A 230,686-nucleotide genomic window follows, 5' to 3' on the forward strand; every position below is an offset into this window, starting at 1 on the left:
TAGGTGTTAACATGAATAGTACGATAGCTGCACACGTCTCCCATAATGAGTTCATCACATCGCCCGGTCCTCCCAGATATATGGATAGAATGGACGAACCCAGCAGCATGCCCAGTGCAACCGCCGCACGTTTGCCTTCTCGAAGCATACCCGCCAGCATCCCGGCAAAAGCAAGCAGGCTCATCTGATACACCGCTGACATGTCAGCCAGACTCAGAATCAAGCCAGTAATGACCCCAACTGAGGCTCCGAGGGGGGCTCCGCCCACCAGCGCAAAGATTAATATGAGATAACGGGAGAGCATATGCTCGACGGATAAAGACTGAATGGTCCACCCTACGGCTCCCGTCATAACGGAAGCGAGCAATATGATCAGGCAGAGGATCTCCTCGTTCTTTAGGCTGAACTTTTTTTTGCGGTAAGTGAAGATCGGTATGGCTTGTATAAAAACAAGGGTGAGCACGAAACTTAATACGGAATCCATGGTGAGCATCAGCATGGCGTACCAGCTGAAGGATGGCCCAATCACCACCGCGAATAATTTGACCATAAACGTAGTCGTAAACACCATCGTCGGTGCATAAGATAATTCAGCACGATCATAAGATTCCAGTCCACGGAAGAGCAGATAAAAGATGGCGATCTCCGATGCAACAATGAGTGGTACTGGAAACGGTGCAAAGAGACTACCTGCGAGTAGAGCGGCGCCTACTGGAATGATGTAATCCCTGCGCATGAATGCAATTACAGCGAAGTAGGCAATGGCAAAGGGAGATAACTCATTCAGAATCATAGCCTTTCCGAGCAGGAACCCCATAAACGTAAGCAGCAGTACCCATTTGCGGGAAGCAATCATTTGGACAGCCTTGCGGGAGCCAAGCCATTGTTTCAGACGTACCGACAGCTCCTCCCGAGCTTCCGTACCTCCTTTACCTGCTTTCATTCCCGGAAATTGAATGACATTCCACTTTTCCATCATCCTCAAGGCACCCCATTCGATTAATTTGAATTTTCGTGTTTCGTTCTCGATGGTTCTGATTATAGATAGATTAGAAGACGTAGTTTGTCAGAATAGGTGAGCAGCGTTCAAAAAGTTTACGACAAAAGAAACAAGCTTGGCGCGGTGGAGTGAAACCCCCGGCCTTATTGTGGTTTCATTCCTTCTCCTACTTGATTCCGACAATCGGAATGTCTGATTTTGAACCGGAGATGGTTTGGTCTCGCCATCATTTGAGCAGGATAACTGTGGAATGCCACGGAAACCTGTCGGTAAAAAATGGTAGACGACAAATGTTCTTATGGTTTCCTTTTGCCGTGCAGAAAAACTGGGGATATGGAGCTTCGCTTTACAAAAAAAGCTATTCAACTACTTATCTGTGAAAGAAACGCAAAAAAACCGTTAGCCCATGGCTAACGGTTTTACTTATATGTTTAGATCAGGTTGTGACAGATTACACACGCTTGGCCCCACGGCCTCCGCGTTTGCCTTCTGTGTTCTTCTTAAGCGAAGAAATCCGCTCTTCACTATCTTTCAGGAAGCGTGACATTTTATCCTCAAATGAAGGTTTGCCTGCTGCGGGCTTGAAAGAACGGCCTCCGCGGTCACCACGGTTAAATCCACCGCCGCCACCACCACCACGACCTTGGCCACCACTTGGGCCTCCGCCGCTGAATCGTTCGCGATCTCCTCCACTGCGTTCCGGTCTAGGAGCTCTCGGGGGTCTAGATTGGGTTTGTTGCTCAACCGGTTTGTCAACAGCTTGCTTAATGGAAAGTCCGATCTTGCCATCCTTGTCAACGTTGATAACCTTCACTGTAACGAGGTCATTCAGCTTCAGGTGGTCGTTGACATCTTTGACGTAATTGTCGGCGATTTCCGAGATGTGAACGAGACCCGTGACACCTCCTGACAGATCCACAAATGCTCCAAAATGCGTGATTCCTGTCACCTTGCCCTCTAACTTGGTGCCCACTTCAATTGCCATAGAATAAAATGATCCTCCCTTAAAAATATACAACCCGATTTTTTGAATGCCAAAATCAATGCTGCGCTAATGTAATTATACCTTATGCCATAAACCAAGGTCAACTGAACACTACCCCATCAGAGAGCCTATTTTTTCCGGTTTAACGGCTTCAGACACACGGATAACAAACCTAGCTCGGTAATAGACCGAATTCCATCAGTTCCCTGACTCTTCAACCTGGATCGGCGTTTCCTCAGGAAGATAATATCCTTTTTTCCGTGCCAGCTGTCCTATGTATTCAGGGTCATTCAACCGGCTGACTTCGTACTTCAACTGTTCCAGCTTCTTCAACGTATCTTCCTTTGAAGCTTGCTGAGTGGCCAGATGAGAACTCTTGTCCGAAATTTGTGCAGTCTGCACAAGGAATGTATATCCTGCCCATATTACAAATACAATCATAAACGTCATCCAAAGCATGAGGCGCCTTTTTGCACCGGCAGATTTTCCTTGGTTAGTTGGAGCCTTTGATCTGCCCACAGGTGTTTTACCCATTACGGACCTCCTTAAAACCAGCGTTTCCACATCGCTGCAATTCTTGTACCCACACGGATCATGAAGCGTGGCGTTACCCTATGTTTCAGGAGCGGCCTAAACATCCAGCGGAACAACTTGCCGAAAGGTACCAAACACTGTAGCACCAGCCTGCCCAGGAATAATAGTATCGCAATTACAAAACCGAATAATACGCGAATTAACTTATAAATTCCTTTAGCCGGCATAACGATCAGGATGTTAAGGATATGTCCACACCAATGAATCAGCGTTCTTGCGAGTTTAATTAACATTACCACAAAACGCTGGGTTGTAACACTTAAAAGCCAAAAATAGAAGCAAACCCCTATAATCAGCCCCAAAAAGACATAAAACCGCAACTGTCCGTGGTTTCCGGCGTATAGCATCCGAAAAACGAACAGCGCGGAAGCAACCCAGTACAACAGATCGAGCGTGTGTATACTCCATCTCGGAAACCGCAGCTGTCCGGACAGTACCCGGTAACTGTCGTAGGCCATTCCCATCACGACCCCCGAGGTGAGCATCCACATCAATGTGATCCATTGAGTATCCGGACTCATCGGAACATCTTGCCAAACAGGCCTTTACCATTTTTGGACTGGGAACCGGGGTCCAGATATTGGAGCGAACTGACTGTGCCTTCAATGGATAACAGACCTTCCTCCAGGCTCAGGTTTTTGATATGTAAATTGTGCCCCCGGATGGTCAGATGCCCAAGTTCAGTCTGCAGCAAAAATTCCTCACTGTCGAAGCTCTCCACGTTGGAGACACCCGTCAGATCTAGCAGTTTCCGATTCTGCATGCTCAGATGATGCTGTTTGGCCTTACCGTGCTCAACCATGGCATGTACCCCTCCTTCTTACACCTAGCTTATGGGTGTGGAGGTTGGAATAGAACCAGCGTTGTTGAACAAATAACCCGGCATCCAGTAAAAAACAAAAACGCCCTTCCCTGTTACAGGAGGACGTTTCGATTCAACTTGCATTGAATGAATATTTAATACCAGATGTACTGTTACCAGTTCATTCCGTTATCCTTGGCGATCGGCTCTTCCTTCACCAAGGTGTAGAGGCTGCTCGCCTCATCCTTCTTGGTACTCTCGGCAATTCGTTCCACCCTCACAGTGACCAGTTTCTGACCGAACTGAACCGTCAGCTCATCGCCCACTTTGACAGCGGCGCTGGGCTTAGCTTCACGTCCGTTCACCAGAACACGTCCCTGTTCAGAGACGTCCTTGGCCACAGTGCGGCGTTTGATTAGCCGGGAGACCTTCAGGAATTTATCAAGACGCATTATTTTACGGCTTCTTTAAGTTTGTTGCCTGCTTTGAATGCAGGAACAGTGGACTCAGGAATCACGATTTCATTCCCTGTTTGTGGGTTACGTCCGGTACGACCGGAACGTTTGCGGGTCTCAAAAGTGCCAAAGCCGATCAATTGTACTTTGTCTCCGCTGGCAAGTGCATCTGTAATTTCTCCCAAAAAGCCGTTCAATACGGACTCAACGTCTTTTTTAGTCAAACCACTTTTGGTTGAAATGTTGTTAATCAGATCTGTTTTGTTCATTTTTAAAAGCCTCCCAAATTGAAAAAAAAGTATCTGCGATCCTGAGCAATAGGTTATTGCCGCTGGTTTCGCGTTAGGTTACTACACATGTATTCTGGCTTGGTATCTGAAATCCTGCCTTAGTCCGCGACTTTTTTTAGCTTTTTGTCGATGGTCCGCAGGGAACAGTCTAAGACCAGTACCCGAAACCATCCGTAGCTAAACACCAACCCCAGTCAACACAGATGAACACATGTTCGTATATCATAACACACTGCATAACATGATGGAATAAGGTTTATCGGTATTTTCCAGAAAATTGAACCCGTTATAATCCTGCCTTCTTCGCATCCTGCCAGTATTGCTCCATCTCTTCTACATTGCTGTCTGCTGGTGTTCTTCCCTGTTCGCGAAGACGCTCTTCGATATACTGGAACCGCCCAACGAACTTGCGGTTGGTCGCAGCGAGTGCCTCTTCCGGGTCCGTATCGATGAATCTTGCAACGTTTGCGGCTGCGAATAATAAATCACCCAGTTCGAGCTTCCGTTCTTCCGCAGACTGCCCTTGTTGCACCGCTTCTTTCAACTCCGCCAGTTCTTCCTCGATCTTGGCAAACACGCCTTCAACATCATCCCAGTCAAAGCCTACTTTGGCTGCTTTCTTCTGCAACTTGTATCCCTTCATCAATGCAGGCAAGTCACGCGGTATACCATCCAGCACGGAAACCTTCTGCTGATCCTGGCCTTTGCGCTTCTTCTCCTCTGCCTTCATCTGTTCCCAGTTCTGAAGAGCTTCATTCGCATCTTCTGCCTGATTATCGCCAAAAACATGTGGATGGCGGAAGATCAGCTTATCATTCAAACCTTCGATGACATCATACACATTAAATGTGCCCACTTCTTCTTCCATCTGGGAGTGCAATAAAATCTGCAGCAGCAAATCACCCAGCTCTTCTTTCATATGGTCGGGGTCATCCTCATCGATCGTCTCAATGACCTCATAGGTCTCTTCAATCAGGTTTTTGCGAATGGATTGATGCGTCTGCTCCTGATCCCATGGACAGCCGCCCGGACTGCGAAGAATATTAACGATCTCATGCAAACGCGCAAAGGAACGACGACGCAGGGCATCATCGGTGTTCTTCGGTACATAGATCAGTGACAGATTGCCGTACCCTTCGATCCGGTCCAGTTCGTGCAATGGAATCTTGTGAATGACCTCCTGGCCCTGTACACCCAACGCGTGACCAACAAATACCGGATAATCATCCGGGTAAACCTCCATCAGGCATAGCTTCACATCCGAAGCAGTGAACACATCATAGACTTGTCCGATCAACGTATGTAGCTGTGGTTGTACCAGTTCTGTGTTCAGGCTGCTGGCATCCAGAAGTTGAAACCCTTCGATTGGATCGAATCCAAGTCGTATAAAAGCTTCATCTAGGAAGCTCTCCCCGCCCATCACACGCAGTGAAATACCCATCTGCGGACAACGCTCTTTGAGTAGGCGCACACTTGCTTCTGCCACCATGGGATGACCCGGAACGGCATACACAATCTCAGTTCCAGCCTCACCCTTGCGAGCGGCTTCTATCAGTTGATTTGCGATCTCATCATATACTTCGGGGAAGGAGGACTTCGCCTCGTAGATTGCATCAAATGATGTCATCTCCAGCCCCTCTTGCTTCAGATCATTCAATACGGGATGATCCAGGGTACGTACATACAGCGTAGCTGCATGTTTCATTTTTTTGATAATACCTACGGTCAGTTGGTCTGCATCTCCAGATCCAAGACCCACTACGGTTAAAGCTGCACTCATTACGTAAACCTCCATCCGGACTATCCTGTCCAGGCTCACTGATTCATCATGCCTGAAGAGGACTAATTACACGTATTATACCAGAATCATTCGATATCCTATAATTGCATATTAGCTGTGCCGGGTGTGGAAGCACCGTGAGCATGGAGCTAGCGCAGCACACGCAGTCTGCGCAGCAGCTTGGCAAGGCGAGGCCCCAACTTGGGCACAGCCGCCAGCTCCGCGGCGGTCAGTAGCCCTGTCCGGGCCGCCGCCAGCAAGAACACGGCCGAGCCTGCGGCAATGCCCAGCAGGCTCACGCCCATCGCGGCAAGCCTGCGGTCGGCCGCGACACCCATGCCGCCGAGCACGGCTTCGGCGGCCCAGGCCGTGCCTACCGCCGCCAGACTCATGGCGGCGATCACCAGCGCCGGCTTCGCCAGGACGGCGCCAGGGGCAGGGCGCAGGGCGACAAGTCGCGCCAGCAGCGCCACATTCAGGCCAGCCGCCAGCATGTAGGCGACTGCGCCTGCCAGGGCCGCGCCGCTGATGCCCAGCGCCGGCACAAGCATGACGTTCAGCAGCGCCTTGACGCCTGCGGCGGCCAGCATGCTGAACGCGGGTGCGCGCACGGCGCCGAGGCCTTGCAGCAGCGCCGCCGCAATAATGCTGACGGTGCTGCCCGCAGCCGTCAGCGCCATGTACCGCAGTGCTTCGGTGCCTGCGGCATCTCCGTACAGCATGCGGTTAATCGGCTCCGCCAGCACCGCGAGACCCGCGGATGCCGCCAGGCCGATCAACCAGAACCAGCGCAGCGCGAGGCCTGCTTGCTGCCGGACGGCTTCTGGCCCGCCCTTTAACCGGGCTTCCGCCATCGCCGGAATAAACAGCACAGATAGTGACGTGGCAAGCATCGTCACCAGTTGAACCAGCGGCAATCCACGGTTGTAGATGCCGAAGGAAACCATCGTCTGGAGCTCATCCAGCCCTTCTCCCCGCAGCAATCGGGGCACGGTGAAGGTATCGACCAGATTCATCAGTGGCACAGCCAGCGACCCGAGACAGACCGGGATGGCATACATGAGCAGCGTCCTGATCCATTCCCCGTTGGATCGTGACCGTTCTCCCAGAGCGGGATTAATAGCACTCACCGTTTTCTTATGCGACGTAACTGGGCTATGCTCATGCCTGTCTGCTCCAACCTCTCCCCCGTTACTGCTCCATTCCGAATCCAATTGTTCGGTGACTGCTTCCCTGCCTTTCCGCCGATGATGGACCATGTACCCTAACATGGTTAACAGCCCAACCATTCCACCAGCAACGGAGCCCATCATGGCACCAGCAGCAATAGTCTCAAGCGAAGCGTCCCGTCTCATCAACCACAGAAGCAGAACAATCATGACGGTGACACGTATCGTCTGCTCCACCACTTGTGATACCGCTGTTGGAACCATCTGTTGTAATCCCTGAAAATATCCACGCAGCCCTGTCATCACCGGTACGAACAACAACGCCCATGAAGCTGCACGAATCGATGGAACCACATGGCGGTTGCCAATCATGTCAGCGATCAGCGGCGCACCTGCATACATCAAGAGCGCCATTATAATTCCAATTCCCCCGAGCAGTAGGGAAGATAGTCGAATAATTCTTCTGCTCTCGTCTGGTCTTCCGAGTGCGTTCTGTTCTGCTACGAATTTGGATACAGCCAGCGGCAGTCCTGCAGCAGCAAGCGTGATAATGAGCATATATAACGGATACACCGTATTGTAGATGCCAAATACACCGTCTCCCCCCAGATTCTGCAGCGGAATCTTCTGAAAAGCACCAATGATTTTAGAGATAATGGCAGCAAGCCCAAGTATAAATGCACCCTGTAGCAGCCTTGAGCCTGTAGACGGCTGTTTCATAATTCCCTCCTGCGTAATCCTTTTAAGCATACCTTGCTATTATAACTGCCTGAAGGCACGCAGACTAACCCTCCCCAGCACAATTATCCGGATCTACTTCTCTTTGTCCCTTTAAAATGCAAAAACTCCCGTATGCCCAAATCAGGGCACCAGGAGTCGATTTGCTGTCTATTGTTCCATTTGCTTGCCAAGGAAACCAGCAGCTGTCTCGGACATCTTCACTTCCATCTGAGACATCTTCACCGATTCATCCTTATTGAACAGGATAACCGTTCCGATGGGGTCACCACCTGAAATAATCGGCGCAATAACAAAAGAGGATAACGTCTCGTCATGATCTTTGCTAAGTTCATAAGAACCATTGTTTGTTTCCAGAATGGTCTTTCTGTTTTCCATACATCCCTCTAACAGTTGACCTACCTGCTTGTCCAAATATTCTTTCTTGGAGCCGCCTGCCACCGTGATAATGGTATCCCGGTCAGAAATCATCGTTACATGTCCTGTACTCTCATACAGGGATTCTGCATATTCTTTGGCAAAATCACCAAGTTCGCTAATTGGCGAATATTTTTTAAGGATAACTTCTCCATCACGGTCCACGAAAATTTCCAGTGGATCACCTTCACGAATACGTAACGTACGGCGGATTTCTTTTGGAATGACCACACGACCAAGGTCATCTATACGGCGGACAATACCAGTAGCTTTCATTTCACATGTTGCCCCACTTTCTCGAGAAGATTTTTCAACTACTGTTCCTTAATGGGTAGAGGAAAGTCCCAGAACGTTTAGTGTGATATCTTGACCATAGTATTCATCTGTTCCCATTTCCTTATACATTCTTCGGAGAATATAGTTGTGTAACTTTCGAAGAAGGCGACCATGTACCCATACGGCTTGAATAGATACAAGAAGAAGCAAGAAGGAGGTCCTAAGTCCTCCCCTTGCTTCTCTGTATGGTTGTCCATATTTACGTAGTACAAGGCATTCATTCGGGCGAGTTTAACCGTGAACGTATGCTAACACAGCAATTTTACCAGCTTACTTGCTGCTTGTACCTTCATCTGTAGTTGCATCTTTGTCTGTTCCAGTCGTACCTTGGTCATTCTTGGTATCCGTACCGGTGGAGTCATCCGTTTTTGGTTCGGTTGTTTTCTCTCCTTCAGTTCCTGTACCCGTAGTACCTTCAGTTGTGCCTTCAGTCGTACCTTCTTCAGCTTTTTCTGTTTTTGGCAGTTTAACTTCTTTTACGATTTTGTCCAATTCATTTTGCATGAACGTATCGATTTCAGCTGCAGCCAATTGGCTCTTCAGACTTTCTTTTTGTTCAGCCGTCAATTTGGCAAAGTCAGCTTCTGTACGAGCTTCCACTTTCATGACGTGGTAACCGTACTCTGTCTCTACTGGATCACTGATTTTGTTCAGTGGCAACGTTTTTGCAGCTTCCTTAAATGCTTCTACCCAGCTACCTACAGGTGTATTTTCATACAGTCCACCCTTTTCAGCAGAACCTGGATCTTCGGAATATTTTTTTGCAATTTCAGCAAAATCAGCTCCGCCATCCAACTTGGTTTTTACTTCTTTTGCAATTTTAAGTGCATCTTCTTTTTTACGCTCTTTTTGCGTTTTTGGATCTGTGAAGTTAATCAGCACGTGACGAACGGAAGCCGTTGTGAACTGATCTTTGTTTTTCTCAAACTCAGCCTTAATTGCATCGTCCGTAACGCCTGTTTCTTTATCTTTGATTACTGTCATGATCCGAGTCATGTAGTCTTTAATGTTGTCGTCAGTCAGGTTCTGAGCTTTGAGCATTTCTGTCCATTGATCTGCCTGAACAGAAGCTTTCATTTTATCGAATTGCTCAGTTGCCGCTTTTGTACCGGCTGTTTTAGCATCTTCAGTTGCTTTGCCACTCAGATATTCATAGGCAACTTCCTGTTTCACCAAATACTCCTTGAAATCGTCCATATCCATCATTTGTGCATACTCCGGATAGAGGAATTTCATGACACGTTGCTCCATGTCGAATTCATTGGCTGTAATAGTACCACCATCATACGTAGCGACTACAGCACTTGTATCCGTCGATTCAGGTGTTTTTGCTTCTTCCTTCTTGCCACATGCAGCAAGCAGTGATAAGGATAGTACTGCGACCATGCTCACAGACAGTACTTTTCCTACTTTTTTATACTTTGGTAACATCCTTTAGTTCCCCCTTTGATTTAAAAGCAGTTTTCATGGACTCCAGAATTTTCTCTACCAGCTCCATCAGTTGCTTATCCCCAAGCCCCTTGCCTTTAGCGTGAATCAGCATATGGGGTCCTTGTTCAAATTGTACACGTCTTTCGAACTGATTTCCAATGTGCGCGATTTTTGAGAGTTCAAAGGCATGTTCACGCCCTTCATAGAACTTCACGGTAATGTCCTCACCACGTTGGGAAATGGACTCAATACCGTAGATTTTGCCGTATACTTTCATCCGCGCAACAGCCAGCAAGTTAATGACGGCTTCCGGAAGATCACCGAATCGGTCAACCAATTCGTCTTCCAACTCCATCGCATCGTCGAAGGATGCAATGACCGCCACTTTTTTGTAGATCTCAATCTTTTGAATACTGTCATAGATATAATCGGATGGCAAGTAGGCATCGATACTGAGATCCAGCGTTGTGTTCCACTGGTCGGAAGGTACCGGCTCCTCGCCAAGCATCGTAACTTTGCGTTTGTTGATCTCCTCCGCAAGCATCTGGGAATACAGATCAAACCCGACGGAAGCGATGAAACCATGCTGCTCCGCTCCTAGCAGATTTCCCGCACCACGAATTGACAAGTCACGCATGGCGATTTTGAATCCTGAACCCAGTTCGGTGAATTCTTTGATTGATTGCAGACGTTTCTCAGCAACTTCAGTAAGGACTTTATCCCGTTGGTACGTAAAATAGGCATACGCAATACGGTTGGAACGACCCACACGTCCGCGCAGCTGATACAGCTGGGAGAGTCCCATTTTATCCGCATCATGTACGATCAGTGTATTTACGTTCGGAATATCTACCCCGGTCTCGATGATACTTGTGCTCACAAGCACGTCATATTCACCATCCAGGAAGTCCAGAATCGTTTTCTCCAGCTCTGTTTCCGACATCTGACCATGTCCCACACCAACTTTGGCTTCAGGCACAAGTTCAGAAATTTCGGCAGCCATCTCCTGAATTCCCTGAACACGGTTGTAGAGGTAATACACTTGCCCACCACGGGCAAGCTCACGCTCAATGGCTTCACGTACAAGCGCCTGGCTGTGTTCAACCACATAGGTCTGCACCGGGAAACGATTCTCTGGTGGAGTCTCGATAACGGACAGATCACGCACGCCCAGCATGGACATATGAAGCGTACGCGGAATCGGCGTTGCCGTCAGTGTCAGCACGTCCACATTGGTTTTCAGCTTCTTCAGTTTTTCCTTATGGGTTACACCGAAGCGCTGTTCTTCATCAACAATGAGCAGTCCCAGGTCCTTGAACACCAGATCCTGCGACAGCAATCGATGCGTCCCGATGACAATATCCACTGTGCCTGCCTTGATGCCTTTGGCTGTTTCATTCTGCTCTTTACGGGAGCGGAACCGGCTAAGCACATGAATGTTGAACGGATAACCGGAGAAGCGCTCACGGAACGTCTCAAAATGCTGCTGTGCCAAAATGGTTGTTGGCACGAGGACAGCCACCTGTTTGCCTTCAATAGCTGCTTTAAATGCAGCCCGAATAGCCACCTCGGTTTTGCCGTAACCAACATCCCCACACAATAAACGATCCATTGGACGGTTTTGTTCCATGTCCTTTTTGATTTCTTCAATCGCACGCACCTGATCACGTGTCTCATCGTAAGGGAACATGTCCTCAAACTCCTGCTGCTCCGCAGAATCCTTGTCGAATCCAAACCCTTTGGAGGTCTGACGCTCTGCATACAGCTTAATTAGATCATCAGCAATATCCTGTACAGATGTGCGGACTTTATTTTTAACCCGTGTCCACTCATTGCCGCCCAGCTTGTATATTTTCGGTTCTTTCTCTTCGGAACCAACATATTTTTGAATCAGATCGATCTGCTCAATAGGTACAGACAGTTTGTCTCCACCCGCATAGAGAATATGCATGTAGTCCTTATGAATACCGCCAACCTCGAGGGTGCCGATCCCCAGGTACTTACCAATCCCGTGGTTCTGGTGAACGACATAATCGCCCACTTTTAGCTCGCTATAGGATTTGATCCGTTCAGCATTATCTACATTCCGAATCGGTTTGCGTACTTTACGCTGTTTTTGCGAGAACATCTCGCCCTCGGTCACAACAGCCAAATGGATGGACGGCATTTCAAATCCCGTTTGCAAATTACCGATCATCATCTCTGGCTCTGGAATATCATAGTCCATCAGTACCCGGCGCATCCGCTCGAGTCGCTCCTCACCGTTCGCCAGCATGAGCACTTTGACTCCGGCCTTCTGCCAACGCTCCATCTCTGCCTTCAGTACGTTCATCTGTCCATGGAAATCCTGCATGCCACGACTGATGAAGTTCAGAATGTTTTGTGGTTGAGTGTGTGGAACTTGACGCAAAAAGATCGACATAAACAGCGTCTGGAATGGACGCTCATACAAGAGTTCATCACCGTCTGCGGATAATGGAAGATCCGGAAGTGTTTTTCCGTTTTGCATCAAATGCAGGTTCCACTCTGATTCATCACGGTCCAGCTGTTTTGATGTCTCCGATAGTCTGGCAGGCTCATCAAGAACCAGCAGGGTATCTTCCGGCATATAGTCGTAGATCGTTTTGTTCTCCGGATAGAGCGGAGAAATATATTTATACATTTCGGAGAAATACACGTGCTCTCTCAAAAGCTCGATCTCCCGGTGAATTTCTTCACGAAGACGCAGCTTCGCCTGCCGGTCCGTCATTTTCTCCAGCTGTTGCTCCAGCAAAAGAGCAGCCGCATCGGCAGCCTTTTCCATACGTTCACGATCTGCAATTAACTCCTTGCATGGCAGAACCGTAATTTCTTCAATCCGTTCAATCGAACGCTGATCCGCTGGATCAAATGTCCGAATGGAGTCGATCTCATCATCAAATAACTCCACCCGATATGCGATCGATGAAGTAACCGGATAGAAGTCGATGATACCTCCGCGCACACTCATCTCACCACGAGATTCCACGCGTTCCACACGCTCATATCCGAGCTTTACCATCTCCAGCAGGAAGGAGTCCAGTTGAAGTGTGTTGCCCTGTTTAATCAAAATTCGAGCATTGGCCATCACTTCCGGAAGCGGAACATAACGTCTTACCCCGGAAAAAGGAATAACAACAACGCCCCTGAATCCCTGGGCGCAGCGGACCAACACATCAATACGCTGACCCAATGTTTCCGGGCTGGAAACAGCAGCTTCCGCAGCGACAAGTTCGTTGGCAGGATAGATCAACACCTGATCAGGTGAAAGCGCTTCCTGTAAATCTTCTGCAATTTTTTGAGCTGAAAACATATTATGTGTTACTACGAGCAATGGTCGGTTCATTTCCTGATGCAGAGCAGCCAGCATAATCTGACGCGCCGAGCCGGATAAACCCGAAACCAATTGTTCCTTCATGCCGGACTTGATTCCGGCTGTAATGGACCCGAAGTCCGGATCTTTGGAAAAAGCCTGTATAAGTGCTTGTAACAAAAGGGGCACCTCTCTTATAACTTACTTGATTATCTCACGCATACGCGTAGCATCACTATTAAAATGGATACAAATTCCTTTTTGTCCTGTTTCATCATATCGGATTACTCGCAACATTGCCACATCTGTTGATGCGGCTGAGCCTGATTTCGAGATAGCGATGGCTTTCATGCCAACTGAAAAGAAGCCTCAGCAGGCTGCCAAGGCTATAAAAGGTGGAGCGTTATTACGCAACCACCCTCAACTGTCATTCGATCCTGTACAGGCGATGTCTACTGAAGCGGACTCGCGAGCAGGCTAAGCTCTGGATTGTGCTCCAGGGCTTCCTTACAGTAATCACATGTAATCCGAACGGTAATGTCACCACCGGAATTATACGCTATTATATCCCTCCGCTCGTCGGGGGTCAAGAAATGAAAGCCGAGCTCTACTTCCGTTATCCGGGCAGAATCGATTCGTCCAATAAAGGTACGGCAATGCCTACATACGTAATTCACTGACATGTTTATGCCTCCTGAACATGGTTTATACATCCAGTATGTCCAGTATGGCTGAATCGAACCCGTCTTGTATGATCATTTTACCAGTATGCCTTACAAAATTAACCGTTAAACTTCGCCATTGTTTGTTCAAACGTATGAGTCAAGCTATGCTCCAGGGCATCACACGTTTGCTCAATGGTCTGATCAAGGGCTTCTTTTTCTTTCTTCATAAATGTCGACAGTACATAATCAACAATGGCATGTCCTGGTTCAGGCCGGGATATTCCCATGCGCACCCGGTTAAACTGCTGTGTACCGGTATGCTGAATAATGGACTTGATTCCATTATGTCCGCCTGCACTACCTTGGTAACGCAATCTGACTTTGCCAATCTCTGTATCCATGTCGTCGTACACAACAATCAGATCTTCAAGACTAACTTTATAAAAATCCATATATGCTCGAACCGATTCACCAGACAAGTTCATATAGGTCATTGGTTTGATCAGTACGGTTTTCACACCGCCAATATTACCTTCTCCAATCAGCGCTTTACATTTATTCTGTGTAATGGAGATATTATGACGATCAGCCAACCGATCCAGTGCCATAAAACCGATATTATGACGGGTTTTGGCATAGTTCGAGCCTGGATTTCCAAGTCCGACAATCCACTTCATCTTGTTCCCTCCTTCGGATTAGCCTGAGGTGAGGCATAGACTTCGAATCTTATATTTCATATAATATCAAGAAAGTAAAGATCGATTTACTGTAGTGTTCACAGTTAATATTTTATCGACCCAGGAAGGTGAGCGGGTTTTGCGCGAAGACAATGGACAACTGACTCAACATAGCGATTTTATCTATCATCTCGAATATCACGTACCTGTACAGGTATACGACCGCGACACCCATATTGAGATTGGTCTAATCACACGTTTCGATAATCAATTCGTCGAAATTGCCGACACGCTTTTTCATCGGCGTCGTTTCCGATTTATCTCCCGCCCGGGGTATTAGCTGACCAGCGTCTGTTTCGCTTTTAATAAAACGGCACGCCGACAGGGGTTACATTTTCCATTGAACCGGAAAACGTAACCCCTCTACTACTTTATGCAGACATCCTTATTCAATTTCAAACAGCTTGCTGATTGACAATTCCTCATGAACCCGGATAATCGCTTCTCCGAGCAAAGGCGCTACAGACAACACTTTGAGTTTGCTTGTCGGATTAGCATGCGTAATTGGAATGGTATCCGTTACGATGACTTCCTTCAATGGTGCATTCTCCAAACGTTCCATCGCAGGTCCGGACAATACCGGGTGAGTACAGCACGCGTATACTTCTTTTACGCCGCCTTCCATCAGAGCATTCGCTCCCAGTACAATCGTTCCCGCCGTGTCAATAATGTCATCGATCAGAATAGCTGTTTTACCCTCGATGTTACCGATAATGTTCATCACTTCGCTCACATTTGGCTCAGGACGGCGTTTATCGATAATCGCCAGGGGTGCATTCAGGAAATCAGCCAGTTTACGTGCGCGCACTACGCCACCGTGGTCAGGCGACACAACAACCGGATTTTCGATCTGTTTCGACCGGAAATATTGAGCCAGAATTGGCACGCCAAGCAAATGGTCAACCGGAATGTCGAAGAATCCCTGAATCTGCATTGCATGCAAGTCCATCGCGATAACACGGGTTGCACCCGCTTTTTCAATCAGGTTGGCAACCAGTTTCGCTGTAATCGGGTCACGCGAACGTGCCTTGCGATCCTGTCTTGCATAGCCATAGTAAGGAATAACGACGTTAATCGTCTTGGCAGATGCCCGTTTGAGTGCATCAATCATAACGAGCATTTCCATCAGGTTATCATTAACCGGCAAGCAAGTGGACTGCACGATATAAACGTGACAACCCCGAACACTCTCGGAGAGTTTCACTTGAATCTCGCCATCACTAAAGCTGGTTGTGTGAGATTCACCCATAGGGATCCCGATATAATCAGCAATTTGATGGGCAAGCTTGGGGTTAGAATTGCAAGTAAATATTTTTAATTTCGAATCAAAATAAGTCATAAAATAAAAACCCTCCGTGCTGGTTCATTGGAATCAATAAGCGTCTGCGACATGTCGGCACCTCCCCGATCTTCGGGAGGCAATCTTGTTATCAAAACCCCTTATTGGGGTTTGGCATTTTGTTTCTTGGCTTTGGCACGTCCGCGAATCTTCTCCGCATAACCAGGTTTATTCTCCTGACGTGGACGAGCAATGGCCAGATCATTCTCGGGAACGGAATGGGTAACGGTGGAGCCAGCAACCACATAAGCGCCTTTTCCTACCGTAATCGGTGCAATCAGATTGACGTTGCTGCCTACAAAAGCATCATCTTCAATTGTTGTCACAGCTTTATTATAACCATCATAATTGACAGTTATTGCCCCGCATCCAACATTTACGTTTTTCCCTACTTTGGCATCTCCAATATAGCTGAGATGAGATACTTTGGATCCTTCATCAATTGTAGCATTTTTCACTTCAACAAAGTCACCAATTTTTACGTTGCGACCCAGTTTGGTCCCTGGACGCAAATTAGCAAATGGACCTACCGTTGCATCAGAACCAACCTCGGCATTGGATACTACCGAATGTTTAATCGTAACTCCGTCCTGAATAACGCTGTCTTCCACATCTGCCTGAGGACCAATATGACATGCTTCACCAATGGAAGTTGTGCCTTTGAGGATTGTCCCCGGATACAAAACTGTATCTGATCCAATCGTAACATCCGCTCCGATATATGTCGATGACGGATCAATGATTGTAACACCGTTCAACATATGGCGTACGGCAAGACGTTCACGCATGAAGGCTTCGGCTTGCGAAAGTGCAAGTCGGTCATTAACCCCGATGGATTCTGCGATGTCATCCGACATGTAAGCTTCAACCACTTCTCCATCATTGCGGAAAATGCCAACCACGTCTGTGAGATAATACTCTCCCTGAGCGTTCTGGTTCGTCACTTTTTCCAGGGCAGCGAACAATTTTGCATTATCGAAACAGTATGTGCCCGTGTTAATCTCATTCACAGCATCTTCCTGCTCCGTGCAATCCTTTTGTTCCACAATCCGTTGTACAGACCCATCTTCTCCGCGAATAACGCGGCCATAACCTTTGGGATTGTCCAACTGAGCCGTAAGAACTGTCGCTGCTGCTCCGCTACTCTCATGGAGCTTCATCAGACCTTCCAACGTCTCACTGGTCACAAGCGGTGTATCTCCACAGACCACAATTGTAGAGCCTGTCTCGCCGCCAAGCAAAGATTTAACCTGCTTCACTGCATGACCTGTACCCAGTTGTTCTGCCTGGAGTGCATACTCTGCTCTGGAACCCAAAAATGACTGCACCGCTTCGGCACCATGACCGACTACAACTACACTGCGTTCAACGCCTGCGCTGAGTGCTGCATCCAGCACATGTCCAACCATAGGTTTACCGCATACGGGATGCAGTACTTTGTACAATTTTGATTTCATTCGTTTTCCTTGCCCTGCGGCAAGAACAATTGCCATTCGTTTCAAAATTAACGACCTCCTGTTCTGAAAATCCCATTGAAATGCATTGCTGATCTATATCCAATGAGTATCGTTCAGCCGGCTTCAAGCCGGTCCTGTTCATCGCCTGCTGTCTCTGTAATCACACGTAACAACGCGGACACCAACGAATCGTGACCTATATGTATACGCCGTGTACCTGTGAGCTTAACCGAATCCCAATGATTCCTAAGATGCCGCCCTGCCACCAAGCGCACGATGCGCTTTTTGTTCTCTGCTAATAAACTCAATACTGAATATATCTTATTCCGGTCAAAAAGAAAAGAGAGCCATAAGACATGGCTCTCTTTTCCTTCGAACCCCAATAATGTTCTCAGGCACCTTCTTCAATGACTTCTTCCTCAGTTGCCGCACGATCGTATTCAGTCAAAACTGCTGCCTGAATCTTCTCACGCGTACCGGAAGAGATCGGGTGGGCGATATCACGGAACTCTCCATCAGGAGTACGCTTGCTCGGCATAGCAACAAACATTCCGTTGTTACCATCAATGACACGAATGTCATGAACGACGAATTCGTTATCGATGGTAATGGATGCGATAGCCTTCATTCTCCCCTCCGAGTTAACACGGCGGAGTCTGACATCCGTAATTTGCATGTGTGTGTTCACCACCTTTTTCCATCAGAACTTGGTGTATAATTCCACACAGCATATACGAACTCCTTCTTTTTATAACCACAAAAATTTCCTAATTTCAGGAATTTTTTTATTTAATACACAATTCGACAACGTTAGTGCCAGGTCGATGGAAAAGACCTTTTAACGACATAACATTCGTCATCTTTCTACAGGTCAAAATAGTTGCCAGGCTTGACGGAAATCTGTCTGCTCTTGGCATCAACCGCTGTCAGTTTCGCCAGAGATACGTAATCTGTTAGCAGGCGTTCTTCTGAATCTACAGAACCAGATTCCACCAGTACCCCTACCCCGGCAACTGTAGCATTAAACTCGGCCAAAAGATCGATCATTCCTTGCACCGTACCCCCGGCCTTCATGAAGTCATCCACAATAAGTACTCTGGAATGCTCACGCATCGCCCTACGAGAGAGGGACATGGTATGCAGACTTTTGTGGGACCCGGATACATAATTGATACTTACGGCCGATCCTTCTGTAGCCTGATGGTCCCTGCGTACGAGCACGACAGGCAGGTTGAGCTGGGCTCCGGTCGCATAAGCCAGTGGAATTCCTTTGGTTTCTACCGTCATAACCACATCAATATTCATATTGCCAAAGGCCGTTGCAAAAATCTTGCCGGCTTCATTCATCAATGCGGGCTGACCAAGCAAGTCGGACATGTACAGGTATTCTCCAGGCAAGATCCGATCAGGTTGCGCGAGCTGGGTCGAGAGCCGCTCCGCAAATGCCAGTGCCAGTTCTCGGGATACCTTCGGAATCCATCTTACTCCCCCGGCTGCTCCAGCCAGTGTATGCAGTTCTCCTGACCCACCTTCTTCGAACACTTCTTTGATAATCGCCAAATCTTCACTAATTGAAGACTTTGCGGCACCATAACGTTCGGCAAATGTGGTCAACGGAATAACCGTATGCGGTCTGGACAATAAGTATTGCGTCATTTCAACCAGCCTTGCGCTTCGTTTTAACTTCTTCACAGAGATCCATCCTCACGATCACGGAAACATCCAAATCCGAATAATTATTTAAGAATATAACACCTTTATACGTGTTTGTACATTATAAAAGCGAATTTTACGTCAACATACGCACAGCGTACACTTCTTTACAGAACCCACGCAGACCATTGTATATCCGGGCAACCTTGGATTCTTTGGAAACCAGACCAAATACCGTTGGACCGCTACCAGACATTAACACGCCGTCTGCACCCAATCTAATCATGGCATCCTTCAGATGCTGAACTTCCGGATACAGCTTCAACGTTACATCTTCAAGCACATTTCCCATCTGGTCACAGACTTCCGTAAATGATTGATTGCGAATAGCCTGCTCCATTTTAGCTGCACTCGGATGACGAACAATCTTGTCACTGCGGAACCTTCCGTACACATCGGCTGTAGACACATTAATCGGAGGCTTGGCCAGAATTACCCAGCATTGCGGCGGATTAGGAATGGGAGTTAACTTCTCACCACGGCCTGTAGCGAGTGCAGTCCCTCCTGTGATACAGAATGGAACATCCGACCCGAGTTCAGCTCCAAGCTCCTGCAGTTCGTGATCCGGTATATTTAACCGCCACAGACGGTTCAATCCACGCAGCGCTGCTGCTGCATCACTACTGCCCCCGGCAAGTCCAGCTGCAACTGGAATCTTTTTATCCAGATGAATATGGACGCCCGTACGCACGTTATAGCGTTCCTTAATGAGTCTGGCTGCCTGGAAAGCCAGATTCTTCTCGTCGAGCGGGATATAACCCGCCTGACTGGAGATGAAAATAGTATCTCGCGGCAGCTCCGACATTTCCAGTCGATCAGCCAGATCGACCATGGTCATGATCATTTCAACTTCATGGAATCCATCGCTTCTTTTATGTAAAACGTCCAGCATCAAATTAATTTTAGCAGGCGCTTTTTCGTAAATTTTCAAGGCGTTCACCCGTCCTCACCTTTTCCCTAAGACAACTTAACATATTATATCAAAATGGGGCTGTCAAGTCATTTGTATTCCGCATCTAAGGGGAAAAAGCGGGGTTATTCCTGACGGATTTCCCCGCTTTTCAGTCTGCTTGAACCGGATTAAGATTTGCGCGCAGCCTGCTCAGCAAGTTGAATGGCTCTTTTCACCATGTTTCCTGCATCCTTGGCTTTAATTCCGCCCCAACCTTCCTGTTGGACCGTGTCATAGAAGCCCAGGTCTTTCGCGAGCTCATTCTTCAGATCCTCTGACATGACACTTCTTCTTCTGCGACTCATGAACCATCCTCCTCCAAAGTATCCTACATAATGTGATGAGTTCGTTCACGTTTTGGACATCTTGCCACCAGGCCATATTCAGTTTCCTGCATTGCTTAAGAAACTGTCCCTTCACCTGTCCATATAGTATGCCGCGACCGTTCCTCGCTCATTCCTGCGTATGTATGGGTTACCTTAGAAGATAAATTGGTGATTTTGTAGAACATAAAAAAGCGATCCACCCGTGGGGCGAATCGCCTGTAAATCGATACTTACGTCTCCATATAGGAGCTATGCGTCTGGCTGCCCGGGTCATAAACCATGACTTCCACCGACTCCGTAAGTATATCCGCATAACTATAAGATACTCGCTTGAAGGTTTCTTGCTCCTCATCAAGCTTAACAATAAAAACAGAAGGGTACGTTTCTTCCAATACACCCGTACGCTCAATGGTCTTACGGCGGCCACCATTAGCCCGCAACATAATTTTCTGACCAATATGTGCATCGAGATTGCGTTTGATATCCAACAGCGTGTTTTTAGCCATTGTCGACGACCACCTCTTTTCTTGTCCATTATACCGGATTTTACAGTCATTGTCAAATCAAAACTAATTATTATATCAGTATCAAAAAGTTGTTGTCAATGAATTTTTTTGCAAACAAAAAAAGCCCCAAATTGGGACTTTAAATGGCCTACATCAGACTGCCGACGGGTTCACTTTTAGCGTAGATAAATCATTCAGCCCAGGCAGACCTACCCGGTAACTCCCCCGTGTCTCGACACCACCCACACCCTGGCTACCACTGATGGTATTGTGCAGAACATCACTCATGTTGACCGTATCGCGCACAGAGGTAAAGGAGGCCTTGGCTGCCACATAGACCGGATCAAGTGCATGAATGAGAATTCTGCCTGGGGAACTGGCAAAGTTCGCTCCAGCGCGCAGCAGTGCCTCAAAATGGGACTGACAGGCCCCTGCCACAATAGTGAGTGCGTCCAGATGGCGTTCATATTGTCTGGCCACCTGAATGGCCGACACAAAATTTTGCGAGTTCTTGTAGCTACCAAGACTATATAAGTCATAGGGCTGACGTGTCTTTAGCACCCCATCATGACCCGTAATAACTACGATATCCGGACGTACTTTGGGTAATAAGCGGTATAAGGTATCTGCCATTGCCGATTCATGGACATACTGTCCCTCTGCGGGCACACGAAGTTGCTCATAGAGATCCATACTTTTTTTCAAATAGTTCGGATCTCCATCCAGATGAAGCACCTTTCCAGGCATTTCAAAATAAGCCGGTTCCTGCTGAGCAGACCAATCCTGTACCAGACCTTCACGATTCCGCTCAGCCTGTTCCATACGATTCTGCTGCAGACGGGACAGGGTCTGATGTGCTTTAATATGCGCCTGTCTGGTCTTGGCGCTTTGTGGTTCGTAGGGAACCTGTATCAAATCGTCCACCGGGGAATCGGCAATCAGCCGGAACTCAGTCCCTTTAATGACCGCAGCATCCAACTGGAGGCCTTCCACCCGAAAAGTCACATCGCCGCCGTATGACTTCCGAACGACCAAGTCTCCGATATTCATCAACGTAATCACCTCTACCCCATCGTATGGGCAAAGACCCGGTTTGGTTCATTCAAATTTTACAGCGCTGCACGTACCCCTGCTTCCCACATTACGGTGCTGAGTGTGGCATACTCTTGCAGACTCAACGTCTCTCCACGTCGGGACGGTTGAATACCTGCCTGCTCCAGCAGAATGTCTGCCTGTTCCCGGTTCTCCTTTGTGAAGAAACGTGCCTTCAAATTGTTTGAGATTGTTTTTCTCCGCTGGGCAAAAGAAGCCTGTACCACTTCGAAGTAGTGTGCTTCATCCGGAATCTCCACTGGCGGCTGCTCACGCACTTTCAGCTTAATGACAGCTGATTCCACATTAGGTTGCGGAATGAAGACTGTAGGAGGCACAATACACACAAGCTCCGGCATACTGTAGTACTGAACTGCAATGCTAAGACTGCCATAGTCTTTTGATCCAGGTGCAGCAGCCATGCGTTCAGCCACTTCTTTTTGGATCATGACAACAATGCTGTCTACCGGCAGCTTCTCTTCCAGCAGTTTCATCATGATTGGAGTCGTTACATAATAAGGCAGGTTAGCCACGACAGTGACTTTGTCCACGGATGCAAAATCCGTATTAAACAACTCAGCCAGATCAAGCTTCAACACATCCCCATGATGAACACGCACATTCGAATAAGGCTGCATCACTTCTCCCAGGATTGGGATCAAGCGCTGATCAATCTCTACGGCTGTGACAGGACCGGCTACCCGAGCCAGTCGCTCCGTAAGGGCTCCAATACCCGGCCCGATCTCCAGTGCGCCCTTGGACTCATCTAGGTCGGCTGCATTAACGATTTTGTTCAGTATATTTTGATCGATCAGAAAGTTCTGACCCAGACTTTTCTTAAATGAGAATCCGTGTCTTTGAATAATCTCTTTCGTTCGCTTTGGCGTTGCAATTTCTATCGTCTCTTCCATGTCCTTCATATGCTCACAATCCTTCACGTTCAATTTGCGCTAATGCTGTAGAGAATTCTTCCCGTGTAATCTGAAATACACTGAGACGTTTGTGGAACTGTTTACCGTTACAATAACCGATGCCCAGCAGATTGCCCATCTCCATGCGACGTGCAGCAGCCTGCGGATGCACGATAAGTCCTGCCGCGATCAGGTCCTCCCAATCGATCAGGCTCGGAGCACCTTCGTATGAAGTATGTACGCGCGCCAGAGCATGACGGATCGCCTCGGGTGAGGCATTCTCCACCCCAATGTCCCCTTTGCGCGTTGCATCGGCTTCCGGAATGAAGGCATGTTTGCAGCCAGGCACCTTGTTCGCAATAATTTTACGAATGCGTTCGCCAGCATGATCCGGATCTGTCAGTACAATGACTCCCCGTCTCTCCTGAGCAAGCGCAATCCGCTTCAGAATGCGTTGGTTGATGGCTGATCCACCTGTTTCTATGGTATCGGCTTCCACGGCCCGACGGATAGCTACCGTATCGTCACGGCCTTCCACCACAATGACTTCTTTTATCATGTTCCATTTCTTCCTTTCTAACGCAAAAAGAAGAGGAATATCCTCTTCTCTGCCAAACGGCGGGGGAGACTGAATTCAGACTCCTCCGCCGCATATTCCGCATGAATCATTCATGCAACTATTTTATAGCATTTCCATTTCAAAGTAAAACGATTTTAGTTCGCTTCCGGCTTCACCGGACCGATCACGTAGACCGTCTTGCCTTTCTTACGTCCAAAATTCAGGGCATGCTTCACACTGTCATAATATACATCAATTTTGTTGCCTTTAATGGCACCACCTGTATCTTCCGCACGACGGAATCCCAGACCTTCGATATATACCCACCAGCCAATTGGAATGACTTTGGGATCAACCGCAATGGTGCGTCCTTCCGTTACACGAGTACCGGAAGCTGTTTTAGTTCCAATGCCCGGCTCTTCGGAAGAGTAGGCAGTCATGGATACATTTTTAAGTACTTTGGAGTATTTAAAAGAAGTCCCGGATACGGTAATCACTTTGCTGCCCGAGGCAGATGTTTTCTTCGAGTTCGTTGTCGTAGCCTTTTTGGTTGTTGACGTTTGAGCCGATACGGTCTGAATCTCAGGTTCTTTCACGACCGGTTTTGCTTTGGTGCCGACAGCGATCACTTTATCTACGCGATTATTCGCGACAGATTTGCCGACCATTTTTTTGGAGACCAATTCTCCATCCTGAAATACCTTTTCGATATGCTGTACAATTGTGCCTTCTTTGCCGTTCACAACGACACGGTTATCCCCTTTGTACAAGCTAGGGTCAGCCGTTTTAATGACTTTGTAAGCGATCGGTTGCTCTACTTCCACTGTACGCTTTGTTACGCGCACTACACGGATCTTCATCTCCGCTTTGATCGCAGTTCCAAGGGCCGGATACACTTTATCATTACTTTCAACTTGAATACCTGATTTTTGGATTGCATCTTCTACCGATGAATCGGTTGTATACAGAGTCTTGGTGTCTCCGTCTGCCGTAATGTTAACTGGAACGGCCCGCTCAATAACGATTCGGTCTCCATCTGTAATCGCCCCATTCATGGACATGGATACCTTATCGTGAGGGCTGACTGTGATCGACTGCTCCTCCAGCATTTCCTGAAGCATTCCTGTACGAGTCTCTACCACCTGAGCTTTGCCATCAATAACCAGTGAAATTTGTTTCCCGGCCTGACCATAAACGACTAACAAGATCATGATTGTAAGCGCAATTGAGAAAATCGCGATCAATGCCATTTGACGCATGTTCTCATGCTTCCACCGCAACGCGAAAGACTTACTGGATGATCGTGACTCATGGGTCTCTTCTGGTTGGAATGTGCCCACTTCTCCGTCCTCCTTCATAGCCTCGCCGTCTAAAGTAATGCATGATGTCTTTGACGTGACTATACCAAATTTTCTACAGAACACAGATCGGACCAACATAATCCGGTTCTGCACCATGAATCAATCTTCGCAACATGATGTCATCCTCCTGAATACCTACCGTATGATGACAATATTTCTTTTATTCAAAAACAAAAAAGCCAAAGAAAGAGTGTAAGAGGAACTCTTTCGTGGCTTCCGAATGATTTTGAATATCGGAAATTCATGCACGAGGTTGCCTCTCTTTTTCCGCTTGCGAGGTTAGCTGTCGGGTTCGGGCGAAAGAGAGCCGCCCTATCTTGGGTCACCCGCTCATGGCGGACGCCCTTGAATTCACCCCGAGACCCAAAGAAGAAATCAAATACGGCTTCGCAGTTCCCTTCGCTGCTTTTGGGTCAGCGAACGTTGCGCATCGGCCAAATACACCGATGTTTAAGCCCTATTGGTTCCCCCGCTCTCCGTTAACGGAGACTCAGCGAGACTGATTCATGAAAGTAATGTTGTTTCATCGGAAAGTGTCCCTTTGTTCATCCCCCGAACATCTGTCCATTTTTCCGCACAACAATTCACTGAAAAGATGATATCCTGTTTTGATGCATGTTGTAAAGCGTTGATCAAGTACGTTTTTCTGAATATTTGGTTAAAATATTGTAATATTCTTGATTTATTTGGATCAAAGGGCAAATTAACTCCGCTTACCTGCCTTTTTCACCTCATTTACTCGTTTTTTTAACGAATTCCAAATCGTTCCATGGCATTTTTGGTTGTTATTGCAGCAATTTCCTCCACCGAAATGCCTTTAATTTCCGCAGCTGCCTCTGCAACCAGACGTACATGCGCTGTCTCATTTCGCTTTCCACGATAAGGGTGAGGTGTCAAATACGGAGCATCTGTTTCAATGAAAAATCGGTCCATAGGAACCTTCTCCAACACCTCTTTGGGCTGCTTTGCATTTTTGAATGTGATCGGTCCTCCGAAGGAAAGATGAAAGCCCATATCGAGACAACTTTTTGCTGTTTCCCAGCTGCCCGAGAACGAGTGCATCACACCACCAACTTCACCCGCTTTCTCTTCACGCAAAATTCTTATGATATCCTCATGTGCATCCCGATTATGGATGACAATCGGCATGTTCACTTCACGCGCCAAAGCAATTTGTTGTCGTAATACGCGATGCTGTATTTCTTTTGGTGAAGTATCCCAGTGATAATCCAATCCAATCTCACCGATCGCAACCACTTTTTCATGCTTGCATAAAGATGCAACCCACTCCAAATCGCCCTCCTGCATTGTGATCGCATCTACGGGATGCCACCCTACAGCTGCATATATAAAGTCATATGTTTCAGCGAGTTTCATTGTGGTTGGAATCGTCTCCCGGTTAAAGCCAATGTTGATCATGCGACCAACTCCTGCATCCACAGCACGCTGAATCATGTCCTCGCGGTCCTCGTCGAATTGTGGTGCATCCAGATGTGTATGTGTGTCGAACAGCATCATGTCTGTATCTCCCTTCATGTCGAAATAACGACTATCTTCTTTTTCAAAATTCAATTTGTATAATTCAATGACTCATACATAAAACATTTTGGGTATCTGTGTATTACATCATTACGTTTGTTTCTTCACAACTACAATATATAGAAGATATACGGATATTCTGATCTATATATTGCTAATTGTGCTCATTCTGCCTGCTTGCATTTACAAAATTATGTCGATCTACATATACTCCCCATTAAAGCAGATTACTGTATCATGAAAAATAGCTCTTTTAGAAAGTGTTTTGATATCGAAATTCTTCATCGGATTATACCCACACGATTACAAGAAATAGGGGCGTATATGTGACGGTAATTTGTGAATAATCGCATCCACCTTGTTTTGCGGGTAATACAAATGATGTTTCCCTCGGTGAAGCCCACTGATGGAACGGACAATGTCAGATACTTCTGACAACTCACGTAAATTGTCCTGCCGATCCAGAAGAAGAATCTGCTTATCTGTGGATTCATCCGGACGAAACACATCATACGGATTATCCGAAGGAAAATCAATTTCAAGATCATATTCGGGATCGAGGCCAGCCTGTACAAAAGCTTCCCGAATCTCTTCCATCATTGTCAAGTCGACCTGTTCAAGCTCTACATACTTATATAACTTGCGATCCATAAAACGTTCGCATAACTCACTCAGAACAGTATCGTCCTCCTTGCGCCACTGCGTAAATGCCGTCTGAATTAATGCTTCATCCAACTGCAAATATTCATCCACGGATAATTCTCCTTCAAATAGTTGAGGGAGTGGATCAATCATGAAGCGGAATTGAAAACCATTTTGTAGGAGTGTTTTCGCTCGCTTGAATATTTGCCGCAATATAATTTCAGAACTACGAGTTACCGGATGGAAGTAAATCTGCCAATACATCTGATACCGAGACATTAGGTAATCCTCCACAGCATGCATGCCTGACTCCTTGACTACAATCCGCCCATGATAAGGACGCAGCATCCGAAGGATACGATCAAGGTCAATCGTGCCGTAATTTACACCTGTAAAATAGGCATCCCTGAGCAAATAATCCATTCGGTCTGCATCAAGCGGACTGGTCACCAAGTTCACCACAATCGGCTTTTCATACGTTTTTTGAATGACAGACGCTACTTTCTCAGGAAAATCAGGAGCATACCGTCTTAAGATCGCCCCTACTTCGGTATCACCTGTAATAATGCGACAAGTCCAATCTTCGTGATTCATGTCAAAAGCTTCCTCGATGGAGTGAGAGAATGGCCCATGCCCGAGATCATGAAGTAGAGCTGCACACAGAGCTACAATCTTTTCTTCCTTCGGCCAATCCGAATAATGACTTCTTTCAAATTGAGAGATGATCTTGCGTGTGATCTCATAAACACCTAGTGAATGTGAGAACCGACTATGCTCTGCTCCGTGAAAGGTAAGGTAAGAAGTACCCAGCTGACGAATCCGGCGTAAACGCTGAAATTCCGGGGTGTTAATTAACTGCCATATAACCGGATCTTGCACGTGGATATAATTATGTACCGGATCTTTGAATACTTTCTCTTCCGTTAAACGTTGTTCCATGTCGACTCACTCCTTTAATTTCTTTTATATTAACGCTTTGAGCTCTGCGATTCACCTAAGATTCGACAACATATGACGAACTTTGTCGAATGAAGTAGTTTTGTCGTTTTCCAAATCGACAAAGCTGACATTGAGGTTTAAATGCGAAAAACGGCTTCCAATCCCTTACCACCAGTAACCTTGTGAAAAACAGCCTTAATTTTAAGCTAATTTTAAGGTTGACTGATTTGGGAATCGTTGGTATGATGAGTATCATAAAACATAAAATAATGTCGAATAATGACAAAGATAGTTAGCTGAGAGGAGCACTGATTATAATGATGAAATCAACAGGTATTGTAAGAAAAGTGGACGAACTGGGACGGGTAGTTATTCCAATTGAATTGCGCCGTACGCTCGGTATTGGTGAAAAAGATGCACTGGAAATCTACGTTGACGGCGAGCGCATCATGTTGAAAAAATACGAGCCTGCTTGTATCTTCTGTGGTAATGCAGAGAACGTTACTTACTTCAAAGGTAAAATTGTTTGTAACGAATGTATTTCCGAAATCCCTGCACCTGTGACAAAATAAGAAAAACCAGGTATACTGGACTTATCTAAATTGTTATTTCTAACCTTTTTAATATTCCTTAATGACCTTCCCGGTGTGAACCCCACCGCGGAAGGTATTTTTTTGCCATGTTATGGGTTCCATTACCCAAAATGATTCTGTCACACGCGAACTGGGAGAGAACGATGAAATTTGTTCGGAATTTTTTTTAGCCACTCTGCTCTTTTTAATATTCCACTAAGGTTGGATATAAGCTTCTTTTCAGGTTATGTTCCCCACAACAGAAGGTATTTGGTTAGATTACTACTCGATTAATGCATTATATACATCCCGCTTCGCCAGACCGCGATCGGTAGCCGTTTTTTTCATTGCATCTTTGCGGTTATGTCCTTCACCCTCATAATGGCTGACATGATCCGCGAGTGACATGAGCTGCCACCATGCTTCGCGCTCAGCCTTACGCTCCTCTTCCTTAATGCCTTCTACTAGCAAGCAGTACTCGCCAAGAGGCGGATGTTCTTCAAGCCAGTCTATGCATTCCCTCACAGTGCCCCTTGCAAATTCCTCATGACGCTTGGTTAGTTCACGTGCCAGGACAATCGAGCGATCACCCAGAATTTCTTCGAGGTGAACTAATGTTTTCCGAATACGGTGAGGCGATTCATAAAATAACAAAGTCCCGTTGGATTCGTCAAAAGCCTCCAGCACTTTTCGCATGTCCTTTTTCTCCCGCGGCAAAAAACCGCCGAATGTAAAACGCTCCGTCGGTAATCCGGACACGATCAGAGCAGACAACGCAGCATTGGGCCCCGGGATGGGAATGACCGTTATTCCGGCTTCCAGTGCAAGCTGTACAAGGTCAGAACCAGGGTCCGAAATGGCTGGCAAACCGGCATCGCTGACGAGTGCCAAATTTTTTCCTTCTATTATATAGCGTATCAGTTCAGGTCCACTCGCCCCCTTATTATGCTCATGATAACTAAACAGCATCGAAGGTGTAATTTCAAAATGGGTAAGCAGCTTTCGGGTCTGGCGTGTATCTTCTGCTGCAATGATGTCACAACTCTGCAATGTCTTGATGGCACGGAAGGTCATATCCTCCAGATTACCAATGGGTGTTCCAACCAGATAGAGCTTGCCTGATCCTTCAGGCTGCTCCGCATAGCTTTTTTGAATATGCAAAGTCATCTAAAGCCCTCCTTTCGTAGTACGCTCAGCATGTTGCTGACCATAGTAAATATCCATAATTTCTTCGCAGTAATTCCCCTCTTCATTGTAGACAATGAGTGGAGGAAGCATCCTTACTTCTGGTTTACCATCTTTCATTCCTTCAATTAACACCATGTTGGCTTCCAGATGAGCACGGGGATGTACCATCCGAATCCGTTTTGGTTCCAGCTTATATTCGCGCATGAGCGAGATAATCTCTGCAAGGCGCTGCGGACGATGTACCATCGATACTTTGCCGCCATTACGTACAAGTCGACTGCAAGCTTGTATCACTTCTTCCAGGGTACATCCGATCTCATGACGTGCCATTGCCTGATGTGTGTTCATCTTGAGATCACTGCCATTCAGAGGCATGTATGGAGGATTAACCGTTATTGCATCGTATACAGCATGTCCTGTTTCTTTCACCAGTTCTCGCAAATCACCTTCACGAATCATAATCGACTCATCCAATGCATTTAATTGCACACTGCGACGCGCCATATCAGCCAAACGTGGCTGAATCTCGATCCCTTCCAGACTAGCCTGCGTACGCGTTGTAAGCAAAATGGGAACCACCCCGTTACCCGTACACAAATCAAGTACACGACCCCGTTTAGGTACGGAAGCAAACCGGGCTAATAATACGGCATCCATCGAAAAACTAAACACTTCATCACTTTGAATGATTCTCAGATCATGAGAGAGCAGATCATCAATCCGCTCTGACTCATGTAACACAACTTCATTTGCTTTCATATGTTACGCTCATCCTCCGGTACTCTATATCTCATGTTCGTTTAGTTTAGGTTTATAACCTTGAAAAAAAACCGTAGGGGATCCCTACGGTCACTTCATTTATTCAAAAAAGACAGGCAGAACAGACAATCGCCTTCCGTCCGCAAATGTCCATAATAGACGTTGCAGATATGGAAGCCTTCGTGATACAACCGAGCCAGATTATCATACCCTTCACCCACAACATCCTCGCCTGTAGCCGGACCTGCTGGTCTTGCTACAGGAGCGAGTGCTGAGGAGATCGGCAGATCTGCCGGAGCCTCACGTTTGAGCAGTTTGCGTAACTGCTCATTCTCGATGGTAAGCCGCTGATTATCCTCAAGCAGCTCCTTCACAATCATTTTTAACTCTCCTAAATCACCGTGCAACTGACCCAGTTGGGTTTCCATTTCATGAATGTGCGTAAACAGATTTTTCTTTTCCAAGTTTCCACCCCGAAGCAACCTTTATGGTTTACTTGATAACGACGTCATCCAGCGGAAGTTCTTTGACTTTACTGATGTCGAACAGTTGAACATGGACTGTGCGGCTACCGGCATTAATTCCGACAACTTTTCCTTCACCCAATGAGGTGACGACCAATTTGCCTACAGCTGGCAGTTCTTCTCTCACACTTTCATAGTTATCATGCTCAAATTTCAGACAGCACATGAGTCTTCCGCACAACCCTGAAATTTTCGTCGGATTCAGTGACAGGCTCTGATCTTTAGCCATCTTGATTGATACCGGCTCAAAGTCTCCCAGCCAGGAAGAACAACACAACACACGGCCGCAAGGTCCGATTCCGCCAAGCATCTTGGCTTCATCACGTACACCAATCTGTCTCAGCTCGATTCGTGTCCGGAATATGCTTGCCAGATCCTTGACCAGCTCCCGGAAATCAACTCTTCCTTCAGCTGTAAAATAAAATATAATTTTATTGCGATCAAACGTAAATTCCACATCGACCAGCTTCATTTTGAGGCCATGGTCTTTGATTTTATTTAAACAAGTACCGAATGCTTCTTTGGCTGCACGCTTGTTCTCATCAACCACACGGGCATCTGTATCGCCCGCAACGCGGATGACTTTCTTCAGCGGCAACACCACATCGGACTCGCCCACTTCCTTCTTACCTACGACAACCTTACCGTACTCAACCCCCCGCGCTGTCTCCACGATAACGCAGTTTTCTTTCTCAATGGGAAGGTCCAGGGGATCGAAGTAATAAATTTTGCCCGCTTTTTTGAAACGGACACCCACTACACTGTACAAAAAATTAACCCCCTTGTAAGCCAACCCCACTTCGTCTGAAGCCCCGTCTTCTTAGGGAACCGGCCGAAGTTATAACCGTTTGCATATGATTGGAGCTAACTTTGCCCTCTCCCAGTCTTATGCCAAACCGATCAAAAATTGCTCCAGACAAAGCTGGCCATTGACGTTGAAACGCAATTTTTTTCTGCATGCTGCGGCCATATCCATATAGGAGACCCACTGCTCTGTGCTGCGGGTATGTGCCAACTGAGATAACATGTCTAACTGATCTATAAAAACGATATGTTCATGCCTATCGTACTGAACATACAGCATGTCCCTAAACCATAGATGGAACAAACTGAGTAACATGTCCAGGTGTTCAGAGAGTCCGGTTTTAAAAAGCTTCTGCTGTGCAGAGATCAATGATGTACTTCCTCTACCCAGGGACTCCTTCCCTAATTGTAACATTACGTTTCTAATTTCTGCAAACCAATTCTGCTGGAGAATTTCTCTACATGCTTCCAATCCTGACGCTAAATGGACGGCAGAGCGAGCCAGATTGGCAGGGTGCCCTTCCTCAATTAGTGATTGAAGCATCTCTTCCGGATTCAGTGCGCTGAACGGCACCAATTGGGAGCGTGAGCGGATCGTTGGCAACATGGCCTGTCCATTATCTGTAATCAGGATGCCGACTGCTGGTACCTGCGGTTCCTCCAGAAATTTGAGCAAACTATTTGCTGCCTGCACCGTCATTTTCTCAGCTTGTTCTATAATATATACTTTGGGATGGCCTGCCTCGGATCGGTATGAAAAGATACGCTGCAGATCCCGAATTTGATCTATTTTAATGTTGTTTCCATCTGGTGCAAGCATGGTTAGATCCGGATGGTTACCATGATCCACCTTACGACATTCAAGACACTGCCCACAAGCGTCATCTTCAAGCTCTGTACAGAATATTGCCTTCGCAAAGGTAATTGCCGTCTTCCGTTGCCCGCTACCAGCTGGACCACTAAACAAATACGCATGGCTTATTGCCTTACGTCTCAAACTGCTTTGTAACATTTGCTTGGCCGCTTGTTGACCCATAATTTGTTGAAAGGACATACTTCCTCCTCAGAAGCTTAAATTAATAAGCATCCCCCGAATTTCGCCTACTTGTTGTAATAGAGAGATTTTTCCTTCTTCTGTATCCAGCAGTTCATCAGCCATGGATAACAGAGCGGAGTCAATTTCATCAATCAGCTTATACCGCTTACCTCTGCCACGACGATCCCAACCCCTTGTCTCTTTCATGGATACACCGCGACGAACGGTCTCTTCCAGGAACCTTTTAACAAGTTGCTTATACGCCTTCAGTTCACGAATCGTCATGGAACGTGCCAAGCGATCTCCCTGAAGCTGGATTTCACTAAACCGGCGATTCAGTTCAGCTTGTGAGGCCCGTTCCCCCTGGTGATTCATCATATCAGAGAAATTTTTGGATTGAACCGGTTTGGAACCTGAATCAGTAGAACTGATCCCGCTCTGAATCGGTCTGAATCCAGGATTGATTTTCATGGATACGCCCGCCTTCTATCATAGTTAGCCAATCGCCCATCAGCACAGTGCGCATTGCGCCTGTGCGTGAGAATGAGGCTTTTATATATGCTGATCACACTCTATATATAATGGTAGATACACATCACCATCAAGGACTTGTTCTTTGTAGTCAACCTCTTTCCGAAATGAGCCATTCCCCCAGCTGGGAAATGCTCATCCGGAAAGAGTATGCTAATTCTTCTCATCAAGAAAGGCATTCCGTAAGTGACACGCACGAACTCTGTTAACTCTTCTTGCATACATCGTTTCCAACATGCTATCGATCATGAAGGACCCTCATGAGATCCATGCAATAGGTTTAATTAGAAATGTTCGAAGCGATCTACCGGGAGAACAAATACAGTAGCTCCGCCTACTTGAACTTCAACAGGTAGCGGCAGGTAAGAGTCGGTTGTTCCACTCATCGGTGTGACCGGAGTCACGAGCTGTTCACGAACCTTACAGCTGCTGCGAATGACGTTCATTACGGATTCGACTTGACCATCATCGACACCGATCATAAACGTCGTGTTGCCTGCCTTCAAAAATCCGCCCGTACTGGCAAGCTTCGTCGCCCGAAAGTTTGCTTTGACCAATGCGCTGGATAATCGGTTGCTGTCTTTATCCTGTATAATCGCAACAATCAGTTTCATCCTGCATAACCTCCTTTAGAATAAGCACCTTTATCAAATGCCCTGTCTATATATTAGACAATTACTCGTCAAAATCCTTCAAAATCCCTGTCTCCAGCGACAAAATCATTGCTGCCAAGACATCCTCCTGCTTCATGGAAGCATCGATAACTCTGATCCGGTCCGGGAACTGCTCTTTTAATAGGAAGTAACCCTCTCGCACTTTACGGTGAAACTCCAGATTTTCCAGATCCAGACGGTTCACTTCGCGGCCATCATGAGCATCGATCCGGGCAAGCCCCACTTCAGGCTCAATGTCCAGATATAAGGTCACATCCGGCATGAGATCACCAATCGCAAAACGGTTAATGGCCCATACATTCTCTATCCCGAGTCCACGGGCGTAGCCTTGATAGACCAGACTGCTATCGACAAATCGGTCACAGATGACTGCTTTTCCAGCTCTCAGCGCAGGCTCTACTTTCTCCGCCAGATGCTGGCTGCGTGCAGCTGCATACAATAGCGCTTCGGTTCGAGCATCCATTGCCGTATGAAGAGGGTCCAGAATAATTGAACGTATTTTCTCCGCAATCTCAATTCCACCAGGCTCTCGCGTAACTACGTAAGGTATACCCCGTTCTTCAAAATAAGAACCTATTCTACCGATCATCGTTGTTTTACCGGAACCCTCTCCCCCTTCCAGCGTAATGAATTTACCTCTGCCCTGCATATGCTTCCCTGCTTTCTATGTCGATAATTGCATCTATTGCTGCTGTAATTGAATATGCTTAGACCCTCTTGCTACAAGATATGATATCCCCCGCCCAGAGGTGTATAGCTACAGCTATATCGGTACGTATTAATAACACCAAAATCATACAAGCTTGTTTCTTTCTATCATACTATAGGTCAGCGGTTACTCCAACATGAACAACAAAGTAAAGCGTTCAACCGTAGATAATCCATACCCATAATGGAAGCATAATTGATCCGGCAATAGCACTGACAATCATGGAAACTGAACTGAGGGCTACCGCATTCTCTCCATATTCAAAAGACCTTGCCATGCCGAGGGCATGAGATGCTGAACCCAGTCCAATTCCATAGGCATGTTTACTGCGGACCTTGGCCCATTTCAAGAGCATCGGCCCCAATAATATCCCTGAGAATCCTGCAATCATCACAAACAGCGATGTGAATGAGGCATTCCCTCCAACCTGATTAGCCAGTTGAATAGCCACAGGAGTTGTCACTGATTTTGGCAATAAAGCGATGACCATTTCTTGAGGATAGCCAAGCAGAATGGCAATTAAAGCACCTGTAGAGACACCTGTAATACTGCCTCCGATTGTTCCACCCACAATTGGAATGATATTTTGCTTCAGCACATGCAGATGTCTGGACAAGGGAAAAGCGAGAGATACAACTGCCGGACCCAAGAGCTCCTGTATCCATTTGCCACCCAACATGTATGTATCCAGCTTTATACCTGAAATCACCAAGATCAGGATTAGTATGGCAGTCGTTGTGAGTACAGGCATAAGTATCGGCCATTTTAATCTTTTATATAGACGAGTGGCTGGAATATATACAGCGATGGTTAGCGCGATCATTCCAATTCCGAGGATGAATGCTGACAATTGATCGCCTCCTTTTTACCTGAATGAGACGATCTCCATGTCATAAGCCATTCACTTAATTTGGCAGATATCAGACATGTGATTAATGTGCTAACGATCAAACCAATAACCAATAACAATGTGTTAGCTCGAAAAAAATCAAAGTGATTAATAATGCCCACAGTTGGCGGGATGAACAACAATTGCAGATGAGATTGAAGCCACGTCGACCCTTCTTCTCCCCAGCTCATTTTGATCCATCCCAGTTGAATGGTGACAAACAATACCAGCATGCCCACAATACTGCCTGTTAACGGCAGATGTAATACAGCTTGAATCAAGTTTCCAATCCAATAAAAACCGTACATCAACAAAACTTGCAGGACTATTCCTGTATATTTTTTTAGCGGAATACCCAAAGTGTTCCCTTCTTTCTTATGTCTATCTGTATCAGTTGAACTAGAGCGTGTCTTCATACCTGCCGAAAGCCGGAACGTAACTGAACGTGTCTGGAGCAGAGCATGGAGCGGGAGCGCTAACGACCCTGTGACGTCTTATTCAGCGATTTGAAGTGCCCTTAGCAATCTAAGGAATCTGAAACACGCTATATTGGAATAACCAGCCGTTTACAGCGTGTTTGTTAGGTCAATTTGGTTAATAACGTGTCTCAGGTTCCTTACAAAATAAAAGGAGTACTGAAAGCTAAATAAGACGTCCTCGGTTCCTTAGAAAATCGTCTGGACAATTCGCCAGGATCAGCAATCCTTGACTTCAAGCTGTTGGACCCTTACATCCTTCAACGTATTGCATGCCTGAGTTTGAAGACACACCCTCGCAACTAGATTAATGACCAAGAGACCCTCACATGTGTAGGGTCCGGTATCGCTATCCGTATTGGTCATATTGCCTACCTATTGGTGAGTGCAATTCAGAGCTTCATGTGTTCCCTTCATTCCTTCATAACCTTCAATACCTGTAGAGATGCAGCTGATACCCCATGAAACTTTGCACCCTCATCCCGCAGGAGTTGTATACGAGCCACCATCGATGTACTAATACGTTCACCCGGATATACAAGCGGAATCCCTGGAGGGTATGGAATAACCATCTCGGCTGATCGACAACCCGCGCTTTCTTCTATCGGGACATTGATCGTATCCATCTCTACAATCGGTTGCAGTGTAAAGGAGATTGGTTCCGAGTAGTGAGTTTTATCTTGTAAATTGTTCCACGTGGAAATATAATGCGCCGAACCTTTCGCAAGCTGATGAGATGACTCTGCATTAGATTGGACCTGCTCATGCCCATTGGCAGAGCTGATATGGTGTAAAGCCTGCAACAGGTACTGAGCATCTTGCACCGTTGAGCCCAGGCTGAAGAGCAAGACGACGTACCGTTCGTCGCTCATCTCAGGCACACAGCCGCATGCTTCTAGCTGCTGCTGTAGCCCATAACCGCTCAGCACCCCTGTGCCGTCATAGATGACGGCCTTGAATGGGTCCTGAGCGGTATACCCCGCGGCAGATGGCATTGCCGCCGCGGTCAGGCCCTCCCGTGTCTGCTGCGCAGCGGACACGGACATGCCAGCCGGCTTCGCTGTTCCGGCTGGCGGTTCTGGCTGCAGCGGCTGTGCAGGCTGCAGCGGCTGTGCAGGCTGCAGCAACTGAAAGCGCGGCAGCTCAGCGAGGCCGCGCTTAAAGGCATTCACGGCGGTGAGCCCCGCCGTGAATGTGTTCGCGCCCTGCACATGCAGCAGGCGGCGCGCCAGATCAAGCGAAGCCATCACCGGGTATGATGGGCTTGAGCTTTGCACCATGGTCAGGCGCTGCCTTAACAGGGACCGGTTTAACCGTGGTCCCTGAATGTGCAGCATGGCACCCATGGTGAAAGCCGTCAGCATCTTATGTGTCGACTGCACGACACCGTCTGCTCCGCATGACAGTGCAGAGACAGGCAGCTCCGGATGCTGCCCATAATGCGCGCCATGGGCTTCATCCACGAGCAATGGCATGCCAGCGGCGTGGCATACCTCGGCTATGGGCGTCAGATCCGCGCCCATGCCGTAATAATTGGGCAAAGTGACTAATACACCCTTTGCCTCAGGATAGGACTGGACAGCAGCCTGAACCGTCTCTACCGACGGCATGACCGCAAGTCCAGACACAGGATCGACCCACGACTCCAGAAATACAGCTCTTGCTCCCGCCAGCATCAACCCGTGAATAACGGATTTGTGCACATTCCGTTGCACCAGTACAATACTTTTCGGCTCATCACACATGGTGAGCAGTAAGGACAGATTACCTGCTGTACTGCCTCCCACAAGGAAGAAACTCTCCTCAGCACCAAAACAATCTGCCGCAAGCTCCTGTGCTTCCTGGATCACACCTTCCGGATGATGCAAATCGTCGGTGCCCGTAATCTCCGTAACATCCATCTCCATCATCTCCAGAAATGAACGATCTGGTACCAATCCTATTTCCGAATGAGCCCCTTCGTCACCAAAATGTTTCCCACTCTCCGGATCAGCCCCATGTTCATCCACCGAACTGAAACGCTCCACCTTCTGGCTAACATTCTTTCCTCCATCATTCTGAATCTCACCGTTGTGCTGGTGTTCCTCATTAACGATATCCTTAGCTGGAGGTTGCCCTGCTTCTGCTTGTTCTACCAAATGTCGATAAGCTTGTCCATTCTTATGCCCAGGCACATGAAAAGAACGCTGCTTCGAATCGCGATACGCGAGCAACGCTTCATATAAAGGGGCTCTACTTGATTTATTTTTATGATCCATGAAATAACCATCCTGTACATATATAATGTGCGCCCTATGCGCTTCAAAATGCTTCCTAATCCAAGGAACGCACTTCTTCCCAATCTCCACACGCTCTACTGCAAATGATCTATACCATTATATCAGCATACGCCTTCCCAAGATGGCAAACAAGACAATCACTCCTCTTAAAAACAGAAAGAGGCCCCTTGGGCCTCTATACACATCAGCATCATTGCAATGCGATGTTTAGCTTCTACTTCTATAGCAACAGTTATTATGCGTTCTTTTGTACCCAAATCTGTTTCATTTGATTGATAAAATAATTGTACTTGGCATCCTGCGCATCGGTATGAACCATTTCTGCTTCACAAGTGTCACATATGAATTCAGATACAATAAAAATGCCTTCTCTTTTTCTTTGCTCGCAGATAATACATGTGTGTTCGGCATGTTCTTCCATGAACCATCCCACCTTGTTTTACGTTTACTATCAGTATTGCACAGTTTCTATTATTTTAAACATTTTCATAGTGCTTTCTTTCTATAAAATATATATTCGCCCACCCCCTCGTGGGTGTCTGTACCGAAAAATACATTCATTTTCCCTACAAGAACATTCACCTGCTTATGTATATACATTTATCCTACATTCCATCGCATTTACCTCTACATCACGTATCCCTTGGCCTGACTCAAACTTATATTTAATTTCCTTAAAAAAACTTGGAATCCCAGCCGATATATAATACATGATAACGATATCAAAGCCTGACAGTCCGTGTATTCGGGAGTATACTGAGATAAGGTCCGTCGAATCTCAATATCTTGTACAATCGTCATGGCGTGAGATACAAGGTTCATATATACATACATGCATGATTCAATCCATTTTACTCGTGTAAGAAAAACGAATACCTACCCCACACAAACGTGAATCCGAAGGAGGATATATAATCGTATGATCGCCGAACCGGAGAATAAAGCAACATTTTATCAATACCGGCTTCTGAAAAAAAAGGCTATCGCCCGCAGTGTCATTTACAGCTATCTGTGTCTGCCGGTCATCATGCTCTTATTCAATCTACTCGCATTCTCCTGGACTGGCCTCTTCTTTTTTGTACTGGCAGGTCCAATCACCATCTGGATTCATTATGTCATCGCCAGAACGATATTACTTCTGGTCCGTACCTCTTACGCCAAACGCTGGCGTTGGAATATGCGTATGCCCTGGTTAGGTTATATCCCTGATCAGCATTTTAGCTTCCGTATGTTTGTCCGGGTACACCTTAACATGAGCTGGATTGGACTATGTATCATTACAGTATGTTTGATCTGGTCGCCATTGTCCTTCACCCTCTCGCTGATCTTCTGGCATTTGTGGTTGCTGGGTCCTCGCTTGTATGTTGTAATGGTTCTCTCCCGTGAGCGCAAAGACGGACTCATCAAATTGAATGAACAAGATGTCTCATATTATCTGCAATAACGCTCCCTCATTTATGCAATACTCAATGAACCTCACTTACCTGTAATACATAACCGCTGAGCCCTTCGAATAATTAATTTGTTACAAAAACATAATCGTGTATCGTTCAGTTGACTCAGCCTCACATGCTCAAATAAAGGTTATCCACAGTGGATAACCTTTATTTATTGTTCCCTTCTCATCCATTATCCACAGCATGGGTATAGTAAAATGAGTTATCCCCACTCGAGGCTCCGTTCTTCTCCTCTTTTCCTCCCGCTGCTCCATATCCTCATAACCCCAGATATCTCGTAGATCTTACACCTTTGAGCGATCTTTTGCCTCAGTCTCAGCTCTATCAGCCTTCTAGCTGCTTCCCATCAGCCACTCATTACCTCAATACCTTTATACACTTATATCCTCCCCCTCTACTTTTGGCACTCTACACTCCCCTATGCTTCAAGCACACATAGCACCTATTCATGTACGAAAGAAACTGTTCATTTCTTCTGAACCTGTATGACCTCTGATCCACCATACGTGATAGGTTCTCCCATCATTACTAAAGCCACTTCGCTAAATAACAAAAAGCCCCCGATCAAGTACACGGGAGCTTTACTATATTATAAGGAACATCACAGCGTTAATTAATCATACCAAACCATACCTGAACCAGCTCAATCATCTTCAGCCAATGATTTAACTGTTGCTTGAGTAGCATCATTTCTAGGAACCATTAGTGTAAAGGAACCATCATGTACTGCTAAATGCACAGTATGTCCTTCCTTTGCAAATACACGCAAGGTACTGGATTCATTGGATGTACCCTTGGCTTGCTTCTCTGTCCAACCCCAGCTTTTAATCTCGTCTAGATATACCTCAGGCAAGCTAGTACTCTCACTAATACCAGACAGCGTATATCGAACATAATCCATATCCGAATTATTTTCAGACTGGTCAGATTTATTCGCTACTTTCGGCACCGGAAAACTCTTCTCGTTCACCGCACCTTCATATGAAGTCCATACAGATCCTGAAGCTTCACCGCATCCTGCCAGAACAACAGTCAGACAAAGCAACAGAAATGATTGTAGTCCAAGTCTCCGCCAACTTAACACACACACCCTCCTTTTCACAGCTGCACATTCCAGCTCTGTGGTCAGGTACTTTTAGCATATTTAACATAGTCCTATTATACTGGTTTTGCCGCTGTTATCCGTAACAAAAATGTTACCTTCCAATATCGATCATGTCAGAGCTTCTGCTCAACGTATCTAATCCTTATAAACAAATAAAAACCACCACCGAATAACATCGGCAGTGGTTCTTTGCTTGGCGGCGTCCTACTCTCCCAGGACCCTGCGGTCCAAGTACCATCGGCGCTAGAGGGCTTAACGGTCGTGTTCGGGATGGGTACGTGTGGAACCCCTCCGCCATCGCCACCAAACGCGATTTATCGAAGCATAGCTTCTTAAAATCAGATATGGAACTGAAAATCATACACACGTTCTGTGATGTACCAATTTTCATTTCAGAGATCATTCTCTGAAAACTAGATTCGAAACGAAACATGCGAATTACAACTTGCTATTGGATAAGCCCTCGACCGATTAGTACTGGTCAGCTCCATGCATTGCTGCACTTCCACCCCCAGCCTATCTACCTCGTCGTCTTCAAGGGGTCTTACATACTGGGAAATCTCATCTTGAGGGGGGCTTCACGCTTAGATGCTTTCAGCGTTTATCCCGTCCGTACATAGCTACCCAGCGGTGCTCCTGGCGGAACAACTGGTACACCAGCGGTACGTCCATCCCGGTCCTCTCGTACTAAGGACAGCTCCTCTCAAATTTCCTACGCCCACGACAGATAGGGACCGAACTGTCTCACGACGTTCTGAACCCAGCTCGCGTACCGCTTTAATGGGCGAACAGCCCAACCCTTGGGACCTACTTCAGCCCCAGGATGCGATGAGCCGACATCGAGGTGCCAAACCTCCCCGTCGATGTGGACTCTTGGGGGAGATAAGCCTGTTATCCCCAGGGTAGCTTTTATCCGTTGAGCGATGGCCCTTCCATGCGGTACCACCGGATCACTAAGCCCGACTTTCGTCCCTGCTCGACTTGTAGGTCTCGCAGTCAAGCTCCCTTATGCCTTTGCACTCTTCGAATGATTTCCAACCATTCTGAGGGAACCTTTGGGCGCCTCCGTTACTCTTTAGGAGGCGACCGCCCCAGTCAAACTGCCCACCTGACACTGTCCCCGCACCGGATTACGGTACTAGGTTAGAACCTAGATACGATCAGGGTGGTATCCCAACGTTGCCTCCACGCAAGCTGGCGCTCACGTTTCAAAGGCTCCCACCTATCCTGTACAGATCGTACCCAAATTCAATATCAAGCTGCAGTAAAGCTCCATGGGGTCTTTCCGTCTTGTCGCGGGTAACCTGCATCTTCACAGGTATTAAAATTTCACCGGATCTCTCGTTGAGACAGCGCCCAAGTCGTTACGCCATTCGTGCGGGTCAGAATTTACCTGACAAGGAATTTCGCTACCTTAGGACCGTTATAGTTACGGCCGCCGTTTACTGGGGCTTCGGTTCACAGCTTCGGATTGCTCCTAACCACTCCCCTTAACCTTCCAGCACCGGGCAGGCGTCAGCCCGTATACTTCGCCTTACGGCTTCGCACAGACCTGTGTTTTTGCTAAACAGTCGCTTGGGCCTTTTCACTGCGGCCCCCTCGTGCTATTCACACTACCGGGGCACCCCTTCTCCCGAAGTTACGGGGTCATTTTGCCGAGTTCCTTAACGAGAGTTCTTCCGCGCGCCTTAGAATACTCTTCTCGCCTACCTGTGTCGGTTTGCGGTACGGGCACCATCACCTGGCTAGAGGCTTTTCTTGGCAGTGTGAGATCATGACCTTCGCTACTACAATTTTCGCTCCCCATCACAGCTCAGCCTTACAATGTGCGGATTTGCCTACACATCAGCCTTACTGCTTAGACGGACATCCATCAGTCCGCGTCACTACCCTACTGCGTCCCCCCATTGCTCATAACGGCTTACGGTGGTACAGGAATTTCGACCTGTTGTCCTTCGACTACGCCTTTCGGCCTCGCCTTAGGTCCCGACTTACCCTGAGCGGACGAGCCTTCCTCAGGAACCCTTAGGCTTTCGGCGGATCAGATTCTCACTGATCTTTTCGTTACTCATACCGGCATTCTCACTTGTATAATGTCCAGCGCTCCTTACGGTACACCTTCAACCCTTATACAACGCTCCCCTACCCCTGATGCAAAGCATCAAGCCATAGCTTCGGTGGTGTGTTTAGCCCCGTTACATTTTCGGCGCAGAGTCACTCGACCAGTGAGCTATTACGCACTCTTTCAATGGTGGCTGCTTCTAAGCCAACATCCTGGTTGTCTGTGCAACTCCACATCCTTTTCCACTTAACACACACTTGGGGACCTTAGCTGATGGTCTGGGCTGTTTCCCTTTTGACAATGGATCTTAGCACTCACTGTCTGACTCCCGGAAGTAAGTCTATGGCATTCGGAGTTTGACTGAGCTTGGTAACCCTTGCGGGCCCCGCACCCAATCAGTGCTCTACCTCCACGACTCTGTTTTCCGAGGCTAGCCCTAAAGCTATTTCGGGGAGAACCAGCTATCTCCGAGTTCGATTGGAATTTCTCCGCTACCCCCACCTCATCCCCGCATTTTTCAACATGCGTGGGTTCGGGCCTCCAGTGCGTGTTACCGCACCTTCACCCTGGACAGGGGTAGATCACCCGGTTTCGGGTCTACGTCCACGTACTCAGTCGCCCTATTCAGACTCGCTTTCGCTGCGGCTCCGGCTCTTCACCTTAACCTTGCACGGGAACGTAACTCGCCGGTTCATTCTACAAAAGGCACGCCATCACCCCTAAAACGGGCTCTGACTTTTTGTAAGCACACGGTTTCAGGTTCTATTTCACTCCCCTTCCGGGGTGCTTTTCACCTTTCCCTCACGGTACTGCTTCACTATCGGTCGCTAGGAAGTATTTAGCCTTGGCAGATGGTCCTGCCGGATTCATACGGGGTTTCACGTGCCCCGCACTACTCGGGATCCGTCTCGGAGGGAACAGACTTTCAACTACAGGGCTTTTACCTTCTTTGGCGGGCCTTTCCAGACCTCTTCGCTTAACCGGTTCCTTTGTAACTCCATGTGAGACGTCCCACAACCCCAAAGAGCAAGCTCTCTGGTTTGGGCTTCTCCGCGTTCGCTCGCCGCTACTGACGGAATCACTATTGTTTTCTCTTCCTCAGGGTACTTAGATGTTTCAGTTCCCCTGGTATGCCTCACACTAACCTATGTATTCAGTTAGGTGTAACTGGAAATTACCCCAGCTGGGTTTCCCCATTCGGACACCCCCGGATCAAAGCTTGCTTACAGCTCCCCGAGGCAGTTTCGTTGTTCGCCACGTCCTTCATCGGCTCCTAGCGCCTAGGCATCCTCCGTGTGCTCTTAGTAGCTTAACCATTTTGTTCCGGTTTCGGTCGCTCGCTTCCCTTGGTTTGGACTGCGTCCAAATCCAAAAGTCGCTCTCACCCGATACCATCACAAAAGCAATTTGACTACCGTTTTTATTAAAACTTGTTTAACACAAGTTCAGCTAAAAAGGAATGTTCTAATTCGCGTTTGTTTCGTTTCGATATCTAGTTTTCAAAGAACAAGCTCCATGCAAAAGCAAGCTGTTTGAGAGTTTGAGCTCTCAAAACTGAGCAACGAGTGAGTGTTTTGCAGCTAAGCTGCATATTTGAATGTTTCCACTCGGGAAACGATTCTCCATAGAAAGGAGGTGATCCAGCCGCACCTTCCGATACGGCTACCTTGTTACGACTTCACCCCAATCATCTATCCCACCTTCGGCGGCTGGCTCCTTGCGGTTACCCCACCGACTTCGGGTGTTATAAACTCTCGTGGTGTGACGGGCGGTGTGTACAAGACCCGGGAACGTATTCACCGCGGCATGCTGATCCGCGATTACTAGCAATTCCGACTTCATGCAGGCGAGTTGCAGCCTGCAATCCGAACTGAGACCGGCTTTGTTGGGATTGGCTCCATCTCGCGATTTCGCAGCCCGTTGTACCGGCCATTGTAGTACGTGTGTAGCCCAGGTCATAAGGGGCATGATGATTTGACGTCATCCCCACCTTCCTCCGGTTTGTCACCGGCAGTCTATCTAGAGTGCCCATCCGAAATGCTGGCAACTAAATATAAGGGTTGCGCTCGTTGCGGGACTTAACCCAACATCTCACGACACGAGCTGACGACAACCATGCACCACCTGTCTCCTCTGTCCCGAAGGAAAGATACATCTCTGCACCGATCAGAGGGATGTCAAGACCTGGTAAGGTTCTTCGCGTTGCTTCGAATTAAACCACATACTCCACTGCTTGTGCGGGTCCCCGTCAATTCCTTTGAGTTTCAGTCTTGCGACCGTACTCCCCAGGCGGAGTGCTTAATGTGTTAACTTCGGCACCAAGGGTATCGAAACCCCTAACACCTAGCACTCATCGTTTACGGCGTGGACTACCAGGGTATCTAATCCTGTTTGCTCCCCACGCTTTCGCGCCTCAGCGTCAGTTACAGCCCAGAGAGTCGCCTTCGCCACTGGTGTTCCTCCACATATCTACGCATTTCACCGCTACACGTGGAATTCCACTCTCCTCTTCTGCACTCAAGTCACCCAGTTTCCAGTGCGATCCGGGGTTGAGCCCCGGGATTAAACACCAGACTTAAATGACCGCCTGCGCGCGCTTTACGCCCAATAATTCCGGACAACGCTTGCCCCCTACGTATTACCGCGGCTGCTGGCACGTAGTTAGCCGGGGCTTTCTTCTCAGGTACCGTCACCTTGAGAGCAGTTACTCTCCCAAGCGTTCTTCCCTGGCAACAGAGCTTTACGATCCGAAAACCTTCATCACTCACGCGGCATTGCTCCGTCAGGCTTTCGCCCATTGCGGAAGATTCCCTACTGCTGCCTCCCGTAGGAGTCTGGGCCGTGTCTCAGTCCCAGTGTGGCCGATCACCCTCTCAGGTCGGCTACGCATCGTCGCCTTGGTGAGCCGTTACCTCACCAACTAGCTAATGCGCCGCAGGCCCATCCCCAAGTGACAGATTGCTCCGTCTTTCCAGTTTCCTTCAGGCGAAGAAAACAACTATTCGGTATTAGCTACCGTTTCCGGTAGTTGTCCCAAACTTGAGGGCAGGTTGCCTACGTGTTACTCACCCGTCCGCCGCTAAGTATCAAGGAAGCAAGCTTCCTATCAACTCCGCTCGACTTGCATGTATTAGGCATGCCGCCAGCGTTCGTCCTGAGCCAGGATCAAACTCTCCAATAAAGTATTGAAAAGAGCGATAAGCTCATTTTGAATCTGACGAGATTAAAAATCTCATTTGTGCTCCAGTCGATCCAAGCCAAGGCTTGTCTCAAACTTTCGCGTTCATTCTGCAAGCAGAATGTTTACTCACTCGTTGTTCAGTTTTCAAAGATCAAACTTATTTTTTTACCGAATGTCGTTCTCTTCAGCAACTTTTATATCTTATCACATCCGAACCAACTTTGCAAGCTCTTTTTTTAAGTTTCTTTCGAAGCTTATTTCATTCGCTTGCCGCACCGTGTAAACTGTGTTTTCTTGGCCGGAATTAGAATATACCATGTACAGATATTGAATGCAAGTCTTTTTTTGAGTAATTATATAATCTTTCTGTTTTTTCTACACTTGCACATTTATCTCACGTAAAAAGCCTCTCTATAAAAGAAAGGCCCTCTCATCATGTTGCTTTAATATCTATTGTTATCCGATAACCTCTTCGATGTGAAGCTGCCGTTGCTGCATCAGGTTAATGATGGTTCCTTCTACTGACACCATAGGCCGTGTAGGATGATCTCGATCAGAGAATACGATCTCTCCAATTTGGTTATTGCTGAGTTTTACTCGGATGCCATTATGGATCTGGGTCGACCGTTGAACAAATACTCTTACAATTGCAGGATCCAATTTCCCAAATGCCTCACTTTGGATCTGTTCTAGGACTAGGTATGGTGATTGTGCCTTGCGGTAGATCTTCTCCAGCGTCATGGCGTGGAAAATATCAGCGATAGCTACAATCTTGGCATAAATATGAATCTGCGTCCCACTAAGCTGCAACGGATAGCCTGATCCATCCACTTTTTCATGATGCTGCAAAGCTGCAAGTCTGGCTCCCTCATTAATGGCCTTTGCCTGTTTAAGAATCTGATAACCATATTTCGTATGCTGACGAATCTCTTCCTGCTCTGTAGCCGTCAACGTGGATGGTTTATGGAGAATCTGCGGATCTACCTTGTTGTTACCAATATCATGGAACAAGCCTGCAAAAGCCACTTGCATCCAATCCTTGGAGGGGAGATCGATCCATTGAGCCAGTTGATAGGATGTGATCGCACTCAGTACGGCATGGTGATATACATAATCATGTTCTTGCATTACTCGTGGACTGAAGGTAAGCACATTATATTGTTTGAGATGTGCAAACACTGCCTCCAACTGTGTACGTAACTCATAGACCGGTAATTCAGCCGCCAGAGAGGACAGGAAAGCATTTTTGGTTAGTGCAACCATCTTCTCATACTCATCCTGCAAAGACGTTACTACAGGAGCTGTGGTGACGTTCCCTGTCTTCCCAGCCCGTTCACCATTGTTGTCATTGGCAGAACTTCCTGCGGACACAGATGCACCTTTGGTTACTGTACTACTCGACACCATTCTTTCTTGTTCAATATCTACCTGTTGAATCATAAAGGCTCTGAGCACTTCCATATCCTTGGGTAAAATGACTTTTCCCTTCTGAAGCAGAACGTTGCCGCGAAGTGTTTGCACATCACTCCCAAGTTTGAGTCCTGGTTTGACTTCTGACAGGGTGATTAATCCCATGTGTATTCCCCTCACTCTTCGTTCTTCTATGTTAATACAAACAAGACCATAGTCCCGGTTTTTCATGATATTTCCCATTATATTACTCAGGAATCAGGCTGTACATCCCAGATTCGGAAGAATAAAAGAAGAGATTCCTTTATACAAACAAAAGGGCCCCCGGTGGGAGCCCTCGCAATCTTCTTCCAATCTCAAAGAGATCAGTCTTTATAAAATTCTATTTTATGCTTCCGAACCGGAATCGTCGTCGCCCTCAACTTCATTAACCTCAGCGTCAGAAACGGTGCCTTCTTCCAAGCTTACTACCGTAGCTTGGGGCTCCTCGCCTTCCAAGCCTTCAAGCGACTCATCGTCTGGTTCCTCTTCATTTTTGTCAATTCGGCTGACTGTAGCTACTGAATCCTCGTCACGAATATGAATCAGCTTCACACCCTGCGTGTATCGACCCATAGTGGATATGCCTTCCATGCTCATCCGGATCAACGTACCGCTAGACGTGATAATCATCAGATCCTCTTCGGTTTTAACCATTTTGAGGCTGACTACTGAGCCGTTCTTCTCTGTGACATTAATAGTCTTGATCCCTTTACCGCCACGAGTCTGCATCCGATAATCATTGACAGGTGTACGTTTACCATAACCTTTGGCTGTAACGATCAGAACATCAAGCTCTTTATCAACTACATCCATACCGATAACAGCATCCTGTTCATCCAATGTAATCCCTTTGACCCCGGTTGCGCTACGTCCCATGGAACGTACGTTACCTTCCGAGAATCGAATAGACATTCCGTGAGCTGTACCCATGATGATCTCTTGCAATCCATCGGTCAGCTTAACATCGATCAGAACGTCATCATCACGTAAGGAAATACCGATCAAGCCGCCTTTGCGAATATTGGTGTAATCCTCAAGTGGCGTCTTCTTCACAACCCCTTGGCGGGTAGCAAAGAACAAGTATCTGTCACTTTCGAATTCCTGGACCGGAATTACGGCATTGACCGATTCGCCCTGCTCGATCTGGATCAGGTTGATAATCGGCGTTCCCCGTGCGGTACGTCCAAGCTCTGGAATCTCGTAAGCTTTGAGACGGTACACTTTACCTTTGTCAGTGAAGAACATGAGGTAATTGTGAGAGTTGGTCACAAACAGATGCTCGACAAAGTCGGTATCTTTCGTATCCATACCCACGACCCCACGTCCACCACGTTTCTGGCTGCGGTATGTGGATACCGGCAGACGTTTCACGTAGCCTGTATGAGTAATCGTAATGATAACCTCTTCACGTGGAATCAGGTCCTCATCCAGAATACTCTCTTCACCTACAGTGATCTCCGTACGACGATCATCGCTGAAGCGGTCGCGGATCTCTTGCAGCTCCGTACTGATAATCTCAAGCACCAGATGCTCATTGGCCAGAATTTCGCGATACTCTCTGATTTTGACCATCAGTTCGTTATATTCATTTTCAATACGTTCGCGTTCCAGACCTGTGAGTCGTTGCAAACGCATATCGAGAATAGCTTGAGCCTGATCATGACTGAGTGAGAAGCGCTCAATCAAACCTTCTCTTGCTGCATCCGCATTACTGGATGAACGAATCAACGTAATAATCTCGTCGATATGATCCAGCGCAATACGTAAACCTTCTAGAATGTGTGCACGAGCTTCAGCCTTTTTCAGTTCAAACTGCGTACGTCTGCGAATAACCTCAATCTGATGCTGCAGGTAGTGATACAACACTTCACGCAAGTTCAGAATTTTAGGTTCTTTATTAACAATCGCAAGCATGTTAATCCCGAAAGTAGATTGCATCGATGTATGTTTGTACAGGTTGTTCAGGACAACCCCCGGATTCACGTCTCTGCGAAGCTCAATTACAACCCGCATACCATTACGGTCAGACTCATCACGAAGGTCAGTAATACCATCAATCTTTTTATCACGTACCAACTCGGCGATTTTCTCAACGAGTCTCGCCTTGTTTACCTGATAAGGCAGCTCCGTAACGATAATTCGTGCCTTGTTGTTGTTCTCTTCGATGTTGGTTTTGGCCCGCATCGTTACTGAACCACGTCCGGTCTGATACGCCTGGCGAATGCCTGAACGGCCCAAAATGTAGCCGGACGTAGGGAAGTCTGGTCCCTGAATGTAATCCATGAGTTCCATGGATGTAATGTCCGGATTTTGAATCATGGCCTGTACACCATCAATGACCTCACCCAGATTATGAGGAGGAATATTGGTGGCCATACCTACCGCGATCCCGCCGACCCCATTGACAAGCAAGTTAGGAAAACGAGCAGGCAGAACGATTGGCTCATGTTCTTCACCGTCATAGTTCGGCTGGAAATCAATCGTATCCTTGTTGATATCTCTGAGCATTTCCATAGCAATCTTGGACAAACGTGCTTCGGTGTAACGCATGGCTGCTGCCATATCACCATCGACCGATCCAAAGTTACCATGTCCATCTACATGCATATAACGCAGGGAGAAATCCTGTGCCATCCGTACCATCGTCTCGTAAACAGCAGAGTCACCGTGTGGGTGATACTTACCGATAACTTCGCCGACGATTCTGGCTGATTTTTTATGTGGTTTATCGGGTGTCATGCCGAGCTCTGACATCGCGTACAGAATACGCCGGTGAACCGGCTTCAATCCATCACGCACGTCAGGTAAGGCACGGCTAACGATGATGCTCATCGCATAATCCATAAACGATTCACGCATCTCAACGCCTATATCCCGATCTGTAATCTGAGAGTTCATTTCTTCCGCCATGCTGGACCTCCTTCTTGTCCTTCAACAAACGTTCCATTTCGTCATGCAAAAAAGTTGATTATATGTGAAAAGCCTAACAAGGCTAAAACCGCGCAAGAACGCTACTCTTTATTATATTACTTTCACAAAAGTTACACAATTAAACGTCCGCTGGGCAATAGCCTTTCTTCCGGGAACTTCTGCGTGTCTGGGGATACGCCCTGCCTTCCTCCCCAATTGCACATACAATGCTAGAAAAACGGCATATGTACTGTGCCTACCGAGGCTAAAGCCATTCCCGTCCTACGATCAAACTGCAAATTGTGCAGCTCATCGCACAAAACGCCATATTTCTCTATTATACCACTGAAATCGTCTCTTGTCCTTTGATTTCTCCGTGTCTGGTCCCTCTTTAGAACTGAACAAAACATGAAAGGACTGATGAATCTTGGGTATCCAACGCGTCTCCAGCAAATGGGCCAAAACAGCCGTGTTACAACGCAGTCGCATTGTGAATGAATATATCCCAGTGACCCGAAAATATAGCCGTCAAACTCTGGAACAAATGACTGAATTATTTGAGTCCAACTATATCAAACCGGACCGTGGCACTTACGGTAATGGTGTTATGCGGGTGAGAACAACCCGTTTATACGAACCTGTTGTTAATTCCGAAGATTCCACCACAGATGCAGAGGTTCCGGAAGAAACCAATGATCGAAACTTGCCTGATGAACCCGAAGCAAGTGCTGTTATCTCCAGAGCTACCTATCTCACAACAACATATCATCTCCAATACGGTACAGAGGAGAGATCATTTCATTCCCTGGACGAACTCGAACGAGCACTGAATGATCGCATTCAGGAACGTGAATATATCATTCAACAGGGAATCTCGCTGATGAAGCATGAAGATTTGCCTTTTGACTTGCGTGTGTTAACTCAGAAAAATCTGCAACACAACTGGGAAACAACAGGTGTTCTGGGACGTGTTGCTGCGCCGGGCAAAATCATCACCAACATTCATGGCGGTGGGCGATTGGCCACGTTTGAAGAACTCGTACTCCCCCATCTTCACCAGGATGGCTTCAAAAAACTTCGTACTGAGCTGTACCGCTTAGGTATTCATACCGCTGTGCAATTGCAAACATCATTTCCAAGACTCAAAGAGATTGGTATTGATATTGCGCTAGACGAAGCAGGGCGTCCCTGGATTCTTGAAGTCAACACACTGCCAGGCATTTATGCCTTTGGCTTATTACCGGACAAGGAGGCGTACCGGAAGATCAAACGTTATGCGATTGCGTACGGTCGTTTGCCCTCCAAAAAGGGTAAGAGCTCCCGGCCATCCCCTAAAGCACAGGCTTCATCTGCCAAAAAACGTGTACGCAGATAACAAAGGGATACGGAAATCTAAGTATACGCCTTCCCTGTTCCATACCTTTCCTAATATAAAAAAGGCGCCCTCTCAGGCGCCTCTTCAAATATGTTAAATGTCGAGGTTTTTCACGTATTTTGCATTTTCCTGGATAAAGTCACGACGTGGTTCAACGTTATCCCCCATCAGGGTGTCAAACATGGTATCAGCAAGTATGGCATCATTGATCGATACTTGCATCATGGTCCGACTCTCCGGATCCATCGTCGTTTCCCACAATTGTCCGGCATTCATCTCACCAAGACCTTTGTAACGCTGAACGTTGAATTTTGCATTTTCGCCGAGCGTTGCAATAATTTCATCGCGCTCTCTCTCGGAACCGGCATAACGAATCACTTTGTTACGCTCAATCTTGAACAATGGCGGTTGTGCAATATATACATAACCTGCCTCAATGATTTTACGCATGTACCGATACAGGAATGTCAGCAACAGTGTTCGGATATGAGCACCATCGACATCGGCATCGGTCATCAAAATGATTTTGTGATAACGGGCTTTGGCGATATCGAAGTCATCACCAATACCTGTACCCATCGCCGTAATAATTGCTCTAATCTCGGCATTACCCAAGATCCGGTCAAGACGAGCTTTTTCCACGTTCAAAATCTTACCACGCAGCGGCAAAATCGCTTGGAAATGACGATCCCGGCCTTGTTTCGCTGATCCGCCTGCAGAGTCACCTTCGACGATGTACAATTCGCTGATTGAAGCATCCTTGGATGAACAGTCTGCCAGTTTACCTGGAAGTGAGCTTACTTCGAGTGCACCTTTACGACGTGTCAGTTCACGGGCTTTACGGGCAGCTTCACGCGCACGTGCTGCTTGCAGACCTTTTTCCAAAATGCGACGGGATACGGAAGGATTCTCTTCCAGGAACTCCTGCAGCTTCTCGGCAAACAAGGATTCGACAATACCACGCACTTCGCTGTTGCCCAGCTTGGTCTTTGTCTGTCCTTCAAATTGCGGTTCCGGAATCTTGACCGAAATAATGGCCGTCAAACCTTCACGCACGTCATCTCCGGAAAGGTTCCCCGTGCTGTCCTTGATTACACCCGCCTTACGAGCATAGTCATTGATGATCCGTGTAAGGGCACTCTTGAAACCTGATTCGTGCGTTCCGCCCTCATGCGTGTTGATATTGTTCGCGAAGGAATAGATATTCTCGGTGTAGTTGTCATTGTATTGCAGGGCAACTTCCACCTGAATGTTATCTCTGGAACCTTCGACGTAAATTGGATTCTCATGCAGGACTTCGCGCTTCTGGTTCAGGTAGGAGACGTATTCGATAATGCCGCCTTCGTACATGAACGAGTTGGTTGCACCGGTACGCTCATCCGTCAATGTAAGACCGATGCCCTTGTTCAGGAATGCCAGCTCACGAATCCGGGCAAGCAAGATGTCATATTCGAACACTCTTGTTTCCGTGAAAATTTCAGGATCTGGATGGAATCTAACTGTTGTTCCCGTTTCTTCGGTTGTACCGATCACTTTCAGGTCATACTGTGGAGCTCCACGGCGATATTCCTGTTGATAGATATGTCCCTCACGTTTAACCGTTACAACCACTTTTTCAGAGAGTGCATTCACAACGGACACACCAACACCATGCAAACCACCGGATACTTTATATCCGCCGCCGCCAAATTTCCCCCCTGCATGTAGGACAGTCATAACTACCTCAAGTGCAGGACGTTTCATTTTGGCATGTTCGCCGACAGGAATACCCCGTCCGTTATCGACTACAGTCACGCTATTGTCTTCATGGATACTGACCTCAATGTGGTCGCAGTAACCTGCAAGCGCTTCGTCAATACTGTTGTCCACTACTTCCCAGACCAGATGATGCAGGCCCTTGGAACTGGTGGAACCGATATACATGCCCGGACGCTTCCGTACGGCTTCCAATCCTTCAAGGACCTGAATTTCATTCGCATCATATGACGGTTGATTCATAGACATGCCTTTCACCTACTTCTATAGATTCAATATCGTAAATATGCGTTAACTAATAATTGTTTGCTGAAATAGACAACGCCCTTCATTTCAGCAGCTATTCAAATTTAAAGACAAGCAGCAAAAGAGACATCTTTTATGCCACACAACGCTAGAGATCCGGAAAAATGTGAGCCCGCTTTTTCAGCGTGGCTGAGGAAATAGGCGAGTAGTACACAATGTTTTTGGTCACCACAATGGACTTGGCTTCCTCTTCGCCGATGTGTTCCACTGTTTTTTCCTGCTCGGCATGCGTGACATACTGCTTGGAGATCTTTGAGGATTTTTCAATCGATATATCAAAAATAGCGACCAATTCGGAAGAACGGATGATCTTCTCACCGCCCAGATGAATGTACATAAGCCCCTCACTCCTTAGCGTTCAACCTGTCCGGCATGAACGTGATAAATACTGGCATCTTTGAGCTTGTCAACGTTCAGGCTCTCGATCCCCGTAGCCGTAATAAAGGTTTGCACCTTGCTCTGGAACGTTTCGATCAGCTGCGTCTGGCGAAAAGGGTCCAGCTCGGACAGAACATCATCCAGCAACAGAACTGGATATTCTCCGATTTCTTCATGAATCAGTTCAATTTCCGCAAGTTTAAGGGACAACGCCGTTGTGCGCTGCTGCCCCTGCGAGCCATATGTTTGTACTTCCCGATCGTTAATGAAAAAGGACAGGTCATCCCGATGCGGCCCACTAAGGGTTGTGCCTCGGCGAATCTCCTGCTCTTTCATTTGTGATAATTTTATCATAAATTGGTCCATTAAGACAGCTTCATCTTCCTCAGCGGCTTCGCTGAAGGAAGGAAGGTAGGCCAGCCGCAAGACTTCTCCGCCTCCGGTGATCCCCTGATGAATCGTTTCTGCCCACTTTTGCAGTTTCTTTATGAATTGTTTCCTTTTTTTGACGATTTTAACACCATGCTCGACCAGTTGTTCGTTCCACACCTCAAGCATGGTCTGGGCCGATGCCCCTTTTCCCCATAACTGCTTAAGCAAATTGTTTCGTTGGACGAGCACTTTTTGGTATTGCTGCAGGTGATACAGGTAACCTGGTGCAACCTGTCCAATCTCCATGTCAAGAAACCGGCGGCGGACCCCCGGTGTGCCTTTTACAATCTCCAGATCCTCCGGTGCAAACATCACAACATTGAGCGCTCCGACAAAATCACTTAACTTGCGCTGCTCCAGGCCGTTAATTTTTGCTTTTTTGCCTTGTTGCGACAAAGATAGTTCAAGCTTGACCGATCCGTACTTTTTGTCGACCTCTGCTGCAAGTCTGGCACGTTCCTCACCGAAACGGATTAACTCCTTGTCACGGGATGTACGGTGGCTCTTGGTGAGTGCAAGTACAAAAATCGCCTCTGCAAGATTGGTCTTGCCTTGGGCATTTTGCCCGATCAACAAGTTTACGGGACCAAAAGAATCCAGTCTCAGATGTTCATAATTGCGGAAATTCTGCAGATCAATGCTGTTCACAAACACGCGGTAACCTCCCTTTTATCCCGTCCGTCAGGAGGCAGCAGGATCGAACTGGTCTTCTTATTCTGCAGCAACTTCGAATGTGCCTTCTCCGTCCACTTCAACGATATCCCCAGGGTATAACTTACGTCCCCGGCGTTCCTCAGGCTCTTTATTCACACGTACAAGACCTTCCTGAAGCAAAGCTTTGGCCATACCTCCAGTTGGGATGCAATCAGCCAGTTTCAAAAATTGATCAAGCTTAATATATTCCGTACGAATCGTAACTTGGTTCACTATGATCTTCCTTTCGTTAGTTGGTCGTCCGATATGGCAATATCACGTAAAGGCTGTGACTGTCATCCAGCGGTTTCAAGATAATTGGACTCATGACTCCTGTAAAAGCAATCATCAGCTGCTCACTTTCAACAACTTTCAGCACATCCAGCATGTATTTGGAGTTGAACGAGATTTTTAACGGATCTCCTGTAAACTCGGCAGGTTCGATTTCTTCTCTTACTTTACCTAGCTCAGAAGAGCTTGAAGAAATTTCAACGGATCCCGAATCCATCGTTTGCATACGCACGATGTTTGTTTTCTCTTCACGCGACAGCAAATAAGCCCGGTCAATGGATTCACTTAATTTTTTTGTATCTAAAACGAGTTCTGTTTTGTATGACGTTGGAATAATTCTAGAAGTATCCGGATATGTTCCGTCCAAAATACGGGAGTAGAACAATACACGGTCGATTTTGAACAGGACCTGGTTATCTGCAACAACGATATCCACAAGGGTATTTTGATCCGGAACAATTTTGCTGAGCTCGTTCAGCGTTTTACCGGAAATGACCACGTTGTTGAAGCGGATACCTTCTGCATTATCCAGCATTGCTGATCGAGTAGCAAGACGGTGACGGTCTGTTGCCACAAATTTCAATTCGTTGTCACCCAAACTCCAGAGTACACCTGTCAGGATTGGAGTAGTCTCGTGTGTGGAAATGGAGAAGACCGTTTGTTTGATCATATTTTTCAGCAAATCTCCTGGAATGGAGACCGTTTGGTTTTCTTCGATGCTTGGCAGTACCGGGAATTCTTCCGGATCAAGACCTACCAGTTGAATTTCGGTAGCACCTGCGGAGATAAAGGTGTTGAAGTTCTCTTTGACTTCCATGTGCACTTCCTGTGATGGCAGCTTCTTGATGATCTCCACAAAAAACTTGGCTGGTAAAACTACACTGCCGGGTTGATCTACCTGAACTACGCTTTTATCTCCATCTTCAAGCGGGATGAAGGATTGAATGGATATATCGGTGTCACTTGCTGTCAACGTTACACCTTGATGATTCACGTCGAATTTGATACCGCTCAGAATCGGAATCGTCGTACGGCTTGAGATCGCTTTGGATACTTGCTGTATGGAATCGTTTAAGTAGTTTTTCATTATGCTGATTTTCATGGTTTCACTCCTAGCTGATTTTTTGGTGTTGGGGTGTTAAAAGGTGTTTTTCAAAGGCCGAAGGCTAAGCTCCGAAATGGCTATTTTGGAGATGATATCTTTAAGATCTTTTTAGTAATAATAGTAATAGGGGCACTGAATATGTGGATAAGTGGGTATAAACCCGTACACCCAAGCCTATCCACATGTGTATACGTTGTGCATAGGCTTGGGACTTGTTCAGGTTGGATTCTTTATTTTTTCGGTTAAGTTGTTGATAACTTTATAGAGATCCTGATCGTTTTTAATCGCTTGGGAGATTTTTTCGTGAGCATGTATGACAGTGGTGTGATCTCGTCCTCCGAATGCTTCCCCAATTTTGGGCAGGGAAAAGTCTGTCAGTTCACGAGAGAGATACATGGCAATCTGTCTTGGAAAAGCAACTGCCTTGGTCCGTTTCCGTGCTTTGAAATCTTCAAGCTTAAGGCTATAATACTCGCCGACCTTTTGTTGGATGTCATGAATAGTGATCATTTTGGGACGACTGGAAGGAATAATATCCTTCAGTGCTTCAGCTGCCAGATGAGTGGTTACATCTTGATTAGTCAGTGAAGAGTAAGCAACGACCCGAATCAGGGCACCTTCCAGTTCACGGATGTTGGTGTCAATCTGGTTGGCAATGTACATCATCGCTTCATTCGGAATATCCAAGTTTTCCGCACGTGCCTTTTTACGCAAAATTGCAATCCTCGTCTCCAAATCTGGAGGCTGGATATCCGTAATTAACCCCCATTCAAAGCGAGAACGAAGCCGTTCTTCCAGTGTTGGAATTTCCTTCGGTGGTCTGTCGCTGGAGATGATAATCTGCTTCCGTTCCTCATGCAGCGCATTAAACGTATGGAAAAATTCCTCTTGTGTTGATTCTTTTCCCGCCAAGAACTGAATATCATCAATGAGCAAAATGTCGACGCTCCGGTATTTGTTACGGAAGCTCTCCCCGCGGTTGTCACGGATTGAGTTAATGAATTCGTTGGTGAATTTCTCAGACGACAAATAAACGACTTTGCTGCCCGGATCATGCTCCAGAACGTAATGTCCGATCGCATGCATCAAGTGAGTTTTACCGAGACCTACCCCTCCATACAGAAAGAGAGGATTGTAAGCTTTGGCGGGCGCTTCAGCGACCGCCAGCGATGCGGCATGGGCAAAACGGTTGCCCGGTCCGATGACAAATGTATCGAACGTATATTTCGGATTCAGCATGCTGAGTACCGCTTCTTCCTGTACAACTTTAGGTGTTGGTGCCGGCAGTTGCGGGTCCGGTTCAGCAGGTTTGTTCTCTTCGATGACAAATTTCACATCGACTTGCTTGCCAAGCAGCTCGTATACCGTCGAGCCAACCAATTTGGTGTAACGGCTCTCCAGCCATTCGACGGCAAACGTGGTTGGTGCGGAAATGACGATTGAACGGTCATTCAGCTTGGTGGCTTTGGTTGCTTTGAACCAGGTGTCAAAGCTGGGTTTGCTGAGTTTGTTTTGTATGATTGATAAAATTTGCTGCCATAAATCAGAAGTATGGCTGTCCACAGACTGTCACTCCTTTTACATGTTCCAAGTGTGGCTTAAGCCATGATGCAGTGTCGAAATACGAGATATATTGTTGAATTTATCCCCAAACTCCCACAGGTCGAAAACAAAAAAAGTATGAACAACGGAAAATTGTTCACAACTTTATCCACAGGCTGTTGATAATATTATGGGTCAGATCACATATTCACATCCAAAAGTAATACAATCATAGCAAAAGAAACCCCGCATTTCAACGTATCGCGTGATTTTATCCACAAATTCAATAACTTGTGTATAATTTTTAGTCACAACACAATATATTGTTTATAAACTGTTTAACTTTCGACAGAATGACCCAAAAACCAAAAATGTTTTATACACAGGTTATCCGTCAAATGATGCCAAATTGTGTGTAAAAGTATTCTTGGTTTGTGAATAACCTGTCTGTGGATAACCGTGAAGTGAAAATGAAGCATGATTGAGATCGGAAAAAGAGTGACCTCTCACCTCTCGTGTTTTTCTTGCCAATGGGGCGATGGTGAAAGCAACGAAATCAGTGTCTGGATGGGAGACGGAGAGGGGAGTAAACTCATATTTTAATTGAACAAGATCAGTGGTATATTTTCTGAGCAGAGGGTAATGCTGTGATGGCAATGTATAAGAATAATGGACATAGATGACTTCATTTTGAGACATATGTAATGAGATTATCAGGATCAAGAGGTAAGCTGATGCTCGAATATGGAGGTTGAAGTGTATGAATGTATAATATGAATTCAAAGGATAGATTATGCGTGTATAGCAAAAGAGGGTGTCCTCTAAAACCGATTTTTGGTTTTAGAGGACACCCTCTTTTTTTGGTGCAGAGACGAAGTATGGATTGATGATTTAGAGACGGGGAAGGGACATCTTACGCTGGAATTCAGCGATATCTGCGTATTCCTCTTCCAGTTTGCGAGAGATTCGAATAAAGATGGGTAGCAGCTCTTGGTAGAGTACAGCATTCTCTTTGACAGGGGTATGCCGATGCGTTGTACCGACCATGGAAGAAACGGCATGAAGCGATTGGATCCGCCCTGTAGCGTATAAACCAAGCACGACGGCACCCAGACAGGAACTTTCGAAGCTCTCGGGTACAACCACTTCCTGATTGAAGATATCAGACATCATCTGGCGCCAGAGAGGAGAACGCGCAAACCCACCTGTGGCTTGAATGGAGGTAGGTTGCCCAATCTGTTCTTCCATGGCGAGCAGTACCGTATATAGGTTGAAAATAACCCCTTCCAGGACAGCACGGATCATATGCTCTTTTTGGTGATGGAGTGTTAAGCCAAAAAAGGAACCACGGGCATCCGGATTCCACAAAGGGGCACGTTCGCCCGAAAGGTACGGATGAAACAGAAGTCCTTCCGATCCCGGCCGGACACGTTCGGCAATTTTGGTCAGCACATCATAGGAATTGATGCCAAGTCGTTTGGCTGTCTCCACTTCAGACGCGGCGAATTCATCCCGCACCCAACGAAACAGCATGCCACCGTTATTCACAGGTCCACCAATGACCCAAAGATTCTCTGTGAGGGAATAACAGAAGGTTCGACCTTTGGGATCGGTAACCGGACGGTCCACGACAGTGCGAATGGCCCCGCTGGTTCCGATGGTTGCTGCGACAACACCAGGTTCAATGGCGTTTACGCCGAGATTGGATAAAACCCCATCACTTGCGCCAATAACAAAGGGCGTAGAGGAGGAGAGAGCCATTTTTTCAGCCGATTCGTGATTCATTCCTTCTAATATATGTGTTGTAGGTACAAGCTTCGAGAGATGGTCGGGTGTAATGCCTGCAACCTCAAGGGCCTCTGCGTCCCAGTCCAGTTGTTCCAGATTGAGCAAGCCTGTGCAGGAAGCGATGGAATGGTCGACAACATATTGTCCGAATAGACGGAAGAACAAATATTCTTTAATCGAAATAAATTTGGCTGTGCGCTCAAAAAGTTCAGGTTCATCGTGGCGCAGCCACATTAATTTGGTCAGTGGTGACATGGGATGGATCGGTGTACCTGTGCGCAGATAGATGCGATGGCCCAATCCATTCTCTTGCAGCTGGGCAGACCAAGCTGCACTTCGATTATCCGCCCAGGTGATGCAACGGGTTAAGGGTTTGTTATCCTGTCCCATGGCAATGACACTATGCATAGCCGAGCTGCAGGATACAAACAGGATCTGCTCGGCAGCAACACCACTCTGATCCATGACTCCTCGCACAGAGCGGAGGGCCGCTTGCACAATCTCTTCAGGGTCCTGCTCGGCAACATCGGGTGCAGGGGTGTACAAAGGATATTCCTGTGTTGAGGTACTGACGACAGAGCCTTGCTCGGTAAATAAGACGGATTTGGTACTGGTGGTACCAATATCGATCCCAATCATGTAGTTGTTCATGTATTTAATCCTTCTTTCTCCAGAAAGCGATGAGATTTTAATTTCTTTCTACTATATATAGACCATTTATACCACTGTACTCAGGAGCAAAATAAAGATCAGTCCCACCACGGATAATAGTGTTTCCATAACGGTCCACGTTTTCAATGTCTGGGAAACGCTCATATTAAAGAATTCTTTGATCATCCAGAATCCTGCATCGTTTACATGAGACAAGATGAGTGACCCTGCACCTGTGGCGAGTACAACCAGCTCAATATTGGCCCCTGGTGTGAGTGCAAGCACTGGAGCGACGATACCGGCGGCTGTTGTCATGGCTACGGTTGCTGAACCGGTAGCTACACGAATGAGCCCAGCGACAAGCCAGGCAAACAGGATCACGTTGATGTTGGCATGGGTAGCGACTTCAGCAATGGCGTTACCTACGCCACTATTGATCAATACCTGTTTGAAGGCACCGCCTCCGCCAATAATGAGAATGATGGTCGCCGTAGGCGCCAGACATTCACTGGTGAAGCGAGAAATATCGTGCTTGGTGAACCCACGTGCAAAGCCGAGTGAAAAGAGGGCAAATACAACTGAAATGAGCAGAGCAATGATCTCATGACCGATAAATTCACTGAAAACGGTGAAACCGCTCGTGGCATTTGGGTCAATGATGCTTGCAATGGAACCAATAAGCATCAAAATAACCGGCAGCAATATGGTAAACAGGGTAATACCAAACCCAGGCATGTTGCTGTTTGTTTTGGTTGCGAATTGTTCAGCCAGTTCTGCTGGCGGTTCGGTGTGTATTCTTTTACCAATAAATTTACCAAACAAAGGACCTGCAATAATCGCTGTAGGAATACCAACAATAAGAGAGTACAAAATGGTTTTACCCAAATCGGCACTGAAGGCTTCAATCGCAATCATTGGCGCTGGATGGGGTGGAACCAAACCGTGTACAGTCGACAGACCCGCCAAAATGGGAATACCAATCTGCAGCAAAGACATGTTGGTTTTACGTGCAACGGTGAAAATGATGGGGATCATCAAAATCACGCCGACTTCGAAGAAAACAGGAATACCAACGATAAATCCAACAATCATCATGGCCCAGTGCACACGTTTCACACCGAACCGATCAACCAATGTAGTTGCAATGCGCTCGGCACCGCCTGATTCGGCCATCATCTTACCAAGCATTGTACCGAGAGCAATAACAATTGCGATGGTTCCAAGTGTGCCGCCAAGTCCCCCGGTAATGGAAGAGATCACATCGGCAGGTTTCATGCCTGTAAGCAAACCGAGCATTAATGCGGACAACAGCAGGGTGATAAAGGGATTCCATTTATACTTGGAGATCAAAACGATCAGAAAAACGATCGCAATTAACGTCCAAACCAATAATGTTGCGTTGTGGGATAGTCCAAAAAGAGTGCTCATGATGTTATGTGCTCCTTTATTTCTGATATAGAACGCTTACAAGTGAAATTATCGTCAACAATTAAATGTGTACCAATATCGCAGAAGGTGTTGGCGAAAAATGTAGTTTTATCATGCCCAAATTTGAAACAAAATCGCATTTTGTATACTTGTCGACAAGTTAAGCCGCAATCATTCACGACGGATATGATTGCAAACGCCTTGCATCGATTAAGAATCAAAGCTTTCGTGCAGCGTTTTGCCAGAATCTTGGAAATACGTGCGGACTCCAGCCTGAATGAGTACCTTGTCACCTGATTCAAGTGCTTCAACGAGCAAAAGGTGTTTCTCAATTACAGCGCTTACTTTCTGCTCGCCTTGAACAAATACTCTGCGCGTTGTAAGCAGCATAACGGTCATCACAACATATCGAATACTCTTCCATAGATGTGAAATACGGGAATGCTGAGCAGCTTCAATGATGGTCTCGTGGAAAACGAGATCCTGATAGGCGAATTCGACTGCGTCCTGATGCCGTCCAGCGAGTTGCATTTTGTCGATTACGTTACGCAACTGGATGATTAATGATTCTGGGACATCACCAGCAAGTCGCTGCTGCACAAAACTTTCAATCAGGAAACGGACATCATACAATTCTTCGACATCCTTGATTCGTAGTCCAATGACAACGACCCCCATACGTTCAAGTCGAATAAGCCCTTCATTGGACAATGTCCGTAACGCTTCACGGACAGGTGAACGACTGCTGTCAAAATCAGCCGCAATTCGATTTTCCGACAAAATCTCTCCAGGTCGAAGGGTACCGCTGATGATCCGCAGCCTTAATTCGCAGGCAATGGCTTCACCACGGGATGCCCCTTGAAGCCAGGAAGAAGGAAATAACATATGGCTAACGCTCCTATTAATAAGTAATCAGTTCATTACTGATCATAGCATAACTATTTTGCGGACTGGACATTCAGTTCAATCCATAGTCTGTAGCTACAAGCTAACGGCTAATGTTTTTTTCAAAGGACTACTTGTATACAAGATGTGATTTTTATCCTACACCTTTCTCAAAAGCTTGTAAACCTTAATTGAAGCGGATACAACCGGATTAGAATTTGACGATATTCATAGCCTATAATCATTATCCACATGTGAATAACTTCAAACAGGATGTAATGAAGGAAATAACAGGTATTGGAGGGTGTGGATAACTATAAAAAATAAAATAGGGTGATCTGATCAGGGTCTGGGGATAACTTTCAGGCCTCTCTTCGGGGCTTGAAAATGGTATTGAAGTGGACGAACTGTGGTCATTACTTTGGGGGGGATGAAGAGTGTATATAAAAGAGGGAGAAGCCTTGCGCCATGCAGTTGACTTTTCCAGGGGATCATGGTTAAATATATAAAGGTGTTTTCTGTGAAGATGAAAGTGATTCATCACATAAGTATTTCCTTGTGAGGAGGTGCAATACATTGAGACCTACATTCAAACCGAACGTTAGCAAACGTAAAAAAGTTCATGGTTTCCGGAAAAGAATGAGCACGAGCAACGGCCGTAAAATTTTGGCCGCACGTCGCCTTAAAGGCCGTAAAAACCTAAGTGCTTAATGCATTGAAGACCACCGAGGTGGTCTTTTTTTTCTTAATTAGCTCAAATCAGACTGGATGCTGCTACAGATCAGGTCTGAATGGTCTGCGAAAAAGTGCCGAACACACACGATGTATGTTGAGTGAGTTTTCCATTTTTCGAAAACTTACCTTATATAATGATGAATCGTTGATAGGTTTAAATGGCCAATCAACATTCATCCCGGATGAATGCGGATCAGTTCAAGTAGCTGATTAACAATCATCCCAAATGAGCTGTCGCCAAGACGGTTTACCGTCATTCAAGAAAGCCTATACTAAATCAGTAATGAGGCCTCCGTCAATAACAATGGTGGAGAACAGCAAGGAGAAGCGCCGTGTATAAAAGACTGCGTCTACGAAACCGGGCGGACTTTAGCCGCGTATACCGGTATGGGAAATCGTTTGCCAATCATCAATTCGTGGTGTATGGTTGTCGCCGTAAAGATACGGAACAATTTCGGGTCGGTGTATCATGCAGCAAGAAAATCGGAAACGCTGTCGTACGCAACCGGATGAGACGCATGATCAAGGAAATTGTTCGTCATCATGAGCATGAGATCGTCACGCAGATGGATCTGATTTTTATTGTCAGAAAAGGTGCACTGGACATGCCCTATAAGGAAATGGAGAAAAGCCTGCTACATGCGATGCGAAAGGGCTCTCTTTTGAAGTCGAGCAAACGGTAAGCTTCGGTTTATTTGTCCTCCTAATTATGGTATGATTTTACGATGGAATGGATTGGTTAAGAGAGGGGTTATGAAGTGTCGCGATTGAAGACATCAAAGGGGAAGTGGATTCTCCTCATTGCAGTCATTGCAATGGTCACTGTACTCGCCGGATGTACTCCACAAGGAGCCGGGGTTACTACGGAAGATCTGAAGAATAGTGATTCTTTTTGGCAAGCTAATGTTATTTACTGGTTCTCACTGGCGCTCGATACTTTCGCCAACTGGTTCAACGGTGAATATGGACTGGCCGTCCTCGTGATGGTGCTTATTGTACGGACATTGATTTTACCACTAACAATGAAACAAGTCCGTAGCTCCAAAGCTATGCAGGCGATTCAGCCGCAGCTGAAGGAGATTCAAGCCAAGTTTAAAGATACACCTGAGAAAGTTCAGCAAGAAACGATGAAGTTGTTCCAGGAGAACAAAGTTAATCCGATGGCCGGTTGTCTGCCACTTATCATTCAGATGCCGATTTACATCGCACTTTATAACTCAATTTACGGAAACTCCAGTCTGAGAACGCATGATTTCTTGTGGCTCCAGCTCGGATCACCCGATCACCTGTTTATTTTGCCAGTGCTGGCCGCTATTACAACATTCATTCAAACATGGATGATGATGCGTATGAACCCTGCACAGCAAGTGGGTCCGATGCAGTTTATGCTGTGGGTGTACCCGATTTTGATCTTCGTGATGTCTTACCAGTTCCCGTCAGCACTTCCGCTGTACTGGTTCTACAGTAACATCTACACGATCGTGCAAAACTATTTCCTTTACCGGAATAATGATAAAATCGTGGCTGAGGTCAACGTGAAGCAGAATAGCTCTTCCAAAAATGGAGCTAAACGCAAAAACGGTGGCAAAGCTACCGTCTCTGGAAAAGGGTCGAAAGGGGCCAAAAAATCGAAATGACCAAAGTCATTACGTCAGGAAAAACCGTTGAAGATGCTGTAAACCAAGGATTGACCGAGCTTGGCGTAAGTCGGGACAAGGTCGAGATACAAGTGTTAGAGCAGCCGTCAAAAGGATTCCTGGGTTTGTTCGGGGTGAGGGCGGCTAAAGTTGAAGTGAAATTATTGCCTGTACCGGAAGTTGTTCCACAGCCGATCAAACCAGCTGCATACAAATCTGAAGTAGATGCATTACTCGAGGATGTTGCAGCTAAAAATCCCTATGAAGAAGCGGCTGCTTTCTTGAAAGAGGTCGCAGCAGGTATGGGACTGGATGTTGAAGTGCATATCAAAAAACAGCGGGATGGACATATCTTCAATATTGCTGGTGAAGATCTGGGCATGATTATTGGCAGACGTGGACAGACGCTGGATGCGCTTCAGTATCTAACGAACATTGTAGCGAACCGATATTCGGAAAGCTTCGTTCGAATTGTGCTCGACGCGGAGAATTTCCGTCAACGTCGGCGGAAGACGCTGGAGGATCTGGCTGAACGGTTGGCTGGACAAGCTATCCGTACCGGCAAGGAAGTTGTACTGGAACCAATGCCTCCGCTCGAAAGAAAAGTCATCCATGCAAAACTGCAAAATCACCCGCAGATTAAGACGTTAAGTAAGGGCGAGGAGCCTAATCGGCGTGTGGTTATTACGACGAAATAACACGAAATTGAAGACGCAATGGCTTCCTGCCCGGTGCAGAAGCCATTGCTTTTTTCGTACAGAAGCAATTTGATAAGGTGCGTAGAACAAGTAAAGAGTGAACTTAATACGATAAGTGACATGTCATAAGATATATCATTAATAGATTTGAAAATGGATATGGCGTCCCCCGAGGGACGGCAATTTTAAAATAGAGCAAGGAGAGATAACCATGATCAGTGATACGATCACAGCGATATCAACGGCTGTCGGAGAGGCGGGTATCGCCGTGATCCGGGTCAGCGGCCCGGAAGCAGTGTCGGAGACGGAAAAGATTTTTCGCAGCAAAACCCCTTTAACTCAGGCAGCTTCTCATACGGTTCATTATGGTCATATCATAGATCCGGCTAATGGGGAGAAGATCGAGGAAGTATTGGTTACGGTAATGCGAGCACCACGCTCGTTCACAACAGAAGATGTCGTGGAGATCAGTGCGCATGGCGGTGTGGTGTCCGTAAAACGGGTCATGGACCTCCTGTTGCAGCTCGATATTCGTCTGGCTGAACCCGGTGAGTTCACGAAGCGTGCTTTCCTTAATGGGCGGATTGACCTGTCTCAGGCGGAAGGAGTCATGGATCTTATTCGTTCTAAATCGGACCGGGCTTTCTCGGTTGCGTTGAAACAGGTTGAAGGCAAACTGTCTTCCAAGTTGCGTGATCTACGATATACATTGGTGGAAACACTGGCTCATATTGAAGTGAATATCGATTATCCCGAGCATGATGTGGAGTCGTTAACGTCTGATTTTATTAAAGAAAAGTCCAGTCAGGTTATGACTGAAATTGATAAATTGCTGACTACAGCAGAACAAGGTAAGATCCTGCGAGAAGGTATCACGACGGCTATCGTTGGACGACCTAACGTAGGTAAATCCTCATTGATGAATACACTTGCGCAAGACAACCGGGCCATCGTCACGGACATTCCAGGAACAACTCGTGATGTGATCGAGGAGTTCATTACGATTAATAATATTCCACTGAAATTGCTGGATACAGCAGGAATACGGGAAACAATGGACGTTGTAGAGAAGATCGGGGTAGAACGCTCTCGTTCTGCAGTAAGTGAAGCCGATCTGATCTTAATGGTTGTGAGTGCCGCGGAGCCACTTCATCCCGATGAGATTGAATTATTGGAACAAATCCGCGGTAGACAATCGATAATCATTATGAATAAAATGGACTTAACGCCACAGGTAGAACGTGACGTGTTGCTTCGTTACATTCCAGAAGAACGACTTGTGCCGATGTCGGTGAAAGATGATCTGGGTGTGGATCGACTGGAAGATGCCATCTCTACGCTATTCTTCAGTGGTAAACTGGAGTCCGCAGATCTGACCTATGTCAGTAATGTGCGTCATATTGCTTTGCTCAAAAAAGCGAAGCAGTCCCTGGTTGATGCCTATGAAGCAGCAGAGCAGTTCATTCCGATCGATATGATTCAGATTGATGTTCGTTTGGCGTGGGAGCATTTGGGCGAGATTGTTGGAGATACAGCACATGATGCATTAATTGATCAGATTTTCTCCCAGTTCTGTCTAGGAAAGTAAAAAAAATATACTGCCAATTGACTTAAATCGTAGTGTATGATGGAAAGGTACAATTTCTGCCTGTTGTCAAAGGATGGAATGATGTTGTAGCCATTACGTGTTGGTTTTATATAGATAGGAATGCAAGTTCCGATGAACGGTTAGAAGTAGTTTCATTATTGTAGAACATGATCCGTCTGTGTGAGTTACACCAAATGCAGCGGAATAAGGAGGTAAACGGGAATGGCTTTTGATGGCGGCAGTTATGATGTAATCGTCGTTGGTGCAGGACATGCTGGTGTTGAATCCGCGCTGGCCGCAGCTCGTATGGGGTCCAAAACACTAATGATTACGATTAATCTGGATATGGTGGCCTTTATGCCTTGTAACCCATCTATTGGGGGACCGGCCAAAGGACATGTTGTACGCGAGATTGATGCACTTGGTGGAGAAATGGGACGGAATATCGATAAAACCTTTATTCAGATGCGGATGCTTAACACGGGTAAAGGGCCTGCTGTTCACGCGCTTCGTGCCCAGGCAGATAAATTCTCCTACCAGCATAAAATGAAGGAAACGATGGAGAATGAACGTAATCTGACAATGCGTCAGGGTATGGTTGATCGACTGATCGTTGAAGACGGAAAATGTGTAGGCGTTGTGACTCAGACCGGAACAGAGTATCGGGCTAAAGCGGTCGTTCTGACAACAGGCACATACTTGCGCGGTAAAGTAATTATGGGCGAGTTGATGTATGAGAGTGGACCGAACAATCAACAACCCTCTCTTAAATTGTCAGAGAATCTGCGTGAACTGGGCTTTGATCTGGTTCGTTTCAAAACGGGTACACCACCACGTGTGCATAAGGATACGATTGATTTTAGCAAAACCGAAATTCAGCCTGGTGATGACAAGCCGAAGTTCTTTTCCTATGAAACAGAATCTTCCGATAATGAGCAACTGCCTTGCTGGTTGACGTATACATCTGTGGAAACACATCAGATTATTAATGATAATCTGCATCGTGCTCCGATGTTCTCGGGTCTTATTGAAGGAACCGGACCACGTTATTGCCCTTCCATTGAGGATAAAATTGTTCGTTTCAGCGACAAGCCGAAACATCAGATATTCCTTGAGCCGGAAGGCAAGAACACATCCGAGTATTACGTACAGGGGTTGTCTACGAGTATGCCAGAAGACGTCCAACTGGCTATGCTGCGTTCCATTCCAGGTATGGAAAAAGTGGAAATGATGCGTAATGGTTATGCGATTGAATACGATGCGATGGTGCCTACACAATTGTGGCCTTCACTGGAAACTAAACGTCTACCAGGTCTGTTTACGGCGGGTCAGATTAATGGTACCTCCGGTTATGAAGAAGCAGCAGGACAAGGTGTTATGGCTGGAATCAACGCTGCACTCAAAGTACAGGGGAAAGAGCCGGTAATACTGGATCGTTCCCAAGGTTATATTGGCGTGCTGATTGATGATCTGGTAACAAAGGGTACAAATGAACCGTATCGTCTGTTGACTTCACGCGCTGAATATCGTCTGTTGCTTCGCCATGATAATGCAGATATGCGTTTGACGGAAATCGGACATGACATTGGCCTGATCCCTGAAGAGCGTTATGCGAAATTCCTGGATAAAAAGGCGAAAGTCGAGCAGGAAGTTGCACGTCTGAAAGTGGCTAAAGCTCGCCCGGTTGAAGTGAATGCCAAGCTGGAAGAGTACGGATCTACACCTATTCAGGATGGCAGTACGTTGCTTACCTTGCTGCGTCGCCCGGAGCTGGGGTATGAACTGATTGAACAGCTCTCACCATCTGAGGTAGAACTGACAGCAGATATGAAAGAACAAGTTGAAATACAAATTAAATATGCGGGTTATATTGAGAAACAATTGATCCACGTGGAACGTTTGCAAAAGATGGAGAAAAAGAAAATTCCGGACACCATCGTATATGATGAGATTCATGGTCTTGCTATGGAAGCCAAACAGAAGCTCGCTACGATTCGTCCAATCTCGATTGGTCAGGCTTCTCGTATTGCTGGAGTTACTCCTGCCGACATCTCCATTCTGCTGGTCTACCTGGAGCATTATAACCGTGTAACCGCAGCAAGGGGACAATAATGGACGATATTCAACAGCAATTGCAGCGGCGCTTAAAGAAACATGGATTAGAGCTGGGCGAACTCCAGTTGGAGCAATTCGAACTGTATTATCAGGAGCTGGTATCCTGGAATGAAAAGATGAATCTGACGGGCATAACGGATCGGGAGCAAGTGTATACAAAACATTTTTATGATTCGGTATCGCTGGCTTTTTATACTGACATGACCAAAGTGAATAAGCTTGCTGACATTGGATCAGGAGCGGGTTTCCCGGGATTGCCACTGAAGATCTGTTTCCCGCATATTAAGCTTACAATCATTGATTCACTAAATAAACGTATTGGCTTTCTACAGCATGTGGTAGATATCCTTGGGCTGACAGACGTGGAGTTGGTCCATGGACGTGCTGAAGAGATTGGACGTAAAGAAGGGTATCGTGACAGCTACGATCTCGTTACGGCGCGTGCAGTAGCCAAGCTGGCTGTGCTGAATGAATTCTGTCTTCCGTTTGTTCGTAAAAGTGGAATATTTGCTGCCATGAAGGGCGGAGACCCGCGTGAAGAAATGAAGGAAGCGGAGTTCAGCTTCAATCAGCTGAAAGGACGGGTTAAGGCCGTTCATCCCTTCCAGCTGCCGGTTGAAGAATCAGAGCGTCATATCATTTTGATTCAGAAATTTGATAAAACACCATATAAGTATCCGCGCAAACCAGGCACTCCAATGAAGACTCCGCTGATATAGTTGCGTGATGGTTTTGAAATCAGTCAAAACAAAATAGAATTTTAGGCATAGATAAAGAGGATGTTTCACGTGAAACATTCTCTTTTTTTTGTTTTCTGAAATGGAGGACTGGATCAACATTACAGATACTCCGTATTACATATCTCTTAAAGAACCTGTAATGATGAATTTCACGCACAGTAGCTCATGAACAATTACATTAATTGAATGTGTGCAAGTCGTCATATTTCCAATATTCATAAAGAAAAAGCAGGAAAATTAGCAGAGTTTAAAGAATAGGTAAACATAGGATTATGATAGAAAAGATGATAGAATAGAAGTATCCGATCCTGGGTCACAGCGATCATAGATTATATGTATAGATAGATGGATATGCGTTCGATGTTGCATGACAGAAAGCGTTATGAAAGGCAAAACTTATTCCAAGAACGATGCATGTGAAAGGTCGCTTATTGAATAAGAAGCACCTGCAAAGACTGTGGGAGCTATTACGAAACTAGGTGGTAATCTGCGGAATGAAAGAACAATTTTCGAAGTTGTTTGGTTTGGCGGAGCGCAATAACGGAGATGAGATCAAACAGATTCCGGTTAATGAAATTGTGAGCAGCCCATATCAACCCCGTACTATTTTTGATGATGATAAAATTGATGAGTTGTTGCAGACGATCAAAACACATGGCGTAATTCAGCCTATTGTCGTTCGCGTGCGAAATGGATCATATGAGATTATTGCCGGGGAACGTCGCTGGCGTGCAGTTCGAAAACTGGGTTTGGATACGATTCCGGCTATTGTGCGTGAATTCAACGACTCTCAGGCCGCATCCATTGCACTGATTGAGAACTTGCAGCGTGAAGGGTTGACCTCCATTGAAGAAGCAGTTGCTTATCAGAAATTGATAGATTTGCATCAACTGACACAGGAGAGCCTTGCACAACGATTAGGTAAAAGCCAGTCTACCATCGCGAACAAAATTCGGTTGTTAAATCTTCCGGATGGAATCAAGATGGCACTGATGGAACGTAAAATTTCTGAACGGCATGCAAGAGCATTACTTTCTCTGGATACGGAAGAACTGCAGATGAAGTTGCTCGGTGAGATTATCGAAAAAGAATTGAATGTGAAACAGACAGAGGCACGTGTTGCCTTCTACAAGGAATCTTCCAAGATTAAAAAATCTAGACGTGTTTCCTTTACCAAGGATGTAAGGCTTGCACTTAATACGATTCGCCAATCCATTGATATGGTAACTGGCTCTGGTCTGGACATCAAAACAAAAGAAGCAGACCATGAGGATCATTATGAGATCGTTATCCATATTCCAAAACGCAAATAATTGAAGCTTATGGCGGCAATGGGCCGCTTTTTATGTCTATAAAGCAAGTTAGGTCTGACATGTTTAAAGAACGGTCGGTATATTGATGGAACGGTAGTTGTTGTTTGTGTGGACGATAGCCGCCTGCTTTTTGTTAACAATATCTCACAACCTACAGAAAAGACTCCTATTTTATTTGAGGTGAAGTAATTGTCTAAGATTATGGCCGTAGCAAATCAAAAGGGCGGTGTGGGGAAAACGACGACATCTGTTAACTTGGGTGCAGGACTGGCTTCACTCGGGAAAAGAGTATTGCTTGTCGATATTGACCCTCAGGGGAATACAACCAGCGGAGTCGGAATCAATAAAGCAGATGTGGCTAATTGTATATATGATGTCATTATTAATGAGGTTCCTCCTCAAGAAGCGATTGTGGAGACTCAGATTGAAGGCCTTCATATCATACCTGCAACGATTCAGCTTGCCGGAGCCGAGATCGAATTGGTGTCCACGATATCACGGGAAGTTCGCCTGAAAAAATCACTCGCCATGGTGAAAAAAAACTATGATTACATACTGATCGATTGTCCACCATCCCTTGGTATGTTAACGATCAATTCGTTGACTGCTTCCGATTCGGTGATCATTCCGATTCAGTGTGAGTATTATGCACTTGAAGGATTAAGTCAGTTGCTCAATACGGTTCGTCTGGTACAGAAACATCTGAATACATCCCTGCAGATTGAAGGGGTATTGCTGACGATGTTTGATGCAAGGACCAATCTCGGGATTCAGGTTATTGAAGAAGTGAAAAAGTATTTTCAACAAAAAGTATATCAAACGATTATTCCGCGTAACGTACGGCTTAGTGAAGCACCATCTCATGGTCAATCCATTATCACGTATGACCCTCGTTCAAGAGGGGCGGAAGTGTATTTAGAGCTCGCAAAGGAAGTGATTTCTTATGAGTAAGCGGCTTGGAAAAGGTCTTGATGCCCTCATTCCTTCGCTTTCAATTAATGACGATGATAAAGTCGTAGAAATCCCGATTAGTCAACTGCGGGCTAACCCCTATCAACCACGTAAAGTGTTTGATGAGGGCGCAATACATGAACTGGCTGAGTCCATTCGTCAGCATGGTGTCATACAACCCATTATTGTTCGTCCTGTATTACGAGGTTATGAGATTATCGCCGGAGAACGACGGTTCAGAGCTTCGCAATATTGTGGTAATGCCACGGTACCGGCTGTAGTCCGCAACTTCAGTGATCAGCAGGTAATGGAGATTGCGTTGATCGAGAACCTGCAACGGGAGAATCTGAACGCCATGGAAGTTGCAGTTGCTTATCAGGGGTTAATGGATCAATTCGCGTTGACTCAGGAAGAGTTGTCTGTAAAAGTAGGTAAATCACGTTCTCACATTGCTAACTTCTTGCGTCTGTTATCATTACCCGAAGAAGTAAAAGACCATGTTTCACGTGGAACATTATCTATGGGACATGCACGTGCGATCGTGGGTGTGAAAGACGAGGTTGTAGTGAAGCAACTTGCCAAACAAACCATTGATCAGCAATGGAGTGTACGTGAGTTGGAGGAAGCTGTTCAACAATTGGATCGCTCCAAAACAGGTGAGGCTAAAGCCAAATCGAAGTTAAAAAAGAAAGATCCATTCATTGATACATTGGAAGAATCTCTTCGTGAACGTTTCAAAACCACAGTGAAAATCAAGCACAATAAAGATAAAGGTAAAATTGAGCTCAACTACTACAGTCAACAGGATCTGGAACGGCTATTGGAATTGTTACAATAACAGTCGGGTCTATGATTCATTAACAACATGCGGGGCTTACTCATGTCATGACATATCGCCTCTGTACCATGGAGAAACGATATGTCATTCTTTGTTTATAGGGTTATTGTGCAATATGTGTAGGCGAATTATTAATTTATAGGACAGAGGTGGTTGTGAGGTGGAGGGAGTTATCTATCTAGATCATGCAGCAACATCTTGGCCCAAACCACCTGCTGTCGGTGATGCGATGTTGAGTGCATTGGAGATTGCCGGAGCTAATCCTGGCAGAGGAAGTCACCGGATGGCTGTTCAGGCAAGTCGTGTATTGTTCGAGGCGAGAAAATCCATATCCAACATTTTTGGAATCAAAAATGCGAATGATATTGCATTCGGATCAAATACGACTGAAGCGCTAAATCTAGCTATTCAAGGCTCGCTCAGAGAGGGCGACCATGTGATTGCCACCATGGCTGAACATAACTCAGTCAGACGACCACTGGAGTACATGCGAAGACTCCGAAATGTAGAGATTGATTATGTACCTGTTAATGCTGCGGGAGCTATTGATCTGATGCAAATGGAACGTATGTTTCGTTCGAATACCAGATTGGTGGTATGTACACATAGTTCCAATCTGCTTGGCAGTATTCTTCCTATTGGAGAAATTTCGCTCCTGTGTCGTAAACATGGGGCGATCTTATTGGTAGATGCGGCTCAGAGTGCTGGGGTTATGCCTGTGAATGTACAACAATTGGGCATTGATATGTTGGCTTTTCCAGGGCATAAGGGACTGCTTGGTCCTCAGGGTACAGGGGGCTTGTACATTGCTCCAGAGCTCGATATAGAGCCTTTACTTCATGGAGGAACAGGAAGTCAGTCAGAAGCTCTGGAGCAGCCAAAGGTGCGTCCTGATCGGTATGAAGCGGGGACGCCGAATACAGTCGGGATCGCAGGGCTGAATGCGGGTGTGAAACATGTACTTGAGATGACCCCCGCGGTCATCTACCAACATGAGTGGGAACTGACCCAACATATAATGGATGGGCTGTCATCCGTTAAGGGTATACGAATGCTTGGTCCAGAGATTGGACAGCCACGCACTGGATTAGTATCTTTTACTGTAGATGGGTATGATTCAGCACAACTCGCCTTCCGTTTAGATCGGAATTATGGGATTGCGGTTCGCTCCGGTTTTCATTGCACACCGCTTGCACACGAATCTGCTGGTACAACCGCTACCGGAGCAGTAAGGGCCAGTGTGGGATACAATTCAACTAGAGAACATGTGGAAGCACTCGTTGAGGCAGTGTTGGAATTGACTGGAGCAGACTAGATTAGAGTTAAAATGATGAACTCATTTGATACAGGGTTGCTTGATTAAGCTTATGGATATCGGGTTGATTTATAATGAATGATAATATTACAGGACAGACGTTAATCTGATCAAAAATATAGAGGGGTAGTTGCAATTACATGGCTGAATTAAACGAGCTGATTCTGGAACAGCTGTTGTGGATTATTGGCGGAATGGCATTACTTACGGTGATCTTGCTGATTGTGAGTATTGTTCAAGGGGCAAAGTTACGAAAGTTTAAACGTAAATATGAAGCCATGATGGCTGGCAGTGGAGTAGAGGACCTGGAATCGTTGCTGGTTAATCTGAAAATTCAGATGGACAGCATTGAGGATGAACACAAACTGCAAACGAATCAGCTGCAAGTTGTCATGCAAAAGCTGACCCGCATTCAAGGTAAAGTTGGCGTGAAAAGGTACAATGCATATGGAGAGCGTGGTAGTGATCTGAGCTTCTCAATGGCCATGATTAACGATAGCCAAGATGGCATGATTCTTACGGGGATATATAACCGTGACGGTTCTTACGTATATGCCAAACCTCTTAAAGGGGGAGAGTCCACGTATACTCTGTCCCCAGAGGAAAAGGAAGCTATTACTCTGGCACAGCAAGCAGAGTAGAACGTGTATGCCATTCCCGAATGGCCGAGTATAGACTGCTGGAAATAATCTCGGACATGCGCATAACAAGACTGAGCCGTGTGTTCTGTAGAACAAAGTATTCCATAAAGCCGCCGACGTTAACGATACCTGTCAGATGGATATCGCCGACCGGCGGTAATTCTTTATTTACCCCCGCACCCGGCTTGAGTGGACCATTCACAACTTGAATGCATCCCACACTGGATGATTGTCCGAGACATGCGTCAATGCCAATCACATAAGGGTTATGGTGTGTTTTCTGTATGTTGTGGAGTGTATCTTGCAGGTTCATCGCATGGACAGGTTCATCCAAGGTACCATATAGATGGAATAAAGGGCTGTCCCACTTGGAAAGGGCTGATCCGACCAGAGGACCAAGGCAGTCGCCTGTTGAGCGATCTGTGCCGATGCAGACAATCACTACATTTTGCAGAGAATGGGCTTTATAGAGATGGAACATTAAACGATGGGTAATGGCCGAGTGAATACCTGGATCGGTATGGGGGATTTTCAAACTGGTCATGTCTTGTGATGAAAAGGAACGCGAAGTAGGATTCATAGGATCTATCCTTTCCCTTGGAATAGTAGTAACAGTATATGGAAAGGTAGAGCGTTTTATACTTCACGAGGACAAGCTTTTTCTCTAGGGTTGGACGTATGGCGAAAGGAGCCGGACATGGACGAATGGATTAACGATTGGATGCTGATTGCGTTTGATTCAACCCAGCAGGCACTGCGTGCTGAAATGCTGCTGGAGTTTGCCGAGATAGAGATTGATTTGTTCCCTACACCAAAAGAAATTACAGCAGGGTGTGCGCTATGTATTCAGTTTCCAAAAGAGGATCTGGAGCGAGTGCAAAAGATCATTCGTAACGAGTTCGTAGAGATCCGAGGCCTCTATTTCAAAACAGAAGACAGCTATGATAACATACCGATGTAGAGGAGGGATGATGAATGTTGTCATTTCAGTTTGCTCAAGGGGAAGAGACCAGTGCTGCTGGTGCTGTAAATGAAGCCCTTCGTTGGACGGATAAAGTCTGGAACAAAATTGCAGATCCTGATATATGGCTTAACATCATGTTCAGCTCAATCCGGATTATCATTATTTTTATCATCACCCGTATTGTCATTAAGGTCGTATATCGAATTATAGATCGTTCCATGGAACGCAAGCAGGAAGGCAAGATTCGCGTGAATCCGCGCAGATTCGTAACCGTAGGGGAACTGTTGAAAAATGCGACCTCCATAACATGTAATTTCATTATGATTCTGCTACTGTTATCTGAGATCAATATCCAAGTTGGACCGCTACTCGCGAGTGCCGGTGTGCTCGGGCTTGCCATTGGTTTTGGTGCACAGGGTCTGGTCAAGGATGTTATTACCGGTTTCTTCATTATATTGGAGGACCAGTTTGCTGTGGGGGATGTTATTCAGACGGGAACCTACAAGGGAACGGTTGAAGTGATTGGACTTAGAACAACGAAACTGGTCAGCTGGCAAGGTGAGGTGCACATTATCCCAAACGGGGCGATTGCAAGTGTAACGAACTACTCCATGTCGAATTCGCTGGCTGTAGTGGATATTCCGATGAAGGCGGACTTAAGTCTCGATGAGTCGGTACATCTGGTGAAGAAGTCTTTGGTTGGAATTGAAGAGCGTGACCTAAATATTGTGAAGGTGCCGGATGTGCTCGGTATTCAGTCGATGTCTACATCAGAGTATGTGGTGCGAATTGTGGCTGAATGTATGCCTAACTCTCGTGCTTCGGTGGAACGTCAGATTCAGGGCGATGTGAAAAAAACGCTGGAGTATCATGAGATGAGCAATCAAGCCGTATTGGAACAGGCAATAGCTTTGGAGAAAGATGAGGGGGATGGCACAGGTGGAGCGTAAAAGTTTCCAGCTTGGGGATATCGTGCAGATGAAGAAGCAGCATCCCTGTGGCAGCAATGAGATGGAGATCATTCGTATGGGTATGGATATTCGGATTAAGTGTGTCGGATGTAAACACAGCGTGTTGATTCCAAGAGCGAAATTCGAGAAAAACATGAAGAAGGTACTGCGTTCAGCTGAAGATTCCACTGAATCCTGATCTTGCAATAATTCGGTATGCAGTATGCATAATAACGTTTACATGCAGGCTCCGTAGGAGTGTTGCGTTCTGTAAATGATCATGCTATAATCAATATTGCTGCGGAAAGGTACCCAAGAGGCCCAAGGGGGCTGACTCGAAATCAGTTAGGCGTGTCACAGCGTGCGTGGGTTCGAATCCCACCCTTTCCGCCACTTCAATTGAAACTTACTCAATACACATTGAGTTTAATAAAAACAGACTAAGAAGACTTTCCATTAGGAAAGTCTTTTTTGGTATAACGTTTTATTGAATATGTATTGAAATGTATCCATATCAGATGCATCATTAATGACTCGAACGAAAAACAAAGAGCCCCGAAGGGCTCTTTATCCGGCGGTGCATTTGTTTGTTAGGAAACAATCGGTCGTAACAATCAGACACTTGGTGTACTGCACGTAGCAATACGCGTGCTTCAGACGAAGGGCCTTACTACACATAACCACTTGCTTCTTTAATTACGTGATGAATCTCCAACAGCGAATGATCGGCTTCGTTGTCCAACGGAACCACACCTCTCTCGTGCACCGCCTGATTGTATTATGTGCTTTATTCCGTTTTATATACATGGATCGTAAAAAAGTATTGCGATTAATGGACGCGGGCTTTGGTCAGCTTCTTCCACTTGCGATTATGATTGCTTGTTTCGGGAAAAGCTTCACCTTTTTGCAGCGTTACCCGCTTTGGGTTCTGAATTTCCGTGACAAAGCTTTTTTCCCCAACTTCCGTGTACTCTCCATCGTTTGGGGCTTTGTCTCCTGGTTCAAACTCGGTTTTTTCACCCATGATAAAACCTCCTCTGCAGATTATGTTACTTTGTTGCTTCTGTAGTGTGCTCCATAGCCGGGCTGATCATGTGCCAATATGTACAGGGAACGTTTGCTTGCACTTTGACTCGGTATTTGTTATATTAATATAGTTCGAGTTTGTGCTCGTTCCTTGCTCTCAACCTAGATTGAGGGCCAGAGTCCATAAGGAGGTGAAAATTATGCGCAAATATGAAGTGATGTACATTATTCGTCCTGACATTGAGCAAGAAGTTGTTCAAGCTACAGTCGATAAATTCCAAGGCATCATCTCCAACGGCGGTGGTGAAGTTACAGCTCACGACGTTATGGGTAAACGCCGTCTTGCGTATGAGATTAAGAAATTCCGTGATGGTTTTTATGTTCTGGTACATTTCACTGCTGAACCAGCAGTTGTAACTGAACTTGAGCGTCTCATGAAGATTTCTGACGAAGTAATTCGTTATCTCATTACCAACGACGTTAAGTCTGCTTAAGACTACTCGTGATTAACGCACCAATACGCTCTGAAGGAGGGGATTACATTGTTGAACCGTGTCATTCTGATCGGACGGTTAACCCGGGATCCTGAGTTGCGTTACACTCCAGCAGGAGTGGCAGTTACGCAATTTACTTTGGCAGTGGACAGACCGTTTACAAGCCAAGGGGGAGAAAAGGAAGCCGATTTCATTCCGGTCGTAACCTGGAGACAGCTTGCCGAGACCTGTGCGAACTACTTGCGCAAAGGACGCCTGGCTGCAGTCGAAGGACGCATTCAAGTACGGAACTACGAGAATAACGAAGGAAAACGTGTATACGTGACCGAAGTCATTGCCGATAATGTCCGTTTCTTGGAGTCAGCTAACCGTGATAATAGCGGTGGCGGCGGTGGGCAACCAATGCGTGAAGAGCCTTCTTATGGAGGCGGCGGACGCGCGAACAATAACAATAATTCGCGTAGCAACAATCAGGATCCTTTTTCCGATGACGGAAAACCGATTGATATATCGGATGATGATTTGCCATTTTAACATGAACTGATACTCTTAGGAGATATGGGTTACATGATAGGAAAGGACTGAAAAGCATGGGCTTCAAGCAAAGAGAAGGCGGAGACAACGATAAAAGACCGGCACGTCGTGGCGGCCGTAATAAACGTCGTAAAGTGTGCTTCTTCACAGCTAACAAAATTACTCACATCGATTATAAAGATACGGACTTGCTTCGTAAATTTATCAGCGAACGTGGAAAAATTTTGCCACGCCGTGTAACAGGTACTAGCGCTAAATATCAACGCATGCTGACGATTGCAATCAAACGCTCCCGTCAAATCGCATTATTGCCATACACAACTGAGTAGTTATTACTCAGCTTGCATACGAAGCAGTCGGCTTATAGCCGGCTGCTTTTTTGTATATATCAATAGAATTATTAGAAATAACAGATCCACTCAAACAAATGGAACAATCCAATACTGTGGTGATAGAAGCATTCAAGGCTCAAATGAATTATAATAGAGTCTAATCTACTGAAAAGGTTCAGACAGCAAGAATAGCTGTTTATTTCAGAATAAACACCAGGAGTGGATATGAATACATCAAAACGTAAAGGCAAACAGAGAAAAAAGAGAAGTCTAAAAACCTGGATTATAGCTACTCTTTTACTTTCCATTATATATGTGTGGTTACAGCAAAAAGGTGATATAGATAATATGTGGCCCGGGACACCGATCCAAGATGCTGTACCAATTACAGGTCTACACCCTGTAGTGGCAGAAAATGAAGAGTTATTGGTACGTAAGGCAACGAGACGTGGAATAGAGATTGTTATCACCCATGGTTACCGAAGTTCCGAGGAGCAAGATGCACTATTCAATCAAGGACGCTCAAGTGCAGGCAATATCGTTACTAATGCGCGTGGTGGTGAGTCATATCATAACTACGGATTAGCAATTGATTTTGCATTGAGGACGCCTGAGGGTGATGTGGTGTGGGATATGGAACGTGATGATAACGGCAATGGCAAGGCAGACTGGATGGAAGTTGTGGATCTCGCCAAAGAGTTAGGTTTCACTTGGGGTGGAGACTGGGCAAACTTCCCTGATTATCCTCACTTGCAGATGGATTTTGATTTGAGTATTAATGAGTTAAAACGTGGTAAAAGACCTCCTGACTCTCAGTAAAAGGTGTTATATATACATTTAAATGAATAATTATTAGATAAGCTCTGCATTTTGCAGGGCTTTTTTCTTTCTTTTGTAAAATAAATGATAAAAGATGACAATTTGGTCTTTACATTAGCAAATAAATAAAACTATACTAGATTAACTAGATTTTTTACTCTGATCGCACATATTATTTCAATTGTAAGCATAACGGCTCCGGTTCAATAAAATTCAGCTATAAATCGAGATATAATCATCACGCATATATATAACATTTACCTCACGCAAAATTAAGAATGTCTACTTAAATCAAAGCATACACATATAACTGATGTTACTACTATGTTATGTATATGTTATTTTGACTAATTGCCTATGTATACCTCACAGTCAAAAACAAGATAACACCTCTCAAATTCCCTTCTATATGCCTTTATAGTATTACTAATATCCAAATCTGTAGTATAAAAAACATTTATACCAAAAATCTCAAAATAAGCATTGACGTTAGCTAAAATTACACGTATGATTACATTAATTATTTTGATATATAATTCCGCTAGGAATTATCAACATTAATTGACCAATGGTCTAAATATAAGTCTCTTAAACTTGTTTCTCCTAACAATTTGGTATTTTGTATAAGCTATTGTTCGTTATCTTCAAGAACTTGGAAATATACAGTGGATGCATTTCTACACACGAATACAATCTACGGAAATTATGGGGTTAGGGTGATTGATTTGAATACAGAGCTATTGGAAGTCAGAAATCTAACAACATCATTCAGAATTGAAGATGACTATTATGCAGCAGTGGATCACGTTAACCTTACGGTGAAGAAAAATGAAGTGTTGGCGATTGTAGGTGAATCCGGGTCAGGTAAAAGTGCTTTTGCATTCTCTCTTATGGGTTTGCATAACAAAGCAAAGATCGAAGGCCAGATTCTCTATAAAGGACAAGATATTGCCAACATCTCCCCAAGCAAATTAAACAAACTACGCGGCAAAGAAATGGGCATGATTTTTCAGGACCCATTGTCCGCACTAAATCCTCTAATGATTATTGGTGAACAGATTGAAGAGATTCTCACACTTCATCAGTCCAAGCTGTCTTCCAGAGAGAAGAGAGAAAAGGTCATTCACTTATTGAATCAGGTAGGGATTCCACGTCCCGAACAAATATACAAGCAGTATCCCCACGAACTATCTGGTGGTATGAGACAGAGAATTGTTATTGCCATTGCGATTGCCAACAAACCGGAACTACTCATAGCCGATGAACCAACGACGGCGCTTGACGTTACGATTCAACTACAGATTCTGGAGCTAATCCGTGATCTGAAGAATGAAATTAACGCAGGTATTATTCTGATTACACATGATCTGGGTGTCGTAGCTGAGATGGCTGATCGCGTTGCAGTTATGTATGCAGGCGAAATTGTTGAAGTCGCAGATATCTTCACATTGATGAACGATGCGAAGCATCCATATACCCGCTCACTGTTGAACTCTATTCCCACACTGTCTGAAGAAAGATCCAAATTACATGTCATCCAAGGCATCGTACCATCACTCAAAAATCTTCCTCGCAAAGGGTGCAGATTCAAAGCCCGAATTCCATGGATTAGTGAATCGGCTCATGAAGAGAACCCGCAGATGCATGAAATTGCACCAGGTCACTTTGTAAGGTGTACCTGTTACCAGCACTTTCATTTCCCTGACCAAAGCTGAGGAGGAATAACATAATGGCATTACTCGAAGTAGAAGGGCTCAAGATACACTTTCCGATTCGCGGTGGATTGCTTAAACGGGAAATTGGCAGTGTAAAGGCTGTTGATGATGTTAGCTTCTCCATTGAAGAAGGACAGACCTATGGTCTGGTTGGCGAATCAGGTTCAGGTAAGACAACAACAGGCAGAGCCATTATTGGGCTAAACCATGTCACTGACGGCAAGATTCTGTTTAACGGCAAAAATCTGGCTACGGAGCGACGTAAGAACAGGCAGCTTCAGCGGGATGTACAAATGATTTTTCAAGACCCTTATTCATCACTGAATCCAAAGAAGCGGGTTATCGATATTATCGCTGAGCCGTTTCGTAACTATGAGCGTCTGACAGCTACCGAGGAGAAAAGACAAGTAAGAGAATTACTTGAAAAGGTTGGCCTGAGTCCGGAATCAATCTACAAATATCCGCATGAATTCTCCGGCGGACAGCGTCAACGGATTGGCATTGCACGGGCTATTGCACTGAAGCCGAAGCTAATTATCGCGGATGAACCTGTATCTGCACTCGATGTATCGGTACAGGCTCAGGTACTCAACTTCATGCAGGAAATTCAAAAAGAATTAAATCTGACCTATCTGTTCATCAGTCACGATCTGGGCATCATCCGTCATATGTGTGATCAGATTGGAATTATGTATAAAGGTCGATATGTGGAACAGGGCACAACAAATGATATTTTTGAGAATCCACAACACATCTATACCAAACGTCTCATTGCAGCCATTCCGGATATGGACCCAACCAAACGAGAGGAAATGGTAGCCTTCCGTCAACAGGTCAAATCCGAGTATGAACATTCATACCGAAATTTCTTTGATGAGGAAGGGCTTGCATACTCGCTCAAATCCATTTCCGATACTCACCGAGTAGCTCTACCTCAGAAAGGTTGAAGGCCATATGTGGAAAACGATAGTACGCAGAATTATCATAATGATCCCTCAGATCTTTTTACTTAGTCTTTTGGTCTTTCTGATGGCCAAGGCCATGCCGGGCGATGCACTAACCGGATTGCTTGATCCAAGCGTTGATCCCAAAGCATTGGAAGCGCAGCGAGAGAGACTAGGATTGAATAATCCCTGGTACGTGCAGTATTGGGACTGGATCAAGAACGCCATTCAAGGTGATTTTGGACAATCCTTCCGTTTCAAAATGCCGGTTACGGACCTGATCGGTCAGCGTGTAGCAAACACATTCTGGCTCGCACTGGCGACACTTGTACTGACTTACCTGATCGCTATTCCACTGGGTATCATCAGTGGTCGTTACAACGATACCTGGTCTGATCGGTTGATCACGGGATACACCTATCTGGGGTTTGCCGCACCATTGTTCATCTTCGCACTGGTTATGGTATGGATCTTCGGATTCCACTTCGGCTGGTTCCCGACAGGAGGTAGCGTTGCGCCAGGACTTACACCAGGAACATTCAGCTACGTAATGAGTAAGTTCTATCATCTATTATTGCCGGCACTATCCATGGCACTGATTACAACGGTATCTACGGTTCAATATTTACGTAGTGAAATCATTGATATCAAGCATAAGGAATTCGTTATTACTGCCAGAGCCAAAGGTGCCTCGGAATCCCGGATCTACAACAGGCATATCTTGAGGAATTCACTATTACCTATCGCCGCGTTCTTTGGATATGAGATCACAGGACTTATCGGAGGTACGGTATTCATCGAAAGTATATTCAGTTATCCAGGTATGGGGCAGTTGTTCCTGAGTTCCATCTCATTGCGTGACTTCAGCGTTGTGACTGCACTCGTATTGTTGTATGGCGTAGCTTCCATTCTCGGGGCATTGCTGTCTGACATAATTCTAGGAATTGTAGATCCACGTATACGGATCAAGTAAGAACTTGAAGATTTCGGGGTGAAAACAAGATGAGCAAGGCCAACGAGGTAGTTGTAACTTCACAAAAGGTTGATAAAAGCCCCTCCAGCTTGAGTATTTTATGGAGGGAGCTTGTCAGAGATAAGGTGGCACTAATCTCGCTCATTTTCTTGGGCTTGGTCATGTTGCTGGTATATGGCACGTCTCTCATTCTGAATCAGGATGATATCGTACGCGTGGATCTGTTTGCCTTATATGAACCACCATCCGCGAAATATTGGCTTGGAACGGACTATGGAGGTCGTGATGTATTTGGCCAACTGGTCATCGGTACACGTAACTCCCTGACCATTGGAATTATCGTAACGTTAATGACTGGCTTCATAGGTATCTTAATTGGCCTTTTATCCGGTTATTTCGGTGGAATGATAGACAACCTGTTTATGCGTGTTGTTGATTTCTTCATGATCCTTCCAATGTTGATGATTGTTATCGCGTTTGTTACGGCAGTACCGAAATACAATATCATCTCGTTCTCTCTAATCATGACGGCATTTCTCTGGATGGGTATCGCCAGATTGATTCGCTCCAAAGCATTACAGGAACGGGAACTGGATTATGTAAAAGCTTCAAAAACATTGGGCTCTTCTCATCTGAAGATTATGCTCTCACAGGTTCTTCCGAATCTGAGTTCCATTATCATCGTAACGATGACATTGAATCTCGCTGCCAACATTGGCCTCGAATCAGGGTTATCTTTCCTGGGATTTGGTTTTCCCGAAAGTACACCTAGTCTTGGAACACTCGTAAGTTATGCACGTAATCCGCAAACCCTGGAATCCAGATGGTGGATATGGCTACCCGCATCGGTACTGATTCTGGTATTGATGTTGAGTATAAATAATGTCGGTCAAGCCCTAAAGCGTGCGACTGATGCAAGACAAAGAAGAGGTTAAAAAAGGGAGGAAAGGTTCATGAAAAAGGGATTATTTTCACGGGGACTATTTTTCACGATGATGTTGGTCTTTGTATTGGTGCTCGCGGCGTGCTCTGAGAAAGAAGCAGCTACTCCAGCTCCAGCTTCCAACACAGAAGAGGGAAAAACGGAGGAAAAACCTGCTAATGAAGAGGGCGTTTACTCCATTGAAGACTTCAACAATGTCAAAACGAATGAGGGTACTGCGATCGAGGGTGGATCGATTACATTCGGACTTGTATCGGATACTGCTTTTGAAGGTACACTGAACTACAACTTCTATTCCGGTAACCCGGATGTTCAGGTACTGCAATGGTTCGATGAGCCATTACTTACATGGGACAAAGACTATGTGTACACCAATGATGGTGCAGCAACGTATGAAACTTCTGAAGATGGCAAAACGTTCACACTGACCATTCGTGACAACGTAAACTGGCATGATGGCAAGCCGGTAACGGCTGAAGATCTGCAATTTGCTTATGAAGTTATTGGTAACAAAGCGTATGATGGTCCACGTTATGACTCCAACTTTACTAGCATAGTAGGTATGGAAGAATTCCATGCTGGAAAAGCAAAAACAATCTCTGGTATTAAAGTGCTGAGCGACAAACAAATCAGCATTACGTATAAAGAATCTACTCCGTCCCTGCTGACAGGTGGCGTATGGACGTATCCACTGGCTAAACATATCTTCGGTGATATGGATGTAGCAAAAATGTCTTCTTCCAAAGAAGTGCGTGAAAAACCAATTGGTTTTGGTCCATTTAAAGTGGATGTTATCACTCCAGGTGAGTCTGTAACTTATGTTAAAAACGAAGACTACTGGCGTGGGGCTCCGAAACTGGACAAAGTGACTCTGAAAGTTATCAACCCGACAACGGTTGTTCAAGAACTGAAATCTGGCGGAGTAGACCTCGTGGATGCATTCCCGACAGATCAATACAAAGATAATGCTAACCTATCCAATGTAGAATTCCTGGGCGCAATCGATCGTGCTTATACGTACATCGGTTTCAAACTGGGTACGTGGGATGAAGAGAACGGAAAAGTTGTAAGCAATGCAGAAGCAAAAATGGGCGATAAAAAATTACGTAAAGCAATGTGGATGGCTGTAGATAACGATCAAGTTGGTAAACGTTTCTATAATGGCCTGCGTTGGAACGCAACAACCTTGATTCCACCGTCTCACCCAGAATTCCATGATTCCAACAATCCGGGTGTAACATATGATCCAGAAGCAGCAAAAGCATTGCTCGACGAAGCTGGTTATAAACTGGATGGTGAATTCCGTACGAATCCGGATGGAACACCACTCGAAATCAACTTTGTATCCATGACTGGTGGCGACACAGCTGAACCATTGGCTCGTTATTATGTTCAATCATGGGCAGCTATTGGTTTGAAAGTAAACCTGGAAATGGTTGAGTTCAACAGCTTCTATGACCGTGTAGGTAACACAGGTAAAGATGATCCAAACATTGATGTGTATCAAGCCGCATGGGGCGTTGGTATTGACGTAGATCCATCTGGTCTGTATGGCCGCGATGCACTCTACAACTTCTCCAGATTCTCCAGCGAAGAGAATGACAAATTGCTGGCACAAGGTATCTCTGCTGAAGCATTCGATGTAGACAAGCGTAAAGAGATCTACAATCAATGGCAACAATACATGGTAGATGAAGTTCCTGTATTCCCTACACTGTATCGTGCAGTTGTAGCGCCAGTTAACAAACGTGTAATGAACTATGCGATTGGTGATGGAACAGGCGTTTACCTGAGCGACCTGCAAGTTAATGCAGACAAAGCAGTTGTAGCTGAGTAATACATTCTTAAATTAGCAGCTGTAAGGATTGGGGTCCTTTAAGAAGTCGGTTGTTAGATTATTAATGAAGAATTCTCCTGGGAAAATGAATAATAAGTGTCTTTAAAAACATGGATTCTGTACACTCTGGCATGGGTGTAGGGGGTTCATGTTTTTTTTGTAACCAAAAAATAAAAAAAATTTAACTTTTTTTCAAAAAAGTGCAGACAAACTGCCTGTTTACTTCGTCTATATAGGTAAGAGGTGATCATCTTATGAAAAAATGGTGGAAACGGGCAGGTATGCTGCTGGCTCTCTTGCTTATTATATATTTGGGTGTGAAACCGGACATGCTGGTAGGCAAACCGGGAATTAAAGCTGAATCTGCGGTATTAATGGATATGAACTCTGAACAGATCTTAATGGATTTTAACGGCTCCGAAGAGATTGCTCCCGCAGGCGTCAGTAAGTTGATGACAGAACTGTTAGTAATGGAGGCCGTGATCAATGGTGATATAGGTTGGAACGATCTTGTTAATGTGAGTCTGTATGCCAGCTCGGTGGGGGGCAGTCAATTGACCTTGAAACAGGGAGAGCAATTCACCGTTCAGGAGTTGTTTCAGGTGGTAGCTGTCTATTCAGCAAATGATGCAGCGGTTGCTCTTGCAGAACATATTAGTGGTACAGAGCAAAATTTTGTGCAACAGATGAATCAGAAAGCAACTCAGATTGGGCTGTCTGAGGATACACAATTCACGAATTCAACGGGCCTCAGTGAAAAGCTGCTTGGTCCTAACCGTCCGATGGATATACAAGGGCAGACCTTAATGACGGCTATAGATGCATGCAAGCTTGCGCGATATCTGCTGAATAACCATCCCGAGATTTTAAGAATTTCCAGTCAAATGCAAGTATCAATGCACCAAAAAGGGATGTACATGAGTAACACGAACTGGATGTTGTCCTCTATTGGTGGGCCGTATGCTTACGATGGGAATGACGGATTAAAGACCGGGTATGATGAAGATTCCGGATATCATTTTGTGGGGACAGCTGAACGTGATGGCAAAAGGCTGATATCAGTTGTATTTGGAACAGATACTCGCGAAGGGCGTTTTGTGGAAACTAGGAAGTTGTTCAACTATGGGTTTTCGGGCTCAAAATAAAAGGGCGTACATAGGCATCATCAAGGATACCTTCAGGCGCCATTGATCCACGTGTCAAACAAACCGAGTCAGACCAGATTATTGAAGCATTACGCAAGCGTTAGTACGTTAGCTAAGATATGAGGGCTGTCCGCAGGTTCGACTGAACATGTGGTAGCTCTATTTTATCGGATCAGAGGTAAATTGAGCCATATATCCATATTATTAAATTGACATATGGATTTCTTTTGTTTTAAAATGACCAGTGAGTCATTATTATTCAATTCAGTTTAATATATATGTATCAAACCAACTGTACGATACTAAATTTACGATCTGATCAGGAGGTAACATGTGATGCAAAAACAAATGAAATGGCCGCTAATCCTGTTTGCCATAGGGGTATTTATGGCGGCGCTGGATAATGGGATCATCACCTCTTCACTGACCACCTTAAATGCATCATTTGGTGTGTCGCCAACATGGGGAGCATGGACGATTACGCTTTACACGCTTGGGCTTGCGGTGAGTGTACCTATTGCGGGCAAACTGTCGGACCGTTATGGTCGCAAGAAACTATTTTTGATTGAAGTGGCGCTGTTTGGGATCGGGTCCCTGCTCGTCGCGCTGAGCACATCGTTTACCTTTTTCCTGATTGCTCGTGTCATTCAAGCTTTGGGCGGTGGTGGGATTTTTATCATTGCCAGCTCATACGTATTAAGCAAGTTCCCGGCGGAGCGTCAGGGTACAGCTTTGGGTCTGCTCGGAGGGATGAATGGTGTTGCCGCTATTTTGGGACCCAATGTTGGTGCTTTTATACTGGATCTGACTGGCAACTGGCATTGGTTATTCCTGATCAATGTACCTATCGCCATACTGCTGTTCATTGCAGGTATTCGATTTATTCAGGAAGAGCAGGAACTGAGTCGTGCAGCAGTGGACTGGAGCGGTATTGCTGTCCTGACGTTGGGTGTACTCAGTTTAATGTATAGCTTCAGCAATCTGGACGGTGTGAACATGCTTCAAAGCCTGGGATCACCGATGTTCTACGGCTTTTTCTTGGCAGGTGTAATCATTCTGGTGCTCTTTTACTTTATGGAAAAAAGGCTGGAGGGGTCTGAACGTGAGCCTGTTGTATCGACACAGCTTCTGGGCATTGCGTCCTTTCGCTGGACGCTGTTGATTGCCTTTTTCTCCGGAGCCATTCTGGCCTCGGTGATCTTTATTCCCGGATTTGTTGAACAATATCTCGGCGTATCCAATACAGCTTCCGGGTACTGGTTTACTCCACTCGCGCTGGCATCCGGCATCGGTGCAGGTGGAGGTGGATACCTCGTTGACCGCAAAGGGCCAATCTGGACGTTATCGGTTGCGGGGCTGCTATCTGCGATTGGATTCCTGCTGTTCCCGCTATGGGTGGAGCATATCTGGCAATTTGTCATCGCAAGTACACTCGTAGGTATCGGTTTCGGCATGATGCTTGGTGCGCCAGTTAACGTACTTGTCACAGAACAGGCGGGGGAGAACAACAAAGGCATCGCGGTAGCGACCAGCTCGTTATTCCGCCAGATGGCGATGGCTATTGCACCTACGATTTTCGCCGGATTCCTGGCACGTTCTTTCATTAATCTGGGGTCCAACATTCAGGCAGGATTCGCTGACAAAGGAATTCAGGTGCCGCCGGAGATGCTGGAACAATATGCCTCGGGTGGGGCATCAGGGAGTGATGTATCCAGTCTGACAGAGGGCCTGTCCCAGATTCCTGATGAAGGCATCCGTGATGTGTTGCTCCAGGCAGTGCATCAAACGACAGGGCAGGGTTATAATGGCCTTTTCTGGTCTGCGGTGGTATTCAGTGTGCTTACGCTGGTAGCTGCGCTTATAACGGGACGTCTGCGTCAAAAAGAGAAGAGCCAACATGTGGAAAGTGTATCCACAAACGGATAGGATTGCGTGTGAAAATGAAGAGAACAGTGTACCTTTTGTAGCTAAAAAGGAGTCGCTGTTCTTTTCAATTTAACCGGATTGTAACTTTTCTTGCTCTCGCAATGATTACAATAGAACGAGCGTAAGCGGTGTCTTGATTCCAGAGAGAGAAAACTTCAGAGAACACCGAGTCACAAGGCATCCCAGACGTTTAATTGGTATTATGGATTATCATTTTGACAGTGAAGAAGGAATCAATGGATGAAAAGCAGAACTAAAGATAAGAAGAAGAAAAGAAGAAAAGGCCTATATATAACGCTCGTTTCACTTGTTGTTTTGTTAATTGGAGGTTATTTGTTCCGTCAGCAACTGGCTGTAGCGGCATTTGATCTGTTTCTCGCCGGTTCGGTAGAAGATCAGTTATCCCGTTCTTATGTACCGCAGGAAGGCAACAACACGCCTGATCCGACGGTATACCGTAAGGAACCTTTCTCCGTATTACTGCTCGGTTCGGACAAACGCGCCTATGAGAAAACGCGTGGACGTTCGGATACCGTCATCTATGCTGTAGTACGTCCGAAGGAATCCCGTGTGCTGTTGGTATCCATTCCACGTGATACGTATGTGCAGATTGTAGGACGGGATGCCAACAAGGACGGCGAAGATGATTATGATAAGCTGGCGCATGCCTATGCTTTTGGTGGGGAGAATATGTCCATCAATACCGTGGAGAAATTCCTTGATGCTGATGTGGGTTATTATGCAACGATCAACTTCGACGGAATCAAAAAAGTGGTTGATGCGCTTGGTGGTGTAAAACTGCCAATCGATGAGGACATTGTGAACAAGAATCCGGATCATGTGCAATTCACGATTGAAGGTGGTAAGCCGATCTATGACGGGCAGGAAGCACTGTATTATGTAAGATACCGTGAGGATAGCGATTTTAATCGTACCAAGCGGCAGCAGATTTTCCTGAACGCGATGGCGAATGAGATGCTGAATTTGAATCAAATCGCCAAAATTCCGGAATTGATTCAGATCATGGGAGACAGCTTCCAGACGGATATGCGAGCTTCTTTCATTATTGATCTGGCTAAACAAGTGCTTACTCAGGAGAAACCGCAGATTTCAAGCTTCACCATCCTGGGTGAGGGGATGAAAAAAGACGGTATCTATTATGGTCAGGCTGACGAGAAAGATGTCCAATATGCCAAAGAGCTGATTAACAACTGGATGGATCAATCGACCCCAGCCGGTGAAGTAATGATCCCTGACCGGCAAAAGATTGAATAACCAATTCCATACCAATGATGTGTTTTAGACCACAATCAGCAGTACGTTTATTCGCGGGCTGCTGTTTTTTTTCTTTGTATTGAGAACTATTATCCTTTTGGAACATCCTGCGTTCTGATCCGTATAATATAAGTTGAGCGAGATAAGTTGAACGAAGAAATTCACAAGGAGGATACACAAGGGTATGAACATCGCATTTTTTTTGCTACCCAAACAAGAGGTTACGTGCGTGACGTCGGATTCTACGCTGCGGCAAACGTTGGAACGGATGGAATATCATCGCTTTACGGCGGTACCCATTTTGAATAAAGAGGGCAAATATATTGGTACGGTTACCGAAGGCGACTTACTGTGGTATATGAAGAATGCCGAGGGAAAGATTTCATTTGAAAACGCTTCAAAGTTCTTGCTCAAGGACGTTCCACTTCGCTTGGATATTAAACCCGTATCCATTGACGCCAACATGGAGGACCTGATTAATCTGGCTAAAGTTCAGAACTTTGTTCCTGTGGTCGATGATATGGATCGGTTCATTGGTATTGTCAGACGGAGTCAGATAATTGAGTACTGCGAGGGCATTGTAGCCAAAGAATCGATCAAGGCTAAGTAAAGCTGTTACGAATTTAAACATTATTGTGTCATTAGGGATAATCACAGCCGTCCGGTATCATGTTAAACTTAAGAAGTCCTGAATCAGGGGCGCATTCGAAGTTTTTTACAAATATATAGGTCGATAGGATGTACGGAGGACTCCGCATAAGTACCTGACATCAGTTTCGGAGAACTTCTCCGTTTTTTGGGGTAATTTTGCGGGCCCTCTTTTTATGCTATAATCGAGAATAAAGCTTTTTCGGGGGAGAGTGACTTTCGCCAATATGCCTAAAGAACTGGATGTAGCCAAACGCGCTAAAGTGATTGAATGGCTGAAAACCGAAGTGCTTGATCAGGTATCCCGATTATTCAAGGCGTTATGGGAAGGCAGTACAACTCGAATCGGGGACAGTCTTGCCAGTTTGATTATGAGTAGTTACATATTGGGCCGCAGGCTCGGTATTCCTTTCAAGGATCTGGATGCACTGCTAGTTGAGAAGTTGAAAAAGCATAAACAGGAAGGTCACCAGCTTGAAGACTGGTACCAGGATATTTCCGCGCTAGAAGATCATATGCGTAAGAGGTGAATTTGTTGAAATTTAGCTTTAAATCAGCTGTTTGGAGCGCAGTCTATCTGCTCTTGCTACTTTCGCTGTTAACTCCTTTATCGGTACTTGCCATATTTTTTATGATGATTCCGGGAGTTATTTTGTATGCTTCATTATCTTTAAAATCATTTATATGGCATCTCGTGCCCGTAGCCGTTATTTTGGTCGTATTCCACCCCATCTATCTGTTACTATTGCTCATCTTTACCCTGCCTGCAATCGTTATGGGTCACGCGTATAAAACACGCAAATCGGCCCTGTTCGCCCTGATGGCGGGAAGTGGCATGATGTTGGCAGAATACTTGTTGTTGCTCTTGGTCGGCAGTGTCATTTTCCAATTCGACCTGTCCAGTTATATTGAAGATGTGGTCAAATTGACCATCGAACCGTTAACCAATACATCGAATCAGATGATCAACGGTTTTGCATGGACACCTGAGATGACAGAGGATGTTGCCAAACAAACACAGCTTATGATTCCGTTTGCTCTCGTTGTCACATCGATGGTAATGGCCTTCATTACACACGCCATTGCTCGTCCGATTCTGAATGTGATGGGTGTGGTGGTATCGAAGCTTCCACCAGCGAGAGAGTGGCGTATGCCGCGTGCGTTGATCTGGTATTATTTCCTTGCACTATTGATCGAAGTGATCTCCAGACAAAGTGATGGAACATACTGGACCATGATTGCCATGAATCTGTCGCCGTTAATCAATCTGGGCTTCATGATTCAAGCGATCGGTTTCTTCTTCTTTCTCTCACATACAAAGAAATGGAATCCGGTTATACCATATTTCCTGGCGGCTGCGGTCTTCTTCATTGGTCCGCTTCGAATTATCGGAATTATCGATCTGGCGTTCCCGCTTCGTGAGGCAATATCGAAATCAAAACGATAGGGTGATGAGTCATGCCTAAATTTCTGAAGAAACGCTGGCACGGCTACTATACCGTATGGGCGTTCATACTGCTGCTGTTGCTCGTTATGTTCGTTACCATTTATAACTGGACGCTTGGTTTGATTAGTCTGATACTGGCTTCGGCGCTGGGAATCGTCATGATTAAGGCGGAGCTCGCGTTCCGCCGTGAGCTTAACGACTACATTAATGGCCTATCTATTCGGATCAAACGGATGGAGGGGGAAGCGGTCAGCATGCTTCCATTCGGAATTGTGCTGTACAGCGAAGATCGTACGGTAGAGTGGCATAACCGCTTTGTCGCGGAGATGTTCCAGGAGAAGACAATGGTGGGTAATCCGCTACTTAATTTGTTTCCCAAACTTCCTCAGCCTAAAGAGAAGAAGGATGGGACGAAGGAACATTCATCCAAGGAGTTCCATGACGAATTCCAGTTGGATGATCGGCATTATGGAGTTATTCATAACCCGCAGGAGCGGTATGTATATGTATACGAGATTACGGAGTTAGCCATTCTTCGTGATAAATATGAAAATGAACGCCTTGCATTGGGAATTCTCGTTCTGGATAATCTGGACGAGGCTGCCCAAGGCATGGACGATCAACAGCGTACAGCACTGATTGCCCGAGTGACCAGCGAAATTACGTCTTGGGCCAAGCGGTACGAAGTGTACCTGCGCCGTCTGTCTTCTGATCGTTATCTGTTGATGCTGAATCATAAGTCTTTGCAGGAACTGGAGCAGAGCCGATTTGTCATTTTGGATGAAGTTCGGGAGATGACTGCTGACCTCAAAGTGCCAATGACACTCAGTGTTGGACTGGCGTTTGGATCGGATAGCATCAGCGAGATGGGAGAACTGGCACAGTCCAGTCTGGACATGGCACTTGGACGTGGTGGTGATCAGGCTGCCGTGAAGTCCGGACAACGCCTGTCTTTCTATGGCGGTAAGTCTAATGCAGTGGAGAAACGGACACGGGTAAGAGCCCGCGTTATTGCGCACGCGCTGCGTGATCTGATGCAGGAGAGCGATCGGGTGCTCATCATGGGGCACAAAATTCCGGATATGGACGCGATCGGCGCATCCATCGGAGTGTGGAAAGCGGCCAGTCTGTACAATGTGGAAGCCCGAATTGTTCTGGATGGAATTAATCCATCGATTGAACGCATGATGGAGCAAGTGAACAAGGACGAGAAGTTGTCCAAAGCATTTGTATCACCGGAACAGGCAACCCAGATGATGACCGAGCATACGTTGCTGGTGGTGGTGGATACGCATAAGGCCTCCATGACCATGGAGCCAAAACTGGTACAGTCTGCTACCCGTGTCGTCGTTGTGGATCACCATCGTCGGGGCGAAGAGTTCATCAATGACGCAGTGTTGATCTATCTGGAGCCTTATGCGTCCTCTGCTGCCGAATTGGTAACCGAACTATTGCAATACATTCATGATAAGGTACAATTCACTCCGCTAGAAGCTACGGCTCTACTTGCCGGGATTACGGTGGATACGAAGCATTTTGCACTGCACACGGGGTCCAGAACGTTCGAAGCGGCAGGCTTCTTGCGCCGTAGCGGTGCGGACACCATTATGATCCAGCGGTTGATGAAAGAGGATCTGTCAGAATATATTGCTAAGGCAGAAATCATAAAGCATGCTAAAATGGTATATGGAAACATTGCGCTGGCGGTCACGGACCCTGGCAGCAAGATTTCACAGATGATGATCGCCCAGGTGGCGGACACATTGTTGAACATGACCGACGTGGTCGCTTCATTTGTGATTAGTGAGCGTCCGGATGGACTGATTGGCATTAGCGCGAGATCGCTGGGGCGCATGAATGTTCAGGTTGTCATGGAACGACTGGGCGGTGGCGGACATTTGACGAATGCTGCCGTGCAGCTTGAAGGAACGCTTGGAGAGGCAGAAAAACGGCTGACGAACGTACTGGCTGAAATCGAAAAGGAAGAGGGGCTGTTCGAATGAAAGTCATTTTTATAAAAGATATGAAGGGTCAAGGCAAGAAAGGGCAAGTGAAAGAAGTATCTGAGGGTTACGCACAGAACTTCCTATTGCCACGGGGAATCGCACGTCTGGCAACGGACGGCAACATGAAGACACTGGACAACCAGAAGGCGGCTGAAGAAAGACTCAAACAGGAAGAGAAAGCGGAAGCGGAAGCACTTGCGAAAAAGCTTGAAGCAGAAGTGACTGAACTGAAAGCCAAGTCCGGCGAAGGTGGTCGTCTGTTTGGTGCCATTACCAGCAAACAGATCGCAGAAGCTTTGTCTAAAAAGGGTCTGAAAGTAGACAAACGCAAAATTGAGCTGGACGAGCCTATTCGTACACTCGGCGTAACACAAGTAACTGTCAAGGTTCACCCTGAAGTGAAGGCAACCTTGAAGGTACAGGTAACGGAAGAGTAAGATGGGCGGAGAAATGTTATTCGACCGGATTCCCCCGCAGAACCTGGAAGCCGAACAGGCCGTGCTGGGTGCAATCCTGTTGCAGGGCGAGGCCCTGATTACAGCGATGGAACGGGTGCAAACCGAGGATTTCTATGATAAACCCCATCAATTAATCTTTGAAGCGATGATCCAGCTTGGTGAGGGAAATCAACCGATTGACCTCGTGACACTGACTTCGCTTCTGAAGGATAAAGGTGAGTTGGAGGACATCGGGGGCGTTAGTTATCTAGCTAAGCTAGCCCATGGTGTACCTACAGCCGCGAACGTAGACTATTACGCTCAGATTATCGAAGAGAAATCGATGCTGCGTCGCCTGATTCGTACGGCAACACAGATCGTGAGCGAAGGATATACAGGCGGAGAAGATGTTGCAGCGATGCTCGGAGAAGCTGAACGTCGCATTCTGGAGATCTCCAACCGTCGCTCTAGTAGTGGTTTTATAGCCATACAGGACGTACTGATGGAAGTATTCGATCGTGTGGAAACACTTCATCAGAATAAGGGTACAACAACAGGTATTCCGTCCGGGTTCATCGATCTGGACAAGATGACTGCCGGATTCCAGCGCAGTGACTTGATCATTGTGGCGGCCCGTCCTTCCGTAGGTAAGACGGCCTTTGCCCTGAATATCGCTCAGAACGTTGCCATTCGGGCACAGGAGACGGTAGCCATCTTCAGTCTGGAGATGTCAGCCGCCCAGCTGGTGCAACGTATGATCTGTGCGGAAGCCAACCTGGATGCCAGCGTGATGCGTATGGGTGATTTCAAGGGTGATGAAGACTGGCAGAAGCTGACGATGGGTATTGCAGCTTTGTCAGAAGCCAACATCTTCATAGATGATACGCCAGGGATTACCGTAGCGGATATTCGTGCCAAATGCCGTCGCTTGAAGAAGGAGAAAGGCCTTGGCATGATCCTGATCGACTATCTTCAATTGATTAGTGGACGTGGTAAAGCAGGGGAGAACCGTCAACAAGAGGTATCCGAGATCTCACGTACACTGAAACAGATTGGCCGGGAACTGGAAGTTCCGGTTATTGCTTTGTCCCAGCTGAGCCGGGGTGTAGAGCAACGTCAGGACAAACGTCCGATGATGAGTGACTTGCGGGAATCGGGTTCGATCGAGCAAGATGCCGACATCGTAGCGTTCCTGTACCGGGATGACTACTATAACCAGGAGACCGAGAAGAAAAATATTATCGAGATCATTATCGCTAAACAGCGTAACGGTCCGGTAGGTACGGTTGAACTGGTCTTCCTGAAAAACTTTAATAAATTCGTCAATTACGAGAGGGCGCACAATGACGCCTTCGCGATGTAATGGGCAGGTGCTGACGGCTTCGATCAAGAAGCCAGAATCGTCTGTCCCGAAGATCAACCATTAGAGCAACTGAACTCAAACATATGTGATAAATACCAGATATAGATTCACATTAAAATGGGTATCCCTGAACCGGTGATAGCAGTCAAGCAAGATTGGACTGAAGTCTCCGGTTTTTTGTGTTGAAATAAGGGGTAAATCCCGAACATTACAGTTGTACTATATATAATTGTTCGCCATTTGATTTGACTTTGAAAAAGGGTACTGGTACACTAATACTGCTGCGTTAAAGCAGCGCAAACCTTCCCTTGAATGTAACGGAAGGACATTTTTACTGTCCGTTAGCACGCTTCTCAGTCGGTTTATTGCGTAACATGCCTGCCGGGATAGAGGACGGACAGACCAATACAAAGGTGCGCAAGGCACCCACGGAGGAATGTTAACTATGTCAACGGTAGTTGTAGTGGGAACGCAATGGGGAGACGAAGGAAAAGGTAAAATCACGGATTATTTGGCGGAGAGCGCTGATGTGGTGGCTCGTTATCAAGGTGGTAACAATGCGGGTCATACAATTCTGATTGATAACAAAAAATATAAACTGACGATGATTCCATCAGGGATTTTCTACACGGATAAAGCGTGTGTGATTGGTAACGGAATGGTTATCAACCCGAAGGCACTCATCGAAGAAATTAACTATATTCATGACAATGATTTTACAACGAAGAACCTGTCCATCAGTGAGCGCGCACATATCATCCTGCCATATCACATGGTACTGGATGCACTCGAAGAAGAGAGCAAAGGTCCGAACAAAATCGGTACGACTGGCAAAGGAATTGGCCCATGTTACATGGACAAATCAGCTCGTATTGGTATTCGGATGGTTGACCTGCTGGATGCTGAAGATTTCGAACTGAAACTGCGTCATCTGGTCAAAGAAAAAAACCGTGTCATCGAGCAAGTCTACGGCGGCCAGCCGGTTGATGTGGAAGAGATTCTGCAAGATTACCTCGGATATGCTGAAATTCTGCGTCCTTACGTACGTGATACATCCGTTGTTCTGAACGAATATATTGATGAGGACAAAAAGGTATTGTTTGAAGGCGCACAAGGCGTTATGTTGGACCTTGATCAAGGAACTTATCCATTTGTTACATCATCCAATCCGTCCGCAGGTGGCGTATGTATCGGTTCTGGCGTAGGCCCGGCTCGTATTCAGCAAGTCATTGGGGTAGCGAAAGCTTACACAACGCGTGTAGGAGATGGCCCATTCCCTACGGAATTGCATGATGCAATCGGCGACCAAATCCGTGAGACTGGACATGAGTACGGTACTGTAACTGGACGTCCACGTCGTGTAGGTTGGTTCGATAGTGTTGTTGTTCGCCACGCGCGTCGTGTCAGTGGAATCACAGGTCTGTCCCTGAACTCTCTGGATGTAATGACAGGTCTGGAAACCGTAAAAATCTGCACAGGATACAAATTCCGCGGCGAGGTCATCACACATTATCCGGCAAGTCTCAAAATGCTGGCAGAATGTGAAGCCGTATATGAAGAGATGCCCGGCTGGAGCGAAGATATCACTGGAGCGAAGAAACTTGAAGACCTGCCAGTGAACACACAGAATTATGTAAAACGTGTTTCCGAACTGACAGGCATTCCAATTGCCATCTTCTCCGTTGGTCGTAACCGTGAGCAAACGAATCAAGTTCTTCCAATCTACGAGTAATCGAAGAAATAGAGAGATTGTTTCTTGAATTATAAAATAGAATCCTCTGCCGACTTAGGCATGTTAAGCCTCCAGTTGTTGCTTTTATAGCGATGACTGGAGGTTTTTTGTATGTTTTTCGGATATAATCCCGAGATTTCCGTCAATACTGGTTAACAGTAGAGTTACAGACCCCGACATGCGCATGTTAAACGGGTGGGATAATCGGAGGGAGAGAACGGAATGAAGTTGCTTGTGTGGTTTGTTAAAATCTTGCTAACCGTGTTGCTGGTCAGTTCACTGACACTGCTCACGACCGGATTAATTGTACAGTCATATGCGAAGTCGCTACTCGCAAGTTTCAATATTCAGTGGGAAGGTCAACCCATGGGGTTAACCGCCATGTTCCAAGGTGCCTTGGGCGGTAAAACCAGCGAGGGGAATAAATCAGGAAATGGGACGACAGATCAGCCGACAGGAGCGGACGAAGAGCATGTTCCGGAAGATGCTGTTTCAGTTATGGGGAATGGGACGGAGAGCGGTCAATCTGGCGTAGATGCAGGCAATAATGCGTCCCAAGGAAGTGGCTCAACCGAGGGCACAGGGGAAGGTTCAGGTACAGATACGACCGTAGGATCAAACTCAGGCACAAGTGCAGGCAATGGGACGGATACGGGCACGGGTAATGACTCAGGAACAGCACAGGGTAGTGGTTCAGCTTCGGGGAACGGAACCGGAGGAACCAGCGGCGATGCTTCTTCAGGTAATGATGCCATTGTTGTATCACCGGATGACATTACAGGAACGAAGGACAAGCTGCCAGCAGAGGAGAAAGAAAAAATCTTCAGCCTGCTCATGAACAAACTGCCGCAGAAAGAAATGCAACAGATCTCGGGAGCCATGGAAGGTGGCCTGACGGAACAGGAACTGCGTGAAATTGAACAGGTGATCTCGAAGTACCTGACCAGTGAAGAGTACGACAACCTGATGGAAGTACTGCAAGCAGAATAAGATAGGCAGGGAAAGCAGGCAGGCTATTAGACTATTGGAGATGATCCAATGGTTCATGATTCCGTTTACGTAATCCCTTATCAGAGTTGATCTGGTGAGGGATTTTTTTTGTATTTTTATGAAAAATAAAGCATATTTCACTGGGTCTTAGAACCTAGTCTTAAATTGCGAACCAAAGTACAGCGTACCACTGATGTTGAGGCATAAAGGGTGATGCCCTAACCGTATCATCTTATGGATAATTCAGGAAAACCAAGCAGGGCGCGGCTTTGCGGTGTGACGTCTAGAGTTGAAATGACTATAAAACCTGTGTTAAAGTATACGGGTGTGATAAAAGGTTAAAATTTTGACACTTTTAAGAGCGCAGCTAAAGTCCTGATTTTGCGGACACCCAAATATATTATTCAACTAGCATGGGAAAGACACGATGGGTGATGTCTTGACAGAAATGCGAACTGAGAAGTGCTGAAAAGGAGAGAATCATGAAAGGTTTCAGAGGCATACGCCAACCGGGCAAAGACCGGGTACACGAACAATCCGGGGAACACCGGACGGCCGAAGACAAAAACAACATGAGCATGTCCACCTTCAGTGTGAATAAGAAGCGCGTTCTGGCCTCGCGCAAATGGATCATTGCAGCAGCATGCGGTGTATTCATCGCAGCATCGATCGGATTCGCAGGCAAACAATATGTTACTGCAAACACCGTCTCTTACTATAAAGTAATGGTTAAAGGTAGCGAGATTGGTACCATTGCAGATGAAGCACAATTACAACAACTGTTTACAGACAAAACCGAGGAATATCAAAATAAATATCCGGATGCAGAAATGGTGCTGAACACAGAGGGCATCACGACCGAGACGGTAAAAGCGTACAAACCTGAAGTGAACAGCGATGAAACGTTGGATAAACTGGGTAACTTGCTGACAGCCTACGCCCAAGGTGTGGAGCTCAAGGTAGACGGTGAAGTCATTGGCATTGTGAAGGACCAGGCAACAGCAGATGCAATCCTGGAACAAGTGCAGAACAAATACATATCGGCATCGGCGGTGCGAAGTTCGCTGAAGACGAAGTCGGTATCGGCTAATTCCTCGAAGAAAGACGAGGGACCGAGTACAACCCTGAAGTCGGTAGGCATCAAGGAAGATGTGGCGACGGATGTGGTGAAGGCTGATCCAAACAAAATATGGGATGTGTCCGAGGCGGTTAAAGCATTAACCGTTGGTAAAGACGCGCCTGTAACTTATGTGGTTCGTGAGGGAGATACGATCTCTTCGATCGCTTCCAAGTATGAAATTACACAAAGTGAGATTCGCCAGCATAATCCAGGCATCAAGGAAACGTCCCTGCAAATTGGAGATGAACTGACCCTGACCGTGCCTAAACCAGCAGTTACCGTTAAATCGGTTGAGCAGGTGGTTGAGCAGATTGAGATCAAACCGCAAGTGGAAGTGCGTAAAAGTGCTGACTTGAAAGCAGGCACAACGAAAGTCGTGCGTCCAGGACAAAGCGGGCTGAAAAGCATGCAATACCGTATAACGAAAGAAAATGGTGAAGTGGTTCAGGAAGAGTGGCTCGGTCAGGAAGTGATCAAAGTCGCCGTAACTGAAGTGGTCCTAAGCGGAACGAAAGTCGTTGGTGAGGGTACAGGTGAGTTTGCTTGGCCGGTATCGAATGCAACGATGAGCAGCAGCTTCGGACAGCGTTGGGGTCGTCAACATAAAGGTGTCGATCTGGTAGGTAACCGCGATGTGAAAGCGTCTGATGAGGGTGTGATTACTTTTGCAGGGCAGAAGAGTGGTTATGGCAATGTCATCATTATTAACCATCGTAACGGATACGAAACATTGTACGGACATTTGAACAGTATTGGTGTGAAGGTTGGTCAAGTCGTTGAAAAAGGCGAAAGTATCGGCGTTATGGGCAACACAGGCCGCTCGACCGGAACGCATTTGCATTTTGAGATTATCAAGAATGGAACGGTGGAAAATCCGTTAACGTACTTGAACTAATAGAGCTAAAGTGAGAGCAAGGTTGGCTATGATGCTGGCCTTGTTTTTTGCTGCTGTAAAATATTTTCAGATGAAAGACCTTCCAAGCCTCCGATCGGGATGTGACGGTGCTTCAGGTATGTTAAACTATAGAGTATAAACAACAAACTAGAGAAACAAATCAAACAGGCTTGGTACAAGCTAAACATAGAAGAGAGATATAGATGCTAACGCGGATTAAGTAGGATATAGGGGTGAAATTAGCCGATGCAGGGGAAGATTTTGGTGGTGGACGATGAACAGCCCATCGCGGACATTCTGAAGTTTAATTTGGAAAAAGAGGGGTACGAGGTCATCTGTGCATTCGATGGCATTCGTGCAGTTGAACTGGCGTTATCCGAGAAACCGGACCTGATGCTGCTGGATCTGATGCTCCCGGGTAAAGACGGTATGGATGTATGTCGTGAGGTGCGTGCTCATCTGGAGATGCCGATCATTATGCTTACCGCCAAGGATGGCGAGATCGACAAGGTGCTCGGGCTGGAACTGGGTGCGGATGATTACGTGACGAAGCCATTCAGTACGCGTGAGCTGCTTGCACGGGTGAAGGCACAGATGCGCAGACGGCAAAAGCTTGCGATTACAGCAGGTGCTTCCGAAGATGAAGAAAAGCAGGTCATGCGGCTGTTTGATCTGGCCTTTGATATGGACATGTATACAGCTTATAAAGGCGGGGAACCACTCGATCTGACCCACCGCGAATATGAACTTCTCTATTATATGGCGAAGCATTCCGGCAAGGTCATGACACGGGAACATCTGCTGCAGGCGGTATGGGGATATGAATATTTCGGCGATGTACGTACCGTGGATGTCACGATCCGTCGCCTGCGTGAGAAGATTGAGGAGAATCCGAGCAAACCGGAAACGATTCTGACTCGCCGCGGGCTCGGTTATCTCGTGCGCAGTGCCAAAAGCGTGGGGATATAATGGGCCGATTCGCGCGATTCTCGTTCTTCCGAACGATTCAGGCGAAATTGATTATTATCTATGTACTGCTGATTTTGATTGCGATGCAATTGATCGGCGTTTATTTTGTGAGCGCGATGAAGAACTCCCTGACGAGCAACTTTACAGAGGATTTACAGGCGCGTGCGGAGATGCTGTCGGTTCTCGTGGGTGAGACGATGGCGGGTGGAGAAGCAGAGGCTGGCGAGGACAAAACGGAAAATCTGCGTGTGCTGGTGAACAATCTGTTCAACATTAACGGTGCCGAGATTCAGGTGCTGGATGCCAGCGGCAAGGTACTCACGACCTCGCTAAGTTCACATTCGGACTATGTGGGGCGCAAAAATACCCAGACCGTCGTCAGCCGTGCGCTGCAAGGTATTCGGGACAATGAGGAATATATCGTGGACGAGGATAATGTTCGCAAAAAGGTCGTCGCCAAGCCGGTTCTGTCCGGCGGCAAGATCATTGGCGCGGTCTACATCGCGGCATCCATGAACGAGCTGTACTCCACGATGGAGGGAATCAACAAAATCTTTATCTCCGGCATTCTGATTGCCTTGGTGTTAACGGCGGTGCTTGGCGTCATTCTGTCCCATACGATCACGCAGCCAATTAAGGAAGTGACGCGGAGAGCGACAGCGGTCGCAGAAGGTAACTTTGATCAACAGACACCTGTATTTGGCACGGATGAGATTGGTCAGCTCAGTCGGGCTTTTAACTATATGACCAGCAGACTTCGGGATGCACTCTCCCAGAACGAAGAGGAGAAGGAGAAGCTGACCTCCATTCTGACCAATATGAGTGATGGTGTAGTAGCCACGGATGAGTACGGCAAAGTCATTCTGGTGAACCGCCGTGCCAGCAGCATTCTGGGTATGCGTCCTGCGGATATCGAAGGAAGGCATTTCGCCATATTGCTCGGTATTGATCCGGAGGATGCAGAAGCTCTCGCGAGTGGTTTTACAGGTTCAACGCTGCTGCAGATTGCACCTGCCGGACAAGAAGAGCCTGTGGTCATTCGCATGACGTTCACACCGGTTCATCGACGTGAGTTGGGGATCACAGGAACCATTGCCGTACTTCAGGATGTCACCGAGCAGGAAGAGCTTGAGGCATCCCGGCGTGAATTCGTGGCCAATGTATCCCATGAGCTGCGGACACCTCTGACTACGATCAAGAGTTACGCGGAAGCGCTGGATGACGGTGCATTGGAAGATCCACAGCTTGCCGGACGTTTCGTCGGTGTTATTCAGAACGAGACGGAGCGAATGATCAGGCTGGTTACGGATCTGCTGCATTTATCGCGGCTTGATTCCAAAGAGGCCATGCTACGTAAACAGCCAACCGACATTCTGGAAATGCTGGAGGAAGTGACGGATCGATTCTCGTTCCAGATGCATCAGAAGGATATTCAGCCTGTGCTGTCTGTAGAGAATGATATTCCGGCTGTTCCGCTGGATCGCGACCAGATTGATCAGGTACTGGATAATGTCGTGTCCAATGCGCTGAAATATACATTGGAAGGCGGCACCATTACGATTGCGGCTAGACGCAGTGATGAACATGCACTTGCCATCTCGGTATCGGATACCGGAATGGGTATCCCACAGCGCGATTTGGATCGCATTTTTGAGCGGTTTTATCGGGTGGACAAGGCTCGTTCCCGCAGTATGGGAGGCACAGGGCTAGGACTGTCCATTGCCCGGGAAATTGTGAAGGCACATGATGGCAGCATCTCTCTGGAGTCTGAGGTAGACGTGGGCACGACAGTAACGTTCACGTTGCCGATGCGCGAGGAAGGGGGTGAGCACCGTGAAGGAACGGATTAAATCCTTGGTGCTCGCTACCCTTGTCGTAGCCAGTCTGGTGCAGAGTTATTTCCTGATCTATCGTCTGCCCGGAGGCGGGGATTCTATTGTGACGTCAGAGACGAACTATGTGAAGACGGAAAATATGGGTCAGGAACGTAACATTGAAGAATTGATCTTCCCTGATCAGATGATTATTCATCTGGGCGAGGATAAACATACGGTGTTTTACCCTGGCAATACGTTCTATCAGTTGATCTATTCACGTTTACAGGGGCGGGCGTTCGATGATTTTCAGCGCCGCAGTGTGCAATCGGTGAACTGGGATCAGATTCGCAAGGAGAACCCCGGGTTTGAGCTATCGTTTAAGGAAGGTATCCCCGTAGCGTTGTTACAGCGGGTGATGAGGCTCGGGACGGATTCCTTGTTCCAAGGGGAGACGATTAACCGAATCTCGATCTATACGGCTAAAAATGAAACGAAGGCCCATGCGCTGTTCTTCAGCGCCAAGGGAGACGTGGTATACGAAGCAACTCAGGCGGACTTAACGGTACAGGACGTGCAGCAGCATGTTGACTTCGGTACGAACTGGACGCCATATACGTTGATGGAAGGCGGGTATTATATCCCGGCGGAAGCTTTGGAGACGATTGAAGCGGATGTGCCAACAGGCCAGTACACCGTTGAGCAGATGCAGCGCAGCTTGTTCTTTGACCCAAGCATGACCCGGAACATACGGGAAAAAGACGGGTCGGAGATCTACACGGACAGCAAACGTAGTCTGCAGGTGAAGCAAGAGCAGCGCTGGATTAGCTACACTGACCCAGCCGCACCGCCTGCGGGACAGATTGATCCCGCGAAGGATGCGCTGTCCGCGGTTGATTTTGTGAACCAGCATGGCGGCTGGAAAGGCCGATCGCGCATGATGCTGGAGACCGCTGACAGCAAGACGCAGCTTGAATTCCAGCAGTATTACGGCAGCTATCCAATTATGGATTCCATGCAATTCCGCTTCGGCACGATTAGCATGGAGATGCAGCAGGAGACGGTGTCCAGCTATGAGCGATCGCTCGAATACCTGAACGAAGGCGCAGAGACGAAGAAGTCGGTCAAATTGCCAGGTGGGGAGAAGCTCCAGGCTCTGATTAAAAAGGTAGCCGGTGAGAATCGCCAGGTCGTGGACGTGTACCCTGCGTATCGTCCTTCTACGATTGAGGACGGACTGAAGCTGATCCCGGTATGGGTTATCCGATTCGGAAATGGTGAGGAGACTACCGTATCTTGATGGGTTATAGTCATTGAACCAAAGAGTAGCTGTACTTTATCACTACGCGTGCAGAGGGCTAACGGCTAACGAATCTGACACGTCTTAAATGCCGAATTAGCCTAGAACGCAAAATCTAACGAGCCTCAGCGACGTTATTCCGCTAGAAAACGGGTGAAAACCGGCAGAAAGCCTATAAATGCTAGAAATAACTTCTCTCAGGTTCGTTAGATTACAAACTTGCGGAAAATGGAGCATATAAGGCGCGTGGAGTTCGTTAGAGAGCAGCGCTTATGTGGATAGAGATCAATTTTCCAAGAGTTATTGAAAGTATTTCAGCCAGTTAACTGAAGGAGGTGAATGTTTTGGATTGGGGACGGGCGAAAAATGTGTTGATCTATGCCTTTCTGCTGCTCAATCTGGTGCTGGGATACCAGATCTGGATGGATGCGCGGGAGACGGCCGGAGCCAATCTGGACTTCACCTCACTGGCAGACAATACACAGCAGGCGATGGAAGAGAAGGGCATTCAGGTGCTGGCTCCGATTCCGAATGAAACGCCGAAGCTGCCGAAGTTGTCCTATGAATTCATTGAAGAGGACAAGGCTGGCGTGGATATGGAACTGGAACAGCCTGTAGATAGCAAGTTGATCTTCTCGCAGAGTGAGCTGGAGGATGCGTTGCAACGCGAGATTCCACAGATCGGCACTTATCGGCTGGATCAGCTGATGGCCGAGGATGGGGCTTTTGTACTTCACCCACTGGTGGATGGCAAATGGCCGCTCTTCAATGTGAGTCTGGAGTTATTCTATAGCGACCAGAAAATTACGGGTTACCGTCTGACTCCGGTGCGGATTACGACCGCAGAGGAGAGCGATCAGCAGGTGCTTCCGGCGTCGAAGGCGCTGGGAACGCTGATCGAGAACTTTTTGCCGAATGATGCGATTGTCAAAGATATTCAGCTGGGCTACTATGGCCAGTTGTTCAATTCAGATATGCAAGTAGCGATGCCGGCATGGCGGTTCGTGCTGGAAAGTGGCGAAGTGTTGTACGTGCAGGGCATCAGTGGGGATGTATTCAGTCCCAAGACAGACAAACCAGGGGAGTAATGCGTTATGGGGATATATTTTACCGTGTTATCCAGCGGTTCGACAGGCAATGCCACGGTCATACAGCATGGGGGTACCTCTCTCATGATTGACGCGGGTCTTAGCGCGAAGCGATTGGATGCACTGTTTCAGGAACGGGAGATTTCTGGGGCAGAACTGGACGGGATTCTGGTCACACATGAACATTCCGATCACATTAAAGGACTAGGCGCGATGTCTCGGAAATATAATTTACCAATCTACGCGAATTTGAATACGTGGGCGGCGCTGGAGAAGTCAGTTGGGGCGATTCCAGAGGAAAACCGGAGGGTATTTGAGACGGGAGAACAGCATGATTTTGGGTCACTGCGTGTGGAATCCTTCGGGATCTCGCATGATGCGGCTGAGCCGGTAGGGTACACGTTCGATGATGGTACGGAGAAGCTATCTGTTGCAACGGATCTCGGATACATGAGCGACAAGGTTCGCGATGCGATCTCCGATTCTGACGTACTGGTGCTGGAGGCGAATCATGATGTCGAATTGCTGCGTATGGGGCGTTATCCGTGGAACACCAAGCGCCGAATTTTGAGCGACATTGGGCATTTGTCGAACGAAGCAGCAGGGGCGGCGCTTAGTGAACTGATGAACGGACGCATCAAGCGCACGTATCTGGCACATCTTAGCCGGGATCATAATATGATGGACTTGGCGAAAATGTCGGTGCGTGACGCGATGGAGAGCCGTGGATGCTTTTATCGGGATCATGAGTTCAAACTCTGTGATACGTATTACGACCGTCCTACGCCATGGGATAGGGTGGGTGAGCCATAAAGCTGTCGAGCTCGGCGGCTTTGCGTTCTACTTCCTCACGGGTCAAAATGCCTTTATCAATAAGCAGTTCAATGATGGTACTTAGGGCAAGGGTATTGCGATAGTGTTCATCCTTGAGATCGGCCAGCTTGGCCGCCATATGAACTTCATCCATGGCTGTAAGTGTACGCGTGCGATCCATATATATCCTCCTCTATGAAGCTTCGAATTGTCTTTTACTATTATTGTAGTCAGGCTTGATGGAAAACATTCCTCTTTTTGCCGCTAACATTTGTGTAATGAGACGTGTATGCTGAACCTGTGACTATGCAGGGGTGAAAAAGTTCTTCAAATTTGCCAAAATGGCGCTTAGCGGACCGGATTTTGTGGTGATAGATACTATGGACCTTTATTGTTAAGCGCGTTATAGCGGAAATTTGCTTTAATTTTCGTAAATATGCAACTTTTTGTGATTTGACGTGTTTAGTATATGAGGAGCATTGTGATTTTGGCTGTTTTGCGTGTGAAATGGCATGTCATAGAATGCGAGAGCATGATTGATAGAGTCACTGACAGAATGGCGTGTCCGTTCTGTTGTACATAGACGCTGTATCTTGATTTGATGCCGGGATGCAGCGATATGCAAGACCATTTTATAAAAATGCAAAAAAGCATGGGAAAGCGAGAGGTTATTTACGGTACGCACGTAACGAAAGACACAGAACGAGGCTGGAGAAGCGTAGCGTTCGCCTTTATGAACAAATTTTACCTAGGAAAAAGAAATAAAAAAATTTGTGAGTAACAGCGATCGGAAGCTCGGCTGTGGCTGGAGTGGGGTAACGTAAGAACACCATCGTTGAACCATGCGACAACTTAGGCGGCAGTCAGGGTCTTGATGCGTGACAACGAAGGGGAGAGGATCACGATGGGATTGTTTGGAGACGATTTTTATTCAACCAAAGTATCAAGACGCGCCGAACCTGAACAGAAAGGCAAACTTCAGATCATCCGCCCTGGAGGCAGAGCACGTGGACGTGACCGCTGGAGCAATCCGCGCAGATCGCGTACGGGAATCAGTTCCACAGTGAAGGTAGCTGTGATTAGCTCGGTGATCAGCTCCATCGTGACCGTCATGCTGTTTAGCTTCATTACACAGCCCGCTTCGTTACCGTTGGCTAATGCTACGGGTAATGGTGGTGGAGGCGGTGCACAGACAGCGCAGGCAGCTGATCCATACGACCGGATTATCCAAGCAGCAGCCCATGTTCGTCCTTCCGTGGTAAGCATTGTGAACCATAAAACGGGTAGCAGTCTGTCGATGGAAGATTCGGCGCTGGGCTCAGGGGTCATTTTCAAGAAGGAAGATGGCAAGGCCTACATCATGACCAACCACCACGTAGTGGAGGGTGCGAGTGATCTGGAGATTGTGACCGTAGATGGGGAGACACATAAAGCGAAGCTGGTCGGTAAGGACCGTGTGAGCGACATTGCTGTACTATCCGCAGAAGACAAAGGGCTGGGTGCAGTGGCGGAGATCGGTGATTCCAGCAAACTTCAGCGCGGTCAAACGGTGCTGGCGATCGGGAACCCGCTCGGTCTGGGCGGTACGCTGACATCAGGTATTGTCAGTTACACGGATCGTATTCTGCCTGTATCGATTAATCAGGACGGGGTGTACGACTGGGAACAAAACGTAATTCAGACGGATGCGGCGATTAATGAAGGTAATAGCGGCGGTGCTTTGGTCGACTTGAACGGCAAAGTGGTTGGCATCAACACGATGAAGATCTCGGATACGGGTGTTGAAGGTCTCGGCTTCGCGATTCCGATGAACGAAGTGATGAAAACGGTAGATTCCCTGCTACTGAACGGCAAAGTATCTCGTCCATACCTGGGCGTGTACACGGTTGATCTGAGCAACCCTTATGCACCACTGGATGACGAGCAGCGTAAAGATCTGAAGCTGCCATCTCACGTGGACAGCGGTGTGGTTGTGCTGGAAGCATCCGGTCCGGCATCTGATGCGGGCATGAAGCTGAATGATGTCATTACGGAATTTGATGGGCAAAAAATTACCTCCACGCTGGATCTGCGGAAGTATCTGTACGATCAGAAGAAGATTGGGGATACGATTGAAGTGACCTTCTACCGGGATGGCAAAGCTGAGAAAGTATCCGTGAAGCTGACGGATAAACCGGAGTAAGGGAAGTTCAGCGAGCGAGCCTATACTGTTGCGTGGATTGAAATAGGGAATGCTAGAAGAGTGATCAGATCAACTGACCACTCTTTTTTAGTTGTTATGGGTGGACGTGCTCGTTCGACAGTAAATGAGTAGATCAACCATTTTATATTCTCATGATCAGTTAGACCCGGAGCCAAAGGAGCAGATACATAAGACTAGGGCTGTGGTAAACTGTTGTCAATATGTTGGAGACGGTCGCTGATGCAATAACATCTGTTTGTCGATCATATTTTTATTTCAGAATGGAAGGGGTATTTTTGATGAAACATTTGAAGAAAAAGATGCTTGGGGGAACGAGCTTGGCGCTGTCACTGTTTGTGCTGTCGGCCTGTGGATCTGAGGTAGCTACGACAGGAGCATCCGTGGATACGAGTGCTCTGCAAGAGAAGATTGCAGGGCTTGAGAAGAAACTGGTGGAGCAGGGAGCCAAGAGCGTTGAGCAGGAGCAAAAAATCGCAGCACTTGAGACCAAGTTGAATGAGCTGAGTACAAATGTGATTGCAGGTGGGGCTGGTGGTCAAACACCTGTAGCATCCGGAAACAATGGATCGGCCGGGAAAGGTGACGGGGTGCTTATTACGTTTGCCCAGTACGAGAAGCTTGAGGTTGGCATGTCGGTAGAAGATGTCATTGAGATTCTTGGCGGCGAAGGTGAAGCGCTGAGTGAAGCGGAGAATATGGTGGTGTACAACTATAAAGGCACAGCCGGCAATGGTGCCAATGCTGTTATTGCTTTTCAAGGCGGGAAACTGTTGACGAAGGCGCAGTCGGGATTGAAGTGAAATTAGTATTTGGACATGAAGAGTCTGAATCTTTGGAATAAAGCGTACTGCAGGGTTAAGGGAAGTTAAATGGGGCCAATCAGAAAATTCTGGTTGGTTTTTTTGTTGTTTTTATAAAGTTTGTGAGTAACGGAAAAGTTATTAGAAGTAGATTTTTTGAATAAATAACTTGACATTCGCAGTTAGTTGTAACTATAATGATTACATTATATAAGTTGTAACTGTAGTAGTTACATATAATGATTTGAAGGGGGATTAAGTCGAAGCAATTGTACAACCAGACTATAGGACGGAATAAATAATCAACGAATTGGCTGCTAGATGCATTGTTATGGATGAACGGCGGCGACTTAAAGAGAAGGAGATCAATTAAATGTTTATTAAAAAATCATCAATGGGCGTTATGCTCGCTCTATGTTTCATGTTAATTCTGAGTGCTTGTGCGGGTACAGCAAGTAAAACCGAAAATGCGGAACACTCAAATGCTGCTAGTGCTGGAAATACAAAGAGCGAGGAAACAAACACACCAGCGGTGGAGCTGAAAGTGACCACCTATAATCCTGGGGAAAACAGCATTTTTGGCGTTTCATCAAACCTGATTGAAGGTCCAACTGAAATCGTGCTCGTTGATGCGCAGTTCCAAAAGAATGATGCCGAGCAATTGGTCAAAATGATTAAAGATTCGGGTAAAAAACTGACCACCGTATATATCAGCCACAAGGACCCGGACTATTACTTCGGTCTATCGGTAATTCGTGAGGCGTTCCCTGATGCAAAAATCGTTGCGACTCCAGCAACGGTGGAAGGAATCAAGGAAACAATTCAAGTGAAGAATGACTATTGGAATCCGATTCTGAAAGAAAATGCACCAACTGCACAGATTGTTCCGGACGTCCTTGACGGTGCTCAATTGACCGTAGATGGAGAAACCGTAGAGATTATCGGTCTAGATGGTTCCGATCCGTCCCATACGTTCCTGTGGATTCCTTCCATTAAAACTGTTCTGGGTGGCGTTCCTGTCTACGAAAATTCGCACGTTTGGATTGCAGATAACCAAACGCCAGAGAGCCGTGACTACTGGCGCCAATTGCTAGACCAAATTATTGCATTGAATCCAGAGCGAGTGATTCCAGGTCATTACCTGGGTACCAGTGCCGGGGATATATCGAGTGTTACGTTCACCCGTGATTATATTGCTAAATTTGAAGCAGAGGCAGAGACAGCCAAAGATTCTAAAGAACTGATTGCAGCCATGGAAAAAGCATATCCGGACTTTACGAATACAGGCGATCTGGAGACGAGCGCTCAGGTAATTAAAGGCGAAATTTCTTGGCCTTAAGTATAACGATGGACTTCTAGAAACGGTATAAGTAAAAGCCAAACATCCTTATCCTGTTAAGTGGGAGGGATGTTTTTGCTGTCATTAGGCGTGTAGGGGTTTCTTTTCGGCGGCAGGTGTGATAGAACTGAGAAGTGGCTATCCTGTAATGGGATACGCGGTTGTGAATCGGGAACATAGCTGGTTACAGAAAGGATGCTTAACGGATGTACGTTGTATGCAAAGAACACGTGGACATTGCCATCGACATGTTTGTCGATGAGTATGAGGACGCTCCAGATATCGTTGATCTGAAGGAGACGGAATTTGCCGACTGGGACCCGCCTGCGAAATGCGCCGAGTGCGAACAGCACGCGGAATTCCTCGTCGTTTAGCGTACTGTAGGACTTAGATGGCCGGAGACGTGACTTAAGGTGGCGCTTCGGGCTGACTTTCCATCCGGTATGAACATCACAGCAAGAAGCCAAGGAGAGCGTGATGAGCGCTCTTTTTGTGTTTATGGGGGAATTGGTATTGGTGGTTAGGCAGTGTGGAGTTGGGCGGGGGTCGTAGGGTTAACGTGGGAGTAGGCGAGAGTAAGGGAAGATTGAGGTAGGTGTAGGTGCCGAGTTCCGAGTTGGGAGTGGGCTAGGTTGTAGTAAAGGTGCAAGTTGTAGGTAATAGAAATGGAAGTGGATCGGCTACACTTAGTTGGACAGAAAAAATAAGGGCTTGTAGAATAAAACTATCATGTTTAAGGAGCGGATCTCTACAATGCCTAAACCACAACGACGCACATTCACAACCGAGTTCAAAAAACAAATGGTGCAACTCTTTGAAAACGGCAAATCCAGAGCTGCAATTGTGGAGGAATACGACCTCACTGCTTCGGCTCTAGACCGCTGGATCAAACAATCGCAGGCAACGGGCTCTTTCAAAGAGAAAGACAACCGTTCACCTGAAGAAAACGAATTAATGGCTATGCGTAAAGAACTCCAACGTTTACGGATGGAGAACGATATTTTAAAGCAAGCCGCGCTGATCATGGGACGAAAGTAACTATCATCCAGAATAACCGTGATAAATACTCAGTATCAGCAATGTGTAACGTCCTCGAAATCGCCAAAAGCACCTTCTATCATGAAGCGAAGGAAAAGCCAAATGAAGATGAGCTCACGGAAGCTATTGTGGAGATATTCCACAAAAATCGAAAAGTCTATGGTACACGAAAGATAAAAGCCAAGCTTCAGGAACGAGGACTCATCGTATCTAGACGTCGCATTGGTCGAATCATGCAAGAGCAGAGTCTCGTCTCCACGTACACCGTTGCGCAATTTAAGCCTCATAAAACGGCCTATAATGAGGAGGAAACAGTGAATGAACTGGGTCGGGAGTTTAATCAGACGGAAGCAAAGCGCTTCGTGGTCAGCGATCTCACGTATGTGAAGGTCGGTCATCGGTGGCATTACATTTGTGTGCTCATGGACCTGTTCAATCGAGAAATTATTGGCCACAGTGCAGGTCCACATAAGGACGCTGCTCTGGTTTCGCGTGCCTTTGCAACGGTAGAAGGCGACTTGAGCCAAATCCAGTGGTTTCATACAGATCGTGGGAGTGAGTTTAAGAACCACGCGATGGACCAGCTTCTAGGCACGTTTGGTATTGGTCGATCACTCAGCAAGAAAGGATGTCCCTACGATAACGCTGTGGCCGAAGCCACCTACAAGGTCATGAAAACGGAGTTTATTTACCAAATGGAATTCCGAAACCTCCGTCATTTGGAATTGGAATTATACGACTACGTTAACTGGTTTAACAGGCACAGAGTTCATGGATCACTGGGGTATTTGACGCCTGTTCAGTATCGCCAAGAAGCCCTTAAAAAAGTTGTCTGATTTAATGTTGACAATCCAAAGCCGCTGAGGCATGGGGGAAAGTGCCGTTGGGTAACAGCGATGTGGGTAGTGACGTGGGTGTAGACTGGCCGAGTAGCTCTAACGAACTCGAGACGCCTTATATGAGGCAAACACCGCCTGGTTGAAATCTAACGAATCGTAGACACGTTATATTGCTGAAATGGCCTCGAAAGTGGTGGGGAGTGCTCGTTTGATGCGAAATAGCGTGTTTCAGATTCGTTAGATTTTAAAAGAGCCGAAATGGGGCTGATTAAGGTGTGTGGAATTCGTTAGAATTTGGAGAAATGTTTAGTATAGGTATAATACAGTTGGAACGAACGATGCGATGAAGCATCTTACTTATAGAATATCTGGCAAGACAATTTAGGAGGAATGAATTTCATGTTTATTCAGATTATTGGCGTAGGCAAATTGAAGGAAAAGTATTTAACGCTGGGCATTCAGGAATATGCCAAGCGGCTCGCCCCGTACATCAAGTTTCAGATGATCGAGGTCGCAGACGAAAAGGCGCCCGATACCCTGAGCGAAGCTGAGGTTCGGGCGGTAAAAGAGCGCGAGGGCGAACGCATCCTCGCGCATGTGAAGAGCGAGGCGCATGTGGTCGCGCTCGCATTGGATGGCCAGCTCTGGAGTTCCGAGGAGCTGGCATTGGAGATCGACAAGCTCGGCACGTATGGGACGAGCCATGTCGTGTTTGTCATCGGAGGAAGCCACGGGCTCTCCGATGAGGTGTTGCGCCGCGCGAAGCAGCGCTTAAGCTTCGGGCGCATGACCCTGCCGCATCAGCTTATGCGGCTGGTGTTGGTGGAGCAGATTTATCGCGCGGTGAAGATAAATCGGAATGAACCGTATCACAAATAGTGGTAAAGCAGAATACAGCATTAACTATTGAAACAGAGTGGATAAAAAAAGCGTTATTTTCAAGAAAACTATAATAAAGAAGAAAAAAATTTTAGAGCGATGAGGGGAGTTCAACTCTCCTCGTCTCCATTTGAAGAACCCTTTCAAATAAGGGCAGTCTTTATTGTACCTGTAGGGACAGTAATTTAAGAAGTGCTTGGAACACTGTGATTAAATGAGCGAACTTGTTAAAAGAAGGTAATTGGTGGAAGGCTGTTGAATTATACAATAACATTTTAGTTTTCCCATTAGTGCAGGAAGAGCCGACATAATATAAATTAACACATCGGATAACTTGATATTAATTTATATAGTGTAAGGTTATAAAAAACTTAAACAACCATATTTTTAAAGGGATGGGGAGTATGATTCAGACATTAGTTAATCAACTATGGGATGAGTTGCAAGGAAATAATCCAAATAAGCTATTGGATAAGTACCATAAGTATTTTGATGATTACAAAGACATGTTTAAAGAGTATGATATACCTCCTAACACTACTTATTTTAGAGGGCGAGTGGGACAGAAAAGCTTAGATGTGAGTATTGATGATTTCGATACAACTATTCAGGTTTCATTTAACATGAGTGAAATCAGTGCAGTTCCACCGCTTTTTGCAAGTGGGGGGAGATTTAATCGGGCAGGATATTCGTACCTCTATTTGTCTAGTAATATTGAAACCTGCATTGCAGAGCTAAGGGCAGAAGTTGGACAAGTTTGCAGTGTTGGTGAGTTTAAAAATGTCGAGTTGTTGAGAATGTTAGATTTATCATCTGATTCTGAAGACGAGAGTTACAACTTTTTTAAGCAATTAATGTTGTTACCCGTAAATAGTCAAAATAAAAACCATTATTTTTTAACACAGTTCATATCCGATATTATTAGAGAAATGGGCTACAATGGGATATTGTACAATAGCTCGTTATCTGAAGGTTTAAATTTAGTGGCTTTTGATTCAAAACAATTTCAGTTTGTCTTATATAGTGATAAAATGTGCAAAGCAAAACGGATACAATATGATATTGAATACGTTGAAGAGGGCTATAGCAAGTACAAAAGATATCAGGATAATCTTAATGGATATAATCAAAAAGCTGAGGAGACTAAAGAACAAGAAATTGAATATATAAATAAAAAAGCAGATGCAATGTTGTTTTTGTCACTGAGGGAAGCTGTAGCTCAAGCCAGGGAGTCAAAAGTGAGTAAAGATGAGATTTACAAAGAGTTCGAAGAGAAATGCAAAAAATCTTCTATGTATTTTAAAACAAGAATAAATAGAATGGTAGCAAGATATTTAATCCATAATGATGATTTAGATGGCTCCATTAAATTTTATATAAACTCATTGAGAGACGTAAAAAAGGGTGTTAATTGCACTACTGTGTTCAAGATGATGCTAGAAGATGCACCCGGATTAAAATCTAATCGAGATTTTTGCATTCAATTAATTGAGAGCAAGTGTAATGAAAATTATTTGTTTGAGTTAATCCTTGATTTTGATTATCTCGAAAAAAAAATCATTTAAAGTAAAAGTTTGTACTATATCGGTAGATTTTAATAGGAAGTGAAAAATCATGAACAGCATTCACAGTTGTATTTCTGAAGTAATTAGGGAGCTAACTTATTTATATAAGAGAACCTACAACAATGAGTGGAAATCAGATTATATACTAAATGATGTATACGATTTAGTTATTTCTCTTTGGAATGCAGAAATAATTGAAGATAGTTCAGTAGCAATGAGGTTGCTTAAATTTTATTATGATAATAAGAAGTACTGTTTCCTCGAACCTGCAGACTATACTAACTACCAAAGCATTGAAAGTACAGCTAGTAGTCAGAAAGATGAATTGATTCAGGAATTACAAAAAGTTAAGTCTCAAAAAGGAATTTTGTAAATTGCAGCCACCAATAGGGTGGCTCTCTAGACAGTGATATATATAAATAATCGAAACAAGAAAAATACTATGGCTAACATTGAATTCTCAATTAATAGAAGTTGAAGTTATCGGAAATTAAGTTGAGAAAGGAAGTTGATTAATTGGGTTATCAGCGTTATAAGCTTGAGAATAATTTAACTAAGACTCAAAAGAAAAAACTATTGTCCGAGTATATTGTTTTTTATAGGGGTTTCATTGAGGAACATGGTCTTGATGTGCTTAATGTAAAAATCCCACGAGAGGTATTTGCAAGTATCTTAGATGATATTGGAGCTCTACTGAACGAACATGCGATTAGATTATCCTCCGAAGAGGGAGAAGTTAAAAAATTCTTGGAAGCCAATCCCTTACCCAGTAATATGGAAAAACTAATACCAGATGAATTTAGAACATTTTCACTTCTTTTAAATGCCCTAAAACAGTGGGTTTCAACTGAGTCGGCAGCAACAGATAAATATTTGCTAGGAGGAAAAGCGAGACAAATATGCCAAGAAGCAGTGGATAGGTGTTTGGTTACTGGAGATGAACTTGGTGAAAATGCTGAGTTACATCATCCACTGAGAGATGGAAGACCACCTATATTATTGAGCAAAGTAGGTCATGACTTAATTGAGCAGAATTATCAGAAAAATGATAATGAATTTATCAATGAGTGCGATGTAGTGTGGAATAAAGTAAAGCAGATTAGAAATCAACAAAACCAATCATGGATACAGCTACGTGAAGGAAGCAATGCAATAATCTCTAAAGCTAGTACAGCACGTCCTAACGCTAAGTCTTTTGCAAATAAAGTAATAAGAGAAGTGGGTATTTCGGCAGAAGAAATTATTGAAATGTTAGATGTAAGAGGTTTATAAGTGAATTTGTAATAATCAGATCTTTTAGGCTCATAATAGGGGAGCTTATGAGCCTTTATCAAGTACCCAAATGTTAAGATATAGTTTTCAAGCCTGTTAAAATAGTATCTTCATAATTAGTAGTAACTCGTGGATTACCCTCTAAATACTTATTGAACCTTACATCTGATATATACCCTATGCTTCGATAGTAGTAGTTAATATCTTTAATTCTAAATTGATTATCACGTCTAATTCCTCCCTCAAGTCTATCGCGCGATGTATTGTAGTTGGTAATGAAATTATTAAGAATCGAGGTGAAAATTGTAGCAACTTGAATGTTCGCACAATCTAGAGCAATATATCTTATAGATTTTTTATATGTATCAAAATCGATAGCTCCTCTACCATCAAAAATCCCAGTTATGAAGCATCGTATAACCTCTTCAGAACTAGTTTTTAAAACTTCCTCTGTTAAAGAAGCTAATTCTTCAACGTTAATTTTCTCTTTTTTTGGAAAAAGTGTTACAAATCCTGAATGTCTTCCTGTAAATTTATTAACTTTTAAAGTAAACCCATTAATATTTATATAACTTCCGTCGACATAGTAGGTCTTGTTATTAAGTACATTTGCTATTGCGTTAACAGATGTGTAATGACTTCTAAGTTCCGCTTCTGTGAGATATTCGTAATTATATCTGACTGGCGAAACCCAGCATTCAGTATTACTAATACTTACGGTTTCATTGGCAGCTATAATCCCACCGAGAAAGTATGCACTTTCATTTGTTAGATAAGGTGTTCCTAAGTTAATTGGCAATGAGTGCATCTTTAAATTAGCCATTTTTCACTCTCCTTATATAAAAACATGCTATATAGCCGATCCATTGTGATAGGAGCCCCAAATCAGGGGCATTTCAACAAGCTATCTATATTTATTTTACCAGAAGAGGTTGGAATATAAAATTGTTTGTTGTTAGTTGGTTCATAATAATATCTATTCTCTTATTCATACTAATTACCACTTAATCATTGTAACTTTGATAAAAAAAGGGCTATAATGATTATGAATGTGGCTAAGGTTTGGGAGGTCTATAATGGGACTCGAAGCTGAAAAATGGTGCAGTCTTGAAGAGATTGCTGAGTATCTGGGCGTGACAAAAGATACGATAAGAAATTGGATAAAAAAAGCACACGTGCCTGCGCATAAAATTGGACGGCAGTGGAAGTTTAAAATTTCAGAAGTAGATAATTGGGTCAAGAGTGGAAAGAGCGCATTAGATTAAAGTCACAATACGTTGGCTGTGTTTACTTAGGAGGAAATTGCTAAATGTCTGAGACTTTATCAAATTTAGAAAGTAATGTCCTATTGCTTAATGAGGACTGCATAGATGGAATGAGTAATCTTGATGCTGGTTCAGTTGATTTAATACTGACTGACCCACCTTATAATTTAGGTCTATTTATGAAAGATAGAGATACAAACCTTAAAAAAATGAGGGATAACTTCTTTGGCGCAGCTGGCTGGGATGATTTGGGTTTTTCTGACTGGGAAGACTCAATGAATAGGTTTTTTGCTGAATCGACCAGGTTGTTAAAAACAGGTGGGGCTATGATTGTCTTTATGTCGATAATTAAAGTGGAGACTTTGATAAAATTAGCTGAACAAAATGGTTTGTATTACAAAACTACAGGGATATGGCACAAACATAATCCTATGCCAAGAAATATGAATTTACATTTTGTGAACTCAACAGAAGCTTGGGTGTATTTCACATATAAGAAAAAAACGGGTACTTTTAATAATAACGGTAAAGCTGTCCATGACTTTTTTGAAACGTCAGTTACTCCTGGAACAGAGAGAAAATTTGGTAAACATCCGACTCAAAAACCTGAGCAGTTATTGCAACAATTTATTTACCTCCTATCTAATGAAGGAGAGACTGTATTAGACCCATTTATGGGTAGCGGAAGTACTGGTGTAGTTGCAAAAAGAAATCGTAGAAAGTTCATTGGTATTGAATTAAATAAAGAGTATTTTCAAAATGCAGCTGAACGAATTAAGGAGACAGGTGTTTATGAAACCTAAAGTAATTGATTTATTTGCTGGTGTAGGTGGGATGTCTCTAGGATTTGAATTGGCTGGGTGTGAAGTGGTCTTGGCGAATGAGTATGATAAGTCCATTGCGTCCGCTTATGTTGAAAACAGGAAAGAATCTAATATGCTTGTTGAAGATATTACAGATTTACCACTAACAAATACATTTGGAAAGTATAAAGGAACGATTGATATAGTTATAGGTGGTCCCCCATGTCAGGGATTTTCCCAAAAAGGTCAGAGGAAAACAATTAATGATGAACGTAATTTTTTGTTTAAATACTTTTTTAATGTTGTGAGCTTGGTTCGTCCTAAGTACTTTGTAATGGAGAATGTTCCTAACCTACTCACTTCAGAAAATAGTTTTTTTAAAAATGAAATTATTGAGCTGTTTGGAAGCATTGATTATTCGTTGACATCAGGTGTTCTAAATGCAGCAGATTATGGAGTTCCGCAGAGCAGAAGGAGAGCTGTAATAATTGGGAAGTTGAATGGAGTAGCACCTAAGCTTCCAGAACCCGTAGGTTATACTGTGTCAATATGGGACGCGATAAGTGACTTGGCTTATTTGAAATCAGGAGAAGGTTCTGAAAAACAAGAATATAAGTGTGCTCCCGAAAGCAATTATCAGTCAATGCTTAGATCAGGAAGTAAGATTCTAACTAATCATGTGGCTACAAATCATTCATCTCTTGCTTTGGAAAGATTGAATTTAATTCCACCTAACAGTGGTAAGGAAGTATTGCCACAAGAACATTTGACTAAATCTATTTATAGTGGAACATGGACAAGGATGAGAAAAGAAGATGTATCAGTTACAATCACAACTAGATTTGACACCCCATCTTCCGGTAAATTTACACATCCATTCCTGAATAGAGCAATTACAGTTAGAGAAGCAGCAAGGATACAGTCGTTCCCAGATACTTTTAAGTTCACTGGGACTAAAGGTTCGCAAATGAAGCAAGTTGGTAATGCAGTACCGCCACTTTTAGCAAAATCAATTGCAGAAGTAATATTAAATGATATGAGAAAAAAGCAGGAGGATTATATAAATGACAACTCCAGAGAGTTTACAAGAGCATAGAGACATCGATTTAAAATTAGGAATTAAATCTTCTTTATCAGAGGTAAGGGAAACTATATCCCTTACCTTTCTTTTGTGGAGAAGTTCGGGAAGAGTAGCAGATCTTCAATACTCCCAATCAAATGGAGATGACTTACAGATAAAAGATGAAATTGCCGAGCTGTTAAAAGGGTTACTTCGTTCTACATATACTTCAATTGGTGTTTCGGATGATGATTTTATAAGTAAAATTAATGAAAATCAACTTTTTAAGTCGCAGATAGAAGCTTTAATTGTTGCATTTGAATTAATATGGAGATTAGCGAAAGTAAGTTTTGTAGAACAACGGTCATTTAGTGCAGAGCGTAGAGGCGGTATTAGATACGAAAAACAGCTTACTTTTACCAAAAATATGGACTTGATTGACCTTTTGGTTGCAGAAAATCAGGATACATATATGCCTATCCTTTTGAAGTGGGCTACTGGCTTCGAAATTGAAATTGAGGATGCAGCTGAAGAAAAACTAATCAAGATTTTTATGTTGCTTTCTGAAGAAGCAATTTATAAATTAACTGCAGCTGGTACAGATGTGATTTTTAACCTTAATGGTGTATACAAAAAGCTTGTAGAAGGAAATGATACAGTTGATATAAATGGGGAGCTTGAATCAAAGGGCTCATTAAGGATATTAAAGTCTGCATTGTCTGAAGGATTGAATGATTTTCTAAGTTACAGACCAGGAATTGTAAGGCTAAAGGATAACAGAGAATTAGATGAATTGTCAGAATACCAGAGACGTGTTTCAGCTTACCTTAGTTTATGTAACTTCAAAGTAATTGTAAGAGATAATGAGTTCATGGTGGACACAACACCAGTTGATGAACATACCCCTTTGGAAGCCACGTATAATAGAATTTTGTTTGGGGCTCCTGGTACTGGTAAAAGCTATACGCTGGAGACTGAAAAAGCTCAGTTCGGAGATAATTATGAGCGAGTTACCTTTCATCCGAATTACTCATACGGTCAGTTTGTTGGTACCTATAAACCAGTTCCGATGGACCGAGAGATTACATATAAGTTTGTTCCAGGTCCATTCACTAGAACGCTTGTTAAAGCTATCAAAAACGGTACACCGCAGCTTCTGATTATTGAAGAAATTAATAGGGCTAACGTTGCTGCAGTATTCGGTGATGTTTTTCAATTGTTAGATAGACGAGATGGGGTTAGCCAATATCCTATTGAGACTAGCGAAGATATGCGTACCTTTTTAGCATCTGAACTTGAATCTAATTTTCTTTCTTGTACCGATGAAACGGAAAAGAAAAGGATGCTAGATAAATATCGCAAAATTGTAATTCCAAGTAATATGTATATTTGGGCAACCATGAATAGTGCGGACCAAGGAGTATTTCCAATGGACACTGCATTCAAGAGAAGATGGGAGTTTGAATACATTGGCATAGACGATGGAAGCGATGAGATAGAAACTTACATTGTTACACTTCCAAATGGTAAACAAGTTTCGTGGAATACTTTACGAAAAGAGATTAACTCCATTCTCTTAAAATCATGTAAAGTCAATGAAGACAAACTATTAGGTCCCTTCTTTTTAGGGTTATCTGCATTGGCAAATGGTGAAAAATTCAATGAGATGTTCAAGAGTAAGCTATTAATGTATTTATTTGAAGATGCAGCAAAGCAATACAGAAAAGTAGTCTTTAGTGGATGCGATGCTAGTACCTATTCTAATGTGTGCATAGCTTATGATAATATTGGCGACGAGATTTTTAGTTTAAATTTACAAGACGAGCGGCAACAAGAATCTGAGGAAGATGAAAATGCATAGGTGATAGTGATGAGGTCAGCTTTTTTTAAAGAACTTAGAAGATACTCCGGTGAAGAAATAGCTTCTCTCTTGCAAATGACGGAAGAGGAAGCGATATCTCTAATAAGGAAATTAAAATCGCTCGGTATTGTTAAAGAAAAGTCGAAGAAGGCATTGAAGGATAATGAGTATGTGAAAGATATTGACACCGAAATACTATACGTGGAATTGAATTCCCGTAATAGCCACTTTGTTTTCGACTTTGTTGGAGTAATTAACATAGGACAGTATATCATCAAATGTTATCCCAAATATATTTCCGAAGTTAAAACACCATTGGATGAAATGAAGCAAATTTTACAAGTATTAAGAAGATACAATTCTAGGGAGCAGTTACTAATGTCAGCAACTGGAGATGATGAGAGTGCTGACTTTAACTTATTGGCTGCTATTCTCTTTTTTGTTGATGATTATTCCGAAAATGGAACTTATGCAAACCCAATTGATATTAATGAGCTAAATGGAGAGGGGGAAATCAATTGGGATAAAACTATCGGAGAAGTGTACCCGATATTGCGAGAAAGTAGAGCATATTACACAGAGCTCTACACGCACGGTTCTTTTGATGATGACTTTGACTATTTTAAACAGTTGCATGAATGCATCATTACTAAATGTTTTTTAAAGCTAAAAGAACTTGGTTTGTCAGAACTATTTGATATAGAAGAAGCTATACTTTATGATGGGGAACTATCAGATTTTGGTGACGAAGAATATGTTTTATATCGCTTATCAAGAGAGCTTGCAGTTCAATTTCAAAATCGGAAACAGATTGTCCTTAAAACCATGTATAATTATATTTTTAAGGGGAAGTTGCGCGAAGAAGAAAATGGACTTAGTTTATTTGGAACAAACAGTTTTAATTTTGTATGGGAAAAAGTTTGTTCAGATGTTTTCAATAATCAATTATCTACTAAGCTTAAATATCTATCATTACCACAACCACTTGCAGAACAATATTCAAGCGAAAAGGATTATACCCTTCTAGAATTGATTGAAAAGCCCAAATGGAACCTTATAGAAGGCGGAAGGTTGTTGAAATCTCATCGGGTAGAAGAAACGTTGATTCCAGATATAATTAGCCTGTTCCCAAAAGATGATGGAGTTTGTTTCGGTATATTTGATGCCAAGTATTATAATATTCGCTTAGATGAACGAAGAGTAGACGGACAGCCAGGTATCGGAGATATTACAAAACAGTACTTATATCAGCTTTCATACAATAATTTTATTAATGCGCATAACTTTACACATATACAAAATGCATTTTTAATGCCAACCGAAAAAGATACAGGTGAATACGTAGGTACTGCCGAAATGAGTATGCTGAGTAACTTATCTATGCCTGCACTCTGTGATATATCGGTATTAAAGTTGCCTGCTCAGAAAATGTTTAGATGGTATTTATCTGGAAGAAAGATTGACATTGGTTCTGTTTTTCCATTTTTATAGATAGGAGTGTTTCTTCATTATTAGAAGACCTTTTATCTTGAAAATAATTAAAGAAGAAGTTGTTAGTTTACTGGGACATTTTCCGAATGAACTGTTATTATTGAACGGGATGAGATGGGTATGTCTAAAAGAACAGCAGATGCTTACCAATAAATGACGAGTGGGGAACCTTATCATTATGACCACTGCTCCTCGCTCCACCCTAAATCCACTACCATAGAAGGTTGTGGATTTTTGCGTATTAAAGTCTTTTAGCTATTGATAAAAGCTATAACCAGCCATGTTTTTTTCATATAACAGGCATTCCTTTTGACCATGCTATACTCATTAGAATAAAAAATTAGAAGGAGAAATACTTATGATACCATTTCGTAATGATCATGTAGGCAGCTTTCTACGCCCTGCAATCTTAAGTCAGGCACGTGAACAATATAAATCAGGCAACATCACATATGAAGAATTAAGAGTTGTAGAAGATCAAGAGATTATTCGAATTATTGAAAAGCAAAAGGAAAATGGCGTATTGGCAGTTACGGATGGTGAATTCCGTAGAAGCTGGTGGCATTTTGATTTTCTGGGTGGCTTGGATGGCGTAGAGTTGTATGAGCAAATAGACGGACCGAAATTCCATAATATGCAAACTCGCAAGGGTGGGATTCGTGTTGTTGGTAAAGTTGATTTCTCGAGTCATCCCTTTGTTAAGGATTTTGAGTTTTTGAAAAAGCATGCAGGTGACGCTGTGGCGAAACAGACGATTCCAAGTCCTAACATGCTTCTATACCGATTGGAAAATGACGCTAATATCTATACGGACCGAGAGCAATTCCTTCAGGATACGATTGCGGCGTATCAAAAAGCAATTCAAGCTTTCTATGATGCGGGATGCCGATACCTGCAATTAGATGATACGGCTTGGGCGGACCTATTCTCCGAAGCTGGTCATGATAAGCTGCGTGCCAAAGGTCTGGAACCGGCGGAAGAGTTGAAAACGATGCAGCGCATGATTAATGAATCCTTGTCTCATAAACCGGCAGATTTAGTGGTGACGATGCACATTTGTCGTGGTAACTATAAATCGAATTATTTCTCAACGGGTGGTTATGATTACGCTTCTGAAGTTATCTTTGGAGGCTTAAACGTAGACGGATTATTCTTAGAATTTGATGATGAGCGCTCAGGTGGTTTCGAGCCATTAAAATATGTGAATCGAAAAGATTTGAAAATCGTGCTTGGTTTACTCACATCAAAAACAGGCGAGTTAGAGGATAAAGAACACATTAAAGCTCGGATTGCAGAGGCGGCAACCTATGTACCACTTGAGCAACTATGTTTGAGTCCACAATGTGGTTTTTCATCTACAGAAGAAGGCAATATTTTAACGGAAGAACAACAATGGCGTAAACTTCGTTATGTGAAGGAAATTGCAGAAGAAGTTTGGAATTAATCCATTTAAATAACGGAGGGGATGTAAAATGACAATTCAAGCAGACCAAGAGACAATTATCGTTGAAGCGTTCATTAATGGTCAAAATATAAAATCCCTTTCGCAGGTAGCAAAAGAGAATCCGACAAACCCAACTGAGATCGTAGGTTATTTCCCTGTCACTACGAAAGAACAAGCGGTTGAAGCGATTGAAGCGGCGGCAGGGGCTTTTAAAACATGGAAGCAGACCCCCATTGATGAACGCATTATGATGATGCGCAAGGCGATCGAGAAGATTAGAGCAGCTGAGAATGAAATTGTGCATTTGCTGTCCAGAGAGCATGGCAAGCCCCTGTATGATGCACACGGTGAAATTTATGTTTCGTTAATGTGGATGGAATTTGCTTGTAATGAAGCCAAATCGGCTCTACAGGAAGAGATCAAAGAGCATGAGAATGGTAAAACGATTCTTTCCTATGATCCAATTGGTGTGGTGGCAGCGATTAGTCCATGGAACTATCCTATTGCTTTATCTACCATTAAAATTGCTCCTGCCTTACTTGCGGGCAACACGATTGTGCTTAAACCAAGTCCATATGCGCCACTGGCGGCAGCGAAAGTGGCAGAGATTATTGCGAGTGAGTTCCCGGCTGGTGTAATCAATGTCGTTCATGGTGATGCGGATGTGGGCGTTGAACTGACTAGTAATCCTTTGGTTACTAAAATCGCCTTTACAGGTGGAACTGCGACAGCTAAGCATATTATTAAAGCGGCTTCGGAAACGATTAAAGATATGACGCTTGAGCTTGGTGGTAATGATGCGGCTATCTTCTTGGAAAGTTTTGATGTTCATGATGAGCGAGCCATGCGCCGGATTGTCATTTCTAATTTCTTGACTGCAGGCCAGATCTGTATGATCGCCAAACGTGTGTATGTACACCGTTCTATTTATGATGAGTTTGTGGAAAAATATATAGAGGCGGCAAATCGCTGGATTCGAATTGGTGATCCATTTGATTCAAATACGACGGTAGGCCCGGTTAATAACCTGAAGCAGAAGAATTACGTGCTTGGTTTGGTTGAAGATGCGCAAAAGCGCGGGGCTAAGGTCATCCCTCTCGGGCAAATTCTTGATCAGAAGCTGTTTGACCAAGGTTACTTCTTACAACCTACGCTTGTTTTGGGTTGCGATGTTCATGATCCGATTGTCGTAGAGGAACAGTTTGGTCCTACAGTTCCGATTCTGCCATTTGACGATGAAGAGCAGGTTATTCATCTACACAATGAGAGCATATATGGATTGACGAGTTCTGTGTGGGGCAAAGAAGAGGATGCCATCTCCGTCGCACGTCAACTCGAAGCTGGAACGACCATGATCAATACAGCTGCTGTTCAGGGTCTTGACGTTCGGTTCCCTTTCGGTGGCTTTAAGCAATCGGGCATTGGCCGTGAATACGGCGCGGAAGGTATCCGCACGTATACAGAAAAACATGTCATCAACGTTCCGAAGACACTGGATCTTCCTTATATACCAGAATAAATCTTATAGCACACAACTTTGACATCGTACGAGGAATGTACATGTGAAATAAATGTAGGCTATTTCAAAGGGCTAAAGAGTGAGATGAAATCTGGTGACAATCAAAATAATAAGAAATAAAGAAGCCACTCCATTTTTTTGGAGTGGCTTTGTATTCAGCTATTTTACGGTGAACGGCGGCTATCTTCTACCTAGTGTCTCCCAAATTCCATGGAGCCAGGCGTCGAACTCAGCATCTTTGTCGCCCTCGTAAGTATCATAGAGATCAAGACGTGTCTTTTGCAGTTTTTCCTTAAATTCCTCAAATGTATGACCTTCAGGAAGGCTTTTTTTGATCCGCAGCAAAATTTTGTTAGTACCTTTAAACAGCTCGCCTTTGTTTTTGGCAGGCATTTGTACATCTTCATCCAACTGTTTCAGCTTGTGATATGCGGCTTCACGCACCTGGAACACTTGATCATTTTTCAAAACATGCTGAAGTAACTTCATGGTAGGGGCTGTATCCCAGTTTCCCAATTCGTTCACCGCATTCAGTCTGTCTCTCCAGCTTGACGTCCGGTTAGCTGCTCGTTTGAGCTCTTCAAAGTTCTCCGGTAGTTCGTTCACTGCTCCAACTTCATGGTTGTTCGTCAAAATTCAATCTCCTTAATCATCGCCATCTTGGCAGAATGATGAATGTTATTAAACACTATTATAGCACGAACCTGACTAAACTACTCCTATGAAGCCGATTGGTTAGCCTTTTCCTTTAACGAAGTCTACCATGAACACCCAACCAATCAGTCCACATAAGACAAAACCAAACGCATGCAGAGCTCCGTAAATGGGAATGAAATCGCGTATGGTTAATGAGTACATATTTTTCAGTAACGGATAGAAGATGGAAATGACAACCACCGTGTAAAAGGCTAGGCAAGAAAGGCCTAAAAAGATGGTTGCCTTAATATCCAAAGCGTTTTTCCTCAAGTAAGTAAGGAGATAAGCGGTGTAAACCACAATATTACAGGCGAACAAAGCGACACCAATGTATTCAATCGGCTTGGAGAAAATCATACCAATAGCAATCAAGATTGGTCCGATGATATCGATGGCAACAACCCAGGGATACCAACTTTTCTTCGTCATGATGCGTCCCAGTGCACCAATAAAAATCGGAACGATCGCAGATGAGAAATGAAAGTGGAGCGAGCTTAACGCGTGCGTTGCAGGATTAGCTTGAAAGAGGGTTAATTGATATTGATATAAGGTAAACCAAATGCCCCCGATAAAAAAATAAACGAGCCCTGCACCAATCGCTATTTCCGCTGCTTTTCCTTTAGCGATCACAATAGTGGTCAAGCCATAGATGCCAAGCAGCAGTGTGAACAGTAGCCACCCAAGGGACAGAATTCCTGGAATTACCGTACTTTCTAACCCCCACATCTTACTACTCATTACCGACGCAAGGGTAAGAAGCGCAGCGGGAAATTGAAGCCACTTCATAGCGGCATACATCATTCGTTGATATGTATTCTTCGCGTCATGGTCCAAAAGTAAAATTACAAGAGGCACAATAACGAAAGCCGCAAACAGCAGAAATTTTTCAACAAGTTCGAATTGAAAGTAATCTAGATAAAATATCAGAATGGTTATGATTCCACCGGGAAACACTGGTGCTAATAATGATTTCATTCGTTGCTTCAAGGAACTATTCATGGGGTTTCCTTTCCAACTACGTTTATCGTAATAACTGTCTGTATCCAGTTGTGTAGCATTCTTTAGTATAGATCGGCAATTCTTCTTTAAGTAGTCTAACACATTTATTTGTCAATATATGCAAATAAGCTTATCTTACTGCGAGAAGGATCGATATGGACTGCACAAACATCACCTGATAACACCGAAGATTTTTATAGACTTTCGCCTCTAGATTGATACGGAACCATATCCTAAGAGATGTAAAGTAGAGGATCATGTTATTAAGGATGAAGGTTTGATGTTAAATATAAAATGGTTGTAAATTTTTCGCATAAATACATTTTGATAGAATGAGTATAGGTATATAATAATTTTTTTTGTAACTGTACACCTTATCTTATTATTCTAAATACGATGAAAGAATGATATTAAACAGGAGGATGAATGATATGCACTTAAGAATAAAACATCTAGAAAAAGCTATATTTATAATAATTTTTATGTTTGTAGTTTTCACATATTTCAATTTTATTTCTACTGAAAAAATGATATATATTGGAAATGTTATTGAAAAGAAGTTGGGATTACACTTCGAGGCAGATGTTGAAAAAGTAAGATCTTTTATCATGGCAATTTCTTCAGGTATATTAGGAAGTGCTATTGTTGCAATGATATTTTATATAAATGAATACAATTCAGATAAAAGAGAGCAAATACTAAAAATTGTTCGTGAAAACAATAAGTTACAGAAAATATATACAGAAATCCCCTTTCTTGAACATGAAGGGGAATATTATAAGCTAGAACGACTTTATTATAGAGAATACTTAAATAATAAAAGGAAAAGAAATTTCAATGAAGCAATAGACAATGTTGTAAAAGATGTACCTAAGAAAAAGAAACGAGAATTCAGACAGTACAACAATAAGATTAAAGAAATAGAATCATTTAAGTATCGAGCTAAACTTAAGCAAGTACTAGAGAATCATCCTGAAATTAGAAAAAGACGATTTAGCGAAGATGTTCTTGAAGTTGAACAAAAACTCAAAGACATACTTGTTAAGTACGATATGTATATAGACAAAATGATGGAATCTATTGATACATTAAAAAGATATGATTATGAGGAGTTGAAATTATGTGTCGAAGAATATAAAAGCATTTTTAACTATAGTATAGTTAAAAAAAGAAAAATTTTAAGATTTTTAAGTCCAGAGATAAAAAGAATATATCCTTATGATTTAAATGAAAAGGTTTCATCAGAAATAATTGCGAAAAGAATATATAAAATACATAAAAGACTTGTCGAGAAAATTGGCTCTCATATGCAAAACATTGAAGACATCAATAAAAGTGGAGATAGAAGTGACGCATTAGGATTATTTCTTTTGTTCCAAAATGAAATTTATGGACTAGGTGTAAAGAGCATTTCGACAGTTAATTCAAAAAATGAAGCTACTTCAGAAATGAAAATTCATTATGCTTATAATATATTAAACATGTGCGTTGATAATTTACAATGGATTTTGTTTGCTGAGTTAACCAATAGACATGAATTCCGATCTCAAGAATATTATGTGAGAAAAGGGTATTCGGTAGAATATGGGACTTTAATGAAAACAATAGAAATGGATGGAAAAACGGCGTATGGTGATATCTATAGAAAATAAATATAGAAGGACTACTGATAGGTGCTAATTCAATAGCATCTAGCATCGATAATTCAAGCCTTGTAAGCTGATATTAAACGAATCGGAGAGGGTTAAACCTCGCTACACGTCAGTAATCTATCAGCCTCCTTGGAAAACAAAAAAAGAGCCGCACATCATGCGGCTCTCGATCTAATTTTAACGCCCGCCCGTATTGGAAGCCCAGACAGGAATCCAACTGTTCGGATAATTGCTATTGGTCAGGGTTGTGTTATAGAGAACTAAATTACCATCACTTTGCATGACCAGTGTGTCACCCGTTGTGTTAGCCGGTAAGCTGCTCCCGTGATGACCTGGAATCCATGAGGTGGTATTGGGAGACCAAGCAGCTACCTGTACAGAAGTATCAATCATCAAAACTTTATCCCATCCCCAACCGGTGTAATATTCGAATTTACCTGTAGCCGGGTTGAAACCATAACGATAACCATATTGGTAAACGTCTTGATATTTCATACCATATTTATAGATGACAGGTTTCCCGTACTGTGATTCAAAATTGAACGAAAGAGCCCCACTATTACTAGTTCCGCTACTCCAGAGAGAAGAACCGTTTTGATAGATAACGAAATTCCCGTCATTCTGCCAAATGGCTGAAAATCTGCCATCTTGGGAGGTGAGATAGTCACCCTTTGCCATGCTTTGGCCAATCGTGAGCTTATCTCCGAGATAGCCAGCAGAAGCCGTTGCTGGTACGGCAAATGCAAGAATTAACAAGCAAGCCATAAGAATTCGAAAAGATCTGGGGAAAAGTTGTCTGTTCATTGGACACGCTCCTATGTTTTTTTAATGGTTGAAGCTAAATGCATAGAACTACAAGTCCTTACAGCTATTGCATGTTTCTGCGTTGCATTCAGTCAGGAGCGGTGAGGTAGATGTAACACGTCCCCACTTGGTGTAAAACGGGAACTAAGATCTAAAATGCTCCCAACGGTCACCTCCTTTAATAGAAAGCGTGAAAATCTTTGATACATATTATGTAATGGGATGTGTGTGTTTTAGGAGATGGAAGCTAAGTGTTCTTTAGTAGAGGAGTTGCATCATTGGCGAAAGTTCATACTTTATTTTCCATTATAGCAACAAAAAATATAAAAGCCATATTTTTCTATATGAAATTCTGAATCTATCACTTACGTCCAATGCGTTATAACTTCTCGTCTCCTGGGCTAGAAAAAAACCTATTGTTCGCTTGAATAAATTGGAGCTAAACACTAACTTTGGTGCAGCTTGAGACATAGGTATTCATCTCCTCTATCAATCTCTCAACTTTTTACATCCATTTTATATATTTAATGATTTTTATGAATTAAACTATGGTAAAATATCTCAGGATCTAAAATTGGAGAGGGGTTTTTTCATTCATGTTTTGGAAAAAAGTTTTGGGTAAAAGCACACTGCGTGTAGCTACCGCTGCACTATTACTCACGCAACTATTGGGCGCAGCGGGTTCTGTCTCTGCCGCAGGTAACGATGTAGAAGTACACTTGATTGGAATCAATGATTTCCACGGTCAGTTAGATACCACATCAATCGTGGGTGATAAGAAGGCAGGAACGGCTCCAATTCTAGCAACCTATCTCAAAGAAGCTCAAGCCAAATATGAACACTCCCTACTCTTCCATAATGGGGACTCTGTTGGTGCATCTGCTCCAGCCTCATCTTTGGATCGTGACGAGCCTACCATGGAATGGATGAATATGATGGGCTTTGATGTAGGGTCCTTAGGGAATCATGAATTCGACCAAGGTGTCGCTGCTTTAAAGGCACAGATCTTTGGTGGCCTTGATCCAAAAGAAGGTAAGGTAACGCATGCCGGTGCAAAATTTGATTACGTCAATGCAAACGTGATTGAAACTGCCACAGGAAAAACATTGATTAAGCCGTATGTAATTAAAGAAGTGGGCGGAGTCAAAATTGGATTCATCGGACTAGTGACGAAATCCACACCTGCCAAAGTATCTCCATCTGGGACAGCTGGCGTAAGTTTCTTAAGCGCAGAAGAAGAAGTGGAAGCCGTTAATAAATATGCTAAAGAATTGCAAGACCAAGGTGTAGAAACGATCATTGTTTTGGCACATGATCCAGCAACAACCAAAGAAGGCGTAACCACTGGAGAAGCAGCTGATCTGGCAAAAGCTTTACCGGCGGACTCCCCTGTTGACGTTATCGTTGCAGGTGACAATCATGCTTTGGCTAACGGTGTAGTGAATGGAAAGTTGATCGTTCAAGCTTATTCCTATGGTACGGCGTTTGAAGATATCAAACTGATGATTGACCCTGCTACCGGGGATGTAACTGAAAAATCAGCGACTGTTACAACGACTTTCCAAGAGGGTGTAAAAGAAGACCCTGAATCTTTAGCTATTATTAAAAAATCATTAGACAAGCATCCTGAGCTGACGAAGCCAGTAGGTACAACGGATGGTTCTGTTACCCGTACAGATGCTTATAGTAACGAAGCCCCTCTAGGTAACCTCATTGCAGATTCAATGCGTGAAGCAGACTTTGGGGATAAGGAAAGTGCTGCTGACTTTGCATTTATGAATCCAGGCGGTATTCGTGCGGATCTGCCACAAGGCGATGTGACCTTTGCTGATCTTGCCAAAATCCAACCGTTTGGTAATACTCTAGTAAAACTTGAGCTGACTGGCGAACAGGTTAAAACCTTGTTGCAGCAGCAATGGGGTACCAATGCTGACGGTACACCTAATACCAAAACACTCCAAATCTCTGGTTTGAAATACACTGCAGATTTCAATAAGCCGGTCGCAGAACGTGTTACTGGTCTTAGTCTGGAAGATGGAACAACGATTGATCCTGCAAAAACATATACGGCTGTAGTTAACAACTTTATGGCCGCAGGTGGAGATAACTATAAAGTGCTAGTGGATGCTAAGTCATCCCTGGCAGGTCCTATCGATCTGGATGTATTCTACCAATACATCGTAGACACGTATAAAGGCGGTAGCATCGAAGCTAAAAATGAAGGACGTATTACAAACCTGGCTGCATCTACCGAGCCAACAGAAACACCTGTAACGACAGAAGTCATTTCTCGTGCTGAATTTGTAAGTGCTCTTGTCGACATGTTGAAACTTAACGAAGTAGCTACAGCACCTGCATTCAAAGATGTTGCGGCTAATGCTGCATATGCAGATGCGATTGCTGAAGCTACGCATGCTGGATTCATTCAAGGTTATGGTGGAAACTTCTATCCTGATCGGGATATCACGCGTGAAGAAGCTGCTACCATTCTTGCTAAATTGGTAAAAGATCAAGCGACTGATAAAGACGCTACTACGATTATTGCTAGTTTCGAAGATGGTAAATCCGTGTCAGCCTATGCAATTAAACCTATGGCAAAACTGATTGACAAAGGTATTTTTGCTGGAACAGATAAAAAATCACTTCAACCTAAACAAGCTCTTACTACTAGCGATGCAAAAGCATTGATTGAAAAGGCTGTTACAGCAAAAGCTTCATAATGTAGAACTTAGTCAAATCTTATATTAATAGGGGCTCTTCCTGACAAAGGAAGAGCCCCTTCTGCCATATGGAGTGTAGACGTGATAGACGATGTTCTGTCATTTACTTCGGGTTAAATCGACAAATCTATGTTTCTATGATAGGGTTGAAGCATCCCATAGGCATTCTACTCTTCGGAGTAGAGTGCCTTCATGTATATTATGGGTGCTTACATTAAATGTATTTTAAAATCAATTGGATCGTATATGGAGGTGGTGATGCTATGTTTCTCTCTTTAGCCCCAACAGGGGATGGTTGGATGAGTATGAAAAATGTGAAAATATCATTTAATAAAGAGGAGCGAACATAGCATGACTACTAGTTTTCAAGCGGAGAACCGCATTCCATTAAATACATCCCGACTTAGGGATTTACGTAAATCCGGGCGTTTGCCAGGTATTGTTTTTGGCAAAAATACGGAGAATGAAATGATTCATATTCCAACAATACAATTTCAAAAATGGTTGAAGCAGGGTACGTCTGGTTTTATCGAACTGCAGTTTGAAGAGAAAGGCTCATTGACTGTATTGTTGGAAGATCTCCAGCGTGATCCAGTTACACGGGATTTACTTCATGTGGATTTTCAGCAGGTGCAGACCAATGAGATCCTGCGTACTAAAATTCCTGTGAAGTTTAACGGCACACCGATTGGTACAAAACAGGGCGGAGTCGTGCAAGTTCAATTATCTTCTATTGAAGTGGAGGCATTGCCGAGACACTTGCCAACGTCGATTGAATTTGACATTAGTGCTATGGAACTTGGAGAAACGCTACATGTAAGTGATGCTACGTTTGCACCAGATGTGACGGTGATCTCTGAGGGGAATGAGTCTCTACTCTCTGTAGTTAAACCTTAACAATTCCAATTTCGCAAAGCTGAATAATTCAAAATTAGCCGTACGGGTGATATTCCGTACGGCTAATTTGTGCTGATTATGAGATGTTGGCGTGCTCCCATCTCACAAGGCGGGTAGTCTGGAATTCACCTCACGTATGTCTTTTGCTCGCGTACAGGCGCAATGATCCTGATATTTCGCTACCTTTTCAAAGTTCATTCGCAAAATTCAGGTGTAAAGTAGGTAGACTCAGAAAGGGTAATCACTATAATGGAAATAAGATACATATATAGTTGATATATAAGAATGAATGCGGATGAATTAACGTTCAATATAGAGATAGAGATAGAGATGAGGAAGAGGAAGAGCGGTGGTAAACCTAACCCGCTAAGGTCATTGGCATAACATTTCTAAACAGGGCGGTGAGCGAAAGAAATGGACAAATTAAAGAATAGCGGATTCTATAAACTGAGATTCTTCATCACTCCTGAAGAGTTTAAAAGCCTTTTGCAGCTTTTGGAGCATCGGCAAGCGCAATTCTATCGTACCAATGCTGCCCGAACAGAGCATGATTATAATCAGGTGTACGAGGAGTATCAGACGTTCTATCAGTATTTTGTGGCAGGAGAAAAGAGAGATGACATCCATCCCTTCTTTGTTTACTCTATTTCTATTGCATCGGATCAAGAAAGTTCAGGATTTTTTGTGAGAAATGAAGGGGTTTCTTTTCCGTATTACGGACAATGGGCAGAGGATGAACTGCCGTGTATATTGCTTTCATTTCCGAAAGGTTTTCAAGTTAATGTGGAAGATGAAAAAGGAAAGTACTATATTTATGAGGATATTCGTGAACATAAACCGGCAACTTATGCGTTTTTCGATGAGATAAGAGATTATATCAAAAAAATGACCAAACCCCTACGCTTCTCAGCCCTTGATGCAGACGCGATGAAGGAGCAAAAGCCCTCTGTGCGTATAAGCCATGATGCAATGCACGACTTGAGCCAATCGTGGATAATCAGTAAATATGGACTTGTGATTCATGGCAAATAGGAGGGGGACGAAATGATGTTCGCCCTAAAGCTTATCTGTACCTGGGTACTGCTAGTTGCCTCATGTTCAGCGGTATGGTGGAGCTTCAGGACAGAAAAGCTTATAACCTTCTCCTGGCTGGCATTTTTGCTACCTGCTGTCTTCCAACTTGTTACGGCTTTCCGGATTGGTCCAGGCCAAGCAAAGTCACTCATCGTGTTCGGCTGCATCAATCTGGTGTTTGCTGCCCTTGTGGGTGCAGGTGTTTGGTATCTAGTCCAAATATCCAATTCATATCGAAGGGGCAAATGATCAACGAATGGAAAGGGGAACTCTAACCGTGAAGCCAATGCAGGAAATAGAGACGCTGGCCATAGAGATTGCCGCTGCCGCCAAAACGTCTTTTTGCACTCTTTTTGAAAATGGTGAACGTTACTATTATTGTACGTTATACACTACTGGCGAGGGACATGCGCCAAGCATCTCTGCATGGTCGTGGGAAGCTTTGGCGTTGGAATCGGCTAGGCAAGCAGAGGAAAGTGATACGCCGGTATCCACGATTGCGGATCTCATCAAATGGTCGTATGCGGATTCGCCCTATTGTTGTTTTGGGGATGATCACTTTGCCGATGTCAAACAACGATATAACGAGCGTCCTTACATTGCGGAACTGGAGAATGATGATTGGAATCGCGAGTTGGATGTGAGGCTGAACGCCATGGAGCTAGCGATGAAAATGCTCGATGATGAAGGCGTATTTGCCTTAAATCAACCGCGAGAGTCCGTATGTGCCCTTGTTGAAGTCATGCCGCCGGATAAGATCAATACCGAAATTGCCTTACGTTTGAATCGGGCGGAATCTCCGGCTATGCAAGTATGGTTGGCGGAGGCGGCAGAATAGAAGCATCTGCAATTTGGAGAGTTTTGACCTTCTATTATGTACCGTTTCGACTCAATTGGCTGAATAGGATGATACTGACAGTAGTTCTATAATTCGCGAACCACCTTTGTACAGTAAAGGGTGGTTCTTTTTCGTGTTTGAGCTACGACATCAGAAGCTACCAGTTCCCCCCTACCACTGTACAAACACACTTTTTCTGCCTTGTCCACATTTATACCTCACCAAAACTATTTAATTGCATCTAATAGATTATCAATAAAAAGGAGGTTTTGAGAATGGGAAATAGAAGACCTGGAGCACCTAGTGGTTATGACCCTGTTCAGATCTATAACTCGACTTCGTTTAATGCGAGTGGAGTAGTGGAGTATGCATCGATCTTTTGTAGCAACGATAGATATAGTGTTCAGCGTGACGAGACTTGGAGATCTTCCGACCGTGGTGTGTGCCTGGTAACTAGAATCACCGCGACGGTTAGAACACCGAGTGGAAATATTGAGGCTGAACCGTATACCTCTTCTGGTACGTCGTACAGCCAGTTCGCCATTATACAGGTAGGGGTTAATCAGTTCCGAGTGACACGTGTTACAAGTGCGATTAGAAAATGCCGGAAATAACCGAAGAGGGTTAATATCAAGAACAGGTACTAAACAGGAAGAGACGACTGGCCATGAGTAAAAGGCTGGTCGTCTTCTTTTGCTTTAATGTTCTTTGTACCATAATATTCTTCGGTGCATCGAGGAATCTTTCAAAAGTCGGAAAGGCCGTAAGGCTGGTTGATAATTACCTTCGATAATCCAAATTCGTCTTTTCTTGTCGATGGCTATATCGAACCCGACTTGTCTAAGCATAGGGTAATACTCTCCCAATCGTTTGGCAGCTAATCGTGAAACTTGTTCCGCTCTGACAAGTAAGCGCCGATCTCCAATTCGAGCTAGTCTCAGTGCTTTAAGAACTGGAATGGGGCGGTTATTCACATTGGTGACTTGGTATCCTTGTGCTGCGACTTTAGCATAGGAACCGGTCACGTTCCAAGTGGACGAGGAACCCTTTTTGCGCTGAACCATGATCCGAATGTCGAACGGCCTGTGTTTAATTTGAGCAAGCTGCAGACGCTTTTGGACAATATATTCATCACTTTTGATTGTTTGTTCGAACCATTCGAGTAACTGCTCGTTGTCTCTCATGATGACTGTGTTATTTTCATTTTGAATACGATAAGCATTTGCACCGCTTCGTTTAATGAACAGGATACCCCTTCCGTAACTGCCATTACGAGGTTTCAGTACAACGCTGGGATACTGAAGAAGCATCTTCGTTAGCGTATCCTTCTCAAGCAACTGTGTTTCTGGCAACCGTTCAGCGAGAGAGGGCTCATCGCGCAGAATGCCATACTGCAACCATTTGTCTCTTTCGAATAACATTGGAATCACAGCCTTTTTTTCAATCGTCTACGGTAATTCTAATTTAAATTCGTGATCCGCATAAGTGGCCATTCGTCCAGATTTGTAAGTCGATGCATGTCCAATCGGTCGATGGAGACAGAAGATGAACTTTTGCGAGAAATGACTGCATTCTGGGGAGGTGTTCATTCACGCTTCGAGTGGCTTCTGGATACGAAGGTTCACTTCTATCACCACCGTGGATAACGGCATGCCATGCTGATGCACGTACTGAAACGAGAGCCAAATGTGTAATGGATTGAGTAGTGCTAGACTAACCCTCTACTAGTATTTTTCACCTATGAATTAGCTTATAAAAGAGTGCGACTTTTTTACCAATATATATACAAGTTATTCGTTTACTGTATGCCTTTTCGATGTTATACTCACAATATTCAAAAAAGAATTTGTGAAAATATGTCGAATTGAGGCTTATCAGGATGATTATAGGTAGACAAAACGGCGAAACGATCATCCTCATTCCATCGCTTGAACCGGATGAGAGACTTCCAGCCTATGTACGGCAATTGCGAGAGTATGGATTTACTAATATTGTTATTGTGGACGACGGATCTGGTGAGGCCTACCAGTCGATTTTCGAGGAGCTTCGTGAGAACGGTTGTGCTCTGCTGACACATGCGGAAAATCAGGGGAAGGGTGCGGCACTCAAGACCGGATTTGAGTATATTGGGAAGCAATTCGACACATCTTCCTTCGTCGTAACCGCTGATTCAGACGGACAACATGCAGCTGAGGATGTATACCGCATAGCCCAAGAAGCAAGGATTTATCCGGACTCATTGGTGCTCGGGGTAAGGAATTTCAGCGAGGGGAACATACCTCCAAAGTCCCTGTTAGGCAATCGAATGACCTCCTTTATTTTTGCCATGCTCTATGGTAAAAAACTGTCAGATACCCAGACTGGGCTTCGTGCCTTCGGTCCAGGGTTACTTGCGTTTATGCAGGATGTTCGCGGCACTCGATTTGAATATGAGCTGCAGATGCTTATCTCGTGCATTCAGTCTGGCATACCGATTCATACGATGCCAATCCAAGTCATTTATGAGAATGGCAATGCAGGCACTCATTTTAAAGCGATCCAGGATAGTGCTCGGGTCATGGGGGTGTTGTTCTCCAATTTCCTGCGGTTCATTTCATCGTCGGTGGCCAGTTCTGTTGTTGATTTGGGCATTGCCTGGTTTTTGATCGACGCATTGCGGCCCATGTTGGGTGAGCAGCACTATTTAAGAATTCTGCTTGCAACTGTGATTGCGAGAGTTATTTCCATTGTGGTCAACTATGTACTGAACAGACACTTTGTATTCCGCAAGGAGGATAGCCAGGGAAGTCTATGGCGCTATCTGACGTTATGCGGAGTAGTGATCTTGCTGTCCAGTACCGGAGTATATATATTCCATACCGTTCTCTTCGTAGATGAGAAATTGGCGAAATTCGTCTGTGATGCCTTGCTGTTCCTGCTCAGTTTCCAATTGCAGCGAAGATGGGTATTTGCAGCAAGGAGGAAGCAGTTGTAGTGCAAAACGAAAAAAGGCAGAATATCTTTTTTGTCATCACGATGATCCTGATGTCGATTTATTTGGTATGGCGTACGTTCTTTACGTTGCCATGGGGTGAAGGCGTTCTGAACGTCATTTTTGGTATGCTGTTGATTGTTGCTGAAACGGTCACCGTACTGACAACCTTTGAATTATTCTTTCAAAAGATGCAAAAAGAACGTACACAGCTCGATTTTCCAATCGTTCCGCCGGAGTATTTTCCGGATGTGGATGTATTTATTGCTACGCATAATGAGCCTGTTGATCTGTTATATAAAACCGTTAATGCCTGTACGTTCATGGATTACCCGGACAAGCAGAAGGTTCATATCTATCTCTGTGACGATGGAGCAAGACCTGAGGTGGAGGAGCTTGCCAGACAGTTTGGCGTGGGATATCTGGGGTTCCCCGGAAACAAGGATGCCAAGTCTGGTAATCTGAACAATGCACTGAGCAAAAGCTCTTCGCCGCTCATTGCAACGTTTGATGCGGATATGATTCCACAGCATACCTTTCTGATGAAAACGGTACCCTATTTCATGCTCTCCACGTTTATTAAGGAGAATGAGGTATGGCGTCCTCGCCGAGAGGACGAGATGGACCCTAAGTTCAAGCTTGGTCTGGTACAGACCCCGCAAAGCTTCTACAATCCGGATCTATTCCAGTTTAACCTGTATGCAGAGCAAGGTATTCCGAATGAACAGGATTTCTTCTCCAGAGAAGTGAACATCCTGCGTAATGCCTCCAATGCGGTAGCCTATACAGGAAGTAATACGATCATTTCCCGGCAAGGCATGGAAGACATCGGAGGTTTTCCACTCAATACGATCACCGAGGACTTTGAGACAAGCATCCGCTTGCAGCAGGAAGGTTATATTACCTATGCAACTCAAGAGGTTCAAGCTGCTGGGCAGACAACAACAACAGTGAAGAGCATGATTAAGCAGCGGATTCGCTGGGCAAGGGGTATCCTTCAGAGCCTGCAGAATACGCGTGCACCCATATCTGGAAAGCTCCCTTTCTGGACGAGAGTGACCTACTTAAGCAGTTTCTTATACTGGTGGTCCTTCTTTAATCGGTTGATTTTCATTTTGGCACCTATTTTGTTTGCGTTGTTCGACTTCCAGATTGTGAATACAACCTTCTGGCAAATCTTAATATTCTGGCTTCCATCTTATTTCTTCTATAGTGTATCCATGCGATATCTGTCCAGTAATATTCGGAATCAGCGATGGAGTCAGGTTATCGATACCATATTCATGCCTTATCTGATCTGGCCGGTTCTCCTGGAGACGCTGGGTATTCGTGAGAAAAAATTCAAGGTCACCAACAAAAGCAGAGCAAGCGGTCGACAATGGATGTCTGCTCTGTTATATGCACTTCCGCATATCTTCCTGCTTTTGCTTTCCATTGCAGCCGTGATTCGTTATGTCAATGGTAAGTACGGCATTGCGCTGTTCTTCAGCAGTATCATTATTTTCTGGCTGATTCATAACATGATTGCGCTGTGTTACGCCCTGTTCTTCATGATCGGCCGCCGTGCGTATCGGGAGACAGAACGGATTCGGGCGCAGGAAGATGTCACGATTCACGACCAAGCCAACAATCTGCGTTATCAGGCCAAGACGGTGGATGTATCCGAACAAGGTATTGCCTTCTATGTCCCTTATCCTATTTATTTGGCTGAGCAGAAAATCATCTCTTTGGTCGTCAAAACCGATCGGTATGAGGCCAACCTCGATGCAGTCATCGTGTATGTGAAACAGGATGGAGAGGGCTGGCGTTACTCCGCAACGGTTCAGCCGATTGATGAGAATGATAACCGCCAATACATGCAAATCATCTACGACCGTAAACACTCATTGCCAGAGCAGATGAATCTGTGGGATACGGCTTATGACGATATGTTACGTAATGTGAAAAAACGGATTGTTCAACCCAGATCGGATCAGCGAAAAATGCCGCGACTTTCCCTTCAGCTTCCAGTTCATTTCACCAATGAGGCTAGCTGTACGCTGCGCAGCTTCAATTATCGTTTCTTTTCCGCGACGGGTTTCCATGGTGATATTGCGGCAGGAGCGGTCGTTACTTTTTATACAAAGAGTAATATTGAAGTCATTTTGCAACATACGGGAAAAACGACAGCCCGTGAGCGCGAAGTGCTTCTCTCGGTGGAGAATATCGATGATATTGTGGAGAAGGGCCTGATCGACCAATTGCTGACGGATTTGATTCAGCCACATTCCGATCGTTCCACCAGAGAGGGTTAGGAGAGATAGAGATGCTCATTGTGCTTCATTTTGTGATGGGAGTTTTATTGATATTCTCCTTTCTTGGTTATATGCAGTTTGTGCGGAAGGCACTTTCACTACGTTGGGAGTTCATCCCTGTATTTGTGTTTTCCTCGATTGCCTGCCTTGTTTTTCTAAGTGGTTTGGCAGGGCAGCTCTTTACGGGCAGCCTTGTCATCCTGATTGCAGGTTTGCTTTTGTATGGGGGAATGTTGTTCCTCAGGCTGCGCCGAGGGGCATCATTACGTATGTCTTTTTCTATATTCCAATTTTCATTCCTGGCAGGGACCTTTGTTTTCTTGCTGGTACTCTTTCAGAACCAATTAACACATTACGATAATTTCTCACACTGGGCTATCGTATTGAAGCAGATGTTGAGTACAGATGCCTTTCCGACGCCAGATTCCAACCTGATTGATTTTAAAAACTATCCGCTCGGGACTTCGTCTTTCATTTATTATGTCTGTCGTTTCATGGGGCACTCTCAGTCCGTAATGCTCTTGGCACAGGGATTGCTTATCTTTTCCTGTTTCTATGCCATGTTTGGCATTGTTTCGGAGAAGAAACGCTTTCTTCTGTATGCTTTTCTTGGACTCGGGTTATCTACACTTTCTTTTTTCAATCTTACGATTCGGATCACTAATTTGCTCGTGGATTTCCTACTTCCCATTTACGCGCTCACGATCTTGGCGGTGATCTACCAATATCGTAATGAGATCAAAAAGGCATGTATTGTTGTTCTTCCGCTTGCGGGATTACTGACCATTATCAAAAGCACGGGTATTATTTTCGCCGCGATCGGTCTGATTTTCCTAGTGTACTCATGGCTAAAACATAAGCAAAAGTTCAGTTGGAAGACAGCGCTCGCTGTAGTGGGTACAATCTGCGGTGCGCTGATTCCCTACTTCGGCTGGAGCTGGCGAATGGCAACGGTGTTCCAAGGGATCGATAACAAGTTCGATGTCGCTACTTCGGGGATTCAAGCCGGCAAAACGCCGGAGCAGATGCAGGAGATTCTGTGGACTTTCCTCAAGGCCAGTACGGATCTGACGACACGGCCAGTGATCGGCATTGTTATTTTCCAGCTTATCGCAATTGCAGCATCTGTATTTGCCATCGTTGTGCTCAAGAAGAAGTGGAACTTGTGGAAAGCATTAATTGCTTTGGACGTTGTGCTGTTACTATACTATGCGGGTATTCTGGCGTTGTATCTCTTCTCCATGCCATTGGATGAAGCAATTGTCCTGGCTGGATTTGAGCGTTATGCGTCCAGTATTGTGGTGCTGTTCGCCGGTGGGCTGGTGTTGTGCGCTGCGATCGACCTGGAGCGATCATTCCACTATCGGATCGGTGAAGTGCCTGATTATCAGTCCTTTAAGACGGTCGAGACGAAGGGGCATTATCAAAAAGGGATTATCGGTTGTATGGCAGTTGCTGCCACCATCCTTTTGTCTGAATACAATGGTATCGTCTCTATCGCTCAAAGTTATGATACAACGCTCCCTTACAAGATTCATGCGGTTACTGGTGATCGGTGGTACTCAGGTGGGCAGGAGGATAATAACAGATATCTCTTCTACGCCTCGGACAGGGACCAGCAGGTTACGAACTATTACATGCAATATGTAGGGAAGTATTTCTTGTATGCTCCACATGTGGACGGGATCGTGTTGTTCTATGAGGACAATATGGACAACCTGTTGAGCGGCTACGATTATCTGGTGGTCGTGGAGACGGATCTCAACGCCAAGTGGTTGCTGAAAAAGCATTATGGCATCGACATGCAGGAGGGTATCTACAAAATCACACGTTCCGGGGATCAGATCGTTCTTACGTTGACTTAGGCTATGAATCCTGTTCCAGTCAACCTATCCCATTTCCTTTTTCCCTTCTTCTACTCCTTTCGGTCAATAGATAGGATGGGCAATAAAATGTATAGTAGGACTTTAATGTGAATGACCGAGGATGCTTACCAAAGCGTTGAGGTGAGAGACGGATTGTGAAAGCGGAAAAAGGAATGGGGAATACATAATGAAAAGAAAATGGATGGTTGTTATAGTTATTTTGCTGGCGATTGGGCCTTGGATGGGATTGTGGCCGTTGCCTGTTCAGGCGGCACATGTTTTCAGCGGAGGTGGAAATGGCAGTCCAACCGATCCGTATATCATTCGAACTGCAGAGGATTTGGATCATGTTCGAGATGACTTGACGGCAAGTTATAAGCTCCAATCTGACATTGATTTAACCTCCTACGGCAACTGGCTGCCGATCGGCACCTCAGCAAATGCGTTTGAAGGTCAATTGGATGGAGCTGGTTACACGATTAGTGGAATGACTATCGTCTCGTCTGCTGATTACATCGGTCTGTTCGGTTATGTGCTCGAGCCTGCAACGATTCACAATGTGCGATTGGAGAATGTGAATATTACATCATCTAATACGAACAGTCACTACGTCGGTGGACTTGTGGGTTTAGCCAATAGTTCGAGTGTTAGTAATTACTATATGTTAGACCGTATTTCAGTAACCGGTGAGATACATGGTAATGGTTTTTCAACTGGCGGCATAGTCGGATTAAGTACGTATATTGCTCTGGGGAACAGTGATGCGCACGTCAGCATATATTCGAACGGCTATACTTATATAGGGGGATTAGTGGGGTATAACAATAATAGTATTATAGAACAGAGTTATGCAACAGGTGATGTGTCAAGCAGTAGAAATGCTGGCGGGTTGGTTGGTTATTCTGGTGGAAGTAGTAATGTTCGCAACAGTTATGCAACGGGTCACGTGACGGGCGTTAGTAATGCAGCTATCGGCGGGTTAATAGGCGCAGGCAATTCTGGAACTGTTGGGAATAATTATGCAACGGGGGCTGTCACACGTGATAGCGGCATAGCTGGTGGTTTGGTCGGAGATAACAACTCTATCATCATCGGCAGCGGTATGTCCATCACCAACTCCTATTGGAACTTAAGCGACAATCTCGGGCTCAATACGACTGGCAACCAATCGGGAACAGACGGAGCAATGAGTCAGGGCGCGATGAAAGAGTGGGTCACTTATATAGGGTGGGATTCGGCGATTTGGGGCATTCATGAAGACATGAGCCCCCCCTACTTGAAGTCTTTCTCACCCGTGTTGAGGGTGGATCCGCTCTCATCAGCGGCGTATTCCACGGAACTAGAGGATAATCATTTCATGATCTCCGGTTATGTTCGGGATGGTAGCATCGGTGAGCCTCTGGAAGTTAGCTATACGATAAAGGATGCTTCAAATGGTACTGTAACTCAAGATGTATATGCAATTAACGCTACAAGTAGCAACCAGACCTTTAACTTTCCGGTTATGCTAGAAGAGAGCAGCTACACACCGGGAACCTATACGATTAACATAACAGCAAGCGATTCTGTTCCAGCGCATGAGCAGTTGCAATCCTTAACGTTTGAGGTAGAGGATAAGTCACCTCCAGCGGCACCGATCATTACGATTCCGAGCCACGGACACATGACGAACAATACGAAGCCAACGATTAGCGGCACATCGGAAGCGAGAGCTACGGTCACGGTGGTGATGGACGGGAATATTGCGGGAACGACAGCGGCAGGAAGTAACGGAAGCTGGGTGTGGACGGCAGTGTCGCCATTGCCAGAAGGCATGCATGTGGTGAAGACGAGGGCAAGCGACGAAGTGGGCAATGTGAGCCCGGATTCAGCGGTACATACGTTCACAATAGATGTGAAGCCGCCGATCATTACGTTGATTGGAAGTCCTTCCATGCAAGTGAAGGTAGGCAGTGCCTACACGGATCCTGGCGCAACAGCGCAAGATGCGGTTGATGGCGATTTGACCTCGCAGATCAAGGTGACCGGGGCGGTGAATGTGAGTCGAGCGGGAAGCTATGTGCTTACTTACAAAGTGCAGGATAGCTCTGGAAATGCAGCCGCGTCCGTGCTTCGGACAGTAGATGTCGTAAGCTCAGGAGGAGGAGGAGGAGCAGGAGCAGGGGGAGAATCAGGAGGATCAGGATCATCCAGCGTAGAGCAATCGTCTAACGCAAATCTGGCTCAATTAACTCTTCGTGTTGGAGGCTCCACAGAGGAACTAACGCCTCAATTTGCTCCAGAGATTACGGAGTATACAATGGAGACATCTGGTGAACAGCTGGTGCTTCAGTGGGTTGCTGCTGATTCGAAGGCAGTCGTTAAGCTGCGGAGTGAGCTTGTTATTGATACGACAAGCATTCCATTAGTCGTGGGAACTCAGGTGGTTAAGATCACTGTCCAAGCGGAAAATGGAACCCGGAAGGTCTACACCATTACGGTTACACGTCTTGACGATAACGAAAACGCATCTTCGAGTCTCGAGTGTGCATTTACAGATATCCAGGCTCACTGGGCAAAGACGGATATTTGTGAAGCAGCGAGATTACAGATCGTTGAAGGTGTGAATACCAATATCTTTGCTCCAGATAAAACCGTAACGCGGGCGGAGTTAGCCGTTATGCTGATGCGGACACTCCAGATTCCAGGCGTACAACAATCAGCTGCTAATCCCTTTAGTGATAAGGACAGTACCCCCGAATGGGCGCGATTGGCCATTCACACGGGAGCAGTCGAGGGAATTTTCAACGGATACCCAGATGGAACATTTCGCCCGCAACAGGAGATAGATCGGGCAGAAATGGCAGCAATGCTTGCGAAAGCATTGAAGTGGGAGACAGATCCCGAACTTGATCTAACCTTCTCTGATCGAGCAAACATCCCGGCATGGGCCCAATCTTACGTGCAAGCTGCATACGAGAATGGGCTCCTGCAAGGGCGGGGAGACAATCAATTCGTATCGGATGGCATGACAACCAGAGCGGAAGCGGCCGTCGTAATGCTGAGACTCTGGAAGTCACTGTACTAATCTCAAGTAGAAATAGAACGTGCTGCAACTTGTTGTCTTGTATTAGAGAGACCTATATAATGTGGAGAGAAACTCCTGTTATATAGGTTTTTTTATTATAATTTCTCTAATCCATCCATAAAGGACCTCCCTCATGAATTCCACAATAGAGTTTGTTGTTATGATTGCCTCGGTAATGATGACCTGCATCATTTTTATCTCGGTATACGGGTTCAGAAAAGAGCGTGGTGTAAAGTATCTTCTCGGTGTCATTGTATGCCGAATTATGTACTCCATCGGTGTCGTTCTGGAGAAAAGCAGCTATGAATTAGGAGACAAGCTGATTTTTCGCAATGTACATCAAACGGCTCTTAACTTAATGGTGCCTTTCTTCTTATTGTTCACTCTCGAATTAATCGGCCGAGACAAATTCCTTAGACCCCGCTTGAAGTTTGTGTTCTTCATTTTATTCGCACTCTGGTCACTGCTCATGTGGTTCAATTCAGAGTTACATATGATCTATCGATCCATAAAACTTCATGATGGTCATTTGACCACGATAAAAACAGGATATTCTATTACGTTCTCAATGATTTGTTATTGTATTGTAGCTATATCTTTTTATTTGTTATTTCAATATATTCGGAATATTCGTGGTGATTTGCGTAAACCGATCATGTGGGTTCTGTTTTTTGCCTCTTTTTCCGTTGTTTTTGAGATTATTAGATTCGTGCACCCTGCGTGGTCTCCGTGGCTCCTTTCGTTTACGGTTTACTGCAGTTTCATAGGTATGATCATGCTCGTGATCGTGTTGCGATACAAGTTTTTCTCTATTGTTCCATTTGCAAGGAATATGGTGCTTGATACACTACAGGAGAGTATTCTAATTGCAAATGCTTCGGGCAAGATCATCGACAACAACAAACAAGCCTCCGACTGGTTTTTGAAGCTGGGTCATGCCTCTATATCTGGTCAGAATATTACGGATCTGCTCGCAAGATGGCCCAATTGGTACACGTTGTGCGAGTCGATGCAACAGGGCAATGTCGAGATTGAAGTTTGGTTGGATGGCGAAAGAAAAATGTACAGTATAAACGTATATCCACTACATACACAGCGTAAGCAGAGGCAAGGGGTTATCTCTCTGATATTCGATATTACGGAGAAACAGCAGCATTTGGATCAAATTGCTCAACTCAGCCAATTGAAGGATCAACTGGTTACCATCGTATCACACGATATTCGTACTCCGCTGGCGGTGCAGTTTCAACTCGTTGAATTGTTGGAAGAAGACAGAGAAAACTTCAGTCCAGATCATCGGGAAATCATTGAGCAGTTGGGGAACCAGACTCGGACTACACTGGGAATGACTAATAATTTGTTAGAATGGTTCCGCAGTCAGAGTGAAGACATGGTGCTTCGTCCACAGTTATTGGAGTTAACTGAAGTTGTGGAGGAATGCTTACATATACTGCATATTCAAAGTGAGGTAAAACAGATTAGGGTGAATTACAGTATTGCTCCAGGCACTCGTGTGTATGTAGATCGAGAAGCACTTGGATTAATTATTCGCAATTTGTTATCCAACGCTATTAAATTTACCGGGGTTGGCGGCTCCATCCATGTATCCGCTCATCTATCGGGAGAAAAGGTAACTGTTTCCGTCCGCGATAATGGGATCGGTATGGAAGAGGAGTACGTTCGACAATTATTCGGAGAAATGCGGCTGGGTTCATTGCCGGGCACCTTGGGCGAGAAAGGTACGGGACTTGGACTGAGTGTGAGCCGACAGTTCGCCCAGCGAAGCGGCGGAGTCTTGTGGGCGGAAAGCAAATTAGGCGAAGGAAGTGTGTTTCACTTCACCATGAGAGGCGGAACAGGAGATGAAAGTTCTTATCGTGGACGATGAGTTCGCGATGCTGCTCGCTATGAAGCGAATGCTGTCGAATATGGAAGGCGTTGAGCTTGTCGGAAGCTTCCGAGATGCGGCAGAGGCACTGGACTTTGTCCGGGGCAGCAACGTGGATCTAGCTATTTTGGACATCATGATCGCTGGGGACGATGGATTAGAGTTGGCTCGCAGCTTGCGCTCGATTTGTGCTGAACTTGATATTGTGTTTACAACCTCCCACGCAGAATTTGCGCTGAATGCCTATGACGTTTATCCATTAGACTATATGGTCAAGCCAATTTCTAGAATTCGGCTGGCCCAGACGATCACAAGAGCAATGAATAAACGCAGTATTTCGTCGGATGACTCAACTGAGAAATGGACTGGTAACCATGCAGACAATGAAGGCGAGTCTATATCTAATACGTCATATGTGGTGGAAGCACCGGCGCTGGTCGCACCACTGACATCGCGAGAGAGAGAAGTACTACAGGGCATTGCAGCCGGATCGACTAATGAAGAAATAGCCGAACAGCTACAGATCAGCTTGAGCACCGTCAAGGTTCATGTAAGACATATATTTTCGAAACTTGAGGTACATAATCGTGTTAGTGCGGTTGCCCGGGCACATGACCTTGCGGTTATAGGTAGTGGGGGGAACCCTATCACAAGAAGCAGGGGTAAGTTTCCTCATGAAAAGAATGACCCCGGATTATCATGAAGACAGCAAGCAGCTCAATGAACATTAGGGCATCGTTCCATCGTATAAAAGGTTATATTAGGGATGAAACTATCTTTCTCGCTGGCTATAGCTAATAACTATAACCGGCTATAAGTCTTTCATAGAACAGTAAATCCGATCGGATATGTTATATTTAATTCTATAATGATAAACGGGGAGATTAACCTATGAGCATACAAACCGAACCTAAACAAAGAAACGTCACTCCATTTCGATATGATATTGTTGGCAGTTTCCTGCGCCCAAGTGCGTTGAAAGATGCCAGATTAAAATACCAGAACGGCGAAATCACCACGGAACAGTTGAAAGAAGTAGAGAACGCCGAGATTGTGAAACTCGTACAAAAACAAAAAGAGGTTGGCCTTCAAGCTGTAACCGATGGCGAATTCCGCCGCTCGTGGTGGCATCTGGACTTCTTCTGGGGACTGGATGGCGTAGAGCGGACAATCATTGATGAGGGCTATCGATTCAATGGTGCAACATCCAGACCGGAGACAGCTCGTCTGACTGGCAAAATTGGCTACAGCAATCACCCATTTGTAGCACATTATGCTTTCTTGAAAGATACGGCAGGCAATGACGTTGTTGCCCGTCAATCCATTCCAGCGGCCGCACAGTTCCTGTTCGAATTGGACCGGGCGGATAACAAAGAAAGCACACAAGCTATTTATCCGAACCGCCAAGAGCTTCTCTCGGACATTGCTGGGGCGTACAAAGCATCCATTCTGGCCTTCTATGAAGCTGGCTGCCGCAGTATCCAGATTGATGATTGCACGTGGGGTGCACTGTGTGACCAACAGTTCATCACAGTGATGGAGCAGATTGGCGTTAATGTGGAAGAGTACGCCAACGAACTTGCAAAACTGAACGAAGAAGTGGTATCTGGTCTGCCGGAAGACCTCGTGGTAACCACCCATGTCTGCCGCGGTAATTATGTTTCGACATTTGCAGGAGTCGGTGGGGGTTACGAGCCAATTGCGCAGACACTACTGAGCATCGATAACTACTCTGGCTTCTACCTGGAGTTCGATACGGAACGGGCTGGTGATTTCAAGCCGCTTCGTTTCCTGAAGGATAATCAGCAAGTTGTACTTGGACTCTTCTCTTCCAAATTTGGAGAGCTGGAGAACAAGGAAGATATCCTGAAACGGATCGAGGAAGCCAAACAATATGTTGATCTGGATCGGATCTGCCTGAGCCCGCAATGCGGCTTCGCTTCCACGGAAGAAGGCAACCATCTGACCGAGGAACAGCAATGGAGCAAGCTTGCCTTCATTAAGGAAATTGCCGAAGAACTCTGGAAGTAACATTCGCCAGCTTCGATCATCACCAATCATGTGTTGTGCATTAGCAAAAACAACTGTCAAAAAGCCGTACGGACATCATCCGTATGGCTTTTTCATGTAATCACACGCTTCAACAATTTGATCAGAGCCCATAGTATGCTGGTCGCCAAATAAGATACAATGATACTGTAGAAATTCATTTAAAAGTGGTGAATTCATGAAAGAATTAAACAGTCAGATGAATCGGAAAACGTATTATATTTCAATGATAACAATCATCATTCTGATGGTATCAGGACTAATCCTGTCCACGACAGAGTTGAATGGGATTACGGTGGGGTATGTTATCCATTGCCTATGCGTAACCGTTCTGGCCGTATGTTTATTGATGTATCCCAAGGTTGAGACATTTCCCTTCAGATTGAGCATCATTCTGATCGGGTTTGCATACTTCTATACGCTTGCTATTTTATATCCTCAGTCGTGGACAACTTATATTCTCATATGTCTACTTCCAGCCCTCGCCATCCTGTTCTATGATCTGAAATTATTTTATTTCTCGTTAATTCTCAATGGAATATTGCTCCTCATTACGTTTGGTTACAACCTCCTGTATAACCAAGAGAATGAGTATGCATATATATATACCGATGTGATAGGCAATTTTATCAATATTATGGGGAGTCAGGTCATTCTATTTCTTATTTTTCATCTGACCTTTTCTCGAATGAAAAAACAGGAACTTTATTTTGAGCAATTACAACAATCGGAGCGCTTGAAGATGATCGCTCATCTAACAGCCGCTGTTGCCCATGAAATCCGGAATCCAGTAACGGTTGTGCGAGGTTTTTTGCAGCTATATCAAGAAGATCACTCTTTTGAGCAACCGGTGAGGAATAAGTTTGCCTTAATGATTGATGAACTGAATACCGTCGAACAGGTGACCTCTCAATTTCTGACCCTTGCCAAACCTAATAGAGAACTAAGACCAGAGAAGGTCGATGTTAGGGAGGTCCTTGAAGGTGTGACGGGTCTTCTCAGCTCCTACGCGATGTTGTCGGACAGACATATGGATGTGCAGGTGGATGAGGATTGTATAATCCTTATTAATACGATTGAGTTCAAGCAGTTGCTGATCAATCTTATCAAAAATGCGCTGGAAGCTTCGGATGCGGGTACAACCGTCCAAGTAACAGCAAAGAGAGTGAAGCAATGGGTAGAGATGAGAATAACGGATCAGGGAAGCGGCATGACAGAGGAAGAGGTGAGGTCACTGGGGACTCCGTTTTATTCATTGAAAACAAATGGGACTGGGCTGGGATTAATGATCTGCTACAATATCGTGGAAAAGTATGAGGGAACGATCGAATATCACAGCGCAAAAGGTCAGGGGACCTCGGTGACTATTCGCTTGGTAGCTAAAACGGTTTAGGCGTAAAAATAAGACAGCGGCAGTTAGGACAAAGGGGTCTTTGTCTCAACTGCCGCTATTTGTCTATCTCGCATGATATCGCCCTTTAGGCACCACCATCGGTGATCCCGAGAAGGGGTCTTCTATGACCGTACATTCCAATCCGAAAATGTCTTTAACCTGTGGGGCGGTTATCACCTCTGTGGGCTTACCCTCAGCTACAAGTTTTCCGGTGTGAAGCGCAAAGATATGATCTGCATACCGCGCCGATAAGTTGATATCGTGCAGGACCATTACAATGGTCGTTCCATGTTTGCGGTTCAGCTCGGTGAGCAGGTCGAGAATCTCGACTTGATACGTGATGTCCAAGAAAGTCGTCGGCTCATCGAGAAAAAGGATATCTGTCTGTTGCGCAAGCGCCATGGCAATCCAGACGCGCTGACGCTGACCCCCTGAAAGCTCATCAATATTGTAATTGGCAAACTCGGTAATGTTCATGATAGTCATGGCTTCGGCCACAGCCTCGTAATCCTTCTTGGTCCATCCACTGAACAAGGATTGGTGTGGAAACCTTCCGCGGCCAACTAGATCCGCAACTGAAATACCCTCTGGAACAATGGGAGACTGCGGGAGTAATCCGATCACGCGAGCCAATTGCTTGGGTGGGATTTTGCTGATGGCTTTGCCATCCAGCGTAATGCTACCAGATGTAGGCTTAATGAGCCTAGCCATGGTTTTCAAAAGGGTAGACTTACCGCAGCCGTTAGAGCCAATAATGACGCTTATTTGGTTGCTCGGTATTACGATGTCCACACCGTGGATAATGGTTTTATTTTCATACCCCGCAACGAGTTGTTTTGCTTCAAATACATGTGTCGGTTTCATTATAACTCCCCCTTACGATTCATTCGGATTAACAGGAAGATCAGATACGGTGCTCCGAGTAATCCGGTAATGACGCCTACGGGGAATCTGTACTCAAAAGCAAACTGTCCGATGAGATCGGAGGCAAGAACCAGATTAACGCCAACCAGACCTGCCGGGAGAATGTTCGAAGAACCAACACCTACGAGTCTCTTCGCAATAGGTCCCGCAAGGAAGGAGACAAAGGCAATCGGGCCTGTAGTCGCCGTAGCAATGGCAACCATGCAGACTGAACTCACAATAAGTGCAATTCTGGTTTTGTCCGTATCTACACCTAGTGAAAATGCCGATTGTTCTCCGAGTTCCAATATACTGAGGTGTTTGCCCAGCATCATGATGATGGGTGAGCAGATCAGCACGGTAATCACGAGGGGCGGCAGTGCGCTCATCTGAGATCCGTTCAGACTGCCTGTGAGCCAGCGGATTGCAGCAGGAATATCCTTTTCAGAACTAACCAGTAGGAGATAGGAGATGACCGCATCAAGCATGGCTTGAATACCGATTCCGATAAGTATTAACCTTCCGATGGAGAATACTTTCCCTCTGGAGAGTACATATATGAACAACACCGTTGCGAGACCTGCAATCACTGAAGCCAAAGAAACAATAGCGCCGCTTGCATGAAGTACGACGATACAAAACACAGCTGCAGCGCTTGAACCTGACGTGATCCCGATAACATTAGGATTCGCCAGCGGGTTCCGCAACATGGTCTGGAAGGTATAACCTGCAATACCGAAGGCAAATCCGGCAAAGAGACCTGTAAGCATTCTTGGTAGACGTATCGTATTCACAGCAAAAGACACACCTTTGATCTTCTCTCCCGAAAGGGAGCTGATGACATCTTTAACCGGATAGATTGTGTTGCCGAGCAAAAGCATGGCGCAGCAAAGAGCACATGCAAGTATGGCAAGGAGACTGGTGACAAGTATCCAGCGGCGACGTCGATGACGTCTGCCCGCCATAATAAATTCAATCGATTGATCTCTCATAATGAACGCACTTTCGATCGCATCGCGAGGATGATTAATATTGGAGCACCTATAAATGCGGTAACAACTCCGACTTCAAGCTCTCCAGGGTTGCTGATGAGTCTGCCACCGACATCGGATATCGTTAGAATGATCGCTCCAGCTATGGCTGACATGGGTATGACAAAACGTAAGTCAGGACCCAGTATAAGGCGTATAACGTGAGTGGATAACAATCCAATGAAACCAATAGGTCCAGCCAGTGCAGTAGCTGCACCGCACAATAGAACCCCTGCAAGGGCTGCAATGAATCGAAGTGTTCCTGTGCGAACACCGAGTCCTGTAGCAACATCATCACCCAGCGCCAGCGCATTTAGTGCCGGAGCCGTAAGAAACGCAATGAGTACGCCAATGACCAGGAACGGGATGAACGTACTGATTCCACTCCAAGTTGCCGATCCTACGCTGCCCACTTGCCAGAACCTGAACTGGTCCATGACATACGAACGAGGGATCATAATGGCGGTGACGAGTGAGGAGAGCGCGGCGCTGATGGCCGCTCCGGCCAAAACAAGCTTAATGGGCGTGGCTCCGCCACGCCCCATTGAGCCGATTCCGAATACAAACACAGCTGTTATTGCAGCCCCGGCCAGTGCCAGCCAGATATAGTGATTGGCGCTGCTGATGTTCAAGAAGGCAATACCGATCACCACAAACAGGGATGCCCCTGTGTTGACGCCCAATATGCTTGGGTCGGCAAGTGGATTCCGGGTAACGGCTTGCATCAGTGCTCCTGATACGCCGAGTGCTACCCCGCATAACAAGCTGAAGACTGTTCGGGAGATCCGTTTGCGCACGATGTTTGCCCCATATGAGTCTACTTCCGGGTGAAATAATCCGTCGATTAACTCATGAAACCTCACGGGTCTAGAGCCAAAGACCAGTGAGGCAATCATAGTTGCACCGAGCAGAATAAAACATATCACTAACACCAAGATGAAGTTCTTGGGGACATGTGCTCGTATTCGATTATCGTTCGAAAGCGATGTACTATTCATTGATCTTGTCGATAGCTCCACTAATCAATTTCAGGTAATCATCAATAGTATAAGAGATGGAAAGTGGGTTTGGCGTTCCAGCAGCAACCAAAGGTGTATCTGCTTCAATGAACGCTACCGAACCACGTTTAACCGCAGGAATTTTACCCAGCAAAGGATCAGCCTGAATAGCTTTCAACAACTCGGCATCTCCGTATCCAACGAGGATATCTGCATCATTAAGGGCTTCAGCATTCTCTGCACTTAAGCTCAGGGAGTAGCTGTTAGGATCTGTAATTTGACTTGTGATACTCTCGGGGACAACCAATCCCAGCTCACCCAAGAAAGATACACGAGAATCGACAGGTGTATAGATATGAAGTTTGGACATGTCTTCAGCGGAGAAGTTAACCCAAACCACTTTTTTGTCTTTGATCTGAGGATACGCGGCTAATTTTTCGTTGACCATGGCCTCTGTATCTTTGATCAGTTGCTCGCCTTCTGCTTCCATACCCATACCCTTCGCATTAAACGTAACCTGCTCGCGCCATGTTGTTGCCCATGGAGCCGTTGGGTAAGCTACAACCGGAGCAATTTCACTAAGAAGATCGTAGTCTTCCTGAGTGATACCGGAGTATGCTGCAAGAATAACATCCGGATTGGAATCGGAAATGGCTTCAAAATCAAGTCCGTCTGTATCTTGGAAAACGTTCGGGTCAGTTACACCGAGTTCATCGAGTTTCTTAGCTGTCCAAGGCAACAGTCCGCTGTCATCCTGAACACCAAAGTTAGCTGCCGAGAAACCTACAGGAACTTGTCCAAGCGCGAGAACGACATCTTGGTTCGCCCATTGTACAGTAGCTACACGCTCAGGCTTTTTCTCAATAACCGTCTCGCCCAGTGCATGCTTGATCGTAATTGGATATCCGGTATTCTCATCTGTAGCGGCTGGTGTTTCTGTAGCTTGAGCTGCCGAATCACTTGCAGCAGGAGTTGCTGCTGGGTCAGCTGTTTGGTTGCCACAACCTACCAATGCCAGGATAAAGATCAGTGAAATCAGTAAAGCCGTTAATGGAAACTTTCTCTTTGTATTCATGTGTTTCCCCTTCCTGAATCATAAAATGTATTTGGTAGTGCTTAACATCCTGATTGATCAATTACATCCATTGAGATGTGAAAAAATAGATATATAAAACGTTTTATATACATGATAATGATTATCAACATCAATAAATATATCTTTTTATTAAAGGCAGTGTCAATGAAAAAATTGTAAACGCCCATATTATATTAGGGTTACATTCATTGAAGAAGTAGTCCATTATCCGTTCTTAACGGAACAGTTATAGGATGAGAGCAGGAGGGTTTTTAATAAAATAGGATGAAGATAATATCCATGTATTTCATTCCAGATCATGGTATATTTGTAGTATTAAATAATGTAAGGAGATTCTACATGCATAATCAAATCATCAAAAAGTTGATCGTACTTTGTTTGGTTTTTGTATTATTACCGGCAACGAGCGTTTTGGCTGCGTCGTCGCTTATTAAGGACCCGGTCTTGGCCAAAGTTATTCGAGCAGATCTGAAGATGTCGGCTAAGAAGGAAATAAAGGCTGCCGATTTGAAAAAATTAAAATCTCTATATGCTATGGAATTAAAAAGTAAGATTTCTAACCTGCAAGGTCTTGAACATGCCGTTAATATGACGGATTTATTTTTGCCTGGTCAAAATATAAAAAATATTAAGCCACTCAACAAGTTAAAGAAATTGACGTTCTTAGCTGTTGAAGGCAATCAGATTGCAGATATCTCGCCACTTTTAGGTCTGACTAGTCTGCAAAATCTGGTTATGGACGATAACAAAATCAAAAGCCTGGCTCCATTAAAAAATATGCGTAAGCTGACCAGTTTACTCGCCAGTGGGAATCAGGTGACTGATCTAAGTCCTCTTCAGAAGTTAAAGTTGGAATGGGTCATTATGAACGATAATAAAATTCAAGATCTGACACCTTTAAAAAATCATCCGACCTTGGAGTATTTATATGTAGAAGATAACCTCATTGAGGATATTACAGTACTCAAAACCATCCCACATCTGACAGAGGTATATTTGGCTAACAATCCGTTGAACGAGCGTGCTGAGCAGGTAGTAGAGAACCTGAAGAAGAAAGGCGTCGTTGTAAGTTTGGTAAGCGAAGAAGCGGATCAGACGAAATAAAATACAATTGAGAAGATTGATATGTAAAAAAAATTAATTCTTCATTATAGTGAACGAGAACAAAGAAGGCCGCAGATGATTCTGACGGCCCTCTTTAATACACGTTGGATAAAGAACGCTCGATAACACCTTAATGCCCAGCCCCAATCCGATATTATTCCACTACGATCTCCTTCACCGTCTCCCCCTCAACCAGCACCGGCTGATAGTAGGTATTCGTCGGCAGATCCTTTTTGCCTTGCAGATTCTTGATCACCCAGTCGGCAGCATCACGGCCCATTTGCTCTTGGGGATGTGTTAGTGTTGTTAGCCGGATGTTGGCATTCTTGGCGATGTACGAATTGTCTTGTCCAATGATGGATAACTCATCCGGGATCGAGATGCCCAGTTGCCTGCAGGCGTGCACGACCTCCAGTCCCACCTCATCGTTGTAACAGACGATCGCAGTGAGCGCATCCCTGCTTTCGTCCAGATACGTTGCTACATTAGAAGATAAATCCGGTTTCGATGCGGTATCAAAGGAAAGCACTTGTTCAGGATGGAACCGTAACTTCGCTTCACCCAGTGCCTTGATGTACCCCTTCATCCGATACTTGCCCTGCAAATCATCCATTTTGGCAATAATACCGATCTGGGTATGACCTTTGGAGATCAATTCCCGTGTGGCAAGATAACTGGATTGCACGTCATCCAGACAGAAGAATGGAACTTCCAGCTCTTCATAGAACGCATTAATCATCGTAAACGGCACATCCTGCTCTTTGAAGGACAGGTAGTACGCAATGTTGGGATTGTAGAGATTACTTTTGGTCGGTTCGACAATCAGGCCATCCACGCCGTAGGAGAGCATCATTTCGAGGGCTTTTTTCTCCTGTGCTACATCATTATTAGTACTGGCCAGCAGTAACGAGTAGTTGTCCTCATTCAGACGACTCTCAATACCGCGGATAATGGACGGAAAGATGTAATCCGAGATGTAAGTCGTAATCACACCAATCGTTTTCTTCGAAGTATTGCCACCTGATCGTGATCGATACTGATTGCTAACGTAAGTTCCTGAACCCTTTTCGCTTCGTAAAAACCCTTCGTTTGATAACTCCAAAATAGCCTTCCGCACGGTCTGGCGACTTACGGTGTAGCTTTCCTGTAATGCCAACTCGGTGGGGATCTGTTCGCCTATGCTATATGTCCCCGAAAGGATATGACTCTTTATATCATCAATGATGACCTGGTATTTTGGCTTCACGTAGTCCACTTCTTTCATCGTTACTCATCTATATAAACGTTGTTGTTCAAATAGTTGTACGTACATATTTTAGCATGATTCAGATAGGATGAAAATAAAACCGAACATTTTTCGAAATAAACCGTACATATCTAGCCTTTTTTCATGGAGGTGTACCTTACAGCATAGCCGATTTATAGCCATATAAGACCTTTGAATGGTTAAATAGACTACAATATGTGTCCTTTGTAAGTATAACTATTATATATTATTGACAAATGTACGTACAAAAAATATACTAAGGCTGTCAGAAAAGGAAAGCGCATTCTTTAAAAACACAACAGGAAGCATTTATACAAAATTCATTATTAGCTACTGCCATAAGTAGAAGCTTCACCTTATATATGCATCCTTTGGGATGTGAAATCGCGACCGGAGAGGGGATACACGTGATTATGAGTCAATTGGACTTGAAAGAAGCCATTACTAAGGGCGCTACTTCGCTCGGAATTGAATTTGGATCAACGCGGATTAAGGCGGTATTGATTGACGAGCGTGTTGAGACCATCGCATCAGGCAGTTATGAATGGGAGAACCGCCTGAAGGATGGATATTGGACGTACAACCAGGAGGATATCATCACAGGTCTGCAAACGGCTTATCGTGAGATGAAGCAAGATGTGGAACAGAAATACGGAATTACGCTGCGAACGGTCGGTTCTATTGGATTCTCGGCCATGATGCACGGATATATCGCGTTGGATAGTGCGGGCGAACTGCTGGTACCTTTCCGCACCTGGCGTAATGCTACTACAGGAGCAGCTGCAAGAGAGCTAACGGAACTTCTGCAATTCAATATTCCGGAACGCTGGAGCATTGCCCACTTGTATCAAGCGATTTTGAACGAAGAGGTGCATGTGCCACAGATCGATCACCTGACAACTTTGGCTGGATACATCCACTGGTTGCTGACGGGCAATAAGGCGATTGGGATCGGCGATGCTTCAGGCATTTTCCCAATTGACGAGTCTACACATAACTATCACCCATCTATGATCCAACAGTTCGACGAACAGATCGCAGGAAAAGGCTATCCGTGGAAGGTCGAGGACCTTCTCCCCAAGGTATATCTCGCGGGTGAGAACGCAGGTGCATTGACGGAAGCGGGAGCCAAGTTACTCGACCCTTCACAAGATCTGCAAGCAGGCATTCCGCTCTGCCCGCCAGAAGGCGATGCCGGAACGGGTATGGTGGCAACAAATAGCGTGAGAAAACGTACGGGCAACATCTCCGTCGGCACATCCGTATTTGCGATGATCGTACTGGAGAAGGAATTATCCAAAGTGTATCCCGAGATCGATATGGTCACCACGCCGGATGGTAGCCCAGTAGGGATGGTTCATGCCAACAACTGTTCCAGTGATATCAACGCATGGGTTGGACTGTTCCGTGAATTCTCTCAAGCAATGGGATATGAAGTGGATAACGCCAAGTTGTTTAGCGTGTTGTTTAACAAGGCTTTGGAGGCAGATCCTGATGGTGGTGGCTTGCTCAGCTACGGTTACTACTCAGGTGAGAACATTACGGGACTTGAGAAAGGCCGTCCATTGTTCGTCCGCTCCCCGGAAAGCAACTTCAATTTGGCAAACTTCATGCGGACACATCTATTCAGTGCCTTCGGTGCACTCAAGCTGGGTATGGACATTTTGACGGAGGAAGAGAATGTAGCCATTGACAGCATTTTGGCTCATGGTGGCCTGTTCAAGACCCCTGTGGTAGGACAACGTATTGTAGCCGCTGCGATGAACGTACCCGTGTCGGTAATGTCTACCGCTGGTGAAGGCGGCGCATGGGGCATGGCGCTTCTGGCTTCGTACATGATCAACAAGGATCAAGAGGAGAGCCTGGATGTGTTCCTGGAGCAGAAAGTCTTTAACGATGTGGAGGGTGTCGAAGTGGCACCGGATGCATCCGATGTGAAAGGGTTTGAAGCATTTATCGAACGCTATCGGAGTGGACTTGCGATTGAGCAATCAGCCGTAGATCATCTGGTAGAGAACGGGAGGGAATAACATGTTAGAACAACTGAAAGAAGAGGTATTCCAGGCGAATCTGGAACTGCCAAAGCACGGACTTGTGAAATTCACATGGGGTAACGTCAGCGCAATCGATCGGGAAAGCGGTCTGTTCGTGATCAAACCAAGTGGCGTCAGCTACGATACGATGAAAGCAAGCGACATGGTTGTGGTTGATCTGGACGGTAACGTGGTGGAGGGTGAGATGAGACCTTCCTCGGATACCGCAACACATGCCGTACTATATAAGCATTACTCGGAGATTGGCGGCATCGTGCACACACACTCCACATGGGCGACCATCTGGGCGCAAGCCGGACTGGACGTACCCGTTATGGGAACAACACATGCGGACACGTTCTATGGGGCGGTGCCTTGCGCACGTTTCCTGAACCAGGACGAGGTTGATCGCGGATACGAAGCGGAGACAGGACGCGTCATTATTGAAACGTTTGAACAGCGTGGGATTGATGTTATGGCTGTACCGGCAGTATTGCTCCATGGTCATGCACCGTTTACGTGGGGGAAAGATGCCAAGTCTGCGGTGGTAAACAGTGTCGTGCTGGAGGAAGTGTGCAAAATGAACCTGTACGCGCGGCAATTGAATAACTTTGCGAAGGAACTGCCACAAGGCATTTTGGATAAACACTATCTGCGAAAACACGGAAAAGACGCGTATTACGGACAGAAGTAATTAGGTTATGTAGCGATCGGTTGATAATAATTCAAGCGAATAAGTTGTTTGTTACTACTACCAATGAAGTTGTATCAAACTTTTTACACGATAACGGAGAGTGCAGTACCAATCTGTAGAAGCGAAGCGCTCGCGTTTATCACAGGATTTTCCCTTTGCAAAAAGGGAATCAAAAAATCCGGGGATAACCAGCGATCGGAAGATGGTACTGCAATCGGAGTGGTAAGTGTAAACCCAAATGTTCAACTATAAAATAATGAAATGAGGATGATTATATGTCAGCAGCAAAAGAATTCTGGTTTGTCGTCGGTTCACAGCACTTGTACGGAGAAGAAGCACTGGGCGAAGTAAAAGCCAACGCACAGAAAATCACGGATGCCCTTAATGCAAGTGGTGTGTTGCCATACCCGCTCGTATTGCAGGATCTGGCAGTAAGCGCAGATAAAATCACGAGCACGATGAAAGAAGTCAACTATCGCGACGAAGTAGCAGGTGTCATCACGTGGATGCATACGTTCTCCCCGGCGAAAATGTGGATTCGTGGTACAAAATTGCTGCAAAAACCTTTGCTGCACTTGGCAACCCAATTCAACGAAAGCATTCCGTGGGCAACCATCGATATGGACTTCATGAACTTGAACCAAGCCGCTCACGGTGACCGCGAATATGGCTTCATTAATGCCCGTCTGAGAAAACAAAATAAAATCGTTGTTGGCTACTGGGAGCGCCCAGAGGTGCAACAACAGGTTGCTGACTGGATGGACGTAGCGGTAGCTTATAATGAAAGCTTTAACATCAAAGTAGCACGCTTCGGTGATAACATGCGCAACGTAGGCGTAACCGAAGGTGATAAAGTGGAAGCACAGATCCAATTCGGATGGACCGTTGATTACTTCGGCATTGGCGACCTCGTGCAATACGTGAACGCTGTAACAGAGCAGGAAATCGATGATCTGATCGCTCAGTATGGAGACCTCTACGAATTCGATTACGGCACGAACAGCAAGGAAGCTTGGGAAGCCAGCGTACGTGTGCAAGCGAGTTATGAAATTGCCATTAAACGTTTCCTGGACGAAGGTGGTTACAGTGCCTTCACTACAAACTTCGAAGATCTGCATGGCATGAAGCAACTTCCGGGTCTGGCAGTTCAACGCCTGATGGCTCAAGGGTACGGGTTTGCCGGTGAGGGTGACTGGAAAACAGCTGCGCTGGATCGCTTGCTGAAAATCATGGCTCATAACGAGAACACGGGCTTCATGGAAGACTACACATACGAGATGGCTGCTGGACAAGAAGCGATCCTGCAATCTCACATGCTTGAAGTAGACCCTACACTAGCTAGCACGAAACCAAGAATCATCGTGTCCCCACTGGGTATTGGCGATCGCGAAGATCCGGCACGTCTTGTGTTCGATGGCAAAGCAGGTGAAGGTGTCGTGGTATCCATGGCAGACTTCGGTACACATTACAAACTACTGATCAATGAAGTATCTGCATTTGAGCCAACCGTTCCAGCACCTAATCTGCCGGTAGCGCGTGTTCTGTGGAGCGTGAAGCCGAACTTCCAGGATGGAGTGAAAGCATGGATCGAAAATGGTGGCGGTCACCATACGGTTGTATCCTTGAACCTGACAACAGATCAGATCGTGACGTATGCGAAGCTGGTGAATCTGGAGTACGTTATTATTAAGTAAAAGTGGATTGGCAGCTACTGCCTGAACTTATACAAATCTTTCTCTGTGGCCGGGGGTTAACCCTCGGCCCTTTGTTTGTTATGCTGAGAAGCATGATGTGAGGCTGAGCAAGGATTGGCTTTTTCATCGACAAGGGATAAGAAATGAAGGAGGAAGGACATGTATACAAAAGAAAGCTTGATGCAGCAGCTAGAACAGCTTGGTGTGGATAGGCAAGGCACGTTGCTCATTCACTCTTCAATGAAGAGTTTAGGCGAGGTTGAAGGTGGAGCAGACACGGTGTTGGATGCCTTTAGTGACTATATGAAAGAGGGATTGTTGGTGCTTCCCACTCATACGTGGTCTACCATTAATGCGGATAACCCAATGTTCCACGTGGAAAATTCTGTATGCTGCGTGGGTATTCTACCTGAACTTTTCCGTAAACGTCCGGGCGTAGTTCGTTCGTGGCACCCGACGCACTCGGTAGCAGCACTAGGACGGGACGCAGAGGCGTTTACGAAGGACGATCATCTCTACGATACGCCATGTGCAAGAGGTTCCGCATGGGGGAAACTGCTCGATCGGAAAGCGACGATCTTGTTAGTAGGCGTTGACTTGAAGCGGAATACATTTATCCATGGGGTCGAAGAGTGGGTGGACATCCCAGGACGAATGACGGACGAGCATGAAATGCTGTATACGGTTTTACCAGATGGAAGCCAGATTTCAGTACCATCCCGCAGACATTGTGGGTTGCCATGGTCGGAGCATTTCTGGAAAGTAGATGAAGTACTGGTTCGCGAAGGTGCGATGCGTACAGGAAAGCTCGGGGATGCGGTGGTAAGAGTATGTGATGCGGCTAGGACCGCAGAGGTAATCACGGAGATGCTCAAGCATAACCCCGATCTATTCACGGACAACCTCCCTCTACATGCAGTAACCGAATGATACAAGGGCCGTCCGGTAGCCGGATGGCTCAATATGAATCACATGACACTGCCCAAATATCTCCCGAGTAGATGATCTTCCTCTCCTGTTTGTACTCTAAACCTTCAAAAGCATTCATAAATAATCAGAAATAGATCAGCATTTCGATCAGAGGTTGGTCGGACTTCCAGTGTATGGGCTACTCACCCTTATGGTGGTGTGATAAGATATGGTTAAATTAACCAATAAGTTTGGCGTAGCAGAATTGTATAGGTGTTTATTGAAGTTATATATAAGTATCACATAGAATCATGAACAACCACGTTGTCATTGTAGCATCTAAGAAGGAGAAGATTCGTGAACCCTTTAGTATGGTATGATCTCTTTTTATTTGTCCTTTTGTTTGGTGTAGGTGTATATGTGTTTGCTACAGTTAGAATTACGAACTTACATAAAGTGTACTTTTTATTTCACGGGTTGATGATGCTCTGGCCTTTCTGTCAATTTGCGAGTACGCTCACGGATGATTCCGGTCTGCAGTTGTTCTACGTTACCTTATCTTTCGTTGCGGTCTCCTTGCTTGGGAGCGGGTGGCTTCTACTGACGATCTTTATTACCGGTTATTCAGAGCGTCTGAGTGCAAAAGGAACCTTCTTGCTATTTGTTCCTGCGGTAATCGGGGCTATAGGTGTGGTCGCCAACCCATGGAACGAATTCGTCATTCCCCTGGAGGGCGGGTACATCGAGCGGGCTTACGGCCCTTGGTTCTGGGTTGTGATGGTTATTCTGGTGAGCTATTTCTTGATGTCTCTCGTCGTTCTGTTCCGGGCGGTGTATTCATCGCAGACGTCTGCCATGATCAAAAAACAGGTGCGGATCACCCTGTGGGGCATCTTGGTCTTGGCTGTCTTTGCAACGATTGATGCCATTCTGAATGTGGTTCTAAGAGCGTATTTACCGTTCATCATTCCTGGCATGACTTCGCTTGGGATCTTTCTGTCGGACCTGTTCTTCGTCTATGTGATCAAAAGATACAATGTGTTCGATCTGGTCTCCATCGCGCATGAGGACGTGATCAATACGATTCCATATGGCATCCTGGTACTGGATGAGAATGAAGTCATTGTTGAAGCGAACAAAGCCTCGCGATCCTTTATGGATCTGCATGTGGGGGATTCTTTTGATATGGAAGCCTTTCTGGAGTCTGTTCATGTTGTGGGCAGCTGTCGGGAGTTCGTGAATCATTATAAGAAAAAAGAAAATACCCTCTCCCACATTGAAGTGATCGTGGAGCGGGACAACAATATCCGGCACTTTATCCTGCAATCTTCTCCGATTGTGGATTCGGCTCTTGTGCCGATCGGTCATATTCTCACGTTCCAGGATGTCTCGCAGGAGCGTTTCTACGTGAAAGAGATGAATCGCCAGAACGTAACACTCCAGGAGCGAAACCAGGCGCTGGACTTGATCCGTCAGGAGTTATCCGAGGCCAATCGCAAACTGGAGGAACTCGCCCTTACAGACAGTTTAACCAACTGTTACAACCGTCGTTATCTGACGCAACATCTGAATCACGAGGTCATTACCAATATTCAATACAAAACACCATTCTCACTCCTGCTGCTTGATATCGACTACTTCAAAGCGATCAATGATCGCTACGGACATGTCATCGGGGATGAAGTGCTCGTCCGCACGGCGGAGGCCGTCAAACAATCCATCCGCAGTACGGATATTCTGACGCGTTATGGCGGGGAAGAGTTCATGATCTACCTTCCGCATACGGAGCATGACTTGGCGAATCAAATCGCAGAGCGCGTAAGAACAGCTGTGGAGTCCAACCACATCATGGTGGATCACGAGATTATGCAGGTGTCCATTACGATTAGTATTGGAATTCTGTCCTTTGAGGACTTTGAAGTTGTCCATGTACCGGACAATCCGGAGGGGTACTTGACTCAACTGTTCGCTGCGGTGGATAAGGCGTTGTATCAGGCGAAGCAGAATGGGCGTAATCGGATTGAGTTTGCGGCGTTTGAGCGGGGAGTTGTTTAAAAGGGAAAAGAACAGTGGTGTACTCAGCTAATTATAATATCAATGGAAGCTAAGATAATGTGGTTAAATATAGAGCTACATATTAGGGAGAATTGTGGGTTGGGAGAATACATCATATGTTGTTAGAATTTGTGTTATTATTGATTGGTAAATAATAACTCATCTTATAAATATAAATGAATTGGGGGTGTTGTATTATGTTAAACAAATTAAAATCTCAGGACGTTTTTGGTGTGTCCAATACAATATTAGTTCCATCCTACATAGATAGGGGAAAGTTAGATATTTCAGTACAACGGCATTTGGAGAGACCCACTCATATTGCACTACGAGGTGAATCTAAGTGTGGAAAGTCATGGTTCAGACAAAAGAATATTCCTAATTCAATCGTTGTTCAGTGCCGCTTTGGTAAAAGTGTTGTTGATATATATACGGATGCATTATCTCAAATCGGTATAAAATTAATACTTGAGGAGACACGAGGGAGTAGCCTAAAAGGCAGAATAGAGGCTCAAAGTAGCCTTGGAATAGTTCTTCTGGCGAAATTAGGAGTAAAAGCGGCAATTGAGGCAGATAACAATGATAGCTTAAGAGAAAAGCCAATAGGGCAAGATGTTAATGATTTAAAGTTTGTTGCTGATATCATAATCAACTCTGGTAAAAGATTGGTTATTGAAGATTTTCATTACCTCTCCGTAGAAGAAAGAAAGAAATTTTCCTTTGATTTAAAAACTTTGTGGGATTACGGATGCTTTGTGATTATTATCGGGGTATGGTCTCAAAGTAATTTGCTTACTTATTTAAATGCAGATTTGTCTGGGAGAATCGTTGAGATGTCGATTTATTGGTCTTCAGACGATTTAAAATCAGTAATCAGAAAGGGAAACGAAGCACTCAATATAGAATTGTCTAATAGTTTGGAGAGTTTAGTTATTGATAATTGCTTTGGTAATGTAGGTATTCTTCAAAAGCTGATATTGCTACTTCTAGATGAAGCGGCAATTTATGAAGAACGAGAAACTAAACTAGATGTATCGAATAAACAGTATTTTAATGCAGCCGGAGCAAGTTACGCAGATCAGTTAAACGCTATTTATCAACAGTTTGCAAGAACGGTATCAGCTGGAATAAGGAAAAGAAAGGACTCAACTGGGATATACGCTCATGCTATGGCAGTTATTGTATCTGCAAGTGATGATAAATTAATAAATGGACTTGAGTTAGATGAAATATATCAGATTGCTCATAGCAGAGAAGCTAGGATTAAAAAAGGAAACCTTAGAACAGTACTAAACAAGCTAGAAGAATTACAAGTTGATGAGGGTGGCAGAGGACTTGTAATTGCATACAATGACTCAACTGACCAAATTTCCGCAGTTGATAGACAATTACTCTTTTATCGTAAACATTTAACTGTTACTTGGCCTTGGGAAACTTTAATTGCTGAAGTGAACGATGAAACTTTAAGCGATGAGAATGGACAACTTTACTTATTTTAACGATAGGTTAAGGTCACTTAAGACCTTAACCTATTATTTTATTAAAATACTATTATTTTCTATTATAGAATGAGTAGAATAGCTGTCTTAACATAATTGCAAGTAGGCTAAGTTTCAGATTCTATAAAAAGACTGTCATTAAAATGCTCTTTTGATTTCATTGAGAATGTTCTTCACAATTTCTACTTGCTCTTGATTCAAATGGTTCAAAAAAATTGAAAAATCATCAATTGTTTTTCTCTTGATTAATTCAGTTTCATTACTAGAATCTTGATAAAAGAAATCCTGTTCTGGCATATTTAATGAGGAAATAATCTTTTCTAAAGTATCGATAGAGAAATTTCTCTCCCCTCTTTCTACCGATCCAACATATGCATCGTCTAATCCTGAAAGTTCTGCGAGCTGCTGTTGTGTCAAACCCTTCGCCTTACGAATTGCCCTAATCCTTTCACCGACCGAATTCCGTAATTTTGTCATATTAACCACCTCTCCTAAAGGTTAGGAGAGTATCGATGTATTTAGCAGAGATATAAAGGCGGTAAAATATCTTGAAAAAACTGCGATTAAGTATTATATTTATTATATTGTACTACTTCTTTGTAGTTTCTGAAAAGGGAAATAATTAATTGGGCTGACTAATGCTAAATCATAGAATTCTATTTACTATATCTCGGACTTAAAGGAGGATCTCCTTTTGCGAAAATCTATCCTAAAATCACTCAAACCGGACATCATTGTTGAAATGCTGGACATGGCTGTGGCTTTTGAAAATTGGAACAAGGTGATGGAGAGGGCGGACATGTTATATCAATGTGTGCAGTCCATCCATGAAGAGCGGCAGGAATATCAGTCAAAGGGAGTGCCTGCACCACATATACACATCGAGCGGCCCTTGGTCTACTATTACGGGTTCAGTCACCTAATGCGGGGTATGGCTCACCAGAAGATGGGACAGGTAGATCAGGCGCGAGCTTGTATCGCTCAATATGGAGATCTTGGATGGATGGAGGATCTGAATGAGGTAGGTATGCTGGTGGTACAGGAGTTCAGACATAAGGCACTGGTGAATCGGTATGCTCTCGAGATTGAAGCCGGGCAGGTGCAACTGCTGGAGGAGTATGTGAACTTTTTGCTTGAGCATCCTGAGGAATGGTTAGCGGGTCTGAAAGTGATTACGGAAGCAGCAGTGCGGCATAGATGGCAGATTGATCGAGTTTTAGATGTGTTCGAGGATCAGATGCAGGGCGAAGGCACAGAAATTAATTCTTCAAACAACGAAGGTATGTACCATTACTGTTATCAGCGAGCTTTGTACGAACAGTGGATGGAAAGACCACAGGAGGCTGTGGAGTTCATTTTGCAGGCAATCAGGTTAGCGCATAAGCTAGGGATGGATCGGTATTTTATAAGGTGCACAGTATTGTTGGAATCATTGCGGGAAGAGGCGACAGCGGAGCAGATTGGACGGTATCGGGTGATGTTGGAGGGGATAGGACAGGAGCGTATCTAAGTTGATTAAATAGACACACACTCTGAGCGTTGAAAAGACTGCCTACGATTTAATTGATCATACGCAGTTTATATTTTACCTGAGTCACAGTCGTATACTTAGTCACGGTCAGGAAAGATCGGCTTTTTATTTACTAAATTAAACCAATCTTCAATATGATCACTTAAAGATGGAATGTCGTTGATCCCTTTTTCACATATTTCGTTATACTTATCACCTAAAATTCCTTTTAGATTATAATTTTCCTTATATTCGTCCGTTAATCTTGCCTGATATACTTCATATGGTTCCAAGCTGTAATTTTGGTTGCGAGTCTCAAGACCAAGATACAACTTCCATTGTAACTCGCCCTGGAAAGCATCTATACAGATAGCTAATTCGTTGTACACCTTCCCTGGATTGAAAAATCTGAAATAAAATCCAGGCGTGTGATGATAAAGATCCTCTCTTGCAAACATATTATATCTGACCCATTCGTAGGTACGAAGCTTAGATAATGTATAGCCTATGAAGTGCGGCAGTTCCAGAATTTTATTCGCAATATTTGTACATGACTCTAAACTCTCAGTGAATATATCGCTCCCAAATTTCTCACTGAACATCGTGTATATTTCTTTAGCTAAGTTATGTTTATCCAAGCTGGCGTTACGAGTACATTCTTCAATTTGTTTTACCTCTTCCTCATATTCATCCTCAGGAGCGTAGGGGAATAGATCAATGGGGTCCCATTCGTCTATTATTTTTTTAACTAACATATGTAACACCTCTTTTAAAATCCTTTATAGATCCTGCGGGGCCGGTCATTACACAAATGTTTCCCGAATCAGAAGCTTTTATCGGTTATCATGAGAGCATCCTTTCAAGATTCTGATTCTAGTATAGACTCCATCCTTACTGGATGAAGTCAGATTGTTTAATTAAATTGTTGGATAAACGCTGTAAAGTCTGTGGCGGCCACATGACCACCCAAGGGGTTGTAAGAATTTATCGTTTCAATATAGATAATATTAGGCTGAGAATTGTGGCTGTAATTAAAACAAAACAGGTTACCCTCTACATCTATAGCAAAAGGAAAATGATTAGGAGGAAGGTTGTTCTTTTGCTCATTATATATATCCAATATATCAAGCTCATCAAATGCGATGAAGGTTAAGAAGGAAGAAAACATCACTTTTTTTCCACTAATGTTCAACGTCCGTTGGGCAGGTTCTGCACCGTGATATTTTTCTATGAAATGAATGTACTCAGAGGGGAATTGTATACCCCAAGTCTTTTCCACTGTCTTTACGGTATGAATATCAACAGGAGGATACTCCGTGCTCCATGCATTATTATTATCGACCATTTGATCTACTCCCTATTAATAATTGAATTTAAACCTGGAGCTATTTAATCCAATTTATATCATCATCTGACCAGTATGTGCTCCAATTAGGATCATCTACCTGACTAACTTGGATGATTTCTCCCGTGTCGTTTCTTCTAACGGCGTAACCGCCATCTTCATGATAGTATACAGTGACGGGCGCATTATTCTGTCCTTTTCTTTGGTCAATCCAATCCACTGTGCCTGCCGGCTCATGCATAGCTTCACCCAATCGTTGATCATTCCAACCACGTTCAGCAATTTGATCTGCAATACTTTTGCCACCTCTTTTTGTAGGCTCTTGGCTGTAGTGAAAGGGAGCTCCAGAATAACTATTTAAATTCGTATCTGCTTCTTTTCCCTTTCCCCCTCCAGAATCCGTATGGGGCGAGTGATGCTGTTTGCCATCAATGGACTTGATCCCGACTTTTCTACCGAAGATTCCGAGGAGCATAGAAGTTGTGATATTTGCTGCGTACTCTGCTCCGCCTTCTTGCTTCATTTTATCAAACTCGGCTGCAATATGCTTTTCTGCCTGTTCTCGGGTATCTCCGTTATCCCAAGCATAGTTCCAACTAAAGGCGATTCCGCTCCCTATGTCGGTAACTGTACCAATGGTATTATCATACAAGAAGTTACCCGCAGTATCTAATGGATGTTCGATAAGGTCTTTACCTAATTGCAGGGCAGAGTCACCAATCGCTAATATATTTTCTCCGGCCTGATTGAAAAAGGCATCCACATGTTCCTCAACGCTTCGTTTAGGAGGGGGATCATTTGGGCCGCAAACAAGATCATTAGTACGAGGTGTGCCCGGATTAGCCTGATATTGTAGCAACGCAGAGATGTTAACCATAGTGGAATCAGTATCCACAAAGCGTTCCCGGATCTGTTCCAAACGAAGAGATATTGTATGAAGCAGCTCCAGAGTGGTATTCAGGTTTTTCTCTGCATAACGGTATAAATGGGCAAAGCGCTCGGCTGTCTCGCCTTCAAAACCGTCGAGTAGGGGAGTAAGTTGGCTGTTTAATCTAGCCAGAGTTTGTTGCAAGTGCCCGTGTCCTACCTTAAACACGCCAATCGTGTGTGTCATTTGATCCACAGGGATCTGTATCTTTGTCATCGTCTCAATCCTCAGTTCTTGATCTATACTATATTTTAATCCATGTTAGATGCTGTTTGTGAGGACCTATAGTTCTATTTGTTTGTACCCATTATCCTGAAATTCTCAAACGGAGGTGTACTTTTTGTGCCAGGAATAATCTGACTGTTAGGAGGGGCATCTCGCCATTAGAAATGATAATGTTGATTTCGTTTTATTTGAGTATAAATGCTTAATTATGCTTCAAAAAACTTTATTCTAAGGCATCATAAAGCTCGGACATTCGGTTAGCCAATTCCAACTGTGGCTGCATTCGCTGATGATTCATATCGGTAGGTGTCATATACAATACTTCTTTTCCCTGCTCAAACATTGTGACATGGAACAAAACTCCTGCTGCATCTTCTTGCCCCGGATCAAGTACAATTTCTAAATCGCGTACCTTTTCAATCCATTCCTGAATCAGCACTTGATCTGTAGTTGTTCTTTTAGTACCATCACTGCCACTCATCATTTCAATAGAATCAACCTGTGTAATGTCGCCAGGATAGAAGGTGTGTAACTCCTTCGGTACTTTACTTACTCTGACTTGATTGGGCTCAATACGGCAGCTGCTAAGAATCAGGATCATAACAGTAGCAATCATTAAGACGATAAGTGAATATCTTCTCATCGTACTCCCCCTCTTTAGTCCCTAAACGAATTTTGCATTTGAAATGTTCCGCATAAACTCTATTTTGTTTAATCCTTAAAGTACATCGAGGTTACTGGTCACATTTGCTGGAAGACTACGAAACTGGATTGTAACTCTTCGAGGAATCTTGCATGGTTCTACCTGTAAACAATCCCGGATCGCAAAGGAAATGCCCACTAATCAATCATTTATATGTAACAAAAAACATGAAGAATCCGCTCTCATCCGAGAGTCGGATTCTTTCTCGTTCTAACACCAATATAACTCTTGTCAAAACGTAATCATTACGATATGATAATATTCATTGTTTAGATCATAATGATTACGATTAAGAGAGAGGGGCATTACCTTGAATAAAAAGACGCCACTGCTAGCGCTGGTCTCCTTGGCCTTGAGCGCTGGACTGTTGAGCGCCTGCGGATCATCTGAGTCCAGTCCCGCTGCGCAACCATCCACCGATAATAAAAATGTTCACTTCCTATATAACTTCTCCACCAGTTCGCTAGATCCACATGTGGATTCCAGCTATGTGCCGCTGCGCGCGGGTATTACGGAAACGCTGGTTCGTCTCGATGAAGAGAACCTGACGGTTGCTCCATGGCTCGCCGAGAGCTGGGAGAGCGAAGACGGACAGCATTGGACGATCGACCTGCGAGATGATGTGACCTTCCAGAACGGCAAGCCGATGACGGGTGAATCCGTTAAGGCATCCCTTGAGCGGGCGCTTGAGGAGAATGTAGCTATCCAGAACGCGCTTAAGATCGATACGATTGAAGCCGAGGGCGACAAGCTGGAGATTACCACAACTCAGCCGTTCCCGGAGTTCGCTTCAGAACTGGTGAACCCCAACACGGCGATTATCGACGTGAGTGAGCCGGACATTGTGAACAAGCCGATTGGTACGGGCCCGTTCAAACTGACCTCTTTTACCCCAGGCAGCAAGCTGGAACTGGACCGCTATGATGAATACTGGGACGGAGCATCGCCTCTAGATTCCATCACGTTCTCATTCAATGAAGATGCCAATGCCCGCACACTAGCTCTCAAATCTGGGCAGGTAGATATCGTATACCGTCCGGAGGTAGAGAGTCTCGAATCGCTCAAAGCGATGGACGGCATGAAGGTTGAGTCCACATCGACATTCCGCGTGCATCAGCTAACGATGAACATGCAGCGGGAGAGTATGAAGGACCTCAATGTCCGTCGTGCGTTGGACGCGCTGATTGACCGTCAGGGTATCGTCGACACGATCCTGCTAGGATATGGCGAAGCTGCTATCGGACCGTTCCTGCCATCGCTGCCATTCGCACCAACCTATACGGATACAGCAACGGAATCCGGAGCTGATGTCGCTGTAAAATATCTGGGCGAAGCAGGGTACACGCAGCAAAACGGCGTGATGACCAAGGATGGCAAACCTTTGCAGCTGACGCTGCTGACATATTCAGCCCGTGCCGATCTTCCGCTGATCGCTCAAGTGTTCCAATCTGATGCGAAGAAGATCGGTATCGACGTGCAGATTCGCCAGATTGACACGCCAGAAGATTATATGGCATCCAACCGCGATTGGGATATTGCGACGTACAGTAATTTGACGGCTCCTCGTGGGGATGCAGGCTACTACCTGAATGCAACGTACCATCCGAAGGGTGCTCTTAACTTCAGTGGATCGGAAGATCCAGAACTGACCAAGATCATCGACGAACTGAATCTAACAGTTGCACCGGAGAAGCGCGCAGAGCTTGCCGAGAAGGCAGCCAACTATGTGCATGATAACGTACTGAATTCATTCGTGCTGCATCCAGGTACGATCGTTGCCTACAACGGCAAGAAGATCAAAAACTGGGTTACCACTCGCAGTGAATATTACATGATTACCAATAAGCTGGATGTGATGTAATGTTTCGCATTTTGCTTCGGAAGTTCCTTGAAGTATTTATCTTTCTGTTGTTCATTATGTTTGTGAGCTTCCTGTTCATTCGTCTGGCTCCGGGTGATCCCGTGCTGACGATCCTGAATGTGGACGAACTGTCTGTTAGTCAGGAGCAGGTCGAAGCTGTACGCGAGGAGATGGGATTCAATGATTCGCTTCCTGTCCAGTTCGGCAACTGGTTGCTCGATTTTGTTCGTCTCGACTTCGGTGTATCGTATTCAACAGGCCAGCCAGTTATGCAGACCCTGATGCGTGCGCTGCCTGCTACGGCTGAACTGACGATTGGCGCACTGCTGGTCATGCTCGTTATAGCTATCCCGCTCGGCTCGCTATCAGCACTCCATCGTGGCAGTTGGATTGACCGCGGCAGCCGGATGCTCTCCATTGTGGGTGCGGCGGTGCCAAGCTTCTGGCTGGGTCTAATCCTGATCGACATGTTCGGCGTACGCTTTGGCAATCTGCCAACCATGGGCCGGGATGGATTCACCTCGCTTATTCTGCCATCTCTGACGCTGGGACTTGCCATCTCCAGCGTTTATGTGCGTCTTTTGCGTTCCAGCCTGCTAGATTCTCTTAGCCAGGAGTTCGTTCGATCCGCCAGGGCAAGAGGGTTATCCGAAGGCCGGATCTTCATGCTTCACGCCTTCCGGCACAGTCTGCCGCCTGTCATTACAGTATTCGGCGTCAGTCTCGGTAGCCTGATTGGCGGAGTTGTCGTGATTGAAGTGTTGTTCGCTTATCCGGGTATTGGCAAGCTTGTCGTTGATGCCATCCGCCAGCGTGATTATCCACTGATCCAGGGTTACATTCTGATCATGGCTATCGTGGTATCCCTCGTGAATACGGCGGTTGATCTATCTTATCGTTATTTGAATCCCGAAATGAAACTGAAGGAAAAGGAGGCCCACCGATGAAAACCATACCCCTGCCCATTCCACCTACAAAATCTAAAAAACATAGCTGGCAGGCGATCATTGGTCTGCTGTTTGCACTGCTGGTCATCTCGGCCTCCTTATATGCCTTTTTATACTTGAAGCATGATCACACATTAACGGATCTGCGCGGACGATTGCAGGGCGCAAGTGCTCTCCATCCGTTCGGCACCGACCACCTGGGCCGCGATGTACTGACACGTCTGCTACTTGGCGGCGGGCAAACACTGGGTTATAGCCTGCTGGCACTCGGTGCTGCCCTGCTGATTGGTATTCCGTTTGGATTGATCGCAGGATACAAACGTGGCTGGGTTGACAAGCTGTTCATGCGCATCGCTGATGCTTTTCTCGCTTTCCCTGATACCATCGTGGCGATTGTGCTCAGTGGCCTGCTAGGCGCGGGAATCGGCAATCTGGTATTGGCAATTGTGATCGTGAAGTGGGTTAGTTATGCGCGTCTTGTTCGAAGTACGGTTTTATCGGAGTCCCAAAAGGATTACATTCGCATTGCGCGCACCAACGGACTTTCGGACGGTCGTATCATGAGAAAACATCTGCTTCCACATATCGCAGGCCATGTGCTCGTGCTGGCCAGTCTTGATCTGGGCAAAATCATTCTACTCATCTCTTCCTTGTCCTACATCGGCCTTGGCGCACAGCCGCCAACACCTGAATGGGGTGCGATGCTGAACGACTCACGGCCTTACTTCCAGTCTCGGCCAGAGCTGATGATCTATCCGGGCCTTGCCATTGTCTCGGTAGTGCTGCTTGCCAACATGCTGGGCGACTATCTGAGAGACCGGTTTGATGTGAAGAAGGAGGTGCAGCCATGATTCTCTCCATTGAGGAACTGAGCATCTCCAGTCGGGATCGTACGATTGTAGATCAAGTCTCTCTGGCTGTTCGCGAAGGTGAATTCATGGCATTGGTTGGACAGAGTGGTAGTGGCAAAAGCTTACTCTCGCAAGCGATTGGTCGTCTGCTGCCGCCCAATCTGCATGCGTCGGGGCGAGTGATGTTCGAAGGCAGTAACCTGCTCGAACGGAAGCCGAAGGAGATGCGCGCCCTGCGGGGAAGCCGCATCTCATATATTTTTCAAGACTATCAGGGAGCATTTACGCCATTTCGTAGTATTGGTGGGCACTTTGATGAATACCAGAAGGTACATGGGGAAAAGTCTTCATCCATCCGCAAGAAACGAGCGGAGGAAGCGCTGGAATCGGTTGGCCTTGGCGCTGAATTGCTGCGCCGCTATCCATTCCAATTGAGCGGTGGACAGCTTCAGCGAGCATCAATCGCCACATCGCTAATGCTGTCTCCTCGTCTGCTGATTGCAGATGAGGCAACGACGGCCCTGGACAGTGTGTCTGGGCATCGCGTGTTGGAACTGCTGGCACGCAAACAAGCGGAGACGGGATGTGCCATTCTGTTTATCACACATGATTGGCGCCATGTACGTCGCTATGCCAACCGCTTGGCTGTGATGAAGGAAGGGCAGATCGTCGAATCTGGCGGGAAACATCGCATTCTCGATCATCCTCAGCATGAATATACGCGTCAGCTGATTGATGCGGCTCCCGTTCTGAGTCGCTCGCTGAAGTCGGGATTGAAGGAGGCAGGAACGGAATGAAGACAACCACAAATGATGAACGCCGTGGACTTGTGCAGTCCGAAGAAGAATCTGGTGTGCGAAGCCACGATTTTGCAAAAGACGTAAACCATGTAGACATAGACAATGCAGGCATAAATACTACAGAAACAGATCATGCAGTTACAGATGCGGATATAGATACTGCCGGTTCAGACAATGCTTCATTGCTCAGCACCCTTGGCAATCCTGTGCTTCACGTGGAACATCTCAGCCGAACGTATGCAGGTGCAGACCGACCGGCTGTGAATGATTTTTCCTTCACTCTGAACCATGGCGAATGCCTTGGCCTGGTTGGCGAGAGCGGGTGCGGCAAGAGTACGCTCGCCCGCTGTCTGCTACGGATTGAAGATGCAGATACAGGTTCGATTACACTGGGTGGACAGGATATTGCGCGGCTGAGCGGTCGACGGTTGCGACCTCATCGCCGGAAGATTCAGATTGTTTTCCAGAATCCAATGGCAGCACTGAATCCCAAGCTCAAGATTGCCGATTCACTAATCGATCCGTATGAACAACTTGGACGGAACGCCGAGCTGTCCCACTTTACCTATACGTCGAAGGAAGCTTACGTCCAAAAGCTGCTTGAAGCGGTGGAGCTTCCTAGCGATTTGGCTGGACGTTACCCCCATGAGCTAAGTGGTGGACAGCGTCAGCGCGTCACGATTGCACGTGCTATTGGCATTGAACCGGACGTTGTTGTTCTGGATGAACCGACGGCCAGCCTGGACGTGATCTCGCAAGGAGCAGTTTTGCAGTTGCTCACCGATCTGCGGACATCGCTTGGTCTTTCATACGTGTTCATCTCGCATGATCTGGCTGCGGTACATCGCATGAGCCAGCGTATCATCGTTATGCGGGAAGGTCAGATCGTTGACCGCTTTGGCGCAGATGCGTTGTTCGCTGAAGAACGCCATCCGTATACGAAGGAACTAATTTCAATTTTCTGAGTACTCCCGGAGACGCCGGGGGTGGTAATCGTTAATTTATATATGAAGCCGCCTTACGAAGAGATTCGAAAGCGGCTTTTAGTGCATCCATTTGATCACCCAAGTCCCCCTAAAACCGGGCTCCTTTCTTTGTTTTGAACAAATATATCTTTCAGGCCTATAACCGGGCTAACGTTCCGATGTAAACTAGCGTATACTGATTGAATAGCAAATATCTTGAAATTGCATATTTAAATTGCTCTATATTATTGATACACTAGTTCAAGGTTATAATCATTCAGAGAAGGTGCGATCCCGTTCAAGAATGGGCTTGCTGCAAATGCCAAATCGATAACGCTTACATCCTTTTGGCAAATATAGGATATAAGGACGGTAGACATGAGCCAGGGACAAACGAGTACAGATGTTATCTTGATTGGTGCCGGAATTATGAGTGCAACTTTGGGAACTTTGCTAAAAGAATTGGCACCAGACTGGAATATTAAGGTTTTCGAAAAGCTAGCCACTGCAGGAGAGGAAAGCTCCAACGAATGGAATAATGCCGGAACCGGGCATGCTGCATTGTGCGAACTTAACTATACCGTTGAACGACCAGACGGAACCGTAGATATTAGCAAAGCGATTAAAGTGAATGAACAATTTCAGATCTCAAAGCAATTTTGGTCCTATCTCGTCAATAGCCGTCTGATTCGTAATCCGCGGGACTTCATTATGCCGATTCCTCATTTGAGTTATGTACATGGAGAGAGCAATGTCCAGTTTTTGAAAAGACGTTATGACTCCTTGTCGAATCACCCGTTGTTCGCAGGCATGAAATTCTCGGATGACAAGAAAGAGCTGGCGAAATGGATGCCGCTGATGATGAAAGATCGTACCAGTAATGAACCTGTTGCAGCAACCAAAATTGACTCCGGTACGGACGTTAACTTTGGTGCTTTAACGCGTATGCTGATCCAACATTTGAAGGAACAACACGTGGGTGTCCACTACCAACATAGCGTGAAGAATATGAAACGCACCAGCGATGGACAATGGGAATTATCCGTGAAAAATCTGAAGAGCGGTGCAGTCGAACGCCATAAGGCAAAATTCGTCTTCATCGGCGCGGGCGGCGGAAGTCTGCATTTGCTCCAGAAGACGGGCATTCCGGAAGGTAAACATATCGGCGGATTCCCGGTCAGTGGGATCTTTATGGTGTGCAAAAATCAAAAAGTGGTGGAACAGCATCACGCCAAAGTATATGGCAAAGCTTCGGTAGGGGCTCCGCCTATGTCCGTTCCTCATCTGGATACCCGTTTTATCGACAATAAGAAGTCGCTGTTATTTGGGCCGTTTGCCGGTTTCTCACCGAAGTTCCTGAAGACGGGTTCCAATGCCGACTTAATCACGTCTGTTAAGATGCATAATCTGCTTACGATGCTCGCAGCAGGTGTCAAAGAAATCTCTTTGACCAAGTACCTGATCCAACAACTGATGTTATCCAAAGAACAACGTATGGCAGAATTGCGTGACTTTGTTCCGGGTGCGAAGAGTGAGGATTGGGATATGGTTCTGGCGGGGCAGCGTGTGCAGGTGATCAAGGATACCGTTCAGGGTGGCAAGGGTACGCTCCAATTTGGTACGGAAGTGGTCACGTCTGCAGATGGAACGATTGCGGCTCTGTTAGGTGCATCACCGGGTGCATCCACTGCCGTTCAGGTCATGCTTGAGATTCTTCAGAGGTGCTTCCCGCAGCATATGGAGGCATGGGAGCCAAAGATCAAGGAAATGATTCCTTCCTACGGTATCTCACTTGTGGAGAATCTGGATCTTCTCAAAGAGGTTCATTCTTCAACAGCCAAGGCGCTGGGGTTATCGGATGAAAAACATGTCATGCACGTATAACCATTAGCTTATCGTGTTAGATCATAATGAAGCCATAGAAAAGAGAGCTAAGCCGGGACGAAACCCGTGCTTAGCTCTCTTTTGGTTTATTTGGTATATCAGAACCGGAACTTGAACTCGAGCCTGGGTTTGGAATTGAACTTGAACATATCCGCTATCACAGCGTTCCTCGTAGACCTTACACAGAGCAAACGGATATGGATCGTACAATATGCCGCTGTAGAGTCATAAAACGATCTTATCGCTCAGGCTCTCATACTGCGGTCCAAAGGGATGACAAAGGAAACTTTCGTACCTTGGCCTGGCGAGCTGACGATGGTCAAACCTTGTCCGTACATCTGGGTCAACCGGCGATGTGTATTGGTTAATCCAATGCCTCCGGTTCCGCCGGGACCTTTCTTGGGCCACGCCAGTGCCCGTTCGATCTGCTCGGGCTGCATCCCCACACCATCATCCTCGATCTCAATCAAGGTGGACGCTGTTTGGTTGATGATCCGGATATGCACGGTTCCACCCTCCACTTTGCTGAGAATACCATGTCGAACAGCATTCTCAATGAGCGGTTGAATGGTGAGTGGCGGCAGGGAAAGATCAAGATCATCTGGAATATCCCAGATGACATTTAGCCGATCCATGAATCGTTCTTTCTCAATGTAGAGATAGGCACGTGACAGATCCAACTCATGAGTGACCTCCACCATTTTCTCCGAATTGACAAAATGAAAGCTGGTCTGAAGATACTCGATAAAAGCATCGCCCAGTTTCTGCATTCGCTCCGTGTCCATCTCACTAAGGACCATGATTGAATTGAGCGTGTTAAAAAGAAAATGGGGCTGAATCTGTGCTTGTAAGTAAGCAGCCTCCATGCGCAGTCGCTCATCAATGGATTGTTTCAGTACGATCAGAGACCCGATGCGATGCCTTAATTCAACGGCATCCACGGGTTTGGTGACATAGTCCGTAGCACCGGCCATGAATCCGGCGTATACATCCGCTGGCTCGTTACGGGCCGTCAGCAACAGGATGGGAAGCTCGGATACCGAATAACGCTTGCGTACGTTCTCGGTCAATTCATAACCGGACATATGAGGCATCATGACATCGGCAATCAGTAAGTCCCACGGCTCCTTATCCAGCAACTCTAGTGCTTCAAGTGCCGAGGCCGCGGGTTGAATATGATACGGTTCATTCGCAAGCATGGAGATCAGTACTCGCAGGTTTACAGGATCATCATCGACGGCAAGAATACGGGCGGCAGTCTTATCCTGAGATATGGTCTGCTGCTGTGGCTCTGCAATCGCAATTTCATCGAAGCTGTGAGCATCCCATTGCTGCTCAGTCTGGTCCGATAGCGATGCGGTGTCTTCCCGTGGAAGCGAGATCTGGAAGGTCGATCCTTGCCCAGGTACGGATTGCACGGTGAGTTGGCCGCCATGGAGTTCGGTGAGCTGCCTGCTGATATTGAGACCGAGGCCGATTCCTCCGCTTAAACGAGCCTCTGGGGTCCCTTGTTCATACGCCTCGAATATTCGCTGTTGTATCTCCTCACTCATACCAACACCTGTATCTGAAACTTTAATCAAGACGTACTCTCCATGTCCCCGAACGGACACGGTAATTGTACCTTCATCGGTAAATTTGAGTGCATTATGCAACAGGTTGTAGAGCACCTGAACAAGTCTTCTCTCATCGGCTTGAATCAACGGCAGTGATTCTGGAATATCCACCTGCATATGGATGGGCTTGCCCTCTGCCATGAATCGGAACATACCGATCACGCCTGGAATGACAGATGCAAGAGATAAAGGTTTCTTCTGAAGCGTAATACGTTTTTCCTTCAAACGAATGACATCAAGGAGGTCATCCACCAGTTGGGACATGCGTCGGCCGATGGTAACTAACAGCTTCATGTCTTCTGCCTGCTGCCCACCTGATTTACGCCGTTCACGGACCGCGATACTCTCGGCGATATTGATGATCCCGTGCAGCGGTGTACGCAATTCGTGAGCCGTATTCACAAGAAACTGATCCTTCTGGCGATCCTCCTCTTTGAGTTGTTCGTACAACTTCTCGATCTCACTTGAATTGCGGAAGTATTTTCTGAACCAATAGGCGGAGAAGCCAAACATGGCCGCGATCACATCGATCGGATAATACACGTTGGTAATTTCGCTATGTGAGTTCACAATTCCCCATAAAACGCTTGATAGGCTGCTCGTAGCCGCAAAGAGCAAAAAGCTTGCATCGCTTCGTTTCTCGGCTGCCATTCGGAAGAATAGGTACACAGACCAGCCGATGGCAAACAGATAGAGGAAATCAGAAAGCCCAATCTCAAGTACATGATAGATTAGGGTCACTGGTGCGACGAGCAAAAATAAACAGTAAATGCCAAGCACGCTGGCATACATACGGAACAGTTTACGCCATTGTAGATTATGGGAGAAGCTTCTAGCCATCTGTAAAAGAAAGAATGCGAACAACGGATAGGACAACGCTTTGGCCTTAACGATCCAAGTGAAGTTGAGTGGAATCCAACTCAATAACAGATTGTCATGGTCGGAAGCGACCGTTAGGGCAGCTACCAGTGTTAGCATCGAGAACGTCAGCAGAGCTCGTTCCTTTCGGATAAACAGAAACATGACAAAAGCGTATAGGCTGTGCAAAATCAGTATGGCGAATGTAATCTTTTGCAAGTCAATGGATAGTCCTCGTTCATTTCCAATGGCTTCTGGAGAACCAAAATAGAGAGAGCGTGTGATCCCTCCGCTATAAGGATCGTCAAAATTGGCTGTCTGCACCAAAAGATTGAGTTCGGTAGAACCGTCAAGCACATAGGAAGTCGTAAATGCAGTCCTTTCTGGTCGATAGGCTTCGGCATGAGTGGCAGGTTGGCCGAATTCGGCAACAATGGTCCCGTTCATCTCGATGATCGATGATGTCTGGATTTTCTGAGCCCAGAGAGAGACTTCCTCCACAGATGGATCTAACAGTATGCGAAGACGGTACGTCCCATATCCGAACGACGATGAGGATTGTGGTAATGCATTACGCCAGTCACCGGGAACTTGAATCCGTGTGGATAGGTTATCCGCTATTTTCGCGTCACGATTAGAGATTAACGTCTGGGGATAAAACTCCCATTCTCCATCCAGGGATATGGGTGAAGTGTTGGCGAGGTCCCAGCCTCGAAGGTCTAACAAGCCTTCAATGGGTTCAGGATGTGCGGGTATAGTGAAAGTCTCGGACCATATCCAGCGAAAGCCAAGCAAAATAGTCAGGAATAGAATCGACAGCACTACATATCGGGGTATCTTTTTATAGGTTATTGGTTTCATGGCAGACTTTAGTTTTCGACAGTTTACTTCAAATTCCTGCATGCCCTCTGCCAAAGATGAACATTTTTTTTGAATACCGGAACATAGATTCTATATTTAAATGATAGCGGTCCCACGTCAGGATTTATGGTAAAATTATAGATTAAAGGGTGATCAGTGAGCCAGAGGAGTTGTGCATATGAGAGTGATTTTGGTAGATGATGAATATCTCGCTCTGAGCAGGTTGAACAAACTGTTGCAAGAGAGAGAGGATTGCGAAGTTATCGGCTCTTTTCTGACGGCACAGGAAGCCATAGATCAGATCGAAATTCATCTGCCGGAAATCGTCTTCATGGACGTTCAAATGCCGGGGATGAACGGGATCGAGGCGACCGAACGTATCCATGAGGTTTCTCCTGGAACAGAAATTATTTTCACAACCGCATATAACGAACATGCACTGACGGCCTATGGGCTTGAAGTGCTGGACTATATTATGAAGCCTGTAACGCGTGACCGTTTGGAAAAAACGATGAAGATGTATCAACGCCGAACGGTGTCAGCAAGTCTGAATGTAACAGAAGGGCCATCCATGTTGATCCATTGTCTGGGGATGCTCCAAATCCAAGTGCACCCAAATGAGCCGCCAAAACATATGAAGTTCAGAACAACCAAGATTAGAGAGTTATTCGCCTATTTGCTCCACCATCGGAACAAACCGATTAAGCGGGATACGTTACTTGAACTGTTGTGGCCAGAGTTGGATGAGCGGAGAGGTATATCCAATCTGCACAGTGGGATCCATCGCTTACGCAGCATGATGAACGAATTCATGGGTGAGGACAAGATGGTCATTCGTTATCAACAGTTTGGATATCTATTAGAAACGGGTGAATTCAGGATTGACGCGGAAGAATGGGAGAGCCGAGAGCCGTCTTAACCGATTGCCTCTATTATCTTCGTCTACAATAGCTGAACATCGGCAGACCTCAGATCAATATGAAGGCAAATATTATGGCGAGGACGATTATATATGGGCTGAGTTGGAGCGCCAGCGATTGCATGCACTCTGGCGTAACCATGCCATGCAACTTGCACAATATTACATCGAACTGGGACAGAATACGGAAGCACTAACGCTATATTATCGGGTACAACAATTCGAACCATCATTGGAGGAAGTCGGACTGGCCTTAATGAAGACCTACGATCGATTAGGTAATAAAGATCCTGTGGTCGCTCAATATAATCAGTTGGTTATCGCTTTAGAACAAGAGGCAGGTATGCGTCCTGGCCTGGAAGTTGAGTTATGGTACCAACAATGGAAAAATTCGAATAGTTAATTGGAAATATACAGCCTTGCAGCTTCATTTGCAAGGCTGTTTTTTGTTGTATTTGCTAGTGAAAGGTTTGGTAAGAGTTTGGTAAGAGGCTATGTGTAGAATAAGCAAGATGAGGGTCAGATAGCAACTGGGCTTAGAAGAACCAGAGTATTTGCGTTAGTGCTTGTCCCAGTGAATGACCAAAACATTCGAATCACATAGGAGGTTAAGTTAATTTGAAAGTATTTAAGGCAATGAAAATATCGTTTTTGGCTTTTGTGGTCCTATTGTCATCAATATCGTCGCTGTTTGCTCCGGTAGCAAGCGCAGCCGATGGAAATATCTACGTATCATCGACGGGAAGTGATATCGTTGGCACGGGTACTGCAGAAGCGCCAGTGGCAACAATAGAAAAGGCACTTGAAAAGGTTGATACTACAGGAACTGTAATCCTGCAAAGTAACATCATCCAGGATTCCACCTTGGTTGTCTCTTCTGCTGGGAAGAATATTACAATAACCTCAGCAGAGGGGCATACATACTCCATTATACGTGGTGAGAGTTTTGTTAATGGAAACTTGATTCAGATCAGTGGTGGGAGTAGAGCGAATAGTGTAACTTTTGAGAAAATCATTATAGATGGCAATGACGTAAGCACCAACGGCCAGATATATGGAATTAGTAGTGCGGGCGGAACAGTGAATTTTAAAGAGGCTGAAATTAGAAATCACATCGTGAAAGCAAGTGTTAGTCAGCCTGCAACCGTTATATCAACTAGCGGCGGTAATTCAATGGTTGTCATACAAGAGGGCACCATAATTCATAATAACAAGGTTTCAGGCAATGTAAAAGAGAATCCCCCTTCAGTACTGAGTGCTGGTTCAGGAGGCTCTCTGGTCATTGAGGATGGTCTGATTACGGATAATGAAATTTCAGATGGAAATGGAGTCATCATTGGGGTGGGACTATATCAGAGTCCTAACTTTAGGATGACAGGAGGCCAGATAACAGGTAACAAGCTGTTGGGAACCGAACTAAGCGAAGGTGAAACAATCGGGAATGTAGCTGTTTTTATGCGTGGGGATGCGAGCCAAGCTCGATTCGATTTTGGTGGAACAGCCTATGTATACGATAATTTTAATGCCGATGGGGACCAACGTAATGTGTACCTGAAGAATACGACAGCTACCGGTAGTGCTTATCTGACTTTGGTTGGTCCTATGCAATCGGGGTCGAAGGTTGGAGTATATGCCAAGATTATGCCTGATGAAGATACGAATCCGGTTGTCGACATTGCCATCGGTAGAGCCCCATATCAAGCAGTGCAAGAAGACCAGACATTCTTTGTATCTGATATCAATACGACGGCAGCGGTTGCGTATGATAATCAAGCTAACAAGGTTGTTTTGACATACCGAATGCCAGTCAATCTGGAATTGGATACTCCCCTGGATTTTTCTACTGTGGGTACCAAACCTACTTTGAAAGGTTCAGTTACAGCCGGGGCCGTAGTAACCATTACAATGGTTAACAAATCCGACCCAGCTAAAAACATAGTCGGGGAAGCGACTGTCAACCCAGACGGCACATGGGAATTCACGCCTTCCTCTGTGTTGCCACCTGGAGAATATACATTGAGGGTTACAGCAACGAATAACGGGATCTCTGCTGAACCCGTACGCAGGGATATTATTGTAGTAGATAAGTCAGTTGGAGGCACAGCTGGTCCAGGTGGAGTTGGTACCCCTGCACTATGGCTACGATCAGATCTGAGCATGGGAGTTGCCAGCGGCGAAAAGGTGAGTATCTGGGAAGATCAAGGCAGTAAAATAAATAACGCAACGCAAGACGTAGAAGCTAATCAACCGACTTATTGGGATGATAAAAATCATAATATCAATTTCAATCCGGTATTGGAATATAACGGCACGAGTAGTTTTATGAATCTGGATGTAAGTAAGCTTCCTCAAGGGAAGAGCCCCAGATCGATCATTACCGTTAGCAAAACCAATAAAACGGGAGGCCTCAATTATATTATTTCATGGGGAGTACAAACACCGGGTGCTTATACGGGTATGGGGATGCTTCAGAATAATACAAGGGGCGGCTTGACGACATTTAACAGTGATAGGAACCAAACATTATACACCCCTGAAGGATTCTTGGGCACGACTTTCCCGAACGAGCAATTTGTTACTTGGACAGGCGGAGATACTGGTATAAACCAAGCTAGATTGTACAGTAAAATGAAGCAGGTACAGCAACTAAATGACTGGGGAAAAGATAATGTTAAGCTATGGGATACTGGTAACTCTGGCGGAGCAGTAGTCGGTAAGCTGATCCCAGCAGCTACGGGCATTGAACATTGGCAGGGTACGATTGAAGAAATTATCGTATTTGACCATGCTCTTACGGACGCAGAACGCCAAAAAGTCAGCACATATCTGGCGATCAAATATGGCTACACGATGGATCAGACGACAGCAAATTCATATGTCGATTCAAACATGGCTACGATCTGGGATGCCCAGGAGAACGCAGTCTATACCCATCGCATTACAAGCATCGGTCGAGATGATCAGAGCGGATTGATGCAGAAACAAGCCAAAGCGCAGGAACTGGGATCTACGTTGACGATTGCATTGGGCAACAGTGTTGAGGATACCAATTCTGCAAATAAAAATGAATTCTTAAAGGATTCTTCTTTCTTTACGTTTGGTGACAATGGAGCAAGTACTGAATTCAAAACACCAATTACGAAAGATGGGAAAAAACTACTTGGGATGGAGCGTGTCTTCAAGGTACAGAAAGCAAATTGGACTGAATCACAGATTACACTTCAGGTAGCCGAAACGGGAGGTAACCCGGCGTTGCCTCAATATGTTGTGATCAGCAATGATGCTCAATTTGGTAATCCAAACTCATTACTTTTAATTGAGAATGGCCAAGTAACCCTGAATACCTCTAGTTTTGGTCCGAACTCGTACTTTACCATTGCAACTGCTGCTACTCCTTTGACGGTACCGGACGTCACACTGACCGACGATGAGTTCACATGGGAAGCAGTTGCGCATGCAGATAAATATGAAGTAACGATTGAACTGGAAGACGGCACGAAGCGGACGGAGGAAGTAACCGGAACGGTACTTAACCTTTCGCAATTGGAACCATCGCTGGAAGCTGGAAACTACACGGTGACAGTCACAGCGAAGACGAACAATCCTGCATATGCAGATTCAGAAGCATCAAATACGAAAAGTTATGTTGTTGTTATTGATAAGGCGAAGTTGAAAGCCAAAATCGATGAGATTAACGGTAAGACTGAAACAGGCGAACTGGACAAAGAGGAGTACACACCAGAATCATGGCAAACGCTGCAAAATGCGTTAGAAGTTGCTCAATCTGTGTTCGACGACGAAAATGCAACACCGGAACAAGTAGAAAAGGCTTATCAGGATTTGGTGGATGCCCGGAAGGGGCTTACCAAAAAGCCTGGTACTGGTGTCGACACGTCAGTGCTGAAAAATGAACATGATAGAATAAAGGGTGAAAATCTAACCGAAACGGAATATACGGTAGAGAGCTGGGAAGCACTCAAAGATGCGATGAACGAAGCACAGCGAGTGTTGGATGATCCGGCAGCGACTCAAGCGCAGGTAGATAAGGCGCTTCAGGATCTGACAGATGCAAGAACGGGACTTACCAAAGTAATTGGTACAGATGAGTCTACGTTGCAAACGCTGATCCCATCCACAGGAAGCTTGTCTCCGGCATTTGATCCGGCTAAAGACACGTACACCATCTCTGTGCCAAATAGCGTATATCAATTCCAGCTGACGCCAACGGCATTTGATCCACTTGCGAAGATTGAAATAGCTGTTGGAGATGGAGAATGGAATGAGATTTCAAGTGGTACTGTAAGTGAGAATCTACCGCTCCAAGTTGGTGGAAATAAGATCGTTGTTAGAGTAACGGATTCACTTGGCCATGTTACGGAGTATAAAATTAACGTGACCAGAGCATCCAGTGACAATGGTAACAATGGTGGAGGCAACAATGGCGGCGGTGGAAATACGGGAGGTAACGGTGGAAGCACACCAGCACCTACACCTACACCTGCGCCAGTACCAACGCCAACGCCAGCACCCGTGAAGGATAATTTGGAAACAACTCGGGATGGTAACCATCAACCATTTGCTACATCCAAACCATCTAATAACAAAGAAACGTTGGTTCAAGTTGATCCAGCCAAGCTGAATGTTGCCATGTCACAAGGCACAGGTCAGCAGTTTGCCATTCATTCGCCGAATGATGGGCATATGAAGGTGGACGGTTTGACCCTCGAAACTCTGAAACAATTAGTGGATCAAGGTTCCAAACTAAACATTAGCAATCCGCTGGCAATCTATCCGGTACCTGGCGGTAAAATGGACGTGAATGGTGTGTCCAGACAGCTTGGTAATGCAGCGTTGAATGATATTGATGTCCATGTTGATATCGCACGTTCCTCGGATGCTTTGATTGACAGCGCCGAGACAAGAGCCGCATCCCAAGGATACGAGCTACTTGTCACACCGGTTGATCTGGATCTGACGTTTACGAAAGATGGACAGACCGTGCGATCCGGCCAGCTGAACGGTTATGCACCGAAGTATATTGCACTTCCGGAAGGTATCGACCCGAACCGGATTACCACAGGTGTGATTATCAACCCGGACGGTAGCATCTTCCATGTACCAACGGTTGTCACGAAGATCAATAGTCGTTACTACGCGCTCATTAATGACTTGCGTAGCAGCGGAAGTTATTCGGTCATCTGGAATCCGCAGGATTTTGAAGATGCCAGATCCCATTGGGGCAAAACCGATGTGAACAACATCGCTGCGAGATTAGATCTGCAAGGTAACGGAGATAACACATTCTCACCGAACCGACAGGTTACTCGTTCCGAGTTTGCCGAGATTGTTGTGCTTGGACTGGGCTTAATGCGTCAGGATGCACCACAGAATCTATTCCCTGACGTTAACGATTCCGCATGGTTCCGCTCCGCGGTAGCCCTTGCGAATGAATTCGGTATCGTTCGCGGTTACGATAATGGGAACTTCTACGGTAATCAGGAGATCACACGTGAGCAAGGATTTGCCATGGTTGCTCGTGCCTACCGTCTGATTGAGCCGGATGCGACAATCACCCCGGATCAGATGAACTCTGAACTGGAACGTTACAGTGATGCAGCGGATGTATCGAATTGGGCAAAAGAAGATGTAGCCCAGTTGATTGCAGCCGGAATCATCCAAGGTAATGGGCCGGAGGTGCTGAGTCCAAAGACCACGATGACTCGTGCCGAGGTTACTGCATTGATTGCAAGAATGTTGAAAGTAACAAACTTGATTGATCAATAAACACAATTTAAAATGAAAAGCCTTTGCTGACATTGGGGGTCGGCAAAGGCTTTTTTCTATTTCATTAAAATCTTAAATTCATGTCGTAATACTTTCGCCCTGTTGGCAGATCGTGGAATCTGAGATGATGGGTTCACCAGAGGTTTGGGTGACAAACTTTGAACCGCTGGCCTTCAGGCTATTGCGATCCTTCCTTCTACAATCATTGGAGATCATAGGGTCGCAGCTCTCCTGAAGACTTTATTTCAGAGAGGAGGCGTCCAGGCTATCACATTCCTTCCTTCCTTCTAACCCTAACCTTTCACGTTATATAGGGATGTGGCTTTCCTGGACTCTTTTATCATGAACAATACAATCTATTTGCGCAGAGCGAACAAACTTATTATCGAATCAAACGAAGGGAAACAACAGTTGCCGAAGACATATCTGGCGACTGCCCTCAAAAATATTGAAGCACTCGGTTACACCTTCTCGGAAGAGTTAATGCAGGCGATGCGGCAGCTGTCCAAGGAACAATTTGAAGCAGTATATATTCAACTTGTGGCTGATCTAAGAGTCATGGTCGGCGCACATGTGAAGTACACACCGATGTATGCAGGATTCCCGATGCAGGTGATGCAAGCGGATGAGGCCGAGTTATACCTTAATGCAATTATTCATTATCTGACCAACCTGACTGTAGTCTATGCGAATCAACAATCTGTGGAAAGAATGCCTTTGCTGGAGAAGACGGACTTGAAAGTCATTGGTTTGGGAAACCAGCAAGCATTCCAGACACTCATCCGTCAAATCATTGAAGCAAAAGGTTCCATCTCGGAAACAGACAAGGCGGATATCGACACGGTATTGGAGCATGCAGACCCGGAAGACGTGGATGCGCTATTACCCACTGAGATTCCGTTCAAAGAAAATGTGGGCTTTGTGGTCGCCTCGCTGTTGAAGCATGAAAAAGCGAACATCGACCGGATCGGTACGTATTTCAAAACGGCAAGTGATGTCCTCCGTCTGGCTGTTGCCTGGTCCGATGGTGATGTCAGCCTGGCTGTGGCTTCTCCCTTCCGGAAATTCAAACGTCGCGAGAGACGCCTTTTGCTCGGATTATTGGAGCAATGTGGCTCCATCACGGAGGATATGCTGCGTTATAAGGATCGCTGGATTCGCCTTGGCGAAATTCTGCATCCTTCGGAATATAAGCTTCGGTATCCGCGATGCGAAGAAGCCTTTGATATTTTGCGTAATAATAAGCCTTACTCGACCTTCAACGGAAGTGTGGAGCTTGCCTTCCAATATCGGAATGTATGGAGTCTGATTGATCTGTTATCACAGCGTCCAGGTGAATTCGCGAGAAGACTGGATCACTTGTTGCGGATGACTGAAGATGAAGCGTATGTACTGCTGGCATTTGGTGAGGTTTTGGAGCAGGTATCTACCCCGGTCTTGTTGCAAGTGAGACAGCATTTTACACAGCGTAATGAACCGCAGGATCTGCGTGTCTTCTTCCCAAAAGGCAATGTAGCGAAAGCCTTTGCTGTTCCGAATGAGCTGCCAGACATCGATGAAGCCACGTGTCAGGAGGTCGTGCAATTATGCGAGCGGGCGCTGGTAGAGCGCTTCGCTGTCCTTCCCACGCTTGGAAAGACCTATGTTGATCCACTGCTTCATGATTATCTGGTACCCTTTTCCCAGAGATCGGCAAGCAAGGCTCTACGTACCATCGTTCGTGGAAGCCGTGTGCCGATGGCAGAGGGTGATACCATTCGTTTCTTCAACTGGTGGAAAGAGGGGGACGTGAATGGCCAGTCTACAGGGCGTGTGGACATTGACTTGTCTGCGGTGATGTACGATAAGGACTGGAACTATGTGGAGCATATTTCTTATACGAATCTGCGATCCTTGAACTATAAGGCTGTTCATAGCGGAGATATCGTGACCGCACCTTATGGCGCAAGTGAGTTCATTGATCTGCATATTCCATCCATCGTGGCCTATGGTGGACGATATGTGGTGGCGACACTGCTTTCGTTTACCAGTCATCCGTATTGTGATCTGCCGGAATGTTTTGTAGGGTGGATGATGCGGAAGAAGCCGGGGTCTGGCGAGATTTTCGAACCGTCTACCGTAGCTAACAAAATCGATATTACAGCGGATACGCAGATTGCGATCCCTGTCATTATGGATCTGGTCGAACGCACCGTCATCTGGACAGACCTGGCGCTGACCAGATATCCGGAATACTACAATAACGTAGAGGGGAATCAGAAAGGTATCGTGCTGATGGGTAAAGCACTAACGAATTTACGCAAACCCGATCTGCACGACTTGTTCATGCTCCATGCCAAAGCTAGAGGAGAACTGGTGGATACAATAGATCAGGCGGATACAATCTATTCGGTGGATCAAGGCGTTACACCCTATGATATCGAGCAGATTATGGCGGAGTATCTGGTTTGACCTGTTTGACTTGAATACTAGCGATATGTGAATATCAAGGTTAGAAAAGAGTAGCTGATGCTGCTCTTTTTTCTGGTTTAAATGCAAAGAGCCTACAGAATGGTGCAGCTAATGTCGGATGCAAAGGGAATGACTTTGCTAAGCTTAAATTAACGTGGGAGGGATGATATGGATACGCTGAGGCGGTTAAATGAAGCTTTGAATTATATTGAGGAGCATCTGATGGACGTCGTGGACATGAAGGAGATTGCCCGAATTGCCTGCTGCTCGGAGTATCATTTTACACGCATGTTCTCTTTTCTTAGTGGTGTAACGCTCTCGGAATATATTCGACGTCGCCGCTTGACACTTGCGGCCATGGAGCTAAGTCAAAGTGACAGCAAAATCATTGATATTGCACTAAAATACGGGTATACATCGCCGGATTCTTTCTCGCGTGCTTTTCAAAGCATGCATGGCACTACGCCCTCCGAAGCGCGAAACCATGGTCCATCCCTTAAAGCCTTCCCGCGGATGACATTTCAACTGACCATTCAAGGAGGAAGCGAAATGAACTACCGTATTGAAGATAAAGAGGCTTTTCGAATCGTGGGTATTCGTAAAAGGGTGCCGATCGTATTCCAAGGGGTAAATCCAGATATCGCTGCGATGTACCAGAGTCTTACACCGGAATTGATTGATACGATCAAGGGGGCATCGAACGTCCAACCTCTGGGCTTAATTAGTGCTTCGGCCCATTTCAGTGAGGGACGTATGGCGGAACAGGGAGAACTGGATCATTACATTGGTGCAGCAACGACAAAAGAGACGCCTGAAGGCCTGGAACAGCTGGAGGTTCCTGCTTCGACGTGGGCTGTATTTACTGTCGTTGGCCCGTTTCCAGGCACGCTTCAGGAGGTGTGGGGCCGGATCTACGCGGAATGGTTTCCTTCATCGGACTATGAGCTGAGTGAGGGTCCGGAAATATTATGGAATGAGCACAAGGATGTTACTGTAGAGCAATATAGAAGTGAGATATGGATACCTATTCGGAAGAGATGATACTGTCTCTAGCTTGGTATCTGCGGGCGCAGCTTTTGAAGCTGCGTTTTTTGTTTTCAGAATTTGCTATCGGATATACGAGCCGTTTTCATTGCAAATTTATGTAATATAATGGTATTATTTTATTGGAATTGTAAGAATACTTGTATGTAGAAGAGTGATTTAAAAAGGGGGTGGCGAAATCAGGTTTACATGAAGTGATGACTCTATTCTATACGCACGCAGACATAACATTTCAGTGACTATGGACATGCCCGCATAGCAGACATATCGATATGGGACGGAAGTGTCAATTATTATACATTATAATGTAAGCGCTTTATAAAAGAGATTCCAAGGAGGGAATTACTCATGACCAAAAGTATAGTGAGAAAGGCGCTTGGTTTGTTTTTAATTGTCGTTATGATCGCAACAGCCGCTGTATACCCTGCATCTACTGGACACGCGGCAACTATTAATGTGACCGATAACGGCTCCAGAATTGAAGTAAACACCGGTTCAGGATTAGTCTACGTGGTGAACAAAACCAATGGGGATATTATCTCGGCCAAAATGAACGGTACGGAGCTGAACAGCAATAGAGGATCACACATCGGTTCAGGTTTGGGTTCCTCCGCCAATGTGACTTGGAATACCTCTCCTTCTGGATCAACCGTGTTAATCACGGTATCTACAAGCACGCTAACTCACTATTATGCTTCGCGTGGTGGCGAGAACATCATATACATGGCAACGCATATCACGGCTCAACCTTCGATCGGGGAGCTGCGATACATTTTCCGCGGTAATGGTAGTGTGTTGACAGGTGTTCCGGCGAATTCAAACAACCGAGGTAACACTGGAGCGATTGAAAGTCAGGATGTGTTCGGGTTTGCAAATGGACAGTCGGCCTCCAAATATTATGGTAATGATCAGGCCAAAGATCTATCCGTTCGTGGAGTTACGGGGAATGGCGTCGGTGTATTTATGGCCTACGGCAATCGGGAAAAAAGCTCTGGTGGTCCATTCTTCCGCGATATCCAGTTCCAAAGTGGAACAGAGACGGAAGTATATAACTATATGAACTCGGGACATGCACAGACGGAGAATTGGCGCCTGGGTCTGCATGGGCCGTACGCTTTGATCTTTACAACGGGAGGTACGCCAAGTGTACCCGATTTCAGCTGGATGTCTGGTCTGAATCTGCAGGGTTGGGTATCCAGTCGGGGGAACGTGGTACTTAATGGTCTCTCCGGGATGGATACAGGGTATGCTTACACAATTGGGTTCGCCAATAGCAACGCCCAGTATTGGGTGGGGACGTCTTCAAGTGGGGCGGCAGCCAAGTACAGCATGATTCCGGGCACGTACACCATGACAGCATATAAGGGAGAACTGGCCGTATATACGGAAACGGTTAATGTCACGGCAGGACAAACGACGACTCTGAATACACGTACGATCAACAATGACCCAAGTAAAGCCTCTAACATCTGGCGAATCGGCAACTGGGATGGTACACCACGGGAGTTCCTGAATGGACAGACGATTCCGATCCGTCACCCTTCCGATAGTCGCAACCCAAGCTGGGGACCTGTCACCTATGCCACCGGTAGCGCGACCAATCGATTCCCGGCAATCCAGTTCCGTGGTCAGAATTCTCCAACCACAATAACGTTTAATTTGAATGCATCTCAAGCGGCAGCTTCTCATACGCTCAACATCGGTATTACCGCAGCTTACAATAATGGCAGACCTAGTGTAACGGTTAATGGACATGCTTTAACCAATCCTGCTGCATCTTCACAGCCCAATTCTCGCAGCTTCACCATTGGTACGTATCGTGGGAACAACACAACCTTTAGCTGGAATGTTCCAGCATCCTACTTCCTGAATGGTTCCAATACTATCACGATTACGCCAATCAGCGGTTCAAGTGACTTGGGTAATTGGTTAAGTGCAGGTTGGGTCTATGATTGTGTTGAGTTGCTGAATTGAATGAAGAATTCAATATAGTGGAAGGAATATAGGAGGTAGCCTGCCTGGTTTTCTTAACCGGGTTCAGGTTACCTCTTTTAACTTTGTCATCGGAAATGAAAAGATATCGATTCATGAGATCCCTAAGGATCTTGCTTTGCTGGAGATGGTGATCCGGATAAGGTATAATTTTCAATACGTAATCATGAGTGAATGAACGGGGAGGAAAAAGGAATGAGAGACGATCTGTTGGTTCAATTGCAAGAGTGGCATGAAGAAGATGAATTTCAGGAAATTGTAGATGCAATTCAAGCAATTCCTGTGGAAGAAAGAGATTATGAGCTGGTTAACCATTTGGGACGAGCGCTAAATAACTTGGAACGGTATGAAGAAGCGGTTGAACAATTCCTGACGGTTGCTAAAGAGGGCACAGGTGACCCACTCTGGCATTATCGGATTGGACTGGCTTACTACTATCTGGAACAATACGCTCATGCGCTGCAAGCATTCGAAAGAGCGGATCAATTGGAGCCTGACGATGAAGATACGCTGGAGTTTCTGGAATGGATTCGAAGCAAAATGGAGGAGGAGGAATCCGTAGAGAAGCTCGTAGATAACGTCCCATCTGTCTCTGAAGTCTCAACCCCACCTTTTAGCGTTAGCCAGCTGGAACCAACGGGTTTTTGGAATGACAGTGCTGAAGCCGTGGATCAATATGTGTTGGCCCCGCCTACCGATGAACAGGTCGAGTCAGTGGAGGAGCAGTTGGTATTCAAGCTGCCAACATCCTATATTAACATGATGAAATTACATAATGGGGGCGTTCCCCACTATAGGCATTTTCCTGTTAGCCAAGCAGAGGCTGCCAAGAAGGTCCGCATTGAGGTCGCGGGTATATTGGGTATTGGGCGGGAGAAAGCACATTCGTTAGGTGGTGAAGCTGGCAGCCGATTTATCATCGAGCAGGGGGGGTACCCCGAAATCGGTGTTGTTATCTGTGAGTGCCCTTCCGATTCGGAGGTGGTGATGCTGGATTATCGTGAATCCGGCAATGCTGGTGAGCCCGAGGTTGTTCATGTGGATAAAAAAGAAAGCTACAAGATTACTTGGCTTGCGCCCAATTTTGAAACCTTTATTCAAGGTCTGTTGAATGAGGAAAATCAACCTGCAAACCTTGAAGGTTCACTGTAATTAAAGGTATGAGCTTCTCTTGATACGAAACGTTGAAAAGGCTGCATCCGTAATGACGGATGCAGTTTTTTTGTTGCCTAGTTATGCGCGATAAGTCAGAAATGTCGCCCAAACCGGGCTTTTTTTCAATTGCGTTAGCTTCGCTAAGATATCCAAAATAAGTATATAGAGCTGTACTCGTTGCATTAAGGCAGTTACTTTGCTAGTATTTAGACATATAATATTTAGTCATCTAAATATTATATGTCTAAATAATTTGGTTTCTTCAAGAAAGGGGCTTATGCATCATGTTAAGAATGAAAGACAAAGTAGCCCTTGTTACTTACAAATAAATAAAATACGTTAGGAGCAATTCACATGGGAAAATTAGATAATAAAGTAGCCATTATTACTGGCGGAGCCTCGGGAATCGGGGAGGGCATGGTTGATCTTTTTGCGCAGGAAGGCGCCATCGTCATTGCTGCAGACATTAATGAGGAAGCACTGGAGAGAGCAAGCCAAAAAGAGAATGTGTACGGACTGAAGTTGAATGTATCTTCGGATGAAGATTGGCAGGCACTGGCGAAAGTAGTGAATGAACGTTTTGGGAAAATTGACATTTTGGTCAACAATGCAGGCATTTCTTCGGAGAAGCCATTTGAGGAAATCAATGCACAGGATTGGCAGAAAATGCTTTCCATTAATGGTTTTGGCCCATTCGCTGGCATGAAACATGTCACTCCTTATATGGCAGCCCAGAAGAAAGGTTCCATCGTCAATATCTCATCATACACTGCTTTGATTGGACAAGGCTTTAACCATTACTCGGCATCTAAAGGCGCGGTACGTGCATTATCCAAAGCCGCTGCGACCACCTTCGGACGTCAAGGTATTCGGGTGAATGCTCTTTTTCCTGGGATCATTGAAACACCTATGACCCAATCCTTGAACACATCAAAGGAACTGCTTGAACGATTAATTCAGGCAACGCCTTTACAGCGTCTGGGCCAGGCTATTGATATTGCCAAAGCCGCGTTGTTCCTAGCGTCGGATGATTCTTCGTACATTACAGGATCTGAACTGGTGATCGATGGTGGCTACTCAGCCCAATAGCGTGTAAAATGATGACAGCCCTTAAGTTGAATTAGGGCTGTTGTTTATTTTTTCGAGGAGGATCTAATGGAAGAACAGAACATTTTTGAGCTTATACACAACATGGATAATTTCACTAATAAATTGATCATACAATGGAACAAATCATTCAATGAGGACCTCGGTGTTTCTCATGTGCTTGTACTCAGCCATCTCCATCAAAATGGAAAAAGCCGACCTTCGGATATTGCAAAAATGTTAGGGTTCACTCCGCCTACACTCAGTTATTTATCTGACAAGATGGTAGCCAAGGAATTAGTCGTCAGAATGGTAGATGAAGCGGACCGTCGCATTATTTATTTGAACATTACGGATAAAGGGGCTGAAGTCCTCGGAAGAGCAATATTGGAGGGCCAGAAGCTGCGTAAGAATTTATTCCAGAAATTAAACGAAGAGGATCGAGCGCAATTAGTCCATATTTTTGAGAAGATGAATCGGGAAGATTGATCAATAGCCTGGAAGGGAGACAGAAGGTGATATGGAGGAACCGCTCAAAGTATATAACACCGCAGTGGAAGCTTTTCTTGAAGTGATCGGGGGAAAGTGGAAGCCTGTTATTCTATTCCATCTTACCTTTGGCAAGAAACGTAATGGTGAGCTGATGAAACTGATCCCTGCGATCACCCAGAAAGTGCTGACGCAGCAACTTGGTGAACTAACGGAGGCGGGGGTCATTGTCCGTATTTCCCATCACCAGGTCCCGCCTAAAGTGGAGTATGAGTTAACAGAGTATGGGTGTAGCCTTAAAGAGATTCTTCATCTGATGTGTAGGTGGGGCGATATACACGTGGAGAATGTTTATGGTGATCGAGGAAAAATTCTGTTTAAGCCTCCGACTACTACGGACCGTTGAGTTACATTTATAAGCCGACTCTGAAATTCAGGGATCGGCTTATTATGCATTTTGTTTAATTTACGGAAGGATCTTGCGATCACGTAGATTTCTGAAAATATCCATAAACATAGTCTCAGTGTCAATGAAATCATGGAATCCGAAGCGGCGAGCTTTGGAACCATCTGCGAAGAAATCGTAATCCCACGAGAAGACAAAGTCACCAAATGCCCAGGAAGAGACATCATAATAAGGTGTGTTTACCAAACCATACTTTTCAATCATGGAATTCCAAAGATTTTCTTTATCTGCCATCACTGTTGCAAGTGAAAGTTGCAGTGGAGGTGCTGTTTCCAATTCGAAAAACGCAGCGATTCTGGGCCATAGCTCATTCCAGCGAAACAGATCGCCATTGGTGATATTAAATGCCTGATTGGCACAGCGAGGGTCGGTTGCTGCCCATACGGTTGCATGAGCCAGCAATGTCGCATCAGTCATTTCAAGAAGCGAATGATACGCTCCTGGTTTCCCAGGAAATCGTAATGGCAAGTTAAGCTCCTTGGAGATAGACGCATACACGCCAATAACCATGGCAAGGTTCATTGGATTACCCAGGGCGAATCCACATACCACAGAAGGGCGCAGAGCTGACCAGGTCCAGCTGCTTCCGGGTTGCCGATCCTCGAGAAACTGTTGCTGATCGACATTGAATTCAGGGGGCATATGATATGCATCCGTTTCTTTGGCAGGTGTTTTGAATGGACCCAGATGTGCACCGTACACTTTATAACCTTGCATTAGGCTAATATGTTGGAGATTTGGAGCGATCGGTTCGATGGTATTCACCACATTGACGAGCATCGCCAGGTTGGGCTGTACCAATTCGGCCCAAGTTGGACGATCCTGATAAGCGGCGTAGAAAATATGCGTAACGGTCGTTAAATGACTCAGTTTGTCTTGTGTGTCTGCTTCGTTCAGTAAATCAGCTGATATATAACGTAACCTAGGGGCATCTTCCCCTCCGCGGCGAGATACACCAATGACATTCCATTGCGGAAGTGTCATCAGATAGTCAATAAGGTTTCTTCCAATGACGCCTCCAGCACCAATGACAAGTGCGGTGTAACGGGTAACGGATTGTTCGGGTATCAATGGACATTCTCCTCTCTTCTTCTGTTCATATTGTGGGTCAGAAAAAGAAGGATGAGAAGTACGCACCTCAAAGTCATATACGTACTTTGAAGTAATATATGAGCCTGGAGCAGGATATGAGCGTTATAATTGGCACTTCAATAGATGTTACTTGCCTATAACCACAAGAAGCTGTAAAAGGAACAATCATCCTTTCACAGCCTAGGTGTGTCTGTATATTCATTCAGTAGATCTGTTGTAGATATCGTTTACGCCGGGAACCCGCCACCTGGAGGCGGCCATGCGCCGTAGAAGCGACGCAGCAGAACAATCTCCCCTAGATGGTACGAGTTATGGGAGGCGATATTGCGCAGAAGTCCTGCTTTAGTTTCACCCGGGAAATAGAGCAGTGGATCATCTAATTGTGCAGTTTCTGCAATGGCTACGGCTTGATTAACCCCATCCAAGAATGCCTGAATATCTGCCTTCCACGTGGCTTCGTCCTGTGGCCCCTTCTCCTCAGGCCAGCTCTCACTCACGTTAGCAGGGAGCTGTGGCTTGCGTCCTTCCAAGTGTTCTAGCATGAATTGCTGCCAATAATGCATGTGCTTCACCAACTGATAGATCGTATATGGCATGGCATCGTGCGTACGAGCAGCAAGTGTGACATCGATATCGGGTAGAGCACGAGCGATACGGATATGACCGCGTTCCCCCACTAATGATTTGACAAGGGCTTGCCCAAAGCTTTGATTAACATCTGACAAATGGTACCTTCCTCTCTTCCAAGACCGGATCTGATAACCTGTCTTCTATTTAGTATTATACAATTAAATTGCTAAAAATTAAAAATGGATAACCAAGAACCCTAAATACTTAAAATGCCTATGATATAATAGTGAAAATAAATCTCAAGACCTCAGGGTCGAGGAGGAAGCTCCTGTGAAAGTGATATTGGTTGACGACGAACGTCTAGCGTTGATAGGCCTTCAAAAATCACTAGAAAAAGAAGTAAGCGGCATTGAAATTATCGCTACATATATGAATCCAACAGAGGCTGTGGCGGGTATTGTGGAGCACCGTCCTGATGTTGTATTTCTGGATATTCATATGCCGGAGATGGATGGTATGGATCTGGGAAGACAGATTCAGGCGGCAACACCGGGCACCGAAATTATATTTGTGACCAGTTACGATCAATATGCGGTGCATGCTTTCGAATTACAGGCTTTGGACTATGTGATGAAGCCCATCCAAAAGGATCGATTGAAGCAGACGGTGAGCCGCGTAAGAGAGAAACTGAGCGTAAAACGGGAGCAGCGGTCAAAGGATACAAACGTACCTTTAATTTGCTGTTTTAATCAGATTCAGTTTAAGCTTCCAGGCAAGGATGTTCAGGTTGCTAAATGGCGTACAAGCAAGGCGCAGGAGCTGTTTGCATACTTGCTTCACCACCGGAACCAGGTCATCCATCGCAGTGTTCTGCTGGAGCTTCTGTGGCCGGGAATGGAAGAGGAGAAGACGGCACACCAACTCTACACTGCGATTTATCATGTCCGCCAAACCCTGAAAAATTGCAATATGAATATGATCACGATTCAGAGTGGACACCTGGAGGCAGGCTATCGACTCGAATTGGGTGAGGCTCAGTTGGATAGTGAGCAGTGGGAACGGGAAATCAGGCAATGGAAAGTCGTAGACGCAAGTACCGTTCATGTCTATGAGCAAGCGCTTCATCTATATAAGGGTACCTATCTTGGCAATTATGAATACATGTGGGCTGAACCTGAGCGGGAAAGATTACGCTATCTGTGGCTGTATCATATGAGACAACTAAGTCTGTATTACCAGCAGCATGGGCTGGCGGAGAAAGTGGTCGAGAGTACACAACGTATCCAGCATATGCTTCCGGATGAAGAAGAAAGTTATTTTATGCTAATGAAGTTATATGATGAAATGCACAACGATCTCGGTGTGGAGGAGCAGTATCGTCTCTTAACCACCAGAATGGAGCAAGATTTGGAGATACCGATCAGTGAGGACATTACGGAATGGTATCAGGACTGGAAGCTCGGTTTAACCAAAGTCATGAAAAAATAATTAATGAAATTACTTCAAACGAAACGTATGGACCGTTACAAATATTTGATCATCATGCTAATCATTTTTGGAGTGTTAATTGGCATGCGCTCGGTATGGTCTGAGCTATTCCACACAGTAGATGAGCATCGCGCCGTTAACGGGGTGCTTGATTTGAGAGATGTGGATCTGGATCAGTCCCCTGTCATGTATTTGAATGGGGAATGGGAACTTTACCCGGATGAGTTGCTGACCCAACAAGATATTGCGAAGAGGAATGGCGGTGCGAAGAGTGTTCAGGTCCCAGGAGACTGGGGGAGTGCACAGAATCAGGAACAAGAGAGTTCGTACGGTTACGGAACATATCGATTGCGCATTTTGACAGATCCACTTCAGACGCCGGTAACTTTCTGGTTCAAGGGAATCCGAAGTTCATCCGAGGTTGAGATGAATGGATACAACGACGGGGGTATGGGTGAGGTCTCCGCGGATAGCAGTACATATATACCCCGAAGCACTTCATATACAGCGACCTATGATCAGGAAGGAACAACCTCCATTGAACTATTGGTTCGTGTAGCCAATTACGATAGCCCGTATATGGGCGGAATTAGCAAACCTGTTCGCTTTGGTTCACAGGCAGCCGTTGATTTTTCGCGTTGGTATTCCATTGGTTTTCAGATGCTCACCTTTCTGGTTATGCTCCTCCACGGCATGTATGCCTGTATTCTTTACGCATTTAATCGACAGGAACGTTCCTTGCTGGTTGGAGCCGTATTAACTTTATCTGTTGGCATCACGGTTACGATGGGTCATGACAATATATTGATGTTATGGCTTCCAATTAATTATACCTGGGGCATTAAAATTCGATTGATCTCATTGTTACTGCAAAATGCTTGTATCCTTCTGTTATTCCAGAGATTAACGGTGGTTCATGTACGAAAGGCATGGCTAAAGTGGCATGTTGTCATGACCTTGATCTATACGGCCGTGATTGTGGTGGTGCCCATTCATATTACATATGCCATGATCTATTACAACGTTATTAATCTATTCTTTCTTGTATCCCTGATCTGGTTTCTATACATCGTCGGAACGATGATCTTCAGGAAACAGGCGGACCGGGATATTGTTTTTCTGCTACTTACTGCAGGAGGTATTACATCCAACCTGATATGGAGTGTGGCCGAGACAGCCAAAGATGTGACAACTGTCTATTATCCTATCGACATCATCTTTGCGATTACGGGCTTCTCTGCCTATTGGTTCAAGAAATACTTCAGGAATGTCAGGGAGAATATAAAGCTGAATACAGAGCTGCAGAAGGGCGACAAAATTAAAGATCAGTTCTTGGCGAATACATCACATGAACTGCGGACTCCACTGCACGGGATCATTAACATCGCTCACAACGTGGTCACCCGAGAGAAAAACAGGCTGGATGAACGGAGCCTGGAGGATATGGAGTTGCTGATTACGATCGGTCGTCGGATGTCCCATCTCCTTGGTGATCTACTGGATGTAGTCCGGTTGAAGGAACACCGCATTGTGTTACGTCAGGGGCCTCTTTCCATACAGTCGGTTGTGCCTGGCATTATCGCCATGTTGCAGTTCATGGCAGAACGAAAACCAGTTCTCCTTCATATGGAGATTCCGGAATCGTTCCCTCAGGTGATGGGTGATGAAGAAAGGCTTGTCCAGATTTTGTATAATCTACTGCATAACGCGCTTAAACATACAGAGGAAGGAACGATATCCGTAAGTGCCGAAATCCGTGAAGGACATGCTCTGATTCATGTGACGGATACAGGTATTGGCATGGATGAGGATACACGGATGCGCATTTTCCTCCCGTATGAACAAGGGTCGTATGGAATCAGTGATGGACAAGGCATCGGGCTTGGACTGAACATCTGCAAAGAGCTCGTAGAACTGCACGGCGGGGCGCTTACGGTCCACTCGGAACTCGGAAAGGGCTCGGTATTCAGCTTCGATCTACCACTCGCGGATGAAGCCACCCATCAGGCTCAGTCGCAGCTACCTCTAATCTGGGAACAGGCCGCCGAGATGATGGAAGATGCACCTAGCGGATTTCTGTTACCCCGCTCAGGTATGGGGGACGCGGAAGCCTTGGCGACAGCAGAGATGGCTCCGTTGTTAAAAGAGGGGAGAGCCACCATTCTGGCTGTGGATGATGATCCGGTGAATCTGGATGTGTTGGTCAGCATTCTTTCGACGGAACCATATGATATAACTACAGCGGGTTCGGGTCAGGAAGCGATGGAATTGCTCGGCACACGTCAGTGGGATCTGCTCATTACGGATGTGATGATGCCCAATATGTCCGGCTATGAGTTAACCCAGAAGGTGAGGGAACAATTCTCGATGTCGGAGCTTCCTGTGCTGCTGTTGACGGCACGAAGTCAGCCGCCAGATATCTACACGGGGTTTGCGTCGGGGGCCAATGATTATGTCACGAAGCCTGTAGATGCGGTGGAACTAAAATATCGGATACGTGCATTGACCATGCTAAATCAGTCTATCCAAGAGCGCCTGCGCATGGAGGCCGCTTATTTACAGGCTCAGATTCAGCCTCACTTCCTGTTTAATACCCTGAATTCACTTATGGTTTTAAGTGATATTGATACAGAGCATATGCGGAAGCTTGGCGATGCTTTTTCATCCTATTTACGGATCAGCTTCAACTATCTCAACACAGGGGAACTGGTGAAATTATCATATGAACTGGAACTCGTTGAAGCCTATCTTTTTATTGAAAAAACACGATTTGAAGATCGATTGTCGGTGGTATTAAACGTAGAGCCGGACCTCCCGTTGCTTCTCCCGCCGCTATCAATTCAGCCTTTGATTGAAAATGCCGTCAGACACGGACTATTAAGCCGCAATGTAGGCGGTACGTTATGCCTATCGATCACTCGTCATGAGGGTTATACCCGTATTGAGGTGAAGGATAATGGCAAAGGCATCGAACCGGAGAAGGTTGCAGAGCTGCTACATGCTACGCCAGGTGGAAAAGGCGGAATAGGCATTGTGAATACAAACCGCAGATTGCTACAACGTTATGGTCAGGGATTATCGATCGTAAGTGAGCCGGGTGAGGGAACGATGGTGTCATTTGATATTCCAGATGAGATATAAGGAAAAGGCCGCAGAAGTGAAAACTTCCGGCCTTTTTATTTTGCTTGAGCGTTCATTCCCTAATTTTAATTATTTCTAATGCTTCTTTCATATGTTAGTATATTTAACATTAGAAGCGCGGGTTCCGGCATTGGGCGCTAAACGTTGTTATAGTGGGTGAAGAGATCGATGCGCAATTGGGTCAAAAATGAGAATGTGCAGATGACGGCCATTGCCTTTACCACTGCGGTAGGGGCGCAATTCAAGATAAATCCGTTCCGGGAAGATTACTTCCGAATCGGACTGGGGGTTAGCATCCTTTTATTTCTGCTGATGATCATGCCACACTTGTCTTATGTGAAGACAGGAATCCTGACAGGCATCGCGAATTTGCTGTTTCAGTCAGCAGATCTCATCAATCATGTACAGACGGTGTCTATACTGGAAAGCATGCGGGACAACCTGGGGGCAGGTGTGTATTATGTGGTCTTTGCCTATGGGCTTAGCAAGTTCAAGCATCGATTCCATGAGATGCAGCCTCTTCTGCTCGGCGGGTTAATCACATGTATCGATTTCTCCTCTAATCTTGTTGAGCTTCTTCTTCGCGGAATGTTAAGCGGGACCAATATCTTTTATATGAAGGAATGGTTGTATCTGCTTGTGGTAGGCGGTCTGCGAAGTTACTTTGTGATTGGGCTATATAACAGCATTGCGGTGAGGCAGATGAGGCTATTACATGCAGAGCAGGAGAAGCGAATGGAGCAGATGCTGAGTGTGAACTCGGGTCTGTATGGCGAGGTCTTTTACCTGAAGAAAGCGATGAATACGATCGAAGGCATTACGGCAGACAGCTATGATCTATATCGCGATCTCCGGGAGCAGGACATGAATCAATACAGTCAGCGCACGCTGGGCATTGCTCAGCAGATTCATGAAGTGAAGAAGGATTCACAGCGTATTCTCGCGGGTCTGCTGAAGCTGTATGATAATGAAAAAACGGTCAACATGAGCTTATCCGAAGTGCTGAACTTTGCCAGTAAAGCAAACCGAAAATATAGCGAAATGCTGCATAAGCAGGTCGAGATCAACATCGAGCAACAGTATGATTGTGAGTCTCCGTATTACATTCCTCTTCTAACGGTAATGAATAACCTGATTGCCAATGCGGTAGAGGCGATTGAGCATGATGGGACGATTCGAATTCGTATATATGAGCAGGAAGAAAACGTGCATTTCGTTGTGATGGATTCTGGAAAAGGCGTACCCGAAGCCAAACGGGATGTTATCTTTGAACCGGGCTACACAACGAAGTTCAATGAAGTTGGCATTGCCGCGACGGGTATTGGCCTGTCCCATGTACGTGATATCGTTCAGTCGTTGGAGGGACGAATTAAGGTAGAGTCGGCGCCTTCGGGAGAGATAGGGACAACATGTGCTATAGCTATTCCAAAAATGAATCTGATCAAGGGGGCCGATGTCGATGACACTTTCTATCATGATCGTGGATGATGATGTGGTAAGTCGGAGTATGCTGCATGATATCATTGAATCCTGTGGTATCGGTGAGCTTGCGGGCATGGCTGAGGGTGGTATAGAAGGCGCACGGATGATCATGGATCTGCGTCCCGATGTGGTGCTGATTGATCTGCTGATGCCGGATCAGGACGGAATTGAGACGGTAGCGAAACTGAAGCGCAACGGTTATACCGGGAAATTCATCATGATCTCTCAGGTAGAGAACAAAGAGATGGTAGGAGCGGCCTACCAAAACGGAATTGAATTCTTCATTCATAAACCGATTAATCGGGTGGAAGTGGAGCATGTGCTCAGCAAAGTGAATGACCAGTGGAAGTATGAGCGTTACGTGCTGGAGATCAAGCAGTCTATGGCCCGATTGAATCTGGTGGAAGCGCCAGCCCCTGCTCAAGGTCGTACGGTGCGAGATGCGGCAAGAAGCATTCTGATGGATCTGGGGATCATCGGAGAAAGTGGAAGCAAGGATATTGTGGCCCTTATGGAGTATGCAATTGACCAGAAGCAGGTCGCGGAGTGGCCGCCACTGAAGGAGTCGTATGAAGCGGTGGCTCAGACTTATAAGTCTACGCCCAAAGACGTGGAGAAAGAGAGTAAGGCGATGGAACAACGCATTCGCAGAACGGTAATTGCCGCACTGACGAACATGGCCTCGATTGGACTCACGGATTATAGCAACCACAAGTTTGAGCATTATGCGCCCCTCTACTTCGACTTCCAGGATGTTCGCATGAAGATGAGAGCCATGGAAGAAGATCAGGCAGGTGACAAAGGCAAGGTTAATATCAAAAAGTTCTTGCATGTGTTCTACATGGAGACAATTGAAAAGATGAATCACTAAATAACTAAATAGTAACTGAGATATGTTATCTCTTAACCAAAAGCCGATGTCCAGAGGAGGAGAAAGTGAAATGAACATAACTATTGATCAACAAGGTAATTCTAAGGTCGCCATTATTGAAAGTAATGGCATCGTCATCAACAATGCTCAAGATGCACTGGATTTGATGGCTTCGGTAAGGTATACCGATGATGCTGATAAACTCATTATCGACAAATCGAACATCACGGAAGAGTTCTTCGAACTGAAAACCAAGCTTGCAGGCGAGATTTTGCAGAAATACGTGAACTATCATGTTAAGCTTGCTATTGTGGGAGATTTCGAAGGACATACCAGCAAGAGCCTGAGAGATTTCATCTATGAGTGCAACAATGGCAAGCATGTTTTCTTTTTGAAAAACAAAGAGGAAGCGCTTCAAAAGTTGCATAATATCAGTTAAGCGTACATCCGAGGCATGTAGAGGCCTGCTTATAATCTGAGCCAAACGTAGGAGGTTTGCACCGTGATATCTAATGAGAATTTGAAGGTATATGCTCTGCCTGAGATCGGAAATCTTAAAGTGCATGGCAGAACAACTGGAGAGCGATTGCCGTTGACGTTATTTTGGACGGGGAGTGCAGTTGAACTCAATGTACGGGGCTCCGAACTATGGGTTGAGGTAGAGTCACAGTATGACATGTATGAGTCATGGATCAGCATTCTGATCAACGGTGTTCCGGTGAGCAGACAGATGTTAACGGCGGGAAGGTACTGGGTCTGTGTATTCAGAGGCATGAACGCGAATGTGGTGAAGAATGTACGGATCGTCAAAGATGTTCAAGCGATGAGTGGTGACCCGGGTTGTGCCTTGCAGATTCATGCGGTGAAATCGGATGGAGCGTTCCTGCCTGTGCAGGAAAAACCGTACAAGATCGAGTTCATTGGTGACAGTATTACATCTGGAGAAGGTGCGATTGGAGCGAAAGCGGAGGAAGATTGGATTCCGATGTGGTTTAGCGCCATACATAATTATACGTTTATGACAGCAGAGGCATTGAATGCAGAATACCGGGTCATCTCGCAAAGTGGCTGGGGTGTGCTGACAAGTTGGGATAACAATCCAAAGGGGAACATCCCCGAGTATTACGAACAGGTCTGTGGCTTGCTTACTGGTGAACGTAACGGTGTGCTAGGCGCAGGAGATCAGCATGATTTTGGTTCGTGGCAACCGGATGTGGTGGTCGTGAACCTGGGCAGCAATGATGGGGGTGCATTTCAGTCACCGGAGTGGAAAGATCCCGACACGGGCAAGGTGCACAAGCAGCGTTTGAATGAAGATGGTACGTATCATGAAGAAGATCTGACCGCTTTTGAGAAAGCGGTGGAACAGTTCCTGTTCAAACTTCGGAAAAACAATCCGGATGCACAACTCGTATGGGCTTATGGCATGCTTGGTTTTCCCATGATGCCTGCCATCTATCGCGCGGTTGATGCGTATACGAAGGGGACAGGAGACCGCAAGGTCTCAATCATCCAGCTTCCTGATACAACCGAAGAGACGGTAGGAGCGCGCACCCATCCAGGCGAGTTATCTCACCGTAGGACGGCAGAGGTGTTAGCAGAATATGTGCGAGGAATGATAGGATAGCTTGAAATATGGTAATGGAAAGACCACTCTTTCATGAAATGTACCCCAATGGTTAGATTGTGTCTAACTTTATGAGGTTCCTTCATCATAAGAATGGTCTTTTTCCTTTTCTACTTATCTAGACATTCGAAGGGTGTATCCGCTGTGCCGCTGTTCTGTACCTCATAACGAATCGAAATGATCTGTCCGAGCGTCTGGGTTCGGACCATTTTGAATTGACTTGGCACAGTGCCTGTCGGGAATAAGGGGATGCCTTCGCCAAGAATCTTGGGAATGATGGCGACTTCAATCTCGTCCAGTAATTTTTTTGCTAACACAGCTTCAACCAATATGCCGCCACCCACAATCCACACGTCTCCATCAGAAGTTTGCTTTAGCCGGGGAATGAGTGTCTCTACCCCCTCAGTTGTAAACTGTGCATGCGGAGCGAGCGGCTGTTCCGAACGAGAAAGCACATATGTTGGCCGATCCGCATAGGGGAATTCTTCAGACAGTGTGAGCACCTCTTCATACGTATAACGTCCCATAACAACGCTACCGATCGTTTCATAAAATGCAGCATACCCGTTGTCTCCACCATCACCCTCCACATCAAATAACCAATCGACCGAACCGTCCAGTCTTGCGATATATCCATCCAAACTCATAGCAATGTACAAAATTGTTTTGTTATCAGACATGTTCATCGCTCCCTTCTACAATGTATGATACACTTTAACTATGACAAAAGTTGACGTAGTTAGGATGTTGAATTCATGAATCATCGGAAACTGGCGATCATGCGCCTGATGGATTCCAGACAAAAGTTCACTGCCCGGGAACTGGCAGAACGGTTCGACGTATCGGTTCGTACGATTCAGCGTGACCTGGATGCATTGCAGGCGCTGGGTTTTCCTTTGTACACAGAAGTTGGCGTGAACGGTGGATACCGGGTGTTGCCCAATCGGATTTTGCCACCTCTTCAACTGACACAGCAGGAGGCATTAGGGCTGTTTATGATGCTGGAATATCTACAGCAAGTGCCGGATTTTCCATATGGATCAATGCGTGAGCATCTGGCTGAGCAGTATTTCTCTACTTTGCCCGAAGATGTACAGGATCTGATTATGCGAATGAGAGAGCATATCACCTTTGTCCAACACCCTGGTGGGCATTCCGAGCCTTTAACAACCGAGATATTGAGTGCAGCGGTAGAAAAGAGAGAAATCGAATTTATGTATCATGCCCGCAATGGGCGTAAAAAAGTCCAGGTCTTTCCCTATGGTATCTACTATGAACAGGGACATTGGTACATGCCAGCCCGAAATAAGGACCGCGTATTATTGTATCGGGTGGATCGCATGCAGCAATTGACGGTTATGGAATCAGTGGATAAATCTGTTCCGAGCCTGAAGGCATGGCTAGATGCCAAAGAAGATAGAGCAAGCGTAGAAGTGGTGCTGCAATTCACGGAATTTGGAGCAAGGATTGCTGCGTCAGATGTGTTGTTCAAGTCGGTTCAAGATAACGAATGGCGCGGACTTGTTCCGCCGGAGGAGTTTTCTTTTACAGCACGAAAGTTACTCTCCTATGGGCCGGAAGTGAAGGTGGTGTCTCCGCTCGAACTGCAGCAGCAGGTTAGAGGGATGCTGGAACGGAGTTTAAGCCAGTATGGTGGGGGATAAGAGCTTTAAAAGCTGGATATTCGGGTATCAAGGAAGAGATAAGAAAGGTGTGTAGACAAATGAGCGAAGTTTGGACTAAAGACATCATCCCGACTGTATCCGAAAAAGTAGTGATTGTGACAGGTTCGAACGGCGGGTTAGGGTATGAAACGGCATTAGCGTTAGCTGAAAAAGGGGCGAAAGTTATCCTTGCAGTTCGTAATCTGGAAAAAGGTGAAGAGGCAGCTAATAAAATAAAGTCGTCTGTGCATGTAGCTGGAGAGGTAATCGTTATGCAGCTCGACCTTAGCGATTTAGCTAGTATCCGTAAGTTCGCAGCCGCTTTTCTTGAGCAATACGATTCTTTGTCCATTCTCGTTAATAATGCAGGAATTATGAACCCTCCATTCCAGTTGACGAAAGATGGCTTTGAATTGCAGTTTGGTAGTAATCATCTAGGCCATTTTGCGCTTACGGGTCTACTATTGCCTCGATTGATCTCTACTCCGAAATCGAGAGTTGTCACTGTAAGTAGTATGGCAGCTCATAATGGTGCGATTGATTTTAATAATTTAGATGGCTCCAAAGGATATAATCCCATGAAGTTCTACAGTCAAAGCAAGCTAGCCAATCTGATGTTTGCGAGAGAGCTGCAGAATAAATTTAATTCCGCCCATATTGATTCCATGAGTATCGCCGCTCATCCAGGGATTTCGCATACCAATCTATTTTCCTTTGGTTCGGGGAAACAGACCAATATATTCATGCGCAGTCTTTTGAAAATCATTAGTCAACCGGCACATATGGGGGCATTACCTACCTTATATGCTGCAGCAGATCCGACGATCACGGGAGGGGAGTATATTGCTCCCAGCGGTATGGGCGGCACTAAGGGCTATCCCAAGAGCGCTAAGATCATCGAAAAATTATATGACGCTAACATTTCAAACAAGCTATGGAGCGTATCAGAAGAATTAACAGGGGTATATTACAGATTCGACGTGTAGATTTTGCTATTAAGGAAAGTAAACCTTATTATGGAATAGACAGGTAAAAGTTCTTCAGCACGAATAAGATTAACTGAATGGGGGGCTACCATGATTCGTTTCATAAGAAGTTTCACGATCCGCTCTATGCAGAGTCCATGCGATGAACAACGGCGGTTGTTTGTATAGAGCGTGAAATCCATTTCCGCCATATCACTATAGTGCATATCCAATGCGTTCATCGTACGACTCTGCTGCCTTAAAGATTTTAACTTTTAAGGAGTGGAGCAACGTGAAATATATTAATGCGGATACAATCTTCCCGGAAGAATTACTCAAAGAAATACAGCGTCATATCTCCGGGGGCCTGATCTATATTCCAAGGCCCAAGGATGCTCATAAGAAGTGGGGCGAGAATTCGGGTGGCAGAAGGGTTGTCCAGGAGCGGAACGACGAGATCCGCCAGCTTTTTGCTGCGGGGACAACCATCGATCAGCTTGCGGACCAATACTGTTTATCCATCGATAGCATCAAGAAAATTGTGTATTGCAAAAAGGGATGAAACTATAAAGCCATGTTCGAGCAATCGAATGTGGCTTTTTGGCTTACATATTACACAGTACATAGGTGTCGCAATAGCATAAAGCAGGACTAGTGATTCAAACTACCGTTGAAATAGTGATACTCAGAATTTACTTCAAAACCAACACTACGGTACAGATTCAAAGCACGTTTGTTCTCGGTAACCACAGACAGGCGAATATCTGTGTAACTTTGTTTCCTTAGGAGATCAACCAGGATGCTAAGCGCAGTGCGCCCCAGTTTCTGTCCCTGATAAGCAGGCAAGATACAGAAGTTATGAATGAATGCGGTTGTTGCATTAATGGAGTTGACCCGTACCAGCCCAACAGGCAGTTGATTCTGCCATGCAATATAGGTGACTCGGCTGGGTTCATTTGTTTGCATAAAGTACTCGCGTGTCCAGTCCTCCGAATCTCCAAAGGCTTGGGAGGAGCAAGTGACCATAAATTCCATATCCTCGGCTTCTGCCAAGGACAACGTTAGTTCAGGCGGCTCCACAACCGAAAGGACCTCATTCACAAGTTGCATCGAGTACTCCGCACGATCATAAATGGCTCCAAGAGATTGGGCAGTAAGAAGGCCCGGAGATAAGCCCTGAGGAACGCGATAACTGAGTTGGTTGATCCCTTGTGGTTTCATATCCAGGATGGCCCTGTTCAGTAGGCTGCTGAATACACCTTGGCGACGAAAATCTGGGTGTACGATGGCATTAATGTTCCCCGTTACGCCGTCGGATGGATACCAACTGAGCAGTCCTACCAATTCACTTTCACGATAACAGAGGAGCGCATGGTCTCCATCTTTTTTGCTAATATGGTCAAGGTCTGCTTTCAGATGAATGGAATCAAGCTGTTTACATTGTTGTTCGAGTAAAATAATAGCTTCAATCTGTTCCTTGGAATCATAGATCATAGGAACGACTTGATAAGTTGACATAGCTTTCACACCTTCATTGTTGAAGGAAACACGCAGTTATTGGACCCGCAGGCGCTATCCTTCGAGAGTTGGTCCAGTTGTAATTTTGATCATCATCATTATCTCCTCCAAATTACTTCCCGATGACTATAACACAATCTATTATGAAGATGACACCCAATGGATGTAATTCACTGGGTGCCTGTTCAGATGTGCCCAATAACTGGACATTATATCCTATTGAAGGGATAATTGAGAGTAATACTGACGAGAAAGGGAGGGATTACCTATGCGCAAGTTGGCACCTGTGATGGGTATATTATTTCTTTCCGCCGCCATGTTAATGGGATGTACACCATCTGAACCAGCGGAAAGCACTGCACCCGTCACTCCACCAGCAACGGAGCGGCCAAGTAATACGGAGGACCAGAAGGCGACTGCGGAGGAGCAGCAACAAGCGCTCGAAATGAGGCAAGGACTATGAGGATACGTTAGAGATGGAAGGGCTATTGGCCAAAGGAGACACGATGAAACCATTCCTGACCTCCAGGAATTATGAGGCTTACATGGCTAATCGATATATTGTCTTGCCTCTTCAGGTTGCACACATCGAACAAGCGAAACTGCATCCTGAAAATATACAAACCAAGATCAAAGATAACAAGAGCGACTGGATTCTGGTGGAATACACGCTTGATCTGAAATTTACAGACGATAACGGCAAGGAGTTCAAGTCCATTCCGCTATCGGGCGATATCACCTTTTTGCAGGATCAGGGGGAATGGCGCATTCAGGATGATACGTACAATAGGGATGCATTCGCAGACATCATCAATAGTTCTCTATAGTTCATGAAGTGTTTGTGATTCCGGCACGTTATGCACACCCCATTTGCAGATCTCCTCCAGAATAGGCATTAGGCTCTTGCCTCGGGGTGTTAAGGAATACTCCACTTTGGGCGGGGTCTGATCATACTCAACTCGTTTTATCACACCTTCACGTTCCAAATCGTTCAGTTGAGAGGTTAATACCTTGTACGTGATCCCGGGGACACGCCGTTTGAGTTCGCCGTAGCGTGTGACCCCATGAAAGGCAAGTTGATACATGATCTTCATCTTCCACTTCCCGCCGATAATGGACAGGGTGTAGTCGAAGGGAGTTAGTGTTTCCACTGGGATTGTGCCCCGATTATCCATCACGAATAAGCTCCTTTATGCAGGTACGCACTTCAAAGTGCGTACTTTTTTTGTGGTGAACAAGTGTATATTCTTATACCAACTATATGTTTCCCATAGCCCTTTGTAAACCGAAGGAGATTCTGTTGGAATGGGGAAAAGGAGCGAGTGTAGGTGGAAAAATACAAAGCATTTGAGAGTGCAGCAGATGATATCACCGTGGATGAAATGTATAAATTGATGATTGGTTCCGTGGTGCCACGGCCCATTGCCTGGGTCTCTACGAGAAGTAAGGACGGTGTTCTTAATCTGGCACCTTTTAGTTTTTTTACCGTTGCTTCGCGCAACCCGCCAACCCTGCTCATATCCATTGGACCCGGTGTAGGTGATGGGCAAGGTACGGTGAAGGATACGCTCCTCAATATTCGAGAGACGGGGGAGTTCGTGATTAATATGGTCCCGGCTTCGTTGGTGGAACCGATGCAGCGATCGTCTGCTGATGTAGCATCGGACGAGAACGAGTTTGAACTGGCGGAGGTTACACCCAAAGCGGGCATACGTGTAAATGTACCTTCCGTGCTCGAGTCTCCAATTGCTTTTGAACTTACGTTGGATCGGATTATTACGGTGGGTACAGACCATCTGGTTCTTGGGAAAGTAGAGCACGTACGGGTGGATGCAGAGGCATATGCCGGTCATTATAAAATAGCGATAGAGAGCTGGCAGCCACTAGCCAGTCTGGCTGGCGATTACGCTCTAATTAAACCTGCATTTTCAGTCTGAGATGGGGTTACGTAATCTATTCTGAAATGGTGCAGCAGAAAGAACCGCTTCTTCAGTTGTGACTCCTGAAAAAACGGCCTTTCCCCGGATTTAAATTGTAGGTGTAGGTGGCTAATCCTCATCTCCAATTCATTTGTTTAGAAATTGGTTCGCCCAAACGTAGCGTCACTCTTCACAGTCGAGCTGCTGGATGCATTGATAGCATCGAGTTGTAATACGTAATCATAATGCCGGATGTAATATCCGGGCTGACTGTACGATTGAAGGGATACTTTGGTGCTGTCGGCCCAACCAGGGCTGCTCAGGAACGTAGCATCTCCCTTGTAGGCGGCGGTGTTGGCGTAAGCTTCAAGTACAATTTTGTTGCTGGCATTATGCTTCAGAAAGTAGCCTGGGAAGTTAATGGACTCAAGCGAGATTCCCGTGGAGCTGGCAAGACCCGGTACAACGCGGAACTGGGAATCCAGAACAGGGGAGACGTTGGCATCCACGCGAGCAGTGTAATTGGCATGACGGATGTATCGATCCGGAACGTTGTGTGAACTGAATCGACTGTAACCTGTGGCCTCCGGTGTTGCAGGACCCAGCATTTTGACCTCGTGAAGAGTTGGGGTGTACCAGTTACCCGGATTATTCCACAAGACCGCGTTCACCAAATTGATCCGTACATAACGAGCTGTGAAATGTACAGCATCCGTGGTGAAACCATAGGTCAGATTGTTGGTGCGATCCAAGGTGGAGTAATTGACACCATCGTTGCTAATCTCGATTTTGTATTTGTAATATCCTTCGGAACCTTTATACATAAACCAGGACGTGTCGATCTCCGTAATCGTCTTCGGTGAACCGAAGTCCACTTGCCACCAGGCAGGCCAGCTATTGGAGGAGGCTACCCATGAAGTCTGGTAGTTGCCATCATTGACGTTGGATGCAGACGAGCCGGAGGCTGTGGAGCTGGCGGTAGCTGTTTTGCCTTGGGCATGATTGACGAGAGCAGGCGGTGTTATGGTCCCCGTTACTGCGTCGATATTCCACGTTGTATAACACTCCAGTGATGCAGTTCCGTTCGAATCATTCAAGGTTAGCGGTAGCCAGATATGTTTATGCTCTCCAATATTCATCGGATTCCAGCGGTCCCCCATGTAGATGTAGGATGTGGTGTTGCTGCCTGTAATCGTGGCAATATCATGGATTTGCGAACCGAAGGCAGATGGATTGCCATATGGCGCAAGCGCAGTCCATGGACCCGTCATGGAAGTTGCTGTAGCGTACGCACCCTGATTCGGATACCAGCCAGCGGCTTGGGAGGTGAAGAGGTAGTAACGGTTGCCTTTTTTCACAACAGCAGGTGCTTCACGGTAGGCGTTCTCGAACAGCCAGCCCTCGAAGGATTGTATTCCGGTATAACTTGCATTCATTTTGAAAATAGCCATCGTATCATTGGCACCGCCATTTTTGCGGGAAGCAGTAACCAGATAACCTGATCCATCTGTATCAACAAAGACAGTCATGTCACGAGATTCATAATTCATTGGGCGGAAGCTGCCCTCATACGTGAATTTGCCATTCGGGGTATTGCTTGTTGCGACCGCTACACGGCCGAGGTTGTAGTCCGTACCGTTCTCGTAGTGTGCCCAGAGCACATACTGGTTGGTGGAGGCGTTGTAGATGACTTTGGGACGTTCAATCTTGCTGGAGGCCAGCTCGGTTGCGGAATCTTTCGTCAGGATGGCATTGCTGAAAGTCCAGTTCTTCAGATCAGTGGAGGTGTAGACGTTCACGCTGTCGAACCTGCCACCCACCGCATGTTCACCGTACAGATAATACGTCGAGCCTACCTGCAGAATGTTGCCACTATTCGCATGGATGGGGTTGCCTGCGGTATCGAGCCAATCGGTACCGTTGGTTATCGTGACACTTGCTGCGCTTGTCCGTTCAGGATGAAGTCCAAACAGGGTGAACGTGAGTGCAAAGACCAGAAACCAGACGGCTTTCCTGTTACCCATTACATACACCTCCCGTAAGATATCAGATTAAATGTAGCGCTTTCATTTATAGTTTAGTTGGGCTAGACTCATTTTCAAGTGAACAATTCATCCATTGATGAACAAACTGGCATTCCATCGGTGTTGAGCGGTGAGAGCGGGGTTGGCTTTTTCAAAATTCATGTTTCGTACAAGCAGCCATTTGACCAAAAACGAAAGCACGGAAAAAAGGGATAGCCGACATGTTTTCCAAGTCGATTACCCCTTTTTTTGGTCTGGACCTATTTATTTAACCCATCTACCAATCTATTTATGACCTTTTCGAACCTTGAGCTGCATCTTTTTGATCGTTGTATTCTGCATGAGCTCTAATACGAGCGGACCTTTGCCATTCAGAATCTCTACATCCGTCACATTATCCAGAATCGTAATGATCCCGATATCGTCAGCAGTAACCCCTTCAAGCTTGGCGATGGTACCTACAAAGTCAACAGCACGAAGTTTCTTCTTCTTGCCTCCGTTGAAGTTCAGCTTCATGATCTGTTGGTTCAACTGTTCACGCTTGTCCTTTTTGCGTTCAGGAACGATCTTCAATCGCTTCTCGAAATCTTCTCTGCGGCGATCTACAGCTTCTTCGGAAGGTGCTTTCACAACAGGAATTTCGAATCCAATATAGGATTCAATCTCCGCCAGACGTCTGCCATCTTTTGGTGTAATCAACGTAATGGCTTTACCTGTTTTGCCTGCGCGACCCGTACGGCCTGTACGGTGAACATATCCCTCTTTTTCCAAAGGAATATCGTAGTTGATGACATGAGTAATATTTGTAATATCAATACCCCGTGCGGCTACATCCGTCGCGATCAGATAACGGAATTGTCCCCGTCGGAATGCGTTCATTACTTCGATCCGCTCATCCTGCTCCATACCACCATGGATACGATCTGCGGGGTAGTCCAGGTCAGCCATGACCCGGAACAGTTTGTCCACATTCTCCTGCGTACGGCAGAACACAATGCAGCTATCCGGATTTTCCACAATGAACAAGTCCTGAAGCAGTGCGGTTTTGTTCACCTCTGGTACGTTAATCACAGCATGTTCAATCGTGGCTGTTGTCAGTCCACTTGCCTTGATCTCGATCTCCACCGGTTTGTTCATGTATTTGCGTGACAGCTTGGCTACATCTTCTGGGAACGTAGCGGAGAACAACATCGTTACTCGCTCCTGGGGCAGTTTCTGAATGATAGACTGTACTGTCTCAATAAAGCCCATATTCAGCATCTCATCCGCCTCGTCAATGACGAGATACGCGATCCGTTCGAGTGGCAGCGTGCCTCGTTCGATATGATCCAGTACCCGACCTGGTGTACCAACAGCCACGTGGGTTCTTTGTTTTAACTCTGCTTTTTGGATATGAAAAGGGGACTGTCCGTATAGTGCGGTTGCTTTAATACGCTTAAAGCGGCCGATATTCGTAATATCTTCGTTAACCTGCAAAGCCAGTTCCCGGGTTGGTGTAAGAATCAAAGCCTGTGGCTTATTCTCATTCCAATCCACCAGCTCGCAAAGTGGAATGCCGTAAGCAGCTGTTTTACCACTACCTGTCTGTGATTTGACCACAAGATCCTGATTCTCTAGTGCTACCGGAATAACTTTGGTTTGAACCTCGGTTGGTGTCTCATAGCCTAGACTGTCCAGTGCTTTTACGATCTCTTCACCAAGTCCATAATCTTTAAATTGTTGCTCGCTCATCGTTTACCTCTTTTGCGTTAGTTTTTGTACAATTATTGCACCGTACATTTATCGTATACCTCTTCATTATACTCTATATGCAGGCAGGCTAACGGAGTAAATGCTTCAAGTGTGTAAATTGTTTTCATCATTTCCGATTTTAGTAGCAACCACCCGTTGCTGTTCGTATGTGTATCATAAAGTTCCACGTGAAACGAAATGTATCGGCGTATATGCTTGGTGTTAATGAATGACCATCTTCACAGCCTTGGTTTGGGGAGGGTAAGATTGAGCAATAACTCCATTGATCCACACTTCTGCATTTCGACCAACGAGTGTCCCATCCAAAGAGACGGTGACAGTCTCTCCTCCGACGATGAGTTCGGCGTCCTTACTGAGCGAGACCCAAATCGGTCCAGAATCAACACTGCCATCTTCTTTATTCTCGATGAGTACCTGACCTCTTTCTTCCTCAAAATCCGTAATAATTCCTCGCACATGTGGCTTCTCTTCCCCCTGTTCCTCGGATTTCTCTGCGCATCCGAGCGTTAGCAGAAGCAAGATAAACGGGAATACGAATGATCTTCGTACAACAGACACAGTTTCTTCCCCTCCTCCTTTTGTCATGCTCTATAGGTATGGACGGTTTTAGAGACATCAAAGTTCCTTTACATCAATGGAAAAAGAACAAAAATCACTCCATTCAGGCTGGAACTGAAAAATGAGATATGGTAGCATGTGGGTATCCGTAAGAAAAAAGCTATAGGATAATCAATGGTTTATTACACGTATGTCGCTAGCCATGAAAGAATTCTTATAATAGTGGTACTTTTGTGTACTGCGCATTACCCGGCCGGAGCGAGTACAGCTGAAATTTTAATGGACTGCACAGACATGGATGTCTGTGTTTTATTTTTTTATCAGGAAAAGGGGGATAAGATATGCCGCGAGTCAAGATGACATGTTGGTTGTTAAGTATCGTACTGACTATGGTGAGTCTAACCGGGTGCTTGTACCCTTTTTCCGAATCGCCTAATGCTGCGAGGAGCAGGTTGTCCTCTGATCGTATGAAGGAACTCCGCGAGCAATATCCACTATCCACTGGCGTCCCCGCGACGATTAACATGAGAGAAGTTAGCTTCAATGAGGTCATGGCGTTTGGGGATGGGGTCGTTGTGGCGGAGGTCGTGAAGGTGTTGCCGAGTTTTCGTGTGGAGCTATCGACTGAACCCGGTACGCCTGAACGAAAGATGGCTGATAAGGATAGGGCTAATGGAATCACATCCTACCAACCTGAATTCATCTCTTATCAGGTGAAGGTAAATGAAGTAGTAACAGGAGATGATGTACCCGAGGATACTTTTTTATTTTACAACGCTGACTTCGCAGGTGTGGAGCCTGAACTTAAACCAGGTATGAAGATTATCGCTGTAGTCAAAAAGGGGACGACCGGAGAACAGCTGGGAGGATATTCGTTCACTCGCTACGGCACGTACTATATTGTCGATGATGACTACGTACTTGCCGCCTATGAAGGTGAATCGGAGGAATCACGTGACTTTACGAAACAAACGAATGGTATACAACTAGACGCTTTTATGGATAAAATCAAGAACCTGCCACAAGGCTAAATGACTTCATTCCCCTAGAGCAGTAGAGGAAGGGCCATACGCATAACCATTCGTTTAATATAAAAAGGGCGATCCCTTCCATGATATCCATGGAGGGGATCGCCCTTTTACTTTTTCATTAAGCGTGGTGCACAACGATTGTACCTATTTCAACATACTCACATATTTCCCGTATACGAATGCTACACGTCCATCCAGCTTCACTTTTACCCAGCCATACTTGTCTGTACTGATCACCTCAAGCAGGGTGCCCTTTGGTACCGCAGCAACGACCTTGGCTTTGGATGAAGCGCCAGCGCGTACGTTCAGGTAAGTCGCTGTAACCTTGGCTTGTTTGCCTTTGGTGACAGTTCCTGGTTTACCCGTGCTTGGTGCGGATGGTTTACCAGGTTTCGACGTGCCTGGAGTTGGTGTTGGTTTTGGTACTGTTGGCGTTGTCGGCTTCTCAGGTGTAGGAGTAGTTGCTCCCTCGCCATTGCCAGCCGCTTTGCGAGCTTTGTTCAGCTGTTGATAGAACGCTCCCTTGGTTTTCACGCCTGCGAATTGTGCTGCACTCACACCTGCTTTGGCAGATAGTGTATCAATCTCTTGTTGAGTCACTGCATCCAAAATGTTAATGGAGGCAATGTTGGTGTACTTGCCATCTTCTGTTGTTGGCACAGACATGATGCCATCGTTAATTAACTCCACCACATCTGCACGCTCCGGTGCAGTCAGGTCTACGCCGGTGATTTTCCAGTTGTGTTGAATCTTCGGTTCGTAGACACCTTTCATGGCATCTTTCAGATAGGCGATGGACAGGTTGCGAATCGTACCTTGGATCTCACCAAATGCCGAAGCATCCTTGGAGGACCATAGCTGCTTGAACTTACGTCCTTCCATCGCGCCGCCTTTGGCAATCAGGGCTTCCATCCGGTAGGCATTCATACCGAGCTTCAGTATATCGTCTTCTTTGACCACTGACCCATTGCTGTACTTGAGATTCGTAATCCGGCTGCCGTATGGCTTGGTCAGGTCAATCTCATACGTTACGCCGCCGAAGAAATCGTCGGTGCTGTATTTGGAAGCACGTCGTTTTGGATCAAAGCTGACGGTCACATCACCCGGGCGTGTGGAGTTGAAGTAACCCGCAGACCACTCCATATAATCCATCAGATCGCGTCCGGTTACTTCATATACGGTCACTTCACCAAAGGTGTATTGGTAGTTGAATGCAATATCCTTTTTCTTAATCGGGCCTACATCTAGCTTGGCCTTGTCGTTATCAATCTGGTGCGCGACCACATCGGCATCACTGTAATGCAACATCACTTCGGTGAAAAAGTCAGACAAAGGTGTTTCCTGGATCTGCACCGCAGGGATACCTTTAATCTCATCAGCAGGGACCAGGTTCGTTCCTTTCAGTTCAGCCACTTCAATATTAGCATCGGCACGAGCGAACTCGTGGAACGGGTGCAATGTCTCTTCCAGCGCAGGATCGGAGACTTCATATGTTCCGTCTGCTGCTTTTACAGCGAGAGCTTGAGCTTCTTTGCTTTTCAGCACAACTTTGTCGCCGTCTTTTTCAAATGTCAGATCAATTCGAGAGATATGTGAGCCATATTTATTCGGTTCGGAGATCAATACGCCGTTAACCGTTTGGGATTCAATCAAGGTATGCATGTGTCCGGCAAAAATGGCAGCCAGCTCCGGGTTGGCGTTGGCGATATCCGTCACTCCGGTTCCCGGATTTCCGTTCTCGTTGTCCAATCCCATATGCATGAGTCCAACCATGACATCGACTTTGCCTTTCAGCTCAGCAATGGCCTTCTTGGTCTCTTCCACAGGATCTTTGACGATGATACCGTCCAGGTGATCCGTCCCTTTTTCAAACTCGGTAATCATAGGTGTGTTCATTCCGATAACACCCACTTTGATTCCGTCTTTCTCGATAATCGTATAGGCAGGCATGTAGCGGTCGCCGTTTTCTTTGAAAATGTTACCCACGAGAGGCTGTCCATTGAATTGGGAAGAGATCTTCTCCAGTACGTCCAGTCCAAAGTTAAACTCATGGTTACCCATAACCCATGCGTCATATTTCATTTCGTTCATTGCAACCATCATGGGAGATTGAGGTTGATCATTAAACAACTCAGCTGAGTTATCCTGAATCATGTCTCCTGCATCCAGCAGGATCGTATTGGGATTCTCCGCACGGACTTTTTTCACAATGGTGTAGAGCTGTGTCATGCTCCCGGTTGGGTTTGGACCGTCCAGAGCATAGTCCCATGGCATGAATCGACCATGAATATCCGATGTACCCAGCAACGTAATCTTGGTCTCCTTGTCTGCCTCAGCAGCCTGAACCGGAGTGGAAGCAAAAGGGGCGAACAAAATGGAGGCACATAAGAGGAAAGATAAAGGCCATCCGGCGAAACGTTTCGTTGAAATTTTGCGCATGTTGTAATCTCCCTTGTTATCTAGTGTGTGTAAAGATATGTATCATTTCATACTAGATAAACATCTGGTGAATGTAAACTCCAATGTAAGAGTTATGTTGGATTTAAGAGAGTGAATCTATGAATAACTTCAGAAAAAGCATTTAAATCTATTTTTTTACAATAAAATACTATAATTTGACAGGTGTTAAAAACCAAAATTATCCAGTAAAATGATGTTTGTAAGCGCTTAACAAAAAATGAATACTAAGGAGGAAAATCATTGATTAAGTCTAAGTGGTTCAAAACAGTCGGCTCATTGGCATTGGTAGGGATTCTCGCTGCTTCTGTTGCGGTTGGTAGTGTGAGTGCTGGTTTGGCGAAAGGTAGCAAATTTCTGGGCAATATTATTGCCAACCAGGTTCCTTCGAATTTTAGCCCATATTGGAATCAGGTAACTCCGGAGAACTCTACCAAGTGGGATGCTGTTGAAGGCACACGCAACGTAATGAATTGGGGCCAGGCGGACATGGCCTACAACTATGCTAACAACAACGGATTTCCGTTCAAATTCCATACGCTCGTATGGGGAAATCAACAGCCAAATTGGATTAACAGTCTCTCAGCCGCAGATCAGAAGGCTGAAGTGACACAATGGATTAAAGCCGCAGGACAGCGGTATTCGAAGTCTGCCTTCGTTGATGTGGTGAATGAACCTCTGCATGCGAAACCATCCTACCGCAATGCCATCGGTGGAGATGGAGCAACCGGGTGGGATTGGGTCATCTGGTCATTCCAACAGGCAAGACAAGCCTTCCCTAACTCCAAATTGTTAATTAATGAATATGGTATTATCGGTGATCCTGCTAAAGCGGACCAATATATCCAGATTATCAACCTTTTGAAAAACAGAGGTCTAGTTGATGGTATTGGAATCCAGGCGCATTACTTCAATATGGACAACGTTTCTGTGAGCACGATGAACACGGTACTGAACAAGCTTGCAGCTACGGGGCTACCAATCTATGTATCCGAGCTGGATATGACAGGTGACGATAATACACAATTGCAGCGTTATCAGCAAAAATTCCCTGTGCTGTGGAAACACTCTGCTGTTAAAGGTGTGACGCTGTGGGGTTACAACCAAAATCAAACTTGGCAGGCAGGCTCCCACTTGGTCAATAGCAACGGTACAGAACGTCCGGCTATGCAATGGCTGAGAAACTACCTGGCGAACAATCCTTAAGCGTGCGTTTTGACGAGTCGGAGCATCCTTTGTAAATCCGGTAATCATATAACACCAAATAGCGCCTGTTCTACATGTTAAGCATGGGAATATGGCGCTATTTGTATTAGTGCTTTCTCTCAACAGCGTTTGGCAATTTATGGTGCAGGGAAACATTTAATTTTAATCCAAACCAATACAAAAGCGATCAGTGCAAATATCATTCCGCTCCAGATCAGCTGATGTATTCCAAGGTTCGCGATGAACCAGCCGCCGATGGCAGTACCCAAGGTAATACCGAGGTTAGAAAAGGATACAAACAAGCTATTGCCGAATTCAGGCGCATCCTGCGCTTCAGCGGTTAACCAGGTTTGGCTTACAATTAATCCTCCTGAATGCACGGATGCCCAGAGGATGACTACAATAACCATCCACATGAAGTGGGGACCGGCCCAATAGACGAGTGCGTAAGCTGCTACATACAGCAGGGGGAACATGAGGACAGTTCGGACCACGCTCTTACGCAGAAACTGTCCAAACCCCAAATTTCCGATGATCATGACGACACCAAAGACAGTCAGCATGACGCTGATCCATGATCCGCTCATGTGGGTGACCTGTCCAAGATACTCGGCGAAATAGCTGTACACAGAGAACATGGCGGCGAATATAAAAATGACTGCGGCAACATTCAGCCATAATCCAGGTTTGCGCAGAATACCGAGCTGCTTGCCATAGGACATCTTTTCCTTCACAGGCATCGAGGGCAGCCAGATCCATATGCCGATCAAAGCGACCACACTGACCATCGCTCCAAACAGGAAGGCGATTTCGAGGGATAGCCGTTCAGCAAGATACGATGTCAGTGGCACGCCAAAGGCAAAGCCCGCGGTAACTCCGGTGAATACTTTGGCGACGGCCTGACTGCTTTTCTCTGCCGGAACAAGTTGTGCACTGGTGACCAGAGCTACGGAAAAGAAGACGGGATGAAATAACGCGGGAATGATACGGAAGATAAGCATGGTATCAAATGTTGTGGCGTAGGCATAAACAACGTTTGAAATGGCAAACATCAGCACAGCGGCTAAAAGGATAATTTTGCGATTCATCCCGGATGCCAGTAAGGTGAGAAAAGGGCCTGCAATGGCTACAACCAGCGCAAATATACTGACCAGCCAACCTGCCTGTGCAGCCGAGATACCGAATTTATGCGCAACCTGAGGAAGTACCCCCACGATTCCCATTTCTGTTGTAATAATCCCGAATACCCCGAGTGCCAGCATCAGGATAAGGAGTGGATTGACCTGTTGTGATTTCATGTAAAGCGTACCTCCAATAAATTTAAATATACAGAAAAGTAGATATGTTATGCTGAAATGAGCCTGCCTTGCCTCCTATAATATGATGGACATGAGAGTAAGTTCTCTGGATTACATTATATCTAGATTTATAGATTTGTAAATATAAAAGGTGAAACGTCATATCTTTAAGTCGTCTTCGGCTTGTGTTCTACAGGAGTAATCATGGTGACAATAAGCATGGTCTTGCCCATGAAAAATAGCGCCGGCCCGGGGAATCCTTGGGACCTGACGCTATTGATGTCCGCGATTTTAACGATGTGTTGGATTAGTTATTTCGGTTGAATAACTATGCTGTTGAATGAATCGGCTTCCAGTTTCATGTGTAGGGTCTGTCCTTCTTCAAGGGTTAGATACAGGTCACGACGGTCCTGGAATGGATTGTTGATGACAATGACGAGACTGTTATCCGGGTTGCGGAAAGCAACGGATTTCCCGCTCCACGCCCCTGACAGACCGACTCTTCGGGCACCAGGAACAATATGATGCGCGAAGTGTTTCATCACATAATACTCCGGGTTCCGAGTAACCTCCGTCGTGTCCGGATCTATCGTAATCATGGAGTTCTGCTCCCAGCCCCATGTGCTGCGGCCTTTGGGTTCCAGAACCATGTTCCAGTAGATGTACGCGTTCACTCCGTTGCTGAAGTAGTGCTGATAGAGATTATATACATACTTGGCGTAGTTCCATGAGTTGTTGCCATCACCGCATTCGTTCTCGGTTTGCATATAACGCAGCTCCGGATAACTTGCCGAGGTACGTTGAATGGCATTTTTGCCTGCCCATTGATACCCAACACCTTTGATATAGGAATAGGCCTGTGGATCACTCAGGACAAGCCCGGCGTACTCATCGAAGTCGTTTGTTTTTTTCTTGATTAATTCCTCCCATGGATCAGGGGCGTTGATCGTTCCCAGCCAGATTTCCGTATCCAGACCGTGTTGGTCAAAAGCCGGGCCCAGATAATCGCCGATAAACTCACGAAGCTGCTCGCCTGTCCACATGCAAGAAGGAAATTTCTGATCTGCAATCACTTCGTTCTGCACATGCACCTGATGGATCGTAATGCCTGCGTCACGGTAAGCCTGTACAAATTTTACAAAATACAGGGCGTAGGCCTCCAGAATATCTTTCTCCCAGCGCAGTGTCCCATAGTTATAGGCTTTTGGCGACTTCATCCACGTTGGCGGACTCCATGGCGAGGCGAAGAATTGCAGGTTCGGGTTATATGTCAGAGCTTCCTTGATGTAAGGAATCAGATATTTGAAATCACGTTTGATTGAGAAATGTTCCATGGCCACGTCGCCGTCCACCTCGTTGTGGCTGTACCACTGCTCTGCATAATCACTTGCGCCGATCGGCAGGCGACAGATATTAAACTTGTGCTCACCCTTCGGATTGAAGAGAGAGTGAAATACCTCATGGCGCTGCTCCTCATTCAAGTGGGACAGAGCCATATAACCAAGCTCGTTGAAACATCCGCCAAACCCTTCCACAAGTTGGTGCTGTTCACCCGTCAGTTTCAAGTTAGCGCTTTCATTAGTCGGCACAAAAGATAGCTCTCTCCACGGGCTGTCTTGGGTTGTGGAATAACCAGTGAGCGTGAATGTCATGTGAATTTCCTCCTCGCTTGAACCTCAGTTGTCATATATATTACGTTCAGTATAACAACTCCCACGGCAAAAGAAGATATGCTAAACCGTGTGAAATTTACCCTAATCCAAGATAGAGCATTAAGAGTTCGTATCCGCATAGACAGACTGTATGCTGTATTTGCTTGTGGTTAACGCTATCCATATACCATTACCCAATGTCATAATACAACTGTCATGGCACAACAAAATCCCCGCTGATCGTTCAGACGGGGACTTTCGCTATGTTTCTCATATTCTCTTATGGCTGAAAATGAACGTGAGACACAACTTAAGGCTGTACACTCTCACCAAGCTGTTTATTTTCAAAAATAAGAATCGTTTTGCTGCTTCCGATGTAACCAACAGAGGTATTGAATTGCTCCGAGATGAAGCGAACCGGTACAAAAGCTTTACCATTTTTCATCAGAAGAGGAGCATCATTGATCGCAAGTGTATCATTCACGACAACTTGTTTGTTGCCCACGCTCCAGCGGATGGTCTTGTCATTCTGTGTGATCACAGCTTCGCGCGTACCGCTGTTCCAGTTCACACTGGCATTTAACTGCTCCGAGACAAAACGCAGAGGCACATAGGTCCGCCCTTCATCGATAAAAGGTGCAGCATCCAGTGCATAAGCACGATCCCCGACATAGGCGGTCGTAGACCCTTCAATCAGACGCTGGAAGCTGCCCTGCGGCGTTCGTTTCTGCTCCCGCACATTCATCCGGTTCAGAAGCTGCATCGTATGACTGCCACTCACAACATCCAGATAATTGTTCTGCACTGTGAGTCCGGCAGGCTCAACCTCTGAGACAGAAGTCTGAATACCGGAGGATAACGAGGTGGACGCCGAGATATCCTGTATAACATTTGTCGCTGACTGATCACGGGTAAACGTAAAACCTGCGATCGGTGTCAGATCCCACACCCGGTTGTTGGATAATTTTAATACATCCAGGCTGGAAAGCTGCCGTAAAGGTTCCAGATCATAGATCTGATTGGACTCTGCATTCAGCTCTGTCAGCCCAGTCAGTTCCTCAAGCCCCTTGAGATGCTGTACTTGGTTACCAGAGATATCAAGTGTCCGAAGGCGTGTCATGTGCTCCAGTGGTGTCAGATCCGTGATTTGATTACCTGCCACATTCAGATTCCGCAGTGTATTTGGCAATTCAGCCAGTACGTCCAGCGTCTGAACCTGGTTGTTTGCTACATTGAGTTGTTGGAGCCGGGTTTTACCCATGAGCGGTGTCAGATCGTTAATCGTATTGTTCGAGATCTCAAGCCACTTCAGTGCATCCGCATCCGAGAGGGCCGCAAGACTGGCAATCTGGTTACCACTGGCGTGGAACGTATGTAATCGGTTGAACCCACGTACAACCTCTATGGAAGAAATGGAATTGTTGCTGATATACAGCCGTCCCAAGTCTTTTAATTCAGTAAGTGCGTCTATGGATGTAATGTAATTATTGCGAACATCGATCTCGCGAAGCTGGGTTAGGTGCGCCAGCGGTGTGAGATCCTCAATCTCATTCCCATATAATCGGAGGTGAGTCAGATTGGTTGCATATTCGAGACCGGACAGGCTGTGAATACCTGCATTGCTCAGATCTACCACCTCAAGCTGCTCCAGATCCGTTGAAGTTAATGGCATATCCAGAGGTTTGTTCAGGATTAACTTCAGTCCGTCCTCCAAAGCGGGATCTTCAATGATTCCCTCGCCCAAGTCTGTAGTGGTGTAAGCCATGGCTTGCCCCGATGCCCCGAGACTCAGGATGAATACTAGAAGTAATAGCGTCATTCTTCTCATTGCATGCATTCCCTCCGATTTTTAGAATTATAAAATAACCCGAACAGATTGAGTTAGTTAAGTATAATATCTACACGATAACAGCAACCGGAAGGTTGTTCTGCCCACGGGAGTGTTCAGTGTGAATTGAAGAGTTTAACATATACAGGTTCGGCTAAAAGCACATCTATAGTTATTAACCCGTCAACAGGGAAAAGGAACAAGAAATTTCGTAATGGGTATTTCCCTACTTCTATTCTATATGAAACAAACCCTGCTCTGCACTCTTCAGAGACATGTTTATCAAAAAAAATAGAACATCTCCCGCAGACCCTATTCAACGCACCCTTGAAACGGGTAAAGATGAAGTAAAGATGCCATTTTGGAGGGGAAGATGTGAGTATGCGCCAAGCCATGATCATTAGTAATCCATCGTCAGGTAAGGAAGAGGCAGAGCAGTATGTGTCCCAAGTCAGAGAAATTCTGGAGTCACAGCAGTATGAGGTGGTGGTTAATGAGACGGCCGGGGAAGGTGATGCCACCAACTACTGTCTGAGCGCCTGCAAAGACGGCTGTGATCTGGTCATATCCATCGGAGGCGACGGTACACTGCACGAGACGATTAACGGAATGATGGATCAGGATCATCGTCCCCGACTGGGTGTGGTACCGCTAGGTACGGTGAATGATTTTGCACGTGCGCTGAATATCTCGCTTGACCCGGAAGAAGCCATTAGGCAGTTACGTTCGAATCAGACCCATATCGTGGATTTGGGGAAAATCAATGATCGCCTGTTTGCCAACGTTGTGGCTGCGGGTTCTTTGGCAGAAGCTTTGTTCTCCGTATCCTCGGAAGAAAAGTCGAAGTTGGGATCATTCGCATATCTCAAAGAAGGCTTGAAAGACCTGGTGAATACACCAGCCAATCATCTAACCATCGAATATGACGGACAGCTCTGGGAGGGGGAATCGCCACTTTTTCTGGCGGCGCTGACCAATTCGGTCGGAGGATTCGAGAAGTTATCCCCGGATGCAGAGGTGGACGATGGTCTGATACATTGTTTTGTTGTTCGTAATATCAGTGTGTTCAACAGTCTGACCCTGGGCACCTCCCTGTTATTTGGTAGTCTGAAAGACCATAAGGACGTGGACTATTTTACAGCCAAAGAAGTTCATGTTCGCTCGGACGAAGCCATTCGCACCAATGTAGATGGGGAAGAAGGTCCTGCCCTGCCGATTCACATCCGTGTCCTGCCAAGGCATATTGAGGTCATTGTACCGGAAGAAGTATAACTTATTCTTTTGGATCTATAGGCTGGAATGAAGAACCTATCATTTCTCCATATGAATGTAGGATAAAGCTATTGAAACCGATTGCAGATATATGTCACAATCAAAGGTAAGATACACGATAATATTCGAATATGGAGGGAAAACATCTTGAGAACGATTAAATTGGGCAGCAGTGCACTAGAAGTACCTGTAGTCGCGGTAGGCTGCATGCGGATTAATTCACTAGACGGTAAGGAAGCCGAACATTTTGTTCGTTCTGCAATGGAGGTTGGCGCAAATTTCTTTGACCA

At 45.5% G+C, this 230,686-nt stretch carries 200 protein-coding genes, 1 tRNA gene, 3 rRNA genes and 1 riboswitch (2 of these 205 only partly in view); of the genes, 117 read left to right on the forward strand and 87 right to left on the reverse strand.

The genetic code is table 11. The annotated features are described in order from the left end of the window. The 14 genes from spoIIE to pth form a co-directional block, all read right to left on the reverse strand. On the reverse strand, positions 1-979 hold the 5' portion of the coding sequence (gene spoIIE, locus ACDJ59_RS25775; RefSeq protein ID WP_413406647.1) for a stage II sporulation protein E. The gene continues 1,529 nt to the left of window position 1, outside the view; 979 of the gene's 2,508 nt are visible here — the first part of the coding sequence; the start codon lies at positions 977-979; its stop codon lies off the left edge, out of view. 472 nt (positions 980-1,451) lie between these two features. Beyond that, positions 1,452-1,985 (reverse strand): S1 domain-containing RNA-binding protein, encoded by a 534-nt coding sequence (locus tag ACDJ59_RS25780; RefSeq protein ID WP_237178574.1) that lies wholly within the window; start codon positions 1,983-1,985, stop codon positions 1,452-1,454. A gap of 198 nt (positions 1,986-2,183) precedes the next feature. Beyond that, entirely contained in the window at positions 2,184-2,519 is a 336-nt protein-coding gene (locus tag ACDJ59_RS25785; RefSeq protein ID WP_017691358.1) for an FtsB family cell division protein, read from the reverse strand. An 11-nt stretch (positions 2,520-2,530) separates the two neighbouring features. Beyond that, positions 2,531-3,100, reverse strand: a complete 570-nt coding sequence (gene yabQ, locus ACDJ59_RS25790) for a spore cortex biosynthesis protein YabQ (RefSeq protein WP_413406648.1) — start codon at positions 3,098-3,100, stop codon at positions 2,531-2,533. Beyond that, positions 3,097-3,381: a sporulation protein YabP gene (yabP, locus tag ACDJ59_RS25795; protein ID WP_036606119.1), complete on the reverse strand. Its 285-nt coding sequence runs from the start codon at positions 3,379-3,381 to the stop codon at positions 3,097-3,099. The genes yabQ and yabP overlap by 4 nt, the downstream gene beginning before the upstream one ends. A gap of 173 nt (positions 3,382-3,554) precedes the next feature. Then, positions 3,555-3,833, reverse strand: a complete 279-nt coding sequence (locus ACDJ59_RS25800) for an RNA-binding S4 domain-containing protein (protein WP_017691361.1) — start codon at positions 3,831-3,833, stop codon at positions 3,555-3,557. Continuing rightward, positions 3,833-4,105: an HU family DNA-binding protein gene (locus tag ACDJ59_RS25805; protein ID WP_017691362.1), complete on the reverse strand. Its 273-nt coding sequence runs from the start codon at positions 4,103-4,105 to the stop codon at positions 3,833-3,835. The genes ACDJ59_RS25800 and ACDJ59_RS25805 overlap by 1 nt, the downstream gene beginning before the upstream one ends. 307 nt (positions 4,106-4,412) lie before the next feature. After that, the gene (gene mazG, locus ACDJ59_RS25810) at positions 4,413-5,906 is read right to left on the reverse strand and encodes a nucleoside triphosphate pyrophosphohydrolase (RefSeq protein WP_413406649.1); all 1,494 of its coding nucleotides are present in this window, start codon (positions 5,904-5,906) and stop codon (positions 4,413-4,415) included. 149 nt (positions 5,907-6,055) lie between these two features. After that, complete coding sequence (locus tag ACDJ59_RS25815) at positions 6,056-7,795, reverse strand: putative polysaccharide biosynthesis protein (protein ID WP_413406650.1); 1,740 nt, start codon at positions 7,793-7,795, stop codon at positions 6,056-6,058. Between the two features lie 168 nt (positions 7,796-7,963). Beyond that, a complete protein-coding gene (gene spoVT, locus ACDJ59_RS25820) occupies positions 7,964-8,506 on the reverse strand; it encodes a stage V sporulation protein T (protein ID WP_413406651.1) in 543 nt (180 codons plus the stop codon). A gap of 330 nt (positions 8,507-8,836) precedes the next feature. Beyond that, on the reverse strand, positions 8,837-9,997 hold the full coding sequence (locus ACDJ59_RS25825; protein ID WP_413406652.1) for a peptidylprolyl isomerase: 1,161 nt from the start codon (positions 9,995-9,997) through the stop codon (positions 8,837-8,839). Then, positions 9,981-13,508: a transcription-repair coupling factor gene (gene mfd, locus ACDJ59_RS25830; protein ID WP_036606125.1), complete on the reverse strand. Its 3,528-nt coding sequence runs from the start codon at positions 13,506-13,508 to the stop codon at positions 9,981-9,983. The genes ACDJ59_RS25825 and mfd overlap by 17 nt, the downstream gene beginning before the upstream one ends. A 272-nt stretch (positions 13,509-13,780) precedes the next feature. Beyond that, positions 13,781-14,011: an anti-sigma-F factor Fin family protein gene (locus tag ACDJ59_RS25835; protein ID WP_017691368.1), complete on the reverse strand. Its 231-nt coding sequence runs from the start codon at positions 14,009-14,011 to the stop codon at positions 13,781-13,783. A gap of 98 nt (positions 14,012-14,109) precedes the next feature. Then, positions 14,110-14,670, reverse strand: coding sequence for an aminoacyl-tRNA hydrolase (pth, locus tag ACDJ59_RS25840; protein WP_036606126.1), 561 nt, complete (start codon positions 14,668-14,670; stop codon positions 14,110-14,112). 139 nt (positions 14,671-14,809) lie between these two features. Here pth and ACDJ59_RS25845 point away from each other — a divergent pair, with 139 nt between their 5' ends. Next, positions 14,810-15,010, forward strand: a complete 201-nt coding sequence (locus ACDJ59_RS25845; RefSeq protein ID WP_024633712.1) for a hypothetical protein — start codon at positions 14,810-14,812, stop codon at positions 15,008-15,010. A 105-nt stretch (positions 15,011-15,115) separates the two neighbouring features. Here ACDJ59_RS25845 and ACDJ59_RS25850 read toward each other — a convergent pair whose 3' ends face one another. The 14 genes from ACDJ59_RS25850 to ACDJ59_RS25915 form a co-directional block, all read right to left on the reverse strand. Next, positions 15,116-16,069 carry a ribose-phosphate diphosphokinase gene (locus ACDJ59_RS25850; protein WP_017691370.1) on the reverse strand — a complete coding sequence of 318 codons (954 nt, stop codon included), beginning with the start codon at positions 16,067-16,069 and terminating at the stop codon, positions 15,116-15,118. Positions 16,070-16,170: 101 nt separating this feature from the next. Next, positions 16,171-17,562 carry a bifunctional UDP-N-acetylglucosamine diphosphorylase/glucosamine-1-phosphate N-acetyltransferase GlmU gene (glmU, locus tag ACDJ59_RS25855; protein WP_260633062.1) on the reverse strand — a complete coding sequence of 464 codons (1,392 nt, stop codon included), beginning with the start codon at positions 17,560-17,562 and terminating at the stop codon, positions 16,171-16,173. 77 nt (positions 17,563-17,639) lie between these two features. Then, positions 17,640-17,834 (reverse strand): hypothetical protein, encoded by a 195-nt coding sequence (locus ACDJ59_RS25860; protein ID WP_413406653.1) that lies wholly within the window; start codon positions 17,832-17,834, stop codon positions 17,640-17,642. A gap of 83 nt (positions 17,835-17,917) precedes the next feature. Beyond that, entirely contained in the window at positions 17,918-18,202 is a 285-nt protein-coding gene (gene spoVG, locus ACDJ59_RS25865; RefSeq protein ID WP_017691372.1) for a septation regulator SpoVG, read from the reverse strand. A 188-nt stretch (positions 18,203-18,390) separates the two neighbouring features. After that, the gene (gene purR, locus ACDJ59_RS25870; protein WP_017691373.1) at positions 18,391-19,218 is read right to left on the reverse strand and encodes a pur operon repressor; all 828 of its coding nucleotides are present in this window, start codon (positions 19,216-19,218) and stop codon (positions 18,391-18,393) included. 97 nt (positions 19,219-19,315) lie between these two features. After that, entirely contained in the window at positions 19,316-20,170 is an 855-nt protein-coding gene (ispE, locus tag ACDJ59_RS25875) for a 4-(cytidine 5'-diphospho)-2-C-methyl-D-erythritol kinase (RefSeq protein WP_026081373.1), read from the reverse strand. 149 nt (positions 20,171-20,319) lie between these two features. Then, positions 20,320-20,496, reverse strand: coding sequence for a small, acid-soluble spore protein, alpha/beta type (locus ACDJ59_RS25880; RefSeq protein ID WP_017691375.1), 177 nt, complete (start codon positions 20,494-20,496; stop codon positions 20,320-20,322). 251 nt (positions 20,497-20,747) lie between these two features. After that, positions 20,748-21,023, reverse strand: a complete 276-nt coding sequence (veg, locus tag ACDJ59_RS25885) for a biofilm formation stimulator Veg (protein ID WP_017691376.1) — start codon at positions 21,021-21,023, stop codon at positions 20,748-20,750. Between the two features lie 153 nt (positions 21,024-21,176). Next, a complete protein-coding gene (gene yabG / locus ACDJ59_RS25890) occupies positions 21,177-22,073 on the reverse strand; it encodes a sporulation peptidase YabG (RefSeq protein WP_017691377.1) in 897 nt (298 codons plus the stop codon). A 59-nt stretch (positions 22,074-22,132) separates the two neighbouring features. Beyond that, positions 22,133-23,035, reverse strand: coding sequence for a 16S rRNA (adenine(1518)-N(6)/adenine(1519)-N(6))-dimethyltransferase RsmA (rsmA, locus tag ACDJ59_RS25895; protein WP_413406654.1), 903 nt, complete (start codon positions 23,033-23,035; stop codon positions 22,133-22,135). A 4-nt stretch (positions 23,036-23,039) separates the two neighbouring features. Further along, positions 23,040-23,585: a ribonuclease M5 gene (rnmV, locus tag ACDJ59_RS25900; RefSeq protein WP_017691379.1), complete on the reverse strand. Its 546-nt coding sequence runs from the start codon at positions 23,583-23,585 to the stop codon at positions 23,040-23,042. A 155-nt stretch (positions 23,586-23,740) separates the two neighbouring features. Beyond that, positions 23,741-24,925, reverse strand: coding sequence for a 3D domain-containing protein (locus ACDJ59_RS25905; RefSeq protein ID WP_036606128.1), 1,185 nt, complete (start codon positions 24,923-24,925; stop codon positions 23,741-23,743). Between the two features lie 273 nt (positions 24,926-25,198). Continuing rightward, a riboswitch (cyclic di-AMP (ydaO/yuaA leader) is annotated at positions 25,199-25,452 on the reverse strand. Between the two features lie 241 nt (positions 25,453-25,693). Continuing rightward, the gene (locus ACDJ59_RS25910) at positions 25,694-26,464 is read right to left on the reverse strand and encodes a TatD family hydrolase (RefSeq protein ID WP_413406655.1); all 771 of its coding nucleotides are present in this window, start codon (positions 26,462-26,464) and stop codon (positions 25,694-25,696) included. Positions 26,465-26,788: 324 nt separating this feature from the next. Further along, a complete protein-coding gene (locus ACDJ59_RS25915; RefSeq protein ID WP_413406656.1) occupies positions 26,789-28,066 on the reverse strand; it encodes an HD domain-containing protein in 1,278 nt (425 codons plus the stop codon). A 317-nt stretch (positions 28,067-28,383) separates the two neighbouring features. On the opposite strand from ACDJ59_RS25915, the gene ACDJ59_RS25920 reads away from it, so the two are divergent. Beyond that, the gene (locus tag ACDJ59_RS25920) at positions 28,384-28,638 is read left to right on the forward strand and encodes an AbrB/MazE/SpoVT family DNA-binding domain-containing protein (RefSeq protein WP_024633700.1); all 255 of its coding nucleotides are present in this window, start codon (positions 28,384-28,386) and stop codon (positions 28,636-28,638) included. Between the two features lie 282 nt (positions 28,639-28,920). Here ACDJ59_RS25920 and rsmI read toward each other — a convergent pair whose 3' ends face one another. The 12 genes from rsmI to ACDJ59_RS25980 form a co-directional block, all read right to left on the reverse strand. Then, positions 28,921-29,805 (reverse strand): 16S rRNA (cytidine(1402)-2'-O)-methyltransferase, encoded by an 885-nt coding sequence (gene rsmI / locus ACDJ59_RS25925; RefSeq protein WP_036606130.1) that lies wholly within the window; start codon positions 29,803-29,805, stop codon positions 28,921-28,923. Beyond that, positions 29,806-30,585 (reverse strand): tRNA1(Val) (adenine(37)-N6)-methyltransferase, encoded by a 780-nt coding sequence (locus ACDJ59_RS25930; protein ID WP_413406657.1) that lies wholly within the window; start codon positions 30,583-30,585, stop codon positions 29,806-29,808. A gap of 95 nt (positions 30,586-30,680) precedes the next feature. Beyond that, positions 30,681-31,049 (reverse strand): DNA replication initiation control protein YabA, encoded by a 369-nt coding sequence (gene yabA / locus ACDJ59_RS25935; RefSeq protein ID WP_017691386.1) that lies wholly within the window; start codon positions 31,047-31,049, stop codon positions 30,681-30,683. Between the two features lie 28 nt (positions 31,050-31,077). Next, positions 31,078-31,878, reverse strand: a complete 801-nt coding sequence (locus ACDJ59_RS25940; protein ID WP_017691387.1) for a stage 0 sporulation family protein — start codon at positions 31,876-31,878, stop codon at positions 31,078-31,080. Between the two features lie 117 nt (positions 31,879-31,995). Then, positions 31,996-32,967 carry a DNA polymerase III subunit delta' gene (gene holB / locus ACDJ59_RS25945; protein WP_074092912.1) on the reverse strand — a complete coding sequence of 324 codons (972 nt, stop codon included), beginning with the start codon at positions 32,965-32,967 and terminating at the stop codon, positions 31,996-31,998. A 9-nt stretch (positions 32,968-32,976) separates the two neighbouring features. Beyond that, entirely contained in the window at positions 32,977-33,420 is a 444-nt protein-coding gene (locus ACDJ59_RS25950) for a YaaR family protein (protein WP_017691389.1), read from the reverse strand. A gap of 344 nt (positions 33,421-33,764) precedes the next feature. Then, positions 33,765-34,094 (reverse strand): cyclic-di-AMP receptor, encoded by a 330-nt coding sequence (locus ACDJ59_RS25955; protein ID WP_017691391.1) that lies wholly within the window; start codon positions 34,092-34,094, stop codon positions 33,765-33,767. Positions 34,095-34,155: 61 nt separating this feature from the next. Further along, positions 34,156-34,803, reverse strand: coding sequence for a dTMP kinase (gene tmk, locus ACDJ59_RS25960; protein ID WP_413406658.1), 648 nt, complete (start codon positions 34,801-34,803; stop codon positions 34,156-34,158). A gap of 217 nt (positions 34,804-35,020) precedes the next feature. Continuing rightward, the gene (locus ACDJ59_RS25965) at positions 35,021-35,713 is read right to left on the reverse strand and encodes an LrgB family protein (protein WP_051449580.1); all 693 of its coding nucleotides are present in this window, start codon (positions 35,711-35,713) and stop codon (positions 35,021-35,023) included. Then, positions 35,683-36,033: a CidA/LrgA family protein gene (locus ACDJ59_RS25970; RefSeq protein ID WP_413406659.1), complete on the reverse strand. Its 351-nt coding sequence runs from the start codon at positions 36,031-36,033 to the stop codon at positions 35,683-35,685. Before ACDJ59_RS25970 ends, ACDJ59_RS25965 begins: the two co-directional genes overlap by 31 nt. Positions 36,034-36,641: 608 nt before the next feature. Further along, positions 36,642-38,486 carry an aminotransferase class I/II-fold pyridoxal phosphate-dependent enzyme gene (locus tag ACDJ59_RS25975; RefSeq protein ID WP_413406660.1) on the reverse strand — a complete coding sequence of 615 codons (1,845 nt, stop codon included), beginning with the start codon at positions 38,484-38,486 and terminating at the stop codon, positions 36,642-36,644. Positions 38,487-38,742: 256 nt separating this feature from the next. After that, positions 38,743-38,928, reverse strand: coding sequence for a sigma factor G inhibitor Gin (locus ACDJ59_RS25980; protein ID WP_062838106.1), 186 nt, complete (start codon positions 38,926-38,928; stop codon positions 38,743-38,745). Positions 38,929-39,426: 498 nt separating this feature from the next. Between ACDJ59_RS25980 and ACDJ59_RS25985 the strand changes: the two genes are divergently transcribed. Further along, positions 39,427-39,951, forward strand: a complete 525-nt coding sequence (locus ACDJ59_RS25985; protein WP_036606136.1) for a hypothetical protein — start codon at positions 39,427-39,429, stop codon at positions 39,949-39,951. 656 nt (positions 39,952-40,607) lie between these two features. On the opposite strand, the gene ACDJ59_RS25990 is transcribed toward ACDJ59_RS25985, so the two are convergent. The 6 genes from ACDJ59_RS25990 to gyrA form a co-directional block, all read right to left on the reverse strand. Continuing rightward, on the reverse strand, positions 40,608-41,048 hold the full coding sequence (locus tag ACDJ59_RS25990; protein WP_084174380.1) for a hypothetical protein: 441 nt from the start codon (positions 41,046-41,048) through the stop codon (positions 40,608-40,610). A gap of 212 nt (positions 41,049-41,260) precedes the next feature. Then, a 5S ribosomal RNA gene (gene rrf, locus ACDJ59_RS25995) occupies positions 41,261-41,377 on the reverse strand. Between the two features lie 143 nt (positions 41,378-41,520). Continuing rightward, a 23S ribosomal RNA gene (locus tag ACDJ59_RS26000) occupies positions 41,521-44,446 on the reverse strand. A gap of 313 nt (positions 44,447-44,759) precedes the next feature. Further along, positions 44,760-46,312 (reverse strand): 16S ribosomal RNA (locus ACDJ59_RS26005). The 16S, 23S and 5S rRNA genes sit together here, the layout of an rRNA operon. Before the next feature lie 456 nt (positions 46,313-46,768). Next, positions 46,769-47,887 (reverse strand): HD-GYP domain-containing protein, encoded by a 1,119-nt coding sequence (locus ACDJ59_RS26010; protein ID WP_413406661.1) that lies wholly within the window; start codon positions 47,885-47,887, stop codon positions 46,769-46,771. 222 nt (positions 47,888-48,109) lie between these two features. Next, a complete protein-coding gene (gene gyrA, locus ACDJ59_RS26015) occupies positions 48,110-50,674 on the reverse strand; it encodes a DNA gyrase subunit A (RefSeq protein WP_413406662.1) in 2,565 nt (854 codons plus the stop codon). A 427-nt stretch (positions 50,675-51,101) separates the two neighbouring features. Between gyrA and ACDJ59_RS26020 the strand changes: the two genes are divergently transcribed. Further along, positions 51,102-52,049: a YheC/YheD family protein gene (locus tag ACDJ59_RS26020; RefSeq protein WP_413406663.1), complete on the forward strand. Its 948-nt coding sequence runs from the start codon at positions 51,102-51,104 to the stop codon at positions 52,047-52,049. Positions 52,050-52,142: 93 nt separating this feature from the next. On the opposite strand, the gene gyrB is transcribed toward ACDJ59_RS26020, so the two are convergent. From gyrB to ACDJ59_RS26070, 10 genes are all read right to left on the reverse strand, one after another. Next, complete coding sequence (gyrB, locus tag ACDJ59_RS26025) at positions 52,143-54,053, reverse strand: DNA topoisomerase (ATP-hydrolyzing) subunit B (protein ID WP_413406664.1); 1,911 nt, start codon at positions 54,051-54,053, stop codon at positions 52,143-52,145. A 145-nt stretch (positions 54,054-54,198) separates the two neighbouring features. Further along, positions 54,199-54,447, reverse strand: a complete 249-nt coding sequence (gene remB, locus ACDJ59_RS26030; RefSeq protein ID WP_017691405.1) for an extracellular matrix regulator RemB — start codon at positions 54,445-54,447, stop codon at positions 54,199-54,201. Between the two features lie 14 nt (positions 54,448-54,461). Then, entirely contained in the window at positions 54,462-55,574 is a 1,113-nt protein-coding gene (gene recF / locus ACDJ59_RS26035; RefSeq protein WP_017691406.1) for a DNA replication/repair protein RecF, read from the reverse strand. A 57-nt stretch (positions 55,575-55,631) separates the two neighbouring features. Then, positions 55,632-55,847, reverse strand: a complete 216-nt coding sequence (yaaA, locus tag ACDJ59_RS26040; protein WP_036611994.1) for a S4 domain-containing protein YaaA — start codon at positions 55,845-55,847, stop codon at positions 55,632-55,634. A 16-nt stretch (positions 55,848-55,863) separates the two neighbouring features. Next, a complete protein-coding gene (dnaN, locus tag ACDJ59_RS26045) occupies positions 55,864-57,006 on the reverse strand; it encodes a DNA polymerase III subunit beta (protein WP_017691408.1) in 1,143 nt (380 codons plus the stop codon). A 219-nt stretch (positions 57,007-57,225) separates the two neighbouring features. After that, positions 57,226-58,572: a chromosomal replication initiator protein DnaA gene (dnaA, locus tag ACDJ59_RS26050; RefSeq protein ID WP_053781945.1), complete on the reverse strand. Its 1,347-nt coding sequence runs from the start codon at positions 58,570-58,572 to the stop codon at positions 57,226-57,228. A gap of 366 nt (positions 58,573-58,938) precedes the next feature. Next, the gene (locus ACDJ59_RS26055; RefSeq protein WP_413406665.1) at positions 58,939-59,250 is read right to left on the reverse strand and encodes a hypothetical protein; all 312 of its coding nucleotides are present in this window, start codon (positions 59,248-59,250) and stop codon (positions 58,939-58,941) included. 192 nt (positions 59,251-59,442) lie between these two features. Then, positions 59,443-60,990 (reverse strand): gluconokinase, encoded by a 1,548-nt coding sequence (gene gntK, locus ACDJ59_RS26060; protein ID WP_413406666.1) that lies wholly within the window; start codon positions 60,988-60,990, stop codon positions 59,443-59,445. Positions 60,991-61,056: 66 nt separating this feature from the next. Further along, positions 61,057-62,418 (reverse strand): gluconate:H+ symporter, encoded by a 1,362-nt coding sequence (locus tag ACDJ59_RS26065; RefSeq protein ID WP_036671886.1) that lies wholly within the window; start codon positions 62,416-62,418, stop codon positions 61,057-61,059. Between the two features lie 210 nt (positions 62,419-62,628). After that, on the reverse strand, positions 62,629-63,303 hold the full coding sequence (locus tag ACDJ59_RS26070) for a GntR family transcriptional regulator (protein ID WP_413406667.1): 675 nt from the start codon (positions 63,301-63,303) through the stop codon (positions 62,629-62,631). 576 nt (positions 63,304-63,879) lie between these two features. Between ACDJ59_RS26070 and rpmH the strand changes: the two genes are divergently transcribed. The 12 genes from rpmH to ACDJ59_RS26130 all read left to right on the forward strand — a co-directional run bounded on the left by rpmH (position 63,880) and on the right by ACDJ59_RS26130 (position 75,874). After that, positions 63,880-64,014 (forward strand): 50S ribosomal protein L34, encoded by a 135-nt coding sequence (rpmH, locus tag ACDJ59_RS26075; RefSeq protein WP_017691413.1) that lies wholly within the window; start codon positions 63,880-63,882, stop codon positions 64,012-64,014. A 356-nt stretch (positions 64,015-64,370) separates the two neighbouring features. After that, complete coding sequence (gene rnpA / locus ACDJ59_RS26080; protein ID WP_036611981.1) at positions 64,371-64,721, forward strand: ribonuclease P protein component; 351 nt, start codon at positions 64,371-64,373, stop codon at positions 64,719-64,721. Between the two features lie 75 nt (positions 64,722-64,796). Further along, positions 64,797-65,675, forward strand: a complete 879-nt coding sequence (locus tag ACDJ59_RS26085) for a YidC/Oxa1 family membrane protein insertase (protein ID WP_017691416.1) — start codon at positions 64,797-64,799, stop codon at positions 65,673-65,675. Further along, complete coding sequence (jag, locus tag ACDJ59_RS26090; protein WP_036611977.1) at positions 65,672-66,373, forward strand: RNA-binding cell elongation regulator Jag/EloR; 702 nt, start codon at positions 65,672-65,674, stop codon at positions 66,371-66,373. The genes ACDJ59_RS26085 and jag overlap by 4 nt, the downstream gene beginning before the upstream one ends. 211 nt (positions 66,374-66,584) lie before the next feature. Continuing rightward, positions 66,585-67,961, forward strand: a complete 1,377-nt coding sequence (gene mnmE, locus ACDJ59_RS26095; RefSeq protein WP_413406668.1) for a tRNA uridine-5-carboxymethylaminomethyl(34) synthesis GTPase MnmE — start codon at positions 66,585-66,587, stop codon at positions 67,959-67,961. A gap of 222 nt (positions 67,962-68,183) precedes the next feature. Beyond that, a complete protein-coding gene (mnmG, locus tag ACDJ59_RS26100; RefSeq protein WP_211082868.1) occupies positions 68,184-70,073 on the forward strand; it encodes a tRNA uridine-5-carboxymethylaminomethyl(34) synthesis enzyme MnmG in 1,890 nt (629 codons plus the stop codon). Next, complete coding sequence (rsmG, locus tag ACDJ59_RS26105) at positions 70,073-70,795, forward strand: 16S rRNA (guanine(527)-N(7))-methyltransferase RsmG (RefSeq protein WP_036611970.1); 723 nt, start codon at positions 70,073-70,075, stop codon at positions 70,793-70,795. The genes mnmG and rsmG overlap by 1 nt, the downstream gene beginning before the upstream one ends. A gap of 515 nt (positions 70,796-71,310) precedes the next feature. Further along, complete coding sequence (noc, locus tag ACDJ59_RS26110; RefSeq protein WP_211082867.1) at positions 71,311-72,129, forward strand: nucleoid occlusion protein; 819 nt, start codon at positions 71,311-71,313, stop codon at positions 72,127-72,129. A gap of 189 nt (positions 72,130-72,318) precedes the next feature. Beyond that, complete coding sequence (locus ACDJ59_RS26115) at positions 72,319-73,080, forward strand: ParA family protein (protein WP_024629525.1); 762 nt, start codon at positions 72,319-72,321, stop codon at positions 73,078-73,080. Continuing rightward, positions 73,073-73,918: a ParB/RepB/Spo0J family partition protein gene (locus ACDJ59_RS26120; protein ID WP_017691423.1), complete on the forward strand. Its 846-nt coding sequence runs from the start codon at positions 73,073-73,075 to the stop codon at positions 73,916-73,918. The genes ACDJ59_RS26115 and ACDJ59_RS26120 overlap by 8 nt, the downstream gene beginning before the upstream one ends. Positions 73,919-74,078: 160 nt before the next feature. Then, entirely contained in the window at positions 74,079-75,233 is a 1,155-nt protein-coding gene (locus tag ACDJ59_RS26125) for an aminotransferase class V-fold PLP-dependent enzyme (RefSeq protein WP_413406669.1), read from the forward strand. A 140-nt stretch (positions 75,234-75,373) separates the two neighbouring features. Next, positions 75,374-75,874, forward strand: coding sequence for a DUF4446 family protein (locus ACDJ59_RS26130; protein ID WP_036611960.1), 501 nt, complete (start codon positions 75,374-75,376; stop codon positions 75,872-75,874). Here ACDJ59_RS26130 and yyaC read toward each other — a convergent pair. Next, positions 75,849-76,454 carry a spore protease YyaC gene (gene yyaC / locus ACDJ59_RS26135; protein ID WP_036611957.1) on the reverse strand — a complete coding sequence of 202 codons (606 nt, stop codon included), beginning with the start codon at positions 76,452-76,454 and terminating at the stop codon, positions 75,849-75,851. The genes ACDJ59_RS26130 and yyaC overlap by 26 nt on opposite strands. A gap of 117 nt (positions 76,455-76,571) precedes the next feature. Here yyaC and ACDJ59_RS26140 point away from each other — a divergent pair, with 117 nt between their 5' ends. From ACDJ59_RS26140 to ACDJ59_RS26155, 4 genes are all read left to right on the forward strand, one after another. Further along, positions 76,572-76,835 carry a DUF3343 domain-containing protein gene (locus ACDJ59_RS26140; RefSeq protein ID WP_017691427.1) on the forward strand — a complete coding sequence of 88 codons (264 nt, stop codon included), beginning with the start codon at positions 76,572-76,574 and terminating at the stop codon, positions 76,833-76,835. Between the two features lie 14 nt (positions 76,836-76,849). Continuing rightward, complete coding sequence (locus ACDJ59_RS26145; protein ID WP_413406670.1) at positions 76,850-77,788, forward strand: mechanosensitive ion channel family protein; 939 nt, start codon at positions 76,850-76,852, stop codon at positions 77,786-77,788. Further along, entirely contained in the window at positions 77,778-77,987 is a 210-nt protein-coding gene (locus ACDJ59_RS26150) for a DUF951 domain-containing protein (protein ID WP_036611950.1), read from the forward strand. Before ACDJ59_RS26145 ends, ACDJ59_RS26150 begins: the two co-directional genes overlap by 11 nt. A gap of 103 nt (positions 77,988-78,090) precedes the next feature. Next, positions 78,091-78,181, forward strand: a tRNA-Ser gene (locus ACDJ59_RS26155). A gap of 436 nt (positions 78,182-78,617) precedes the next feature. Here ACDJ59_RS26155 and ACDJ59_RS26160 read toward each other — a convergent pair. Beyond that, positions 78,618-78,812: a YjzC family protein gene (locus tag ACDJ59_RS26160; protein WP_036671877.1), complete on the reverse strand. Its 195-nt coding sequence runs from the start codon at positions 78,810-78,812 to the stop codon at positions 78,618-78,620. 202 nt (positions 78,813-79,014) lie between these two features. On the opposite strand from ACDJ59_RS26160, the gene rpsF reads away from it, so the two are divergent. From rpsF to ACDJ59_RS26290, 26 genes are all read left to right on the forward strand, one after another. Then, positions 79,015-79,308, forward strand: coding sequence for a 30S ribosomal protein S6 (gene rpsF / locus ACDJ59_RS26165; RefSeq protein ID WP_036611944.1), 294 nt, complete (start codon positions 79,015-79,017; stop codon positions 79,306-79,308). 48 nt (positions 79,309-79,356) lie between these two features. Beyond that, positions 79,357-79,842 (forward strand): single-stranded DNA-binding protein, encoded by a 486-nt coding sequence (gene ssb / locus ACDJ59_RS26170; RefSeq protein WP_017691432.1) that lies wholly within the window; start codon positions 79,357-79,359, stop codon positions 79,840-79,842. A gap of 56 nt (positions 79,843-79,898) precedes the next feature. Continuing rightward, complete coding sequence (gene rpsR, locus ACDJ59_RS26175; RefSeq protein WP_017691433.1) at positions 79,899-80,171, forward strand: 30S ribosomal protein S18; 273 nt, start codon at positions 79,899-79,901, stop codon at positions 80,169-80,171. A 228-nt stretch (positions 80,172-80,399) separates the two neighbouring features. After that, a complete protein-coding gene (locus ACDJ59_RS26180; protein WP_413406671.1) occupies positions 80,400-80,993 on the forward strand; it encodes a M15 family metallopeptidase in 594 nt (197 codons plus the stop codon). A 725-nt stretch (positions 80,994-81,718) separates the two neighbouring features. Then, on the forward strand, positions 81,719-82,708 hold the full coding sequence (locus tag ACDJ59_RS26185; RefSeq protein ID WP_074096664.1) for an ABC transporter ATP-binding protein: 990 nt from the start codon (positions 81,719-81,721) through the stop codon (positions 82,706-82,708). A 14-nt stretch (positions 82,709-82,722) separates the two neighbouring features. Next, a complete protein-coding gene (locus tag ACDJ59_RS26190; protein WP_047841027.1) occupies positions 82,723-83,655 on the forward strand; it encodes an ABC transporter ATP-binding protein in 933 nt (310 codons plus the stop codon). A gap of 7 nt (positions 83,656-83,662) precedes the next feature. Further along, a complete protein-coding gene (gene opp4B / locus ACDJ59_RS26195) occupies positions 83,663-84,625 on the forward strand; it encodes an oligopeptide ABC transporter permease (protein WP_036611942.1) in 963 nt (320 codons plus the stop codon). 29 nt (positions 84,626-84,654) lie between these two features. Beyond that, the gene (locus ACDJ59_RS26200; protein WP_036611941.1) at positions 84,655-85,560 is read left to right on the forward strand and encodes an ABC transporter permease; all 906 of its coding nucleotides are present in this window, start codon (positions 84,655-84,657) and stop codon (positions 85,558-85,560) included. An 18-nt stretch (positions 85,561-85,578) separates the two neighbouring features. Continuing rightward, positions 85,579-87,405: an oligopeptide ABC transporter substrate-binding protein gene (locus ACDJ59_RS26205; protein WP_413406672.1), complete on the forward strand. Its 1,827-nt coding sequence runs from the start codon at positions 85,579-85,581 to the stop codon at positions 87,403-87,405. A gap of 254 nt (positions 87,406-87,659) precedes the next feature. Beyond that, a complete protein-coding gene (locus ACDJ59_RS26210) occupies positions 87,660-88,550 on the forward strand; it encodes a D-alanyl-D-alanine carboxypeptidase family protein (protein WP_413406673.1) in 891 nt (296 codons plus the stop codon). Positions 88,551-88,886: 336 nt separating this feature from the next. Then, positions 88,887-90,476, forward strand: coding sequence for an MFS transporter (locus ACDJ59_RS26215; protein ID WP_413406674.1), 1,590 nt, complete (start codon positions 88,887-88,889; stop codon positions 90,474-90,476). A gap of 240 nt (positions 90,477-90,716) precedes the next feature. Next, a complete protein-coding gene (locus tag ACDJ59_RS26220) occupies positions 90,717-91,751 on the forward strand; it encodes an LCP family protein (RefSeq protein WP_036671869.1) in 1,035 nt (344 codons plus the stop codon). 184 nt (positions 91,752-91,935) lie between these two features. Next, a complete protein-coding gene (locus ACDJ59_RS26225; RefSeq protein WP_091035263.1) occupies positions 91,936-92,361 on the forward strand; it encodes a CBS domain-containing protein in 426 nt (141 codons plus the stop codon). A gap of 265 nt (positions 92,362-92,626) precedes the next feature. Further along, complete coding sequence (locus tag ACDJ59_RS26230) at positions 92,627-92,929, forward strand: MazG-like family protein (RefSeq protein ID WP_017691445.1); 303 nt, start codon at positions 92,627-92,629, stop codon at positions 92,927-92,929. Then, positions 92,926-93,846, forward strand: a complete 921-nt coding sequence (locus tag ACDJ59_RS26235) for a DUF2232 domain-containing protein (RefSeq protein ID WP_243391271.1) — start codon at positions 92,926-92,928, stop codon at positions 93,844-93,846. The genes ACDJ59_RS26230 and ACDJ59_RS26235 overlap by 4 nt, the downstream gene beginning before the upstream one ends. An 11-nt stretch (positions 93,847-93,857) precedes the next feature. After that, positions 93,858-95,849 (forward strand): DHH family phosphoesterase, encoded by a 1,992-nt coding sequence (locus tag ACDJ59_RS26240; RefSeq protein WP_036611927.1) that lies wholly within the window; start codon positions 93,858-93,860, stop codon positions 95,847-95,849. Then, positions 95,846-96,289 carry a 50S ribosomal protein L9 gene (gene rplI, locus ACDJ59_RS26245; protein ID WP_036611925.1) on the forward strand — a complete coding sequence of 148 codons (444 nt, stop codon included), beginning with the start codon at positions 95,846-95,848 and terminating at the stop codon, positions 96,287-96,289. Before ACDJ59_RS26240 ends, rplI begins: the two co-directional genes overlap by 4 nt. Position 96,290: 1 nt before the next feature. Next, positions 96,291-97,652, forward strand: coding sequence for a replicative DNA helicase (dnaB, locus tag ACDJ59_RS26250; protein WP_036611922.1), 1,362 nt, complete (start codon positions 96,291-96,293; stop codon positions 97,650-97,652). A gap of 445 nt (positions 97,653-98,097) precedes the next feature. Next, complete coding sequence (locus tag ACDJ59_RS26255) at positions 98,098-99,384, forward strand: adenylosuccinate synthase (RefSeq protein ID WP_036671866.1); 1,287 nt, start codon at positions 98,098-98,100, stop codon at positions 99,382-99,384. 222 nt (positions 99,385-99,606) lie between these two features. Then, positions 99,607-100,374, forward strand: coding sequence for a hypothetical protein (locus tag ACDJ59_RS26260; protein WP_413406675.1), 768 nt, complete (start codon positions 99,607-99,609; stop codon positions 100,372-100,374). Positions 100,375-100,856: 482 nt separating this feature from the next. Next, positions 100,857-102,389, forward strand: coding sequence for a peptidoglycan DD-metalloendopeptidase family protein (locus ACDJ59_RS26265; RefSeq protein ID WP_413406676.1), 1,533 nt, complete (start codon positions 100,857-100,859; stop codon positions 102,387-102,389). A 246-nt stretch (positions 102,390-102,635) separates the two neighbouring features. Beyond that, positions 102,636-103,358 (forward strand): response regulator YycF, encoded by a 723-nt coding sequence (gene yycF / locus ACDJ59_RS26270; protein WP_413406677.1) that lies wholly within the window; start codon positions 102,636-102,638, stop codon positions 103,356-103,358. Continuing rightward, complete coding sequence (walK, locus tag ACDJ59_RS26275; RefSeq protein ID WP_413406678.1) at positions 103,358-105,208, forward strand: cell wall metabolism sensor histidine kinase WalK; 1,851 nt, start codon at positions 103,358-103,360, stop codon at positions 105,206-105,208. Before yycF ends, walK begins: the two co-directional genes overlap by 1 nt. Continuing rightward, the gene (locus ACDJ59_RS26280; protein WP_413406679.1) at positions 105,192-106,472 is read left to right on the forward strand and encodes a YycH family regulatory protein; all 1,281 of its coding nucleotides are present in this window, start codon (positions 105,192-105,194) and stop codon (positions 106,470-106,472) included. Before walK ends, ACDJ59_RS26280 begins: the two co-directional genes overlap by 17 nt. 344 nt (positions 106,473-106,816) lie before the next feature. Continuing rightward, positions 106,817-107,560, forward strand: a complete 744-nt coding sequence (gene yycI / locus ACDJ59_RS26285; protein WP_413406680.1) for a two-component system regulatory protein YycI — start codon at positions 106,817-106,819, stop codon at positions 107,558-107,560. Between the two features lie 6 nt (positions 107,561-107,566). Beyond that, positions 107,567-108,373 carry an MBL fold metallo-hydrolase gene (locus tag ACDJ59_RS26290; RefSeq protein WP_047841016.1) on the forward strand — a complete coding sequence of 269 codons (807 nt, stop codon included), beginning with the start codon at positions 107,567-107,569 and terminating at the stop codon, positions 108,371-108,373. On the opposite strand, the gene ACDJ59_RS26295 is transcribed toward ACDJ59_RS26290, so the two are convergent. After that, positions 108,342-108,554, reverse strand: coding sequence for a hypothetical protein (locus tag ACDJ59_RS26295; protein ID WP_017691458.1), 213 nt, complete (start codon positions 108,552-108,554; stop codon positions 108,342-108,344). The two genes, ACDJ59_RS26290 and ACDJ59_RS26295, sit on opposite strands and share 32 nt — an antisense overlap. Positions 108,555-109,277: 723 nt before the next feature. Between ACDJ59_RS26295 and ACDJ59_RS26300 the strand changes: the two genes are divergently transcribed. The 9 genes from ACDJ59_RS26300 (at position 109,278) to ACDJ59_RS26340 (ending at position 118,308) form a co-directional block, all read left to right on the forward strand. Continuing rightward, positions 109,278-110,555 carry a S1C family serine protease gene (locus ACDJ59_RS26300; protein WP_338589613.1) on the forward strand — a complete coding sequence of 426 codons (1,278 nt, stop codon included), beginning with the start codon at positions 109,278-109,280 and terminating at the stop codon, positions 110,553-110,555. Positions 110,556-110,854: 299 nt separating this feature from the next. After that, the gene (locus ACDJ59_RS26305; RefSeq protein WP_413406681.1) at positions 110,855-111,376 is read left to right on the forward strand and encodes a hypothetical protein; all 522 of its coding nucleotides are present in this window, start codon (positions 110,855-110,857) and stop codon (positions 111,374-111,376) included. 373 nt (positions 111,377-111,749) lie between these two features. Further along, positions 111,750-112,715 (forward strand): MBL fold metallo-hydrolase, encoded by a 966-nt coding sequence (locus ACDJ59_RS26310; RefSeq protein WP_413406682.1) that lies wholly within the window; start codon positions 111,750-111,752, stop codon positions 112,713-112,715. Between the two features lie 206 nt (positions 112,716-112,921). After that, complete coding sequence (locus ACDJ59_RS26315) at positions 112,922-113,089, forward strand: CxxH/CxxC protein (protein ID WP_017691462.1); 168 nt, start codon at positions 112,922-112,924, stop codon at positions 113,087-113,089. 379 nt (positions 113,090-113,468) lie between these two features. Next, positions 113,469-114,589, forward strand: a protein-coding gene (locus ACDJ59_RS26320; RefSeq protein ID WP_413406683.1) for an IS3 family transposase whose coding sequence is annotated in 2 segments (ribosomal slippage) — positions 113,469-113,718 and positions 113,718-114,589 — 1,122 coding nt in all. Because the reading frame shifts where the segments join, the coding sequence is not laid out codon by codon here. 402 nt (positions 114,590-114,991) lie between these two features. Next, on the forward strand, positions 114,992-115,471 hold the full coding sequence (gene rlmH / locus ACDJ59_RS26325) for a 23S rRNA (pseudouridine(1915)-N(3))-methyltransferase RlmH (protein ID WP_076252167.1): 480 nt from the start codon (positions 114,992-114,994) through the stop codon (positions 115,469-115,471). Positions 115,472-115,875: 404 nt separating this feature from the next. Then, positions 115,876-117,036: an RES family NAD+ phosphorylase gene (locus tag ACDJ59_RS26330; protein ID WP_413406684.1), complete on the forward strand. Its 1,161-nt coding sequence runs from the start codon at positions 115,876-115,878 to the stop codon at positions 117,034-117,036. A 49-nt stretch (positions 117,037-117,085) separates the two neighbouring features. Next, the gene (locus ACDJ59_RS26335; protein ID WP_413406685.1) at positions 117,086-117,409 is read left to right on the forward strand and encodes a hypothetical protein; all 324 of its coding nucleotides are present in this window, start codon (positions 117,086-117,088) and stop codon (positions 117,407-117,409) included. Between the two features lie 143 nt (positions 117,410-117,552). Continuing rightward, on the forward strand, positions 117,553-118,308 hold the full coding sequence (locus ACDJ59_RS26340) for a hypothetical protein (protein WP_413406686.1): 756 nt from the start codon (positions 117,553-117,555) through the stop codon (positions 118,306-118,308). A gap of 73 nt (positions 118,309-118,381) precedes the next feature. On the opposite strand, the gene ACDJ59_RS26345 is transcribed toward ACDJ59_RS26340, so the two are convergent. Beyond that, positions 118,382-119,131, reverse strand: a complete 750-nt coding sequence (locus ACDJ59_RS26345; RefSeq protein ID WP_413406687.1) for a hypothetical protein — start codon at positions 119,129-119,131, stop codon at positions 118,382-118,384. 253 nt (positions 119,132-119,384) lie between these two features. Here ACDJ59_RS26345 and ACDJ59_RS26350 point away from each other — a divergent pair, with 253 nt between their 5' ends. The 7 genes from ACDJ59_RS26350 to ACDJ59_RS26380 all read left to right on the forward strand — a co-directional run bounded on the left by ACDJ59_RS26350 (position 119,385) and on the right by ACDJ59_RS26380 (position 127,751). Further along, on the forward strand, positions 119,385-119,573 hold the full coding sequence (locus ACDJ59_RS26350; RefSeq protein WP_413406688.1) for a helix-turn-helix domain-containing protein: 189 nt from the start codon (positions 119,385-119,387) through the stop codon (positions 119,571-119,573). Between the two features lie 44 nt (positions 119,574-119,617). Beyond that, positions 119,618-120,376 (forward strand): DNA-methyltransferase, encoded by a 759-nt coding sequence (locus tag ACDJ59_RS26355; RefSeq protein ID WP_413406689.1) that lies wholly within the window; start codon positions 119,618-119,620, stop codon positions 120,374-120,376. Further along, positions 120,366-121,472: a DNA cytosine methyltransferase gene (locus ACDJ59_RS26360; RefSeq protein WP_413406690.1), complete on the forward strand. Its 1,107-nt coding sequence runs from the start codon at positions 120,366-120,368 to the stop codon at positions 121,470-121,472. Before ACDJ59_RS26355 ends, ACDJ59_RS26360 begins: the two co-directional genes overlap by 11 nt. Next, on the forward strand, positions 121,441-123,297 hold the full coding sequence (locus ACDJ59_RS26365) for an AAA family ATPase (RefSeq protein ID WP_413406691.1): 1,857 nt from the start codon (positions 121,441-121,443) through the stop codon (positions 123,295-123,297). Before ACDJ59_RS26360 ends, ACDJ59_RS26365 begins: the two co-directional genes overlap by 32 nt. Before the next feature lie 9 nt (positions 123,298-123,306). Further along, positions 123,307-124,788, forward strand: coding sequence for an LlaJI family restriction endonuclease (locus tag ACDJ59_RS26370; RefSeq protein ID WP_413406692.1), 1,482 nt, complete (start codon positions 123,307-123,309; stop codon positions 124,786-124,788). Positions 124,789-125,146: 358 nt separating this feature from the next. After that, positions 125,147-126,232: a 5-methyltetrahydropteroyltriglutamate--homocysteine S-methyltransferase gene (locus ACDJ59_RS26375; RefSeq protein ID WP_413406693.1), complete on the forward strand. Its 1,086-nt coding sequence runs from the start codon at positions 125,147-125,149 to the stop codon at positions 126,230-126,232. 28 nt (positions 126,233-126,260) lie between these two features. Next, positions 126,261-127,751: an aldehyde dehydrogenase family protein gene (locus ACDJ59_RS26380; RefSeq protein ID WP_413406694.1), complete on the forward strand. Its 1,491-nt coding sequence runs from the start codon at positions 126,261-126,263 to the stop codon at positions 127,749-127,751. A 180-nt stretch (positions 127,752-127,931) separates the two neighbouring features. On the opposite strand, the gene ACDJ59_RS26385 is transcribed toward ACDJ59_RS26380, so the two are convergent. Continuing rightward, the gene (locus ACDJ59_RS26385; RefSeq protein WP_413406695.1) at positions 127,932-128,384 is read right to left on the reverse strand and encodes a HEAT repeat domain-containing protein; all 453 of its coding nucleotides are present in this window, start codon (positions 128,382-128,384) and stop codon (positions 127,932-127,934) included. A 102-nt stretch (positions 128,385-128,486) separates the two neighbouring features. Then, positions 128,487-129,446, reverse strand: coding sequence for a YndJ family transporter (locus tag ACDJ59_RS26390; protein ID WP_413406696.1), 960 nt, complete (start codon positions 129,444-129,446; stop codon positions 128,487-128,489). Between the two features lie 431 nt (positions 129,447-129,877). On the opposite strand from ACDJ59_RS26390, the gene ACDJ59_RS26395 reads away from it, so the two are divergent. After that, positions 129,878-131,098: a hypothetical protein gene (locus ACDJ59_RS26395; protein ID WP_413406697.1), complete on the forward strand. Its 1,221-nt coding sequence runs from the start codon at positions 129,878-129,880 to the stop codon at positions 131,096-131,098. 177 nt (positions 131,099-131,275) lie between these two features. Here ACDJ59_RS26395 and ACDJ59_RS26400 read toward each other — a convergent pair whose 3' ends face one another. Further along, a complete protein-coding gene (locus ACDJ59_RS26400; protein WP_091035301.1) occupies positions 131,276-131,902 on the reverse strand; it encodes a hypothetical protein in 627 nt (208 codons plus the stop codon). Positions 131,903-132,516: 614 nt separating this feature from the next. Between ACDJ59_RS26400 and ACDJ59_RS26405 the strand changes: the two genes are divergently transcribed. The 6 genes from ACDJ59_RS26405 to ACDJ59_RS26430 all read left to right on the forward strand — a co-directional run bounded on the left by ACDJ59_RS26405 (position 132,517) and on the right by ACDJ59_RS26430 (position 138,045). Beyond that, entirely contained in the window at positions 132,517-134,622 is a 2,106-nt protein-coding gene (locus tag ACDJ59_RS26405; protein ID WP_413406698.1) for a 5'-nucleotidase C-terminal domain-containing protein, read from the forward strand. 351 nt (positions 134,623-134,973) lie between these two features. Continuing rightward, entirely contained in the window at positions 134,974-135,519 is a 546-nt protein-coding gene (locus ACDJ59_RS26410; RefSeq protein ID WP_076217089.1) for a 50S ribosomal protein L25, read from the forward strand. A gap of 414 nt (positions 135,520-135,933) precedes the next feature. Continuing rightward, on the forward strand, positions 135,934-136,551 hold the full coding sequence (locus ACDJ59_RS26415) for a hypothetical protein (protein WP_413406699.1): 618 nt from the start codon (positions 135,934-135,936) through the stop codon (positions 136,549-136,551). 12 nt (positions 136,552-136,563) lie between these two features. Continuing rightward, positions 136,564-136,842: a hypothetical protein gene (locus ACDJ59_RS26420; RefSeq protein WP_413406700.1), complete on the forward strand. Its 279-nt coding sequence runs from the start codon at positions 136,564-136,566 to the stop codon at positions 136,840-136,842. Between the two features lie 37 nt (positions 136,843-136,879). Next, positions 136,880-137,431 carry a DUF4303 domain-containing protein gene (locus ACDJ59_RS26425; protein WP_413409918.1) on the forward strand — a complete coding sequence of 184 codons (552 nt, stop codon included), beginning with the start codon at positions 136,880-136,882 and terminating at the stop codon, positions 137,429-137,431. Between the two features lie 275 nt (positions 137,432-137,706). Then, entirely contained in the window at positions 137,707-138,045 is a 339-nt protein-coding gene (locus ACDJ59_RS26430; RefSeq protein ID WP_051449797.1) for a hypothetical protein, read from the forward strand. Positions 138,046-138,129: 84 nt separating this feature from the next. Here the strand turns inward: ACDJ59_RS26430 and ACDJ59_RS26435 are convergent, their stop codons facing one another. Then, entirely contained in the window at positions 138,130-138,852 is a 723-nt protein-coding gene (locus ACDJ59_RS26435) for a YheC/YheD family protein (RefSeq protein WP_413406701.1), read from the reverse strand. Positions 138,853-139,310: 458 nt separating this feature from the next. Here ACDJ59_RS26435 and ACDJ59_RS26440 point away from each other — a divergent pair, with 458 nt between their 5' ends. The 8 genes from ACDJ59_RS26440 to ACDJ59_RS26475 all read left to right on the forward strand — a co-directional run bounded on the left by ACDJ59_RS26440 (position 139,311) and on the right by ACDJ59_RS26475 (position 152,958). Then, the gene (locus tag ACDJ59_RS26440) at positions 139,311-140,405 is read left to right on the forward strand and encodes a GtrA family protein (RefSeq protein WP_413406702.1); all 1,095 of its coding nucleotides are present in this window, start codon (positions 139,311-139,313) and stop codon (positions 140,403-140,405) included. Next, positions 140,405-142,696, forward strand: a complete 2,292-nt coding sequence (locus tag ACDJ59_RS26445; RefSeq protein WP_413406703.1) for a glycosyltransferase family 2 protein — start codon at positions 140,405-140,407, stop codon at positions 142,694-142,696. Before ACDJ59_RS26440 ends, ACDJ59_RS26445 begins: the two co-directional genes overlap by 1 nt. 11 nt (positions 142,697-142,707) lie before the next feature. After that, entirely contained in the window at positions 142,708-144,561 is a 1,854-nt protein-coding gene (locus ACDJ59_RS26450; RefSeq protein WP_413406704.1) for a hypothetical protein, read from the forward strand. A 187-nt stretch (positions 144,562-144,748) separates the two neighbouring features. Continuing rightward, entirely contained in the window at positions 144,749-147,628 is a 2,880-nt protein-coding gene (locus tag ACDJ59_RS26455; RefSeq protein ID WP_413406705.1) for an S-layer homology domain-containing protein, read from the forward strand. 133 nt (positions 147,629-147,761) lie between these two features. After that, entirely contained in the window at positions 147,762-149,516 is a 1,755-nt protein-coding gene (locus tag ACDJ59_RS26460; protein WP_413406706.1) for an ATP-binding protein, read from the forward strand. Next, positions 149,491-150,219, forward strand: coding sequence for a LuxR C-terminal-related transcriptional regulator (locus tag ACDJ59_RS26465; protein ID WP_413406707.1), 729 nt, complete (start codon positions 149,491-149,493; stop codon positions 150,217-150,219). The genes ACDJ59_RS26460 and ACDJ59_RS26465 overlap by 26 nt, the downstream gene beginning before the upstream one ends. A 188-nt stretch (positions 150,220-150,407) precedes the next feature. After that, positions 150,408-151,547: a 5-methyltetrahydropteroyltriglutamate--homocysteine S-methyltransferase gene (locus ACDJ59_RS26470; RefSeq protein ID WP_413406708.1), complete on the forward strand. Its 1,140-nt coding sequence runs from the start codon at positions 150,408-150,410 to the stop codon at positions 151,545-151,547. A gap of 196 nt (positions 151,548-151,743) precedes the next feature. Continuing rightward, entirely contained in the window at positions 151,744-152,958 is a 1,215-nt protein-coding gene (locus ACDJ59_RS26475; RefSeq protein WP_413406709.1) for an ATP-binding protein, read from the forward strand. 63 nt (positions 152,959-153,021) lie between these two features. Here ACDJ59_RS26475 and ACDJ59_RS26480 read toward each other — a convergent pair whose 3' ends face one another. Genes ACDJ59_RS26480 through ACDJ59_RS26495 form a run of 4 tightly spaced genes read right to left on the reverse strand, consistent with a single transcriptional unit; the run spans position 153,022 to position 156,965 of the window. Next, on the reverse strand, positions 153,022-153,822 hold the full coding sequence (locus tag ACDJ59_RS26480; protein ID WP_413406710.1) for an ABC transporter ATP-binding protein: 801 nt from the start codon (positions 153,820-153,822) through the stop codon (positions 153,022-153,024). Then, the gene (locus ACDJ59_RS26485; RefSeq protein WP_169482588.1) at positions 153,822-154,853 is read right to left on the reverse strand and encodes a FecCD family ABC transporter permease; all 1,032 of its coding nucleotides are present in this window, start codon (positions 154,851-154,853) and stop codon (positions 153,822-153,824) included. Before ACDJ59_RS26485 ends, ACDJ59_RS26480 begins: the two co-directional genes overlap by 1 nt. Next, positions 154,850-155,890: a FecCD family ABC transporter permease gene (locus tag ACDJ59_RS26490; RefSeq protein ID WP_413406711.1), complete on the reverse strand. Its 1,041-nt coding sequence runs from the start codon at positions 155,888-155,890 to the stop codon at positions 154,850-154,852. Before ACDJ59_RS26490 ends, ACDJ59_RS26485 begins: the two co-directional genes overlap by 4 nt. Then, positions 155,883-156,965: an iron-siderophore ABC transporter substrate-binding protein gene (locus tag ACDJ59_RS26495; RefSeq protein WP_413406712.1), complete on the reverse strand. Its 1,083-nt coding sequence runs from the start codon at positions 156,963-156,965 to the stop codon at positions 155,883-155,885. The genes ACDJ59_RS26490 and ACDJ59_RS26495 overlap by 8 nt, the downstream gene beginning before the upstream one ends. A gap of 360 nt (positions 156,966-157,325) precedes the next feature. Here ACDJ59_RS26495 and ACDJ59_RS26500 point away from each other — a divergent pair, with 360 nt between their 5' ends. After that, positions 157,326-158,090 (forward strand): leucine-rich repeat domain-containing protein, encoded by a 765-nt coding sequence (locus ACDJ59_RS26500; RefSeq protein ID WP_413406713.1) that lies wholly within the window; start codon positions 157,326-157,328, stop codon positions 158,088-158,090. Between the two features lie 154 nt (positions 158,091-158,244). On the opposite strand, the gene ACDJ59_RS26505 is transcribed toward ACDJ59_RS26500, so the two are convergent. Further along, positions 158,245-159,336 carry a GntR family transcriptional regulator gene (locus ACDJ59_RS26505; protein WP_413409920.1) on the reverse strand — a complete coding sequence of 364 codons (1,092 nt, stop codon included), beginning with the start codon at positions 159,334-159,336 and terminating at the stop codon, positions 158,245-158,247. 434 nt (positions 159,337-159,770) lie between these two features. Between ACDJ59_RS26505 and ACDJ59_RS26510 the strand changes: the two genes are divergently transcribed. The 6 genes from ACDJ59_RS26510 (at position 159,771) to ACDJ59_RS26535 (ending at position 168,241) form a co-directional block, all read left to right on the forward strand. Beyond that, complete coding sequence (locus ACDJ59_RS26510; protein WP_413406714.1) at positions 159,771-161,387, forward strand: xylulokinase; 1,617 nt, start codon at positions 159,771-159,773, stop codon at positions 161,385-161,387. A 1-nt stretch (position 161,388) separates the two neighbouring features. Further along, positions 161,389-162,084, forward strand: coding sequence for an L-ribulose-5-phosphate 4-epimerase (locus tag ACDJ59_RS26515; RefSeq protein WP_036611813.1), 696 nt, complete (start codon positions 161,389-161,391; stop codon positions 162,082-162,084). A gap of 275 nt (positions 162,085-162,359) precedes the next feature. Next, positions 162,360-163,778: an L-arabinose isomerase gene (araA, locus tag ACDJ59_RS26520; protein WP_017691494.1), complete on the forward strand. Its 1,419-nt coding sequence runs from the start codon at positions 162,360-162,362 to the stop codon at positions 163,776-163,778. 159 nt (positions 163,779-163,937) lie between these two features. Next, positions 163,938-164,708: an AAC(3) family N-acetyltransferase gene (locus ACDJ59_RS26525; RefSeq protein ID WP_413406715.1), complete on the forward strand. Its 771-nt coding sequence runs from the start codon at positions 163,938-163,940 to the stop codon at positions 164,706-164,708. A 336-nt stretch (positions 164,709-165,044) separates the two neighbouring features. Beyond that, the gene (locus ACDJ59_RS26530; protein WP_413406716.1) at positions 165,045-166,742 is read left to right on the forward strand and encodes a diguanylate cyclase; all 1,698 of its coding nucleotides are present in this window, start codon (positions 165,045-165,047) and stop codon (positions 166,740-166,742) included. A 197-nt stretch (positions 166,743-166,939) separates the two neighbouring features. Then, positions 166,940-168,241 (forward strand): hypothetical protein, encoded by a 1,302-nt coding sequence (locus ACDJ59_RS26535; protein WP_413406717.1) that lies wholly within the window; start codon positions 166,940-166,942, stop codon positions 168,239-168,241. A gap of 138 nt (positions 168,242-168,379) precedes the next feature. Here the strand turns inward: ACDJ59_RS26535 and ACDJ59_RS26540 are convergent, their stop codons facing one another. Beyond that, positions 168,380-168,718, reverse strand: coding sequence for a helix-turn-helix domain-containing protein (locus tag ACDJ59_RS26540; RefSeq protein ID WP_413406718.1), 339 nt, complete (start codon positions 168,716-168,718; stop codon positions 168,380-168,382). Positions 168,719-168,935: 217 nt separating this feature from the next. Between ACDJ59_RS26540 and ACDJ59_RS26545 the strand changes: the two genes are divergently transcribed. Continuing rightward, complete coding sequence (locus ACDJ59_RS26545) at positions 168,936-169,751, forward strand: DNA-binding protein (RefSeq protein ID WP_413406719.1); 816 nt, start codon at positions 168,936-168,938, stop codon at positions 169,749-169,751. Between the two features lie 98 nt (positions 169,752-169,849). Here ACDJ59_RS26545 and ACDJ59_RS26550 read toward each other — a convergent pair whose 3' ends face one another. From ACDJ59_RS26550 to ACDJ59_RS26565, 4 genes are all read right to left on the reverse strand, one after another. Continuing rightward, positions 169,850-170,506, reverse strand: coding sequence for a DUF1871 family protein (locus ACDJ59_RS26550; protein WP_413406720.1), 657 nt, complete (start codon positions 170,504-170,506; stop codon positions 169,850-169,852). Positions 170,507-170,664: 158 nt separating this feature from the next. Continuing rightward, positions 170,665-171,096 (reverse strand): SMI1/KNR4 family protein, encoded by a 432-nt coding sequence (locus ACDJ59_RS26555; protein WP_413406721.1) that lies wholly within the window; start codon positions 171,094-171,096, stop codon positions 170,665-170,667. Positions 171,097-171,136: 40 nt separating this feature from the next. Further along, complete coding sequence (locus ACDJ59_RS26560) at positions 171,137-172,240, reverse strand: WXG100 family type VII secretion target (protein WP_413406722.1); 1,104 nt, start codon at positions 172,238-172,240, stop codon at positions 171,137-171,139. Positions 172,241-172,472: 232 nt separating this feature from the next. Further along, positions 172,473-172,892 (reverse strand): hypothetical protein, encoded by a 420-nt coding sequence (locus ACDJ59_RS26565; protein WP_413406723.1) that lies wholly within the window; start codon positions 172,890-172,892, stop codon positions 172,473-172,475. Positions 172,893-173,262: 370 nt separating this feature from the next. On the opposite strand from ACDJ59_RS26565, the gene nikA reads away from it, so the two are divergent. The 6 genes from nikA to ACDJ59_RS26595 all read left to right on the forward strand — a co-directional run bounded on the left by nikA (position 173,263) and on the right by ACDJ59_RS26595 (position 180,260). Then, positions 173,263-174,813, forward strand: coding sequence for a nickel ABC transporter substrate-binding protein (gene nikA / locus ACDJ59_RS26570; RefSeq protein ID WP_413406724.1), 1,551 nt, complete (start codon positions 173,263-173,265; stop codon positions 174,811-174,813). Next, positions 174,813-175,760 (forward strand): nickel ABC transporter permease, encoded by a 948-nt coding sequence (gene nikB, locus ACDJ59_RS26575; RefSeq protein WP_413406725.1) that lies wholly within the window; start codon positions 174,813-174,815, stop codon positions 175,758-175,760. The genes nikA and nikB overlap by 1 nt, the downstream gene beginning before the upstream one ends. Further along, the gene (gene nikC / locus ACDJ59_RS26580; protein ID WP_413406726.1) at positions 175,757-176,611 is read left to right on the forward strand and encodes a nickel transporter permease; all 855 of its coding nucleotides are present in this window, start codon (positions 175,757-175,759) and stop codon (positions 176,609-176,611) included. Before nikB ends, nikC begins: the two co-directional genes overlap by 4 nt. Continuing rightward, the gene (locus ACDJ59_RS26585; protein ID WP_413406727.1) at positions 176,608-177,408 is read left to right on the forward strand and encodes an ABC transporter ATP-binding protein; all 801 of its coding nucleotides are present in this window, start codon (positions 176,608-176,610) and stop codon (positions 177,406-177,408) included. Before nikC ends, ACDJ59_RS26585 begins: the two co-directional genes overlap by 4 nt. Further along, on the forward strand, positions 177,405-178,376 hold the full coding sequence (locus ACDJ59_RS26590; RefSeq protein ID WP_413406728.1) for an ABC transporter ATP-binding protein: 972 nt from the start codon (positions 177,405-177,407) through the stop codon (positions 178,374-178,376). Before ACDJ59_RS26585 ends, ACDJ59_RS26590 begins: the two co-directional genes overlap by 4 nt. A gap of 378 nt (positions 178,377-178,754) precedes the next feature. Continuing rightward, complete coding sequence (locus ACDJ59_RS26595) at positions 178,755-180,260, forward strand: malate:quinone oxidoreductase (RefSeq protein WP_413406729.1); 1,506 nt, start codon at positions 178,755-178,757, stop codon at positions 180,258-180,260. Between the two features lie 245 nt (positions 180,261-180,505). On the opposite strand, the gene ACDJ59_RS26600 is transcribed toward ACDJ59_RS26595, so the two are convergent. After that, complete coding sequence (locus ACDJ59_RS26600) at positions 180,506-183,595, reverse strand: ATP-binding protein (protein WP_413406730.1); 3,090 nt, start codon at positions 183,593-183,595, stop codon at positions 180,506-180,508. 178 nt (positions 183,596-183,773) lie between these two features. On the opposite strand from ACDJ59_RS26600, the gene ACDJ59_RS26605 reads away from it, so the two are divergent. The 10 genes from ACDJ59_RS26605 to ACDJ59_RS26650 all read left to right on the forward strand — a co-directional run bounded on the left by ACDJ59_RS26605 (position 183,774) and on the right by ACDJ59_RS26650 (position 198,921). Beyond that, positions 183,774-184,514, forward strand: coding sequence for a response regulator (locus ACDJ59_RS26605; protein ID WP_413406731.1), 741 nt, complete (start codon positions 183,774-183,776; stop codon positions 184,512-184,514). Beyond that, on the forward strand, positions 184,477-184,917 hold the full coding sequence (locus ACDJ59_RS26610) for a bacterial transcriptional activator domain-containing protein (RefSeq protein ID WP_413406732.1): 441 nt from the start codon (positions 184,477-184,479) through the stop codon (positions 184,915-184,917). The genes ACDJ59_RS26605 and ACDJ59_RS26610 overlap by 38 nt, the downstream gene beginning before the upstream one ends. 215 nt (positions 184,918-185,132) lie before the next feature. Beyond that, positions 185,133-190,298: an S-layer homology domain-containing protein gene (locus ACDJ59_RS26615; protein ID WP_413406733.1), complete on the forward strand. Its 5,166-nt coding sequence runs from the start codon at positions 185,133-185,135 to the stop codon at positions 190,296-190,298. Between the two features lie 342 nt (positions 190,299-190,640). Then, entirely contained in the window at positions 190,641-192,749 is a 2,109-nt protein-coding gene (locus tag ACDJ59_RS26620; RefSeq protein ID WP_413406734.1) for a TerD family protein, read from the forward strand. Between the two features lie 168 nt (positions 192,750-192,917). Beyond that, positions 192,918-193,790 (forward strand): AraC family transcriptional regulator, encoded by an 873-nt coding sequence (locus ACDJ59_RS26625; protein WP_413406735.1) that lies wholly within the window; start codon positions 192,918-192,920, stop codon positions 193,788-193,790. Between the two features lie 351 nt (positions 193,791-194,141). Continuing rightward, the gene (locus tag ACDJ59_RS26630; RefSeq protein WP_413406736.1) at positions 194,142-195,767 is read left to right on the forward strand and encodes a rhamnogalacturonan lyase B N-terminal domain-containing protein; all 1,626 of its coding nucleotides are present in this window, start codon (positions 194,142-194,144) and stop codon (positions 195,765-195,767) included. Between the two features lie 213 nt (positions 195,768-195,980). Continuing rightward, positions 195,981-196,937: an SMI1/KNR4 family protein gene (locus ACDJ59_RS26635; protein WP_413406737.1), complete on the forward strand. Its 957-nt coding sequence runs from the start codon at positions 195,981-195,983 to the stop codon at positions 196,935-196,937. Positions 196,938-197,294: 357 nt separating this feature from the next. Beyond that, positions 197,295-198,029, forward strand: a complete 735-nt coding sequence (locus ACDJ59_RS26640; RefSeq protein ID WP_405171126.1) for an SDR family NAD(P)-dependent oxidoreductase — start codon at positions 197,295-197,297, stop codon at positions 198,027-198,029. Positions 198,030-198,095: 66 nt separating this feature from the next. After that, positions 198,096-198,515 (forward strand): MarR family winged helix-turn-helix transcriptional regulator, encoded by a 420-nt coding sequence (locus tag ACDJ59_RS26645; protein WP_074092829.1) that lies wholly within the window; start codon positions 198,096-198,098, stop codon positions 198,513-198,515. 31 nt (positions 198,516-198,546) lie between these two features. After that, a complete protein-coding gene (locus tag ACDJ59_RS26650; protein WP_074092828.1) occupies positions 198,547-198,921 on the forward strand; it encodes a winged helix-turn-helix transcriptional regulator in 375 nt (124 codons plus the stop codon). 60 nt (positions 198,922-198,981) lie between these two features. On the opposite strand, the gene ACDJ59_RS26655 is transcribed toward ACDJ59_RS26650, so the two are convergent. Then, positions 198,982-200,052, reverse strand: coding sequence for an SDR family oxidoreductase (locus tag ACDJ59_RS26655; protein WP_413406738.1), 1,071 nt, complete (start codon positions 200,050-200,052; stop codon positions 198,982-198,984). 248 nt (positions 200,053-200,300) lie between these two features. Next, a complete protein-coding gene (locus tag ACDJ59_RS26660; protein WP_413406739.1) occupies positions 200,301-200,798 on the reverse strand; it encodes a DinB family protein in 498 nt (165 codons plus the stop codon). 175 nt (positions 200,799-200,973) lie between these two features. On the opposite strand from ACDJ59_RS26660, the gene ACDJ59_RS26665 reads away from it, so the two are divergent. From ACDJ59_RS26665 to ACDJ59_RS26690, 6 genes are all read left to right on the forward strand, one after another. Next, positions 200,974-202,131 (forward strand): response regulator, encoded by a 1,158-nt coding sequence (locus ACDJ59_RS26665; protein ID WP_413406740.1) that lies wholly within the window; start codon positions 200,974-200,976, stop codon positions 202,129-202,131. A 3-nt stretch (positions 202,132-202,134) separates the two neighbouring features. Then, a complete protein-coding gene (locus ACDJ59_RS26670; RefSeq protein WP_413406741.1) occupies positions 202,135-205,272 on the forward strand; it encodes an ATP-binding protein in 3,138 nt (1,045 codons plus the stop codon). Positions 205,273-205,440: 168 nt separating this feature from the next. After that, complete coding sequence (locus ACDJ59_RS26675) at positions 205,441-206,760, forward strand: ATP-binding protein (RefSeq protein ID WP_413406742.1); 1,320 nt, start codon at positions 205,441-205,443, stop codon at positions 206,758-206,760. Then, positions 206,732-207,625 (forward strand): response regulator, encoded by an 894-nt coding sequence (locus tag ACDJ59_RS26680; protein WP_413406743.1) that lies wholly within the window; start codon positions 206,732-206,734, stop codon positions 207,623-207,625. The genes ACDJ59_RS26675 and ACDJ59_RS26680 overlap by 29 nt, the downstream gene beginning before the upstream one ends. 70 nt (positions 207,626-207,695) lie before the next feature. Then, entirely contained in the window at positions 207,696-208,064 is a 369-nt protein-coding gene (locus ACDJ59_RS26685) for a DUF4180 domain-containing protein (RefSeq protein ID WP_413406744.1), read from the forward strand. A gap of 63 nt (positions 208,065-208,127) precedes the next feature. Beyond that, positions 208,128-209,252, forward strand: coding sequence for an SGNH/GDSL hydrolase family protein (locus ACDJ59_RS26690; protein WP_413406745.1), 1,125 nt, complete (start codon positions 208,128-208,130; stop codon positions 209,250-209,252). A 110-nt stretch (positions 209,253-209,362) separates the two neighbouring features. On the opposite strand, the gene ACDJ59_RS26695 is transcribed toward ACDJ59_RS26690, so the two are convergent. After that, entirely contained in the window at positions 209,363-209,938 is a 576-nt protein-coding gene (locus ACDJ59_RS26695; protein ID WP_413406746.1) for a dihydrofolate reductase family protein, read from the reverse strand. Positions 209,939-210,007: 69 nt separating this feature from the next. On the opposite strand from ACDJ59_RS26695, the gene ACDJ59_RS26700 reads away from it, so the two are divergent. From ACDJ59_RS26700 to ACDJ59_RS26710, 3 genes are all read left to right on the forward strand, one after another. Further along, positions 210,008-210,916 carry a helix-turn-helix transcriptional regulator gene (locus ACDJ59_RS26700; protein WP_413406747.1) on the forward strand — a complete coding sequence of 303 codons (909 nt, stop codon included), beginning with the start codon at positions 210,008-210,010 and terminating at the stop codon, positions 210,914-210,916. A gap of 59 nt (positions 210,917-210,975) precedes the next feature. Next, a complete protein-coding gene (locus ACDJ59_RS26705) occupies positions 210,976-211,902 on the forward strand; it encodes an oxidoreductase (RefSeq protein ID WP_413406748.1) in 927 nt (308 codons plus the stop codon). A 271-nt stretch (positions 211,903-212,173) separates the two neighbouring features. Beyond that, positions 212,174-212,443, forward strand: a complete 270-nt coding sequence (locus ACDJ59_RS26710; protein ID WP_076252047.1) for a CD3324 family protein — start codon at positions 212,174-212,176, stop codon at positions 212,441-212,443. 89 nt (positions 212,444-212,532) lie between these two features. On the opposite strand, the gene ACDJ59_RS26715 is transcribed toward ACDJ59_RS26710, so the two are convergent. Continuing rightward, positions 212,533-213,399, reverse strand: coding sequence for a GNAT family N-acetyltransferase (locus tag ACDJ59_RS26715; RefSeq protein ID WP_413406749.1), 867 nt, complete (start codon positions 213,397-213,399; stop codon positions 212,533-212,535). A gap of 268 nt (positions 213,400-213,667) precedes the next feature. Here ACDJ59_RS26715 and ACDJ59_RS26720 point away from each other — a divergent pair, with 268 nt between their 5' ends. Together ACDJ59_RS26720 and ACDJ59_RS26725 are read left to right on the forward strand one after the other, a co-directional pair. Beyond that, positions 213,668-213,862: a hypothetical protein gene (locus ACDJ59_RS26720; protein ID WP_413406750.1), complete on the forward strand. Its 195-nt coding sequence runs from the start codon at positions 213,668-213,670 to the stop codon at positions 213,860-213,862. 13 nt (positions 213,863-213,875) lie between these two features. Continuing rightward, a complete protein-coding gene (locus tag ACDJ59_RS26725) occupies positions 213,876-214,226 on the forward strand; it encodes a hypothetical protein (protein ID WP_413406751.1) in 351 nt (116 codons plus the stop codon). Here ACDJ59_RS26725 and ACDJ59_RS26730 read toward each other — a convergent pair. After that, on the reverse strand, positions 214,221-214,574 hold the full coding sequence (locus ACDJ59_RS26730; RefSeq protein WP_413409921.1) for a winged helix-turn-helix transcriptional regulator: 354 nt from the start codon (positions 214,572-214,574) through the stop codon (positions 214,221-214,223). The two genes, ACDJ59_RS26725 and ACDJ59_RS26730, sit on opposite strands and share 6 nt — an antisense overlap. 153 nt (positions 214,575-214,727) lie before the next feature. Here ACDJ59_RS26730 and ACDJ59_RS26735 point away from each other — a divergent pair, with 153 nt between their 5' ends. Then, entirely contained in the window at positions 214,728-215,336 is a 609-nt protein-coding gene (locus ACDJ59_RS26735) for a flavin reductase family protein (RefSeq protein WP_413406752.1), read from the forward strand. A gap of 137 nt (positions 215,337-215,473) precedes the next feature. Here the strand turns inward: ACDJ59_RS26735 and ACDJ59_RS26740 are convergent, their stop codons facing one another. The 3 genes from ACDJ59_RS26740 to ACDJ59_RS26750 all read right to left on the reverse strand — a co-directional run bounded on the left by ACDJ59_RS26740 (position 215,474) and on the right by ACDJ59_RS26750 (position 219,652). Beyond that, positions 215,474-217,342 carry an AbfB domain-containing protein gene (locus ACDJ59_RS26740; RefSeq protein WP_413406753.1) on the reverse strand — a complete coding sequence of 623 codons (1,869 nt, stop codon included), beginning with the start codon at positions 217,340-217,342 and terminating at the stop codon, positions 215,474-215,476. Positions 217,343-217,627: 285 nt separating this feature from the next. After that, positions 217,628-219,073: a DEAD/DEAH box helicase gene (locus ACDJ59_RS26745; RefSeq protein WP_076320241.1), complete on the reverse strand. Its 1,446-nt coding sequence runs from the start codon at positions 219,071-219,073 to the stop codon at positions 217,628-217,630. Positions 219,074-219,295: 222 nt separating this feature from the next. After that, a complete protein-coding gene (locus ACDJ59_RS26750) occupies positions 219,296-219,652 on the reverse strand; it encodes a hypothetical protein (protein ID WP_413406754.1) in 357 nt (118 codons plus the stop codon). A 341-nt stretch (positions 219,653-219,993) separates the two neighbouring features. On the opposite strand from ACDJ59_RS26750, the gene ACDJ59_RS26755 reads away from it, so the two are divergent. Further along, a complete protein-coding gene (locus tag ACDJ59_RS26755) occupies positions 219,994-220,683 on the forward strand; it encodes a hypothetical protein (protein WP_413406755.1) in 690 nt (229 codons plus the stop codon). A 144-nt stretch (positions 220,684-220,827) separates the two neighbouring features. Here ACDJ59_RS26755 and ACDJ59_RS26760 read toward each other — a convergent pair whose 3' ends face one another. Beyond that, on the reverse strand, positions 220,828-222,957 hold the full coding sequence (locus tag ACDJ59_RS26760) for a 5'-nucleotidase C-terminal domain-containing protein (protein ID WP_413409922.1): 2,130 nt from the start codon (positions 222,955-222,957) through the stop codon (positions 220,828-220,830). Positions 222,958-223,383: 426 nt separating this feature from the next. On the opposite strand from ACDJ59_RS26760, the gene ACDJ59_RS26765 reads away from it, so the two are divergent. After that, positions 223,384-224,346, forward strand: coding sequence for an endo-1,4-beta-xylanase (locus ACDJ59_RS26765; protein WP_133386336.1), 963 nt, complete (start codon positions 223,384-223,386; stop codon positions 224,344-224,346). A gap of 137 nt (positions 224,347-224,483) precedes the next feature. On the opposite strand, the gene ACDJ59_RS26770 is transcribed toward ACDJ59_RS26765, so the two are convergent. The 3 genes from ACDJ59_RS26770 to ACDJ59_RS26780 all read right to left on the reverse strand — a co-directional run bounded on the left by ACDJ59_RS26770 (position 224,484) and on the right by ACDJ59_RS26780 (position 229,124). Next, positions 224,484-225,644 (reverse strand): MFS transporter, encoded by a 1,161-nt coding sequence (locus tag ACDJ59_RS26770; protein WP_413406756.1) that lies wholly within the window; start codon positions 225,642-225,644, stop codon positions 224,484-224,486. Positions 225,645-225,955: 311 nt separating this feature from the next. Further along, on the reverse strand, positions 225,956-227,296 hold the full coding sequence (locus ACDJ59_RS26775) for a glycoside hydrolase family 30 protein (RefSeq protein WP_413406757.1): 1,341 nt from the start codon (positions 227,294-227,296) through the stop codon (positions 225,956-225,958). Positions 227,297-227,606: 310 nt separating this feature from the next. Then, positions 227,607-229,124 carry a leucine-rich repeat domain-containing protein gene (locus ACDJ59_RS26780; protein ID WP_413406758.1) on the reverse strand — a complete coding sequence of 506 codons (1,518 nt, stop codon included), beginning with the start codon at positions 229,122-229,124 and terminating at the stop codon, positions 227,607-227,609. Between the two features lie 381 nt (positions 229,125-229,505). On the opposite strand from ACDJ59_RS26780, the gene ACDJ59_RS26785 reads away from it, so the two are divergent. Next, positions 229,506-230,396, forward strand: a complete 891-nt coding sequence (locus tag ACDJ59_RS26785; protein ID WP_413409923.1) for a diacylglycerol/lipid kinase family protein — start codon at positions 229,506-229,508, stop codon at positions 230,394-230,396. A gap of 147 nt (positions 230,397-230,543) precedes the next feature. Continuing rightward, positions 230,544-230,686 carry the 5' end (the start) of an aldo/keto reductase gene (locus tag ACDJ59_RS26790; protein ID WP_076213731.1) on the forward strand. The gene runs 775 nt beyond the window's last position, so 143 of the gene's 918 nt are visible here — the first part of the coding sequence; it begins with the start codon at positions 230,544-230,546; the stop codon falls past the right edge of the window.

This window comes from Paenibacillus amylolyticus (assembly GCF_047302515.1).
Taxonomy (GTDB): Bacteria; Bacillota; Bacilli; order Paenibacillales; family Paenibacillaceae; genus Paenibacillus; species Paenibacillus amylolyticus_G.

Excerpts from the sequence above, each read along its gene's own strand:
- ACDJ59_RS25780 (WP_237178574.1), bottom strand. The coding sequence starts at position 1,985 with ATGGCAATTGAAGTGGGCACCAAGTTAGAGGGCAAGGTGACAGGAATC.
- ACDJ59_RS25785 (WP_017691358.1), bottom strand. The coding sequence starts at position 2,519 with ATGGGTAAAACACCTGTGGGCAGATCAAAGGCTCCAACTAACCAAGGA.
- yabQ (WP_413406648.1), bottom strand. The coding sequence starts at position 3,100 with ATGAGTCCGGATACTCAATGGATCACATTGATGTGGATGCTCACCTCG.
- yabP (WP_036606119.1), bottom strand. The coding sequence starts at position 3,381 with ATGGTTGAGCACGGTAAGGCCAAACAGCATCATCTGAGCATGCAGAAT.
- ACDJ59_RS25800 (WP_017691361.1), bottom strand. The coding sequence starts at position 3,833 with ATGCGTCTTGATAAATTCCTGAAGGTCTCCCGGCTAATCAAACGCCGC.
- ACDJ59_RS25805 (WP_017691362.1), bottom strand. The coding sequence starts at position 4,105 with ATGAACAAAACAGATCTGATTAACAACATTTCAACCAAAAGTGGTTTG.
- mazG (WP_413406649.1), bottom strand. The coding sequence starts at position 5,906 with ATGAGTGCAGCTTTAACCGTAGTGGGTCTTGGATCTGGAGATGCAGAC.
- ACDJ59_RS25815 (WP_413406650.1), bottom strand. The coding sequence starts at position 7,795 with ATGAAACAGCCGTCTACAGGCTCAAGGCTGCTACAGGGTGCATTTATA.
- spoVT (WP_413406651.1), bottom strand. The coding sequence starts at position 8,506 with ATGAAAGCTACTGGTATTGTCCGCCGTATAGATGACCTTGGTCGTGTG.
- ACDJ59_RS25825 (WP_413406652.1), bottom strand. The coding sequence starts at position 9,997 with ATGTTACCAAAGTATAAAAAAGTAGGAAAAGTACTGTCTGTGAGCATG.
- ACDJ59_RS25835 (WP_017691368.1), bottom strand. The coding sequence starts at position 14,011 with ATGTCAGTGAATTACGTATGTAGGCATTGCCGTACCTTTATTGGACGA.
- pth (WP_036606126.1), bottom strand. The coding sequence starts at position 14,670 with ATGAAGTGGATTGTCGGACTTGGAAATCCAGGCTCGAACTATGCCAAA.
- ACDJ59_RS25850 (WP_017691370.1), bottom strand. The coding sequence starts at position 16,069 with ATGACTTATTTTGATTCGAAATTAAAAATATTTACTTGCAATTCTAAC.
- glmU (WP_260633062.1), bottom strand. The coding sequence starts at position 17,562 with ATGGCAATTGTTCTTGCCGCAGGGCAAGGAAAACGAATGAAATCAAAA.
- spoVG (WP_017691372.1), bottom strand. The coding sequence starts at position 18,202 with ATGCAAATTACGGATGTCAGACTCCGCCGTGTTAACTCGGAGGGGAGA.
- ACDJ59_RS25880 (WP_017691375.1), bottom strand. The coding sequence starts at position 20,496 with ATGAGTCGCAGAAGAAGAAGTGTCATGTCAGAGGATCTGAAGAATGAG.
- veg (WP_017691376.1), bottom strand. The coding sequence starts at position 21,023 with ATGGCTAAAAACACGCTGTTGGATATCAAACGCAATCTCGATGCACAT.
- yabG (WP_017691377.1), bottom strand. The coding sequence starts at position 22,073 with ATGAATATCGGAGACTTGGTCGTTCGGAAGTCATACGGCGGCGATGTG.
- rsmA (WP_413406654.1), bottom strand. The coding sequence starts at position 23,035 with ATGAAGGACATGGAAGAGACGATAGAAATTGCAACGCCAAAGCGAACG.
- rnmV (WP_017691379.1), bottom strand. The coding sequence starts at position 23,585 with ATGATAAAAGAAGTCATTGTGGTGGAAGGCCGTGACGATACGGTAGCT.
- ACDJ59_RS25910 (WP_413406655.1), bottom strand. The coding sequence starts at position 26,464 with ATGATGCTGTTCGACACACATACACATCTGGATGCACCACAATTCGAC.
- ACDJ59_RS25915 (WP_413406656.1), bottom strand. The coding sequence starts at position 28,066 with ATGGAACAACGTTTAACGGAAGAGAAAGTATTCAAAGATCCGGTACAT.
- ACDJ59_RS25920 (WP_024633700.1), top strand. The coding sequence starts at position 28,384 with ATGATGAAATCAACAGGTATTGTAAGAAAAGTGGACGAACTGGGACGG.
- rsmI (WP_036606130.1), bottom strand. The coding sequence starts at position 29,805 with ATGACTTTGCATATTCAAAAAAGCTATGCGGAGCAGCCTGAAGGATCA.
- ACDJ59_RS25930 (WP_413406657.1), bottom strand. The coding sequence starts at position 30,585 with ATGAAAGCAAATGAAGTTGTGTTACATGAGTCAGAGCGGATTGATGAT.
- holB (WP_074092912.1), bottom strand. The coding sequence starts at position 32,967 with ATGTCCTTTCAACAAATTATGGGTCAACAAGCGGCCAAGCAAATGTTA.
- ACDJ59_RS25950 (WP_017691389.1), bottom strand. The coding sequence starts at position 33,420 with ATGAAAATCAATCCTGGATTCAGACCGATTCAGAGCGGGATCAGTTCT.
- ACDJ59_RS25955 (WP_017691391.1), bottom strand. The coding sequence starts at position 34,094 with ATGAAACTGATTGTTGCGATTATACAGGATAAAGACAGCAACCGATTA.
- tmk (WP_413406658.1), bottom strand. The coding sequence starts at position 34,803 with ATGCAGGGCAGAGGTAAATTCATTACGCTGGAAGGGGGAGAGGGTTCC.
- ACDJ59_RS25975 (WP_413406660.1), bottom strand. The coding sequence starts at position 38,486 with ATGGATCATAAAAATAAATCAAGTAGAGCCCCTTTATATGAAGCGTTG.
- ACDJ59_RS25980 (WP_062838106.1), bottom strand. The coding sequence starts at position 38,928 with ATGGAAGAACATGCCGAACACACATGTATTATCTGCGAGCAAAGAAAA.
- ACDJ59_RS25985 (WP_036606136.1), top strand. The coding sequence starts at position 39,427 with ATGATCGCCGAACCGGAGAATAAAGCAACATTTTATCAATACCGGCTT.
- ACDJ59_RS26010 (WP_413406661.1), bottom strand. The coding sequence starts at position 47,887 with ATGGGATTAATCACCCTGTCAGAAGTCAAACCAGGACTCAAACTTGGG.
- gyrA (WP_413406662.1), bottom strand. The coding sequence starts at position 50,674 with ATGGCGGAAGAAATGAACTCTCAGATTACAGATCGGGATATAGGCGTT.
- gyrB (WP_413406664.1), bottom strand. The coding sequence starts at position 54,053 with ATGTCTATGAATCAACCGTCATATGATGCGAATGAAATTCAGGTCCTT.
- remB (WP_017691405.1), bottom strand. The coding sequence starts at position 54,447 with ATGTACATTCATCTGGGCGGTGAGAAGATCATCCGTTCTTCCGAATTG.
- dnaN (WP_017691408.1), bottom strand. The coding sequence starts at position 57,006 with ATGAAAATCAGCATAATGAAAAACTACTTAAACGATTCCATACAGCAA.
- ACDJ59_RS26055 (WP_413406665.1), bottom strand. The coding sequence starts at position 59,250 with ATGTCTCAAAATGAAGTCATCTATGTCCATTATTCTTATACATTGCCA.
- gntK (WP_413406666.1), bottom strand. The coding sequence starts at position 60,990 with ATGAACAACTACATGATTGGGATCGATATTGGTACCACCAGTACCAAA.
- ACDJ59_RS26065 (WP_036671886.1), bottom strand. The coding sequence starts at position 62,418 with ATGAGCACTCTTTTTGGACTATCCCACAACGCAACATTATTGGTTTGG.
- ACDJ59_RS26070 (WP_413406667.1), bottom strand. The coding sequence starts at position 63,303 with ATGTTATTTCCTTCTTCCTGGCTTCAAGGGGCATCCCGTGGTGAAGCC.
- jag (WP_036611977.1), top strand. The coding sequence starts at position 65,672 with ATGACCAAAGTCATTACGTCAGGAAAAACCGTTGAAGATGCTGTAAAC.
- mnmE (WP_413406668.1), top strand. The coding sequence starts at position 66,585 with ATGATCAGTGATACGATCACAGCGATATCAACGGCTGTCGGAGAGGCG.
- mnmG (WP_211082868.1), top strand. The coding sequence starts at position 68,184 with ATGGCTTTTGATGGCGGCAGTTATGATGTAATCGTCGTTGGTGCAGGA.
- rsmG (WP_036611970.1), top strand. The coding sequence starts at position 70,073 with ATGGACGATATTCAACAGCAATTGCAGCGGCGCTTAAAGAAACATGGA.
- noc (WP_211082867.1), top strand. The coding sequence starts at position 71,311 with ATGAAAGAACAATTTTCGAAGTTGTTTGGTTTGGCGGAGCGCAATAAC.
- ACDJ59_RS26120 (WP_017691423.1), top strand. The coding sequence starts at position 73,073 with ATGAGTAAGCGGCTTGGAAAAGGTCTTGATGCCCTCATTCCTTCGCTT.
- ACDJ59_RS26130 (WP_036611960.1), top strand. The coding sequence starts at position 75,374 with ATGGCTGAATTAAACGAGCTGATTCTGGAACAGCTGTTGTGGATTATT.
- yyaC (WP_036611957.1), bottom strand. The coding sequence starts at position 76,454 with ATGAATCCTACTTCGCGTTCCTTTTCATCACAAGACATGACCAGTTTG.
- ACDJ59_RS26140 (WP_017691427.1), top strand. The coding sequence starts at position 76,572 with ATGGACGAATGGATTAACGATTGGATGCTGATTGCGTTTGATTCAACC.
- ACDJ59_RS26145 (WP_413406670.1), top strand. The coding sequence starts at position 76,850 with ATGTTGTCATTTCAGTTTGCTCAAGGGGAAGAGACCAGTGCTGCTGGT.
- ACDJ59_RS26160 (WP_036671877.1), bottom strand. The coding sequence starts at position 78,812 with ATGGGTGAAAAAACCGAGTTTGAACCAGGAGACAAAGCCCCAAACGAT.
- rpsF (WP_036611944.1), top strand. The coding sequence starts at position 79,015 with ATGCGCAAATATGAAGTGATGTACATTATTCGTCCTGACATTGAGCAA.
- rpsR (WP_017691433.1), top strand. The coding sequence starts at position 79,899 with ATGGGCTTCAAGCAAAGAGAAGGCGGAGACAACGATAAAAGACCGGCA.
- ACDJ59_RS26180 (WP_413406671.1), top strand. The coding sequence starts at position 80,400 with ATGAATACATCAAAACGTAAAGGCAAACAGAGAAAAAAGAGAAGTCTA.
- ACDJ59_RS26190 (WP_047841027.1), top strand. The coding sequence starts at position 82,723 with ATGGCATTACTCGAAGTAGAAGGGCTCAAGATACACTTTCCGATTCGC.
- opp4B (WP_036611942.1), top strand. The coding sequence starts at position 83,663 with ATGTGGAAAACGATAGTACGCAGAATTATCATAATGATCCCTCAGATC.
- ACDJ59_RS26200 (WP_036611941.1), top strand. The coding sequence starts at position 84,655 with ATGAGCAAGGCCAACGAGGTAGTTGTAACTTCACAAAAGGTTGATAAA.
- ACDJ59_RS26205 (WP_413406672.1), top strand. The coding sequence starts at position 85,579 with ATGAAAAAGGGATTATTTTCACGGGGACTATTTTTCACGATGATGTTG.
- ACDJ59_RS26210 (WP_413406673.1), top strand. The coding sequence starts at position 87,660 with ATGAAAAAATGGTGGAAACGGGCAGGTATGCTGCTGGCTCTCTTGCTT.
- ACDJ59_RS26215 (WP_413406674.1), top strand. The coding sequence starts at position 88,887 with ATGCAAAAACAAATGAAATGGCCGCTAATCCTGTTTGCCATAGGGGTA.
- ACDJ59_RS26220 (WP_036671869.1), top strand. The coding sequence starts at position 90,717 with ATGAAAAGCAGAACTAAAGATAAGAAGAAGAAAAGAAGAAAAGGCCTA.
- ACDJ59_RS26225 (WP_091035263.1), top strand. The coding sequence starts at position 91,936 with ATGAACATCGCATTTTTTTTGCTACCCAAACAAGAGGTTACGTGCGTG.
- ACDJ59_RS26230 (WP_017691445.1), top strand. The coding sequence starts at position 92,627 with ATGCCTAAAGAACTGGATGTAGCCAAACGCGCTAAAGTGATTGAATGG.
- ACDJ59_RS26240 (WP_036611927.1), top strand. The coding sequence starts at position 93,858 with ATGCCTAAATTTCTGAAGAAACGCTGGCACGGCTACTATACCGTATGG.
- rplI (WP_036611925.1), top strand. The coding sequence starts at position 95,846 with ATGAAAGTCATTTTTATAAAAGATATGAAGGGTCAAGGCAAGAAAGGG.
- dnaB (WP_036611922.1), top strand. The coding sequence starts at position 96,291 with ATGGGCGGAGAAATGTTATTCGACCGGATTCCCCCGCAGAACCTGGAA.
- ACDJ59_RS26255 (WP_036671866.1), top strand. The coding sequence starts at position 98,098 with ATGTCAACGGTAGTTGTAGTGGGAACGCAATGGGGAGACGAAGGAAAA.
- ACDJ59_RS26260 (WP_413406675.1), top strand. The coding sequence starts at position 99,607 with ATGAAGTTGCTTGTGTGGTTTGTTAAAATCTTGCTAACCGTGTTGCTG.
- ACDJ59_RS26265 (WP_413406676.1), top strand. The coding sequence starts at position 100,857 with ATGAAAGGTTTCAGAGGCATACGCCAACCGGGCAAAGACCGGGTACAC.
- yycF (WP_413406677.1), top strand. The coding sequence starts at position 102,636 with ATGCAGGGGAAGATTTTGGTGGTGGACGATGAACAGCCCATCGCGGAC.
- walK (WP_413406678.1), top strand. The coding sequence starts at position 103,358 with ATGGGCCGATTCGCGCGATTCTCGTTCTTCCGAACGATTCAGGCGAAA.
- ACDJ59_RS26290 (WP_047841016.1), top strand. The coding sequence starts at position 107,567 with ATGGGGATATATTTTACCGTGTTATCCAGCGGTTCGACAGGCAATGCC.
- ACDJ59_RS26295 (WP_017691458.1), bottom strand. The coding sequence starts at position 108,554 with ATGGATCGCACGCGTACACTTACAGCCATGGATGAAGTTCATATGGCG.
- ACDJ59_RS26300 (WP_338589613.1), top strand. The coding sequence starts at position 109,278 with ATGGGATTGTTTGGAGACGATTTTTATTCAACCAAAGTATCAAGACGC.
- ACDJ59_RS26305 (WP_413406681.1), top strand. The coding sequence starts at position 110,855 with ATGAAACATTTGAAGAAAAAGATGCTTGGGGGAACGAGCTTGGCGCTG.
- ACDJ59_RS26310 (WP_413406682.1), top strand. The coding sequence starts at position 111,750 with ATGTTTATTAAAAAATCATCAATGGGCGTTATGCTCGCTCTATGTTTC.
- ACDJ59_RS26315 (WP_017691462.1), top strand. The coding sequence starts at position 112,922 with ATGTACGTTGTATGCAAAGAACACGTGGACATTGCCATCGACATGTTT.
- rlmH (WP_076252167.1), top strand. The coding sequence starts at position 114,992 with ATGTTTATTCAGATTATTGGCGTAGGCAAATTGAAGGAAAAGTATTTA.
- ACDJ59_RS26330 (WP_413406684.1), top strand. The coding sequence starts at position 115,876 with ATGATTCAGACATTAGTTAATCAACTATGGGATGAGTTGCAAGGAAAT.
- ACDJ59_RS26335 (WP_413406685.1), top strand. The coding sequence starts at position 117,086 with ATGAACAGCATTCACAGTTGTATTTCTGAAGTAATTAGGGAGCTAACT.
- ACDJ59_RS26345 (WP_413406687.1), bottom strand. The coding sequence starts at position 119,131 with ATGGCTAATTTAAAGATGCACTCATTGCCAATTAACTTAGGAACACCT.
- ACDJ59_RS26350 (WP_413406688.1), top strand. The coding sequence starts at position 119,385 with ATGGGACTCGAAGCTGAAAAATGGTGCAGTCTTGAAGAGATTGCTGAG.
- ACDJ59_RS26355 (WP_413406689.1), top strand. The coding sequence starts at position 119,618 with ATGTCTGAGACTTTATCAAATTTAGAAAGTAATGTCCTATTGCTTAAT.
- ACDJ59_RS26360 (WP_413406690.1), top strand. The coding sequence starts at position 120,366 with ATGAAACCTAAAGTAATTGATTTATTTGCTGGTGTAGGTGGGATGTCT.
- ACDJ59_RS26365 (WP_413406691.1), top strand. The coding sequence starts at position 121,441 with ATGACAACTCCAGAGAGTTTACAAGAGCATAGAGACATCGATTTAAAA.
- ACDJ59_RS26370 (WP_413406692.1), top strand. The coding sequence starts at position 123,307 with ATGAGGTCAGCTTTTTTTAAAGAACTTAGAAGATACTCCGGTGAAGAA.
- ACDJ59_RS26375 (WP_413406693.1), top strand. The coding sequence starts at position 125,147 with ATGATACCATTTCGTAATGATCATGTAGGCAGCTTTCTACGCCCTGCA.
- ACDJ59_RS26380 (WP_413406694.1), top strand. The coding sequence starts at position 126,261 with ATGACAATTCAAGCAGACCAAGAGACAATTATCGTTGAAGCGTTCATT.
- ACDJ59_RS26390 (WP_413406696.1), bottom strand. The coding sequence starts at position 129,446 with ATGAATAGTTCCTTGAAGCAACGAATGAAATCATTATTAGCACCAGTG.
- ACDJ59_RS26395 (WP_413406697.1), top strand. The coding sequence starts at position 129,878 with ATGCACTTAAGAATAAAACATCTAGAAAAAGCTATATTTATAATAATT.
- ACDJ59_RS26400 (WP_091035301.1), bottom strand. The coding sequence starts at position 131,902 with ATGAACAGACAACTTTTCCCCAGATCTTTTCGAATTCTTATGGCTTGC.
- ACDJ59_RS26410 (WP_076217089.1), top strand. The coding sequence starts at position 134,974 with ATGACTACTAGTTTTCAAGCGGAGAACCGCATTCCATTAAATACATCC.
- ACDJ59_RS26415 (WP_413406699.1), top strand. The coding sequence starts at position 135,934 with ATGGACAAATTAAAGAATAGCGGATTCTATAAACTGAGATTCTTCATC.
- ACDJ59_RS26420 (WP_413406700.1), top strand. The coding sequence starts at position 136,564 with ATGATGTTCGCCCTAAAGCTTATCTGTACCTGGGTACTGCTAGTTGCC.
- ACDJ59_RS26425 (WP_413409918.1), top strand. The coding sequence starts at position 136,880 with ATGCAGGAAATAGAGACGCTGGCCATAGAGATTGCCGCTGCCGCCAAA.
- ACDJ59_RS26430 (WP_051449797.1), top strand. The coding sequence starts at position 137,707 with ATGGGAAATAGAAGACCTGGAGCACCTAGTGGTTATGACCCTGTTCAG.
- ACDJ59_RS26435 (WP_413406701.1), bottom strand. The coding sequence starts at position 138,852 with ATGTTATTCGAAAGAGACAAATGGTTGCAGTATGGCATTCTGCGCGAT.
- ACDJ59_RS26440 (WP_413406702.1), top strand. The coding sequence starts at position 139,311 with ATGATTATAGGTAGACAAAACGGCGAAACGATCATCCTCATTCCATCG.
- ACDJ59_RS26450 (WP_413406704.1), top strand. The coding sequence starts at position 142,708 with ATGCTCATTGTGCTTCATTTTGTGATGGGAGTTTTATTGATATTCTCC.
- ACDJ59_RS26455 (WP_413406705.1), top strand. The coding sequence starts at position 144,749 with ATGAAAAGAAAATGGATGGTTGTTATAGTTATTTTGCTGGCGATTGGG.
- ACDJ59_RS26460 (WP_413406706.1), top strand. The coding sequence starts at position 147,762 with ATGAATTCCACAATAGAGTTTGTTGTTATGATTGCCTCGGTAATGATG.
- ACDJ59_RS26465 (WP_413406707.1), top strand. The coding sequence starts at position 149,491 with ATGAAAGTTCTTATCGTGGACGATGAGTTCGCGATGCTGCTCGCTATG.
- ACDJ59_RS26470 (WP_413406708.1), top strand. The coding sequence starts at position 150,408 with ATGAGCATACAAACCGAACCTAAACAAAGAAACGTCACTCCATTTCGA.
- ACDJ59_RS26475 (WP_413406709.1), top strand. The coding sequence starts at position 151,744 with ATGAAAGAATTAAACAGTCAGATGAATCGGAAAACGTATTATATTTCA.
- ACDJ59_RS26480 (WP_413406710.1), bottom strand. The coding sequence starts at position 153,822 with ATGAAACCGACACATGTATTTGAAGCAAAACAACTCGTTGCGGGGTAT.
- ACDJ59_RS26485 (WP_169482588.1), bottom strand. The coding sequence starts at position 154,853 with ATGAGAGATCAATCGATTGAATTTATTATGGCGGGCAGACGTCATCGA.
- ACDJ59_RS26490 (WP_413406711.1), bottom strand. The coding sequence starts at position 155,890 with ATGAATAGTACATCGCTTTCGAACGATAATCGAATACGAGCACATGTC.
- ACDJ59_RS26495 (WP_413406712.1), bottom strand. The coding sequence starts at position 156,965 with ATGAATACAAAGAGAAAGTTTCCATTAACGGCTTTACTGATTTCACTG.
- ACDJ59_RS26500 (WP_413406713.1), top strand. The coding sequence starts at position 157,326 with ATGCATAATCAAATCATCAAAAAGTTGATCGTACTTTGTTTGGTTTTT.
- ACDJ59_RS26510 (WP_413406714.1), top strand. The coding sequence starts at position 159,771 with ATGAGTCAATTGGACTTGAAAGAAGCCATTACTAAGGGCGCTACTTCG.
- ACDJ59_RS26515 (WP_036611813.1), top strand. The coding sequence starts at position 161,389 with ATGTTAGAACAACTGAAAGAAGAGGTATTCCAGGCGAATCTGGAACTG.
- araA (WP_017691494.1), top strand. The coding sequence starts at position 162,360 with ATGTCAGCAGCAAAAGAATTCTGGTTTGTCGTCGGTTCACAGCACTTG.
- ACDJ59_RS26525 (WP_413406715.1), top strand. The coding sequence starts at position 163,938 with ATGTATACAAAAGAAAGCTTGATGCAGCAGCTAGAACAGCTTGGTGTG.
- ACDJ59_RS26535 (WP_413406717.1), top strand. The coding sequence starts at position 166,940 with ATGTTAAACAAATTAAAATCTCAGGACGTTTTTGGTGTGTCCAATACA.
- ACDJ59_RS26540 (WP_413406718.1), bottom strand. The coding sequence starts at position 168,718 with ATGACAAAATTACGGAATTCGGTCGGTGAAAGGATTAGGGCAATTCGT.
- ACDJ59_RS26550 (WP_413406720.1), bottom strand. The coding sequence starts at position 170,506 with ATGTTAGTTAAAAAAATAATAGACGAATGGGACCCCATTGATCTATTC.
- ACDJ59_RS26555 (WP_413406721.1), bottom strand. The coding sequence starts at position 171,096 with ATGGTCGATAATAATAATGCATGGAGCACGGAGTATCCTCCTGTTGAT.
- ACDJ59_RS26560 (WP_413406722.1), bottom strand. The coding sequence starts at position 172,240 with ATGACAAAGATACAGATCCCTGTGGATCAAATGACACACACGATTGGC.
- ACDJ59_RS26565 (WP_413406723.1), bottom strand. The coding sequence starts at position 172,892 with ATGAGAAGATATTCACTTATCGTCTTAATGATTGCTACTGTTATGATC.
- nikB (WP_413406725.1), top strand. The coding sequence starts at position 174,813 with ATGTTTCGCATTTTGCTTCGGAAGTTCCTTGAAGTATTTATCTTTCTG.
- nikC (WP_413406726.1), top strand. The coding sequence starts at position 175,757 with ATGAAAACCATACCCCTGCCCATTCCACCTACAAAATCTAAAAAACAT.
- ACDJ59_RS26585 (WP_413406727.1), top strand. The coding sequence starts at position 176,608 with ATGATTCTCTCCATTGAGGAACTGAGCATCTCCAGTCGGGATCGTACG.
- ACDJ59_RS26590 (WP_413406728.1), top strand. The coding sequence starts at position 177,405 with ATGAAGACAACCACAAATGATGAACGCCGTGGACTTGTGCAGTCCGAA.
- ACDJ59_RS26595 (WP_413406729.1), top strand. The coding sequence starts at position 178,755 with ATGAGCCAGGGACAAACGAGTACAGATGTTATCTTGATTGGTGCCGGA.
- ACDJ59_RS26600 (WP_413406730.1), bottom strand. The coding sequence starts at position 183,595 with ATGAAACCAATAACCTATAAAAAGATACCCCGATATGTAGTGCTGTCG.
- ACDJ59_RS26605 (WP_413406731.1), top strand. The coding sequence starts at position 183,774 with ATGAGAGTGATTTTGGTAGATGATGAATATCTCGCTCTGAGCAGGTTG.
- ACDJ59_RS26620 (WP_413406734.1), top strand. The coding sequence starts at position 190,641 with ATGAACAATACAATCTATTTGCGCAGAGCGAACAAACTTATTATCGAA.
- ACDJ59_RS26625 (WP_413406735.1), top strand. The coding sequence starts at position 192,918 with ATGGATACGCTGAGGCGGTTAAATGAAGCTTTGAATTATATTGAGGAG.
- ACDJ59_RS26630 (WP_413406736.1), top strand. The coding sequence starts at position 194,142 with ATGACCAAAAGTATAGTGAGAAAGGCGCTTGGTTTGTTTTTAATTGTC.
- ACDJ59_RS26635 (WP_413406737.1), top strand. The coding sequence starts at position 195,981 with ATGAGAGACGATCTGTTGGTTCAATTGCAAGAGTGGCATGAAGAAGAT.
- ACDJ59_RS26640 (WP_405171126.1), top strand. The coding sequence starts at position 197,295 with ATGGGAAAATTAGATAATAAAGTAGCCATTATTACTGGCGGAGCCTCG.
- ACDJ59_RS26645 (WP_074092829.1), top strand. The coding sequence starts at position 198,096 with ATGGAAGAACAGAACATTTTTGAGCTTATACACAACATGGATAATTTC.
- ACDJ59_RS26650 (WP_074092828.1), top strand. The coding sequence starts at position 198,547 with ATGGAGGAACCGCTCAAAGTATATAACACCGCAGTGGAAGCTTTTCTT.
- ACDJ59_RS26670 (WP_413406741.1), top strand. The coding sequence starts at position 202,135 with ATGAAATTACTTCAAACGAAACGTATGGACCGTTACAAATATTTGATC.
- ACDJ59_RS26675 (WP_413406742.1), top strand. The coding sequence starts at position 205,441 with ATGCGCAATTGGGTCAAAAATGAGAATGTGCAGATGACGGCCATTGCC.
- ACDJ59_RS26680 (WP_413406743.1), top strand. The coding sequence starts at position 206,732 with ATGACACTTTCTATCATGATCGTGGATGATGATGTGGTAAGTCGGAGT.
- ACDJ59_RS26685 (WP_413406744.1), top strand. The coding sequence starts at position 207,696 with ATGAACATAACTATTGATCAACAAGGTAATTCTAAGGTCGCCATTATT.
- ACDJ59_RS26695 (WP_413406746.1), bottom strand. The coding sequence starts at position 209,938 with ATGAACATGTCTGATAACAAAACAATTTTGTACATTGCTATGAGTTTG.
- ACDJ59_RS26700 (WP_413406747.1), top strand. The coding sequence starts at position 210,008 with ATGAATCATCGGAAACTGGCGATCATGCGCCTGATGGATTCCAGACAA.
- ACDJ59_RS26705 (WP_413406748.1), top strand. The coding sequence starts at position 210,976 with ATGAGCGAAGTTTGGACTAAAGACATCATCCCGACTGTATCCGAAAAA.
- ACDJ59_RS26715 (WP_413406749.1), bottom strand. The coding sequence starts at position 213,399 with ATGTCAACTTATCAAGTCGTTCCTATGATCTATGATTCCAAGGAACAG.
- ACDJ59_RS26720 (WP_413406750.1), top strand. The coding sequence starts at position 213,668 with ATGCGCAAGTTGGCACCTGTGATGGGTATATTATTTCTTTCCGCCGCC.
- ACDJ59_RS26725 (WP_413406751.1), top strand. The coding sequence starts at position 213,876 with ATGGAAGGGCTATTGGCCAAAGGAGACACGATGAAACCATTCCTGACC.
- ACDJ59_RS26730 (WP_413409921.1), bottom strand. The coding sequence starts at position 214,574 with ATGGATAATCGGGGCACAATCCCAGTGGAAACACTAACTCCCTTCGAC.
- ACDJ59_RS26740 (WP_413406753.1), bottom strand. The coding sequence starts at position 217,342 with ATGGGTAACAGGAAAGCCGTCTGGTTTCTGGTCTTTGCACTCACGTTC.
- ACDJ59_RS26745 (WP_076320241.1), bottom strand. The coding sequence starts at position 219,073 with ATGAGCGAGCAACAATTTAAAGATTATGGACTTGGTGAAGAGATCGTA.
- ACDJ59_RS26755 (WP_413406755.1), top strand. The coding sequence starts at position 219,994 with ATGCCGCGAGTCAAGATGACATGTTGGTTGTTAAGTATCGTACTGACT.
- ACDJ59_RS26760 (WP_413409922.1), bottom strand. The coding sequence starts at position 222,957 with ATGCCATGGGACTATGCTCTGGACGGTCCAAACCCAACCGGGAGCATG.
- ACDJ59_RS26770 (WP_413406756.1), bottom strand. The coding sequence starts at position 225,644 with ATGAAATCACAACAGGTCAATCCACTCCTTATCCTGATGCTGGCACTC.
- ACDJ59_RS26775 (WP_413406757.1), bottom strand. The coding sequence starts at position 227,296 with ATGACATTCACGCTCACTGGTTATTCCACAACCCAAGACAGCCCGTGG.
- ACDJ59_RS26780 (WP_413406758.1), bottom strand. The coding sequence starts at position 229,124 with ATGAGAAGAATGACGCTATTACTTCTAGTATTCATCCTGAGTCTCGGG.
- ACDJ59_RS26785 (WP_413409923.1), top strand. The coding sequence starts at position 229,506 with ATGCGCCAAGCCATGATCATTAGTAATCCATCGTCAGGTAAGGAAGAG.